Source organism: Caballeronia sp. INDeC2, from assembly GCF_023631325.1.
Lineage (GTDB): Bacteria > Pseudomonadota > Gammaproteobacteria > Burkholderiales > Burkholderiaceae > Caballeronia.
Genome location: NZ_JALQDG010000001.1, coordinates 1 through 224,435 on the forward strand (window position 1 = coordinate 1; position 224,435 = coordinate 224,435).

Annotated in this window: 221 protein-coding genes, 2 tRNA genes and 1 riboswitch (1 of these 224 running past the window's edge); of the genes, 128 read left to right on the forward strand and 95 right to left on the reverse strand. The window is 63.4% G+C overall.

The window, feature by feature from the left end; translation table 11 throughout:
* Positions 1-790 precede the first annotated feature (790 nt).
* Positions 791-1,714 (forward strand): phosphorothioated DNA-binding restriction endonuclease, encoded by a 924-nt coding sequence (locus NCS28_RS00005; protein WP_250511855.1) that lies wholly within the window; start codon positions 791-793, stop codon positions 1,712-1,714.
* Between the two features lie 2 nt (positions 1,715-1,716).
* Here the strand turns inward: NCS28_RS00005 and NCS28_RS00010 are convergent, their stop codons facing one another.
* On the reverse strand, positions 1,717-2,577 hold the full coding sequence (locus NCS28_RS00010) for an AraC family transcriptional regulator (RefSeq protein WP_250511856.1): 861 nt from the start codon (positions 2,575-2,577) through the stop codon (positions 1,717-1,719).
* A gap of 153 nt (positions 2,578-2,730) precedes the next feature.
* Here NCS28_RS00010 and NCS28_RS00015 point away from each other — a divergent pair, with 153 nt between their 5' ends.
* Together NCS28_RS00015 and dbpA are read left to right on the forward strand one after the other, a co-directional pair.
* On the forward strand, positions 2,731-2,925 hold the full coding sequence (locus NCS28_RS00015; protein WP_250511857.1) for a hypothetical protein: 195 nt from the start codon (positions 2,731-2,733) through the stop codon (positions 2,923-2,925).
* A gap of 4 nt (positions 2,926-2,929) precedes the next feature.
* Positions 2,930-4,312 (forward strand): ATP-dependent RNA helicase DbpA, encoded by a 1,383-nt coding sequence (gene dbpA / locus NCS28_RS00020; protein WP_250511858.1) that lies wholly within the window; start codon positions 2,930-2,932, stop codon positions 4,310-4,312.
* A gap of 6 nt (positions 4,313-4,318) precedes the next feature.
* Here the strand turns inward: dbpA and NCS28_RS00025 are convergent, their stop codons facing one another.
* Positions 4,319-5,692 carry an MFS transporter gene (locus NCS28_RS00025; RefSeq protein WP_250512130.1) on the reverse strand — a complete coding sequence of 458 codons (1,374 nt, stop codon included), beginning with the start codon at positions 5,690-5,692 and terminating at the stop codon, positions 4,319-4,321.
* Between the two features lie 194 nt (positions 5,693-5,886).
* On the opposite strand from NCS28_RS00025, the gene NCS28_RS00030 reads away from it, so the two are divergent.
* Positions 5,887-6,273, forward strand: a complete 387-nt coding sequence (locus tag NCS28_RS00030) for a DUF488 domain-containing protein (protein WP_250512131.1) — start codon at positions 5,887-5,889, stop codon at positions 6,271-6,273.
* A gap of 47 nt (positions 6,274-6,320) precedes the next feature.
* Here NCS28_RS00030 and NCS28_RS00035 read toward each other — a convergent pair.
* A tRNA-Lys gene (locus NCS28_RS00035) sits at positions 6,321-6,396 on the reverse strand.
* A 167-nt stretch (positions 6,397-6,563) separates the two neighbouring features.
* Between NCS28_RS00035 and NCS28_RS00040 the strand changes: the two genes are divergently transcribed.
* From NCS28_RS00040 to NCS28_RS00050, 3 genes are read left to right on the forward strand one after another with little or no spacing between them, the layout of a single operon-like run.
* Positions 6,564-6,971, forward strand: a complete 408-nt coding sequence (locus tag NCS28_RS00040; protein ID WP_250511859.1) for a PaaI family thioesterase — start codon at positions 6,564-6,566, stop codon at positions 6,969-6,971.
* The gene (locus tag NCS28_RS00045; RefSeq protein ID WP_250511860.1) at positions 6,972-7,841 is read left to right on the forward strand and encodes a patatin-like phospholipase family protein; all 870 of its coding nucleotides are present in this window, start codon (positions 6,972-6,974) and stop codon (positions 7,839-7,841) included. It abuts the gene before it with no gap.
* A 10-nt stretch (positions 7,842-7,851) separates the two neighbouring features.
* On the forward strand, positions 7,852-8,328 hold the full coding sequence (locus NCS28_RS00050; RefSeq protein WP_250511861.1) for an OsmC family protein: 477 nt from the start codon (positions 7,852-7,854) through the stop codon (positions 8,326-8,328).
* Between the two features lie 9 nt (positions 8,329-8,337).
* Here the strand turns inward: NCS28_RS00050 and NCS28_RS00055 are convergent, their stop codons facing one another.
* Complete coding sequence (locus NCS28_RS00055) at positions 8,338-9,354, reverse strand: D-2-hydroxyacid dehydrogenase family protein (RefSeq protein WP_250512132.1); 1,017 nt, start codon at positions 9,352-9,354, stop codon at positions 8,338-8,340.
* A gap of 490 nt (positions 9,355-9,844) precedes the next feature.
* Between NCS28_RS00055 and NCS28_RS00060 the strand changes: the two genes are divergently transcribed.
* Entirely contained in the window at positions 9,845-11,716 is a 1,872-nt protein-coding gene (locus NCS28_RS00060) for a phosphoenolpyruvate carboxykinase (GTP) (RefSeq protein WP_250511862.1), read from the forward strand.
* A gap of 338 nt (positions 11,717-12,054) precedes the next feature.
* Positions 12,055-13,134: a transcriptional regulator GvmR gene (locus tag NCS28_RS00065; protein ID WP_250511863.1), complete on the forward strand. Its 1,080-nt coding sequence runs from the start codon at positions 12,055-12,057 to the stop codon at positions 13,132-13,134.
* Positions 13,135-13,213: 79 nt separating this feature from the next.
* Here the strand turns inward: NCS28_RS00065 and NCS28_RS00070 are convergent, their stop codons facing one another.
* The 3 genes from NCS28_RS00070 to dprA form a co-directional block, all read right to left on the reverse strand.
* Positions 13,214-15,859, reverse strand: a complete 2,646-nt coding sequence (locus tag NCS28_RS00070; RefSeq protein WP_250511864.1) for a DNA topoisomerase III — start codon at positions 15,857-15,859, stop codon at positions 13,214-13,216.
* Positions 15,860-16,029: 170 nt separating this feature from the next.
* The gene (locus tag NCS28_RS00075; protein ID WP_250511865.1) at positions 16,030-16,407 is read right to left on the reverse strand and encodes a thioredoxin family protein; all 378 of its coding nucleotides are present in this window, start codon (positions 16,405-16,407) and stop codon (positions 16,030-16,032) included.
* A gap of 75 nt (positions 16,408-16,482) precedes the next feature.
* Positions 16,483-17,700: a DNA-processing protein DprA gene (gene dprA, locus NCS28_RS00080; protein ID WP_250511866.1), complete on the reverse strand. Its 1,218-nt coding sequence runs from the start codon at positions 17,698-17,700 to the stop codon at positions 16,483-16,485.
* 200 nt (positions 17,701-17,900) lie between these two features.
* Here dprA and def point away from each other — a divergent pair, with 200 nt between their 5' ends.
* From def to NCS28_RS00150, 14 genes are all read left to right on the forward strand, one after another.
* Positions 17,901-18,404, forward strand: a complete 504-nt coding sequence (gene def, locus NCS28_RS00085; protein ID WP_250511867.1) for a peptide deformylase — start codon at positions 17,901-17,903, stop codon at positions 18,402-18,404.
* Between the two features lie 3 nt (positions 18,405-18,407).
* Positions 18,408-19,382, forward strand: coding sequence for a methionyl-tRNA formyltransferase (gene fmt / locus NCS28_RS00090; protein WP_250511868.1), 975 nt, complete (start codon positions 18,408-18,410; stop codon positions 19,380-19,382).
* 69 nt (positions 19,383-19,451) lie between these two features.
* The gene (locus NCS28_RS00095) at positions 19,452-20,099 is read left to right on the forward strand and encodes a LysE family translocator (protein ID WP_250511869.1); all 648 of its coding nucleotides are present in this window, start codon (positions 19,452-19,454) and stop codon (positions 20,097-20,099) included.
* Between the two features lie 132 nt (positions 20,100-20,231).
* Positions 20,232-21,086, forward strand: coding sequence for a zinc metalloprotease HtpX (gene htpX, locus NCS28_RS00100; RefSeq protein WP_250511870.1), 855 nt, complete (start codon positions 20,232-20,234; stop codon positions 21,084-21,086).
* A gap of 162 nt (positions 21,087-21,248) precedes the next feature.
* Positions 21,249-22,667 (forward strand): 16S rRNA (cytosine(967)-C(5))-methyltransferase RsmB, encoded by a 1,419-nt coding sequence (gene rsmB, locus NCS28_RS00105; RefSeq protein WP_250512133.1) that lies wholly within the window; start codon positions 21,249-21,251, stop codon positions 22,665-22,667.
* A complete protein-coding gene (locus NCS28_RS00110) occupies positions 22,664-23,260 on the forward strand; it encodes a DUF4390 domain-containing protein (RefSeq protein ID WP_250511871.1) in 597 nt (198 codons plus the stop codon). Before rsmB ends, NCS28_RS00110 begins: the two co-directional genes overlap by 4 nt.
* Before the next feature lie 22 nt (positions 23,261-23,282).
* Positions 23,283-25,715, forward strand: a complete 2,433-nt coding sequence (locus NCS28_RS00115) for a sensor histidine kinase (RefSeq protein ID WP_284504711.1) — start codon at positions 23,283-23,285, stop codon at positions 25,713-25,715.
* Entirely contained in the window at positions 25,716-26,429 is a 714-nt protein-coding gene (gene esaR / locus NCS28_RS00120; protein ID WP_250511873.1) for a response regulator transcription factor EsaR, read from the forward strand. It abuts the gene before it with no gap.
* 85 nt (positions 26,430-26,514) lie between these two features.
* Positions 26,515-26,590: transfer RNA gene (locus tag NCS28_RS00125), tRNA-Phe, on the forward strand.
* 588 nt (positions 26,591-27,178) lie between these two features.
* Complete coding sequence (queC, locus tag NCS28_RS00130) at positions 27,179-27,913, forward strand: 7-cyano-7-deazaguanine synthase QueC (protein WP_250511874.1); 735 nt, start codon at positions 27,179-27,181, stop codon at positions 27,911-27,913.
* 37 nt (positions 27,914-27,950) lie between these two features.
* Positions 27,951-28,583: a 7-carboxy-7-deazaguanine synthase gene (gene queE / locus NCS28_RS00135; RefSeq protein WP_250511875.1), complete on the forward strand. Its 633-nt coding sequence runs from the start codon at positions 27,951-27,953 to the stop codon at positions 28,581-28,583.
* Between the two features lie 17 nt (positions 28,584-28,600).
* Entirely contained in the window at positions 28,601-29,047 is a 447-nt protein-coding gene (gene queD / locus NCS28_RS00140; RefSeq protein ID WP_250511876.1) for a 6-carboxytetrahydropterin synthase QueD, read from the forward strand.
* 187 nt (positions 29,048-29,234) lie between these two features.
* On the forward strand, positions 29,235-30,017 hold the full coding sequence (locus NCS28_RS00145) for an HpcH/HpaI aldolase family protein (RefSeq protein ID WP_250511877.1): 783 nt from the start codon (positions 29,235-29,237) through the stop codon (positions 30,015-30,017).
* Complete coding sequence (locus tag NCS28_RS00150; protein WP_250511878.1) at positions 30,014-30,694, forward strand: tetratricopeptide repeat protein; 681 nt, start codon at positions 30,014-30,016, stop codon at positions 30,692-30,694. Before NCS28_RS00145 ends, NCS28_RS00150 begins: the two co-directional genes overlap by 4 nt.
* A 72-nt stretch (positions 30,695-30,766) precedes the next feature.
* On the opposite strand, the gene rodA is transcribed toward NCS28_RS00150, so the two are convergent.
* The 5 genes from rodA to NCS28_RS00175 all read right to left on the reverse strand — a co-directional run bounded on the left by rodA (position 30,767) and on the right by NCS28_RS00175 (position 37,172).
* Entirely contained in the window at positions 30,767-31,915 is a 1,149-nt protein-coding gene (gene rodA / locus NCS28_RS00155; protein ID WP_250512134.1) for a rod shape-determining protein RodA, read from the reverse strand.
* 23 nt (positions 31,916-31,938) lie between these two features.
* Positions 31,939-34,221, reverse strand: a complete 2,283-nt coding sequence (gene mrdA, locus NCS28_RS00160; RefSeq protein ID WP_250511879.1) for a penicillin-binding protein 2 — start codon at positions 34,219-34,221, stop codon at positions 31,939-31,941.
* 81 nt (positions 34,222-34,302) lie between these two features.
* Positions 34,303-34,815 carry a rod shape-determining protein MreD gene (mreD, locus tag NCS28_RS00165; RefSeq protein WP_250511880.1) on the reverse strand — a complete coding sequence of 171 codons (513 nt, stop codon included), beginning with the start codon at positions 34,813-34,815 and terminating at the stop codon, positions 34,303-34,305.
* The gene (mreC, locus tag NCS28_RS00170; RefSeq protein WP_250511881.1) at positions 34,812-35,930 is read right to left on the reverse strand and encodes a rod shape-determining protein MreC; all 1,119 of its coding nucleotides are present in this window, start codon (positions 35,928-35,930) and stop codon (positions 34,812-34,814) included. Before mreC ends, mreD begins: the two co-directional genes overlap by 4 nt.
* Before the next feature lie 198 nt (positions 35,931-36,128).
* Positions 36,129-37,172 carry a rod shape-determining protein gene (locus NCS28_RS00175; RefSeq protein ID WP_004189550.1) on the reverse strand — a complete coding sequence of 348 codons (1,044 nt, stop codon included), beginning with the start codon at positions 37,170-37,172 and terminating at the stop codon, positions 36,129-36,131.
* A gap of 376 nt (positions 37,173-37,548) precedes the next feature.
* Between NCS28_RS00175 and gatC the strand changes: the two genes are divergently transcribed.
* From gatC to NCS28_RS00200, 5 genes are all read left to right on the forward strand, one after another.
* Entirely contained in the window at positions 37,549-37,848 is a 300-nt protein-coding gene (gene gatC, locus NCS28_RS00180; RefSeq protein ID WP_061116735.1) for an Asp-tRNA(Asn)/Glu-tRNA(Gln) amidotransferase subunit GatC, read from the forward strand.
* Between the two features lie 68 nt (positions 37,849-37,916).
* Positions 37,917-39,410 carry an Asp-tRNA(Asn)/Glu-tRNA(Gln) amidotransferase subunit GatA gene (gene gatA, locus NCS28_RS00185; protein ID WP_250511882.1) on the forward strand — a complete coding sequence of 498 codons (1,494 nt, stop codon included), beginning with the start codon at positions 37,917-37,919 and terminating at the stop codon, positions 39,408-39,410.
* Positions 39,411-39,412: 2 nt separating this feature from the next.
* Positions 39,413-40,882: an Asp-tRNA(Asn)/Glu-tRNA(Gln) amidotransferase subunit GatB gene (gatB, locus tag NCS28_RS00190; protein WP_250511883.1), complete on the forward strand. Its 1,470-nt coding sequence runs from the start codon at positions 39,413-39,415 to the stop codon at positions 40,880-40,882.
* Positions 40,883-40,970: 88 nt separating this feature from the next.
* Positions 40,971-41,810, forward strand: coding sequence for a PPK2 family polyphosphate kinase (locus NCS28_RS00195; protein WP_250511884.1), 840 nt, complete (start codon positions 40,971-40,973; stop codon positions 41,808-41,810).
* Between the two features lie 23 nt (positions 41,811-41,833).
* On the forward strand, positions 41,834-42,622 hold the full coding sequence (locus tag NCS28_RS00200; RefSeq protein WP_250511885.1) for an exodeoxyribonuclease III: 789 nt from the start codon (positions 41,834-41,836) through the stop codon (positions 42,620-42,622).
* 95 nt (positions 42,623-42,717) lie between these two features.
* Here NCS28_RS00200 and NCS28_RS00205 read toward each other — a convergent pair whose 3' ends face one another.
* Genes NCS28_RS00205 through metX form a run of 4 tightly spaced genes read right to left on the reverse strand, consistent with a single transcriptional unit; the run spans position 42,718 to position 46,711 of the window.
* Positions 42,718-43,632, reverse strand: a complete 915-nt coding sequence (locus NCS28_RS00205) for a M48 family metallopeptidase (protein ID WP_250511886.1) — start codon at positions 43,630-43,632, stop codon at positions 42,718-42,720.
* The gene (locus tag NCS28_RS00210) at positions 43,629-44,915 is read right to left on the reverse strand and encodes an AmpG family muropeptide MFS transporter (RefSeq protein ID WP_250511887.1); all 1,287 of its coding nucleotides are present in this window, start codon (positions 44,913-44,915) and stop codon (positions 43,629-43,631) included. Before NCS28_RS00210 ends, NCS28_RS00205 begins: the two co-directional genes overlap by 4 nt.
* 45 nt (positions 44,916-44,960) lie before the next feature.
* A complete protein-coding gene (gene metW / locus NCS28_RS00215; protein ID WP_250511888.1) occupies positions 44,961-45,569 on the reverse strand; it encodes a methionine biosynthesis protein MetW in 609 nt (202 codons plus the stop codon).
* Entirely contained in the window at positions 45,566-46,711 is a 1,146-nt protein-coding gene (metX, locus tag NCS28_RS00220) for a homoserine O-succinyltransferase MetX (RefSeq protein ID WP_250511889.1), read from the reverse strand. The genes metW and metX overlap by 4 nt, the downstream gene beginning before the upstream one ends.
* 293 nt (positions 46,712-47,004) lie before the next feature.
* On the opposite strand from metX, the gene NCS28_RS00225 reads away from it, so the two are divergent.
* Entirely contained in the window at positions 47,005-47,286 is a 282-nt protein-coding gene (locus NCS28_RS00225) for a type II toxin-antitoxin system Phd/YefM family antitoxin (RefSeq protein WP_250511890.1), read from the forward strand.
* Positions 47,283-47,603, forward strand: coding sequence for a type II toxin-antitoxin system RelE/ParE family toxin (locus NCS28_RS00230; RefSeq protein WP_250511891.1), 321 nt, complete (start codon positions 47,283-47,285; stop codon positions 47,601-47,603). The genes NCS28_RS00225 and NCS28_RS00230 overlap by 4 nt, the downstream gene beginning before the upstream one ends.
* Before the next feature lie 20 nt (positions 47,604-47,623).
* Here NCS28_RS00230 and NCS28_RS00235 read toward each other — a convergent pair whose 3' ends face one another.
* Together NCS28_RS00235 and argB are read right to left on the reverse strand one after the other, a co-directional pair.
* Positions 47,624-48,370 carry a pyrimidine 5'-nucleotidase gene (locus tag NCS28_RS00235; protein ID WP_250511892.1) on the reverse strand — a complete coding sequence of 249 codons (747 nt, stop codon included), beginning with the start codon at positions 48,368-48,370 and terminating at the stop codon, positions 47,624-47,626.
* Positions 48,371-48,418: 48 nt separating this feature from the next.
* Complete coding sequence (argB, locus tag NCS28_RS00240) at positions 48,419-49,318, reverse strand: acetylglutamate kinase (protein WP_061132650.1); 900 nt, start codon at positions 49,316-49,318, stop codon at positions 48,419-48,421.
* 144 nt (positions 49,319-49,462) lie between these two features.
* Between argB and NCS28_RS00245 the strand changes: the two genes are divergently transcribed.
* The 5 genes from NCS28_RS00245 (at position 49,463) to NCS28_RS00265 (ending at position 55,116) form a co-directional block, all read left to right on the forward strand.
* A complete protein-coding gene (locus tag NCS28_RS00245; RefSeq protein ID WP_250511893.1) occupies positions 49,463-49,699 on the forward strand; it encodes a cysteine-rich CWC family protein in 237 nt (78 codons plus the stop codon).
* A 55-nt stretch (positions 49,700-49,754) separates the two neighbouring features.
* Complete coding sequence (locus NCS28_RS00250; RefSeq protein ID WP_250511894.1) at positions 49,755-51,047, forward strand: ATP-binding protein; 1,293 nt, start codon at positions 49,755-49,757, stop codon at positions 51,045-51,047.
* Positions 51,048-51,091: 44 nt separating this feature from the next.
* Positions 51,092-51,634, forward strand: coding sequence for a response regulator transcription factor (locus NCS28_RS00255; protein ID WP_035497380.1), 543 nt, complete (start codon positions 51,092-51,094; stop codon positions 51,632-51,634).
* 459 nt (positions 51,635-52,093) lie between these two features.
* On the forward strand, positions 52,094-53,653 hold the full coding sequence (locus tag NCS28_RS00260) for a methyl-accepting chemotaxis protein (protein WP_250511895.1): 1,560 nt from the start codon (positions 52,094-52,096) through the stop codon (positions 53,651-53,653).
* Between the two features lie 161 nt (positions 53,654-53,814).
* On the forward strand, positions 53,815-55,116 hold the full coding sequence (locus tag NCS28_RS00265; protein ID WP_250511896.1) for a solute carrier family 23 protein: 1,302 nt from the start codon (positions 53,815-53,817) through the stop codon (positions 55,114-55,116).
* Positions 55,117-55,277: 161 nt separating this feature from the next.
* Here NCS28_RS00265 and NCS28_RS00270 read toward each other — a convergent pair whose 3' ends face one another.
* Positions 55,278-56,927, reverse strand: a complete 1,650-nt coding sequence (locus NCS28_RS00270) for a Na+/H+ antiporter (RefSeq protein WP_250511897.1) — start codon at positions 56,925-56,927, stop codon at positions 55,278-55,280.
* Between the two features lie 374 nt (positions 56,928-57,301).
* Here NCS28_RS00270 and NCS28_RS00275 point away from each other — a divergent pair, with 374 nt between their 5' ends.
* Positions 57,302-58,621, forward strand: a complete 1,320-nt coding sequence (locus NCS28_RS00275; protein WP_250511898.1) for an EAL domain-containing protein — start codon at positions 57,302-57,304, stop codon at positions 58,619-58,621.
* On the opposite strand, the gene NCS28_RS00280 is transcribed toward NCS28_RS00275, so the two are convergent.
* The gene (locus NCS28_RS00280) at positions 58,622-62,200 is read right to left on the reverse strand and encodes an indolepyruvate ferredoxin oxidoreductase family protein (protein ID WP_250511899.1); all 3,579 of its coding nucleotides are present in this window, start codon (positions 62,198-62,200) and stop codon (positions 58,622-58,624) included.
* A gap of 247 nt (positions 62,201-62,447) precedes the next feature.
* Between NCS28_RS00280 and NCS28_RS00285 the strand changes: the two genes are divergently transcribed.
* Positions 62,448-63,098: a glutathione S-transferase family protein gene (locus NCS28_RS00285; RefSeq protein WP_250512135.1), complete on the forward strand. Its 651-nt coding sequence runs from the start codon at positions 62,448-62,450 to the stop codon at positions 63,096-63,098.
* Here the strand turns inward: NCS28_RS00285 and NCS28_RS00290 are convergent.
* From NCS28_RS00290 to NCS28_RS00330, 9 genes are all read right to left on the reverse strand, one after another.
* A complete protein-coding gene (locus NCS28_RS00290; protein ID WP_250511900.1) occupies positions 63,095-63,340 on the reverse strand; it encodes a hypothetical protein in 246 nt (81 codons plus the stop codon). The two genes, NCS28_RS00285 and NCS28_RS00290, sit on opposite strands and share 4 nt — an antisense overlap.
* A 65-nt stretch (positions 63,341-63,405) precedes the next feature.
* Positions 63,406-63,627 carry a hypothetical protein gene (locus NCS28_RS00295; protein WP_250511901.1) on the reverse strand — a complete coding sequence of 74 codons (222 nt, stop codon included), beginning with the start codon at positions 63,625-63,627 and terminating at the stop codon, positions 63,406-63,408.
* A gap of 75 nt (positions 63,628-63,702) precedes the next feature.
* Complete coding sequence (locus NCS28_RS00300; RefSeq protein ID WP_250511902.1) at positions 63,703-64,614, reverse strand: carbohydrate kinase family protein; 912 nt, start codon at positions 64,612-64,614, stop codon at positions 63,703-63,705.
* A 5-nt stretch (positions 64,615-64,619) separates the two neighbouring features.
* Complete coding sequence (locus NCS28_RS00305; RefSeq protein WP_250511903.1) at positions 64,620-65,873, reverse strand: AGE family epimerase/isomerase; 1,254 nt, start codon at positions 65,871-65,873, stop codon at positions 64,620-64,622.
* On the reverse strand, positions 65,870-66,889 hold the full coding sequence (locus tag NCS28_RS00310; RefSeq protein WP_250511904.1) for a LacI family DNA-binding transcriptional regulator: 1,020 nt from the start codon (positions 66,887-66,889) through the stop codon (positions 65,870-65,872). Before NCS28_RS00310 ends, NCS28_RS00305 begins: the two co-directional genes overlap by 4 nt.
* 201 nt (positions 66,890-67,090) lie before the next feature.
* Complete coding sequence (locus tag NCS28_RS00315) at positions 67,091-67,702, reverse strand: class I SAM-dependent methyltransferase (protein WP_284504712.1); 612 nt, start codon at positions 67,700-67,702, stop codon at positions 67,091-67,093.
* Positions 67,699-68,490: a PIG-L deacetylase family protein gene (locus tag NCS28_RS00320; protein WP_250511906.1), complete on the reverse strand. Its 792-nt coding sequence runs from the start codon at positions 68,488-68,490 to the stop codon at positions 67,699-67,701. Before NCS28_RS00320 ends, NCS28_RS00315 begins: the two co-directional genes overlap by 4 nt.
* Positions 68,478-69,515, reverse strand: coding sequence for an acyl-CoA dehydrogenase family protein (locus NCS28_RS00325; protein ID WP_250511907.1), 1,038 nt, complete (start codon positions 69,513-69,515; stop codon positions 68,478-68,480). Before NCS28_RS00325 ends, NCS28_RS00320 begins: the two co-directional genes overlap by 13 nt.
* A gap of 319 nt (positions 69,516-69,834) precedes the next feature.
* A complete protein-coding gene (locus NCS28_RS00330; RefSeq protein ID WP_250511908.1) occupies positions 69,835-70,854 on the reverse strand; it encodes a bile acid:sodium symporter family protein in 1,020 nt (339 codons plus the stop codon).
* Between the two features lie 514 nt (positions 70,855-71,368).
* On the opposite strand from NCS28_RS00330, the gene NCS28_RS00335 reads away from it, so the two are divergent.
* Both NCS28_RS00335 and NCS28_RS00340 read left to right on the forward strand, forming a co-directional pair.
* Positions 71,369-71,737 carry a hypothetical protein gene (locus tag NCS28_RS00335; protein ID WP_250511909.1) on the forward strand — a complete coding sequence of 123 codons (369 nt, stop codon included), beginning with the start codon at positions 71,369-71,371 and terminating at the stop codon, positions 71,735-71,737.
* Positions 71,738-72,243: 506 nt separating this feature from the next.
* A complete protein-coding gene (locus tag NCS28_RS00340) occupies positions 72,244-73,356 on the forward strand; it encodes a porin (protein WP_250511910.1) in 1,113 nt (370 codons plus the stop codon).
* A 72-nt stretch (positions 73,357-73,428) separates the two neighbouring features.
* On the opposite strand, the gene NCS28_RS00345 is transcribed toward NCS28_RS00340, so the two are convergent.
* Complete coding sequence (locus tag NCS28_RS00345; RefSeq protein WP_250511911.1) at positions 73,429-74,391, reverse strand: NAD(P)H-dependent flavin oxidoreductase; 963 nt, start codon at positions 74,389-74,391, stop codon at positions 73,429-73,431.
* Positions 74,392-74,635: 244 nt separating this feature from the next.
* Here NCS28_RS00345 and NCS28_RS00350 point away from each other — a divergent pair, with 244 nt between their 5' ends.
* Positions 74,636-75,526, forward strand: a complete 891-nt coding sequence (locus tag NCS28_RS00350; RefSeq protein ID WP_250511912.1) for an alpha/beta fold hydrolase — start codon at positions 74,636-74,638, stop codon at positions 75,524-75,526.
* A gap of 178 nt (positions 75,527-75,704) precedes the next feature.
* Here NCS28_RS00350 and NCS28_RS00355 read toward each other — a convergent pair whose 3' ends face one another.
* The 13 genes from NCS28_RS00355 to NCS28_RS00415 all read right to left on the reverse strand — a co-directional run bounded on the left by NCS28_RS00355 (position 75,705) and on the right by NCS28_RS00415 (position 87,452).
* Positions 75,705-76,616: an MBL fold metallo-hydrolase gene (locus tag NCS28_RS00355; RefSeq protein ID WP_250511913.1), complete on the reverse strand. Its 912-nt coding sequence runs from the start codon at positions 76,614-76,616 to the stop codon at positions 75,705-75,707.
* Positions 76,613-77,170 (reverse strand): DUF1289 domain-containing protein, encoded by a 558-nt coding sequence (locus NCS28_RS00360; RefSeq protein WP_250512136.1) that lies wholly within the window; start codon positions 77,168-77,170, stop codon positions 76,613-76,615. The genes NCS28_RS00355 and NCS28_RS00360 overlap by 4 nt, the downstream gene beginning before the upstream one ends.
* A 35-nt stretch (positions 77,171-77,205) precedes the next feature.
* Positions 77,206-77,703, reverse strand: a complete 498-nt coding sequence (locus NCS28_RS00365; protein ID WP_250511914.1) for a YbaK/EbsC family protein — start codon at positions 77,701-77,703, stop codon at positions 77,206-77,208.
* Positions 77,704-77,715: 12 nt separating this feature from the next.
* On the reverse strand, positions 77,716-78,639 hold the full coding sequence (locus tag NCS28_RS00370) for a hydroxymethylglutaryl-CoA lyase (protein WP_250511915.1): 924 nt from the start codon (positions 78,637-78,639) through the stop codon (positions 77,716-77,718).
* Between the two features lie 28 nt (positions 78,640-78,667).
* Positions 78,668-79,609 carry a 2-hydroxyacid dehydrogenase gene (locus NCS28_RS00375; RefSeq protein ID WP_250511916.1) on the reverse strand — a complete coding sequence of 314 codons (942 nt, stop codon included), beginning with the start codon at positions 79,607-79,609 and terminating at the stop codon, positions 78,668-78,670.
* Positions 79,606-80,646 (reverse strand): biotin synthase BioB, encoded by a 1,041-nt coding sequence (gene bioB / locus NCS28_RS00380; RefSeq protein WP_250511917.1) that lies wholly within the window; start codon positions 80,644-80,646, stop codon positions 79,606-79,608. Before bioB ends, NCS28_RS00375 begins: the two co-directional genes overlap by 4 nt.
* A 4-nt stretch (positions 80,647-80,650) precedes the next feature.
* The gene (gene bioD, locus NCS28_RS00385) at positions 80,651-81,352 is read right to left on the reverse strand and encodes a dethiobiotin synthase (protein WP_250511918.1); all 702 of its coding nucleotides are present in this window, start codon (positions 81,350-81,352) and stop codon (positions 80,651-80,653) included.
* A 7-nt stretch (positions 81,353-81,359) separates the two neighbouring features.
* Positions 81,360-82,550, reverse strand: a complete 1,191-nt coding sequence (bioF, locus tag NCS28_RS00390) for an 8-amino-7-oxononanoate synthase (protein WP_250511919.1) — start codon at positions 82,548-82,550, stop codon at positions 81,360-81,362.
* Complete coding sequence (locus NCS28_RS00395) at positions 82,547-83,854, reverse strand: adenosylmethionine--8-amino-7-oxononanoate transaminase (protein ID WP_250511920.1); 1,308 nt, start codon at positions 83,852-83,854, stop codon at positions 82,547-82,549. The genes bioF and NCS28_RS00395 overlap by 4 nt, the downstream gene beginning before the upstream one ends.
* A gap of 297 nt (positions 83,855-84,151) precedes the next feature.
* Positions 84,152-85,408, reverse strand: coding sequence for a dienelactone hydrolase family protein (locus NCS28_RS00400; protein ID WP_250511921.1), 1,257 nt, complete (start codon positions 85,406-85,408; stop codon positions 84,152-84,154).
* A 328-nt stretch (positions 85,409-85,736) separates the two neighbouring features.
* A complete protein-coding gene (locus NCS28_RS00405) occupies positions 85,737-86,156 on the reverse strand; it encodes a YchJ family protein (protein WP_250511922.1) in 420 nt (139 codons plus the stop codon).
* Positions 86,153-86,761 carry a glutathione S-transferase family protein gene (locus tag NCS28_RS00410; RefSeq protein ID WP_250511923.1) on the reverse strand — a complete coding sequence of 203 codons (609 nt, stop codon included), beginning with the start codon at positions 86,759-86,761 and terminating at the stop codon, positions 86,153-86,155. The genes NCS28_RS00405 and NCS28_RS00410 overlap by 4 nt, the downstream gene beginning before the upstream one ends.
* Positions 86,762-86,774: 13 nt before the next feature.
* Positions 86,775-87,452, reverse strand: a complete 678-nt coding sequence (locus NCS28_RS00415) for an SDR family oxidoreductase (RefSeq protein ID WP_250511924.1) — start codon at positions 87,450-87,452, stop codon at positions 86,775-86,777.
* 118 nt (positions 87,453-87,570) lie between these two features.
* Between NCS28_RS00415 and ubiM the strand changes: the two genes are divergently transcribed.
* On the forward strand, positions 87,571-88,773 hold the full coding sequence (ubiM, locus tag NCS28_RS00420; RefSeq protein ID WP_250511925.1) for a 5-demethoxyubiquinol-8 5-hydroxylase UbiM: 1,203 nt from the start codon (positions 87,571-87,573) through the stop codon (positions 88,771-88,773).
* Between the two features lie 320 nt (positions 88,774-89,093).
* Here the strand turns inward: ubiM and NCS28_RS00430 are convergent, their stop codons facing one another.
* Genes NCS28_RS00430 through NCS28_RS00445 form a run of 4 tightly spaced genes read right to left on the reverse strand, consistent with a single transcriptional unit; the run spans position 89,094 to position 93,349 of the window.
* A complete protein-coding gene (locus NCS28_RS00430; protein WP_250511926.1) occupies positions 89,094-90,287 on the reverse strand; it encodes an acetyl-CoA C-acetyltransferase in 1,194 nt (397 codons plus the stop codon).
* Entirely contained in the window at positions 90,280-91,062 is a 783-nt protein-coding gene (can, locus tag NCS28_RS00435; protein ID WP_284504714.1) for a carbonate dehydratase, read from the reverse strand. Before can ends, NCS28_RS00430 begins: the two co-directional genes overlap by 8 nt.
* Before the next feature lie 29 nt (positions 91,063-91,091).
* On the reverse strand, positions 91,092-92,894 hold the full coding sequence (gene aceK / locus NCS28_RS00440) for a bifunctional isocitrate dehydrogenase kinase/phosphatase (protein WP_250511927.1): 1,803 nt from the start codon (positions 92,892-92,894) through the stop codon (positions 91,092-91,094).
* A gap of 32 nt (positions 92,895-92,926) precedes the next feature.
* On the reverse strand, positions 92,927-93,349 hold the full coding sequence (locus NCS28_RS00445; RefSeq protein ID WP_250511928.1) for a MerR family transcriptional regulator: 423 nt from the start codon (positions 93,347-93,349) through the stop codon (positions 92,927-92,929).
* A 105-nt stretch (positions 93,350-93,454) separates the two neighbouring features.
* Here NCS28_RS00445 and NCS28_RS00450 point away from each other — a divergent pair, with 105 nt between their 5' ends.
* Complete coding sequence (locus NCS28_RS00450) at positions 93,455-94,528, forward strand: MBL fold metallo-hydrolase (RefSeq protein ID WP_250511929.1); 1,074 nt, start codon at positions 93,455-93,457, stop codon at positions 94,526-94,528.
* Between the two features lie 6 nt (positions 94,529-94,534).
* Here NCS28_RS00450 and NCS28_RS00455 read toward each other — a convergent pair whose 3' ends face one another.
* The gene (locus NCS28_RS00455; RefSeq protein ID WP_250512138.1) at positions 94,535-96,130 is read right to left on the reverse strand and encodes an ABC transporter substrate-binding protein; all 1,596 of its coding nucleotides are present in this window, start codon (positions 96,128-96,130) and stop codon (positions 94,535-94,537) included.
* Between the two features lie 189 nt (positions 96,131-96,319).
* A riboswitch (yybP-ykoY riboswitch) is annotated at positions 96,320-96,494 on the forward strand.
* Positions 96,495-96,582: 88 nt separating this feature from the next.
* On the opposite strand from NCS28_RS00455, the gene NCS28_RS00460 reads away from it, so the two are divergent.
* On the forward strand, positions 96,583-97,593 hold the full coding sequence (locus NCS28_RS00460; protein ID WP_250511930.1) for a sodium:calcium antiporter: 1,011 nt from the start codon (positions 96,583-96,585) through the stop codon (positions 97,591-97,593).
* Between the two features lie 112 nt (positions 97,594-97,705).
* Here the strand turns inward: NCS28_RS00460 and NCS28_RS00465 are convergent, their stop codons facing one another.
* The 3 genes from NCS28_RS00465 to NCS28_RS33495 form a co-directional block, all read right to left on the reverse strand.
* Positions 97,706-98,005 carry a flagellar protein FliT gene (locus tag NCS28_RS00465; protein WP_250511931.1) on the reverse strand — a complete coding sequence of 100 codons (300 nt, stop codon included), beginning with the start codon at positions 98,003-98,005 and terminating at the stop codon, positions 97,706-97,708.
* A 16-nt stretch (positions 98,006-98,021) separates the two neighbouring features.
* Positions 98,022-99,563 (reverse strand): flagellar filament capping protein FliD, encoded by a 1,542-nt coding sequence (gene fliD / locus NCS28_RS00470; RefSeq protein WP_250511932.1) that lies wholly within the window; start codon positions 99,561-99,563, stop codon positions 98,022-98,024.
* A gap of 184 nt (positions 99,564-99,747) precedes the next feature.
* Complete coding sequence (locus tag NCS28_RS33495) at positions 99,748-101,958, reverse strand: flagellin N-terminal helical domain-containing protein (protein ID WP_502801130.1); 2,211 nt, start codon at positions 101,956-101,958, stop codon at positions 99,748-99,750.
* A 244-nt stretch (positions 101,959-102,202) separates the two neighbouring features.
* Between NCS28_RS33495 and NCS28_RS00485 the strand changes: the two genes are divergently transcribed.
* Together NCS28_RS00485 and rpsU are read left to right on the forward strand one after the other, a co-directional pair.
* On the forward strand, positions 102,203-103,153 hold the full coding sequence (locus NCS28_RS00485; RefSeq protein ID WP_250511933.1) for an aldo/keto reductase: 951 nt from the start codon (positions 102,203-102,205) through the stop codon (positions 103,151-103,153).
* A 348-nt stretch (positions 103,154-103,501) separates the two neighbouring features.
* Positions 103,502-103,714 carry a 30S ribosomal protein S21 gene (rpsU, locus tag NCS28_RS00490; RefSeq protein WP_008351904.1) on the forward strand — a complete coding sequence of 71 codons (213 nt, stop codon included), beginning with the start codon at positions 103,502-103,504 and terminating at the stop codon, positions 103,712-103,714.
* A gap of 115 nt (positions 103,715-103,829) precedes the next feature.
* On the opposite strand, the gene NCS28_RS00495 is transcribed toward rpsU, so the two are convergent.
* The 3 genes from NCS28_RS00495 to NCS28_RS00505 all read right to left on the reverse strand — a co-directional run bounded on the left by NCS28_RS00495 (position 103,830) and on the right by NCS28_RS00505 (position 105,682).
* On the reverse strand, positions 103,830-104,207 hold the full coding sequence (locus NCS28_RS00495) for a hypothetical protein (RefSeq protein ID WP_250511934.1): 378 nt from the start codon (positions 104,205-104,207) through the stop codon (positions 103,830-103,832).
* 16 nt (positions 104,208-104,223) lie between these two features.
* Positions 104,224-104,649: a hypothetical protein gene (locus tag NCS28_RS00500; RefSeq protein WP_250511935.1), complete on the reverse strand. Its 426-nt coding sequence runs from the start codon at positions 104,647-104,649 to the stop codon at positions 104,224-104,226.
* A 427-nt stretch (positions 104,650-105,076) separates the two neighbouring features.
* On the reverse strand, positions 105,077-105,682 hold the full coding sequence (locus NCS28_RS00505) for a DNA-3-methyladenine glycosylase I (protein ID WP_250511936.1): 606 nt from the start codon (positions 105,680-105,682) through the stop codon (positions 105,077-105,079).
* Between the two features lie 113 nt (positions 105,683-105,795).
* Here NCS28_RS00505 and NCS28_RS00510 point away from each other — a divergent pair, with 113 nt between their 5' ends.
* Together NCS28_RS00510 and NCS28_RS00515 are read left to right on the forward strand one after the other, a co-directional pair.
* A complete protein-coding gene (locus NCS28_RS00510) occupies positions 105,796-106,683 on the forward strand; it encodes a glucosamine kinase nucleotide-binding domain-containing protein (RefSeq protein ID WP_250511937.1) in 888 nt (295 codons plus the stop codon).
* A 33-nt stretch (positions 106,684-106,716) separates the two neighbouring features.
* Entirely contained in the window at positions 106,717-107,556 is an 840-nt protein-coding gene (locus NCS28_RS00515; RefSeq protein WP_250511938.1) for a Cof-type HAD-IIB family hydrolase, read from the forward strand.
* A gap of 47 nt (positions 107,557-107,603) precedes the next feature.
* Here the strand turns inward: NCS28_RS00515 and NCS28_RS00520 are convergent, their stop codons facing one another.
* The 3 genes from NCS28_RS00520 to NCS28_RS00530 form a co-directional block, all read right to left on the reverse strand.
* Positions 107,604-107,891: a hypothetical protein gene (locus NCS28_RS00520; RefSeq protein WP_250511939.1), complete on the reverse strand. Its 288-nt coding sequence runs from the start codon at positions 107,889-107,891 to the stop codon at positions 107,604-107,606.
* A gap of 340 nt (positions 107,892-108,231) precedes the next feature.
* Complete coding sequence (aqpZ, locus tag NCS28_RS00525) at positions 108,232-108,930, reverse strand: aquaporin Z (protein ID WP_250511940.1); 699 nt, start codon at positions 108,928-108,930, stop codon at positions 108,232-108,234.
* Positions 108,931-109,185: 255 nt separating this feature from the next.
* On the reverse strand, positions 109,186-110,250 hold the full coding sequence (locus NCS28_RS00530; RefSeq protein ID WP_250511941.1) for a glycosyltransferase family 4 protein: 1,065 nt from the start codon (positions 110,248-110,250) through the stop codon (positions 109,186-109,188).
* Between the two features lie 82 nt (positions 110,251-110,332).
* Between NCS28_RS00530 and NCS28_RS00535 the strand changes: the two genes are divergently transcribed.
* The 16 genes from NCS28_RS00535 to NCS28_RS00610 all read left to right on the forward strand — a co-directional run bounded on the left by NCS28_RS00535 (position 110,333) and on the right by NCS28_RS00610 (position 125,130).
* Positions 110,333-110,671 carry a hypothetical protein gene (locus NCS28_RS00535; protein WP_250511942.1) on the forward strand — a complete coding sequence of 113 codons (339 nt, stop codon included), beginning with the start codon at positions 110,333-110,335 and terminating at the stop codon, positions 110,669-110,671.
* A 233-nt stretch (positions 110,672-110,904) separates the two neighbouring features.
* Positions 110,905-111,222, forward strand: coding sequence for a flagellar transcriptional regulator FlhD (gene flhD, locus NCS28_RS00540; RefSeq protein ID WP_250512140.1), 318 nt, complete (start codon positions 110,905-110,907; stop codon positions 111,220-111,222).
* Positions 111,223-111,239: 17 nt separating this feature from the next.
* Positions 111,240-111,806, forward strand: a complete 567-nt coding sequence (gene flhC, locus NCS28_RS00545; RefSeq protein ID WP_250511943.1) for a flagellar transcriptional regulator FlhC — start codon at positions 111,240-111,242, stop codon at positions 111,804-111,806.
* A gap of 141 nt (positions 111,807-111,947) precedes the next feature.
* Positions 111,948-112,808, forward strand: a complete 861-nt coding sequence (gene motA / locus NCS28_RS00550; protein ID WP_250511944.1) for a flagellar motor stator protein MotA — start codon at positions 111,948-111,950, stop codon at positions 112,806-112,808.
* A gap of 13 nt (positions 112,809-112,821) precedes the next feature.
* The gene (gene motB / locus NCS28_RS00555; protein ID WP_250511945.1) at positions 112,822-113,820 is read left to right on the forward strand and encodes a flagellar motor protein MotB; all 999 of its coding nucleotides are present in this window, start codon (positions 112,822-112,824) and stop codon (positions 113,818-113,820) included.
* Positions 113,821-113,887: 67 nt separating this feature from the next.
* Positions 113,888-114,265, forward strand: a complete 378-nt coding sequence (locus tag NCS28_RS00560; protein WP_250511946.1) for a response regulator — start codon at positions 113,888-113,890, stop codon at positions 114,263-114,265.
* Between the two features lie 51 nt (positions 114,266-114,316).
* Complete coding sequence (gene cheA / locus NCS28_RS00565; RefSeq protein ID WP_250511947.1) at positions 114,317-116,575, forward strand: chemotaxis protein CheA; 2,259 nt, start codon at positions 114,317-114,319, stop codon at positions 116,573-116,575.
* Between the two features lie 18 nt (positions 116,576-116,593).
* The gene (gene cheW / locus NCS28_RS00570) at positions 116,594-117,112 is read left to right on the forward strand and encodes a chemotaxis protein CheW (protein WP_061172613.1); all 519 of its coding nucleotides are present in this window, start codon (positions 116,594-116,596) and stop codon (positions 117,110-117,112) included.
* A 22-nt stretch (positions 117,113-117,134) separates the two neighbouring features.
* The gene (locus NCS28_RS00575; protein ID WP_250511948.1) at positions 117,135-118,958 is read left to right on the forward strand and encodes a methyl-accepting chemotaxis protein; all 1,824 of its coding nucleotides are present in this window, start codon (positions 117,135-117,137) and stop codon (positions 118,956-118,958) included.
* A gap of 158 nt (positions 118,959-119,116) precedes the next feature.
* On the forward strand, positions 119,117-120,040 hold the full coding sequence (locus NCS28_RS00580; RefSeq protein WP_502801131.1) for a CheR family methyltransferase: 924 nt from the start codon (positions 119,117-119,119) through the stop codon (positions 120,038-120,040).
* Positions 120,037-120,771, forward strand: a complete 735-nt coding sequence (cheD, locus tag NCS28_RS00585; protein ID WP_250511949.1) for a chemoreceptor glutamine deamidase CheD — start codon at positions 120,037-120,039, stop codon at positions 120,769-120,771. Before NCS28_RS00580 ends, cheD begins: the two co-directional genes overlap by 4 nt.
* Positions 120,768-121,865 (forward strand): protein-glutamate methylesterase/protein-glutamine glutaminase, encoded by a 1,098-nt coding sequence (locus NCS28_RS00590; RefSeq protein ID WP_250511950.1) that lies wholly within the window; start codon positions 120,768-120,770, stop codon positions 121,863-121,865. Before cheD ends, NCS28_RS00590 begins: the two co-directional genes overlap by 4 nt.
* A 49-nt stretch (positions 121,866-121,914) precedes the next feature.
* Entirely contained in the window at positions 121,915-122,310 is a 396-nt protein-coding gene (cheY, locus tag NCS28_RS00595) for a chemotaxis response regulator CheY (RefSeq protein WP_250511951.1), read from the forward strand.
* A gap of 2 nt (positions 122,311-122,312) precedes the next feature.
* Positions 122,313-123,017: a protein phosphatase CheZ gene (cheZ, locus tag NCS28_RS00600; RefSeq protein WP_250511952.1), complete on the forward strand. Its 705-nt coding sequence runs from the start codon at positions 122,313-122,315 to the stop codon at positions 123,015-123,017.
* Between the two features lie 251 nt (positions 123,018-123,268).
* Positions 123,269-123,799: a DUF2844 domain-containing protein gene (locus tag NCS28_RS00605; protein WP_250511953.1), complete on the forward strand. Its 531-nt coding sequence runs from the start codon at positions 123,269-123,271 to the stop codon at positions 123,797-123,799.
* Positions 123,800-123,816: 17 nt separating this feature from the next.
* The gene (locus NCS28_RS00610; RefSeq protein ID WP_250511954.1) at positions 123,817-125,130 is read left to right on the forward strand and encodes a DUF3443 domain-containing protein; all 1,314 of its coding nucleotides are present in this window, start codon (positions 123,817-123,819) and stop codon (positions 125,128-125,130) included.
* Positions 125,131-125,218: 88 nt separating this feature from the next.
* Here the strand turns inward: NCS28_RS00610 and NCS28_RS00615 are convergent, their stop codons facing one another.
* The 4 genes from NCS28_RS00615 to argS all read right to left on the reverse strand — a co-directional run bounded on the left by NCS28_RS00615 (position 125,219) and on the right by argS (position 129,493).
* Positions 125,219-125,992: an SDR family oxidoreductase gene (locus tag NCS28_RS00615; RefSeq protein WP_250511955.1), complete on the reverse strand. Its 774-nt coding sequence runs from the start codon at positions 125,990-125,992 to the stop codon at positions 125,219-125,221.
* Positions 125,993-126,008: 16 nt separating this feature from the next.
* Entirely contained in the window at positions 126,009-126,656 is a 648-nt protein-coding gene (locus tag NCS28_RS00620) for a thiol:disulfide interchange protein DsbA/DsbL (protein ID WP_250511956.1), read from the reverse strand.
* Positions 126,657-126,804: 148 nt separating this feature from the next.
* A complete protein-coding gene (locus NCS28_RS00625; protein WP_250511957.1) occupies positions 126,805-127,572 on the reverse strand; it encodes an SPOR domain-containing protein in 768 nt (255 codons plus the stop codon).
* A 136-nt stretch (positions 127,573-127,708) separates the two neighbouring features.
* Entirely contained in the window at positions 127,709-129,493 is a 1,785-nt protein-coding gene (gene argS / locus NCS28_RS00630) for an arginine--tRNA ligase (RefSeq protein WP_250511958.1), read from the reverse strand.
* Between the two features lie 260 nt (positions 129,494-129,753).
* Here argS and NCS28_RS00635 point away from each other — a divergent pair, with 260 nt between their 5' ends.
* Positions 129,754-130,080, forward strand: a complete 327-nt coding sequence (locus NCS28_RS00635; protein ID WP_250511959.1) for a DUF1840 domain-containing protein — start codon at positions 129,754-129,756, stop codon at positions 130,078-130,080.
* A gap of 102 nt (positions 130,081-130,182) precedes the next feature.
* On the opposite strand, the gene NCS28_RS00640 is transcribed toward NCS28_RS00635, so the two are convergent.
* The 7 genes from NCS28_RS00640 to NCS28_RS00670 form a co-directional block, all read right to left on the reverse strand.
* Positions 130,183-130,389: a hypothetical protein gene (locus NCS28_RS00640; protein WP_250511960.1), complete on the reverse strand. Its 207-nt coding sequence runs from the start codon at positions 130,387-130,389 to the stop codon at positions 130,183-130,185.
* A gap of 134 nt (positions 130,390-130,523) precedes the next feature.
* Positions 130,524-133,241, reverse strand: a complete 2,718-nt coding sequence (gene metH, locus NCS28_RS00645; RefSeq protein ID WP_250511961.1) for a methionine synthase — start codon at positions 133,239-133,241, stop codon at positions 130,524-130,526.
* A 35-nt stretch (positions 133,242-133,276) separates the two neighbouring features.
* Entirely contained in the window at positions 133,277-134,338 is a 1,062-nt protein-coding gene (locus tag NCS28_RS00650) for a homocysteine S-methyltransferase family protein (RefSeq protein WP_250511962.1), read from the reverse strand.
* Between the two features lie 221 nt (positions 134,339-134,559).
* Positions 134,560-134,817, reverse strand: a complete 258-nt coding sequence (locus tag NCS28_RS00655) for a BTH_I0359 family protein (RefSeq protein ID WP_008351849.1) — start codon at positions 134,815-134,817, stop codon at positions 134,560-134,562.
* 136 nt (positions 134,818-134,953) lie between these two features.
* A complete protein-coding gene (locus NCS28_RS00660) occupies positions 134,954-135,742 on the reverse strand; it encodes an alpha/beta fold hydrolase (protein ID WP_250511963.1) in 789 nt (262 codons plus the stop codon).
* 60 nt (positions 135,743-135,802) lie between these two features.
* Entirely contained in the window at positions 135,803-136,987 is a 1,185-nt protein-coding gene (locus tag NCS28_RS00665) for a DUF3108 domain-containing protein (RefSeq protein ID WP_250511964.1), read from the reverse strand.
* Positions 136,988-137,082: 95 nt separating this feature from the next.
* A complete protein-coding gene (locus tag NCS28_RS00670; protein ID WP_250511965.1) occupies positions 137,083-137,970 on the reverse strand; it encodes an IclR family transcriptional regulator in 888 nt (295 codons plus the stop codon).
* A gap of 22 nt (positions 137,971-137,992) precedes the next feature.
* On the opposite strand from NCS28_RS00670, the gene NCS28_RS00675 reads away from it, so the two are divergent.
* From NCS28_RS00675 to NCS28_RS00690, 4 genes are all read left to right on the forward strand, one after another.
* Positions 137,993-138,979: a fumarylacetoacetate hydrolase family protein gene (locus NCS28_RS00675; protein WP_250511966.1), complete on the forward strand. Its 987-nt coding sequence runs from the start codon at positions 137,993-137,995 to the stop codon at positions 138,977-138,979.
* A 96-nt stretch (positions 138,980-139,075) separates the two neighbouring features.
* The gene (locus NCS28_RS00680; RefSeq protein WP_250511967.1) at positions 139,076-140,245 is read left to right on the forward strand and encodes an ABC transporter substrate-binding protein; all 1,170 of its coding nucleotides are present in this window, start codon (positions 139,076-139,078) and stop codon (positions 140,243-140,245) included.
* Between the two features lie 19 nt (positions 140,246-140,264).
* The gene (locus NCS28_RS00685; RefSeq protein ID WP_106856971.1) at positions 140,265-141,092 is read left to right on the forward strand and encodes an enoyl-CoA hydratase/isomerase family protein; all 828 of its coding nucleotides are present in this window, start codon (positions 140,265-140,267) and stop codon (positions 141,090-141,092) included.
* A 40-nt stretch (positions 141,093-141,132) separates the two neighbouring features.
* Positions 141,133-141,897, forward strand: coding sequence for a PhaM family polyhydroxyalkanoate granule multifunctional regulatory protein (locus tag NCS28_RS00690; protein ID WP_250511968.1), 765 nt, complete (start codon positions 141,133-141,135; stop codon positions 141,895-141,897).
* 1 nt (position 141,898) lies between these two features.
* Here NCS28_RS00690 and NCS28_RS00695 read toward each other — a convergent pair whose 3' ends face one another.
* Positions 141,899-142,261: a hypothetical protein gene (locus tag NCS28_RS00695; protein WP_250511969.1), complete on the reverse strand. Its 363-nt coding sequence runs from the start codon at positions 142,259-142,261 to the stop codon at positions 141,899-141,901.
* Between NCS28_RS00695 and NCS28_RS00700 the strand changes: the two genes are divergently transcribed.
* The 3 genes from NCS28_RS00700 (at position 142,245) to rfaE2 (ending at position 145,030) form a co-directional block, all read left to right on the forward strand.
* Positions 142,245-143,150 (forward strand): MerR family transcriptional regulator, encoded by a 906-nt coding sequence (locus NCS28_RS00700; RefSeq protein ID WP_250511970.1) that lies wholly within the window; start codon positions 142,245-142,247, stop codon positions 143,148-143,150. The two genes, NCS28_RS00695 and NCS28_RS00700, sit on opposite strands and share 17 nt — an antisense overlap.
* A gap of 388 nt (positions 143,151-143,538) precedes the next feature.
* Positions 143,539-144,414, forward strand: coding sequence for a ferritin family protein (locus NCS28_RS00705; RefSeq protein WP_250511971.1), 876 nt, complete (start codon positions 143,539-143,541; stop codon positions 144,412-144,414).
* Positions 144,415-144,547: 133 nt separating this feature from the next.
* Positions 144,548-145,030: a D-glycero-beta-D-manno-heptose 1-phosphate adenylyltransferase gene (gene rfaE2, locus NCS28_RS00710; protein ID WP_250511972.1), complete on the forward strand. Its 483-nt coding sequence runs from the start codon at positions 144,548-144,550 to the stop codon at positions 145,028-145,030.
* 16 nt (positions 145,031-145,046) lie between these two features.
* On the opposite strand, the gene NCS28_RS00715 is transcribed toward rfaE2, so the two are convergent.
* From NCS28_RS00715 to NCS28_RS00725, 3 genes are read right to left on the reverse strand one after another with little or no spacing between them, the layout of a single operon-like run.
* Complete coding sequence (locus NCS28_RS00715; protein WP_250511973.1) at positions 145,047-145,286, reverse strand: hypothetical protein; 240 nt, start codon at positions 145,284-145,286, stop codon at positions 145,047-145,049.
* Positions 145,287-145,319: 33 nt separating this feature from the next.
* Entirely contained in the window at positions 145,320-146,129 is an 810-nt protein-coding gene (locus tag NCS28_RS00720) for a type III pantothenate kinase (RefSeq protein WP_250511974.1), read from the reverse strand.
* Positions 146,126-147,022 (reverse strand): biotin--[acetyl-CoA-carboxylase] ligase, encoded by an 897-nt coding sequence (locus NCS28_RS00725; protein WP_250511975.1) that lies wholly within the window; start codon positions 147,020-147,022, stop codon positions 146,126-146,128. Before NCS28_RS00725 ends, NCS28_RS00720 begins: the two co-directional genes overlap by 4 nt.
* 170 nt (positions 147,023-147,192) lie before the next feature.
* Here NCS28_RS00725 and NCS28_RS00730 point away from each other — a divergent pair, with 170 nt between their 5' ends.
* The 7 genes from NCS28_RS00730 to NCS28_RS00760 all read left to right on the forward strand — a co-directional run bounded on the left by NCS28_RS00730 (position 147,193) and on the right by NCS28_RS00760 (position 153,098).
* Positions 147,193-148,320: an MlaE family ABC transporter permease gene (locus tag NCS28_RS00730; RefSeq protein WP_250511976.1), complete on the forward strand. Its 1,128-nt coding sequence runs from the start codon at positions 147,193-147,195 to the stop codon at positions 148,318-148,320.
* 5 nt (positions 148,321-148,325) lie between these two features.
* The gene (locus NCS28_RS00735; RefSeq protein WP_250511977.1) at positions 148,326-149,204 is read left to right on the forward strand and encodes an ABC transporter ATP-binding protein; all 879 of its coding nucleotides are present in this window, start codon (positions 148,326-148,328) and stop codon (positions 149,202-149,204) included.
* A gap of 39 nt (positions 149,205-149,243) precedes the next feature.
* Complete coding sequence (locus NCS28_RS00740) at positions 149,244-150,203, forward strand: MlaD family protein (RefSeq protein ID WP_250511978.1); 960 nt, start codon at positions 149,244-149,246, stop codon at positions 150,201-150,203.
* A gap of 13 nt (positions 150,204-150,216) precedes the next feature.
* Positions 150,217-150,843 (forward strand): ABC-type transport auxiliary lipoprotein family protein, encoded by a 627-nt coding sequence (locus tag NCS28_RS00745; protein ID WP_250511979.1) that lies wholly within the window; start codon positions 150,217-150,219, stop codon positions 150,841-150,843.
* A gap of 49 nt (positions 150,844-150,892) precedes the next feature.
* A complete protein-coding gene (locus NCS28_RS00750; protein WP_250511980.1) occupies positions 150,893-152,065 on the forward strand; it encodes a VanZ family protein in 1,173 nt (390 codons plus the stop codon).
* 71 nt (positions 152,066-152,136) lie between these two features.
* Positions 152,137-152,466 carry a (2Fe-2S) ferredoxin domain-containing protein gene (locus NCS28_RS00755; protein ID WP_250511981.1) on the forward strand — a complete coding sequence of 110 codons (330 nt, stop codon included), beginning with the start codon at positions 152,137-152,139 and terminating at the stop codon, positions 152,464-152,466.
* Positions 152,463-153,098 (forward strand): alpha/beta hydrolase, encoded by a 636-nt coding sequence (locus NCS28_RS00760; protein WP_250511982.1) that lies wholly within the window; start codon positions 152,463-152,465, stop codon positions 153,096-153,098. Before NCS28_RS00755 ends, NCS28_RS00760 begins: the two co-directional genes overlap by 4 nt.
* Here NCS28_RS00760 and NCS28_RS00765 read toward each other — a convergent pair.
* Positions 153,095-153,460, reverse strand: coding sequence for a hypothetical protein (locus NCS28_RS00765; protein ID WP_250511983.1), 366 nt, complete (start codon positions 153,458-153,460; stop codon positions 153,095-153,097). The genes NCS28_RS00760 and NCS28_RS00765 overlap by 4 nt on opposite strands.
* A 51-nt stretch (positions 153,461-153,511) precedes the next feature.
* Between NCS28_RS00765 and NCS28_RS00770 the strand changes: the two genes are divergently transcribed.
* Genes NCS28_RS00770 through NCS28_RS00780 form a run of 3 tightly spaced genes read left to right on the forward strand, consistent with a single transcriptional unit; the run spans position 153,512 to position 156,019 of the window.
* A complete protein-coding gene (locus NCS28_RS00770; RefSeq protein ID WP_250511984.1) occupies positions 153,512-154,726 on the forward strand; it encodes a D-alanyl-D-alanine carboxypeptidase family protein in 1,215 nt (404 codons plus the stop codon).
* Positions 154,727-154,775: 49 nt separating this feature from the next.
* On the forward strand, positions 154,776-155,687 hold the full coding sequence (locus NCS28_RS00775) for a D-amino acid aminotransferase (protein WP_250511985.1): 912 nt from the start codon (positions 154,776-154,778) through the stop codon (positions 155,685-155,687).
* Positions 155,688-155,710: 23 nt separating this feature from the next.
* Complete coding sequence (locus tag NCS28_RS00780) at positions 155,711-156,019, forward strand: DUF493 family protein (protein ID WP_250511986.1); 309 nt, start codon at positions 155,711-155,713, stop codon at positions 156,017-156,019.
* On the opposite strand, the gene NCS28_RS00785 is transcribed toward NCS28_RS00780, so the two are convergent.
* A complete protein-coding gene (locus tag NCS28_RS00785) occupies positions 156,003-156,956 on the reverse strand; it encodes a transcriptional regulator GcvA (RefSeq protein ID WP_250511987.1) in 954 nt (317 codons plus the stop codon). The genes NCS28_RS00780 and NCS28_RS00785 overlap by 17 nt on opposite strands.
* Before the next feature lie 123 nt (positions 156,957-157,079).
* Here NCS28_RS00785 and NCS28_RS00790 point away from each other — a divergent pair, with 123 nt between their 5' ends.
* The 6 genes from NCS28_RS00790 to NCS28_RS00815 all read left to right on the forward strand — a co-directional run bounded on the left by NCS28_RS00790 (position 157,080) and on the right by NCS28_RS00815 (position 164,345).
* On the forward strand, positions 157,080-157,406 hold the full coding sequence (locus NCS28_RS00790; RefSeq protein ID WP_250511988.1) for a DUF2917 domain-containing protein: 327 nt from the start codon (positions 157,080-157,082) through the stop codon (positions 157,404-157,406).
* A gap of 82 nt (positions 157,407-157,488) precedes the next feature.
* Positions 157,489-158,271 carry a lipoyl(octanoyl) transferase LipB gene (gene lipB, locus NCS28_RS00795; protein ID WP_250511989.1) on the forward strand — a complete coding sequence of 261 codons (783 nt, stop codon included), beginning with the start codon at positions 157,489-157,491 and terminating at the stop codon, positions 158,269-158,271.
* Positions 158,268-159,254, forward strand: coding sequence for a lipoyl synthase (lipA, locus tag NCS28_RS00800; RefSeq protein WP_250511990.1), 987 nt, complete (start codon positions 158,268-158,270; stop codon positions 159,252-159,254). The genes lipB and lipA overlap by 4 nt, the downstream gene beginning before the upstream one ends.
* 429 nt (positions 159,255-159,683) lie before the next feature.
* On the forward strand, positions 159,684-160,973 hold the full coding sequence (locus NCS28_RS00805) for a dicarboxylate/amino acid:cation symporter (RefSeq protein ID WP_250511991.1): 1,290 nt from the start codon (positions 159,684-159,686) through the stop codon (positions 160,971-160,973).
* Positions 160,974-160,986: 13 nt separating this feature from the next.
* Positions 160,987-162,981, forward strand: a complete 1,995-nt coding sequence (locus tag NCS28_RS00810; protein WP_502801132.1) for a sensor histidine kinase — start codon at positions 160,987-160,989, stop codon at positions 162,979-162,981.
* A 29-nt stretch (positions 162,982-163,010) separates the two neighbouring features.
* Positions 163,011-164,345 carry a sigma-54-dependent transcriptional regulator gene (locus NCS28_RS00815; protein ID WP_250511993.1) on the forward strand — a complete coding sequence of 445 codons (1,335 nt, stop codon included), beginning with the start codon at positions 163,011-163,013 and terminating at the stop codon, positions 164,343-164,345.
* A 51-nt stretch (positions 164,346-164,396) separates the two neighbouring features.
* Here the strand turns inward: NCS28_RS00815 and NCS28_RS00820 are convergent, their stop codons facing one another.
* Positions 164,397-164,936 (reverse strand): peroxiredoxin family protein, encoded by a 540-nt coding sequence (locus NCS28_RS00820; protein WP_250511994.1) that lies wholly within the window; start codon positions 164,934-164,936, stop codon positions 164,397-164,399.
* A 136-nt stretch (positions 164,937-165,072) separates the two neighbouring features.
* Between NCS28_RS00820 and NCS28_RS00825 the strand changes: the two genes are divergently transcribed.
* On the forward strand, positions 165,073-165,675 hold the full coding sequence (locus tag NCS28_RS00825; protein ID WP_250511995.1) for a hypothetical protein: 603 nt from the start codon (positions 165,073-165,075) through the stop codon (positions 165,673-165,675).
* Between the two features lie 379 nt (positions 165,676-166,054).
* On the opposite strand, the gene NCS28_RS00830 is transcribed toward NCS28_RS00825, so the two are convergent.
* A complete protein-coding gene (locus NCS28_RS00830; protein ID WP_250511996.1) occupies positions 166,055-167,599 on the reverse strand; it encodes a YifB family Mg chelatase-like AAA ATPase in 1,545 nt (514 codons plus the stop codon).
* Positions 167,600-167,688: 89 nt separating this feature from the next.
* Entirely contained in the window at positions 167,689-167,955 is a 267-nt protein-coding gene (locus NCS28_RS00835; RefSeq protein WP_250511997.1) for an accessory factor UbiK family protein, read from the reverse strand.
* A gap of 444 nt (positions 167,956-168,399) precedes the next feature.
* Between NCS28_RS00835 and NCS28_RS00840 the strand changes: the two genes are divergently transcribed.
* The 7 genes from NCS28_RS00840 (at position 168,400) to ptsP (NCS28_RS00870) (ending at position 175,846) form a co-directional block, all read left to right on the forward strand.
* Positions 168,400-168,738, forward strand: a complete 339-nt coding sequence (locus NCS28_RS00840) for a P-II family nitrogen regulator (RefSeq protein ID WP_014190273.1) — start codon at positions 168,400-168,402, stop codon at positions 168,736-168,738.
* A gap of 31 nt (positions 168,739-168,769) precedes the next feature.
* Positions 168,770-170,245: an ammonium transporter gene (locus NCS28_RS00845; protein ID WP_250511998.1), complete on the forward strand. Its 1,476-nt coding sequence runs from the start codon at positions 168,770-168,772 to the stop codon at positions 170,243-170,245.
* A 231-nt stretch (positions 170,246-170,476) separates the two neighbouring features.
* Positions 170,477-171,766, forward strand: a complete 1,290-nt coding sequence (gene gshA / locus NCS28_RS00850; protein ID WP_250511999.1) for a glutamate--cysteine ligase — start codon at positions 170,477-170,479, stop codon at positions 171,764-171,766.
* A gap of 63 nt (positions 171,767-171,829) precedes the next feature.
* Entirely contained in the window at positions 171,830-172,786 is a 957-nt protein-coding gene (gshB, locus tag NCS28_RS00855) for a glutathione synthase (RefSeq protein ID WP_250512000.1), read from the forward strand.
* Between the two features lie 284 nt (positions 172,787-173,070).
* Entirely contained in the window at positions 173,071-173,559 is a 489-nt protein-coding gene (locus NCS28_RS00860) for a PTS sugar transporter subunit IIA (protein ID WP_250512001.1), read from the forward strand.
* Positions 173,560-173,595: 36 nt separating this feature from the next.
* The gene (locus NCS28_RS00865) at positions 173,596-173,865 is read left to right on the forward strand and encodes an HPr family phosphocarrier protein (RefSeq protein ID WP_008351787.1); all 270 of its coding nucleotides are present in this window, start codon (positions 173,596-173,598) and stop codon (positions 173,863-173,865) included.
* 223 nt (positions 173,866-174,088) lie between these two features.
* Positions 174,089-175,846 (forward strand): phosphoenolpyruvate--protein phosphotransferase, encoded by a 1,758-nt coding sequence (gene ptsP / locus NCS28_RS00870; protein ID WP_250512002.1) that lies wholly within the window; start codon positions 174,089-174,091, stop codon positions 175,844-175,846.
* A 587-nt stretch (positions 175,847-176,433) separates the two neighbouring features.
* Here the strand turns inward: ptsP (NCS28_RS00870) and NCS28_RS00875 are convergent.
* The 4 genes from NCS28_RS00875 to gpmA all read right to left on the reverse strand — a co-directional run bounded on the left by NCS28_RS00875 (position 176,434) and on the right by gpmA (position 181,222).
* The gene (locus NCS28_RS00875) at positions 176,434-177,651 is read right to left on the reverse strand and encodes an autotransporter strand-loop-strand O-heptosyltransferase (RefSeq protein ID WP_250512003.1); all 1,218 of its coding nucleotides are present in this window, start codon (positions 177,649-177,651) and stop codon (positions 176,434-176,436) included.
* 102 nt (positions 177,652-177,753) lie between these two features.
* Entirely contained in the window at positions 177,754-178,524 is a 771-nt protein-coding gene (locus tag NCS28_RS00880) for a HesA/MoeB/ThiF family protein (RefSeq protein ID WP_250512004.1), read from the reverse strand.
* A gap of 102 nt (positions 178,525-178,626) precedes the next feature.
* A complete protein-coding gene (locus tag NCS28_RS00885; RefSeq protein ID WP_250512005.1) occupies positions 178,627-180,210 on the reverse strand; it encodes a S41 family peptidase in 1,584 nt (527 codons plus the stop codon).
* A 265-nt stretch (positions 180,211-180,475) separates the two neighbouring features.
* A complete protein-coding gene (gene gpmA, locus NCS28_RS00890) occupies positions 180,476-181,222 on the reverse strand; it encodes a 2,3-diphosphoglycerate-dependent phosphoglycerate mutase (RefSeq protein WP_250512006.1) in 747 nt (248 codons plus the stop codon).
* 182 nt (positions 181,223-181,404) lie between these two features.
* On the opposite strand from gpmA, the gene NCS28_RS00895 reads away from it, so the two are divergent.
* The 5 genes from NCS28_RS00895 (at position 181,405) to NCS28_RS00915 (ending at position 184,214) form a co-directional block, all read left to right on the forward strand.
* The gene (locus NCS28_RS00895; RefSeq protein ID WP_250512007.1) at positions 181,405-181,830 is read left to right on the forward strand and encodes a rhodanese-like domain-containing protein; all 426 of its coding nucleotides are present in this window, start codon (positions 181,405-181,407) and stop codon (positions 181,828-181,830) included.
* Positions 181,827-182,087 carry a glutaredoxin 3 gene (gene grxC, locus NCS28_RS00900; protein WP_008351780.1) on the forward strand — a complete coding sequence of 87 codons (261 nt, stop codon included), beginning with the start codon at positions 181,827-181,829 and terminating at the stop codon, positions 182,085-182,087. Before NCS28_RS00895 ends, grxC begins: the two co-directional genes overlap by 4 nt.
* A 69-nt stretch (positions 182,088-182,156) precedes the next feature.
* The gene (gene secB / locus NCS28_RS00905; RefSeq protein WP_250512008.1) at positions 182,157-182,627 is read left to right on the forward strand and encodes a protein-export chaperone SecB; all 471 of its coding nucleotides are present in this window, start codon (positions 182,157-182,159) and stop codon (positions 182,625-182,627) included.
* Positions 182,628-182,655: 28 nt separating this feature from the next.
* Positions 182,656-183,654: an NAD(P)H-dependent glycerol-3-phosphate dehydrogenase gene (locus tag NCS28_RS00910; RefSeq protein ID WP_250512009.1), complete on the forward strand. Its 999-nt coding sequence runs from the start codon at positions 182,656-182,658 to the stop codon at positions 183,652-183,654.
* 29 nt (positions 183,655-183,683) lie between these two features.
* Positions 183,684-184,214, forward strand: coding sequence for an O-acetyl-ADP-ribose deacetylase (locus NCS28_RS00915; RefSeq protein ID WP_250512010.1), 531 nt, complete (start codon positions 183,684-183,686; stop codon positions 184,212-184,214).
* Here NCS28_RS00915 and trmL read toward each other — a convergent pair.
* Both trmL and NCS28_RS00925 read right to left on the reverse strand, forming a co-directional pair.
* On the reverse strand, positions 184,187-184,657 hold the full coding sequence (trmL, locus tag NCS28_RS00920; RefSeq protein WP_250512011.1) for a tRNA (uridine(34)/cytosine(34)/5-carboxymethylaminomethyluridine(34)-2'-O)-methyltransferase TrmL: 471 nt from the start codon (positions 184,655-184,657) through the stop codon (positions 184,187-184,189). The genes NCS28_RS00915 and trmL overlap by 28 nt on opposite strands.
* Positions 184,658-184,678: 21 nt before the next feature.
* Positions 184,679-185,464 (reverse strand): ComF family protein, encoded by a 786-nt coding sequence (locus tag NCS28_RS00925; RefSeq protein ID WP_250512142.1) that lies wholly within the window; start codon positions 185,462-185,464, stop codon positions 184,679-184,681.
* Positions 185,465-185,613: 149 nt separating this feature from the next.
* Here NCS28_RS00925 and NCS28_RS00930 point away from each other — a divergent pair, with 149 nt between their 5' ends.
* The 8 genes from NCS28_RS00930 to NCS28_RS00965 all read left to right on the forward strand — a co-directional run bounded on the left by NCS28_RS00930 (position 185,614) and on the right by NCS28_RS00965 (position 192,582).
* Positions 185,614-186,594 (forward strand): methyltransferase domain-containing protein, encoded by a 981-nt coding sequence (locus NCS28_RS00930; RefSeq protein ID WP_250512012.1) that lies wholly within the window; start codon positions 185,614-185,616, stop codon positions 186,592-186,594.
* Between the two features lie 232 nt (positions 186,595-186,826).
* Positions 186,827-187,300: a DUF2244 domain-containing protein gene (locus NCS28_RS00935; RefSeq protein ID WP_250512143.1), complete on the forward strand. Its 474-nt coding sequence runs from the start codon at positions 186,827-186,829 to the stop codon at positions 187,298-187,300.
* A 44-nt stretch (positions 187,301-187,344) separates the two neighbouring features.
* Positions 187,345-188,958 carry a cytochrome c oxidase subunit II gene (gene coxB / locus NCS28_RS00940; RefSeq protein WP_250512013.1) on the forward strand — a complete coding sequence of 538 codons (1,614 nt, stop codon included), beginning with the start codon at positions 187,345-187,347 and terminating at the stop codon, positions 188,956-188,958.
* Positions 188,959-189,053: 95 nt separating this feature from the next.
* Positions 189,054-190,664: a cytochrome c oxidase subunit I gene (gene ctaD, locus NCS28_RS00945; protein ID WP_250512014.1), complete on the forward strand. Its 1,611-nt coding sequence runs from the start codon at positions 189,054-189,056 to the stop codon at positions 190,662-190,664.
* 62 nt (positions 190,665-190,726) lie between these two features.
* Positions 190,727-190,867, forward strand: coding sequence for a cytochrome oxidase small assembly protein (locus NCS28_RS00950; protein ID WP_250512144.1), 141 nt, complete (start codon positions 190,727-190,729; stop codon positions 190,865-190,867).
* A gap of 9 nt (positions 190,868-190,876) precedes the next feature.
* The gene (locus tag NCS28_RS00955; RefSeq protein ID WP_250512015.1) at positions 190,877-191,449 is read left to right on the forward strand and encodes a cytochrome c oxidase assembly protein; all 573 of its coding nucleotides are present in this window, start codon (positions 190,877-190,879) and stop codon (positions 191,447-191,449) included.
* 4 nt (positions 191,450-191,453) lie between these two features.
* On the forward strand, positions 191,454-191,657 hold the full coding sequence (locus NCS28_RS00960; RefSeq protein WP_250512016.1) for a DUF2970 domain-containing protein: 204 nt from the start codon (positions 191,454-191,456) through the stop codon (positions 191,655-191,657).
* 67 nt (positions 191,658-191,724) lie between these two features.
* Positions 191,725-192,582, forward strand: a complete 858-nt coding sequence (locus NCS28_RS00965; RefSeq protein WP_250476230.1) for a cytochrome c oxidase subunit 3 — start codon at positions 191,725-191,727, stop codon at positions 192,580-192,582.
* A 195-nt stretch (positions 192,583-192,777) separates the two neighbouring features.
* Here the strand turns inward: NCS28_RS00965 and NCS28_RS00970 are convergent, their stop codons facing one another.
* On the reverse strand, positions 192,778-192,987 hold the full coding sequence (locus NCS28_RS00970) for a twin transmembrane helix small protein (RefSeq protein WP_061116867.1): 210 nt from the start codon (positions 192,985-192,987) through the stop codon (positions 192,778-192,780).
* 125 nt (positions 192,988-193,112) lie between these two features.
* On the opposite strand from NCS28_RS00970, the gene NCS28_RS00975 reads away from it, so the two are divergent.
* Genes NCS28_RS00975 through NCS28_RS00995 form a run of 5 tightly spaced genes read left to right on the forward strand, consistent with a single transcriptional unit; the run spans position 193,113 to position 197,174 of the window.
* The gene (locus NCS28_RS00975) at positions 193,113-193,856 is read left to right on the forward strand and encodes an SURF1 family protein (protein WP_250512017.1); all 744 of its coding nucleotides are present in this window, start codon (positions 193,113-193,115) and stop codon (positions 193,854-193,856) included.
* A gap of 31 nt (positions 193,857-193,887) precedes the next feature.
* Positions 193,888-194,538: an SCO family protein gene (locus tag NCS28_RS00980; RefSeq protein WP_250512018.1), complete on the forward strand. Its 651-nt coding sequence runs from the start codon at positions 193,888-193,890 to the stop codon at positions 194,536-194,538.
* A gap of 24 nt (positions 194,539-194,562) precedes the next feature.
* Positions 194,563-195,672, forward strand: coding sequence for a COX15/CtaA family protein (locus NCS28_RS00985; RefSeq protein WP_250512019.1), 1,110 nt, complete (start codon positions 194,563-194,565; stop codon positions 195,670-195,672).
* A gap of 9 nt (positions 195,673-195,681) precedes the next feature.
* Entirely contained in the window at positions 195,682-196,587 is a 906-nt protein-coding gene (gene cyoE / locus NCS28_RS00990) for a heme o synthase (protein ID WP_250512020.1), read from the forward strand.
* Positions 196,584-197,174 (forward strand): SCO family protein, encoded by a 591-nt coding sequence (locus NCS28_RS00995; protein WP_250512021.1) that lies wholly within the window; start codon positions 196,584-196,586, stop codon positions 197,172-197,174. The genes cyoE and NCS28_RS00995 overlap by 4 nt, the downstream gene beginning before the upstream one ends.
* A 34-nt stretch (positions 197,175-197,208) precedes the next feature.
* Here NCS28_RS00995 and NCS28_RS01000 read toward each other — a convergent pair whose 3' ends face one another.
* Entirely contained in the window at positions 197,209-197,508 is a 300-nt protein-coding gene (locus tag NCS28_RS01000; RefSeq protein ID WP_250512145.1) for a YciI family protein, read from the reverse strand.
* Positions 197,509-197,708: 200 nt separating this feature from the next.
* Between NCS28_RS01000 and NCS28_RS01005 the strand changes: the two genes are divergently transcribed.
* Entirely contained in the window at positions 197,709-198,521 is an 813-nt protein-coding gene (locus tag NCS28_RS01005; RefSeq protein ID WP_250512022.1) for a MetQ/NlpA family ABC transporter substrate-binding protein, read from the forward strand.
* Between the two features lie 64 nt (positions 198,522-198,585).
* On the opposite strand, the gene NCS28_RS01010 is transcribed toward NCS28_RS01005, so the two are convergent.
* Positions 198,586-199,512, reverse strand: a complete 927-nt coding sequence (locus tag NCS28_RS01010) for a bifunctional helix-turn-helix transcriptional regulator/GNAT family N-acetyltransferase (RefSeq protein WP_250512023.1) — start codon at positions 199,510-199,512, stop codon at positions 198,586-198,588.
* 320 nt (positions 199,513-199,832) lie between these two features.
* On the opposite strand from NCS28_RS01010, the gene NCS28_RS01015 reads away from it, so the two are divergent.
* The 5 genes from NCS28_RS01015 (at position 199,833) to nagE (ending at position 207,358) form a co-directional block, all read left to right on the forward strand.
* On the forward strand, positions 199,833-200,567 hold the full coding sequence (locus NCS28_RS01015) for a GntR family transcriptional regulator (protein ID WP_250512024.1): 735 nt from the start codon (positions 199,833-199,835) through the stop codon (positions 200,565-200,567).
* Between the two features lie 164 nt (positions 200,568-200,731).
* On the forward strand, positions 200,732-201,835 hold the full coding sequence (gene nagA, locus NCS28_RS01020; protein WP_250512025.1) for an N-acetylglucosamine-6-phosphate deacetylase: 1,104 nt from the start codon (positions 200,732-200,734) through the stop codon (positions 201,833-201,835).
* The gene (locus tag NCS28_RS01025; RefSeq protein ID WP_250512146.1) at positions 201,828-202,835 is read left to right on the forward strand and encodes an SIS domain-containing protein; all 1,008 of its coding nucleotides are present in this window, start codon (positions 201,828-201,830) and stop codon (positions 202,833-202,835) included. Before nagA ends, NCS28_RS01025 begins: the two co-directional genes overlap by 8 nt.
* 12 nt (positions 202,836-202,847) lie before the next feature.
* Entirely contained in the window at positions 202,848-205,433 is a 2,586-nt protein-coding gene (gene ptsP, locus NCS28_RS01030; RefSeq protein WP_250512026.1) for a phosphoenolpyruvate--protein phosphotransferase, read from the forward strand.
* 137 nt (positions 205,434-205,570) lie between these two features.
* Positions 205,571-207,358, forward strand: coding sequence for an N-acetylglucosamine-specific PTS transporter subunit IIBC (gene nagE / locus NCS28_RS01035; RefSeq protein ID WP_250512027.1), 1,788 nt, complete (start codon positions 205,571-205,573; stop codon positions 207,356-207,358).
* Positions 207,359-207,486: 128 nt separating this feature from the next.
* On the opposite strand, the gene rpoH is transcribed toward nagE, so the two are convergent.
* Positions 207,487-208,422 (reverse strand): RNA polymerase sigma factor RpoH, encoded by a 936-nt coding sequence (gene rpoH / locus NCS28_RS01040; RefSeq protein ID WP_250512147.1) that lies wholly within the window; start codon positions 208,420-208,422, stop codon positions 207,487-207,489.
* A gap of 362 nt (positions 208,423-208,784) precedes the next feature.
* On the opposite strand from rpoH, the gene NCS28_RS01045 reads away from it, so the two are divergent.
* Both NCS28_RS01045 and NCS28_RS01050 read left to right on the forward strand, forming a co-directional pair.
* Positions 208,785-209,351 (forward strand): acyloxyacyl hydrolase, encoded by a 567-nt coding sequence (locus NCS28_RS01045; RefSeq protein ID WP_250512028.1) that lies wholly within the window; start codon positions 208,785-208,787, stop codon positions 209,349-209,351.
* A 45-nt stretch (positions 209,352-209,396) separates the two neighbouring features.
* Positions 209,397-209,780: a nuclear transport factor 2 family protein gene (locus NCS28_RS01050; protein ID WP_250512029.1), complete on the forward strand. Its 384-nt coding sequence runs from the start codon at positions 209,397-209,399 to the stop codon at positions 209,778-209,780.
* A gap of 16 nt (positions 209,781-209,796) precedes the next feature.
* Here NCS28_RS01050 and leuA read toward each other — a convergent pair whose 3' ends face one another.
* On the reverse strand, positions 209,797-211,449 hold the full coding sequence (gene leuA / locus NCS28_RS01055) for a 2-isopropylmalate synthase (RefSeq protein ID WP_250512030.1): 1,653 nt from the start codon (positions 211,447-211,449) through the stop codon (positions 209,797-209,799).
* A gap of 415 nt (positions 211,450-211,864) precedes the next feature.
* Positions 211,865-212,857, reverse strand: coding sequence for a DNA-binding protein YbiB (ybiB, locus tag NCS28_RS01060; RefSeq protein ID WP_250512031.1), 993 nt, complete (start codon positions 212,855-212,857; stop codon positions 211,865-211,867).
* Between the two features lie 326 nt (positions 212,858-213,183).
* Between ybiB and NCS28_RS01065 the strand changes: the two genes are divergently transcribed.
* From NCS28_RS01065 to NCS28_RS01075, 3 genes are read left to right on the forward strand one after another with little or no spacing between them, the layout of a single operon-like run.
* A complete protein-coding gene (locus NCS28_RS01065; RefSeq protein WP_250512032.1) occupies positions 213,184-213,882 on the forward strand; it encodes a fumarylacetoacetate hydrolase family protein in 699 nt (232 codons plus the stop codon).
* A gap of 10 nt (positions 213,883-213,892) precedes the next feature.
* Entirely contained in the window at positions 213,893-214,537 is a 645-nt protein-coding gene (gene maiA / locus NCS28_RS01070) for a maleylacetoacetate isomerase (protein ID WP_250512148.1), read from the forward strand.
* Entirely contained in the window at positions 214,534-215,166 is a 633-nt protein-coding gene (locus NCS28_RS01075) for a LysE/ArgO family amino acid transporter (RefSeq protein WP_250512033.1), read from the forward strand. Before maiA ends, NCS28_RS01075 begins: the two co-directional genes overlap by 4 nt.
* 33 nt (positions 215,167-215,199) lie before the next feature.
* On the opposite strand, the gene ftsY is transcribed toward NCS28_RS01075, so the two are convergent.
* A complete protein-coding gene (gene ftsY, locus NCS28_RS01080; protein WP_250512034.1) occupies positions 215,200-216,432 on the reverse strand; it encodes a signal recognition particle-docking protein FtsY in 1,233 nt (410 codons plus the stop codon).
* A 231-nt stretch (positions 216,433-216,663) separates the two neighbouring features.
* On the opposite strand from ftsY, the gene rsmD reads away from it, so the two are divergent.
* The 3 genes from rsmD to NCS28_RS01095 all read left to right on the forward strand — a co-directional run bounded on the left by rsmD (position 216,664) and on the right by NCS28_RS01095 (position 219,046).
* The gene (rsmD, locus tag NCS28_RS01085) at positions 216,664-217,290 is read left to right on the forward strand and encodes a 16S rRNA (guanine(966)-N(2))-methyltransferase RsmD (protein ID WP_250512035.1); all 627 of its coding nucleotides are present in this window, start codon (positions 216,664-216,666) and stop codon (positions 217,288-217,290) included.
* Positions 217,291-217,389: 99 nt separating this feature from the next.
* Positions 217,390-217,896, forward strand: a complete 507-nt coding sequence (coaD, locus tag NCS28_RS01090) for a pantetheine-phosphate adenylyltransferase (protein WP_061116884.1) — start codon at positions 217,390-217,392, stop codon at positions 217,894-217,896.
* A gap of 226 nt (positions 217,897-218,122) precedes the next feature.
* A complete protein-coding gene (locus tag NCS28_RS01095) occupies positions 218,123-219,046 on the forward strand; it encodes a tyrosine-type recombinase/integrase (RefSeq protein ID WP_250512036.1) in 924 nt (307 codons plus the stop codon).
* Between the two features lie 240 nt (positions 219,047-219,286).
* Here NCS28_RS01095 and NCS28_RS01100 read toward each other — a convergent pair whose 3' ends face one another.
* The 3 genes from NCS28_RS01100 to NCS28_RS01110 form a co-directional block, all read right to left on the reverse strand.
* Positions 219,287-219,925 carry a hypothetical protein gene (locus tag NCS28_RS01100; RefSeq protein WP_250512037.1) on the reverse strand — a complete coding sequence of 213 codons (639 nt, stop codon included), beginning with the start codon at positions 219,923-219,925 and terminating at the stop codon, positions 219,287-219,289.
* A gap of 633 nt (positions 219,926-220,558) precedes the next feature.
* Positions 220,559-221,389: a hypothetical protein gene (locus NCS28_RS01105; protein ID WP_250512038.1), complete on the reverse strand. Its 831-nt coding sequence runs from the start codon at positions 221,387-221,389 to the stop codon at positions 220,559-220,561.
* On the reverse strand, positions 221,386-222,348 hold the full coding sequence (locus NCS28_RS01110) for a toll/interleukin-1 receptor domain-containing protein (protein ID WP_250512039.1): 963 nt from the start codon (positions 222,346-222,348) through the stop codon (positions 221,386-221,388). The genes NCS28_RS01105 and NCS28_RS01110 overlap by 4 nt, the downstream gene beginning before the upstream one ends.
* 506 nt (positions 222,349-222,854) lie before the next feature.
* Here NCS28_RS01110 and NCS28_RS01115 point away from each other — a divergent pair.
* Entirely contained in the window at positions 222,855-223,109 is a 255-nt protein-coding gene (locus NCS28_RS01115) for a YfhL family 4Fe-4S dicluster ferredoxin (protein WP_250512040.1), read from the forward strand.
* A 15-nt stretch (positions 223,110-223,124) separates the two neighbouring features.
* On the opposite strand, the gene hisC is transcribed toward NCS28_RS01115, so the two are convergent.
* Entirely contained in the window at positions 223,125-224,195 is a 1,071-nt protein-coding gene (gene hisC, locus NCS28_RS01120) for a histidinol-phosphate transaminase (RefSeq protein ID WP_250512041.1), read from the reverse strand.
* A 14-nt stretch (positions 224,196-224,209) separates the two neighbouring features.
* Positions 224,210-224,435, reverse strand: partial view of an aminoacyl-tRNA hydrolase gene (gene pth, locus NCS28_RS01125; RefSeq protein WP_035497577.1) — the 3' portion only. The gene runs 377 nt beyond the window's last position; the window shows 226 of its 603 coding nt (coding positions 378-603); its start codon lies off the right edge, out of view; the stop codon is at positions 224,210-224,212.

Sequence of the window (224,435 nt, forward strand, 5' to 3'; positions counted from 1 at the left end):
GCGACGGGCGCACGCAGAGGTTCCGACCTGTCACGGCGGACTCTGGTGTGTTAGAGACATACATTTTTCGGACAGACTTGCCGGCGAATCACACACTTTTCGGACAGGTCACAGCCGTCGGTGCTTGGAATCGCACATGTTTCGGTCGGCCCGAAGTCATTGGTCAGCAGGAATCCGCGCACATACGGAAGCGCCGGGTAGATGTGACCCAATTCGCGCCGAAGTCAGAACGCGCATCGCGCAACCGCGGCTACGCTAGTAACACTGGCGGGCAAATAGCGGCGGCGGCGCGAACGCGTTGCCGCGAGCAAGGCAGAGGCGGGTCGATTTCAAGGGGCTCTCTAGGTCGCAGTGCAACGGGCGCATGCGGCCGTCTCGACCCGCCGGCGAAATCACTGGCGTGGGAACGGATGGAGAAGGGGCATCCGTGCGCATCCAGCGGATTCCCATCACTGGCGAAAATCGCTAGAATTTCCTTACTTCAAGCGCAGTTTTTCGAAAAACGCGCGCGTGCGCGACCGCCGTCTGCCGACGGGAGAGCTCGTTTCTGGGGCTTCGAGCACAACGCATTTGACGTGGCCCGGGTTTGAATTTCTCGGATTATGCGTCCGCTTTTCTCACGTTATGCGTTCGCACTGGCTGGAGCGCCTTCTCTGGCAAGGGCCAGTTTCTCGGGATATGCGACCGTCTACACGGTGGTTTAAGAAGTAACCGTCTTCCGGTCTATTCAAACCCGTGTGCGCGCAGAGCCTCACGGGTTTTTCTTCGTCGCCGATTACTTGTTCAGACCATGAGCGCTCCAAGCCTTCCTGACATTCTCCAGCGTTTCGCGGATTTGAGAACCTGGCAGAGTGACGGCGAACGCGCGCCTCATAAGCCGCTTCTCGTCTTGCTCGCGCTCGGGCTGTACACGCGGGGCATCAAGGACGTTCCATTTTCCGAGTACGAGCGCAAGCTAAGCGATCTTCTAAAAGAATTCGCGCCTCAACGTCGCACGCTCTATCCTGAAATGCCGTTCGTTCGATTGAAAAACGACGACGTCTGGGAAGTCACCACGGGCGCGACGCCCGATCCGCTCGCGCGACGAAATGATGTGAACAAGACCGAACTGCGAAAGCTGAACGCGACGGGACATTTCTCGCGCGAGGTACAGCAACTTCTGCAGCGCGACCCAAAGGCGATCGACGCAATCGCTCGCTTGCTACTCGCCCGGCATTTTCCGGAGAGCATTCACAGCGACGTTCTGGATGCGGTCGGTCTCACGCTCGACGACGAGGGGACGCTCGCGCTCGTCGACGACGCGTCCGTCACGCGCCCGCGTCGCGACCCGGAATTTCGCGGCGCGGTGCTCACTGCGTATCAATATCGATGTGCGCTATGCGGTCTCGATCTGCGCATCGGCAACGTGACGATTGGCCTCGAAGCCGCGCACATCAAGTGGCATCAGGCTAGTGGGCCGGATGTCGTCGAGAATGGCATCGCGTTGTGCTGTCTGCATCACAAGCTCTTCGATATCGGCGCGTTCACGTTGAGAGATGATCGTCGTGTGCTCGTCTCGGAAAAGGCGCACGGAAGCCAGCGCTTCGAAGAGATTTTGCTCAGGCATCACGGCGGACAACTGAACGCGCCTGTGCGAAAGGAACATCATCCCGCAAAGCCTTTTGTCGACTGGCATCGCGATCAGGTGTTCAAAGGCTGCGCGCGGCCGCTTTGACGTTACGCTGCGGCTCGCAAAGGCATCCAAATCTCCGTCACCAACTCACTCGCCGCCGTCTCCCGCGGATCATTGACATAAACCTCGAATAGAGGCGCGTCGCCGGTTTCTCGTCCCGACTTGGGCAGCCATTCTCCGTAAAGCCACTGATACGCGAAGCAAAGCTGCGCATACGGCCCGACATGCGTGAGCACCGCGAACTCGCCACCCGCGACTTCCACGCGCGACACAGGCGCTTCGAATGTCACGGCGTCCGGCTCGAAGAGTTCGCAACACGCCATCGAACGCAAATCATCTTCAGCCACGGCAGCAGGATCATCGAAATAAATGCCGAGCGAACGCGCCCGAGGATCGATCAACCCGCGCACCGCGAGCCGATGAAACAGCATCTCGAACGCCCGCCCGATGTTCATATACGATCCGCGATGCTCCATCGCGGCCACGGTAAAACCATTCTGGGTGCGAATATCGACTTGATGCATTGCTGTGTCTCCTGATCGGATTTCATCGAAAGGAACAAACATCGAAGCGCCGCCTTCGTGGCGAAATTGCCCCGGCGCCATCCGGTAGCTCGCCTGAAACGCCCGCGAAAACGCCTGCACGCTGCTATATCCCGCCCGCTCGGCAATGGAATCGATGGCCACAGCGCCATGCAAAAGGTCGTTCGCCGCGCGATGCAGGCGCAAGCGCCGCACGGTCGCCGCCGCCGTCTCGCCATAGAACGCGTGATAAATCCGATGCCAGTGATAAGGCGACAAACACGCCACTTCCGCGAGCCGATTGAGATCCAGCACATCATCGAGATGATCGTGGATATACGCGACCACGCGCGCGAGCCGCGCCTCGTAGAGCATGCTGCTCATCGTTCGCTCCGCAAAGAAAACTCGATGAAAGAAAAGTAGCACGACCCGGTTTAGCATTTCTTGCGGACTTGCGCGGACCGCGTCGACACCGGAGACGCGTACACTTTCGCCTTTGAGCGCACGTACGCGCCACGAAACCAGAGAAATACGAACATGTTCACCTGTCGAAACCAGTCCTGCGGCGCAGAGTGGGAGTTATCGGACGTCGTTATCAAGAACGAGGGCCAAGGCCTTTTGTTCCGCTGCCCGATGTGCGGCGCGCGCAACTACGTCGCACGCACCGATGCCGACGACGGCACCGTCACCTACGAGCAGATCACCGACATCCCGCCGCGCGGAACACGCTGAAATCATGACGACCGAAACCTCCTTCAGCAGTCTGCCGCTCTCGCCGGCGATGCAATCGAATCTGCAGCAACTCGGCTATCTGTCGATGACGCCGATCCAGGCCGCAAGCTTGCCGCCGGCGCTCGCGGGCCACGATCTCATCGCGCAGGCGAAAACGGGCAGCGGCAAGACCGCGGCATTCACGCTGCCGCTGCTCTCCAAGCTCGACGCCAGCCAGTTCGACGTGCAAGCGCTCGTCCTCTGTCCGACGCGCGAGCTCGCCGATCAGGTCACGCAGGAAATCCGCCGCCTCGCGCGCGCGGAAGAGAACGTGAAAGTGCTGACGCTGTGCGGCGGCACGCCGATGCGCCCGCAGATCGCGAGCCTCGAACACGGCGCGCATATCATCGTGGGAACGCCGGGCCGCATCATGGATCATCTCGAGCGCGGCACGCTCGCGCTCGACGCCGTGCGCACGCTCGTCCTCGACGAAGCCGATCGCATGCTCGACATGGGCTTCTTCGACGATATCGCGTCAGTTGCGCGGAAATGCCCGAAGGATCGCCAGACCTTGCTGTTCTCGGCGACGTATCCCGAGGGAATCGTGAAGCTGAGCCAGCAATTCCTGCGCAATCCGCGCGAGATCAAGCTCACCGAACAGCACAGCAACGCGAAAATCAAGCAGCGCTTCTATCAGGTCGAGGATCACGAGCGCCTGCATGCGGTCGGCCTGCTACTCGATCACTATCGTCCGGTGAGCACGCTCGCGTTCTGCAACACGAAGCAGCAATGCCGCGATCTGCTCGACGTGCTGCGCGCGCAAGGCTTCGAAGCGCTGACGCTGCACGGTGAGCTGGAGCAACGCGAACGCGATCAGGTGCTCGTGCAGTTCGCGAATCGCAGTTGCTCGGTGCTCGTCGCGACCGATGTCGCCGCGCGCGGCCTCGACATCGCGCAACTGGAAGCGGTGATCAACGTCGACGTGACGCCGGATCCGGAAGTGCACGTGCATCGAATCGGCCGCACGGGACGCGGCGACGAGGAAGGCTGGGCGCTGTCGCTCGCGAGCATGGACGAGATGGGGCGCGTCGGCTCGATCGAACAGGCGCAGCGCGCGGAAGTGGAGTGGCATCCGCTCGACGAACTGACGTCGGCGGAACCGGGCCACCTGAAGCCGCCGATGGCGACGCTGCAGATTCTCGGCGGCCGCAAGGACAAGATCCGTCCCGGCGACGTGCTCGGCGCGCTCACCGGCGAAGCGGGTTTCGACGGCAAGCAGATCGGCAAGATCAACGTGATGGACATGGTCACTTACGTGGCCGTCGAGCGAAACGTCGCGGACGACGCGGTGCGCAAGCTGGGCGCGGGCAAGCTCAAGGGCCGCAAGGTGAAAGTGCGGCGAATGTGAGCGCGCTCAGGCTTCGCGCGACGGCCCTCCGACGATCCGTTCGGACGACGGATTGCGCGTCACCAGCCGCAATCCGCTCGCGATACTGCCCGCGCCCGCGAACGCCGCACCCAGCGACAGCGCGAGCGCCGGGCCATGCTTTCCCGCGATGCTGAAGCACAGCGCGACGAGCGCCGCGCCCGTCGCCTGGCCGATCAGACGCGATGTCGCGATCGTCCCGCTCGCGCCGCCGCTGCGTTCGCGCGGCGCGCTCGACATGAACGCTTTCAGATTCGGCGACTGAAAGAACCCGAAGCCCGCGCCGCAAATCGCCATGCGGATGCAGATTTCCAGCGCGTGCGGCTGCGCGGGCAGCATCGCGAGCGACACCATCCCGACGCACAGAATGGCCAATCCGACGCCGCCGAGCAAACCGGGCGCGTGGCGATCGGAGAGGCGTCCCGCGATCGGCGCCATCAACGCGACGAGCGCGGACCACGGTGTCATTAGAAATCCGGTTTCGACCTGGCTGCGGCCCAAAACGCTTTCGAAAAAAAACGGCAGCGACACGAACGCGAGCCCTTGCGCGGCGAACGAGCAGATCGCGGTCATCGTCGAGAGCGCGAACATCGGACGGCGAAAGAGATCGACGGGCAGCATCGGCGCGGGATGGCCGCGTTCGCGTCGCAACAGAAGAATTCCGGCGACCAGCGCGACGCCGAACGCCGTCAGCACGGTCTGAGCCGGCGCGCGCTGCGACGCTTCGCCGAGCGCGAAAATCAGCGACGCGAACGTGACGACGTTGAGCAGGGCCGCGACGCGATCGAAGCCGTGCTCGGCGCGTTTGGTCTGCGGCAGCGACGGCCACGCGATCATCAGCGCGAACACGCCGACGGGCAAATTGACCGCGAAGAGCCACGGCCAGGTGCCGAGCGAGAGCACGATCGACGCGACTGTCGGCCCGACAGCGAACGCGATGCCGACGACGAGCGCGTTCAGCCCGACGCCGCGCCCCAGCCGATGCGGTGGAAAGATCGCGCTGATGAGCGCCGCGTTGACGCTCATGATCGCGCTCGCGCCGAGGCCTTGCAGCAGACGCGCGGCGACGAGCGTCGGCAGCGACCACGCGAAGGCGCACACCGCCGACGCGATGAGAAACACGACGAGCCCGCCGAGATACACGCGCCGATGGCCGAGGATGCCGCCGAGCGCCGCAAGGGGAAGCAGCGTTGCGACCATTGCGAGCTGATACGCGTTGATGATCCAGACCGACGCGGCGGGCGTCGTGTGCAGATCGGCGGCGATGGCGGGCAGCGCGGTATTCGCGATCGCGGTGTCGAGCGTCGCGAGCGCGACCGAGAGCAGGATCGCGGCCATGCCGCGGCGCTCGAGCGGCGTCATCGGGGCATCGGGATCGTGCGGCAGAGTTTGGGGACGTTCTTCGGTGGGCACGGCGGGAATTCCGGATTAAGCGAACGGAGAATAATCCGAAACGATACGGGAAGATGACGGGTTTCGCTGCGCGGATGCGCGGGAGCTTTCAAAGCGGTGTCGGCGGTTATGCTTTGCGGACGGATATCGAAGGAGACCCAGGGATGAGCATTCGAATAGTCAGATTGGGGACGCCGCGCGCGGAGGATGAAGGATTGCGGATTGGCACGGTGCGCCGACCGCCGCGTGGGGTGCCGAAGGCTGAGTTTGCCAGGCGGGATTTTTATGATGTGTGGTATCCGGTGCTTTCGCCGACTCAGGAACTCGTCACAGAAGCGCTTCACGCCAAAGACGACAAGGCGTGGCGCGCGTTCGTGAAGAAGTTCAAGGCGCAGATGGCGGAATCGGATGCCAGTAAGACGCTCGATCTGCTCGCGGCGTTATCGCATCGGACGAATTTGTCGGTTGGGTGTTATTGCGAGGATGAGGCGCGGTGTCATCGCTCGGTGTTGCGGGAGTTGTTGGTGGCTCGGGGGGCGGAGGTGATTTGACGCGGAAATGAAAAAGGGCTGCGCGTTGCGCAGCCCTTTGGATCTGGTGGTGGGGCGTGAGTGACTCGAACACTCGACCTACGGATTAAGAGTCCGCTGCTCTACCAACTGAGCTAACGCCCCAACAGAACCGAAATTATAGCGGCAGCTTTTGCAGAAGCGCAAGCCCCCGCGCCAAAAAATTCTTATCTTTCCGACGAACCCGTCCGATAGCCGCATCCGCACGCGCTTCGCAGCCCGGTATCATGACGCATCCTTCAGCACCATGAAGCCTGCAAACGAAAGGAACCATGGACGAATCCGCCATCAGCGCCCTGCTCGACAGTATCCTCGCACCGTGGGTCAAGGAACTGCGGCTCGTGCCCGAATCGATCGCCGATAACACCGTCACCTTGCGTCTGCCGTATTCGGACCACCTGCGCCATGCGGGCGGCGTCATCTGCGGGCAGGTGTTCATGGCCGCGGCCGACACCGCGATGGTCGTCGCCGTCTCGCACGTCATGGGCGGCTTCTCACCGATGACGACCGTATCGCTCAACACGACCTTCATGCGACCCGTTAAATCCGGCGACGTATTGGTCACCGCCCACATTCGGCGACGCGGGCGCAACCTCGTCTTCGGTGAAATCGACATGCACGACGACCAGGGCGAGCTCGCCGCTCACGCGACAACCACTTACGCGCTCATCAACAAGTAAATGTTCGACCAAGTCGTATTCGCCGGCGGCGGAAACCGCTGCTGGTGGCAAGCCGGTTTCTGGGACGTGATCCGGCCGGAACTGGATCTCAAGCCGCGCATCATCGCGGGGATTTCGGCGGGCGCGGTCACCGCCTGCATGCTCTACACGAACGAGTCGCGCTGGGTCATGGACTACTATGCCCACGCGCTGCGCGACAACACGCGAAACGCCTACTGGGGCAACCTGCTGCGCGGTCAATCCGTGTTTCCGCATTACCGCATCTATCGACAGGCGCTGCTCGACATCTTCGCGGATCGTTTCCATGAGCTTGCGCAGGCGCCCGAAATTCGCATCGGCGTGTCGCATCTGCCGCGCTGGCTCGGGGCGCGCAGCGCGGTCGCGGCGGGACTGATCGCGTACAACATCGAGAAATACGTGCGCAAGACGCTGCATCCCACGCTCGGTCAGGCGCTCGGTTTCCATCCCGAATTCGTGACAGCGCAAGAATGCGCGGCGATCGAAGATCTCGCCGATCTCATTCTGCAATCGTCGAGCACGCCGCCGTTCACGCCGATCCTGCGACGCAACGGCCGTCCCGTCCTCGACGGCGGCATGGTCGACAACGTCCCGGTCGCCGCGCTCGATGCGTCGCCGGGCATCGTCCTCGTGATGGTCACGCGCCTGTATCCGCGCGAGCGCATGTTCGCCGTGCCGCACGGCGAGCAGAAGCGCATCTACATCCAGCCGTCGCGCAAGGTGCCGATTTCGAGCTGGGACTATACGAGCCCCTCCCAGATGCAACATGCTTATGACTTGGGCCGCGCGGACGGCGAGGATTTTCTCGTGCGCTTGCCGCGTCTGATGCAAACCGCTTCGCATCCCGCTTGAGGAGCAAACCGTGGCGAAGAAGCATACGTACGAACTGACCGTCGACTGGACGGGCAATCTCGGTTCCGGCACATCGGCTTACGACGCGTACTCGCGAGATCATCTCGTGCGCGTCGGCACGAAGACGGCGATCGAGGCGTCGAGCGATCCCGCGTTTCGCGGCGACCCCGCGCGCCACAATCCGGAGGAGTTGTTCGTGGCGTCGCTGTCGTCGTGCCACATGCTCTGGTATTTGCACCTGTGCACGACGAACAAGCTCGTCGTGACGGGTTATGTCGATGAAGCCATCGGCACGATGCAGGAAGAGTCGAAGGGCGACGGGCGCTTCGTCGATGTGCTGCTGCGCCCGCGCGTGACCATCGGCGCCGGCAGCGACGCCGCGCTCGCGACGCGCCTGCACGAGGAGGCGCACCGTTTCTGCTTCATCGCGAACTCGGTGAATTTTCCGGTGCGCTGCGAGCCGTCGATCGAAATCTCGACGGTCTGAATACGAAACTCAACGGCGGCGAACGTGCTGAAGCGCTTCCTTGTTGAAGACGCTCGACGTGTCGCCCGCATCGAACGCGAGAATGTTTTTGAACGCCGCGCCGAAATACAGCTCGTAGCTCTCGCGCTCCACATAGCCGATGTGTGGCGTGCAGATCACGTTCTCGAGTCGCAGCAAACCGTAGCCTTGCAGAATCGGCTCGCTCTCGAAGACATCGACGGCGACCATGCCCGGCCGGTTGTGATGCAGCGAATTGAGCAGCGCGTTCTCTTCGAGCAGCTCGGCGCGGCTCGTGTTGACGAAGAGCGCGGTGGGCTTCATGCGCATGAGATCGTCCTGCTTGACGATTCCCGTCGTCTCATCGGTCAAGCGCAGATGCAGTGTCAGCACGTCGCTCTGCTCGAAAAGCGCCTCGCGGCTTTCGGCGACCGCGAAGCCGTCTTCGCGCGCCGCGCTTTGCGAATGCTCGCGTCCATAGACGAGAACGTTCATGCCGAACGCCCGGCCGTAGCCCGCCACGAGCTTGCCGATCTTGCCGTAACCCCAAATGCCGAGCGTCTGTCCGCGCAGCACCTGACCGAGACCGAAGTTTGGCGGCAGCGCGGATGTCTTCAGCCCTGACTGTTGCCACGCGCCTTGCTTCAGGTTGGCGACATACTGCGGAATGCGCCGCTGCGCCGACATGATGAGCGCCCAAGTCAGCTCGGCGGGCGCGACCGGCGAACCCGTTCCCTCCAGCACCGCGATGCCGCGTTCTGTGCACGCGTCGATATCGATATGGCCGCCGCCCGCGCGTCCTGTCTGGCTGATCATGCGCAGTTTGGGACACTTGTCGAGCAATTGAGAGCTGATCCGCGTACGTTCGCGAATCAGCACGAGGGCATCCACTTCCGACAGCCTGCTGGCCAACTGCCCGAGACCACGCACCGTGTTGTTGAAGACCTTCACCTCATGGTCATCGAGCAGATGGAAGCAATCGAGCTTCCGGACGGCATCCTGGTAGTCGTCGAGAATGGCGATTTTCATGGACATTGATTGGCTTTTGTTGGGCATCAAACGTGCTGCTTTTTAATAGAGGGCGAGAATGGAGTACTTAAATTCGGGTAAATACCGATAAATTGCGCTCTATTCCGCTTTATTGCGCTGCATCACATTGTTCCCGCGCCGCGATGTTATGCTTGATTCCCCTTTTTCCGGGAGGCTAATACGCCCGCGCCAATAAGAGAAAGATATCCAGCGCAAGTGGCGGAAAACATGATGATGCGTGAAGAGACAGGCCACTTAGTATCTCTTTTTAACAGTTTGTTCCTTTGCGACGCAAGCCGCGCAAGCGTACGGTTTGCGGTGTAAAGAATTCAGGCCCGTGACGCCGCATTGGCTCGCGAACCGCATTTCGTGCGATGAAAGCGCGTAACAGCAATGCACGGAAGCGCCCGGCGGTTCGAGTCGCAACGCCTCTCGCAAGCAGCGTCAGTAGGGTGATTGGTTTTCATTGCAGAAGAACGGAGACAGCTCGATGAACCAGCCCGCAGTAGTCGAAGACAACAATAAAAATGCCGTCGACCTCGATGCGCCGGCCTATGTCCGGCATCGAAAACTCATCGAATGGGTGCAACAAGTCGCGGCTCTGACCAAGCCGGATCGCATCGAATGGTGCGACGGATCGCAGGAAGAATACGACCGGCTATGCCAGCAAATGGTCGAAGCCGGCACGATGAAGAAACTCAACCCCGAGAAGCGCCCGAATTCGTTCCTCGCGTGCTCGGATCCCTCGGATGTGGCGCGGGTCGAAGACCGCACGTTCATCTGCTCGCAGCGTCGTGAAGATGCCGGTCCCACGAACAACTGGATCGATCCGCAGGACATGCGCGTCACGCTCGACGGCCTCTTCGACGGCTCCATGCGCGGCCGCACGATGTACGTCGTGCCGTTTTCGATGGGCCCGCTCGGCTCGCCGATCGCGCATATCGGCGTGGAATTGTCGGATAGCCCGTATGTCGTGACGAACATGCGCATCATGACGCGCATGGGCCGCGCCGTGTACGACGTGCTGGGCGCCGACGGCGAGTTCGTGCCGTGTGTGCATTCGGTCGGCGCGCCGCTTTCCGATAGCCGCAAGGACGTGCCGTGGCCGTGCAACGACACGAAATACATCGTCCATTTTCCCGAATCGCGTGAAATCTGGAGCTTCGGCTCGGGCTATGGCGGCAACGCGCTGCTCGGCAAGAAGTGCTTTGCGCTGCGCATCGCATCGACCATGGGCCGCGACGAAGGCTGGCTCGCCGAGCACATGCTGATTCTCGGCGTGACATCGCCGCAAGGGCGCAAGTATCACGTCGCGGCGGCGTTCCCGTCGGCGTGCGGCAAGACCAATTTTGCGATGCTGATTCCGCCGAGCGATCTCGACGGCTGGAAGGTGACGACGATCGGCGACGACATCGCGTGGATCAAGCCGGGTCGCGACGGCCGCCTCTACGCGATCAATCCGGAAGCGGGCTATTTTGGCGTCGCGCCCGGCACCAGCGAAAAGACCAACTTCAACGCGATGGCGACGTTGAAGGAAAACGTGATTTTCACGAACGTCGCGCTCACCGACGACGGCGACGTCTGGTGGGAAGGCATGACCGACACACCGCCCGCGCATCTCATCGACTGGCAGGGCCGCGACTGGACGCCGGAAATCGCGAAGGAAACCGGAGCGAAGGCCGCGCATCCGAACGCGCGTTTCACGGCGCCGGCTTCGCAGTGCCCGTCGATCGATCCGGATTGGGAAAACCCGGCCGGCGTGCCGATCGATGCGTTCATCTTCGGCGGACGACGCTCGAACACCGTGCCGCTCGTCACCGAGGCGCGCGACTGGAAGGAAGGCGTCTACATGGCCGCGACGATGGGCTCCGAAACCACCGCCGCCGCCGCGGGCCAGCAGGGCGTCGTGCGCCGCGATCCGTTCGCGATGCTGCCGTTCTGCGGCTACAACATGGCCGACTACTTCGGCCATTGGCTGAAGATGGGCGAGCGCCTCGAAGCGATGCACGCGAAGGCGCCGAAGTTCTTCTGCGTCAACTGGTTCCGCAAGAGCGACGACGGAAAGTTCGTGTGGCCGGGCTTCGGCGAGAACATGCGCGTGCTGAGCTGGATGATCGGCCGCGTCGAGGGCACGGCGAAGGGCGAAGAGCACGCGTTCGGCATCTCGCCGGGTTACGAGGACATCGACTGGGGCGCGCTCGGCTTCACGCGCGAGCAGTTCGAGCAAGTCATATCGGTCAACGACACCGCCTGGCGCGACGAACTCGCGCTTCACGACGAACTTTTCACGAAGTTGAGGCACGGTTTGCCGGAAGCGCTGACCGAGGCCAAGGCGGGAATGGAGAAGCGCCTGGCCGCGTGAGTGAATCGCTAGGCATGATGTGGCGCCGGCTTTGTCTCAAAAACTGAATCAATCCCCAAATTTGGGCCCGCGTGGACGGGCCCGATTTTTTATTTCCTACACCGTCAAAATTGACGCAGCCAGCGTTTCCAAAATTTCGTCCAGCGGAATTCGTTCAGCCGAGTGTTGTGCGAATCGCAACAGTCGGTGATCTTTCATCCGCGTAACGCAGCTAACTGCCAGATTTTTTTCGACTTTCTCGCGCTTCCCGGCAACTTCTGCACGAAAGTGCCGGTCCTAGGATAATCCTGAATTGCTTTGCAGCAGAATTCGAGCCGTCTAGCGGCAGGAGTTGTCTTATGGATCATTTGCAGTCGATGAGGGTGTTCGTCCGCGTCGCCGATCTCGGGAGCTTCGCCCGGGCCGCCAGCGCGATGGACATCTCCAATGCGGTAGCTACGCGCCACGTCGCGGACCTTGAAGGCCGCCTCGGCACGCGCCTGCTCAACCGCACGACGCGCAGCCTCTCGCTTACCGAGTCCGGTCAGGTGTATCTGGAGCGGGCGCGGCAAATTCTGGACGAACTGGAAGATGTCGAACAGATGGTGGTTGCGCGCAATCACGAACCGCTCGGTTCGTTGAGAATCGTCGCGCCCGTGGTGTTCGGTTTGCATAATCTCGCACCCGTGTTGCAGACGTATGCACAGCGCTATCCCAAGGTCGTGCCGGACGTGACGCTCGTGGATCGTCAGGTCGATCTGGTCGAGGAAGGTTTCGATGTCGGCATCGTCATCGCGCGGCAGGTGAAGAGCGCGAGCGTCGTCACGCGGCGCCTGACGACCGGTTGCATGACCGTCTGCGCGACGCCCGCGTATCTGGAATCGCACGGCACGCCGACGCGTCCCGAGCATCTGCTCGAGCATCCGTGTCTGAGCCTGCCCGCCGAATACTGGGGCGACGAGCGCGTGTTCACCGGACCGGACGGCGAAGTGCGTGTGCGGCCGCAGAACGTAATCATCGCGAACAACACGGAAATGCTGCGGCAGTTCGCGTTGCTCGGCATGGGCATCGCGATTCTGCCGAGCTATCTGATCGGCAACGACACGACGCGCGGCCAGCTCGTGCGCCTGCTCGGCGACTATCAGTTGCCGCAGGTCGAGATCAACGTCGCGTATCCGAGCCGCCGTCATTTGCCGGCGAAGGTGCGCACGTTCATCGATCATCTCGTCGAGCATTTCAGCCAGACGCCGAATCATCAGCTCGGCGAGCAGTGGATTCGCGACGGCCGCGGCAGGCCGGGCGCGCAGCCGCACTACGAGCACGCCGACGAAGCCGCGACGCCCGCGCCGCGTTCGCGCCCGATCGACGGTGAACTGGCGCCGAAGCTGGCGAAACCATCGCGGACGCGAGGGCGCTTGCCGGCGGCTTCGCCCTTCTGACGGCCCGCGCAAAGCGCAAATAAAAAACCCCCGCGAAGCGATTCGCGGGGGTTTTTCTTTTAAGCGAGCAAAACGGCGATCAGCTTGCCTTCTTCGCCGCCGTCTTTTTCGCTGCCGCCTTTTTCGCCGGCGCTTTCTTCGCCGCCGTCTTCGCGGACGTGGTCTTGGCGGCTACGGCGACATCGCTATCGCCGCTTTCATCGCCGCTGTCGGCCTGAGCTTCCGGAGCCGCACCACGCTTGGCCGCCGTCTTCGCCGCCGGTTTGCCTTCCTTCTTCTCGAACTCGAAGCCGATCTTGCCGTCCGGCTGCTTCACGAGAAACGCCTTGAAGTTGCGCCCGGTGCGCGACGACTTGAAATTCGTCAGCAAATCCGTGCGGCCTTCGTTCAGCAGCTTCTCCATCTGCTCACGAGTGATTTCCTGCTGGAGAATCACCTTGCCCGAGCGGAAGTCGCACGTCTTCGGATTCGACACCGAGTTCTCGCAGACATAACTCATGCCGTGCTCGAACACGCGCGATTGGCACTTCGGACACGCGCCGACCGGCGTTTGCTCCGAGAAATCGGGCGGTTCGCCGTCTTCGCCGCCGGAATCCTGCCCGAAGTCGAATTCGAGCTTGTAGTTCTTGATCTCGTCGTCGAACGCGAGCTTGAGAATGGCGGAGAACGGACGGCCCATCTTGCTGCGGAATCCCGACAGCGGTCCGATGGTTTTCTCGCGCAGCAACTCCTCGACTTCCGGAATTTCGAACTGTCGGCCACCCGGAATCTTCGAAATCGAGAATTCGCACTTCGTGCACGCGAAGCGCCGATAGTTCTCCTTCACCTGCGCGCCGCAGTTCGGGCACGGGGTTTCGAGCGTCGCGTAATCGCCGGGGATCGTGTCGGAGTCGTATTCCTTCGCGCGCTTGACGATGGTCTGCGTCATGCGCGCGATTTCCTGCATGAATGCATCGCGATGCAGGTTGCCGCGCTCCATCTGCGAGAGCTTGTGCTCCCACTGGCCGGTCAGTTCGGGCGCGGTCAGTTCCTCGACGCCCAGACCGCGCAGCAGCGTCATCAACTGGAACGCCTTCGCCGTCGGGATGAGTTCGCGGCCTTCGCGCACCATGTATTTCTCGCCAAGCAGCCCTTCGATGATCGCTGCGCGCGTGGCCGGCGTGCCGAGGCCCTTCGCGGCCATCGCGTCGCGCAACTCTTCGTCTTCCACGAGCTTGCCCGCGCCTTCCATGGCCGAGAGCAGCGACGCTTCGTTGTAGCGCGCGGGCGGCTTGGTGACGAGGCCGTGCGCCTGAACCTTCTCGACATCGACCTTTTCGTGCTTCTGCACCGGCACGAGATTGCCTTCTTCGCCCGCAGCCTCGCGGCCATAGACTTGCAGCCAGCCCGGCTCGACGAGCACCTTGCCTTCCGTCTTGAAGTGATGTCCCGAAACTTCGGTGATGCGCGTGGTCACGAGATATTCCGCTGCCGGGAAGAACACCGACAGGAAGCGCTTCACGACGAGGTCGTACAGCTTCTGCTCGGGTTCCGACAGCGACTTCGGCGCCTGCAGTGTCGGGATGATGGCGAAGTGATCGCTGATCTTCGAATTATCGAAGATGCGCTTGTTCGGTTTCACCCAGCCCTTGTCGAGCACCTGCTTCGCGAACGGAAGATAGTTGTTGCTCTCCTTGAGCATGGTCAGCGTGTCCTTGACCGTGCTCATGTAGTCCTCGGGCAGCGCGCGGGCATCGGTACGCGGGTACGTCAGCACTTTGTGCTTTTCATACAGCGCTTGCGCCAGGCCAAGTGTGTTCTTCGCCGAAAATCCGAAGCGGCTATTGGCTTCGCGCTGCAAGCTCGTCAGATCGAAAAGCAGCGGCGACAGTTGCGTCGACGGCTTCGATTCCTCGGTCACGATGCCGGTCTTGCCGCGACACGCTGCGACAACCGATTCCGCCGCCGCGAGACTCCACAGGCGCGAATCGCGCTGTTCGGGATCGTTCTCGACGCGCTTGAACTTCGGGTCGAACCAGCGGCCTTCGTACAGGCCCTTCGCGGCGATGAACTCGGCGCGCACCTCCCAGTAATCGCGCGGAACGAATCGACGGATTTTCTCTTCACGTTCGACGACGATCGACAACGTTGGCGTCTGAACACGACCGACGGTCGTCAGAAAGAAGCCGCCGCCCTTGCTGTTGAACGCGGTCATCGCGCGCGTGCCGTTGATGCCGACGAGCCAGTCCGCTTCGGAACGGCAGCGGGCCGCATCGGCGAGCGGCTGCATGTCGGCGTCGCTGCGCAGGTTCGCGAAGCCTTCGCGGATCGCGGCGGGCGTCATCGATTGCAGCCACAGGCGTTGTACCGGCTGCTTCGCCTTCGCGTGCTGCGCGATCAAGCGGAAGATCAGTTCGCCTTCGCGCCCCGCGTCGCATGCGTTGATGAGGCGGTCGATATCCTTGCGCTTCATCAGCTTCGTCAGCACCTTCAGGCGCGACTCGCTCTTCGCGATCGGATTCAGGTCGAAATGCGGCGGAATCACCGGCAGATTGGCGAAGCTCCATTTGCCGCGCTTGACGTCGTACTCTTCCGGCGCGGCGATCTCGAGCAAGTGACCGACCGCGGACGAGAGCACGTAGTCGTCGCTCTCGTAGTACTCGTCATGCTTGGTGAAGCCGCCCAGCGCACGCGCGATGTCGTTCGCGACGGAGGGCTTCTCAGCGATGATCAGGGCTTTGGACATGACTCAAAAGGTTGGTAACTGGCAGCGGCCCGGTTTGGACTGCTTTAACGACCGCTTTATAGCACACGCTTTGCGCGACGGGCGTCGAAGCTGGAAACGAGGCGGTTCAATATCTAGCTCGCGGAGCGCATGGCGAGAAGCGCAAAACGCGCGTTTCGCGTGCGTCGCGATCAGGCCGTAGCGAGCGCCGGGCGCAGTTTCGGCGCGCCGACCATGCCTGGGAGCGCGGTCAGATCGGTCAGCATTCGCTCGACGATGGACGCCTGCGGCAGCACCGTGCCGAAAAAGCGCGTTGTCACGGCGTCCTCGATCAGGATGGTAGGAAAATTTTCGACGTCGAGATCGTCGAAGCGGTCAGCATGATTCTCGATATCGATCCAGGCGAAGCAGATTTCCGGATGCGCGGCCGCCAGCCTGTCGAATCCTTCGCGATATTCGCGACAGGTTCCGCACCATTCCGCGCACAGGCAGGCGACGAACAGCGTGCCGGGCACGGCGATGCGCTCCGCGATGCGATCGGCATCGGTATCGAGATTCAGCGCGGACATGGCGGGTGCGAAATCCTTTTTTCGTATCGGCTGCGGGGACGGCTCAATTTTCCGCGAATGTAGCACGACGCGGCGTCACGAGCGCTCCACCGCCGCGTAGCGGCCGCCGCCGAGCGCGGCCACGTGGCCCGACAGTTCGAGCTGCAGCAGCGCGCCCTGAAGCGCCGCGCCGTCCAGATCAGTGCGCGTCGCAAGAATTTCAAGTGTCGCGGGGGCGTGGCCGAGCGCGCCGAGCACGCGCCCGGCGTCGCCGCTGATCGCGCATTCAGCGTCGGCCAGTCGCGCCGACGCCCACGACGCGCTGACCGGACGCGGCTTTGCGCGTCTCGCCGCCGCAGCCGCCGAGCGTGCCGTCGCCGGCGAGAAACCAAACTCTTCGAGCACTTCTTCCGGTGTTTCGACGAGCTTCGCGCCCTGCTTGATCAGCCGATGACAACCCTGCGAAAGCGGCGCATGAACCGATCCGGGAATCGCGAAGACATCGCGCCCCATTTCGTTGGCGAGCCTCGCGGTGATGAGCGAACCGGAACGCATCGCCGCCTCGACGATCAGCACGCCGCTCGACATGCCCGCGATCAGCCTGTTTCTTTGCGGGAAATTCGCGGAGCGCGCGGGCGTGCCGAGCGGCCATTCGGAGAGAATCGCGCCGTCGCGGGCAATTTCATGCGCGAGCGTGTGATGCGCCGCCGGATAGACCAGATCGGCGCCCGTGCCGATCACGGAAATCGTGCCCGTGGCGCCTTCCAGCGCGCCGCGATGCGCGGAGGCATCGATGCCGAGCGCAAGACCGGACACCACGGCGAACCCCGCATCGGACAGCACGCGGGCGAAGCGGCGCGCGTCCTCGAGCCCTTGCGGCGTGGCGTTCCGGCTGCCGACGATGGCCACCGCGCGCGCCTGAAGCAGATCGAGCCGGCCTTTCGCGTAGAGCAGCGGCGGCGGATCCGGCATGGTGAGCAGCGCCTGCGGATAGGTTTCGTCGGCGAGCGTGAGAACGTGATTGCCCGGCTCGGACGTCCACGCCAGAACCGCATCAATATAGTCGTCGAACGGAACGCCTTCGATATCCTCCGGCGCCGCGAGGACGGCGTGGGCGGCGCGGGCATCGGCGCTTTCGGCGAGCGACGCAAAACTCTCCGACAACACTTCACACGGACCGCCGAAAGTGCCGAGCAAGGTGCGCAGCGCGAGCGGCCGCAGCCCCTTCGCATGCGCGAGCCGCAGCCAGGCGCGCAGTTCGTCGGCATCGAGTGTCGGGGCAGCTTCCACGGTCGGCAGGTCGGCGGTCGTCATGTTAAGATTTTTGATCCGGAACAGATAAAGAAAGGTCGCTCAGGCGCGATTGAAAGCCCGACGCGACGCCCATTGGCCGCTTGCCGGCGGCGTTGAATCCACTGGATTCGCCCGCATATCTTCGGCAGGCCGCCACTCACCCGCAACCTGGCCGAATGGCCGATTTACACGCGTCGCGGCGCGCGTAGACAATCCGAATCATGGCTCTGCTCAAGATACTCAACTACCCGGACAAGCGGCTGAACAAGGTGGCGAAGCCCGTCGCCGTGGTCGACGACCGCATCCGCAAGCTCGTCGCCGACATGGCCGAGACGATGTATGCCGCGCCCGGTGTCGGCCTCGCCGCGACGCAGGTGGACGTGCACGAGCGCGTGATCGTGATCGATGTCTCCGACGCGCACGATCAACTCATGGTGTTCATCAACCCGGAGCTCGTCTGGACGAGCGACCAGAAGAAGGAATGGGAAGAGGGCTGTCTCTCGGTACCAGGCATTTACGATTTCGTCGAGCGTCCCGACAAGGTGCGCGTGAAGGCGCTGAACGAGAAGGGTGAAACCTTCGAGCTCGATTGCGAAGGCCTGCTCGCGGTCTGTATTCAGCACGAGATGGATCATCTTGCGGGGCACGTGTTCGTCGAATATCTGTCGCAGCTCAAGCAGACGCGTATCCGCGGCAAGATGAAGAAGCTGGAAAAGGCGCTGTAACCGATGGCTCAATCGTTACGCGTGGTTTTCGCCGGAACGCCGGAATTCGCCGCCGCCGCGCTCGCGGCCATTCACGCGGCAGGATTTTCCGTGCCGCTCGTGCTCACACAGCCCGACCGGCCCGCCGGACGGGGCATGAAGCTGACCGCGAGTCCGGTCAAGCGCTTCGCGGTCGAGCATGGACTGAAGGTTGCGCAGCCGGCTTCGCTGCGGCGCGCGGGCAAATATCCGCAAGAGGCGGCGGAGGCCATCGAACTGTTGCGCGCCACGCCGCACGATGTCATGGTCGTCGCCGCTTACGGGCTGATCCTGCCGCAAGAAGTGCTCGACATTCCGCCGCGCGGTGCCATCAACATTCACGCGTCGCTGTTGCCGCGCTGGCGTGGCGCCGCGCCGATCCATCGCGCGATCGAAGCGGGCGACGCCGAAACCGGCATCACGCTGATGCAGATGGACGCCGGCCTCGACACCGGCGCGATGATCCGCGAAGCCCGCACGCCAATCCTCCCCGACGACACGACCGCCACGTTGCACGACCGCCTCGCGCAAATGGGCGCGGAACTGATCGTCGCGGGACTGCGTGATCTGGAACGCGATGGTTTCCTGCCGTCCACGCCGCAGCCCGAATACGGCACGACTTACGCCGAAAAGATCGCCAAGCACGAAGCCGCGCTCGACTGGCGGCGGCCGGCGGAAGAACTCGCGCGCCAGATTCGCGCGTTCGATCCGTTTCCCGGCGCGTTCGGCGCGCTCGACAACGCCGCGATCAAGATTTGGGCCGCGCAGCCCGTCGATGGCTCGTCGAACGCGGAGCCCGGGACCATCGTCGAGGTCTCATCGGACGGCATCGTCGTGATTTGCGGCGGCGGCGCGCTGAAACTCACTCAATTGCAGAAGCCCGGCGGCAAACGCCTGCCGGTGCGCGAATTCCTCGCGGGCGCGCCGCTCGCGAAAGGCCAGCGTTTCGCGCTTCAGTAAGGGCGGCGAAACGGGCGCGGCGCTAAAATAAATCGTCGTCAACACGCACTCGCCCGTCTGGAGTTCTCGATGCTCGGCATCACCGGTTTTACGTTCTTCCTCATCGCCGTATTTCTTCTCAACGTCACGCCTGGTCCCGACACCGCGTACATCGTCGGGCGCAGTGTCGCGCAAGGGCGTGGCGCGGGCATCGTGTCGGCGCTGGGCATTTCGGCCGGCTGCATCATCCATACGCTCGCGTGCGCATTCGGTTTGACGGCGATTCTCGCCGCATCGGCGACGGCGTTCACCGTCATCAAAATCGTCGGCGCGATCTATCTGATTTATCTCGGCGTGCGCCTGATTTTCGCGAAGCATGACAATGCGGACGCTGCCCGCCAGGCGCAGTCCAGCGAAAAGGCCGCGCCGAAATCGCTGCTTCAGCTTTTCGCGCAGGGCTTCGTCACGAACGTGCTGAACCCGAAAGTCGTCTTGTTCTTCGTGTCGTTCTTTCCGCAATTCGTCGCCGCGGACAGCCAGCACAAGACGCTCGCGTTCCTCACGCTCGGTATCGTTTTCATCGCGATGAGCACCGTCTGGAACAGCTTCGTCGCATGGATCGCGGGCAGCGTCACCGCGCGCTTCGCGGGCAAGTCCGGCGTGAAGAAGTGGCTGGATCGCGGCGTCGGCAGTGCATTCGTCGGACTGGGCATTAAGCTCGCCACTTCGCATCGATAAATCGCGCAACTGCGGATTGAATTATTGATGGACGTCTCTATCTAACGTTTTGCTTACAATCGTCGCTTCGGCCATGTGGCCGGGGCAAGCGCGCACTTCGCGCGGCGTTTTCAAGGGAGAGGAGCTCCGGAAATGTTCAATTGGGTCAAAACCGCGATGCTGATGGCTGCGATCACGGCCCTCTTTATCGTGATCGGCGGCGTGATCGGCGGATCGAAGGGCATGATGCTCGCGCTCGTCATCGCGCTCGGCATGAATTTCTTTTCGTACTGGTTCTCCGACAAGATGGTTCTGCGCATGTACAACGCGCAGGAAGTCGACGAGACGACCGCGCCGCAGTTCTATCGCATGGTGCGCGAGCTCGCCACGCGCGCTCAATTGCCGATGCCGCGCGTCTATCTGATCAACGAAGACGCGCCGAACGCGTTCGCCACGGGCCGCAACCCCGAGCACGCGGCGGTCGCGGCGACCACGGGCATCCTGCGCGTGCTGTCCGAGCGAGAAATGCGCGGCGTGATGGCGCACGAACTGGCGCACGTGAAGCACCGCGACATCCTGATCTCGACGATCTCCGCCACGATGGCAGGCGCGATCTCCGCGCTCGCCAACTTTGCGATGTTCTTCGGCGGGCGCGACGACGAAGGGCGTCCGTCGAATCCGATCGCGAGCATTCTGGTGGCGATTCTCGCGCCGATCGCGGGCGCGCTGATCCAGATGGCGATTTCCCGTGCGCGCGAGTTCGAAGCCGATCGCGGCGGCGCGGAGATATCAGGCGATCCGCAAGCGCTCGCGAGCGCGCTGGAGAAGATTCACGCCTACGCCACCGGCGTGCCGTTCCCGACGGCGGAAGCGAACCCCGCGACCGCGCAGATGATGATCATGAATCCGCTCTCGGGCGGCGGCATCGCGAATCTGTTCTCGACGCACCCGGCGACGGAAGAGCGCGTCGCGCGTCTGATGGAAATGGCGCGCACGGGCCGCATCTGACACATTCGAGGCAATCGATGTCGTAACGAAGGCCGTTCCGGTTTGCGCCGGAACGGCCTTCTTGCTGTTCCTCGGCCGCCCATCCGGGCGTGCAAGCCCCGCACGTTACAATCCTCGTTCATGCAAGCCTTCCGCTTGCCGTCCGACCATCCCCGTTTCGCCATGACCGACAAGCCTTCCCGGCGGCCCGCCGCCGCGCACTCCCGCCTGAGCGCCCTTCATCTCGCGCCCGATTCGCTCGCGTTCGCGCTCGACTGCGCGGCGCAGGCCGTGGGCGCGGTGCGCGCGGGCTCGGCGCTGCCGGCTGCGTTGCAGACGGTCATCGCGTCGTCGAAGCACGCGGAGGCGCGCGGGGCGGTGCAGGACATAGCGTATCGCGCGATGCGCCGTCTCGCCCTCGCCGATGCGCTCCTGCACAAGCTCGTCAAGAAAGCGCCGCCGCCGCACGTGGCGAACGTGCTCGTCTGCGCGTTCACGCTCTTGACCGACGACGAAACGCACGCCGCCTATGCGCCGTTCACCGTCGTCGATCAGGCGGTGAGCGCGATCGCGGCGCGGCGCGAATTCGCGTTCGCGAAAGGTCTCGTCAACGCCGTGCTACGCAACTTTCTGCGCGAGCGCGATGCGCTCATCGATGAAGCGCGTAAAGATCCCGTCGCGCGCTGGAATTATCCGCAATGGTGGATCGACGCCGTGAAGCGCGGACAACCCGACGCCTGGGAGCGCATTCTCGAAGCGGGCAACGCGCAAGGGCCGCTCACGTTGCGCGTGAATGCGCGTCACGCCACCGTCGATCAATACCTCGCGCGCCTGAAAGACGCGCATATCGAAGCCGAAGCCGCGGGCCTGCACGCGGTGCGCCTGAAAACGCCGATGTCCGTCGATCGCATTCCGGGCTTCGACGAAGGCGTCGTGTCGGTGCAGGACGCGGGCGCGCAACGCGCGGCGCAACTGCTCGACGTGAAAGACGGCATGCGCGTGCTCGACGCGTGCGCCGCGCCGGGCGGCAAGACGGGGCATATCCTCGAACTCGCGACCGTCGATCTGATCGCGCTCGAAAGCGATGCCGAGCGCTCGGGCCGCATCGGGCAGAATCTGAAGCGGCTGAAACTCGAGGCGCAAATCGAAGTGGGCGATGCAGGCGATCCCGCGCAATGGTTCGACGGCGCGCCGTTCGATCGCATTCTCGCCGATGTGCCGTGCTCGGCGTCGGGCATCGTGCGCCGTCATCCAGACATCCGGTGGTTGCGGCGGCCATCGGACATCGATGCGCTTGTCGCCGAGCAGCGGCGCATCGTGAGCGCGCTGTGGCCGCTCGTCGCGAAGGGCGGCGAGCTGCTTTACGTGACATGCTCCATCTTTCCCGAGGAAGGCGAAGAACAGGCACGCTGGTTTGGAAGCGCGCATGAAGATGCGGTACGATTGGACGCGCCGGGGCAAATGTTACCGACAGCGGCGCGCGCGAGCGCGGACGCGGTGCAAGGCTCACCGGACGGTACAAATCTCGCGGATCCGCATGGGGACGCGGAGACCCTCGCGGACCACGACGGATTCTTCTACGCGCGCTTTCAGAAACGGTGACGATCAAACGCTTTTTTCCGCTTCGGCTCGCGGCCGTCATCTGGACTGCGCTGACGCTATGGCTGACTTTCGCCGCAGCCGATCCCGCGTTTGCCGAGACGATCGCCGTGCAACGCGCGTCGCTGCAAGCGGACAACGCCGGTTGGAGTCTCGACGCGCACTTCGACTTCGACCTGAACAACAGCCTCGAAGATGCCGTGAACCGCAGCGTGCCGCTTTATTTCACGATCGATTTCAATCTGTCGAGGCCGCGCTGGTACTGGTTCGACGAAGAGCCGGTCAATGTGTCGCAAAGCATCCGCCTTTCCTTTCAGCCGCTCACGAACGAATATCGCGTATCGACGGGCGGCTTGCAGTTGCGTTTCGCGTCGCTCAATGAGGCACTCGCGGTCATCAAGCATGTGACCTCGTGGCACGTGATCGACCGGAATCAGGTGCATGGGGGCGAAACCTATACCGCATCGGTGCGCATGCAGCTCGATATCGCGCTCATGCCCAAGCCGTTCCAGATCGACGCGGTGAATAACCGCGACTGGAACCTTTCCTCGGACTGGAAGCGTTTTACTTTTACGGCGGCAGAACGTGCGAAATAGATTTCGACGCGGCCGCACGGACATGAAGAGTTTCGTCGTCCGCTTGCTGGTCTCCACGGTGGCGCTCACGGCGGTTCTGCTGCTCGTGATGCTCGCGCTCGCGAGTGCGAACACCGAATTCTTCGACCGATACTACGGCTGGCTCTATTCCGCGAACGTCGCGGTGGCGATCGTCTTCATGCTGATCGTCGTCAGCCTGTTCATCATCATCGTGTCGCGGGTGAGGCAGGGGCGTTTCGGCACGCGATTACTCGCGAAGCTCGCCTTCATTTTCGCGCTCGTCGGTGTGGTGCCGGGCGCGATCATCTACGTCGTGTCCTATCAGTTCGTGTCGCGCAGTATCGAATCGTGGTTCGACGTGAACGTCGAGACTGCGCTTTCGTCGGGCCTGACGCTCGGCCGCGGCATGCTCGAATCCTCGCTTGCCGATTTCAAGAATCGCGGCCGGCAGATGAGCGATCAACTCGCGAGCGCGGATCCATCGAGTCTTACCCTCTCGCTCTTGCGCCTGCGCGATCAATACGGCGTGCAGGACGCGGTCGTGTTCGAGCGGCCGCGCGATCAGTACAACCGCGAGGATCTCGCATCGAACAACAGCTCGCTGCGCGTGCCGGGGCTGCGCACGGTCGCGCAGGCGTCGGGCAATTACTACGCGCTGCTGCCGACCAGCGAGCCGACCGGCGCGATGCTGAGGGAGGCGCAGGATCATCCGTATGGCGCGATCGAAGGCGAGATAGACGGCGATCCGAAATCGAATGGACCGAAGGGCGCGCTGCGTCTGCGCGTGGTCACGAAGATTCCGGATCCGACCACGACGACCGAATTCCAGCATGTCGACCGCTATCTGCAGATCGAGCAGCCCGTGAGTCAGGAGCTCGCGCGCAACGCCGACGCCGTGCAGCGCGCGTATCGCGAATATCAGGAGAAGCGGCTGGGGCGCACGGGCTTGCGGAAGATGTATATCGGCACGCTGACGCTCGCGCTTTTTCTCGCGACCTTCATCGCGATGATGCTCGCGCTCGCGCTCGGCAATCAGCTTGCGCGGCCGCTGTTCCTGCTCGCGCAAGGGACGAAGGAAGTGGCCGAAGGCGATTACACACCCAAACGAGAGATCAATTCGCGCGACGAACTGGGCTTCCTCACGCAGTCCTTCAACGCGATGACGCGCCAGCTTTCCGAGGCGCGCGCGGCGGTCGAAAACAACCGCGTCGCGCTGGAGCACTCGAAGGCGTATCTGGAAAGTATCCTCGCGAATCTGACGGCGGGCGTGTTCGTGTTCGACCGGCAGTTCCGTCTGACCACCGCGAATCGGGGCGCGGAGCGCATCTTCCGCCAGCCGTTCGGCGCGTTGCTCAATCAGCCGCTCGATCAGATCGGCGTGCTCGCCGAACTCGGCACGATGGTGAAGAAAGCGTTCGCGGAACGCGATGCGGCCGAGGTCGGCAGCGGACATCCGATCGGCGATCGCGGCCACTGGCAGCAGCAGGTCGCGGTGACGGTGCCCGGCGAGAACGATCCGCTTACGCTTCTCGTACGCGGCACGCAGTTGTTGAGCGTGACCGAAAGCGATACCGACGACGCCGAAACCACCGGCTACGTCGTCGTGTTCGACGATATCTCCGACGTGATCTCGGCGCAGCGTTCGGTCGCGTGGGGCGAAGTCGCGCGGCGTCTCGCGCACGAGATCAAGAATCCGCTCACGCCGATTCAGCTTTCCGCCGAACGCTTGCAGATGAAGCTCGCGGACAAACTGGCGCCGCCCGACGCGGACGTGCTGAAGCGCGCGTCGACGACCATCGTCAATCAGGTGCAGGCAATGAAGCAGATGGTCGACGACTTCCGCGAATACGCGCGCACGCCGCCCGCGGTGCTCGGCAATCTGCAATTGAATGATCTCGTCGCGGAAGTGTTGACGCTGTACGGTATCGAGGACGGTAAGACGCCAATCAAGGTGGATCTCGCGAAGCTGCCCGTGATCCGCGGCGATGCGACGCAGATTCGCCAGGTAATCCACAACCTGTTGCAGAACGCGCAGGACGCCGTGGCGGATGTCGCGGAACCGCGCGTGCTGCTCGAAACGAGGACAGTAGAATATGGCGAGCCCGATGCATCGGGTCATGCGCGTGTCGCGGTTCGTCTCACGGTCTCGGATAACGGCTCGGGCTTTCCGGCGCGTATCCTTTCGCGTGCTTTCGAGCCTTACGTGACGACCAAAGCGAAGGGCACGGGCCTGGGACTTGCAACGGTGAAGAAGATCGTCGACGAGCACGGCGCGCGCATCGACATACGCAACCGCTCGAAGACCGCGGATGTCATCGAAGGCGCGCAGATATCGATTCTGTTTCTACAACTCGCGGACGATACCGCGGCGCCCGGCGGTGCAACGCCTTCGGGTGCCGGTGCGGCACCGAATCACGGAACGACAAAAGCAACAGTGCAGACAAGGGCAGCGTAAATGGCAACCATCCTGGTGGTAGACGATGAAATGGGGATCCGGGAACTGCTCTCCGAGATCCTGAGCGACGAAGGCCACGTTGTTGATGTAGCGGAAAACGCGCAGCACGCGCGCGACTATCGGCTTCAGCAAACGCCGGATCTCGTTTTGCTCGACATCTGGATGCCCGATACCGACGGCGTCACCCTGCTCAAGGAGTGGGCCGCGCAGGGCAAGCTCACGATGCCGGTGATCATGATGTCGGGTCACGCGACCATCGACACGGCCGTCGAGGCGACGAAGATCGGCGCGCTCAACTTCCTCGAAAAGCCGATCGCGCTACAGAAGCTCCTGAAGGCCGTCGAGCAGGGGCTCGCCCACGGCACCGCGGCGGCGCCCGTGACGACGGCGGCAAAGCCTCCGGCAAGCGCGATGGCAACGGGCGTGCCGGTGGCGGCCGCGCTGCCGACGGCGTCGGCGTTGAACGCATCGAGCGAAGCGGCGGCCGGCGGCGCGACGCAGAGTCAGGCGGGGCAGACGGCATCCATCTCGTTCGATATCCCGTTGCGCGATGCGCGCGATGCGTTCGAACGCGCGTACTTCGAGTATCACCTCGCCCGCGAGAACGGCAGCATGACACGCGTCGCCGAGAAGACAGGACTGGAGCGCACGCATCTTTATCGCAAGCTGAAGCAACTGGGCGTCGATCTTGGGAAGAACAAGAACGAGGTCTGAGCGATTCTCCTGAACATTTTCAGAAAAAATGCGCGGAGGGGCTTGAGGGGCGAAAATGAGTCTGCTATAGTTTCACCTCTTCGTTGGCCCGGTAGCTCAGTTGGTAGAGCAGCGGATTGAAAATCCGCGTGTCGGTGGTTCGATTCCGCCCCAGGCCACCAGAATGCAAGAAGCCCGAGAGTGTCAAAGCTCTCGGGCTTTTTCATTTTCTGCGGTCAAAAAACGGGCGCGTTCGTTTGAGCGGAGTGCGCGGGTTGATCGTCGCTACGGGCGTCGATAGTGTCGTCGGTTTCGATGATTATTTGTAGTGCTAACAGGAAAGCCGTGCGTCTGCGTTTCGGCGCGATTCTGCAGCGCGGCGAGAGAAAGGCCGCCTTGGTCGCTGTTTTCCGCCCAGAATAAAAGGCGGGTGCCACCGCAACCCACACCGAGCTCGGCGAACAACCGTGCTCCGTGCTAAAATTCCCGCCGAATTAAGGACTTGCCTCGTCCTCGGACCCCGCAAGTCCTTTTCTTTTCGACGCTCCGAATCGCTCGTGCGACGCGCCGGAACCTTAAGCCGGCGCTCGATCATCCGTCTTGCATCCCGCTATCGGCGGCATAAAAGACGTGCGCGTCCGGGCGAAGGCCGCCGGCCTATACTGGACTCGCGGGCGTCGCGCTCGCGCGCTCGTGGCGAAGTCCGGTGATTCCGACTGCCTGTGCGGCGTGCGACGCCAATCTCACTCACGGAGTACGGAGTTTTCACGGTGACTCGGATAGACGCTAAAGACAGCGCGCTCGTGCTGTTCTCCGGCGGCCAGGACTCGGCCACGTGCCTCGCCTGGGCGCTCGAACGCTACGAGACGGTAGAGACGCTCGGCTTCGACTATGGACAACGCCATCGCGTGGAACTCGAATGCCGCGACGGCTTCCGTGCCGCGATCGTGCGCGAGTTCCCGCAATGGACCGAGCGCCTCGGCGAAGATCACATGATCGATCTGTCCGTGCTCGGCGCGATCAGCGACACCGCGATGACGCGCGAGATCGAAATTCAGGCGAACGCGAGCGGCCTGCCCAACACGTTCGTGCCGGGCCGCAATCTGCTGTTCATGACGATTGCCGCGGCGGTGGCGTATCGGCGCGGATTGAAGGTGCTAGTCGGCGGCATGTGCGAGACGGACTTTTCCGGCTATCCGGATTGCCGCGACGACACGATGAAGGCGCTGCAAGTCGCGCTCAATCTCGGCATGGAAACGCGCTACGCGCTGGAAACGCCGCTGATGTGGCTCGACAAGGCCGACACCTGGCGTCTCGCTGAAACGCTCGGCGGCGAATCGCTCGTCGAGTTGATTCGCGTCGAAACGCATACGTGTTATGTCGGCGAGCGCGCCGAACTGCACGACTGGGGCTTCGGCTGCGGTCAGTGCCCGGCTTGCAAGCTGCGCAAGCGCGGTTACGAGGCGTATCGCGCGGGCGAGCAAGTCACCACCGCGCCGGTTTGATTTTTACGATGGGTTTTAGAAGGCGGACAGAGCAGTCATGACGTACGCGGTAAAGGAAATCTTCTACACGTTGCAGGGCGAGGGCGCCAATGCCGGGCGTCCGGCCGTGTTCTGCCGTTTCGCGGGCTGCAATCTGTGGTCGGGGCGCGAGGAAGATCGCGCGGACGCCGTCTGCCGGTTTTGCGATACCGATTTCGTCGGCACGGATGGCGAGAACGGCGGAAAGTACAAGACGCCGGCGGAACTCGTCGCGAAGATCGCATCGCTGTGGCCGGAAGGCGCGGCGCACCGGTTCGTCGTGTGCACGGGCGGCGAGCCGATGTTGCAGATCGACCAGCCTTTCGTCGACGCGCTCCATGAAGCCGGCTTCGAAATGGCGATCGAAACGAACGGTTCGTTGCCCGTGCTCGAGAGCATCGACTGGATTTGCGTGAGCCCGAAAGCCGATGCGCCGCTCGTCGTCATGAAGGGCAACGAACTGAAAGTCGTCGTGCCGCAGGACAACCAGCGTCTCGCGGATTACGAGAGGCTCGACTTCGAGTACTTTCTCGTGCAACCGATGGACGGCCCCTCGCGCGACATCAACACGAAGCTGGCGATCGACTGGTGCAAGCGCCATCCGAAGTGGCGCCTGTCGATGCAGACGCACAAATATTTGAACATCCCCTGATAAGACGGTCAGCCGACGTGCAGACGATTACCCGAAAACTCGAATTCGATGCGGGCCACCGCATCCCCGATCACCGCAGCCAGTGCCGCAATTTGCACGGGCATCGCTACGTGCTCGAAATCACGCTGCAAGGCGATCTCGTCGACGTGGAAGGCGCGCCCGACCGCGGCATGGTGATGGACTTCGCCGACGTGAAAGCGCTCGCGATGGAACATCTCGTGAACAAGTGGGATCACGCGTTCATCGTGTATGAAGGCGATGCCAAAGTGCGCGAATTCCTGCAGACGCTGCCGGATCACAAGACCGTCGTGCTGGACCGCATTCCGACCGTCGAGAATTTGGCGGCCGTCGCCTTCAACATTCTCGCCGACGTTTACGACGCCCATTACGGCGTTAATCTCAAGCTCAAGCGCGTGCGTCTCTTCGAAACGCCGAACTGCTGGGCTGACGTCGAACGCGGCTGATTTTCCGCGCGCGCGCCGCCCGGAGCACGTCCGGCGCGCGCGCGTTCGTCACGGTATGATCGTCCGATGAGTCGCCCGCCACCCGAGGCGACGAGACACGGAGCGCACGCATGCCGTCACTTCTTCCGTCGTTTTCATCGCTGAGGCCGCGCACGGCCGTCCTTCGATCCGCCGAAGGAGCAGCGCGATGAGCACGTTCACCAATCCCCTCAAGCAGCGTTTCTCCGAACCGGGCACATTGTTCGGACTGTGGCTCTCGCTCGGCAGCGCCGATGCCGCCGAAGCGCTCGCGCACGCGGGCTTCGACTGGCTGTGCATCGACATGGAGCACTCGCCGAACGATAGCGCCGACGTCGTCGCTCAATTGCGCGCGATCGCCGCCGCGCATCTGCCGAGCGAGCCGATCGTGCGCGTGCCGGCCAACGAAGCCTGGCTCGTCAAACGCGCGCTCGACGCGGGCGCGCGCACGCTGATGTTCCCGAACGTGCAATCGGCGGAAGAGGCGGCGCGCATCGTGCGGCTCACGCAGTATCCGACCGGGGCGGCGCTGCAGGGCTTGCGCGGCGTCGCGGGCGCGGTGCGCGCGGCGGCATACGGCATGCGGCGCGATTACATGGCGAGCGCGAATGCGCAGATCGCGACGATCGTGCAGATCGAATCGGTCGCGGCGCTCGAAGCCGTCGACGAAATCGCCGCGACGCCGGGCGTCGATTGCCTGTTCATCGGGCCCGCAGATCTTGCGGCGAGTCTGGGTCATCTCGGCGACGGCAAGCATCCGGACGTGCAGGCGGCGATCGCGAAAATCGTCGATGCGGCGAATCGCGCGGGCATCGCGAGCGGCGTCTTCGCGCTTGATGCGGCGAGTGCCAAGCAATACGCGCAGGCGGGCATCAAGCTCGTCGCGATCGGCGCGGATGTGATGTGGCTGTTGAAGGCGACGCGTCAGGCGTTGCAGGAGGCGAGATCATGAAAACCGCTTTGGCGTCGGTGGTCGCCGCGGTGAGCCTGTCGATATCTATCGGCGCGGCGCACGCCGACAACGCGCCCAAGACGAGCGATATCGCCACTCAAAACGCCGTCGCCGATTACAACGCCGGCAATCTGGTCGCGGCGCGCTCGGAGTTCCGGCGCGCGGCGCAGAAGGGCAGCCGCCTCGCGCAATTCAATTACGCGATGATGCTGCTCAACGGCGAAGGCGGCGCGGCGGACGTGCCGGAAGGCAAGAAATGGTTGCGCCGCGCCGCCGACGCCAACATGACCCACGCGCAATACGTGTACGGCAAGATGTACGACGATGGACAGTTCGTCGAGAAAGATCCGGCGGAGGCGCATCGCTGGTTCCTGCGCGCGGCGAATCAGGGTCACGTGCAGGCCGAACTCGCGCTCGCCAATCAGTTTCTGGACGGACGCGGCACCATGCGCGACAACACGCAGGCGTTCACCTGGTACAAGAAAGCGGCGCAAGGCGGCGACATGACGGCGCAATATGTCGCGGGTTCGTTCTATGAGCGCGGCGGCGATGGCGTCGAGCGCAATCTGAATGTCGCGCGTGCCTATTACGCTGCTGCGGCGGCGCAAGGCGATCCGGCCGCCAAGCTGAAATATCTGCAGTTGAGCGCGGAACTGGAACAGCAGAAGCCGCAGTGAAAGCAGGCTCGAAAAAGCACAAAGCCGCGGGCGAGCCGCGGCTTTTGCGTTTGAACGGGGGACGGCGAAACGCTAACTCTGCATCAAGCGCTTTTGACGCGCGACGCTCATGATCAGCCCGACCGCGACGCCGAGCGTCGTCAGCGCGGTGCCGCCGTAACTCATGAACGGAAGCGGCACGCCGACCACGGGCAGAATGCCGCTCACCATGCCGATATTGACGAACGCGTAGGTGAAGAACGCGAGCGTGAGCGATCCGGCCAGTAATCGCCCGAAGAAGGTCGCGCCGTTCGCCGCGATGAACAGCCCGCGCGCGATGAGCGCCATATAGAGGAAGAGCAGCACCAGCCCGCCCGCGAGCCCGAACTCCTCGGCGAACACGGCGAAGATGAAGTCCGTGTGTTTTTCGGGGATGAATTCGAGGTGCGCCTGCGTGCCCTGTAACCAGCCCTTGCCGAGCGTGCCGCCCGATCCGATCGCGATCACCGCCTGGATCGTGTGGAAGCCTTTGCCGAGCGGATCGGAAGTCGGATCGAGCAGCGTGCAGATGCGGTGCTTTTGATAGTCGTGCATCATCGGCCAGACGACATCCGGCTGACAGATCTTGTCCTGAAAGATGGCGATGCTCGCCACCGCGATGACCGCCGCGATCAGCACCGGCAGGATCAGCTTGAAACTCAGCCCGGCGAAGTAGATGACGAACATGNCCGCCGCGAACACGAGCACCGCGGTGCCCAGATCCGGCTGCTTCGCGATCAGACCGACCGGCAGCAACAGAATCACGAAGCCGACGATGTAATCCCACCAGCGGATATTGCTTTCGCGCTTCTGGTAGTACCAGGCGAGCATCAGCGGCATCGCGATCTTCATGATTTCGGACGGCTGGATCACCACGCCGACATTGAGCCAGCGTTTCGCGCCCTTGCGCGTCAGCCCGAACGCGGCGACCGCGATCAGCAATGCAACACCGACCGTATAGAGCGGCACGGCGAAGCGCATCAGCATCTGCGGCGGGATGTTGGCGAGCACCCACATCAGGCCGAAGGTCAACATGATGTTGCGTAGCTGGTCCTCGACGCGTCCCGGCATGTCGAGACTGGCGCTGTACAGCGTCACGATCCCGACACCGAGCAGCAGGAACACGATGAGCGCAAGCGGCTTGTCGAAGCCCGCGAACATGCGCTTGGCGCGGTCCAGCAGCTCGCGCCTGTCGAATTGCATGTGCAGTTGCATGGCGGTTTCCTTTACTCGTCGATGCCGCCGGACGGCGCGAGAACGCGCACGCCGTCGTTCTCATTGCCGCGCACCATCGAAGGCGTCGGCCCGGTCGGGCGTTTCTTCGGCGCGGGCGTGCGGCCGGGCGTGGACGCGGGCAGCGTCGCGGAGGGCGCTGCGCTCGTCGCCGATGCGCCGCGCGGCTTGGAGGTCTTCGGTGCGGAAGCAGGAAGCGCTGGCGCGGACGCCGCCTTCGCGACCTCGGGATTCGACGCGGCCTGAGGCGAAAATGCCGGCGACGAATTCGCAACCGATGCCGGCAACGCGACGGCGGCGGGCGGTTGCGTGCCGCCGATCATCGGCAGGCCGGCATCGGTCGTCGCCGAGGCCGCCGCCGCGACGGCCGCCGCTTCCGCGCCCGGCTTCATACGGTCGATCAGATAATAGTCGAGCACGCGGCGCGCGATCGGACCCGCCGATTCCGCGCCCCAGCCGCCGTTCTCGACGATCAGCGCAAGCGCGATCTTCGGCTGCTCCGCCGGCGCGAACGCAATGAACAGCGCGTGGTCGCGCAGATGTTCCGCGAGCGCGTGCCCCTTGTAGTTCGCGCCCTGCAGCGAATAGACCTGCGCCGTGCCGGTCTTGCCCGCCGCCTGGTACGGCGCGCCCGCGAACACCTTCGCCGCCGTGCCGCTGGTGACGACGCCTTCCATTGCGCGCTTGATGAAATCCACGTCCTTCTGCTGCACGCCGATCTTGTTGCTCGGATCGCGCACGACGGGGCGCGTCGCCTTCGAGATCGGATTCTCGATATCGCGCACGAGGTGCGGCTTCATCACGATGCCGTTGTTTGCGAGCGTCGCGGTGGCGTGCGCGAGTTGCAGGATCGTGAACGAGTTGTAGCCCTGACCGATGCCCAGGCTGATCGTTTCGCCTTCGTACCAGCGCTGCTGCTCGGGCTTGCGATACGCCTTGCGCTTCCATTCCGTGGACGGAAGGATGCCGCGCGCCTCCCCCGCGATATCGATGCCGGTGATCTGCCCGAAGCCCCACGGCTTCATGAAGCCGGCCATCGCGTTCACGCCGAGATCGCGCGCGAGCATGTAGAAGTACGTGTCGTTCGAGACGACGATCGCGCGGTTCATGTCCACCCAGCCCTGGCCCGAGCGCACGTCGTTGCGGAACGTGTGGCCGCCGAACGTGAAGTAGCCCGGATCCTGGAAGCCCCAGCCCGGCGTGCGCTTGTGCAGCGTCAGCGCGGCGAGCGCCATGAACGGCTTGTAGGTCGAGCCCGGCGGATACGTGCCGTGCAGCGGACGATTCAGGAGCGGGTGATCCGGCGAATTGTTGAGCGCGTCCCAGGTTTGCTGATCGATGCCGTCGACGAACGAATTCGGATCGAAGCTCGGCGCGGACACAAACGCGAGCACGTCGCCGGTGGAAGGTTCGATCGCGACGAGCGCGCCGCGCTTGCCCGCGAACGCCTGTTCGGCGACCTGCTGCAAGCCGATATCGAGCGACAACTGAAGATTGTTGCCCGGCGTCGCCTGCGTGCGCGACATCGTGCGCACCGGACGTCCGCCCGCGGTCACTTCCACTTCCTCGAAACCGGTCAGTCCGTGCAGCTCCGTTTCATAACTCTGCTCGACGCCGATCTTGCCGACGTAATCCGTGCCCTTGTAGTTGTTCGCGTCGAGGCGCGGATCGTAGTGATCCGAGCTTTCGTCGTTGGCGTCGCTCGCGTCGTCGATGCGCTCCTGATCGCGCTGCGAAATACGCCCGATGTAGCCGATCACGTGCGCGGCCGTCGTGCCGAGCGGATATTGGCGGAACAGGCGCGCGCGCACTTCGACGCCCGGAAAGCGAAAGCGCTGCGCGGTGAACTTCGCGACTTCCTCGTCGGTGAGGCGCGTGCGGATCGGCAGGCTTTCAAAATTCTTCGAGTCTTCGAGCAGCTTCTTGAAACGGCGGCGGTCGCGTGCGTCAATCGGAATGACTTGCGAGAGTTCGTCGATGGTTTCGTCGAGCGTGCCGTTGATCTTCGATCGCGTGATTTCCAGCGTGTACGCGGAGTAGTTCTTCGCCAGCACGACGCCGTTGCGGTCGGTGATGATGCCGCGGTTCGGCACGATCGGCGCGACGGAAATGCGGTTCTCGTTCGCCTGCAACGAGTATTTGCTGAAATGCCAGACCTGCAGGTAGAGAAAGCGCAGTCCGATCAGCCCGAAGCAGACGAACACGAACAGTCCCGCCGCCGCGACGCGCAGGCGGAACTTCGACAACTGTTGCTCGGTGTTCTTTATTTCGGTCATGCAACTTTCGCGGTGTGCTCGCGATTCAAGTGTAGTTCGCGCGCGGCGGTTATTCGATCACCCGGCGCCGCGCGGCAAGACTCAGATTGGACGCGTGTCGTCCGGGTCGGCGGCGCGGCGCTGCGGCATCAGCAAGAGGAAGCTCGCGATCGGCCAGAGTAGCGCCTCCACGAATCCGTTGACGAGATAGCTCCAGCCGGGGAACGCCGCGCCCGTCATCAGGCGGATGACGAAGGGCACGAGATGCGCGCCCACGAGCAGCGGCGCGACGACGAACATCTGCACGGGCAAGGTCATCCACAGCACGCGGCGGTGAATGGTGATCGCGCCGTACGAAAGAAGCGTGTAAGCCAGCGCGTGTTCGCCGAGCAGATTCGCGTTGTGCACGTCCATCAGAATGCCGAGCATGAACGCGATGCCCATGCCGACCTTGCGCGGCTGTTGCACGTTCCAGAAGAGCAGTACGAGCGCGACGAAATCCGGCACGCCGATGAGCCGTCCCCACGGCATCAGGTTCAGCAGAAACGCAGCGGCAAGACTGAACGTGATGAAGTACGGATTGACCGGCTGAAGAATGTATTGCGGGCGATTCATCGCGCGGCTCCCGAGGATGCGGGTTTCGGCGCATGCGCCTTCTTCGACGGTTTCGCCGCCGCGCCCGATGCCACCTTGGGCGACGCCGCCTTCGCCGGCGGAGTCTCAGCAGGCTTTGCCGGCGCGGCCACCGCCACCGGAGCGGACGCACCCGACGCCGCCGATGCACCGCTCGCGCCCGCTGCCGCCGCAGCCTTCGGCGCGGCCTTTTTCTTGCCCTTGTTTTCCTTCGCTTCCTTGGCGGCCGCGGCCGCTTCGACTTCGATCGGATTCGGCGGCACATTGACGTTGTAGTGCAGCACGAGCAACTGACGCGCACCGCGCACCGCCGCAATCGGCACGCAGACGACGCGCGCGAACGCCGTGTCCGCCTGCTTGTCGACGCGCAGCACCTTCGCGACCGGCAGTCCCGGCGGATAGATGCCGTCGAGGCCGCTCGTGACGAGTTCGTCGCCAGCTTGCACATCGGCGCTGATCGGCACGAAGCGAAGATCGAGCGTGTCGCCCTTCGGCGTTCCGTAAATCACGCTGCGCAATCCGGTGCGCGCGATTTGCACGGGCACGGCCTGATCCTTGTCGGTGAGCAGCGTGACTTCCGATTGCAGCGGAAACACGCGCGTCACCTGGCCGATCACACCGTCTTCGGTGACGACCGGCGCGCCATCCTGAATATTCTGTTGCGTACCCTTGCCGATCACGACTTTCTGCGTGAACGGATCACGCGTGTCGTACTGAATTTCGGCGGGCGTTTCTTCGGTGGTGGCGCGCGATTGGAGATTCAGCAGCGCGCGCAGATGCGCGTTCTCGATGGCGAGTTGCGCCGCATCGCCGGCCTTCACGGACAGTTCCAGATTCTTGTTGGCGAGCTTCGCGTTTTCGCTGCGCAGCGTCGCGCTCGTCACGGCGAGATCGGCCGCGCCCATGAAGATGTCGCGCGGCACCAGCGCCGCGCGCTGCAACGGGTAAAGCCCCGCGCCGAGCATCCCGCGAACGATTTCCAGCGTGCTGTAGCGAGCATCCGAAATCAGCAGCGCGATGGCGAGCACCACGAAGAAGATCAGACGCGCGAGCGCGGAGGGGCCTTGCTTGAAAAGGGGCGGCGGACTGTATTCCATGGTCGGCGCCGAGGGCGTGAACGGATGGATCGATGCTGCAGGTTTCTCGCCGACGGCGAAGCCTGCCCTACGCAGTTTCGACAACGGCCCGGACAGATGCCGGGCCGTGCACCCGCCGCGTTACGCGGGTGTGTTTAGCTGTCGCGTCGAAGACCATTCTGCTCAGGGGAAGAAGAGCGAAAGCCTTCAGCGGGGAGTTCACTCGTACGAGAAGATGCTGCCGAGCTTGTCCATGCGTTCGAGCGCCATGCCCGAGCCACGTACCACGCAAGTCAGCGGATCTTCGGCCACGAGCACCGGCAGGCCGGTTTCTTCCGCGAGCAGGCGGTCGAGGTCGCGCAGGAGCGCACCGCCGCCCGTCAGCATCATGCCGCGCTCGGCGATGTCCGCGCCGAGTTCCGGCGGCGTTTGTTCCAGCGCAATCTTCACCGACGACACGATCTGGTTCAGCGGGTCGGTCAGCGCTTCAAGGATTTCGTTGCTCGAAATGGTGAAGCTGCGCGGAATGCCTTCGGACAGGTTGCGGCCCTTGACTTCCATTTCCTTCACTTCGGAGCCGGGGAACGCCGAACCGATTTCCTTCTTGATGGCTTCGGCGGTTTGCTCGCCGATCAGCATGCCGTAGTTGCGGCGGATGTAGTTGACGATGGCCTCGTCGAACTTGTCGCCACCGACGCGCACCGAGCCCTTGTACACGATGCCGCCGAGCGAGATGACGCCGACTTCCGTGGTGCCGCCGCCGATGTCGACGACCATCGAGCCCGTGGCTTCGGAGACCGGCAAGCCCGCGCCGATTGCGGCGGCCATCGGCTCTTCGATCAGATAGACCTGCGACGCGCCCGCGCCGTGAGCCGCTTCCTTGATCGCGCGGCGCTCGACTTGCGTCGAGCCGCACGGCACGCAGATGATGATGCGCGGCGACGGCGAGAACATGCGGGATTCGTGAGCGGTCTTGATGAACTGCTTGATCATCTGCTCGGTCACGGTGAAGTCGGCGATCACGCCGTCCTTCATCGGGCGGATGGCCTCGATGTTGCCCGGCACTTTACCGAGCATCTGCTTGGCTTCCTTGCCTACCGCCTGAATCGTCTTCTTGCCGTTGGGGCCGCCTTCCTGGCGAATCGAAACGACCGAAGGCTCGTCGAGGACGATGCCCTTGCCGCGCATGTAGATCAGCGTGTTGGCGGTGCCGAGGTCAATCGCCAGGTCGTTGGAGAAATAGCTGCGCAAAAAACCGAACATTCAAAAATCCTGTCTCGCTGGGTGGCCGTTCGTCGCGAGGAGCGCCGGGGACGGCAGCGGAAAAAATAACGGTTTGCCCGGACGGCGAACGCTCGCCGTGAAGTGCAAATCCGGGAAGAAATCTACCGCAGAATGGAACGCCGTACGCAAACGTTTCTCGCAATTCAATGATTCAGGGAGAAAGCCGCTGACAAGCCGATCCAGGGGTGAGTCGAACGTGTAATGATACCTTATAATTTGTGGGTATCTATAGGAAAAGGATGGCACTTTTTGCCATCGCCAGACCTGTTTTCGAGGGCTCCTTTCAAGATCGTAACTGGTTGTCGCAGCGAAGGTTTTCGAGATTGAGGTTGTCCACGCTTTCTCCGGTGATTCCATGTCTTTGACCCTGACCGACGTAAAACGCATCGCGCACCTCGCGCGGCTCGAATTGCCCGACCACGAAGCCGAGCCCACGCTCGCGCGTCTCAACGATTTCTTCGGCCTCGTCGAGCAGATGCAGGCCGTCGATACGACCGGCATCGAACCGCTCGCGCATCCGATCGAGCAGATCGAGGAAGTCGCGCTGCGTCTGCGTGACGACGCTGTCTCAGAGCGTGTCGAGCGCGAAGAGTTCCAGCGTTGCGCGCCCGCCGTGCAGGACGGGCTCTATCTCGTGCCGAAGGTGATCGAATAAGGCGCTTCGTGCGCCCACCAAGTGACATTGCGCGCGGATCGAATGCCCGCGCTCATCAGGGAACTGCAATGCATCAGAAAAGCTTGACCGAACTGCGCGCCGCGCTCGACTCGAAGGAAGTCTCCGCGGTCGAACTGGCGCAGTCGTATCTGCAACGCATCGAGGCCGCGAAGGCGTTGAATGCGTTCATCGGCGTCGATGCCGAACTCACGCTCGAACAGGCGAAAGCCGCAGACGCGCTCATCGCCCAGGGCAATGCCGGCGCGCTCACGGGCGTGCCGATCGCGCACAAGGACGTGTTCGTCACGCGCGGCTGGGCATCGACGGCAGGCTCGCACATGCTCGAAAACTACGCGAGCCCGTTCGATGCGACCGTCGTCGATCGTCTGAAGCATGCCGGCATGGTGTGCCTCGGCAAGACCAACATGGACGAGTTCGCGATGGGCTCGTCCAACGAGAATTCGTACTTCGGCGCGGTGAAGAATCCGTGGGATCCGAAGGCGGTGCCGGGCGGCTCGTCGGGCGGCTCCGCCGCCGCCGTGGCCGCGCGACTCGCGCCCGCCGCGACCGGCACCGACACCGGCGGCTCGATCCGCCAGCCCGCGTCGTTCACCGGCATCACGGGCATCAAGCCGACGTACGGCCGCGTGTCGCGTTACGGGATGATCGCGTTCGCATCGTCGCTGGATCAGGGCGGCCCGATGGCGCAAACCGCGCACGACTGCGCGCTGCTCCTCAACGCGATGGGCGGCTTCGACGAGCGCGACTCGACCAGCCTGCAACGCGAGAACGAAGACTACACGCGCTATCTCGGCAAGACGTGGAACGGCGGCGATGCTGCGAAGCCGCTCGCGGGCCTGCGCATCGGCATGCCGAAAGAGTACTTCGGCGCCGGTCTCGCCGACGACGTCCGCGCTTCCATCGACGCTGCGTTGAAGCAATACGAAGCGCTCGGCGCGACGCTCGTCGAAGTGTCGCTGCCGCAGACGGAGCTTTCGATTCCCGTGTACTACGTCATCGCGCCGGCGGAGGCTTCGTCGAATCTGTCGCGTTTCGACGGCGTGCGCTACGGGCATCGCGCGGCGCAGTACAAGGATCTGCTCGACATGTACAAGAAGTCGCGCGCGGAAGGCTTCGGGCCGGAAGTGAAGCGCCGGATTCTCGTCGGCACGTACGTGTTGTCGCACGGCTATTACGACGCGTACTACCTTCAGGCGCAGAAGATCCGCCGCATCATCGCGCGGGACTTTCAGGAAGCGTTCCGGCAGTGCGACGTCATCATGGGGCCGGTCGCGCCGTCCGTCGCGTGGAATCTCGGCGAGAAGGCCGACGATCCCGTGCAGATGTATCTGGCCGATATCTACACGCTGTCCGTGAGCCTCGCGGGTCTGCCCGGCATGAGCGTGCCGTGCGGCTTTGGCGCGGGCGCGAATGCGGATCGCCCGGTCGGTTTGCAGATCATCGGCAACTATTTCAACGAAGCCCGGATGCTCCAGGTCGCCGACGCGTTCCAGCGCGCGACCGACTGGCACCGCAAGGCACCATCGGCATCGGGAGTGTGAACATGCAGTGGGAAGTCGTCATCGGTCTGGAAACGCACGCGCAGCTTTCCACCGTCTCCAAGATTTTCTCGGGCGCGCCGACGCAATTCGGCGCGAGCCCGAACTCACAGGCGAGTCCCGTCGATCTCGCGCTGCCCGGCGTGCTGCCGGTTATGAACCGCGGCGCCGTGGAGCGTGCGATCCGCTTCGGCCTGTCGATCGGCGCGCACATCGCGCCGCGCAGTATCTTCGCGCGCAAGAACTACTTCTATCCGGATCTTCCGAAGGGCTATCAGATCAGCCAGTACGAGATTCCGGTCGTGCAGGGCGGTCAGATCACCATCCAGGTTCCGGCCAACGAAAAGGCGGGCAAGGAAGCGTATTCGAAGACCGTCAACCTGACGCGCGCACACCTCGAAGAGGACGCTGGCAAGTCGTTGCACGAAGACTTCGCGGGCATGACGGGCATTGACCTGAATCGCGCCGGCACGCCGCTGCTCGAGATCGTCACGGAGCCGGAAATGCGCAGCGCGGCGGAAGCGGTCGCGTATGCGAAGGCGCTGCATGGTCTCGTCGTGTGGCTCGGCATTTGTGACGGCAACATGCAGGAAGGCTCGTTCCGTTGCGACGCAAACGTGTCGGTGCGGCCGGTCGGCCAGAAGGAATTCGGCACGCGCGCCGAGATCAAGAACCTGAACTCGTTCCGTTTTCTCGAAGAAGCGATTCAGTACGAAGTGCGCCGTCAGATCGAGCTGATCGAAGACGGCGGCACGGTGGTCCAGGAAACGCGTCTCTACGATCCGGACAAACGCGAAACGCGCTCGATGCGCAGCAAGGAAGACGCGCACGATTACCGCTACTTCCCGGATCCGGACTTGATGCCGCTCGTGATCGAATCGTCGTGGATCGAGCGCGTGAAGAGTGAAATGCCCGAGCTTCCGGCGGACATGCAAAAGCGTTTCGTCGATACGTACGGCCTCACGCCGTATGACGCGGGCGTGCTGACGTCGTCGAAGGCGATGGCGTCGTACTTCGAGGCGCTCGTGCAGAAAGCGGGTTCGGCGCAAGCGAAGATCGCCGCGAACTGGATGATGGGCGACGTCTCCGCGCAACTGAACCGCGAATCGCTCGACATCGGCGAGTCGCCTGTTTCGAGCGCGCAACTCGCGCTGATCCTGCAACGTATCGCCGACGGCACTATCTCCAACAAGATCGCGAAGGACATCTTCCAGACGATCTGGGACGAGAAGGCGACGGACGACGCGGCCGCGGATCGCATCATCGACGCGAAGGGCCTGAAGCAGATTTCCGACACCGGCGCCCTCGAAGCGATCATCGACGAAGTACTCGCGGCGAACCAGAAATCGGTCGAGGAATTCCGCGCGGGCAAGGAGAAGGCGTTCAACGCGCTGATCGGTCAGGCGATGAAGGCGACCAAGGGGAAGGCGAATCCGCAGCAGGTCAACGAACTGCTGAAGAAAAAGTTATCCTGATCGCTCGTCCCAATGCGGGATGAATGGGCTGCTGCCGGTTGAGCCCGGCAGCAGCCCGTTTTTCATTGGCGAACCAAGAACAAGAGACATGGCAAAGAAACCCGGACTCGACGACTTTCGCGTGCCGTTCTTCGACGCCGGCAAGAAGCTGAAGCCGTTCGACCTGAGCGCGATCGATCCGTCCGCAAAGCCGTTTTCCAGCGGCGCGAAAGATGACGATCGCGAACGCCTCACGGCGATCGGCGTGCAGCTCGACGACCTTCAGGAGAAGCTCCACGCGCAGCGCCGCGAGCGCGTGCTGCTGGTGCTGCAAGGCATGGACACGAGCGGCAAGGACGGCACCGTGCGCGCGGTGTTTCACGATGTCGATCCGCTCGGGCTGCGCATCGTGCCGTTTCGCGCGCCGTCGGAACGCGAGGCCGCGCACGACTTCCTGTGGCGCGTGCATGCGCAGGCGCCGCAGGCCGGCGAGTTCGCGATCTTCAATCGCAGTCACTACGAAGACGTACTCGTGCCACGCGTGCTGAAGCAGATCGATGCCGACGAATGCGAGCGGCGCTATCGCCATATTCGCGACTTCGAGTCGCTGCTCGCGGATAGCGGCACGACTATCGTCAAATGCTTCCTGCATATTTCGAAGGACGAGCAGCGCGAGCGGCTGCAGGCGCGCATCGACGATCCGACGAAACACTGGAAGTTCGACGTCTCCGATCTCGACGCGCGCAAGGAGTGGGACGACTATCAGGCGGCGTATGCGGACCTGCTCGGCGCGACATCGACCGAATACGCGCCGTGGTACATCATTCCGGGCAATTCGAAGACGCATCGCAACGTGATGGTCGCCGAACTGCTCTTGCGCACGATGCAGGACATGAAGCTCGAATTTCCGCCCGCGAAGGAATCGCTCAAGGGCGTGAAGGTCGAATAAAACGAACTCAAAAAAGGAAGCGTATGTTTCGCGTGATTACCGCCAATCTCAACGGTATTCGTTCGGCCGCCAAGAAAGGATTCTTCGACTGGTTCGGTGAGCAGAAATCCGATGTCGTTTGCGTGCAGGAAATCAAGTGCTCGCAAGACGACCTGACGCCTGAATTTCTCGCGCCGCACGGTTTTCAGGGTTATTTCCAGCATGCGGTGAAGAAAGGCTACAGCGGTGCGGGCCTTTACACGCGTCACGAGCCGGACGACGTGATCATCGGTTTCGGCTCGGCAGAGTTCGATCCGGAAGGGCGCTACGTGGAAGCGCGTTTCGGCAAGCTGTCGGTAGTGTCGGTGTACGTGCCGTCGGGGTCCAGCGGCGAGGAGCGCCAGCAGGCCAAGTATCGCTTCATGGACGAGTTCATGCCGCATCTCGATGCTCTGTCGAACGAGCGCGAAGTGATTCTGTGCGGCGACGTGAACATCGTGCACAAGGAAATCGACATCAAGAACTGGAAGAGCAATCAGAAGAATTCCGGCTGCCTGCCGGAAGAGCGCGCGTGGCTCACGAAGCTCTTCGACGACGTCGGTTATGTCGATGTATTCCGCACGCTGGATCAGCGCCCCGAGCAGTACACGTGGTGGAGCAATCGCGGCCAGGCGTATGCGAAGAACGTGGGGTGGCGTATCGACTATCAGATCGCGACGAAGGAAGTCGCCGCGACCGCGAAGAAGACGTCGATTTTCAGGGACATCAAGTTCAGCGATCATGCGCCGCTGACTATCGATTATGAGTGGAAGATCGCGAAAGCGAAAAAGTAAGGCACTCTGTGTTGCCGAAGCTGGCGAGCCTGCACTTCGTAGTGCGTGACATGTTCAGGCTTTCCTGTTCGCTGGAAGGCAGAGCAAACAAAAAACTAGCGCCCCGTCTTCTTGAACCGCCCCATGCCCGCGTAATTCGGCAACTGATCGATGGTCTTGCCCACCGCCTTCGCATACAGCGGCATCATGTCCGGCATGCGCTTGAGCAAGTCCTGCCTGCGATCCGGCCCGTACGGATGCAGCCAGATGAACCCGACATCCGCGCGCCGCGTTCCCGAGTCGATCTTGTTCCACAGCGTGACCGCCGCGCGCGGATCGTAGCCCGCGCGCGAGGCGATCTCGCTGCCGATCACATCGGCTTCGGTTTCATCGGCGGGGGAGTAGCGCATGCCCAGCAATTCATCGCCGATATCGGGCTGCTGCGACGGATAGTTCGAAAAGCCGAACAACTGCGGCGGCGCGCCGGCCGAGAGTTGCGCCGCCTGCTGCCTTCCCAGCCGCTCGCGCGCATGCTCGCGCAACGCGTGCGCGATCTCGTGGCCGATCATCATGCCGATCTCGTTATCGTTGAGATGCAGCTTCTCGATGAGACCGCTATACACGACGATCTTCCCGCCCGGCAGACACACCATGCGCTCTTCGGGCGACTTGATGACATTGATCTCCCACTTCCAGTTCTTCGCGCGATCGTTCCACTTGAGCGCGAACGGAATCTCGTGATTTGCGATCTCGCGCACGCGCTTCACGAGCGGGTTGTTATCGGGAAGCAAGGTCTTCGCGTGCTCCGCATCGAGGATTACTTGCGCATATTCCTCGGCGGACTGCGCTTCGAGCGTCGCGGGCGGAATCAGGTTGCGAAAGAGCGCCGTGTTGCCGAAGCGGATCTGGTTGTTCGGCGCGGAGTACGGCGGCGGCGTCTTTTGTTCGTCCTGGGCATGCGCGGACAAAGGCGCGAGCGACGCCCATGTCAATGCGCAAACCAAGGCGCGAAGCTTGAAAGAAACCGTCATCGTTGAGTTCTCCAGGGCGCAATCCTGGGCAACAGTAACATGCCCGGAATGGACAGCGCGACGCAGATCATGAAGTACGGAAACCATCCTGTTTCATTCACGATGTAGCCGCTGCCCGCCGCAGCGAACGTGCGCGGCACCGCCGCGAGGCTCGTGAAAAGTGCGAACTGCGTCGCGGTGTAGCGCGGATCCGTCGTGCTCGCGATGTACGCGGTGAAGGTCGCGAGCGTGAGACCCGTCGCGAAGGTTTCGAAGCCGTACAGCACGGCGAGCGCCGCCGGCGACGGCCCGATTTTCGCGAGCCACGCAAAGCCGAGCGTCGCGACGATCTGCAGCACGCCGAATATCCACAGCCCGCGCGCGATGCCGATTTTCACCAGCGCGATCCCGCCGAGCAATCCGCCCGCGATGCTCGCCCAGAACGCGACCGCCTTCGCGATCACACCGATCTGCGCGAGCGAGAAACCGACGTCGATGAAGAACTTAGTGGCGAGCGCGGTCGCCATCGTGTCGCCGAGCTTGTAGAGGAAGATAAAGCTGAGCACGAGCAGCGCCGCGCGCCAGCCATCGCGCGTGACGAACTCGTGAAACGGCTCGACGATCGCCTCGCGCAGATTCTTCGGCGGCGCGCCGTGAATCTCCGGCTCCCTGACGACGAGCGTCAGAATGAGACCCGGCAGCATGAACACGGCGGTGATCAGAAACACGGTCTTCCACGGCAGGACGGTCGCGAGAATCAGCGACAGCGATCCGGGCACGAGCCCCGCCACCTTGTACGCATTGACGTGAACCGCATTGCCGAGCCCTTGCTCGGTATCGGCGAGCAATTCGCGGCGGTAGGCATCGATGACGATATCCTGACTCGCGCTGAAGAACGCGACGAGCGCGGCCACCGCCGCGACGGCCCACAGATTTCGTTCAGGCGAGAAGAAGCCGAACGAGCCGATCGCCACCATCACGAGCACTTGTGTGACGAACATCCAGCCGCGCCGCCGGCCCGGACTCCAGCCAGGGAAGCGCGGAATGTAGCGGTCCATCAGCGGCGACCAGACGAACTTCCACGTGTAAGGCAATCCGATCAGCGCGAAAAGGCCGATCTCCTTCACGTTGATGTGCGCGGTCGACAGCCACGCCTGCAGCAGGCTGTAGAGCGTGAAGAGCGGCAATCCGGACGTGAAGCCGAGAAAGACGCAAATGAGGATGCGCTTGTTGAGAAACGCGCGCCATCCGGGATGATCTTCGTGAGCAGTTAGAGCGGGCGCCTCGTGTGGCGTATCAGGCATGTCGTATAACGGGCAGTTGTCGATGCGCGATGGCGCCGGTCATCGTTACCGGCGCTTCACGCGATAGACCGCAAGACTACCACGCCAGTTCGCGCCCCAACGGACCGTCTGGCCGTCGTGCAGCACCACGCGGTCCAGAATCTCAATGCCCACCTCCGGCGCGAGCGCCTCGAAATCCTTGATCGTGAGCACGCGCACGTTCGGCGTGTTGTGCCATTGATAGGGCAGCGATTTCGACACAGGCATGCGCCCCTGAATCACCGACAGCCGATGTCGCCAGTAGCCGAAATTCGGAAACGACACGATGCATTGCCGCCCGACGCGCACCGTCTCGCGCAGGATCGCGGCGGTTTGATGAATCGTCTGCAGCGTCTGCGACAGGACCGCGAAATCGAAGCTGTCGTCTTCGAACAGACGCAAGCCGTCTTCGAGATTCTGCTGGATCACGTTCACGCCTTTTTGCGCGCACGCAAGCACGCCGGCATCGTTGATCTCGATGCCGTAGCCCTTCACTTCGAGCTCTTCGCCGAGCAGCGAAAGCAGCGACCCGTCGCCGCAGCCGAGATCGAGGACTGTCGCGCGCGGTTCGACCCAGCGGGCGATCGCCCGAAAATCCGAGCGCAGCGCGAGCGAATCGAGAGTGTGCTGGTTCATGCGCCGATCTCCGTGGCAATGCGTTCGTAATAGGCGCGCATCAGGTTGTGATAGCGCGCGTCGTCGAGCAGGAAGGCGTCGTGGCCGTGCGGTGCATCGATCTCCGCGTAGCTCACCGTGCGCTTGTTGTCGAGCAGCGCCTTCACGATCTCGCGCGAGCGCGCGGGCGCGAAACGCCAGTCCGTCGTGAAGCTGGTGATGAGATATTTCGCTTGGGTGTTGGCGAGCGCTTTCGTGAGATCGCCGTCGAAGGCTTTGGCGGGATCGAAATAATCGAGCGCGCGCGTGATGAGCAGATACGTGTTCGCGTCGAAGTATTCGGCGAACTTGTCGGCCTGATAGCGCAGATACGACTCCACTTCGAACTCGACATCGAAGTTGAAGTTGTACGCGTCGAGCGCGCCCTCGGCACGGCGCAGCGCGCGGCCGAATTTCACGGCCATGTCGTCGTCCGACAGATACGTGATGTGGCCGATCATGCGCGCCACGCGCAAGCCGCGACGCGGCTTCACGCCGTGCGCGTAGTAATCGCCGCCGTGGAAATCGGGATCGGAGAGAATCGCGGAGCGCGCGGTTTCATTGAACGCGATGTTCTGCGCGGAAAGCTTCGGCGTCGACGCCACGACGATGCAGTGCGCGAGCCGTTCCGGATACATCATGCTCCACGCGAGCGCCTGCATGCCGCCGAGACTGCCGCCCATCACGGCCGCGAAGCGCTCGATGCCGAAGCGGTCCGCGAGACGCGCCTGCGCGTTCACCCAGTCCTCGACCGTGACGACGGGAAAGCTCGCGCCATACGGTCTCGACATAGCGCGGTCGATGCTCATCGGTCCGGTCGAGCCGAAACACGAGCCGAGATTGTTCACGCCGATCACGAAGAAGCGGTTCGTGTCGAGCGGCTTGCCGGGACCGACCATGTTGTCCCACCAGCCGACATCCTTCGGGTTATCCGCGTAAATGCCCGCGACATGATGCGACGCGTTCAGCGCGTGACATACGAGCACGGCATTCGAGCGCGCGGCGTTGAGCTCGCCATAGGTTTCGACGACGAGTTCGTAGTCGCCGAGCAGCGAGCCGTTCTGCATCTTGAGCGGCTCGGTGAAGCGCAGTGTTTGGGGAGTGACGATGCCGATCGATTCCATTCATTCCGCCTTTGACCAAGCGGCTAAACGGTGTCGGCGATGCGCGGAGAAACAGCGATGGCGCGGCTGACGACCTCTTTAGCCGCATTTATAGTGAACGCCCGTGAATGATCACTGAGGTTCGCGCGCCCGCAATCGAGTCAGCAAATCGGCGCGTCGTTGATGTTCGAGAAAATCCCGTTAGCGCTGAAGTATAGCGGAAAACGCAATTAAGCCGCCAATTGCACAGCCTTGGATACGGCTCGCTTTTGCGTCTATATTGTCTAATCGTCTCGTCTTGCCAGGGAACGGAAATGAAACCGAGCCGGGTCAGACCGCTCAGTCACCTGAAGAGCCGCGCGGCCGAGATGATCCGCAACATCGTCGAGAGCCGCGAGCCGATGCTCATCACGCAGAACGGCGAGGGCAGAGTGGTCGTGCAGGACGTGCAGTCGTACGAAGATCTGCATCAGACGCTCGCTTTGCTCAAGATTCTGGCGATGGGACAGAAGACCATCGAGGCCGGCCAGTGCATGGACGCGGGCGACGTGTTCACTGAGATGGACCGCCTCGATCGTCAGGAAGGCGTCGAGTGAAGACCGTCTTTCTCGATCCGGTGCGTCAGGAATTGCAGGACTTCCGGCGCTACGTCATCAACAAGTTCGGCGGCACTGCATGGGCGGCAACGCGCAACAAGATCGCCGATACCATCGCCGAAATCGAGGCCGCGCCGCGCAACGGCTCGACGCCGCCGGAGCTCATCGACTTCCGCATGTCGGGCTACTACGAAGTCGCGAGCGGCACGAACCGCATCATCTACAAGGTCGATGGCGACACGATCTACGTGCATCTCGTCATCGATGCGCGCTCGGACCTCCAAGACATTCTCGCGCGGCGTCTGTTTAGGATGTAGCGGCAACCGGCGCGATCGTGTCAAAACGCGCCGCCGCGCATGCCGAGCGTAAGCGCCCGCAACGACCGCACCGTGCGATCGACATAATGCGGCCTGCCCGCGCCCGGCATGCGCACCGACATTCCGCCGCTCGATGTCTTCGCAACCGGCAGATGCCCGACGATCCAGACCGTGCGAATCCCCAACCGCCGATAACGCTTCAGATGCCCGCGCGTATCCTCGACGAGAATCGCGTCTTCGAGACGCACGTGCGCGCGGCGCATCGCACGGCGCAGCATCGGCGCGTCGGGCTTCGCACGCCAGTGCGGACCCTCGCGCATGTCCTCGATCGCGATCACGCGCTCGAACAGCTTCGCGATGCCGAGTTCCGCGAGCACGGTGCGCGCGTAGAGCGTCGGCGCGTTGGTGAGCACGATCTTGCGTCCGGGCAGCGCGCGCAGGATTCGCGTGAGGCCGCGTTCGGCGCGCAGCATCGACGGTAGATCGGCGAAAGTGTGAACCTCGCGCAGGAAGTCGGCCGGATCGACGCCGTGATGCCGGACGAGCCCGAGCAGCGTCGCGCCGTAACGCACCGTGTAGCCGACGCGCAGGCGGTTCGCCTCGTCGATGTCGACGTTCAGGCGATCCATGATGTATTGCGTCATCCCGCGATTGATCGCCGGGAAAATGGCATGCGACGCGTGATGCAACGTGTTGTCGAGATCAAAGAGCCAGACGGGGCCGCGCGTTTTAACGCGGCGTCGGCGGGACGGGCGATGCACGGTCATGTGAGAAAACGCCCGCGTATTGGCGGGCGTTGAAGAACGGGAAAAAGCTCAATGTGAGCGGATCATCGTGCCGAATGGCTGCTCGGTCAGAATTTCGAGCAGCACCGAATGCTCGATGCGGCCGTCGATGATGTGCACCGAGCGCACGCCGCTCTTCGCCGCATCCAGCGCGGAGGAAATCTTCGGCAACATGCCGCCGGAGATGGTGCCATCCGCGAAGAGGGCGTCGATCTCGCGCGCGGAAAGGTCGGTCAGCAAGTTGCCTTCCTTATCCATCACGCCGGGTATGTTCGTCATCATGACGAGCTTTTCCGCGTTCAGCACGACGGCGAGCTTGCCCGCGACGAGATCCGCGTTGATGTTGTACGAGAGGCCGTCCTCGCCGAAGCCGATGGGCGAAATGACCGGAATGAACGCGTCGTCCTGCAGCGCCTTCACGACCGCCGGGTTGATCGCCTCGACTTCGCCGACCTGGCCGATGTCGATGAACTGGCCCGGATTATCGCGGTCCGGCATCAGCAGCTTGCGCGCATGAATCAGGCCGCCGTCCTTGCCTGTCAGACCGACCGCGTGACCGCCGAAGTGATTGATCAGCGTGACGATGTCCTGCTGCACTTCGCCGCCGAGCACCCATTCGACGACTTCCATGGTTTCTTCGTCGGTGACGCGCATGCCCTGGATGAACGTGCCTTGCTTGCCGATCTTCTTCAGCGCCTGATCGATTTGCGGGCCGCCGCCGTGCACGATCACCGGATTGATGCCGACGAGCTTCAGCAAGATCACGTCGCGCGCGAAGCCTTGCTTCAGGCGCTCCTCGGTCATGGCATTGCCGCCGTATTTGATCACGACCGTCTTGCCGTGATATTGACGGATATAAGGCAGCGCCTCGGCCAGGATTTCAGCCTTCAGGGTCGGCGCGATTTGCGTGAGGTCGGGTTGCTCGGACATGGCGGCAAATGAGGCGAGGAGCGTTTAAACACGCCGAATTGTACAGGACCGACGCATTGCGGCAGGACGAATTGCCGCGCCCGCGCCACCTTTTCCGGCGGCCGGGCCGGCATGCGATCATCGTTCGGACAGGTTGATGACAAGATGATGAACGAATCCCCTGAAACGAACGGGCGGCAAGCGCCGGGCTCGCTGGTTTGCGCACGTTGCGGCGCGCCGTTTCGCTGCGGCATGCTCGCGGGCGATGCCGCCTGCTGGTGCGCGGCGCTCCCCGTATTGCCGCTCGACCGTCTGCGGCCGGGCATGAGCTGCCTTTGTCCGGCGTGTCTCGCGGCGGAAACCGGGTGCGACAAATCGCGCCAGATGCGGCGCGAGGCATGACGCAAGCGGGATAATGTCGCGGGAAGCGTAACCACGCCGTCAAGCATTCAACCAGATGCATCGCATAACCAACACCGGTCGGGTCAACCTCGGACACCTCTTCTGGCTTCGCTCGCTCGCGATAATCGGCCAACTGACGACTATCGCCGTCGTGCAGATCTTCTTCGGCGCGAAACTCCCGCTGCCCGCGATGCTGCTCGTCATCGCCCTGGAAATGGTGTTCAACGGCCTCACGTGGCTGCGCGTCGCACGGGCGCGGCCGGAGACGAATCTCGAACTGTTCGGTCAGATGTTGGTGGATCTCGGCGCGCTCTCGGCGCTGCTGTTCCTCTCCGGTGGCGCGACTAATCCGTTCGTCACGCTTTATCTGCCGTCGCTCGCAATCGCCGCCGCCGTGCTGCCGTGGACGATGATGGCCTGCCTCGCGCTCTTCGCGGTCGCCTGTTACGCGCTGCTCAGCTACAACTACGTGCCGCTCAACATCGAGAATCCGGCCAATCTCTTCGATTATTTCCGTACCGGGCTGTGGGTCAACTTCATGGTGAGCGTCGGGCTGATCGGCTGGTTCGTCGCGCGCATGTCGCGGGCGCTGCGCGTGCGCGACGCCGCGCTTGCCGAAGCCCAGCAGCGTCATCTTCGCGATGAACGCGCGGTCGCGCTCGGCGTGCAGGCGGCGACCGTCGCGCACGAAATGGGCACGCCGCTTTCGACCATCGCGATGCTTTCCGAGGAACTGCGCGATTCCGCCGCGCACGACAAGAACCTTGCGCCCTATGCGGCGGATTTCGAGCTGCTCGAGCAGCAGATGGCGCTCTGCACGTCCGCGCTCGCGCGTCTGCGCAGCCGCGCGACGGGGCCGTCGAGCCGTCAGGCGCTGAACGAATGGCTAGCGAGCTTCATCGAGCAATGGCGTTTGCGGCATCCGCAGGTGAAATTTGCGCAAATCGACGGCACGCCCGCGGATGCGTCGATCGACGACGCGGTGGCCGTCGGCCAGATCCTCACGATTCTGCTCGATAACGCCGCGCGCGCGAGCAGCGAATCGGTGTCGCTGCAGGCGTCGGTCGAAACCATCGACGAAACGGACTACGTGCGCTTCGACGTGTGCGATCGCGGCCCGGGCATTCCGACCGCGCTGCGCGCCTCGTTGGGCGCGGGCCCGGTCGACAGCACGCAGGGCGGGCACGGCGTCGGGCTGTATCTGGCGTTCGCGGCGGCGGCGCGGCTGTCTGGATCCATCGAACTGATCGACGGCAAGCCGCGCGGCACGTGTGCGGTGTTGCGCCTGCCGAACCGCGGCGCGGTCGCGGCGCCGGCGGCAAGAACTGAACGAAGCGGCGCGACCTGAACTCGAACCCAGGCGCGCTTGTTCGGCATTACGGAGAAAAATACATGAGCGATACCAACTTTCTGATCATCGACGACGACGAAGTCTTTTCCGGCATTCTCGCCCGCGGCCTCACGCGGCGCGGTTTCACGCCCCATCAGGCGCACGACGCCGACGAAGCGCTGAAGCTCGCCAACCAGCACAAGTTCGGGCAGATCACGGTGGATCTCCACCTGGGCAACGATTCCGGGCTGCGGCTCGTCGCGCCGCTGCGCGATCTGCAACCGGATGCGCGCATTCTGGTGCTGACCGGTTACGCGAGCATCGCGACGGCCGTGCAGGCGGTGAAGGACGGCGCGGACAACTATCTCGCGAAGCCGGCGAACGTCGAGTCGATTCTCTCCGCGCTCCACGAGCAGGCGAGCGAGCAGACGGCCGAAGAAGCGATCGAGAACCCGACGCTGCTTTCCGTCGCGCGGCTCGAATGGGAGCACATCCAGCGTGCGCTCGCCGAGAACAACGGCAATATCTCCGCGACGGCGCGCGCGCTCAACATGCATCGGCGCACGCTGCAACGCAAGCTGGCGAAGAAGCCGGTGCGGCAATAAGCAAGACGACGCCCGGGCGATGCTCGGGCGTCAACACAATACGTGCGGGAAATGGCGATGCGTTCAGCTTTGCATCGGCGATAAAAGCGAGCGCGCAAAAAAAACCGCCCAAGCCGGGTGCCAAGGGCGGTAATCGGAGAGTTGCAACGACATGCGCGTACATGGAACACGCATGAAGGAAGCATACGTTGCAGAGTTGTGCGCTTGAATAAGAAAACTCCCAATTAAGAATCCGCTTAGTTTGTCTGCTAAAAGGCAGCAATCGGCGGATTTTTGCTTTCGGCCACCCTTTCGCGGGTCTTTCGCCGATATTTCGACGCTCATCTTCGAGCCGTTATCCCCTTCATGCGCGCTCAAGAAAATCGAAACGAGCGCCGTAAAGCCACTCTGTGCGCGAACCGGAGTTTGCGCCGCGCCGTCCGCGGGCGTCGTCTGCGGGGCGCGACAGAGGAGACATCGATGAAATGGTTTGACCGCCTGTCCGTGCTCAGCAAGCTGTTGCTGTCTTTCGCGGTCGTGATCCTGTTTTGCGCGTGCGTGGGCGCCACCGGCGTGGTTTCGCTCGCGAAGATGAACGGCCTGATCGAGGAAATCGGCGAACGTCACATGGACGGCCTCTATTGGGTCGAGGAAGTCAACAAGCACAAGCTCAACACGGATCTCGCCGCCGCCAACCTCACCTTCGCCGACGATACCGGCAAGCAGAAGCTGAAGGACGGCATGTCGGCTTCGCTCGACAGCATGCATCGCGCGTTCGAGTTGATGCGCCCAGCGCTGCGCTCCGCCGACGGCATCGCGCTCTACGACGCGGCGAGCAAGTCCGTCGCCGCGTGGGAAGACATCGTGCTGATGCAGATGGGCAAAAAGCCGATGCCGATCGACGTCGATCAGATGGGCCTCATCGCGCGTGCGATCGCGGCGAGCGAAAAGGCGCGCGATTCGCTGGAGCGTCTCGCCGACTTCCAGCGCAAGAGCGCGACGGACGCGCGGCGCGACGCGGCATCGGAATACGAAACGATGCGCGTCGTCATGCTCGCGCTCGTGTTCGGCGCGATGGTCGCGGGCGCGCTGCTCGCGACTCTGATCGGACGGCGACTTTCCGCGCAGCTCGGCGGCGAGCCGGCGTACGCGGCGGATATCGCCGACCGCATCGCGCGCGGCGACCTGTCGACGCGTGTCGCCACCCGTCCCGGCGACGGCAGCAGCATGCTCGCGAGCCTCGGCAACATGAGCACGAAGCTCGCGGACATCGTCGGCGGGATTCGCCATTCGAGCGATTCGATCCTGTACGCGTCGCGCGAAATCGCGCAGGGCAACACCGATCTGTCGCAGCGCACCGAAGAACAGGCGGCGTCGCTGGAAGAAACCGCGTCGAGCATGGAGCAGCTCACGCAGACCGTGCGGCAGAACGCGAGCAATGCGGACGAAGCGAGCGGCATCGCGCGCGGCGCGTCGGACGTGTCGGCGCGGGGCAGCGAACTCGTCGGCGAAGTCGTGGACAACATGCGCGAACTGGCGTCGGGCTCCAAGCGCATGACGGACATCATCGCCGTGATCGAGGGCATCGCCTTCCAGACCAATATCCTCGCGCTGAACGCCGCCGTGGAAGCGGCGCGGGCCGGCGAGGAAGGGCGCGGCTTCGCGGTGGTGGCGGGCGAAGTGCGCTCGCTCGCGCAGCGCAGCGCGATGTCGGCGAAAGAAATCAAGGAGCTGATCGAGGCGTCGACGGCGCGTGTGGACAGCGGCGCGGCGCTCGCCGAGCGCGCGGGCGCGACGATGGCCGAAGTCACGCAGGCCGTGCAGCGCGTGACGGACATCATGACGCAGATTTCGTCGGCGTCGCACGAGCAGAGCGCGGGCATTGAGCAGGTAAATCGCGCCGTCGCGCAGATGGACGAGGTGACGCAGCAGAACGCGGCGCTCGTCGAGCAGGCGGCCGCCGCCGCGGGCGCGATGGCCGATCAGGCGGAGCAACTGAAGAGCGCGGTCGCGGTGTTCGAACTGGAGCGCGGCGTCTGACGCGACGAGCCAAGCGTGACACGTCGCGGGCATGCGACGGCCAAACGGTCGTAATATCGGCTCGCTTGCCACCCGAGAGCCCGCTCCGTACACTCGCGCCTGTTTTTCAGATCAAGCGCGCCGCACGGACGGCGCCTCACCGCCGACAAGGAGCCCCGCCGATGTCCGATTCCTATTTCCCGCGCTGGCCGGTCCAGCCGGATGCTCAGGAGGGGCGCATCGTCGCGCCCGACGAGCGCCTGGCCTGGCCGCAGATGATCGCGATGGGCATTCAGCACGTCGTCGCGATGTTCGGCTCGACCGTGCTCGCCCCGCTTTTGATGGGCTTCGATCCCAATCTGTGCATCTTCATGTCGGGCATCGGCACGCTGCTGTTCTTCGTGCTGGTCGGCGGGCGCGTGCCGAGTTACCTCGGTTCGAGCTTCGCGTTCATCGGCCTCGTGATCGCGGTGACGGGCTACGGCGGACATGGCCCGAACATGAATATTCCCGTCGCGCTCGGCGGGATCATCGCGTGCGGCGTGGCTTACACGGTCATCGGACTGATCGTCGCGGCGGTCGGCACGAAGTGGATCGAAACGTTGATGCCGCCGGTCGTCACGGGCGCGATCGTCTGCGTGATCGGGCTGAATCTCGCGCCGATCGCCGTGAAAGCCGTGATGGGCAGCAACTTCGAATCGTGGATGGCGCTCGTCACGGTGCTGTGCGTCGGCGGCGTCGCGGTGTTTGCGCGCGGCATGGCGCAGCGCCTTCTGATCCTGATCGGCCTTGCGATTGCGTACCTCATCTATGCCGTGCTGACCAACGGCATGGGCATGGGCAAGCCGATAGATTTTTCGATCGTCGCGAATGCCGCGTGGTTCGGCATGCCGCACTTCACCGCGCCCGTGTTCGAAGCCCCGGCGATGACGCTGATCGCGCCGGTCGCGATCATCCTCGTCGCGGAGAATCTCGGGCACATCAAGGCCGTCGGCGCGATGACGGGCAAGAGCCTCGACAAGTACATCGGCCGCGCGTTCATCGGCGATGGGCTCGCGACGATCGCCTCGGGTTTCGCCGGTGGCACCGGCGTGACGACGTACGCGGAGAATATCGGCGTGATGGCCGTCACGAAGATTTATTCGACGCTCGTGTTCGTGATTGCTGCGTTGTTCGCTATCGTGCTTGGCTTTTCGCCGAAGTTCGGCGCGCTGATTGCGACGATTCCGGGGCCGGTCTTGGGCGGCGTTTCCATCGTCGTGTTCGGGTTGATCGCGGTGACCGGCGCGCGTATCTGGGTCGTCAACAAGGTGAATTTCTCGGATAACCGCAATTTGATCGTCGCGGCTGTCACGCTCGTGCTCGGCACCGGCGACTTCACGCTGAAGCTCGGTGGGTTCGCGCTTGGCGGCATCGGTACGGCTACCTTCGGGGCAATTATTTTTTATGCGCTGTTGCGGAGGAGGGGGGCGGGGGTAGTTTGAGGTTTGTTTTTGGGTTGGGGCTGTGCTCTTCTTTGTTGTAGCCGGGCCCCATTTGGTGTTGGTTTATTAGCTTCACCCCGCACAGGGGCAGTGCTGATAAACCAACATGAAAACCGGGTCCCGCGAGACCACAAGCAAACCGCCATCCACCCAAACTCACCTCACCCTCCCGTCCCCCGCTTGCGATTAACGATCGCCGTCTCCGACAAATCAATCTCCCGCATCAGCTTGTTGAGCGTCTCATCGTTGATATGCTGCAACGACCGCAGTCGCAGTAACTCCGCCCGCTCGGCCCTCAGCGCCGCCATCTTCAGCCGCGTTTCCACCAGTTCGCTCTTCTTCGCCGCCACGCGCGGCGCCTCCTCGTCGCCGAGCGATTCCAGCCGCCGGCGATACATGCCCATCACACGAGCGGTCGAATCGGCGCAGCGCGCGGACCCGGCTTCATCCATCTGCTCGATGAGCTCGTCGTGCGTATCGTCGATCGCACGAATCGCCGCCTGCGCCGCGCGGCGACGCGCCATGCGTTCCTCCGCCGCGTGCGGATTCTTCTCGCGCTCGATGCCGCGCAGCATGAGCGGCAAGCCCACGACCGCGATCAGCAGCGACACGAGAATTACCGCCGACGCAATGAATATCGCCAGATCGCGCCCCGCGAGCGTCACAGGCAGCGACAGCACGCCCGCGAGCGTCACGGCGCCGCGCACGCCGCCGATCGTCGTCAGCGCGAGAGTGCGAAAACCAGGCGCGGCGCTGTCGATGCCCCGCTTCGCCGTCCTGCGCGCCGCAACCCAGCGCAGCGAATACACCCACACGAAGCGCAGCGAATAAAGCGCGACCAGCGTCGCGAGCACATAACCGATCAGCAGTCCCACTTGCGCGGTGCTGTCGTGATGCGCCTCGATCAGCGCCTGTCCGAGGATGTGCGGAAACTGCAGCCCGAGCAGGATGAACACCATGCCGTTGAAGACGAATTCGATCATCGTCCACGTGCTCGTCATACGCACGCGCACCGCGCTCGGAATGCTGTCGCGCAGGCTCTGAATGTTCATCATCATGCCCGCCGACACCGCCGCCAGAATGCCCGAGCAGCCCAGATGCTCGGCCATCACGTAGGCGGCGAACGGAATCAGGACCGTGAGGATCACGCCCGCGGCAGGGTCATCGTCTTCGGAAAATTTCAGCAAACGCTGCGGAATCTCGGTGAGCGCCCAACTGATCGCCGCGCCGATCGCGATGCCGCCCGCCGCGATGATGAAGAAGCTGATCGTCGCGTCACGCAGCGAGAACACGCCCGTCAGCGCGGCCGCGATCGCGAACTTCAGCGCGACGAGGCCCGACGCGTCGTTCATCAGCGCCTCGCCTTCGAGGATATGCATGAGGTTCGCCGGAATCCGGTTGCGTCCGGCGATGCCCGTCAGCGCGACGGCGTCGGTCGGCGAGAGCACGGCGGCGAGCGCGAACGCGACGGGCAGCGGCATCGTCGGAATCATCGCGTGCAGGAAGTAGCCGAGCGCGGCGACGGTAATGAACACGAGCCCCAGCGCGAGCATCAGGATAGCGCGCCGCTGCATGTAGAGCTCGCGCTTCGGAATGCGCCAGCCGTCGGCGAACAGGAGCGGCGGAATGAAGAGCAGCATGAAGAGATCGGGATCGAACGTGACATGCAGCCCGAAGCCCGGCCACGCGAGGCACGCGCCGATCGCGATCTGGATGAGCGGCAGCGGCAGCTTGATCGGGAGCAGGCTCAGGCCGAATCCCGACAGCGCCACGACCATCAGAAGGATGAGGACGGTAAAAACGATTTCCATGTGTGCGCTACTGCACGACGCAGGCGGGCGGCTGGCGCGCGCGGCGTCTAGCATTGATTCGATGAGCCGAAAGTTTAGCCTCTGCTCGCGATGTGGGCGGAGATCGCGGCTTTTTGGTTTTCGCACCGCGACGGTGCGCGTGCACGTCGAATCGCATGGTGGCGGTGCACGAAGCAGGCAAACGGCCGACGAATCGCGTCGCGCCGTGCGCATGGAGCTTGCTTTAACGAAGGCCACGGGACACTGAGACTCCCGACGAGATCATCGAGGGCTGTTCTTATGAAAACGGTATGGGACGGGTCCCGCGCGGGTCCGGTGGCAGGAATGAAGCAAGGTATGAGGCAAGGCAGGCGCAGGTCGGCGAGGGTATCGGCATGGTGATCGCAAACCCCGAGAAGGTGACGGTCTCCGCGCGCAGCTTCGAGCTCGGCGTGACATCCGGCTTCGACCGCTATTCGGTCGAGCATGGCGAATTGACGCTATCGAGCGTCTTTCAGCCGGTGTTCAGCCTGTCGCACATGCGCGCGGTCGGGTACGAAGGCTTGTTGCGCGCGCACGATGCGCTCGACCGGCCGGTGTCGCCGCTCGACGTGTTCGGGCAGGCGTCGCGCGTCGGCGAAGCATTGCTGATCGACCGGCTCGCGCAGGCGCTGCATCTCGAGAACTTCAAGATGCTCGGCGCGCAGACCGAATGGCTATTTCTCAACGTGCATCCCGGCGCGCTGACCGAGCCGTATCACGCGGCGGCGCTGCTCGCGAATCTCAAGCGACTGAATATCGAGCCGCGCCGCGTCGTGCTCGAAGTGCTCGAACAAAGCGCGGAAGATATCGAGCGGCTCGCGCTCGCGGTGCAGCAGTTCCGCGATCACGGCTTTCTCATCGCGCTCGACGATTTCGGCGCGGGGCACACGAACATCGAGCGAATCTGGCAGCTCGATCCGGACATCGTCAAACTCGATCGCGTGATGCTCTCGCACGCCGGCCACAACGTGCATGCGCCGCTATCGGCGCGCTCGCTCAAGCAGCGGCGCAACATGGAGGCGGTGTTGTCGGGCATCGTGTCGCTGCTGCATGAAGCGGGCAAGCTCGTGTTGATCGAAGGCGTCGAGACGGAGCACGAAGCGCAACTCGCGCTCGCGAGCGGCGCGGACTTCGTGCAGGGATTTTTCTTCGCGCGGCCGCATCCGGGGCTCGCGGACGGCGCGCACGCGCAGACGGTGATCGGCGAGCTGACCGAGCGTTACCGCTTGCAGACCGAAGCGCGCGAGCGGCGTATCGCGACGCGGCTTCAGCCGTATATCCGCGCCTTCGAGCGCGCCGCCGAACGCCTTGCGGCGGGCGAGCCGCTCGAAGAAGTGTGCTGGAACTTTCTCGCGCTCGACAACGCCGCGCGCTGCTTCCTGCTCGACCAGAACGGCAGGCAGGCGGGCCGCAACGTCGTGCTGCGCGCAGACCGCGCCGCGCACGAAGCGCGCTTTCTGCCGCTCATCGACGCCCAGGGCGCGAACTGGCTGCGTCGCCCGTACTTTCGCGCGGCGCTCGGCGATCCCGAGCGCGTGCACGTGACGAAGCCGTATCTCTCGATCAACGAGGCGATGCCGTGCGTCACGCTGTCGGTGGAGACGCGCTCGCAAGGCAAGCGCTGCGTGTTGTGCGGCGATGTCGACTGGTTGCCCGACGACGACATCGAATAACTATTTCGCCACGACGACCGGAATGCCCTTGAGCGATGCCGCGCCCTTCATCGTGTCGATGGCGGCGCGCACGGCATCGCCCGTCTCCGCTTCGATGCCGATGCGCGCCGCAATGCCGCGTTCGCTGCGCTTGACCATCGCGACGTTCGCGAGCTTCACGTGACCGTAGCCGCGCACGCGCTCGAAAAGAGCGGCGAGCGCTTCGATATCGGTCGCGCTGGCGGCGTCGAGCCTGGCGAGGGCGCGCGTCATCGTGATCTCGAAGTCGTCGGCGAGTTGGCGTTCCATGCGTCGTTCGAGCGTCTTGCCGAAGACATCGAACGCCGTGCCGCGCAGCGCGCGCATTTTCGCGAGTCCGCCGAACACGGGCCACATCCACTGGCCGAAGACCTTCTTCTTCGGCGCGCCGCCGTTGATCGAATGCGATAACGCCGGCGGCGCGAGATTGAATTTAACGCGATAGCTCTCGCCCGCCGTGCCTTCGAATTGCGCGCCGAGCGCCGCGCGGAACGCCGGGTCCGCATGCAGGCGCGCGACCTCGTATTCGTCCTTCACCGCGAGCAGCTTGTAGAACGAGATCGCGATGGCGCGCGCGATGGCTTCGTGGGCCGCCGCCTTCTTCACCAGCTTGCGATAACGCTCGACATACTTTGAACCGCCATAAGCCAGCAGACGTTCCTCGCGATCGCGGATCAGATCCGGCAACGACATCTGGTCCATCACGACGCGCTTCGCCAGCACTTGCGCGCTCAGCGCTTCGAGCGCGGCCATGTCCGCCGCCGCGAGACGGCCGATCGAGAACGCCAGCTTGTTCGCCGCGACCGCGACATTGTTCAGCTCGATCGCGCGCATCAGCGCCGCGAGCGACAGCGGCACGAGTCCGAGCTGCCACGCGAAGCCGAGCATCAGAATGTTCGCGCCGATGGTATCGCCGAGAAAACGCTGCGCGAGCGCCTGCGCGTCGCAACTGCGCATCGCGTCGTGCGCGCTGGGGCCGGCGGCGTGACGCATCTTGTCGAGGAGCGCGTCCGCGTGAAGATTCGCTTCCGGGTTCTGCACGAAGCTCGCGTTCGGGATCGCGTGCGTGTTCACGACGATCTTCGTGCGATCGTGCCGCACCGTCTGCAAGGCTTCCGGGCTCGCGCCGACGACCATGTCGCACGCGAGCAGCAAGTCCGCCTGTTGCGTGTCGATGCGCACTTGGTTGAGCAGCGCGTCCGTCGCGGCGAAGCGCACGAACGACAGCACCGAGCCGCCTTTCTGCGCGAAGCCCATGAAATCGAGCACCGACGCGCTCTTGCCTTCCAGATGCGCCGCCATGCTGATGAGCGCGCCGACCGTCACGACGCCCGTGCCGCCGACGCCCGTCACGAGGATGTCGTACGGCGCTTGGTCGAGTTGACCTTGCGGCAGCGGCAGCGCATCGACGCGGCGCGCGAGTTCGGCGGAATCGAACGCGTGGCCTTCGGCCTTCTTCAGCTTTGCGCCAACGACTGTGACGAAGCTCGGGCAAAAGCCGTTCACGCACGAGTAGTCCTTGTTGCACGACGACTGATCGATGCGGCGCTTGCGGCCCAGCTCCGTTTCGACCGGCTCGACGGAAAGACAATTCGACTGCACGCCGCAATCGCCGCAGCCTTCGCACACCGCTTCGTTGATGAAGAGGCGCTTGTCCGGATCGGGAAACTCTCCTTTTTTGCGGCGGCGGCGCTTTTCGGCGGCGCAGGTCTGATCGTAGATGAGCACGGTAACGCCGGGCGTGTCGCGCAGGCGGCGCTGCACGTCGTCCAGTTCGCCACGATGATGAAACGTCGTGCCGCGCGGAAACTGGTCTTCGTGGCCGATGTATTTCTCAGGCTCGTCGCTCACGACGACCAGCAGCGCGATGCCTTCCGCTTCCACTTGCCGCGCGATCTGCGGCACCGAAATGCTGCCGTCGACCGGCTGGCCGCCGGTCATCGCGACGGCGTCGTTATAGAGAATCTTGTACGTGATGTTCGCTTTCGCGGCCACGGCCTGACGAATGGCGAGAATGCCCGAATGGAAATACGTGCCGTCGCCGAGATTCTGGAAGACGTGCGGCGTTTTCGTGAACATCGAATGCGACGCCCAATCGACGCCTTCGCCGCCCATCTGGATCAGACCGGTCGTGTCGCGCTCCATCCACGAGGCCATGAAGTGGCAGCCGATGCCCGCCTGCGCGACCGATCCTTCCGGCACTTTCGTCGACGTATTGTGCGGGCAGCCCGAGCAGAAGTAAGGCGTGCGCTTAACAGAATCGGCGACATTCGAGAGAATCTGCGGCGCGACAAGATCGACCACTTTATCGCGGCGATCGAGCGCGGGCTTGTGACGCGCGAGCCATTCGGCGAAAACCGGCAGCACGCGCGACGGACGCAATTCGCCGAGCGCCGAAAGAAGCTGGGCGCCGTCGCGCGCGTTCTTGCCGATCACGACCGGCCGCGCGCCGTCGACACGGTTGTACAGATGATCCTTGATCTGCTGCTCGATGACCGGTCCTTTCTCCTCGATCACGAGCACTTCGCTCAGACCTTCGACGAAGGTTTCCAGCCGCGTCGTTTCGAGCGGATACGACAGCCCGACCTTGTAGATGCGCACGCCGGCGGCGTCGAGATCGCCGATGGTGAGTTCGAGGCGGCGCAGCGCTTCCATCAGATCGAGATGCGCCTTGCCGCACGTCACGATGCCGACGTTGGCCCGCGGGCTCGGCGCGATCCACTTGTCGATGCTGTTCGCGCGCGCGAAGTGGCGCACGGCGTCGATCTTCTCGGCGAGACGCGCTTCGATCGTCAGGCTCGGGAGATCAGGCCAGCGGTTGTGCAGGCCGCCAGGCGGCAGCGTGAAATCGGCGGGCGCTTGCCAGTCGGTGCGGATCGCGTCGAGATCGACGGTCGAGCCGGATTCGACCGTCTCCGAAATCGCCTTGAAGCCGATCCACGCGCCCGAAAAACGGGACAGCGCCCAGCCGTAGAGGCCGAACTCGAGCATGTCCGCGATGTTCGACGGATTCACCACCGGCATGTGCCACGAAATCATCGTCTGGTCGCTCTGATGCGGCATCGACGACGACACGCAGCCGTGATCGTCGCCCGCGACGACCAGCACGCCACCGTGCGGCGACGAGCCGTACGCGTTGCCGTGCTTGAGCGCATCGCCCGCGCGATCGACGCCCGGGCCCTTGCCGTACCACATCGCGAACACGCCATCGACCGTGCGTTGCTCATCCGATTCGACGCGCTGCGTGCCGAGCACGGCGGTGCCGCCGAGTTCCTCGTTGATCGCGGGCAGAAAACGCACATCGTGCGACGCGAGCAGTTTCTTCGCCTTCCACAATTGCTGATCGACCATGCCGAGCGGCGATCCGCGATAGCCGCTGATGAAACCGGCGGTATTCAGATTCGCGGCGCGGTCGAGTTCACGCTGCATCAACACGAGGCGCACGAGCGCCTGCGTGCCGGTGAGGAAGATTCGGCCCTTGGTGGCGCTCAGGTTGTCGCCGAGTTGATAGTCCGAGAGCATGGGAGGAAAAAATGCATCGGCGGGGACGCGCGCGTTCATGGAAATCTCCAGGGTCTTTTTTTGAGATGCGGGCAATGCGACATTCTTTGCCGACAAATGCGGAATGTTTTTGCGCACTCGCCCCAATTCCGCGCACATCGAGAAGCAACGGTCTTATTTTCGAGATAAGCGGGAGGAATTTTCCCGATCCGGCATGGCTACGCGTAAACCCGTTGCCGCCCGCCGCGCGATTCGGGTGCATTTGGGACTACCCTGAACGCATCGAAAGACAATGAAAACGACGCCGATGAAGCTCTTCTACTGGCCGAAAACGCGCGCCTTCCGCGCGTTGTGGATGCTCGAGGAAATGCGTGTGCCGTATGAACTCGAGTTCGTGAATATCCGCGCGGGGGCGCAGAACGATCCGAACTTCTGCCGCGTCAATCCGATGGCGAAGCTGCCCGCGCTGGAAGACGGCAGCGTGCGCGTGGCCGAATCGGGCGCGGTGCTGCTCTATCTCGCGGATCGCTATCCCGAAACCGCGCTCGGCGTGCCGTTGCACGATCCGTCGCGCGGCCGCTTTTTGCAATGGATGTTTTTCACCGGCTCGTGTCTCGAACCGGCGATGGCCGAGCGCATGACGGGCGCGCCGGGCAACACCGTGAGTTTCGGCTGGGGCGATCTGGCGCGCGTGGAGCACGCGATCGAGAACGCGCTGGAAGAAGGGCCGTGGCTGCTCGGCGACCAGTTCACCGCCGCCGACATCCTCGCGGCGAGCACGCTGCAGATCGGGTTTATCGCGAAGCTGATCGAGCCGCAAGGTGTGCTCTTCGATTACGTCGAGCGCTCGCTCGCGCGCGAAGGCTATGAACGCGCGTCGGCGATCGATCATCGCGAGGCCGAGCGGCTCACGCTGAATACGCGCGTGGGTGTCGCGCAGGCGTCGCGCGAAAATTAAGGAAACGCGCGTGGCTTCGGGATGCCGGCGCCGGCTTCGATATCCGACACCGCGCGCTGATGCGCGAGCTCCACGGCTTCGGCCTTGTCGGCGAGACCCTCATCGCCGCCGACGGTCGTCCACGGCTGAACGGCCTTGTCGTGATGACGGATCTCGTATTCCGCGTCCCAGCGCGAGCCCTGAAGCTCGACCGGCCTGACGTGGATGGCGTAGACGCCGTATAGGAAGATCTGCTCCGGCATATGTCCTCCGATGCAGCCGGGAAGCGCCGCGAAGCCGAGCGCCACGCGCCGCCTGGGCCGCCTGGCTACAGTTCGATTTCCCCGAGGATGCGGTGCGCGAGCGCGCGCGCTTCGTCGAGCGCTTCTTCTTCGTTGCCCGATTGGGCTTCCACTTCGTAGAGCGTCGCATCGGTATCTTCGCCGTCGTCGCGGGCGAGCGAGACGAGGCCCTGAAACTTGCCGCCATCGACGGCGCGCACGCCGATCGTCGCGGTATAGATGCCTTTCGTGTAGGTGGTGTCTTCCATGATGGATTCGCCTCCAGGCAAGGACGAACCCATGCTAGCACGCTGTCATGTAACGCGTGCGACGTGCGTTTCAGATCATTTCAACAGATCTTCGACCTCTTCCAGCGAAGGCGAATGCGCGCCCGAATGACGGCACGCCGCCGCGCCCGCCGCGAGCGCGAACTTCAGATGATCGGGCCAACCGCCGTGGCGGGCCATCAGGCTGTAGAGCAATCCGCCGATGGACGCATCGCCCGCGCCGACCGTATCCGCCACTTCGACGCTCGGCGGCCGCGCGCTGTATTGTTCGTCGCCGGTATAGAGCGTCGCCTGGCCCGACCCGCGCGTGACGAGCACGGTGGCTTGCGGATTCAGCGAGCGGATTTTCGCGAGCGCGTCCGCTTCGGGCATGCCTTTGAAGAGCATGTGCAGATCTTCGTCCGACACCTTGATGAGATCGGCGAGGCTCGCCATGTTGCGCAGGATCGGCTCGTAGCCGTGCTCCATCAGATTGCGATAGTTCGGGTCGAAGCTGATCTTTACGCCGTGGTCGCGCAATTGCCGGGCGAGCGCGGCGAGCGTCGCGCCGAGCGGCTGGCGCACGAGGCTGATGCAGCCGAAATGCGCCCACTTCACGCGCTCCATCCATCCTTGCGGCAGCCGCGACGGATCGAACGCCAGATCCGCGCCGTTCTCGCCCATGAAGTAGTACGTCGGCGGCTGCGTCTTGTGGACGATCGCGAGCAGCGGCGGACGCTCGACGCGCTGCATGAAGCGCATGTCGAGCCCCGATGAGACGCTCGCTTGCCAAAGGTCGTCGGAGAAATTGTCGGTGCCGAGCGAGCCCGCGCAGGCCGTCGGCAGGCCCAGACGCGCGACCGCGCGCGCGACGTTCCAGCCCGCGCCGCCCGGACGCGAAAGCCAGCTCGACACGTCGGTGCGGATCATGTCGGTGAGGATGTCGCCCGCCGAGACGAACTGAGGGAAGGTGGTTTGCTCGCTAGCCATGCTTGTCACCGTTGAGTCGAGGTCGGGCCGAGCGCGTTCAGCACCTCGTAGCACGCGCCCATGGTGTGGTAGTCGGTCTTGCCGGCGGGACTTTTCTCGTCGCCGTACTTGCGGTTGTCGCACGTGAGGATGCGATACCACGCGCCGTATTCGTGATCGACGAAATGCGCCCAGCTATAGCGCCAGAGTTCGTCGTAGCAGTCCCAGAAACGCTCGCGGCCCGTGCGTGCGCCGAGCAGCGCCGCCGCCGCGAAGCCTTCCGCCTGCACCCAGAAGTATTTGTCGTGGTCGCAGATGGTGTCGTCCGGGCCGAAGCCGTAATAGAGGCCGCCGTGACGGCTGTCCCACGCGCGGTTGAATCCGGCATCGAACAGTTCGACGGCCCGCGGCGCGAGCCACGGCAGCGCGCGATGCCGCTCGAGAATCAGCAGAAGCTTGGCCCATTCGAGCTGATGACCTGGCTGGAAGCCCCACGGACGGAAGATGTTCGAGCTGTCCGATTCGTTGTAGTGCCAGTCCACGGACCAGTCGCGGTGAAAGTGCTCCCACACGAGCCCATGCGACAGCCGCGCCTGACGCAGCGTGATGTTGCCCGCGATCTTTTCCGCCCGATCCAGATAGATGACGTGGCCCGTCGCCTCGAATGCGGCAAGCAGCGCCTCGGTCGCGTGCATGTTCGCGTTCTGCCCGCGATAGTCCGAAAGCTGCCAGTCGGGCGTGGCTTCGTCGGCGTAGAGGCCGGCGTCGGCGTCCCAGAAACGCTGCTCCATGAGCGCGAAGGTTTCGTCGATCATCGGCTTTGCTTCGTCGATGCCCGCTATCGCGGCGTGCGCGCACGCGAGCAGCACGAAGGCCATGCCGTAGCAATGGCGCGTGCCGTCGAGCGTGCGTTTCTGCCCGTCGCGCCACTCGATTTCCCAGTCGTAGCCTTGATTGGCGGCGTCCCAGTGCGCGTCGCGCAGAAATTTGAACGCATGGCGCGCGTCGTCCTGGTAGCGCGCGTCGCCGAAATGGCGATACGCCATCGCGTAATTGAAGACGAAGCGCGTGCTGCTGACGAGATGGCGCGTCGTGCGATCGTAGACGCGGCCGTCGTCCTTGAAAAAATGAAAGAAGCCGCCGGACGGGTCGCGTGCGTTCGGCGCGTAGAACGCGAGGGTATCGCGCACGTGCGAGAGCAGGAAGTCGCGGCTGCGGAAGTCGATCGCGTGTTCTGCTGGCGCTCGTTCCGCGATGGCAGGTGAGGCGGTCATGTTCATGGCGTGCTGATGTCCTGTTTCGGGCCCGAGCTCGCGCGAGGAACGAAATTGACGGCGACGAGCGTGTCGGCCTGGCTCGGCGGGCTCGATTGATCTTCCAACAGCAATTCGACGCCGCGGCGCCCGAGCGCTTCCTTGTCGACGGTCACGGTCGAGAGCGGCGGCGTGCTTTGCGCGGCGGCCGGAATGTCGTCGAAACCGACGAACGCGACGTCGTCCGGCACGCGCAAGCCGTGCGCGAGACAGACACGCATCGCGGCGAGGGCCGCTGCATCGTTATAGGCGAAAACCGCGTCGGGCAGGGGACTGGATTGAGCGCGGGCGTCGGCGATCAGGCGCTCCATGGCGTCGGCCGCGGCGAGATCGGCGGGCAAGCCCGGCTGCGTCACTGTTTCGAGTGTCGGATCGAAAAGCTGGCCGGCGTCGAAATAGGCCTTGCGATAGCCGAGCGCGCGCTGCGCGATGCTGTAATGCGCAAGCGATCCACCGATGAACGCGATGCGCCGCCGTCCCGACGCGAATAGATGCTGCATCGCGAGCGACGCGCCTTTCACGTTGTCGATATTGACCGAGCGAAAGCCCGGCGCGCGCAGGTCGATGAGCACGGTAGGCCGCGCGAGCGAATGCAGGTGCGCGAGCAGCTCCGGCTCGACGAAGCCCGCAACCGCAATGGCGTCGGGCGCGTGCAAGCGCATCTGCTGCGCCAGATCCTGCGTCGGGCCGGCAGTCAGCACGGAGGGCACGAGCCGCCGCTCGCGACACGCTTCCTCGAAACCGTTCAACACGTGCGAGAAAAAAGGGCTGACGGCGAAATTGTTGTGCTGCCGATGCAGCAGGAACGTCACGCGACGAATGCGCGTGCGCAACTGTCCCGAGTCGTAGCCGAGTTGCTGCGCCACTTCGACGACACGCACGCGCGTCGCTTCGGACAAACCCGGTTGATTTTTGAGCGCGCGCGACACCGTCCCGATCGAGACGCTTGCCGCACGCGCGACATCGCGAATGGTGGTGGCCATCGTGGTGTTCTCTGTCTCCGCCCGTTCGGCTGTTCTTTGGCCGACGCGATGTTTATCACGCCAGCCCGGTTCGCATATTCGAGGCGATTGTATAGTAAAAAGCCCGCGAAAACGGCACCGGGAAGATTGGAGAAAACCAGTATAGCCTTGTCGTATATGAGATTCCTTGTGATTTGTTTGTTTAGTAAAAAGCGGGAAACTTTAGGCTGAAGCTTCTCGGTCGTGGACCGAGCGCTTGTCGGGCGTCCATACGTCGAGCACCAGATCGTCGTCCCAGTAGTGGCCGAGCAGCGGCAGACTCATACGCCCGCGCAACTTCGCGTGCACGTCGTCGCCATTCTGTTCCCAGCCTTCGATCTGCCGACGCCAGTGGCACGCGACGACCGCGCCGTCCCGCGAGAGCGTCTGGTGTATGTGCTCGACGATGTGCCACAACTGCGGCTCGTCAAGGTAATAACCGATTTCGCTGATCACGACGAGATCGAACTTGCCGCTTGGCCAGACATCGGGCAAGAGCATCTGCTGGACGGTCACGTTGGGACACTGCGCGACGCGTTCCCGCGTGAGAGCGACGGCATCCTCGGCGATATCCGTTGCGATCAGCTCGTCGCAGCGCTGCGCGAGCAGGGCGGTCAGCTCGCCGTTGCCGCAGCCTGGCTCGAATGCGCGCGCGTATCGCTCATGCGGAAGCGCGGCGAGCATGAGTGCTCGCTTGCGCCGTTCATACCAGCGATTCCTGATCTTCCAGGGATCGTCATTGTGTCGATATAAATCATCGAAGTACTGCTTAGTATTGTCGATTATGTTGTTCATATCAGTACGACTTCGAAAGGCCGGGTTAGCCGGGCCAGCACATGCTCTGGGAGCACTGGCGCCTGTCCGGTGGTGGCATCGGGGTCGAGCTGGCTCCGAAAAGCCTGCACGGCCCGAAGCTTCCGGGCATGCGTAGCGCCGTCCAGGACGATACGGCGAGCACGGCTCCATGGCACGCGCGTATCGTCCGGCGACGCCCAGTGCCAGGTCCAGAGCGGCACTTCGACACAAGGCAGGTCGAGCGCTTGTGCCGCGGAATAAACGGCGCGCCCGGCTGCCTCGTGGTCGGGGTGGCCATCATAGCGCCAAGTGGTGAAGACGATATCGCCAGGTTGAAGAAGTTCGGATAGGGATCCTGACAAACTCTTTTCTATGCGACCGGGCGCGCCGTCCTGAAGTCCGAGCCTCACGACTTGCACCTGACGCAGATGCAGCCGCTGGAGTGCCGCTCTTGTCTCCTGCGGACGTACGCGCGCAAGGCGTTCAGGCGGCCATTCGGTCGAATCCGGGTGACTGGCGGTGCCGTCCGTGACTGCGACGATAAGTATCTGCCGGCTGATTTCCGAGAGACGCCCGAGTAGTCCGCCGGTGCCGAGCACTTCGTCGTCTGGGTGTGGCGCAACTACGACAGCGCGGCCGCCGAGCGGCACCAGTTCGGCCGGATCGACCTCGGGCAGCGCATTCAGACGCGCCCATCCCTGCCACGCGGCCTCGGGCGTGCCTTTGCCGGATATCGCTCGGTCGGCGGCCTTTTCCTCTGTCGGCGCTGGGGTGGTCACAGTTGCCATGAAGTGCGTTCCTCCTTTATGACGCGCTCGGCGAGTGAAGCTTCGTCCCGCTCGGCGTGGCTTTGTCGAATGAATACCGGCAGATCGGCCATGAGTTGCGCAAAGTGCGCGTCGCGACACAGCGGAGCTGCGCCCAGCGCACGGCCGGCGCGCGTTATGACGAGTGCCGCCGCAGATTCCGCCGCGATGCGTGCGCGCATGGCGGGCGCCATCGCGTCGGCGTGCGGCGTCCGGTCGATGAGCGCAGCCGTTTCGCGCAGCAGCGCGGCGGTGGCAGACAAGGTCGTGTCGATGACGCCGAGGTGCGCGAGCTTGTGCGGTCCGGCGCGATGCGTCGCGTCGCGCGCCACGAACGAGGCGATGCCCGCCGCCGCGCCGAACCAGCACGCGGCGATCCCCGCGCCGCCGTGCCAAAAGCCGGGACGCTCGACATACGCACGCGGAGCGCCGACACGTACTGCCTGCACGCGCTCGAAACGCACGTCGACACTCGCGCTCGCCTGCATGCCTACCGCTTGCCAACCGGCGTCGGTGATCCGCACGCCTTCGTTTCTCAAATCGACAGCGGCGAGCACTGGTTCGTCACGCTCGTTCCAGGCGGTCACGAGCGCATGCGTGACCGACGCCGCCCCGGAGCACCACGACTTCGTTCCGTGCAGCAGCACCGTTTGCGCGTCAGGGTCGCCCAGCGCCGATAGCCGCGCGGTCGGCGGCTCGGCGGCCCAAACCGCCCACGCGGTGCCGTGTTCCGGTTGCGCGGCGCCGAGTTCCGCGAGGATCGCGAGCGCATCGGTATGACCTTCGTATAGCTTGATGAGCGACAGGTCGAACGCGGCGACTGCGCCTAGCGCGCGCCAGCGGTCGGATGTATTGCCCTGGCCCGGCAACGGCAGGCGATCCAGACCGGCTCCGATCAGCGCATGCAGCGCGCGGCCCGCGTCTTCGGCACTGCCGCGTTGAAACGGCATGTCCTCGAGAAAGGCGCGCAAGGCGGCTGCCGTCGTGTGGTGTTCGACGTAGTTCATCGTTCCTTCCGCCGTTGATGAGTGACGCGTGGTGTGCACATGCCCGTTCTGTGTCCGTTTCTGCGTGGTCTTGAAGAGGAGTGTGGCAAGGCACATGCCCGGGCGCCATCCGGCCGAAAGTAGTAGGCCGAAGCGCCGGACGCGAAGCAACGAAGCTTCGCGGATAGATGCGAAAGGTCAGGCGTTCTGGCTTATGCCGTTCGGCCGAATCGACATCGGCGCGCGGTCGGGCTCAAATGACACAAAGGCCGCGCGGGGCGGCCTTCGTAGAGTAGGGAGAAAGCTGATGCGGCAGACGCCGCCCATGTTCAGGCGCGAATCAGCGACGAGCAGGCGCGGCGACGCTCTTGTCGGCGCGCATTGGTTCGGGCGCCGTCTTGCGCGAACCCCAGCGCTGCGCGAGCACCGCGCACACCATGAGCTGGATCTGATGGAAGAGCATGAGCGGCAGCACCACCGCGCCCACCGCGTGCGACGCGAAGATCACCTTCGCCATCGGAATGCCGGAGGCGAGGCTCTTCTTCGAGCCGCAGAAGATGATCGTGATCTGGTCCGCGCGGGAAAAGCCAAGGCGCTTCGCCGTGAAGGCCGTGATGAAAAGCGCGGCCGCCAGCAGCAGGATGTTGACGGCAAGCAGGCCCGCGAGCGTCGAAAGCGAGATCGAATGCCAGATGCCTTCGTTCACCGCCTCGCTGAACGCCACGTACACGACGAGCAGGATCGAGCCCTGATCGACGAACTTGAGCATCGCGCGATGCCTGTCGATCCATTTGCCGATGGCCGGCCGCAGCAATTGCCCGGCGATGAACGGCACGAGCAGTTGGAGGGTAATGTTGCCGACGGTATGCCACGGCGAGCCGGTCGTCGCGCCGTGATTGCTCACGACGAGTCCGACGAGCGCCGGCGTGATGAAAATGCCGAGCAGGCTCGACGCGGACGCGCTGCACACCGCGGCCGGCACGTTGCCCTTGGCCATCGAGGTGAAGGCAATCGACGATTGCACCGTGGAGGGCAGCGTGCAAAGAAAGAGGATGCCCGTATAGAGGGCGGGCGTGACGATCGGCGTGAGCACCGGCTTGAGTACGAGGCCGAGCAGCGGAAAAAGCGCGAAGGTGCTGAGCAGCACGACGAGATGCAGCCGCCAGTGAGTCGCGCCGGCAACGATCGCCTCGCGGGAAAGCTTCGCGCCGTGCAGGAAGAACAGCAAGCCAATGGCGATATCGGTGATCCAGTTAAACGCAACCGCCACGCCGCCCCGGCAGGGCAGGAAGCTGGCGATGATGACAGTGCCGACGAGCGCCAGCGTGAAGTTGTCGGGAAGGAGTTTGGGCCGTGCCATCAGAGAATCTCGTACCTGGACACGCCGGGCGCGCGGCGCGGCGTATTCATCGTCAAGTCAGGAAAAACCATGATTTTCACTCGTGCCCGATTAAATTGGCAAATTCATTTACAAGATCGATTGATTACCAATTCGCATAGAAGTGCCAGTGTGACAACGCGGACAGGGGTTTTTGGCGAGCAACATTCGGGCCGCGTCGGCGTCAATTTAGCGGTTTTACCAATTGTCTATTCAGCACGTTTTCGTCACATGTTTGGGCATCCGAAACGGTCGGCCAACACGAAAAAACTCTGACGTAACATGGTGTTACAACCATCGAGCAGGCCTAACACTTTTTGGCTCGACTGCCGCCACGGCTCCCAATAAATTGTTGGATACACCGGTTGGCGGGTTTCTGCATCGTCTCGATGCAGACACTTGGAAGCTCCGACTACGGCCGGTTGTCCGCCTGAATCGAAAGCCCGCACTTTCGATGCACGGACAGGAATATCGGTCGGACGCAGGCAGTTTCGACATGACGCTCACTGGCTTTCGCAAGACTACCCGGCTTTTCGCATCCGTTGCGCTCGGCGCGCTGGCGGTCGCGGGTTCGCTCGCGCTGGCAGGGCCGCGCGTCGAGTGGCTGTCGTCGGCGGTGCTCAGCGATTCCGATTCCAGCCGGCAATCGCTGCACTTCACGCCGGTCGCCGCGAAAGACGGTCTGACGCCCGTGAGCGCGGAAGTGCGCCCCGGGCCGCGTGCCGATCAGGCCGCGCCCATGCGCGGCTCGGGCTCCATCCGCGCCGACATCACCCGCTACAACGAAGAGCGTAGTCTGCCGCGTCAGCCTGGACGTCCGTCGGACGATGGCCGCGCGCCGGCCAATGCGAACTACCGCAACTGATCTCTCGATCCCATCCGCAATAGCCGCCGTTCCGCGTCGTTTACCGCGCGGAACGAAAAACTATTGGCGCGTCTAGCTCCGCTGTCGCGATGACGTAATCACGCCACAGTTACGCATCGATTTTCTTCAGGACGTTCCGCTCTTTTTTCCGTGCACCGACAATGCGCCGTGCACGGAGAAGTGTCGTATTTCCAATATTTCGAACGGCTTTCGGCGCTTCAACAGGCGCGCCGGTGCTCGCTTTCGCAAACCGTTGAGCTTGAAAAAAATCAGCGCGCGCGTGCGACGCGACTGGTCGCGCCGCAAGCACAGGCGGCCGGGATTATCCGAACCGCTATACCCGCAATAACCAAAAACATTTTTGACCGGAAAAATGGTCCGTAAAGATGGTGCCGCTCCACACGCGATGCCACTCTCGCCCAAAAACCGTTAAGCCGGTCAGACGAGGCAAGGCAACGCTCCTCGCCCGCCAAGCTTTCAATTTTCGACAAAAGACAGGAGAGTTCATGAAGTCAACCGTCAACCGTGCGCCGAAGACTACGGTGAGAGCAACGGTCAAGGCCACCGCAGTCGCCGCAGCGATGCTCGGCCTCTTCGCCGCGGGCGCGGCACACGCGCAATCGAGCGTTTCGCTGTACGGGCAGGTCGACGAATGGGTCGGCGCTACAAAATTCCCGGGCGGCGATCGCGCGTGGAACGTCAGCGGCGGCGGCATGTCGACCTCGTACTGGGGCTTGAAGGGCGCCGAGGACCTCGGCGGCGGCTACAAGGCCATCTTCACGTTGGAAAGCTTCTTCCGCGCACAGAACGGCCAGTACGGGCGCTTCCAGGGCGACACCTTCTTCGCACGCAACTCGTACGTCGGCATTCAAGGTCCGATCGGCACGTTCACCGCGGGCCGCCTGACGACGCAACTCTTCGTCTCGACGATTCTCTTCAACCCGTTCGTCGATTCGTACGTCTTCTCGCCGATGGTCTATCACGTGTTCCTCGGCGCCGGCACGTTCCCGACATATCGAACGGATCAAGGCGTGGTCGGCGATTCGGGCTGGAACAACTCGGTGCAGTACACGTCGCCTGACTTCAACGGTCTGTCGGGCAGCGTGATGTACAGCTTCGGCAACAACGCCGGCGATGGCCGCTCGAAGAAGTACAGCGCGCAGTTCCTATACTTCCACGGCCCGTTCGCGGCCACGGGCGTCTATCAGTACGTGAACTTCAACAACACGCCGGGCGACCTGACGACGATCGACGGCTTCGCGACGCCCGGCTACAAGAGCCAGAGCGTCGGGCAACTGGGTGCGTCTTTCGACATGAAGTACGTCAAATTCTTCGCGCAGTACATGTACACGAAGAACGACTTCGACGGCCCCGGCACGTTCCACGTCAACACCGGACAGGGCGGCGTGACGGTGCCGGTCGGCCCGGGCACGGTGATGGCGTCGTACGCGTACTCGCGCAGCAACGGCGGCCTCGACCAGACGCACAAGAGCTGGGCGGTCGGTTACGACTATCCGTTGTCGAAGCGCACCGACGTCTACGCGGCGTACCTGAACGACAAGTACACGAGCTTGTCGTCGGGCGATACGTTCGGCGTCGGCATCCGCGCGAAGTTCTAAGCAGCGCATACGCAAAAACGAAAACACCGCGCTTCGTGCGCGGTGTTTTTCTTTGCGGCTAGCGGGAAACGATCAGCCGATCGCGAGGCGCGTCTTGGCGTCGTCGTATTCGCGCTTCAGGCGCTGGACCAGTTCGGCGACGCTCGGCACGTCTTCCATCAGCCCGACGCCCTGTCCCGCGCCCCAGATTTCCTTCCACGCCTTCGCCTTGCTCGTGCCTTCGGCGAAGTTCATCGCTTCCTTGTTGGACTCGGGCAGCGCGTCCGGATCGAGCCCCGCATTGACGATGCTCTTGCGGATGTAGTTGCCGTGCACGCCCGTGAAGAGATTCGTGTAGATGATGTCGGCGGCTTTCGCATCGACGATTGCGCGCTTGTACTCCTCCAGCGCGTGCGCTTCTTTCGTCGCGATGAAGCGCGTGCCCATGTAGGCGAGGTCCGCGCCCATCGCCTGGGCGGCGAGAATCGAGCCGCCGTTCGCGATCGCGCCCGACAGCACGATCGGACCGTCGAAGATGCGCCGCACTTCGCCGACCAGCGCGAACGGCGAGGTCGTGCCCGCGTGGCCGCCCGCGCCCGCCGCAACGAGAATGAGGCCGTCGACGCCCGCTTCGAGCGCTTTCTGTGCGTGACGCAGATTGATGACGTCGTGCAGCACGATCCCGCCGTACGAATGCACCGCGTCGATCATTTCCTTGACCGGCGCGCGCAGGCTCGTGATGAAGATCGGTACCTTGTGCTCGACGCATACACGCACGTCCTGTTCGAGCCGCGCATTCGACTGATGAACGATCTGATTGACCGCGATCGGCCCGATGACCGCATCGGGATTCGCCGCCTTGTGCTCTGTGAGCGAGGCCTGAATCTGCGTGAGCCATTCGTCGAGCAGTTCGGCGGGGCGCGCGTTCAGCGCCGGAAACGAGCCGACGATGCCCGCCTTGCATTGCGCAAGCACGAGTTCCGGATAACTGACGATGAACATCGGCGAGCCGACGACGGGCAACGCGAGGTGCTGCAAGACGGCGGGCAGGGCCATGTCACGAATCTCCTGAATGTGTCCGGGCAGCATCGAAACCATTCTACGAACTGGCGCTCGATTTCGGGAAAGCATGCGCGCCGGATTAGCGAACGATCGTTCGATTATAGACACGACATCGTCCGCAATACATCCGCCATTTCCCGAGGAAGTCCTCAGTTTCGGCGTTTGCGCGGTCTCCGGCACGTGAGCAATCGCGCCCCGCGTCTACAATGATTCGCAACGCCACGAACAAGAAAACATCATGTCTTTTGGAGACTACGAACCGTTTCGCGTCGATGCGGGGGGCGTCGAAATCGTCGGGATGAAAGGCGGTGACGGGCCGCCGCTGCTTCTCATGCACGGTCATCCGCAAACTCACGAGATCTGGCACAAGTGCGCCGGCGATCTCGCGCAGCACTTCACCGTGATCGCCACGGACCTGCGCGGCTACGGCGCGTCGGGCAAGCCGAAAAGCGACGCGCATCACACGCCGTATTCGAAGCGCGCGATGGCGGCCGATCAGGTCGCGGTGATGCGCCACTTCGGCTTCGAGCGCTTTCTCGTCTGCGCGCACGATCGCGGCGCGCGTGTCGCGCATCGCATGGCGATGGACTTTCCCGATGCCGTCGATCGTCTGATGCTGCTCGATATCGCGCCGACGCTCGCGATGTACGAAGCGACCGACCGCGCCTTCGCGACCGCGTACTTCCACTGGTTCCTGCTGATACAGCCGTCGCCGCTGCCCGAGTTGCTGATCGGCGGCAATCCGAACGCCTATATCGATCGGGTAATGGGCAATCGGCATGCGGGACTCGCGCCGTTCGCGCCGCATGCGTTGCAGGCGTATCGCGACGCGCTCGCGGCGCCCGGGGCGATCTTCGCGATGTGCGAGGACTACCGCGCATCGGCGAGCATCGATCTGGAGCACGATCGCGCCGATCTCGAACGCGGCCTGAAGGTCGCGTGTCCGCTGCGCGTACTGTGGGGCAAGGAAGGCGTGATCGAGCGATGCTTCGATGCGCTCGACGAATGGCGGCGCGTCGCGCGCGACGTGAGCGGGCGCGCGCTGCCGTGCGGGCACTACATTCCCGAAGAACAGCCCGACATGCTGCTCGCGGAAATGCTCGCCTTCTTCGAGGCCGATGCGCCCTGAAACCCGCGCCGGCATTGGGTCTTACGCCGATTCAGGTGATCGTTAAAATTTTGTAGGGAAAGCACCGATGCACGTGAAATGACGCCGCGTTACGATACGTTGGACGTTGATCACGTCCATATGATTCTGCCGCTTGCCGCAGCTGACAAGCGGCTTTCTTTTGTGCGTGCGGTTTGCTTCAGGCCGCCGACACCATCGCGCCGCTTACGTTCACCGAGCCGCCGCGCGCCAATTCCCCGACGATCGTTTCTATGAGCTTCCGACGCTCGCCCCGCGGCGCGAGCGCATCGGCGGCGGCGCGCATCGAGCGGGCTTGTTCCGTCATCGCGAGCACGGCGTCGAATGACATCGCGCGCACTTCCATTAGCTTGAAGACGATCAGCACCTTGAGCGCGTTCTTCGCGTTGCGCGGGGGATCGGCCTGCAAATAATCGAGCCGCGACGAAGCAACATCGAGCGCGCGCGTGACATCGCTGAACGGCGCGCCGTGGCCGGGAATCACGAGATCGATATCGAGCGTCGAGATCAGTTCGAGCACCGCGCGCTCTTCCGCGAAACCGCTGTCGCCTTCGAGTTCGGGAAAGATCACGCCGAAGCCGTTTTCCCACAACGCGTCGGCGCTGATGAGCACGCGCGTCTCCGGGCAATGCAGCATCAGCGAATGCGGATCGTGGCCCGGCGCGCCCAGCACGTTCCAGTCGAAGCCGCCGAGCGCGAGCGTCGCGCCGTTTTCGATCGTCCCCGTGAAGCCGAAGCGTTCACAGCGCTGGCCGGTCGCGCGGAACGTGAGCGCTTCTTCGTCCCACGCGCGCACGGCGTGCGCTTCGCTCGCGGGAATCAGCGTGCCGCACGCATAGGTTTGCTGAAGCAGCGCGTTGCCGCCGCAATGATCCGAATGCAGATGCGTGTTGACGATCAGATCGAGTTTGCGCGTGCCGAGCTTCTGCTTCACGAGTGCGAGCGTTTGCGGCGCGTGCGAGGCATAACCCGTATCGACAATCGCGGTGCCTTCGTCGCTCGCGAACAGCACGTTGTTCGACGAGAGCCAGCCGCGCTCGAAGACCGTCATGGATTGCGGAAGCGTCTTCACGCGCGCGACTCCTTCGGCATCACGACGATGGTGGCCGTCGCCTTCAACACCGTCTCGCCGTGCTGATTGCGCGCGCCGCCTTCGAGCTTCACGAGGTCGCCGCCGAGGCTCGCTTTCCACTTCGCCTCGGTGACGCGCCAGAACATCGTGAGCACGTCGTTCGCCTTCACCGCGCGCGTCAGCTTGATGCCGAACTCGAGGCCGAGCGGCTGCGCGTCGCGCGAGAAATGCGCGGCGAGCATCGCCATCAGATGCGCGGTCGGCTGCGTGCCGGATGCGATCAGCGACCCGAAGCGGCTCGCGCGCGCGTAGGCGTCGTCGTGATGCAGCGGGTTGAGATCGTTGACGAGCGTCGCGAAGTGTTTGATCGAATCGGGCGGCAGCGCGAGCGTCGCCTCGAACGATTCGCCGATCGCCACGACACGCGCGCCCTGGCGGCGGCTTTCGACGCGCGCGAGCACCGCGCGCTTTTGGTCATCGTCGCCGGATGCCCACGCGGCGATTTCGTCGATGGTGCGCAGGCAGCCGTCGCAAAAGCCGGTCTCCGGGTTCATGCGGCAGACGTCGACGCACGGCGACGCCAGGCCGGTCATGACTCGGCCGTCTCGCGCAAGGCGACATCGACGACCGGCGCGCCCGTCAGCTCGATCAACTCTTGCGGCGACAGATTGAACACCGCATGCGGATGCCCTGCGGCGGCCCAGAGACTATCGAGCGCGAGCAGATCTGCGTCGATCAGCGTGACCGGCTCGACCGCGTGGCCGATCGGGCACACGCCGCCGATCGCATAGCCGGTCTTCTCGCGCACGAACTTCGCATCCGCGCGCGCCAGTGCGCCGACGCGCGCCGCGACCTTCGCTTCGTCGACGCGATTCGCGCCGCTCGCGATCACGAGCACGGGCGCATCGTCTTCGCGGCGCCGGAAGAGGATCGACTTGGCGATCTGCGCAACCGCGCAGCCCAAGCCAGCGGCGGCCTCGGCGGAAGTCTTTCCGGTTTCGGGCAGCATCACGACGTCGTGCGGATGGCCGCGTTCCTTCAGCAAAAGCGCGACGCGGCGCGCGGAATCGGGTAAATGGTCGGTCATCGTGTTCCCTTTTTAGGCGCAGGCGGCGACGCCATCGCGCTTCTTCGTGAAGATCGCACGGCCGGCGCGCGACGAACTCGTCTTGCCGATCGCGCGCGAAATGAAATCGCCGATTTCGACGAGCTGATCCAGATCGACGCCCGTCTCGATCCCGAGCCCGTTCATCAGATAGACGACGTCTTCCGTCGCGACATTGCCCGTCGCGCCCTTCGCATACGGGCAGCCGCCGAGCCCCGCGACCGAGGCGTGGAAAATCTCGATGCCTTCGAGCAGCGCCGCATAGATATTGCCGATGGCCTGTCCGTACGTGTCGTGAAAGTGCCCGGAGAGCCGCTCGCGCGGAAATACCTTCTGCGCCGCCGCGAGCACTTCGCGCGTGCGTTTGGGCGTGCCGACGCCGATCGTATCGGCGATATCGATTTCGTCGCAGCCGAGCGCCTTCATGCGTTCGACGACATCCACGACCGACTCGATGCTCACCTCGCCCTGATACGGGCAGCCGAGCGCGCACGAGATGCTGCCGCGCAGGCGCATGCCCGTGTCCTTCGCGGCTTTCGCGACCGGCTCGAAACGCGCGATGCTTTCCGCGATGCTGCAGTTGATGTTCTTCTGCGAGAACGCCTCGCTCGCCGCGCCGAAGATGACGATTTCATCGGCCTTCGATTCGAGCGCGCCTTCGAAGCCGCGCATGTTCGGCGTCAGCACCGAGTAGATCGTGCCCGGACGGCGCTCGATGCCCGCCATCAAGGCGGCGGCGTCGGCCATCTGCGGCACCCATTTGGGCGACACGAAGGATGTCGATTCCACATTTACGATGCCCGCGCGCGCGAGCCGGTTCACGAGCTCGATCTTGGTTTCGGTGGGCACGAATTCCTTTTCGTTCTGCAGGCCGTCGCGCGGCCCGACTTCGACGATCTTCACCTTGGCCGGAATCATGGCTGTCTCCTTTTATGTGCGATGGGGTTCAGTATCCGCGCTTGAAATCGACGATTCCGCTGACCGGTTCGCCGCGCGCGAGCGCCCTGATCTTGCCGGCGATCTGCACGATGCTTTCTTCGCGCAGCGTTTCCGCCGAAATGTGCGGCGTCACCGACACGCGCGGATGCGTCCAGAACGGATGATCCCGCGGGAGCGGCTCGGTGTGGAAGACATCGAGCGTGGCGGCGGCGAGCTGGCCGCTATCGAGCGCGGCGAGCAAATCGGCATCGACGAGATGCGGGCCGCGCGCGACGTTCACGAGATACGCGCCGTGCGCGAGCCTGCCGAACGCGCGGGCGTTCAGAATGCCTTCGGTGTCGGGCGTATGCGGCAACAGGTTGATGAGCACCTTCACGCCATCGAGGAACGTGTCGAATCGTTCCGGTCCCGCATAAACCTGCACGCCTTCGATGGTCTTCGGCGACCGGCTGTAGCCGCGCACCGGCACGCCGAGTTTCACCAGCCCCTTCGCGACTTCGGCGCCCAGCACGCCGAGTCCCAGCACGCCGACGGTGAACGACTCGCGCGCGTGTTGCGGCAGCTTTTCCCAGCGGCCTTCACGTTGCAGCGCGTCGTATTCGTCGAAACGGCGCAGATAGCGCAGCACGCAGTAGGTCGCGTACTCGACCATCTGCTGCGCCATGCCGGTGTCTTCGAGACGCACGAGCTTCGCGTTCGGCGGCAACGTGCCGGGTTCCTTGCGTTCGACATCGAGAATGGCATCGACGCCCGCGCCGAGATTGAACACGGCTTGCAGATCGGGACGATTCGCGAAGAGCTCGCGCGGCGCGCGCCAGACGATCGCGTAATCTGCGGGCGCGGTGTCGCCCGGCTCCCACACGCGCAAGTCCGCATGGGGCAACTCGCGTCTCAGGCCGCCGAGCCATGCGTCGAGATCGGCGCCCTTTTCGTAGAAGATGATTTTCATGCGTGGCCGTGTCCGCACGAGCGCTCCGTGCTTTCGACGCCGACATTCTGCGCAGACTCCGCGCGCATGCCGAGACGCTCGATCAGCTTGCGGTCGGCTTCGGCTTGCGGGTTGCTCGTCGTCAGAAGCTGGTCGCCGTAGAAGATCGAATTCGCGCCCGCGGCGAAGCATAGCGCCTGCAACGCTTCGTCCATCTGCTCGCGCCCGGCGGAGAGACGCACCATCGCCTTCGGCATCGTGATGCGCGCGACCGCGATCGTGCGCACGAATTCGAACGGATCGAGCGCATCGACGCCAGTGAGCGGCGTGCCCGCGACCTGCACGAGATTGTTGATCGGCACCGACTCCGGGTACGGCTCCATGTTCGCGAGCTGCGAAATCAGTCCCGCGCGCTCGCGCCGCGATTCGCCCATGCCGACGATCCCGCCGCAGCACACGTTGATGCCCGCGTCGCGCACGTGTTCGAGCGTGTCGAGACGATCCTGATACGTGCGCGTCGAGATGATCTGACCGTAGAACTCCGGCGACGTATCGAGATTGTGGTTGTAGTAATCGAGACCGGCTTCGCGCAGTCCTTGCGCCTGATGCGCTTCCAGCATGCCGAGCGTCACGCAGGTTTCGAGGCCCATCGCCTTGACGCCGCGGATCATGTCCTTGATCGGCTCCAGATGACGGTCTTTCGGATTGCGCCACGCCGCGCCCATGCAAAAGCGCGTCGCGCCGTTGGACTTCGCGACTTCGGCGGCCTTCAGCACTTCGTCGACGTCCATCAGCTTTTCGGCCTTTAGGCCCGTGTCGTGATGCACCGACTGCGGACAGTACGCGCAATCTTCCTCGCAGCCGCCCGTCTTGATCGAGAGCAGCGTGGAAAGCTGCACCGCGTTCGGATCGAAATTTTCGCGATGCACGGTCTGCGCGCGATAGAGCAGATCGTTGAACGGCAGGTCGTACAGCGCGACGACATCGGCGACGCGCCAGCGCTGCATCGGTTGCGGCGTGGCCGTGGAAGTGGTCTCGGTGGCGATGTGCTGTGTCATGAAGTCAATCCTTTTGATGAAGCTGGTCTAACAGAGCGACGGTATCGAGCTGATCGGCGGCGCGCCTTGCATCCGGCGGCGCGAGATGCGGAATCACGCCGATGAGCGGCGCTTCGATGCGTCGTTTGAGCGTTGCAATATTTTCGTCCGGATAAAGCATGTCTGGATCGACGCGATTCGCGACCCAGCCCGCGAGCTTCAGTCCGCGCGACGCGACGGCTTCCACGGTCAAGAGCGCGTGGCTGATGCAGCCGAGCCGCATGCCGACGACGAGCACCACCGGCAGATTCAGCGCGACGGCGAGATCGGCGGTGTCGTGCGTGTCGGAAAGCGGCACGCGAAAGCCGCCGACGCCCTCCACCACGACGATATCCGCTTTCGTGACCGCATGGCGATGCGCGTCGACGATACGTCCGATATCAAGCGCGATGCCTTCGCGCGCGGCGGCGATGTGCGGCGCGATCGGCTCGCGCATCATGAACGGCGTGCGGATGTCGTTCGGCAACGCGACGTTCGCGGCGTCGTCGAGCTGATCGGCGTCTTCGTTGTGCAGCACGCCGTCGCGCTCGATGGCGCCCGAGGCGATCGGCTTCATCGCGGCGGCGCGCAGGCCTGAGCGCGCGAAGCCGTGCAGCAGCGCGGCGCAGACGAGCGTCTTGCCGATTTCCGTATCGGTTCCGGCGACGAATAGCGATAAAGCGGTCATAACGTGTTCAAAGCGTGTTCAAAGCGCGATCGAGGCGCGCGAGATCGTCCTCGCTGTGCGCGGCGGAAAGCGAAATGCGCAGGCGCGAGGTGCCTTGCGGAACCGTCGGCGGACGAATCGCGGGCACCCAGAGGCCGTGCTTGTCGAGCGCGGCGGCGATTGCAAGCGTTTCGTCGTTGCCGCCGATCACGAGCGGCTGCACGGCGGTATGCGAATCGACGGGCATCCAGCGCGTGCGTTTCAACATCGCGCGCGTGATTTCGACGAGCGATGCGAGATGCGCGCGTCTTCGATCGCCCTCGTCGCCGCCGATGATCTTCACGCTCGCCGACACCGCATGCGCGACCGCCGGCGGCGACGCCGTCGTGAAGATGTACGGACGCGCCCGCTGCACGAGCCATTCCACGACGGTTTCATCCGCCGCGACGAACGCGCCCGCGACGCCCGCCGCCTTGCCGAGCGTGCCGACGTAGACGAGATGCGGCGAGCGCAGCGCGTAATGCGCCAACGCGCCGCGTCCTTGCGGGCCGAGCATGCCGAAGCCGTGCGCATCGTCGACGACGAGCCACGCGCCGTACTTTTCCGCGAGCTCGACGAGCCGCGCGAGCGGCGCGATATCGCCGTCCATGCTGAACACCGTATCGGTGACGATGAGCTTGGTCGCGGCTTCGTCACGCGAGGCGTCGAGCATCGCGTCGAGTGCTTCGATGTCGGCGTGCGGATAAATCTGCGTCTGTGCGCGCGAGAGCCGCACGCCGTCGATCAGCGACGCGTGGTTCAGCGCGTCGGAGAACACGATCGTGCCGCGTCCGGCGAGCGCGGTCACGACCGCGAGGTTAGCCATGTAGCCGGTGCTGAAGTAGAGCGCGCGCGGGTTGTCGACGAAACCGCCCGAGAACGCGGCGAGATCGTCTTCGAGTTGCGCGTGCGCCCGCGAATGGCCGCCGAGCAGATGCGAGCCGCCGCTGCCCGCGCCGTACAGCGACGCGCCTTGGGCGAGCGCCGCGCGGATCGCTTCGTGCGCGGCGAGGCCGAGATAGTCGTTGCTCGCGAAGCCGACGATCTCGCGGCCATCGACGGTCATATGCGCGGAACACGCGCTGTCGATCGTCTTGCGGCGGCGTCGCAGGCCGCGCGCGTCGATATCGGCGAGACCTTGGTTCAGCGTTTCATACAGCGCTTGCGATGTGTTCGTCATGCGGCGTCTCCGCCAAGCGTGGCGTCGAGCGTGTCGCGCGTGCGTTGCGCGAGGAGCAGGAGTTCGTCGTCGGAGAGGATGTACGGCGGCATCATGTAGACCGTCGTGCCGATGGGGCGCATCAGCAGTTCGCGCTTTAACGCGTTGGCGAAGAAACGGCGCGAAAACGTCTTGTCGTCGATATCGACGTCGAACGCGAAGATCGTGCCGCGATTGCGCAGGTTGCGCACGCGGTCATGTTTGAGCAGCGGCTGCAATGCTTCGTGCAGCAGCGCGGACTTGCGCCGGTTCTCCGCAAGCACGTTCGCGCGCTCGAACAGATCGAGCGTCGCGAGCGCGGCGCGGCATGCGAGCGGGTTGCCCGTGTATGAGTGCGAATGCAGGAAGGCGCGGGTGACGTCGTCGTCGTAAAAGGCGGCGTAGATGTCGTCGCGCGTAAGGACGATCGAAAGCGGGAGATAACCGCCGCTGATGCCTTTGGACAGGCAGATGAAATCCGGCCAGATGCCCGCCTGCTCGCACGCGAAAAAGGTGCCGGTGCGCCCGCAGCCGACCGCGATCTCATCGGCGATCAGGTGGACGCCGAACTCGTCGCACAAGGCGCGCAATTGCGTGAGATACGACGCGTCGTACATCGCCATGCCCGCCGCGCATTGCACGAGCGGCTCGACGATGACCGCCGCGAGTGCCGGCGCGCGTTGCTCGAACAGCGCGCGCATCGCGCCGATGGCTTCGTCGACGCCGACCGCCGCCGGCGACGCGACCACATGCGCATGACGAATCAGCGGATCGTACGCGTCCTTGAAAATGGCGACATCGGTGACGCCGAGCGCGCCGATCGTTTCGCCGTGATAGCTGTTCGCGAGGCACGCGAATTCGCGCTTCTCGTCCTGGCCGCGATTGCGCCAGAAGTGAAAGCTCATCTTCAGCGCGATCTCAACCGCCGACGCGCCGTCCGATGCGAAAAACGCATGGCCTAGCGTGCCGCCGGTGAGCGCGGAAAGACGCTCGGCCAGTTCGACCGCCGGGGCGTGCGTGCAGCCCGCGAGCATCGCGTGTTCGAGCGTGTCGAGCTGATCCTTCAGCGCGCGGTTGATGTCGTCGTTCGCGTGGCCGAAGAGGTTCACCCACCACGAGCTGATCGCATCGAGATAGCGGTTGCCCTGCGGATCGTAGAGCCACGCGCCCTTGCCGCGCGCGATCGGCACGAGCGGCACGCGCTCGTGATGTTTCATCTGGGTGCACGGATGCCACACGGCCGCGAGCGAGCGGGCAACCCAGTCCTGATTGGCTTCTGTGTTCAAAACGGCTCCCAGGCCCGCGCGCGCGGTGCGGGCCGGATACGTCGTGCAAGCGCCTGGACGCTTGCGTTGCCGGGGAAAACTGCGCGAGTCAATTATCGCTAAAAGACGCGCAGGCTTCCGTATTCGGAAGGTTTTTTGGTCATGCGCGCGCGCCCAATGGAAATGCGAAAACGCGCTATCGCACGCAACTTCGTTCATTTCGAAGCGTTGTCGTCGGATTGGCGCGGAAGATGCGGGTTCGACAAAAGCGAACGCCGGTGCGAAGACCGGCGTTCTGCGGAAGCGTGAACGGGCGCGTTAGCGCGATGCGGTCTGCGTCTCGGCCCCCTGATCGTTCCACACGACGCGATTGTTCACTGCATAGAGCCTGCACGGATCGGCGCTCTGCTTCTGGCAACTCGCGACGGCGACGGCCATCGGATCGTCGCCGCCTTCGGCCCACGACCACGCGCCCGAGTCCGACACGGCGAACGCGCGGCTCGAATACTGCGAGAGGAAATTGCGATACCCGGCGCGGCCGTTTTCATCGACGTACGGAACGGCTTGCACCGAATCGACGTCGGCGAAGTTGGTCGCGTTCGGCATGTTCGGCTCGGAAACCTGATACTGCACGGCGGTCGGCATGCCGATCTGCGCGAGGAACGCCTTCACGCGCGGCCACCAGATTTGCACGCCGTCGCGATCGCCGACGAGACGATGCGCGTCGTTCTTGTACGTGCCGAAATCGACCATGTTCGCGCGCGCGCCGTGCGACGTGAAGGCGGTGAACATCTGCGCGGAAAGGTCGCCTTGCCAGACCGAGTCGTTGTCGCCGTAGAGCCACAGCGACGGCAGGCGCACGTTCTGACCGTAATCGCCGAACGCGCTGACGAGATTTTTCTGCCAGCCCGCGCATTCGTCCTGGCGCAGTCCGCCCGAGAAGTTGATGAGCCCGCGCACGCCGGGCGCCGCAACGGCATCGCGCGCGCCGTAGGCGATCGTCGTCAGGCCGCCGTGCGACGTGCCCGCGACGACGATACGCGTCTTGTCGACATACGTCTGCCCGCTCATGTACGCGACGGTTGCCGCGACATCCTGCGCCTGCGCGAAGCCGTTCGCTTCCACGTCGCAGCCGTGGCCGGCATAGTCGCCGCCCGAGCCCGCGAAGCCGCGGCGGTTCGGCACGACCACGACATAGCCGTGACGCACGAACTCACGCGCGAGCGCGACCGGACGATTGCGCGGCTGCGCGTGCGAGTCGCCGGGGAGCTTGCCGTGATTGAAGACGATCATCGGAAACGGACCGGCGCCGTCCGGCTTGAACACCGTGGTTTCGAGCGCGATGTCCGCTTCGGGGATCTGCACGACGGTTTCGTTCAGACCGTTCGCGACGGCTGGTAAACCGGCGTCGAGCGAATCGGGAATGCGGGAAAGCGACTGGCCGAATGCGGGCGCCTGGAGTCCTTCGGATTGACGCACGCCGCCGATCGGTTCGGCGCGCACGGCGGACGTGACGAGTGACGTCGCGAGCGCGCACATCATGCTGCATCCGACCAACCAGGTTCTGATCGCCATCCGTGAACTCCGACTGCGCTTCCAATAAGGCGTTGATACGGCGTGGCCCCAACGTTTTTTGAAGTCACAAACCTATCGCGCTGCTCGTGAAGAGCAGTATCGGCTGCGGGTTCCGGGAGTCATGCCCTGAAAAGGCATGACAATTGGCTTCAAAACGGGGCTTCGCTGCGAGCGTCCGGGCACTGAGATGACTGCGCCCTGACGTGAACAGAGATTAACCGTTCAAAATTGCACTGCACAATAAGTGGTACCCCGTAACTGTTTAATATGAAAGGAAGTTCTTAGGAAATTAATACCGCGCGCCGCAGCATATTTCTTAAAGATGTATTTACTTTTCTTTAATCCGACCGTCGACGTAAATCCAGTTTCCGTCACTATTGCGCGTGAATCGGCTCGCCTCATGCAGCCGATACGCGCGCCCGCCCAGCTTGTAGCGCGCGACGAACTCCACTTCCTCGTGATCGGCGTCGATCCGCGTGTGCCGTCTGATCTGCAGGCCGAGCCAGCGCGTGCCGGCGTCGGATGCATCGAGATCGGGCGGGCAGGTGGCTTCGGCCCACGTAGCACGAAGATAGGCCGTGTTGCCGAGCACGTAGGCGGTGTAGCGCGAACGCATCAGTTCCATCGCGTTGGCGGGCTTTTCGCCGCCGTCGATGAAACGCCCGCAACACGCCTCGTAACGCGGCGCGCGCGCGTTCGGGCGCTGCTCCGGCGCCGCGCCGCCGCACGGACAGTCCACCGGCTTCATTGATCGACGCCCGGCATCTCGACGTGACGCGGCTGGCTGCGCACGCGTTCGAGCCACGCGCGAATCCCCGGATAGCGCGACAGGTCGACGTTCGCTTCATCGGCGACGTGCGTGTACGCATAGAGCGCGATATCGGCGACGCTGTACCGCTCGCCGACGAAATACGTGCGCGTAGCGAGATGCTGCTCCATCACGTCGAGCGCGCGATAGGAACCGGCGATCTTCTCGGGCAGGCGGGCGTCGCCGGGATTCTTCTGAAACTGCAGGATGAAGCGCGCCACGGCGACAAACGGCTCATGGCTGTACTGCTCGAAGAACATCCATTGCAGCGCTTGCGCGCGTTCGAGGCGGTCGACCGGCATGAGCGGGGTGCCGTCGGCGAGATAGCAGAGGATCGCGTCGGATTCGGAGAGCGTCGTGTTGTCGTCGATGACGAGCACCGGCACCTTGCCGTTCGGATTGAGCCGCTTGAACTCTTCCGTGCGGGTCGCGCCGTGCATCATGTCGACCTCATGCCACACGTAAGGCAGGCCGAGCTGTTCGAGGATGAGGCGAACCTTGTAACAGTTGCCCGATGCGGAAACGCCGTGTACTTGATAGGTCACATTCACTCCGGTTTCACCATTCGAGCTTCGTGCCGTCGTATTGCACGAAGGTTCCATTGAACGCGTCGCGCATCGCGCCCGCTTCGGCGATCACCGCGCGCATGCCCGAGACGCTGTGCGCGACGTCGATCGCCGCCGACGGTCCGCCCATCTCCGTGCGCACCCAGCCCGGATGCAGCGCGATGCACGCCGAATGACGCGATTCAAGCGACGCCACCTTCAGCGCCGAATTGAGCGCCGCCTTGCTCGCCCGATACAGCCAGCCGGTCGTGCCGCTCGTCTCGCCGATGCTGCCCATCTTGCTCGACACGACGGCGAGCACGCCGTTCGCGGCATCGGTGAGCGGCAATAGCACGGGGATCAGTTGCATCGGGCCGCGGACGTTCGTGTGCATCACCTGATCGAAGTCGTCGGCGCCGATGGTTTCGACGCCTTCCGTGCGCGGACCGTACACGCCCGAAACGACGATCGCCACATCCAGCTTTTCCTCGTCCAGCTGCCATGCGAGCGCGGCGACCTGCTCGGGTTGCGTGACGTCGAGCGGGAAGGTTTGCGCGCCCATCGCGTCGAGCGCGGAGAGCGAGGATTTGTCGCGGGCCGTGGCGAGCACGCGCCAGCCGTCGCGACAATATTCGCGCGCGAATTCGTGGCCTAGGCCGCGCGACGCGCCGACGATCAATACCGTTTTCATGACCGATACGTTCCTTGTGTGGACGACCTTGCGACTATAGCGCGCGACCCGCTGTCGCGGATCGTTCGCCGGCCTTTCGGCTATCGTTGTGCGCTTTCAGACGAGCAAGACCGGAAAGATGAGGCATACCGATATCGTGATCGTCGGCGCTGGGCCGGCGGGTTTGTGTCTGGCGAATGCGTTGAGCGGCGCGGGTTTGTCGATCGTGCTCGTCGAGCAGCAGAGCCACGATGCGCTGCACGAGCCCGCGTTCGACGGACGCGAGATCGCGTTGACGCAGAAATCCGTCGCGCTTCTGAAGACGCTCGGCGTGTGGGAGCGCATCGATGCGCACGCGAAATCGCAACTCGCCAACGCGCGCATCTTCAACGGTTCGTCGCCGTTCGCGCTGAAGATCGGTCACACGCTTTCGGGACATGCGGAGCTTGGCTGGCTCGTGTCAAATCATTTGATCCGGCGCGCGGCGTTCGACGCGGTCGAGCATCGTCGCGCGTTCGGCGCGGATATCGGCATCGTCGCGTCGGAGCGCGTGATCGATATCGACACCGATGCCTGCGGCGCGCGCGTGCGCCTCGAAAGCGGCGAGACGATTGCGGCGCAACTCGTCGTCGCGGCGGACAGCCGTTTTTCCGCCACGCGTCGCATGCTGGGTATCGCCGCCGACATGCACGATTTCGGCAAGTCGATGCTGGTCTGCTGCATGACGCACGATGCGCCGCACGAGCACGCGGCGTGGGAATGGTTCGGGCATCGGCAGACGCTCGCGTTGCTGCCGATGAATTCGGATCCGGAGACGGGGGCGTATCGGTCGTCGGTCGTGGTGACGCTCGACGCGCGCGACACCGAGCGATTGAACGCGCTCGATGCCGATGCGTTCAATCGCGAGATCGAACGCCGCTTCGAGCGCAGGCTTGGAACGATGACGCTGCGCACGACGCGGCATGTTTATCCGCTGGTGTCGGTTTATCCGAAGCGTTTCGTGGCGAAGCGTTTCGCGACGGTCGGCGACGCGGCGGTCGGCATGCATCCGGTGACGGCGCACGGATTCAATTTCGGGCTGGCGGGGATCGAGATGCTGTCGCGCGCCATTTGCGATGCGCATGCGGCGGGGCTAGATTTCGCCGGCGATGCGCTGCTCGCGCGATACGAGCAGAACCATCGGCAAAAGACGCGGCCGCTTTATGTTATTACGCGGTTCATCACTGAGATCTATACGCGGGACTCTTTGCCGGCGCGGATCGCGCGTGACGCGATGTTGCGTATCGGCGAAAGATTGACGCCGTTCAAGCGCGCCGTGGCGATGTCGTTGGCGGGGCGGTGAAGGGGCTTCGTCGAAAATCTCTATTTCGTTTGGGTGCCTAGGGGTTCGACTGCGACGACTCCATTTTCGATCGTCACGCCAGCAGCGGAGATTCGGATGTTTCTGGCTGATACGAACGTCATCAGCGAAGCCAGAAGAGAGGAGCGTGCGAACGAAGGTGTTCGGGCGTTCTTCGATGGCGCTGAACGAAGAAGCTCACGGTTTGACGGTGGCCACGCGCAATGTCAGGGACTTCGAGACAATAGGCGTCAAAATGCCGAATCCCTTCGATTCGCAGCCACGCCGGCCCGCCGCGCAACACGCGGACCGGCGCACCGCACTCAAAGCAGTTCCACGCCCATCGCCGTTGCTTCCCCGCCGCCGATACACAAACTCGCGACGCCACGCTTCAACCCGCGCGACTTCAATGCGCCGATCAACGTCACCAGAATCCGCGCACCCGACGCCCCGATCGGATGCCCGAGCGCGCACGCGCCGCCATTCACGTTGACCTTGTCGTGAGGCAGATCGTGCTCGCGCATCGCGGCCATCGTCACGACGGCGAACGCTTCGTTGATCTCGTACAGATCGACATCGCTCGCGCGCCAGCCGTTCTTCTCGAAGAGCTTGTTGATCGCACCGACGGGCGCCGTCGTGAACAACGCGGGTTGCTGCGCAAACGTGCTGTGCCCGACGACGCGCGCAATCGGCTTCACGCCGAGCCGCTTCGCCGTCGATTCGCGCATCATCACGAGCGCCGCCGCGCCGTCCGAAATGGATGACGAATTGGCCGCCGTCACCGTGCCGTCCTTGGCGAACGCGGGCTTGAGCGAGGGAATCTTCTCGATGTTGGCCTTGAACGGCTGCTCGTCGCGATCGATGACCGCATCGCCTTTCTTGCCCTGCACCGTAACCGCCGCGATCTCCCACTTGTACGAGCCGTCTTCATTCGCCCGTTGCGCGCGCCGCAGCGATTCGACCGCGAACGCATCCTGCGACTCGCGCGAGAACGCGTACGACGACGCGCATTGCTCCGCGAACGTGCCCATCAGGCGGCCCTTTTCGTAGGCGTCTTCGAGGCCGTCGAGGAACATGTGATCCAGCACCTGACCGTGGCCCATGCGCATCCCGCCGCGCGCCTTCGGCAACAGATACGGCGCGTTGGTCATGCTTTCCATGCCGCCCGCGACGATCACATCGGCGGATCCGGCCAGCAGCATGTCATGCGCGAACATCGCGGCGCGCATGCCGGAGCCGCACATCTTGTTGATCGTCGTGCAGCCGGTCGAAAGCGGCAGCCCCGCGCCGAGCGCAGCCTGACGCGCGGGCGCCTGGCCTTGTCCGGCAGGCAGCACGCAGCCCATGATCGCCTCGTCGATCTGCTCCGGTTTCACACCCGCGCGCTCGACTGCGGCCTTGACCGCCGCCGCGCCGAGCTGCGCCGCCGTCAGCGACGCGAAATCGCCCTGAAATGCGGCCATCGGCGTGCGCGCGGCCGAGACGATGACGACGGGATCGGTTTGTGTCTCACTCATGTTTCAACTCCTTGATGACGCCTTGAATAACGGCGGGAATATCACCGAGACGCGCCGCATCGGACGCGAGCACATCGTTCTCCGCGGAATGCGCGCCGCTGCGGCTCATCGCGGCGATGCACGACCGATACACCGGATCGATCTCGTCCGATGCGCTGATCATCATGCCCATGTTGCGCAGGCGGCCATCGTGCACGCCGTAGGTCCAGCCGTGCACGGTGAGTTCCTGGCCGCGCGCCCACGCATCGTTGACGACGGTCGTGCGGCACACGTTGATGGTCTGCTCGATCGTGTTCAGCTCCACGAGACGACGATGCCGCGCGTCGCCCATCGGCCATTCGTCGAGCAGCGCGCCGTGCTTCTCGCGTACGTCTTCGACATGGCGCAGCCAGTTGTCCGCGAGACCGACGCGCTGCCCGACGAGCGCCGCGCCCACGCCCGAGCAGCCGTAATGGCCGACGACCATGATGTGCTTCACCTTCAGCAGATCGACGGCGAACTGGATCACCGACAGACAGTTGAGGTCCGAGTGCACGACGACGTTCGCGATGTTTCTGTGCACGAACACTTCGCCCGGCGGAAGGCCGATGATTTCGTTCGCGGGCACGCGCGAGTCCGCGCAACCGATCCACAGATATTCCGGCGTCTGCTGATGCGCGAGACGCTGGAAGAAGTCGGCGTCCTCGGCGAGCTTGCGCTGAACCCATTCCTGATTGTTCGCGAACAGATGGGCAAGCGGAGTCGAGGTTTCGTTGATGTCGGAAGTAGGGTTCATGTTCGAAAGTCAAAGCGGGACGGCGTGCGTCAGGCGGCGCGCGCGTCCTGTCGACCGGGTTTGTCGAAACGCTCCGGATAACGGATGCAGAATCGCGCGTCCCGGTCATAGGGAAAGAAATCGGCGAGTTCTCCGCGTTGCAATTGTTCCTTGTAGCGCTGCCAGAGCGCCGGATCGAAAAAATCCGCGTGATGGCGCATGAACGCCTCGCGCACGCGCGGATCGCCGAGCAGAAAAGTGCCGTACGTTTCGGGAAAGATATCGTGCGGCCCGACGGTATACCACGGTTCGCCCGACAGCTCGTCTTCCTCGTTGCGCGGCGGCGGCACGCGGCGCACGTTGCAGTCGGTCAGATACTCGATTTCGTCGTAATCGTAGAAGACCACGCGACCATGCCGCGTCACGCCGAAGTTCTTGTACAGCATGTCGCCGGGAAAGATGTTGGCCTGCATCAACTGCTTGATCGCATCGCCGTATTCCTTGATGCCGTGATCGATGTCGTCGTCGCTTCCGTCTTTCAGGAAGAGATTGAGCGGCACCATGCGGCGCTCGATATACACGTGTCGAATCACGAGATTGTCGCCTTCGTACTCGATCATCGACGGCGCTTCTTTTTCCAGCTCGCGGATGAGCGCATCATCCAGACGCGCGACGGGCAGCGCGACGCTCGAATATTCGAGCGTATCGGCCATGCGGCCGAGGCGATCGTGACGCTTCACGAGCTGATACTTGTCCTGGATCTTCTGCCGCGTGGTTTCCTTCGGCGGCGGAAACGCGTCCTTGATGAGCTTGAACACGTAAGGAAAAGACGGCAGCGTGAAGACGATCATCACGAGCCCCTTGATGCCGGGCGCGACGATGAACTTATCGCTCGAATGCGACAGATGATGCAGCAAGTCGCGATAGAAATCGTTCTTGCCCTGCTTCTGCAAGCCGACCGACGTATAGATTTCGGCCTTCGGTTTGCGCGGCATGATCGTGCTAAGAAACTGCACGAACGCCGACGGCACTTCCATATCGACCAGAAAGTACGAGTGCGAGAAGCTGAAGATGATGAGCACCTGCTCGCGCGACAGCAACACGGTATCGAGCGCGAGCAAGCCGGGCTCGGTGTGCCGGATCGCGATAGCGAAGGGCAGCAGCGCATCGCCGTTGATGACGCGCCCGACGACATAAGCCGCCTTGTTCCGGAAGAACAGCGACGACAGCACATGAATCTGAAAATTCGGCGCGGGCGTGATATCGCCGAAGGCATCGCGCATCGCCTGTATCACGCATTGCACGTCGCGCTGCAGATCCTCGAACGGCGGCTCCAGCTGGAAATTCGTGACGATGCGCTCGAGCGTCGCGGCGAGGCCGTCCTTCTGCGGGTAATACGCGCGATATGTCGGCTTCGCGGCGGGTTCGTCGTTTTCGATGTATTCGGTCGAGATCGCGGGCCGCACGAAGATGAAATCGTTGTTGAAGTACGAGCGATGCAGGATCTTGCAGCACACCGAGTTGAAGAACGTCTCCGCGCATTCGGGCTGCCGGTGCGTCGTCAGCAAGCCGATGTAATGCAGCTTGATCTGCTGCCACACGTCGTCGTCGATATTCTCGGCGTCGTATTCGTCTTCGAGCGCCGCCACGCATTCCGCGACGCGATCGTCATACGACGCGATGCGCTCACGCGCCAGTTGCTGCAACGCGTGCCATTCGCCGCGCTCGAACAGCCCCTTCGCCTTGATCGCGGCTTCGCGGAACACACGGTAATGATGCTCGAAGCCTTCGAGTATCGTCTGCGCGACATCGAAACCGATTTGCGACGAGAGCAGCTTGGGGAAATGATTCATGTCGACCCTGCGCTTCGTATGTGACAGTCACATCATGCCGCTTTGGGTTTGCGCGCGCGCTTTTCCGTGCCCGCGGCGATCAGCGCCCGGCCTTGTTCCTCGTACGCGGCGAGTTCGGTGAGCGTCGTGTTCAGGTCTTCGAGCTGACGTTCGAGCACTTCGCGATGCGCCGCGATCGTATCGACGAACGCTTGCAGTTGTGTGGCCGAGCCGGTGGGCGAGTCGTAGAGATCGAGCAGCGTACGGATTTCCGACAGCGTGAAGCCGAGCCGCTTGCCGCGCAGCGTGAGCTTGAGACGCGTGCGGTCGCGCGGCGAATACACGCGGCGCAGGCCGTTCGCGCCTTCGCGCTTCGGCGCGAGCAGGCCCTGATCTTCGTAGAAGCGGATCGCGCGCGGCGTGATGTCGAATTCGCGCGACAATTCGGTGATCGTGTAGTGCGTCGGCTGAGTCATCGCGGGCCGGCAGCGCAAATGCGCGCGCAACGTTAGAATGGATGTTTACGTTATCGTCAACTTCGCCAAATTGCAATGCGGCGCAAACCCGGAGGCACGGACCGAATGAACGCGCTCGAACACCAGCTCGATTATGTTTTCGCCGACGCGCTGCCCGAACCGGGCGGCGTCAAGGAAGTGGCGCCGGGCGTGTTTTGGCTGCGCATGCCGTTGCCGTTCGCGCTCGATCACATCAATCTCTGGCTGCTGCGCGACGAGATCGACGGCGTGAAGGGCTGGACCGTGATCGATTGCGGCATTTCGAACGACACGATTCGCGCGAACTGGGAGCGCGTGTTCGATTCCGTGCTCGACGGCTTGCCCGTGTTGCGCGTGCTCGTCACGCATTGCCATCCGGATCATCTGGGACTTGCCGACTGGATCTGCAAAGGCGGCGACAAGAAACGCTGGAACGTGCGCCTGTGGATCTCGCTGGGCGAATACGCAATGGGCCGCGTGATGGCCGCGGGCAACGGCTCCAACGCGGGCGGCGAGCGCGCGGCGGCGCACTTCGCGGCGCACGGTCTGACCGACGAAGCCTCGCTCGATGCCTTGCGCAAGCGCGACAGCTATTTTCCGACGCTCGTGCCGTCGATGCCCGCCGAATACCGGCGCATCCGCAACGGCGATGTCATCCGCATCGGCGCGCGCGATTGGGAAGTGGTGTCGGGCTACGGCCATTCGCCGGAACATAGCGCGCTCTTCTGCGCGAAGGACAAGCTGCTCATCTCCGGCGACATGGTGTTGCCGCGCATCTCGACGAACGTGTCCGTATTCGCGGTCGAGCCTGAAGGCAATCCGCTCGCGCTGTACCTGGAGTCGCTCGGACGCTATGAAACGATGCCTGCCGATACGCTCGCGCTGCCATCGCACGGCAAGCCGTTTCGCGGTGTGCAGACGCGTATCGGGCAGTTACGCGAGCATCATCGCGCGCGGCTGGCGGAAGTGCGTGAAGCGTGCGCCGCAAAACCATGCAGTGCCGCCGATATCGTTCCCATCATGTTCAAACGCAAGCTCGACATTCATCAGATGACATTCGCGCTCGGCGAAGCGCTCGCGCATCTGAATCTGCTCTGGCTCGATGGCACGTTGAAGCGTCAGACCGGCGACGACGGCGTGATGCGTTTCACGCCGGCCTGACATCGTTCACTGCACCGAAACGCCCGCGAAATTCACGCGCCCGAACGGACTCACGTTATAGCCGCTGACGTTCGCGCGCGTGAGCGCCGCGGCCGTCGGATAAACGAGCGGAATCCACAGCGCCTGATCGTGGATGATCCTCTGCGCGTCGACATACGCCTTCGTGCGTTGCGCGACATCGGCCGTCGATTTGCCGTCGGCGATGAGCTTGTCGAGCTGGCTGTCGCAGTACCGCGCGAAGTTGATGCCCGACTTCACCGCGTTGCAACTGAAGAGCGGCGACATGTAGTTGTCCGGGTCGCCGTTATCGCCGGCCCAGCCCATGAACAGCATGTCGTGCTGACCTTGCTTCGCTTCCTTGATCAGTTCGCCCCACTCGATCACCTTGATCTGCGCCTTCACGCCGATCTTCGCGAGGTCGGCTTGCAGGAGTTCCGCGCCGGCTTTCGGATTCGGATTCAGCACGCTGCCGTTCGGACGCACCCAGATGGTCGTGTCGAAACCGTTCGGGAAGCCCGCGTCGGCGAGCAGCTTCTTCGCATCGGCGGGCGAATACTTGTACGCCGCGATGTTCTTGTCGTAGCTCCACGTATTGGGCGGATACGGATTCACCGCGGGCGTGGCCGTGTTGTCGAACACGGTCTTCATGTACGTCGTGCGATCGAACGCCATGTTGATCGCCTGACGCACCTTAGGGTTATCGAGCGGCTTCTTCTGCGTATTGAGCGCGACGAACGCCGTCATGAACGCGGGCGCTTCGCTGACTTTGAGCGATTTGTCCTTCTTCGCATCGAGCACATCCTGCGGCTTCGGCGACAGCGCGATCTGGCATTCGCCAGCCTTGATCTTCTGCGCGCGCACGGACGCATCCGGCGTGATCGCATAGATCAGGCGATCGACCTTCGGCTTCGTGCCCCAGTACGTCGGATTGACGTCGTAGCGGATCACCGAATCTTTCGTGTAGCTCTTCAGCACGAACGGCCCGGTGCCGATGGGCTTGCTGTTCAGATCGACCTGCTGGTTCGCCTTCAGCAGCTTGTCCGCGTATTCGGACGAATAGATCGATGCGAAGCCCATCGTGAGAATCGGCACGAAGGTGGCGTTCGGCTCGTTGAGCTCGAATTTCACGGTATGGTCATCGACTTTCGATACGGCCTTGATGAGCTTCACAAGGCCCATCGACTGCGCGTGCGGAAAGCCGCTCGCGCCCGCGACCTTGTGCCACGGATTGCTGTCCGACAACATGCGCTCGAAGGTGAAGACGACATCGTCGGCGGCGAGCGGGCGCGTCGGCTTGAAGTAGTCGGTCGTCTGAAACTGTACGTTCGGACGCAGATGGAACGTGTAGGTCAGGCCATCGCTGCTCACGTCCCACTTCTCCGCGAGAGAAGGGACGACTTTCTTCGCGGCTTCGTCGTAGGAGACGAGCGTATTGAAGACGACATCCGCCGACGCATTGGTCGTCACGAGCGAATTGAATTGCACGACGTCGAAGCCGTCCGGGCTCGATTCGGTGCAGACGGTGAGCGGCTTGGACAGCGCGATTGCCGGCGCGGCAAGCATGGCCACTGCCGCTGCGGCGGCAAAGAGTTTCAGGCGCATGAGATCTCCCGTGATCTTCATTTTTGTTCGTGGATGAGCGTGGGGCGCACGCAGCAAGCGACGCGCCCGGCGCGGCTAGATTAGCGAATGCATTCGACGCCGACAACGATTCGATCGGCATACGCATATTCGTTACGTTCATGTCCCCGCGCGTGCGCGGCTTGCCGAAACGGCGCGCATCAAGCTAAACTTGCGCCGTCTTTGGGGAGTAGCCTTCCTTCGCGAGCGAAGGAGAACGCGTCAACATCCTCGGCTCTGCTGCCGTGGCGCGTTCGACCGGAACGGTTTGGCGAGACCATCGATGCGCTATGTCGTTCTTGGTCGGACGGCGCATGGCGCATCGTGGTTCGCTCGACGTCCGGCCGTGGAATCATCGTGTCCCTACAACTACAACATTCCCGTCTTTCGCGCACGCTTGCGCGCTTATCGCATGTTTCGATGCGAGGTGCCGCATGACGATGCTCTTCCTCGAACTCGCGTCGATGCTGGCGATCATTCTGATCGCGTCGGAGCTTTTCACGAACGCGCTCGAACATCTCGGCGAACGGCTCGGCATTTCCGAAGGCGTGACAGGATCGCTGTTCGCGGCGGTCGGCACGGCGTTGCCGGAGACGACGGTGCCTATCATCGCATTGCTCGGCGGTACAGCGAGTCGCGCAGTCAATGAAGAGATCGGCGTCGGCGCGATTCTCGGCGCGCCGCTCATGCTTGCGACGCTGTCCACTTGCCTGATGACGGTCGCGATTCTCAAGTCACGTGGCTTGCGTGGCCGGATTACGCCGGAGCGCAGCGGGTTCACGCGCGATCTCAACTTCTTCTTGTGCGCGTTCCTGATCGCATGCGCCGCGATGTTCGTGCCGCATCATGCGTGGCAGGTGCGCGCGCTGTTCGCGGCGGGCCTGGTCGGCGTGTATGTCGTCTATGTGATTTCGACGTTCAGGGCTTCGGCGAAGCTCGTCGAAGGCGGGCACGGGACGGAAGCGCCCGAGGCCTTGTTCGCGTCGCGTCTCGGCCTGAAGACGACGCTCGGCACGATCATGCTGCAGTTTCTCGTCGGCATCGTGTTGCTCGTGGGCGGCGCGAAGGGATTCATTCACGGCGTCGAGGGCGTGTCGCATGCGCTGGGCATTTCGGCGCTGCTGCTATCGCTCATCATCATTCCGATCGCCACGGAATTGCCCGAGAAGGTGAACAGCATTCTCTGGGCGCGCAGAGGCAAGGACACGCTCGCGTTCGGCAACATCACCGGGGCAATGGTGTTTCAGGGGACGTTGCTGCCGGGGATCGGCATCATGCTGACGCCCTGGGAGCCGCGGGTCGAGGTGCTGACCGGCGTGCTGATCACGCTGGCGGCGGCGGCGTGGCTGCGGTTCAACGCGAAGGAAAATGGCGTGGTGCTGTGGGCGTTACTTGGGAATGGCGTGCTGTATGCGGCTTATCTCGTGCTGACGCTTGGGCGCTGAGAAATAAGAATGCCCGCCGAAGCGGGCATCGAAGAGCCAAGCAGCGCGCTGACTGATCAGCGCGTCGTTCTTGTTGTTCTTACAAGAGTTATCGGCGCGAAAAAAGAAAACTTTAGAAGCGCGCTGCCTGCTGATATCGGCTCGCGGCTTTCACGCCGTCCATCGACCGGCGATACGTTTCGGAAAGCGCAGTCTGCGCCGTCCGAGCACGCGCGGCGACCGCGTCGATGCTCGCCTGAATCTTGCGAATGACCGCGAGCGCATCCGCCGGCTGCTCGGCCTGGAGCGCCATCACGAGCGGTGCGCGCGCGTGCGCCAACTCGGCCGCGCGCGCCCACTCTTCCTTGCCGACCGCTTCGTCGATCGCCTCGGTCAGCGCCCAGGCGTTGTGAATCAATTCATTCTGGTTCATGGTCGATGTCTTCCCGTTACTTCGCGTTCGTAGCCAGCGCGCCCGCGCTGTTGGTGCCGCCGAACAGCGCGGTCAGATAGTTTGCTTGCGTCGCCATGCTCGACATCAGCGTGTTGAGCGCCGTGAACTGGTTGTTATACGAGGTCGTCAATTGTTGCGTATAGGCGGTGAGCTGCGTCTGCTGATCCGCGATGTTGGACAGGTCGTTGTTGAGCGCGGTCGTGCGTGCATCGATGACGCCGCCCGTCTGCAGGAACGACGTCAAACTCGTGTTCAACTGCGCCGCGACGCCGTTGGTCGAGTTGAACAGCGACGCGACCGTGCCGCTGTTGTTCGTGAGCGCGTCGGTGAGCTTGGTTTCATCGGTTTGCAGCGTGCCGTCCGGCTGCAGCGAAATGCCGATGGACGCGAGATTGACCTGATCCTTGCCCGTGCCGATCGCCTTGCTGATCGTGCTCGAAATCGTGTTCTTGATCGAGTTCATCATCGAATCGCCGAGCAGCGCGCCGCCTTGCGAGCCGGCTGCCTGAGTCGAATCGAACGACGTCAGCGATGCCGCCGTGCTGACGAAGTTGTTGTACGCGGTGACGAACGCTTCGATCGTCGTCTTCTGGCCGTTCACGTCCTGGCCGATCGTAAGGTTCTGCGTCGTGCCGACCGAATCCGACGTGACCGTCATCGACACGCCCGTGATCGCGTCCTTGATCGTGTTGCTCGGGCTCGACACCGCCGTGCCCGCGACCGTAAGGTTCGCGTCCTGTCCCGCCGTGTTCTGCGTCCAGCCGCCCGAGCTGTCGATGGTCGTACGCGCGGGCGTCGTGATGGTCTTGGTCGGATCGTTCGGATCGGTCGTCGTGCTTGCAACCGCAGTCCCCGATTTCACCGCGAGCTTGCCGAGCGACGACGTGCTGTCGTCCGCATCGACCGTGATGTTGATACCGGTGGCGAGGCCCGTCGCGGCTGAGCGCAGCACGAGGTGCGCGCCGTCCGTGCCGTTGACGATGGTCGCCGTGACGCCCGGATTGTCGGACGCCGAATTGATCGCCGAAGCGATGCCCGACAGCGTGTTGTTGCTGCTGTCGATCTTGATCGTGCTGGTCTTGCCGTTGACGTTGAGCGTCATCGAGCCGGTGCCGAGTGTGTCCGTCGACTTGAATGCGCCGGACGTGATCGACTGCGACGTCGCGATGTTCTGCACGTTCACGGCATAGCTGCCCGCGACCGCGCCGCTCGCCGCGGTGGCCGTGAGGCCTTTGCCGTCGGCGGTGGCGGTGAACTGCGAGAGCGTCGTGCCGTTCGCGAGATTCGTGAGCGAGCTTTGCAGCAGCGAAAGAATCGACTTCAACGTGCCGATCGCGGTGAGCTGCGTGTTGTCGGCCGTTTTCTTGTTGTTGAGCGCGTCGGTCTGTCCCGCGACCTTCGCGTTGACGATCGCGCTGACGAGCGAGTTCACGTCCATCGTCGAGTTCGTGGATCCGCTGATGATCGACTGCGCGGCCTGCTGGACGGCGCTCGTCGGATCGACAGTGGAACCCGTTGACGTGGCTACGGTGGTCATGTGTACTCCGGTCGTTGCGTTTTCGCGATCGTTGGAAATGGGAGGGAGGCGTCATCTCCCGAAAACGCGCACAGGGAGACGAGCTCCCCGGGCGCGGACTGCTGTGCTTCTACTGCAAAATTTTGTTACGTCCGGCGCGCATTTTACTGATAACGCGCGCCGGCTACAGCGTCGGCGACGATGCTTAGCCGAGGAGCTTCAGAACTTGCTGGGGCATCGAGTTCGCTTGAGCCAGCACCGAGATACCGGCTTGTTGCAGCACTTGAGCCTTCGACAGGTTCGCGGTTTCCTGCGCGAAGTTCGCGTCGGTGATTTGCGACTGAGCCGACGACAGGTTGGTCGCCTGTTGCGTCTGCGTCGAAGCGATCGACGTGAAGCGGTTTTGCGCAGCGCCGAGCGAAGCCTGAATCGTGTTGACGGCGTTCAGTGCGTTGTCGATCGATTCGATGGCCTGGTTCGCGCCAGCGGTCGTGCTGATGTCGATGTCGGAGACCTTCGGCGGCACGTTGTTGGCGGTGACCGATGCGAGGCCGGCTGCTGCTGCGGTGGCGTTCGAGTTTGCTGCGAGCGAGCCTGCGCCGGCGAGCGTCTTGCCTGCGGTGCCGCTGTTCGACGAACCGACCGAGAACAGGTTCGATGCTTCGCCGTTCACTGCCGCGCTCGTGCTTTCAGTGCCGTTGGCGCCAACCGCAACGAACTTGTAGCCGCCGGATCCGTCGGCGTACACGTTCACCGAAGTGAACGTCGGCGTCGTGCCCGAGCTCGCTGCATCGCCGTTCGCGTCGAGATTGACCGCGACCGTGCCGAGCTTGGCCGGCGTGGCGTTTGCCGAATTGATGGACGTGAACGACAGGCCGGCTGCGTCGGTACCAAATGCCGTCGTGCCGGAGCCGGAAATCGCGAGCGATTTCGCGCCGCCTGTGCCCGTGGTCGGCGTGAAGAGCTTGGCCAGCGCAGCGCTACCGGTGTCGGTGCCGTCGTTCACCGTGCTGGTGATGTCGGTACCGCTGGCGTCGAGCGCCGCGTACGTGAAGCCGCCGTTGCCGTCCGCAGAAACCTGGATCGACTTGATCGTCGCGCCGTTGGCGGACGTGTCTTCGCCACTCAGGTCGGTCTTGATCAGGTTCGTGCCGGTCGTGCTGAGCGTACCCAGGACCGTGCCGCTCTTCGAGAAGCCTTGCTGGTACGTCGGTGCAACGTAATTGGAGGCTGCCGCGCTGTTGAGCGACGAGGCCGACGGAGCATCGCTGCCCAATGCCGTTGCGCCAGCGGACGACAGCGCGAGGCTCGCCGGGGTCGTGCCCGAAGCCTGGCCGGTCACGAACAGCTTCGACAACGCGTCGCTACCCGTGGACGTGCCGTCGTTGACCGTGTTGGTGATGTCGTTGCCCGATGCGTCGAGCGCCTTGAACGAGTAGCCGCCAGCGCCGTCAGCCTTGACCTGGATCGAGCTGATCGTGCCGGTCGTGTTGTCCTGGCCGCTCAGGTCCGTCTTCAGCTTGGTCGCGAGGGTGACCGTAGCGAGCGTCGTGCCGCTGCCCTTGAAGCCGCCAGCCGACACTTGCGTGTTCGAAGCCTGGATCGCGGCGATCGAGCTCGTCTGGCTCGCGCTCGCGCCCGAAACCAGCGCGCCTTGCGGTTGCAGCGTCAGCGCCGTGCCCGTACCCGTCGTCGCAGCAGCGCCGCCGAACAGGTTGTTCACAGCCGTGCTCGACAGAGCCTGGTTGTTCTGGTCGGTGAACGTGAAGCCGCCCTTGCCGTCGGCGAGAACGTTGATCGACGTGAGCGTCGCAGCCGAGCCCGAAGCAGCGGCATTGCCGGTCTTCGCGTCGAGCGACAGACCCGTCATCGAACCGAGCACCGAACCCTTCGCAACCGTGCCCGTGCCGAGGTTCGCAGCCGAAACGCCCTTGCTCAGATCGACGCTGATCGTCTGGCCGACGTTCGCGCCGACCTGGAACGACACGTTGCCAGCGGAGCCGTCGAGCACGTTCGTGCCGTTGTACGTCGTTTGCGAAGCGATACGGTTCACTTCAGCGATACGCTGAGCGACTTCCTTCTGCAGCGCTGCCTGGTCGTCAGCCGACAGCGAGCCCGTCGCCGATTGCACGGCCAGCTGGCGGATACGCTGAAGGTTGTCGGTGATCTGGTTCAGGCCGCTCGATGCCGTCTGGGTCATCGACACACCGTCGTTCGCGTTCGAAACGCCCTGGTTCAGGCCGTTGATCTGCGAGGTCATGCGCGAAGCGATCGCCTGGCCGGCAGCATCGTCAGCAGCGCTGTTGATGCGCTTGCCCGACGACAGGCGGGTAATCGCCGACGACAGCGCGCTCTGCGTGTTGTTCAGATTCTGCTGGGCAACCAGCGAGTTGATATTGCTATTGATACCGATCATTTTTTTGCTCTCCTGGGAGACTTTGTCTGGCTTTGGCTTTGGCACCGAGTGTTGCCTGGCGGTCCTGCGCTCGGTGATAGCCGGCCGCCTACTTGTGGTTATCGGGCCCCTCGAAAAAACTTAAGCCCCGCGCAAACGATTTGTGTAATGAATGCGTCCGTAAGCCTCGGCAGGCTCGTCCGGCAAGGCGCCACTTTCGCGCGTATGCTTTTCGGTCCGTCCTTCTCGCGCATTCGGAGCACACATGCAGACACGCAGCATCGGCACATCGGAACTGAAAATCGCGCCGCTCGTCTTCGGCGGCAACGTGTTCGGCTGGACCGCCGACGAGCGCACGTCGTTCTCGATCCTCGACGCATTCGTCGATCACGGCCTCAACTTTATCGACACCGCGGACGTCTATTCCGCCTGGGTCGACGGGCATCAGGGCGGCGAATCGGAGACGATCGTCGGCAAATGGTTCAAGGAAAGCGGCAAGCGCCATCGCGTCGTGCTCGCGACGAAAGTCGGCAAGCTCGGCACGCGTGCCGGACTGACGGCGGCGAACATCGCGGCGGCCGTCGACGATTCGCTGCGGCGTCTGAAGACCGATTACATCGACGTCTACTTCTCCCATTACGACGACGAAAGCACGCCGCTCGATGAAACGCTCGGCGCGTATCAGAAGCTCATCACGGCGGGAAAGGTGAGGGTGATCGGCGCGTCGAACTACACGGGCGAACGGCTCGACGCGGCGCTGACGACCGCGAAGGAGTCGGGCTTGCCGGCGTATCAGATCCTTCAGCCCGAATACAACCTCTACGATCGCGAGGGTTATGAAACCGACCTGGAGCCGGTCGCGACGCAGCACAAGATCGCGGTCGTGCCGTACTACGGGCTTGCGAGCGGTTTTCTCTCGGGCAAGTACCGGTCGAAGGAAGACACGCTGCACAAGACACGCGGCTCGCGCGTCGAGAAATATCTGAATCCGCGCGGCTTCAAAATTCTCGATGCGCTCGACGAAGTCGCGAAGCGCAACGACACGACGCCCGCAACCGTCGCGCTCGCATGGATGATCGCGCGCCCGAGCGTGACGGCGCCGATCGCGAGCGCTACCTCGGTCGGGCAACTGGAAGGCCTCGCCGCCGCAACGCGCCTGCAACTCGCCGCCGACGACATCCAGCTCTTGGACGAAGCCAGCGCGTGGCAGAAATAAATCTGTTGCATCAATGAGTTGGATGGTGCGCGGTAGTTGGCAGTGGCGCGGTGTTCTGGTAACATCGCGCCCGAATCGAGAAATGTGCCCGATTTCCTGCCTTCGCTGCTGAGAATGACAACGTCAACAAGCAGCGGCGAACGGCTCCGAAACGCGCCTTCGTGTGGTTCTTTCGAAAGCGCATGCCGCTTCCGCGGCTGAATCTCAACGCTCTCTTTTCCGGCCTCCGTGGCCGCTTTGCTCGTGTCCGTCGCGCCATTTCGCGTCCGGCGGACGATCGGAGTGCCGGGGCGCGGCAGCTCGTATCGTCGCGCGCTTGAAAATACGTTTAGCAAACTCAGGATTTACATGACCACTATCGTCCTCAAAGAAAACGAGCCGTTCGATGTCGCGATTCGGCGTTTCCGCCGCACCATCGAGCGCAATGGCCTGATCGCCGAACTGCGCGAACGCCAGTCGTACGAAAAGCCGACCACCGAGCGCAAGCGCAAGAAGGCCGCCGCTGTCGCGCGTCTGCGCAAGCGCCTGCGCAGCCAGATGCTGCCGAAGAAGATGCACTAAGCGTCTTTTGCGGGCGAGGATTTTTCGGATCCGCGCCCGCATGGCAAAACGGCGGTGCGACCCGTAAGGGCGCACCGCCGTTTTGTTTGTGCCTCGAATTACGCGATTGCGCGTGTCACACGAACGCGTGACGCTTGCCGAGCGCCGCGAGCAGATCCGGCCATTCGTCGATATCGGCGTAATCGTGCACTTCCTCCAGTTCGATCAGCAGATCGATGACGTTCGGATCGTAGGCATTCACGTTCGATGCGTAGAGCGCGCGCAACAGTTTGCCGTCTTGCGCGTGCCGATAGTACGAGATGCCGACGCCTTCCAGCTCCGGCTCGTACAGATCGTCGCGCACGAGCGAGCCGATCGCGCACTTGCGGCCTTCCGGACTGCGCAGCCGGCACGAACCGTTGTCGTCTTCGGAGACCGCGCGCTGCGTGAGCAAGTGCTCGCTGACGCGCTCGTAGATCTCCTTCGGGCTCAACATCGTAATAGGGCTCAACATCACAGCACCTGCAATATCAAGCAGCCGTTTTGAGAAGCTCGGCGGACAGCCCGAACTGACGCGCGATGGATGTCAGACGCTCGCGCCATTCCCATTTGCCGAAGACGTCATGCACGTTCTGCAGGCAGGAGAGCAATTCGACGGTGTTGGGATCGAACACGTTGATGCGCGCACGAAGCAGCGCGCGCCTGAGCGCCGCGACGCCGACGTCCATGTATGCCGGCACCTGCTCGGGCGGCTTCGCGATATAGCGAATCGGCACGCCTTCCATCGCCGTGATGTAGTCGCGCGGTTTGATGAAGCTGCCGACAGGACAGCCGCCGCAGTATCCGTGATAGGCGCCGCCGCCACGCGGCAGCAAAGCCGCTTGCCCTTGCACGAAAAGATGCTGCACCGCGCCGTTGAAAATCTCCTGATGGGTCAGGAAGTTCAAGCTTTTCATGATCATCTCCCCTGCGCCCCTGCGCAGCGGCCATGCGTTTCAGTTTTCGAGAACCTGCACCTGCTTACCGGAGCGGCGGCATCGCCGACCGGACGCTACATGAGCACGGCGGTTCCCCGGCCTGGGCCTGCGGTCTCACAAGGCCCGATGTGCTCGCGTCGGATTTCTACACTCAGTGAACGTCCGTACACCGCCAGTTATAACGGTTCAGGCCGGTAAAAAGGTGCGCCAGCGCACGCGAGGACGCCATTTTTACATGAGCCGTACGTTCGTGCAGTGCGGAAAACCCGCGCAAAGTCCTTGCAGTTCGGGCAATTGCGCGTGCTTCACTGCAAAAAAATGAGCTTCTATCGGGATATACCCTATATCGCAAACTTTTCACTACGCACGTTGCCAAAAAGCAAAAATTTCCCGCATGACAATGGGCTCAAGGTGCGGATTTGGCAACAGTCTTCCGTTTTGGTTTGAGTTGTCTGCGCGACTTGCAGCCGGCGGCGTGATCGTTGACCATGCCCGTCGCTTGCATGAAGGCGTAGCAAATGGTCGTGCCGATGAACTTGCAACCGTACTTCTTGAGCGCCTTGCTCAATGCATCCGATTCGGGCGTGGACGCGGGTGTGGGGTTCGCGGCATCGCGCGGCGTATCGATGGTCTTCCCGCCGACGAAGGACCAGACGAAGTCCGCGAACGAGCCGTGTTCCTGCTGAATTTGCTGCACGGCGCGCGCATTGAGCACCGCCGATTCGATCTTCGCGCGGTTACGCACGATGCGCGCGTCCTGCACGATCCGCTCGATGTCCTTATCGGTGAAGCGCGCCACCTTGTCGATGTCGAAGCCTGCGAAAAGCGCGCGATAACCCTCGCGCTTGTTGAGGATCGTCGACCACGAAAGGCCGGCTTGCGCGCCTTCCAGCACGAGCATTTCGAACAGATGCCGGTCGTCGCGCGAGGGCACGCCCCATTCGTCGTCGTGGTAATGGATCATCGCGTCGGTCGTGGCCCAGGCGCAGCGGGTGTGATCGGTGTCTGCCATTGCAAGCTCTCGTCGGTATTTCGAATCGCGTCAGCATAGCCGAACGCCCGCGCCGCGCATCTATGCCATTCGGCCAATTGGCGCGCGCCGTGGCCACCGGTAAGCTTGCGCGCATGACTACATCCTCGACATCGGAATTCAACGGCTTCCTGCTCGGCATCGACGGCGGCGGAAGCGGCACCCGCGTGGTTCTTGCCGACGCACAAGGCAAAGAACTCGCACGCGCGAGCGGCGGGCCTTCGGGCCTCGGGCTCGGCGTCGAACGCGCGTGGCAATCGATCGGCGATGCGTGCCGGCGCGCGTTCGACCCCGCCGCGCTGCCCTTCGACTGGCGCAACTGCGTGCTCGGCTGCGGACTTGCGGGCGTGAACAACGCGGACTGGCTCGCGGCATTTCACGCCTGCGCGCCGGACGTGCGCGCGTTGCGCGTCGAAAGCGACGCCTACACGACCGTGCTCGGCGCGCATAGCGGGGAGTCCGGCGTGATCGTCGCGCTCGGCACGGGTAGCATCGCGGCGTCGCTCGATGAAGCGGGCGTTTGCCGCATCGCGGGCGGCTACGGTTTCCCGAGCGGCGACGAAGCGAGCGGTGCGTGGCTCGGCCTGCGCGCGGTCGTGCATCTTCAACGCGTGCTCGACGGCCGCGCGACCGAGGACGGATGGTCGCGCGCGCTGCTCGCGCGCACCGGCGCGACGGATCGCGACAGTCTCGTCGTGTGGCTCTGCGCCGCGAACCAGACCGGGTACGCGACGCTTGCGCCGACCGTGTTCGAGTTCCACGACCACCCGGTCGCGGCGCGGCTCCTTAAGCGCGCGGCACTGGAGATCGAGCGTCTGGTCGCGGCACTCGATCCGGCGTCCGCGTTGCCCATCGCGCTGTGCGGCGGCCTTGCCGTTCCGTACGAGCCGTTCGTGCCGACCGCGTTGCGGGAGCGGGTGCGGGCGCCGCGTGCGGATTCGGCAGCGGGCGCGCTCGAACTGGCGCGACGCGCGGCGCGATAAAATAGCGAGCTTTGCGGCACCACAAAGGCAGTCATGTACTCGGTCATCGCTACTGATCTCGACGGTACGCTTCTGAACAGCGACCACCAGCTCGACCCCTTCACCGCCGAAACCGTGCGCACACTGGCGGCGCGCGGCGTGCCCATCATCATCGCTACGGGGCGGCACTACCGTGACGTCGCCGGCATTCGCGACGTGCTCGGCGTCGACGCCTATCTGATCACGTCGAACGGCGCGCGCGTGCATGCGCCCGGCGACGAGCGCATCTATTCGCGCGATCTCGATCCCGCAGCCGTGCGCCGTCTCGTGCAGCCGGATCTCTCGGGCGTGCATGGCCGCGTCATCGTCAATCTGTTCGCGGACGACGCCTGGCTCATCGACCGTCACGCACCCGAACTGCTGGTCTTTCACCAGGATTCGGGCTTCAAGTACGAGGTAACGGATCTGCGCGAGCATGACGGCGAGAACATCGCGAAGGTGCTGTATATCGGCGAGCCGGCCGATCTGAAGGAAACCGCCTCGAATCTCGAGCGCGAGTTCGGCGACTCGCTCTATGTCACGTATTCGCTGCCGGACTGCCTGGAAGTCATGACGTCGGACGTATCAAAGGGGCGGGCGCTTCGCTTCGTGCTCGAGCGGCTCGATGTCGATACCGCGCAGTGCGTCGCTTTCGGCGACAACATGAACGATATCGACCTGCTCGAAACCGCCGGGCATCCGTTCATGATGAACAACGCCAATCCCGATCTCATCAAGCGTCTGCCGAACGTGCCGCGCGTCGGGAATAACTTCGAGGCGGGCGTCGCGCATCAGTTGCGCAAGCTGTTCGGCATTCGCGACGAATTCGCGTCGCCGGGACAGACACCCGACTGAGCGTGCGTCGCGGCAGGCCGCCGGAGTTCACCGGCGGCTCGTTTCGCTTATCCGCGATGGCCCCAGTTGTTGCCGTAACCGCCATGGTTCCAGCCCGCACGGTTATAGCGGCCGTAGTCGTGGTCGTAGCCGCCGTGCCAGCGCGGCGCTTCATGGCGATAGTACGGCGCGCGATACGCCGGCACCGCGGGACGCACGTACACCGGAGCCGGCGCCACGTAGGCCGGCGCGCCGAGCGAAACGCCGATGTGCAGATCGCTATGCGCCTGAGCCGCTCCGACAGCACCGATTGCAAGGCCGGTCGCGACGAGCATTTGGGTGACGATGCGCTTCATTGTCTTTCTCCTTTAAGGCGACGTGTGTCGCATGAGTTCAATGTAAGCGTCCGCCGTCTTACATGCTTCGAGGACTTGTTACGGTGTGCAAGGGCAGCGTAAGGGACGCCGAAAGCGAGCGTTGACGGGCGACATCGTCGGAAGCCTTGTGGGACGGGCCTTTCCGCGCCAGGTTGTATTTCTGGAAAATCGGTGTCGCAGCAATTCATAAGCATGCTGCGTAATTCGGCATTACATTTGTCGCGCTCGTTTAATGATCCGGAAGCGGGACGTTGCGCAAAAACAAAACGGGCGCCTGTCGCGCCCGTTTCGTTCTACCGCTGACCTCCGCCTCCGACGCTTACTTCTGCCGCATCAAAGCCGGATAAAGCACGCCCGCGAGAATCGCACCGACGATAGGCGCGATCCAGAAGAGCCACAGCTGATCGAGCGCCCAGCCGCCGACGATGAACGCCTGGCTCGACGAACGCGCCGGATTCACCGACGTATTGGTGACCGGAATCGAGATCAAATGAATGAGCGTCAGGCACAGGCCGATCGCGAGCGGCGCGAAGCCTTTCGGCGCGCGGTCGTCGGTGGCGCCGAGGATCACGAAGAGGAAGAAGAACGTCATCGCGATTTCGCAGACCAGCGCCGCTGCCATCGAGAAATGACCCGGCGAGTGCTCGCCGAAGCCGTTAGCGGCGAACCCGCTCGATGCAAAGTCGAAGCTCGGATTGCCGGTGGCGATCAGGTAGATGACCCCTGCGCCGAGCGTCGCGCCGATCACTTGCGCGGCGATGTAAGGCACGAGGTCACGAACCGGGAAGCGGCCAGCTGTCGCAAGGCCGATGCTCACAGCCGGATTCAGGTGGCAACCGGAAACGTGACCGATAGCGTAGGCCATCGTCAGCACCGTGAGACCGAATGCCAGCGAAACGCCGGCGAATCCGATGCCGAGTTGAGGAAAGGCCGCGGCGAGCACGGCGCTTCCGCAGCCGCCCAGCACGAGCCAGAAAGTACCGAAAAGTTCAGCGCCGAGACGCTTCGACAAATGCATGATTCTGCCTTCGTGAAAAATTGAAAAGCCATTGATTTAAAACAAGAACGCGTGGCGCGCTTGCGCAGCGGAGTTTAAGCGCGGAGTCTTCTGCGAACTGTCAAAAATGGTCGATCGGCTCTCATTCACGGGCAACGTAATGAGTCTTCGGATTGTCCCTATCTGGTGCAAAGAAGCGCAAAGGGCGCGTATAAAAAAATGCCGCCCGGCAAGCGGGCGGCATTCGAAGCTACTTAGACAAGCAGGCGAGCGATCTCAGCCCACGGCAACCTGACGCAGCACCGGGCGCTTGGCGGCCTGGAGCATCGCCGTATAACTTTCGACGTAGTTCTGCGCCATCGTGTGCGCACTGAAGCGGCGTTCGAACTGCGCGCGAATCTCGGTGCGCGACAGTTCATCGAGACGCTGCAGCGCGCCGACCGCGCCTTGCACGTCCTCGCAGATAAAGCCCGTCACGCCGTGATCGATCACTTCCGGCACCGAGCCGCGATTGAACGCGATCACCGGCGTGCCGCAGGCCATCGCCTCGATCATCACCAGGCCGAACGGCTCGTTCCAGTCGATCGGGAAGAGCAGCGCCTTCGCGCCCGACAGAAACTCCGGCTTTTGCGCCTCGTTGATCTCACCGATGAACTCGACATGCGCCTGCGAAAGCAGCGGCTCGATCGTCGACTTGAAGTATTCCTGATCGACCTTGTCCACCTTGGCGGCGATCTTGAGCGGCAGACCGCTTTGCGCCGCGATCTTGATGGCGAGATCGGCGCGCTTTTCCGGGCAGATGCGGCCCAGGAACGCGAGATATTCCGGCTTCTTGTGCGGTTGCGGCGTCAGCAGTTCGCTCGGCAGACCGTGATAGACCGTGTTCAGCCAGTTCGCCTGCGGGAGCGGACCACGCTGATTGTCCGAGATCGAAATGACGTTCGCCTTCGTGAACGTGTTGAACATGGGCTGCAACTCGGGCAAATCGAGGCGGCCGTGCAGCGTCGTCACGAACGGCGTGTCCATCTGCGTGAAGAGCGGGAACGGCATGTAGTCGAGGTGGAAGTGCAGCACGTCGAACTCATGCGCGCGCTGGCGGACGGTTTCGAGCAACAGCATGTGCGGCGCGAGCGCGTCGCGCACGGTGGGGTCGAGACGCAACGCACGCGGCCACACCGCCTCGAGCGTCGCCTTTGTTTGCGAATCGCCGCTTGCGAACAAGGTTACATCGTGGCCGAGCTCGACGAGCGCATCGGTCAGATAAGACACGACGCGTTCAGTGCCGCCGTAAAACTTCGGAGGTACTGCTTCGTGCAACGGTGCAATTTGTGCGATTCGCATAACGTGACTCTCCATGTAGGTGAGGCATTGCAGTCACGCTCCGGTCGAGCGCTCAACACATGCCATTCGGGCGGGCCGCGTGATGGTGACGCCGCCCGAGATCGGCCCGGAGATGAAAAACATCGCGACCGGGTTATCCCTTACTGCCCATTATCGGGATCGAGAGCGGCATTTCACGTCATTTTTCAATCGCTTATCGTTGTTACAGCGCGAAACATGTGCTGTTACGAAGTCAGAAATTGCACCGAAAAAGTCGATGTGGACGAATGTGAAGCGTGGAACACGCCGCAGGTTGAAGCAAGCAATTTATGGTCCTGAACGTCGAAAGATGCGGGTAATCGCTGCCTGCCGCGCCCCGTCTCGAAAAACAGAAGCTCTTTATCAAGTCAGACGAATAAATGCCGATAAAAGTCATGTCTGACGATCGGCAATAGAAGGTCAAGCGCGTGTAAGAATTTTTCCTACACGAATCTTCGCGAAACTCCGTCGTTGCGTCGGAAGGTTTGTCCGACAGGCGCGGCCGCGGGCATCGGCGACAATCGAATCGACACCACACAACGCGCGCGGGGCCGCATTCGCCTGTCCTTTGCGAATTCGAGCAAACGTTCCCGCCGGGCCTGACCAGCCAAGTATCGATTCGGGGAAAATATGACGATCAGCAATACGAGTACGCTCGCGGAGATCCGCGAGGTGAATCTGTCGTACTTGCTCCTCGCACAGCGGCTCCTTCAGGAAGACCGCGTTTCGGCGATGTATCGCCTCGGGCTCTCTGCGCAGGTCGCGCAAGTGCTGACCTCGCTGACGCTTGCCCAGGCGGTGAAAGTGGCGTCGTCGAGCCATTTGCTGTGCCGCTTTCGTTTCGACGACCACACGCTTCTCTCATCGCTTGCCGACAAGGACAAGAGCGCGGCGCTCGCGCACGCCCACGCGGCGATCCTGCTCGCCGACCGTCCCGTCGAGCAGATCGGCTGAGCCGCGCGCGAACACCGATGGCGACGAAAAGCGTGGTCGCGGAAGTCCGCGAAATCACTCTGGCGATCGAATTGATCGAACTGGGCGCGCGGCTGCAACTGCTCGAAGCGGAAACGAGCCTGTCGCGTGACCGTCTCATCAAGCTTTACAAGGAACTGAAGGGCGCGTCGCCGCCGAAGGGCATGCTGCCGTTTTCGACGGACTGGTTCATGACCTGGCAGCCGAACATTCATTCGTCGTTGTTTCACGCGATTTATCGCTTCGTCGATACGCACGGCGGCGTGAAGTCGACGATTCGCACGATCGTCAAAAGCTACCGTCTGTACCTCGAACATCTCGAGATGCACGGCGACGAGCCCGCGCTGTCGCTCACACGCGCGTGGACGCTCGTGCGGTACTTCGAATCCGGGATGTTGCAGACGAATGCTTGCACGCGCTGCGGCGGGCGATTCGTCGCGCATGCTTATGAGCTGCGCGCGGGTTATGTCTGCGGTCTGTGTCAGCCGCCGTCGCGTGCGGGGAAGACGCGCAAGGCGGTTGCGTCGTCCGGTGCTGCGCAGCGCATCCGGCGCATTGCGGCCTGACGCCGCACTTACGTCACAGCCCTGCTGCCACGCGGGGTTTACCGTTTGCCGTCCCCGCGGATTTGCCCCCAAAGTTTTTCAGTCGAGTGCCGTAAACCACTTAACGGCGGTCTTACCGCATCAAAACGTGAGGACTCGACTGTGCTGATTTTCGTTGGATCGCTCGTGACATTGCTGTCCGTTTTCGGCGGTTACGCGCTCGAAGGCGGGCACCTTGGCGCGCTCATGCAGCCGGTCGAAATTTTGATGATCGCGGGCGCGGGCGTCGGCGCGTTCATCCTCGGCAACAACGTCAAGACCATCAAGGCGACCATTCAGGTCCTGCCGACGCTCTTCAAGGGCGCGAAGTACGACAAGAGCATGTACATGGAGTTGATGGGCCTCCTCTACGTGCTGCTCGCGAAGGCGCGCAAGGAAGGCACGCTCGCGCTGGAGGCGGATATCGAAGATCCGTCGAAGAGTCCGGTCTTCAGCCAGTACCCCAAGATTCTCGACGATCACCACATCGTCGAATTTCTGACCGATTATTTGCGCCTCATGGTCAGCGGCAACATGAACGCGTTCGAGATCGAAAGCCTCATGGACGAGGAAATCGAGACGCATCACGTCGAGGGCGAGGCGCCCGCGCACGCGCTGACCAAGGTCGGCGACGCCATGCCCGCGTTCGGCATCGTCGCGGCGGTGATGGGCGTCGTGCACACGATGGCCTCCGCCGATCAGCCGCCCGCGATTCTCGGCGAGATGATCGCGCAGGCGCTCGTCGGCACCTTCCTCGGCATTCTCCTTTCCTACGGTTTCATCGGGCCGCTCGCGAACGTCGCGGAACAGCGCGTCGCGGAGCAGACCAAGATGTTCCAGTGCATCAAGGTGACGATCCTCGCGAGCCTGAACGGCTATGCGCCCGCGATCGCGGTGGAGTTCGGCCGCAAGGTGCTGTTCTCGACGGAGCGTCCGTCGTTCTCCGAACTGGAAGAACACGTGCGCCGGGTCAAGTCGAAGTGACCGGAGCACAGCGATGAGCAACGACAGCGAACGCCCCATCTTCATCAAGCGCATCGTCGCCGGCAAGAAGGGGCATCACGGCGGCGCGTGGAAGCTCGCCTACGCCGACTTCATGACCGCGATGATGGCGTTCTTCCTGCTGATGTGGCTGCTTTCGTCGACGTCGCCGGTGCAGCGGCGCGGCATCGCCGAGTACTTCAACATGCCGCTCAAGGCGGCGATGGTCGGCGGCAAGACCGTCGGCATGGACAACAGCATCCTCACCGGCGGCGGGCGCGACATCTCCAGCATCGAAGCGGGCGCCGCGCGCAAGTCCGACGGCAGCACACAGCTCGCGCAGCGCGCCTCGTCCGATACCGATGAGGAACTGCTCAAGGCCGCGCAAGGCGAACTTGAGCGGCGCGAGCAGGCGCGCCTGCACGACTTGCAGGTGAAGCTGATGGCCGCGATCGAGGCCAATCCGACGCTGCACCAGTTCAAGCAGCAGATCCGCATCGAGTCTACGCAGCAGGGCTTGCGCATCGAAATCGTCGATACGCAGAAGCGCCCGATGTTCGCGCTCTCCAGCGACGCCGTGCAGCCCTATATGCGCGACATCCTGCGCGAGATCGGCAGAACGCTGAACGACGTGCCGAACCGCATCGTCGTGCAGGGACACACCGACGCCGTGAAGTACGCGGGCGGCGAGAAGGGCTATAGCAACTGGGAACTGTCGGCGGACCGCGCGAACGCGTCGCGGCGCGAGCTGGTCGCGGGCGGCATGGACGAAGCGAAAGTCATGCGCGTGCTCGGACTCGCGTCGACGCAGAACCTCAACAAGAAAGATCCGCTCGATCCGGAGAACCGGCGCATCAGCGTCATCGTGCTCAATCGCAAGACGGAAATGTCGATGCTGCGCGACGACGGCTCACCCGGCGCGACGCTCGACAACGGCACGGACGCGCAAGGCGCGCCATCGACGGCGCTCGGGCAGCTCATCCCCGGCATCGCGGCCCGGCCCGCGAAGCAATGAGCAAATTCCCCGCAAAACAGGCTCAAGACTCGGCACGTTTCGACCGTCATCACGGCAAGAGACAAACATGATCAAACACATTCTGGCAATCGACGATTCCGCCGCGATGCGGCAAATCCTCGCGGCGACGCTCGCGACGGCGGGTTACGAAGTGACCGTCGCGTCGGACGGGGACGAAGGCCTGGAGTGGGCGCTCGCGGAGCGCTTCGATCTCGTTCTGACCGATCAGCACATGCCGGGCAGAAGCGGGCTCGATCTGATCGTGGCGCTGCGCGCGAACCACGCCTACCGGGCGACGCCGATTCTGGTCCTCACGACGGAAGGCGGCGAGCCCTTCAAGGACGCGGCGCGCTCGGCGGGCGCGACGGGCTGGATCGAGAAGCCGCTCGATCCGGACCTGCTGACCGAACTGGTCGCCGCGCTCTCGGAAGACACGCAGCACTGAAGCGAAAGCCAAAGACAACCCGCGCACGCACGCGCCGATGGTGACTCAAGCATGACACTCGACATTACCCAGTTCTATCAAACCTTCTTCGACGAAGCCGATGAACTGCTCGCGCAGATGGAGCAACTGCTGCTCGTTCTGGACATCGCGAATCCGGATCCGGAAGACCTCGCGGCGATTTTCCGCGCGGCGCATTCGATCAAGGGCGGCGCGGCGACCTTCGGCTTCACCGCGCTCACCGAAACGACGCACATCCTCGAATCGCTGCTCGACCGGGCGCGCAACAACGAGCTCGTCCTGCGCCGCGACATGATCGACACGTTCCTCGCGACCAAGGACGTGCTCTCGGATCAGCTCGCCGCGTATCGCGCGAGCGCGGAGCCGGATGCGGCCGCGGCCGCGGCGATCTGCGCGAAGCTGGAGCGCCTGAAGAACGAGCAGGCCGAAGGCGGCGCGGCGAGCCAGATCGAGCCGCCCGCGCTGCCGGTCACGAAAAACGAAGCTGCGAAGCCGGACATCGCGCCCGCCTACGAAGGCCCGAACGCGCCGCCCGTGCATGTGGTCGCGCAGGCAACCGACGCGATCGAGGACGACGGCAACTGGGACGGCGCGTTCGAGCTGACTGATGGAACCGCGAATGCAGGAATCGCTGCCGGCGCGCCGGCGGCGGAAGCAGGACCCCACCTGAAAATTACGCTACGGGGGGTGGGCGAGAAGGACCTGGCGACTCTGATCGAGGAGCTGGGGAATCTGGGAAGCATCGTCGGAGAAAAGAAGACGGACGCCGAGTACGTGGTTTGGCTCGACTCGGACGTCCCGGCCGACGATATCGTCGCCGTGTGCTGTTTCGTGATCGATGAAAAGCAGATCGCGATCGGCCGTGGCGACGCGGCGGCGCAATCCGCCGAAGCAGCGCCGGCAGTATCGGCAGTGCAACCCGCGCTACACGAGGAGCCGAAGCAATCGCAGGCGCACGCAGCGCCCGCATCCGCGGCTGGCAATGAAGCAGTGAAAGAAGAATCGGCGGCGGCGGCGGGCTTGCAGGTCCCGTCCGCTGCCCAACCGACGAAATCCGCGGCGAGCGAGGCCGAAAAGAAAGGACGCCCGCAGGCCGCCGCATCGGCGGAAGGCAGTTCGATTCGCGTCGGCGTGGAGAAGGTCGATCAGCTCATCAATCTGGTGGGCGAGCTCGTCATCACGCAGGCGATGCTCGCGGAAACCACGAGCACGTTCGATCCCGCATTGCACGACCGTCTCTTTAACGGCATGGCGCAGTTGGAACGCAACGCGCGCGATCTGCAAGAGGCCGTCATGTCCATCCGCATGATGCCGATGGATTACGTATTCAGCCGCTTCCCGCGCCTCGTGCGCGACATCGCCGGCAAGCTCGGCAAGGAAGTGGAACTCGTCACGTTCGGTCAGGCGACCGAGCTCGACAAGAGCTTGATCGAGCGCATCATCGATCCGCTCACGCACCTCGTGCGCAACTCGCTCGATCACGGCATCGAGACCGTGGAAGCGCGCCGCGCCGCGGGCAAGCCGACGACCGGCCAGCTCGTGCTCTCGGCGGCGCATCACGGCGGCAACATCGTCATCGAAGTGAGCGACGACGGCGCCGGCCTGCGCCGCGACAAGATTCTCGCGAAGGCGCAAAAGCAGGGCATGCAGGTTTCCGAATCCATGAGCGACGAAGAAGTCTGGCAACTCATCTTCATGCCGGGCTTCTCGACCGCCGAACAGGTGACGGACATTTCCGGCCGCGGCGTCGGCATGGACGTGGTGAAGCGCAACATCCAGTCGATGGGCGGCCACGTCGAAATCATGTCGCGCCAGGGCGCGGGTACGACGACGAAGATCGTTCTGCCGCTCACGCTCGCGATCCTCGACGGCATGTCGGTGAAGGTCGGCAACGAGATCTTCATTCTGCCGCTGAACTTCGTGATGGAGTCGCTGCAGCCGGTCGCCGAAGACATCTACACGGTCGCCAACGGCGAGCGCGTCGTGCGCGTGCGCGGCGAATATCTGCCGCTCGTCGCGCTGCATCGCGTGTTCGATGTCGAAGGCGCGCGCACGGAGCCGACGCAGGGCATCGTCACGATCATGCAGACGGAAGGACGCCGCTTCGCAATGCTGATCGACGAGCTCGTCGGCCAGCAGCAAGTCGTCGTGAAGAACCTCGAAACGAATTACCGCAAGGTGCACGGCATTTCCGCCGCGACCATCCTGGGCGACGGCAGCGTCGCGCTGATCGTCGACGTGGCCGCGCTCAACCGCGAATCGCGCGCGCAGCACGGCGCGCACTCTCACTGACAATCGAAGGAGCCATTCATGGCAGACGTTCAAACGATTCATACCGCTGCGCCTTCGCGACGTGATGCGGGTCACGCCGAAGCGGCCGGGCAGGAATTCCTCGTGTTCACGCTCGGCGCCGAGGAATACGGCATCGACATCCTGAAGGTGCAGGAAATTCGCGGTTACGACAACGTTACGCGTATCGCGAATGCGCCCGCGTTCATCAAGGGCGTGATCAATCTGCGCGGCATCATCGTGCCGATCGTCGACATGCGCATCAAGTTCAATCTGGGCCGCGTCGAGTACGACAACCAGACGGTCGTGATCATCCTGAACGTCGCGCATCGCGTGGTCGGCATGGTGGTGGACGGCGTGTCGGACGTGCTCACGCTCACGCAGGAGCAAGTGATGCCCGCGCCCGAATTCGGCGGCACGCTGGCGACGGAATATCTGACGGGCCTCGGCACCGTCGACGGCCGCATGCTGATCCTGATGGACATCGAAAAGCTCATGACGAGCCGCGAGATGGAGTTGATCGACTCCGTCGCCGCATAACGAGCGAAGCGAGAAAGAAGCCATGTTGAAGAAGTTGTCGATCCGCACGACGCTCACGCTCGTCGGCCTGCTGTTCACCGGATGCGCCGCGCTCATCGGCGCGCTCGCGCTCTTCGGCCTCAACTCCGCCGGTGCGTCGCTCGCGTCGCTCGCGCAGGAGGATCTGGTCGCGATGCGCGCGCTTTCGGAAACGTCGTCGTATCTGCTGCGCTCGCGCATCACGCTCGACCGCGTGCGTTCGCTCACCGAAGCGGGCAGCACGGAAGAAGCGAAGAAAGCGATCGATCGCGGCCAGTATCTGCTCGACAAGAGCAACGAAAACTGGAAGCTCTATCTCGACACGCCGAAGCCCACGCTGCCGAAGGAAACGTTCGACGCGCTCGTCGCGCAACGCGATGCGCTCGTGAAGACCGGCGTCGAGCCGGAATTCGCCGCGATCCGCGCGAACGACATGGCCGCGTATCACGCGATCGCCGACACGAAGATCAGCCCGATGTTCGTCTCGTTCGATCAGGCCGTGACGGCCGCGGTGGCGTCGCATCAGGAGCACGCGGAGCGTTCGCGTGCGAGCGCGGACTCGCATATCGCGGCGCTCAACATGACGATCGGCGCGGTGCTCGTGCTCGCGGTGCTGATGCTGATCGGCACGCGCATGGCGCTTTCGAGCCTGATCGTGAAGCCGATCAACGATGCCGTCGATCACTTCGACCGCATCTCGCGCGGCGATCTCACGCAGTCCGCGCATACGGACAGGACCAACGAAATCGGCCGCCTGTTCGCGGGCATCGAGCGCATGCGCGCCAACTTGACCGCGATGGTCGGCTCGGTGCATCGCGGCGCGGAATCGATCGATGTCGGTGCGCATGAAATCGCGAGCGGCAACACGGATCTGTCGCAGCGCACGGAAGAGCAGGCGGCGTCGCTGCAAGAGACGGCGTCGAGCATGGAAGAGCTGACGAGCACCGTGAAGCAGAACGCCGACAACGCGCGCCAGGCGAGCCAGCTCGCGGTGAGCGCGTCGGATATCGCGTCGCGGGGCGGCGAGGTCGTCGAGCAGGTCGTCGAGACGATGCACGCGATCGCGTCGAGCTCGAACAAGGTCGTCGACATCATCGGCGTGATCGAAGGCATCGCGTTCCAGACCAACATTCTCGCGTTGAATGCGGCCGTCGAAGCGGCGCGCGCGGGCGAGGAAGGCCGCGGTTTCGCGGTGGTCGCGGGTGAAGTGCGCTCGCTCGCGCAACGCAGCGCGGCGGCGGCGAAGGAAATCAAGACATTGATCGGCGATTCGGCCGCGAAGGTCGACAGCGGCACGGAACTCGTCGCGCGCGCCGGTCAGACGATGGGCGAGATCGTGCAGGCGGTGCGCCGCGTGACCGACATCATGGGCGAGATCAGCGCGGCGTCGGAGGAGCAGTCCGACGGCATCGAGCAGGTCAACCGCGCCGTCACGCAGATGGACAGCGTGACGCAGCAGAACGCCGCGCTCGTCGAGCAGGCCGCGGCCGCCGCGGCGTCGCTCGAAGAGCAGACGCGCCAGTTGAAGGACGTGGTCGCGCAATGGCGTCTGGAAAGCGCGGCGCCGGTGCGCGCGAGCGCATCGACCGCGGCGGCGCGCATCAAGGCGTCGGCGCCGGCTGCGCGCGTCGAGCCTTCGTCGGCTGCCGTCGCGCCGAAAGCCGAAAAGTACGCAAAGTCGGCATCGAACGCGAAAGTTGCGCCGGAAGCGGCCGTTATCAAGGAAACAGGCAAGCCCGCGGTGAAGCCCGTCAGCGCCGCGAAGCCGGCTACCGCGCCGCGCGCCAAGGCGACCACCGCCGACGACGGCGACTGGGAAACCTTTTAACCGAATCCGAAACCGAACACGGCCATGCAGGCGACGCGCATCACAATCGACAGCAGGCGTTTCACCGAAACGCACGCAATGCGCGAACCCGGATGGCCGAGCGCGATGAACGCGCCACATCCGGCGCCGCTTGGGGTGTCAAGGAAGCACGAAACATCATGATGGCAACGCGCAACCCGCGTAACGACTTGCCCGCCGGTGTGCGCGGCCCTGAAGTCGAGCGCGATTTCGAATTCACGGCGGCGGACTTCGCCCGCATTCGCGAGCTGATTCATCGGCGCGCGGGCATCTCGCTGTCGGACCATAAACGCGACATGGCGTACAGCCGCCTCGCGCGCCGACTGCGCGCCTGCGGCATCGATACGTTCAAACAGTATCTCGACCGCCTCGAAACGAACGAGGACAACGCCGAGTGGGAAGCGTTCGTCAACGCGCTGACCACGAACCTCACGGCGTTCTTTCGGGAGTCGCATCACTTTCCGATTCTCGCGGAGTTCGTTAAGCGCCGACAGCAGCCGTTCTCGGTGTGGTGCTCGGCGGCGTCCACGGGCGAAGAGCCGTATTCCATCGCGATGACGCTCGTCGAAGCGCTCGGCGAGCACGCGGCGCGCCAGTGCACGGTGTTCGCGAGCGACATCGACAGCCAGGTGCTCGCGAAGGCCGAAGCGGGCGTGTATTCGCTCGATCAGGTGAAGGCGTTGCCCGCCGAGCGTCTCAAGCGCTTCTTTCTGAAGGGCACGGGCTCTCACGCCGGTCTCGTGAAAGTGCGCCCCGAACTGCGCGCGATGGTGAACTTCGGCCGCGTCAATCTGACGGAAGCGCGTTACGACGTGAAAGGCCCGTTCGACGCGATCTTCTGCCGCAACGTGATGATCTACTTCGACAAGCCGACGCAAGGGCAAGTGCTTTCGCGCTTCGAGCCGCTGATGAAGCCGGGCGCGCTGCTGTTCGCGGGACATTCGGAGAATTTCACGTATGTGTCGCAGGCGTTCAGGCTGCGCGGCCAGACCGTGTACGAGCTGTCGCGCGACCTGAAGGCGACGGCGAAGCCGCAGCGCGCGCTCGCAGGGGAAGCGGCATGAGCGGACTGCCGATCGCGTCGAACCTTTACTTCGACAATCATTTCAAGAAGCCGGGTGTGAAGCTCCTGCCGAACGAGTTCTACATGACGAGCGAAGACATGGTGCTCGTCACGGTGCTCGGCTCGTGCGTGGCGGCATGCATCAACGACCGCACGGCGGGCATCGGCGGAATGAATCACTTCATGTTGCCCGACGACGGTTCCGACGCGTCGCATGCATCGTCCGATTCGATGCGCTACGGCGCCTACGCGATGGAAGTGCTCATCAACGAGCTCATCAAGCGCGGCGGCCGGCGCGAGCGCTTCGAAGCGAAAGTGTTCGGCGGCGGCGCGGTGCTCGCGGGCATGACGACCATCAATATCGGCGATCGCAATTCGGAGTTCGTGCGGCGCTATCTCGCGCTGGAAAAGATTCGCATCGTCGCCGAGGATTTGCAGGGCATGCATCCGCGAAAGGTCGCGTTCATGCCGCGCTCGGGCCAGGTGATGGTGAAGAAACTGAAGACCGCGCACGATCCGATCGTGGTCGAACGCGAGCAGGCGCTCGTGCAGCGCACGCCCGAGGAGCGCGCCGAGCGGCTCGCGAAGGCGCGCGCGCGCGTCGAACTGTTCCAGTCGAACGCGACGGCCGCAAAGCCGCGCGCCGAGTTGTTCACGACGCATGCATCGAACGTGAAGCGCCCGCGCGTGGAACTGTTCGCATCGCGCATGAAGACCGTGGAGGAAGCATGACACTCGCCCACGCGCCGAAGATCAAAGTGCTGTGCGTCGACGACTCCGCGCTCGTGCGCAGCCTGATGACCGAGATCATCAACTCGCAGCCCGACATGCACGTGTGCGCGACCGCGCCGGACCCGCTTGTCGCGCGCGAGCTGATCAAGCTGCACAACCCGGACGTGCTCACGCTCGATGTCGAAATGCCGCGCATGGACGGCCTCGATTTTCTGGAGAAGCTGATGCGCCTGCGGCCGATGCCGGTCGTGATGGTGTCGTCGCTGACGGAGCGCGGCAACGAAATCACGCTGCGCGCGCTGGAACTCGGCGCGGTCGATTTCGTCACGAAACCGAAGGTCGGCATTCGCGACGGCATGCTCGATTACGCCGAAAAGCTCGCGGACAAGATCCGCGCGGCCTCGCGTGCGCGCGTGAAGCAGACCGCGCATACGGCGAGCGCGCCTGCGAACGCGGCTGCGCACAAGCCCGCGCCGCATTTCAACAACCCGCTCGTGTCGACGGAAAAGCTCGTGATCGTCGGCGCATCGACGGGCGGCACGGAAGCGATTCGCGAAGTGCTCGTGCCGCTGCCGCCCGATGCGCCCGCGGTGCTGATCGCGCAGCACATGCCGCCGGGCTTCACGAAGTCCTTCGCGCAGCGCCTGAACGGGCTGTGCCGCATCACCGTGAAGGAAGCGGAGCACGGCGAGCGCGTGCTGCCGGGTCACGCGTATATCGCGCCGGGCCACGCGCATCTGGTGCTCGCGCGAAGCGGCGCGAACTATGTTGCGCACCTGTCGGATGCGCCGCCGGTCAACCGGCATCGGCCTTCTGTCGACGTGCTATTTCGCTCGGCGGCGCAGCACGCGGGCAAGAACGCCATCGGCGTGATCCTGACCGGCATGGGCCGCGACGGCGCCGCCGGTCTGCTCGACATGCAGCAGGCGGGCGCCTACACGCTCGCGCAGGACGAAGCGAGTTGCGTGGTGTTCGGCATGCCGCGCGAAGCGATAGCAATGGGCGGCGCAAGCGAAGTCGCGCCGCTCTCTGAAATGAGCCGGCGCGTCATGGCGCGGCTTGCCTCGATGGGCGAACGCGTGCAGCGCGTCTGAACTTTGGATTTAAGCGGCGCCGCCGCGTTGAGAACTCAAGGGAGTAAAGATGGACAAGAACATGAAGATCCTCGTCGTCGACGATTTTCCGACGATGCGCCGTATCGTGCGTAACCTGCTCAAGGAACTGGGCTACGGCAACGTCGACGAAGCCGAAGACGGCGCGGCGGGTCTCGCGCGGCTGCGCGGCGGCGGCTTCGACTTCGTGATCACCGACTGGAACATGCCGAACCTCGACGGCCTGTCGATGCTGCAGCAGATCCGCGCGGACGCGACGCTCGCGCATCTGCCGGTGCTGATGGTGACGGCGGAATCGAAGAAGGAGAACATCATCGCGGCGGCGCAAGCGGGCGCGAACGGTTATGTGGTGAAGCCCTTCACGGCCGCCACGCTCGACGAGAAGCTCTCCAAGATTCTCGAGAAGATGGCCAAAGCCGGGAGCTGATCGTGAACGATCTGACCACTGAATTCGCAGCCGCGGTTGCCGAAAGCGAGAGCGATGTGTCGAGCGATCGCATCCTCGCGCGCATCGGACAACTGACGCGCACCTTGCGCGACTCGATGCGCGAGCTCGGTCTCGACAAGCAGGTCGAAGCCGCCGCGCAAGCCGTGCCCGACGCCCGCGACCGGTTGAAATATGTCGCGACGATGACCGAGCAAGCCGCCGAGCGCGCGCTCAACGCGATCGAACTCGCGAAGCCGGTGCAGGAAGCGATGCAGACCGAAGCGCAGGCGCTCGACGCACGCTGGGCCAAGTGGTACGACGCGCCGCTCGCGCAGAACGAGGCGGGCGAGTTGCTCGCCCAGACGCGCACGTTCCTGCAAAGCGTGCCCGAGCGGACGCAGGCGACCAACGCGCAGTTGCTTGAAATCATGCTCGCGCAGGACTTTCAGGATCTGACCGGGCAGGTGATCAAGAAAATCACGGACGTCGTGTATCTGATCGAGCAGCAATTGCTGGGCGTGTTGCTCGAAAATATCGCGCCGGAGCGCCGCGAGCAGTTCGCGGCATCGGCGGCGGCGCTGATGTCGTCGGCGACGGGCAGTCCGGAGAGCCTGCTCAACGGGCCGCAGATCAATCCGGAAGGGCGCAGCGACGTCGTGCAGGATCAGTCGCAAGTGGACGATCTGCTTGCCAGCCTCGGCTTCTGAGGTGTTTTGCATGTAGTCGTCAATTCGACCTACGCAGCGTTGCAAAGCCACGCGAAGCGCATACCATTGCGCTTCGCGTTTTTTATTGTGTGCGCTTGCGAACGTTTGGTCTATTCCTCGTGGCTGGCATACTGATGGTATTCGCGCTCGAAAAACGGGGGCGAAATGCGGTGGCGCATCTGTCACTCAATCGTCGAGAGCCGGCCGCAAGCAGAGGGCGCGCGGCCGACCGATAACCGATAGGAGGCCCAGTGAAGGCACCGAAGCAATCCCGTCATGGGCATCTTGTAAGCGCGCTCGCGTTGGTCGCAAGCGCGTTGAGCGTGTGCGCGGCAGAGCCCGCCTATGCAGTGCTCGGCGGCGAGCCGATGACCGCGCCGCAAGGCGCCAGCACCGCGTCCACGAACGCGGTCGCGCGGGCGGCGGTCGCAAGCGGTGCGTCGAACGCAGCGTCGGCAGCGGCATCGAACTACACCGTTCACACGACCACGCTCGCGAGCGGCACGGTCGTCAACGAATACTTGTCCGCGCAAGGCGTGGTGTTCGGCGTCGCGTGGCACGGGCCGCGCGTGCCGGATCTCGCAAGCCTTCTCGGCAGCTATTTCCCGCAGTACCAGCAAGGCCTGAAGGCGCAGCGCGCCGCGCGCGGCAGCCGTGGGCCGGTGAGCGTGCAGGATTCAGGGCTCGTCGTGGAATCGGGCGGTCACATGGGCTCGTTCGCGGGCAGCGCGTATCTGCCGCAATCGTTGCCCGCCGGCGTGTCCGCCAGCGATATCCAGTAAGCGACGGGAGACTCAGTATGCATCGAACGACACTCGGCCATCCCGCTCTCTCTTCCTCCCGACGCGGCGGCTTTGCCCGCTGGCTCGGCGCGCTCTGTCTCTCCGTCATGCTCGCGGCCTGCGGCGGCGGTGGCGGCGACGACTCCAGTTCCAGCAGCGGCGGCTCATCGGGCGGTGGTTCCGGCGGCGGCTCGGGCGGCGGCAGCTCGACCACCAGCAGCGCGAACGCGCAGCCGATCGCGCCCAATGGCACGAACGCGGTGCCGATCAACGTCAACCCCGGCGTCGCGGGCTTCGTCAACATCCCGAACGTATCGGTGACGGTGTGCGCGCCGGGCACGACGGTGTGTCAGCAGATCGACAACATTCAGGTCGATACGGCATCGTTCGGCCTGCGCATTCTCGGCTCGGCGGCGCAGTCCGTGCTCGGCAGCCTGCCTCAATCGCGCGCATCGAACGGCGGGCAGCTCGCCGAATGCGCGGGCTTCGCCGACGGCTACACGTGGGGCACCGTGCGCACCGCCGACGTGAAGATGGGTACCGAAATCGCGTCGAACGTGCCGATTCAGATCATCGGCGACCTGGACGCATCGGCGGCGCCGACCGGCGATAACGGCTGTCCGTCCGGCAACGACGAGAACACGACCGGCGACATCGGCGCGAACGGCATTCTCGGCATCGGCCCGCAGGCGTACGACTGCGGCAACGGATGCGTGAGCACGTCGCTCAACGCGATGTACTTCTCGTGCAGCAACGGCGCGAATTGCACGGCCGTCGCGGTGCCGCTCGCGCAGCAGGTCACGAATCCCGTCACGAAGTTCGCGGTCAATAACAACGGCGTGATCGTGCAGTTGCCGCCGGTTCCCGATAACGGCGCGGCCAGTGCGACCGGCGTGCTGATATTCGGCATCGGCACGCAGAGCAACAACGCGGTCAGCGGCGTGACCAAGTACGGCACGGATCCGTACGGCGACCTGAGCGGCACATACAAGGGGAAGACGTACAAAACGTTCTTCGACACAGGATCGAACGGCAACTTCTTCCAGGACAACTTCCCGTCGTGCTCGGGGTCGACCGCGTTCTATTGTCCGAGCTCGCAGCAGTCGCTGTCGACGACGATCGTCGGCACGGAAGGCAACAGCGCCGTCGTGCCGTTCCTGCTCGCCAACGCAAGCACGCTGACCTCGGGCAAGACCAAGTTCGCCTTCAATAGTCTCGGCGGGCGGCTGGGCATGTCCAACTTCTTCGACTTCGGCCTGCCGTTCTTCTTCGGCCGGCACGTGTATGTCGGATACGAGTTGCCGAACAATCCGGCTTACGTGGCGTTCTGATGTACCGATGACCTGGCCGGAGATCGATTCCGGTCAGGCGGTCCGCAAATGAAAAGCCGGCTGTGTTCTTGCGCAGCCGGCTTTTTTGTCACTCGTCCGCGCGCGGCTTGCGCGGCGCGCGCTCGGCGAGCGCGTCGTAGAGCCAGCGCGGCATCGCGTGCATCAGCATGCCCGCGATGCGCATCGGCCAGGGAAAGGTCGCATAGCGCACTTTGCGTTCGATCGCGTCGGCGGTTTTCGCGGCGAAGCGGTCGGCGTCCATGAGAAAGGGCATCCGATACGGATTGTGCGCGGTCATCTCCGAGCGCACGTAGCCCGGCGCGATCGTGACGACGGCCACGCCGAGCGGCCGCATCTCGACGCGCAAGGCTTCCAGATACTTCGCCACCGCCGATTTCGACGCGCTGTACGCGCCGCCGCCCGGCAAGCCGCGCACGCCCGCGACGCTCGCAATGCCGACGAGCGTGCCGTGCCCCGCCGCTGTCATCGACGCGACGAACGGCTCGAACGTCGCAACCATGCCGAAGTAGTTCACGTCCATCACGGCGCGGAAGGTGTCGAGATCGCCGTGGCCCGTCAGCGCGCCGCGACTCATGCCCGCGTTCGCGATGACGATATCCGCCGAGCCATGTTCCGCGATGAAGCGGCGCGCGGCATCGGCGAGCGCATCGGCGTCGCGCACGTCGGCGGGGTAGATCGAAATGGTGCTTTGAGGATGGCGTGCCGCGAAGGCCGCGAGGGAATCGGCGCGGCGGGCGACGAGGCCGAGCACGGCCCCGCGCTTCACATATTCCTCGGCCAATGCGAGGCCGATGCCGCTCGATGCGCCGGTGATGAAGACCTTCAGGCGAACTGCAGGCATGCCGGCGCGTGCGGATTTACAGCTTCTTGTCGCGGACTTGCTGGACGAGGAAGTCCATCACTTGCGTCGTGCCCGGCAGGCTGTTGGTCATTGCCGGACCGGTTTCGTACTTGCCCTGCACGACGATCGTCGGCACGCCGTCGATCTTGTAATCCTGCAGGAGCTTCGCGTCGCGCTGCACCGCGCTTTGCGTCGAGAACGAGTTATACGCGTCCATGTACTTCTTCGGATCGATGCCCTGCGTCTTGAGGAAGTCCGCCTGCGCCTGCGGCGTAAGCAGATAGTTCTTCTTCACGTGGATCTCGTTGAACACGGCCGGCGTGACTTTCTCGGCAACGCCGAGCGCGTCGAGCGCGTGATACATCTTCGAGTGCGGAATGAAGTCGTCGCGGAACGCCACCGGCACGCGCTTGAACACCACGTCCGGACCTTGCTTCTTCGCCCATGCCTCGATGTACGGCTCGAACTCGTTGCAGTGCGGGCAGCCGTACCAGAAGAATTCGATGACCTCGACCTTGCCCGCGGGCGCGCCGATCGGCTGAGCGGCTTGCAGCACCGTGTAGTCCTTGCCGGCGGCGGGCGCGGCCATCGTCGAATTCGCGACGCTCATCGATGCGGCTGCGATGCCAAGGGAGAGAGCCAACGCGCTAAAGATTTTTTTCATGATTGAAGAGAGTACGCAATGGGTACGCGACGGAACAAAAGCAGGTCCATAAGTGGGACATACGACGCTTAAGCCACCCTTAAGCGCAGGGCGTTTGCGCCTGCGCGGCCGTCTCGCGGCCGCGCGCACACGCGACTTCTTCGCCGCGTTATTGCTTCGAGAAACGGATGACGGCGGTATCGACGCCCGCATCGGACAGGCGCTGACGGGCGGTGTTCATGTCCTCGAACTTCGCGAACGGCCCGATGCGCACACGGTAGTACGTCACGCCGCCCGCATCGCGCTGGGTGACCTTAGATTCGAAGCCTTGGAAGCCGAGGCGCGCGCGCTGCTGCTCGGCATCCGCTTGCGTCTTGTACGCGCCCACCTGCAGGAAATAGCCGGTGTTCGGTTCGCCGGGCGCGGGCGGCGTGGCCTTCGCCGTGGCGGGCGCGGAGCCGGCCTTCGGCGGCGTGGCGTTGCCGTTTGCGTTGGCGTTCGCGTTGCTCGTTGCGTTCGGCGCGTTGTCGGGCTTCTTCGCGGGCGTCGTGCTCGCGGTCTTCGGCGCGGATGCGGTGCCGCCCGAAGGCGGCACTTCGACGATCTGCGGCTCTTCGAGCATGCCCGACGACTGCGTCTGATTGTTGGTCTGGCCCGGCGCGGTGTTCGGCGGCGCGGGCTGCGCGGCTTGCGGCACCGCCTGGCCCGGCGTCTTGCCTTGCAGCGGGCGGTTCGGGTCGTACGGCTGCGCGGCGGTGGGCGCGGAGTTGGCTTCCGACGGCGGCGCGACCTTCGCCACGAACGGCGTAGGCGCGCGCGTGATGTACAGCGCGACGATCACGGCAATCGCGAGGCCGACGATCAGGCCCAGCACGATGCCGATAAACGTTCCCCCGGTTTGCTTCGACTGCTTCGATGTGCGGCGTGGTTTTGCCATCGTATGAATCACCTGCGAGAAAGTCTTCTGGTTGGGCGACGATTATAGCCGTGGGACAAGGCACGCCTGCGCCAGGCTCCCGTCCGCGCACGCTGAAAACTCCGAATTTCGGCGCGCGCAGCGGGGCGGCGGACGATTACATTTTTTGAGGAGCGGAAACGCCGATGGTCGCGAGACCGTTTTCCAGAACCCGGCGTGTCGCCGCCAGCAATGCGATACGCGCGGTGCGTTCCTTCTCGTCGTCCACGAGCACGCGCTCCGCATTGTAGAACGAGTGAAATTCGCCAGCGAGGTCGCGCAGATAGAACGCGACCGCGTGCGGCGCGAGTTCGTCGGCGGCGTGGGCGAGCATTTCGGGGAACTCGGCGAGCTTGTTGAGCAGCGCCATCGCGCGATCGCTCGACAGCGGCGAAAGGTCGGCTTGCGCCGCCTTCGACACGTCGCCCGCGTATCGTTCCTTCCAGTCGTTGAGAATCGTGCAGATGCGCGCGTGCGCGTATTGCACGTAGTAGACCGGGTTTTCGTCGTTCTGCTTGAGCGCGAGGTCGATGTCGAACACGAATTCGGTATCCGCCTTGCGCGAGATGAGGAAGAAGCGCACGGCGTCGCGGCCGCGGCGGATGGTGTCTTCGTCGATCTGATCAGGCGCGGTCTCGTGACCCGGCGCGAGGCCGCCCGACCATTCGATCAGATCGCGCACCGTCACGTAACTGCCCGCGCGCTTGGAGATCTTCACTTCCTGGCCGTCGCGCATGACGGTCACCATTTTGTGCAGCACGTAGTCGGGATAGCCCTTCGGAATGCCGATGCCCAGTCCTTGCAGGCCGGCGCGCACGCGCGCGATCGTGCCGTGATGGTCCGAGCCCTGGATGTTGATGACCTTCGTGTAGCCGCGTTCCCATTTGGTCACGTGATACGCGACGTCCGGCACGAAGTACGTGTACGTACCGTCGGACTTCTTCATGACGCGGTCTTTGTCGTCGCCGTCGTCGGTGGTGCGCAGCCACAGCGCGCCGTCCTGCTCGTAGGTCTTGCCTGCATCGACGAGCGCCGCGACGGTCTTCTCGACGCGGCCTTCCTTGTACAGCGACGACTCCAGATAGAACTGGTCGAACTTCACGCCGAACGCGGTCAGATCCATGTCCTGTTCGTGACGCAGATACGCGACCGCGAAATGGCGGATGGCTTCGAGATCGTCGACGTCACCCTTGCCCTTGACGGGCTCCCCGTCCTTCGCCGCGACGGTTTCGCCCGCCATGTAATCGCGCGCGATATCGGCGATGTACTCGCCGTTGTACGCGGCTTCCGGCCACTCGGCGTCGCCCGGCTTGAGGCCGCGCGCGCGCAGTTGCGTCGAGACGGCGAGGTTGTTGATCTGCACGCCCGCGTCGTTGTAATAGAACTCGCGATGCACGTCGTAGCCTTGCGTTTCGAGCAGGTTCGAGAGCGCGTCGCCGAGCGCGGCCTGACGGCCGTGGCCGACGTGCAGCGGACCCGTCGGATTCGCCGAAACGAACTCGAGGAGCACATGCCTGCCCGCGTCGCGCGTCGAGCGGCCGAAGCTCGCGCCTTCACCCAGCACGGCCGGGATCACCGCTTGCTTCGCCGTGGCGGCAAGACGCAGATTGATGAAGCCGGGACCCGCCACTTCGGCGCTCTCGACGAGACCCTTGGCGGCCGGAAGGCCGAGCACCGCATCGACGATCTGCTGCGCGAGCTGGCGCGGATTCGCGCGCAGCGGCTTGGCGAGCTGCATCGCGACATTCGACGCCACGTCGCCGTGCGCCGCGACCTTCGGTCGTTCGAGGACGATCGTGGGCGCGACGAAGGCCGCTTCGCTGGCGCCTTGAGTGGCTTGCGCGACCTGCTTGACCGCGTCGGTGATGAGCGTTTCGAGAGTGTGTTTATGTGCGGGCAGCATGCTGAATGTGATCCAGTGGAGCGGGCGCTGACGCGGCGCGTGCCGGCGTCTGCATCGACTCGGACGGGCGACTTTGCGGCGCGTCGACCCCGGTATGTGATGTTCGCAGCCGAACAGAATCGGCTGCCACATAAAGTGGGGATTTTAGCAGGTGCTAATATGTCGAATCAGGGTGTCGTCATGTTGTCAGGGAGACCGGCTCGTCTGCGCGTTTCGTTTGCAAACCGCCTATGACCCAACATAAACAAAAGGACCATGCCATGCTCATCACATTCAAAACTCCGGCCGCACCGGATGTCATGATGCTCGAAGACCTCGCGGAGTATCTGCTCGGCATCATCGGCAAGCAGCTCAACGAGCGGGGCGTCATCACACATGACGAACTGCCTTCGGCAATTCAGAAACTCGAAGCGGCCATCGTCACCGACAAGAAAGTGCGCGCCGAGCACGACGGCCATTTTCACGAAGGCGAGGAAGGCCACGAGCCGCACGAGATTCCCATCGGACTCGCGCAGCGCGCTTATCCGTTCCTGGACATGCTGCGCCTCGCGCAAAAGCACAACACGGACATTCTCTGGGGCGTCTGATTCGCTTTCGAGAGCGCTGGAAAAACAAAAACCCGCATCGTCGCCGATGCGGGTTTTTTTCTTCCGATGAAACGTCTGACGGCGTAGTCGCGGTACTGCGTATTACTGCGACTGGCCGCTTTCCGCCCCGGCGGGCTTCGCAGGCGTGCGCGGTTTTTTCGGCTTCTTCGGCTTCTTCTTGTGCTCCGACTGCGGCGGCGAGTACGAAGACGCCTGAGTGCTGCTCGCTTGCGCGAAAACAGCCGAACTCGACGTTGCGAGCAAGGCTGCGGCGAAAGCTACGGTTACGGCGGACGTCATCTTCTTCATGCGACTTTCTCCGTTGACGAAAAGAGTGCGTGGGCCGTCGTGGCGACGGCCTTTCGCGCTGACAAGTCTACGGAAACCAAAAATTTCCCGCCGGTTCCGTGCATATTCCCGTCATCACGCGCGCGATATGTTCTTCAACGCAGCGGCGCGAGCGCGCGTTCGGCATCGGCCGTTGAGAGCGCCATGCGTTCGGCATAGCTCGCGAGTTGATCGTCGCCGATCTTGCCCACGGAGAAGTACGTGCTGTCCGGATGCGCGATATAGAAACCCGACACGCTCGCGGCAGGCAGCATCGCGAGCGATTCGGTCACGCTCATGCCGATTTCGTCCGCCTGAAGCACTTCGAACATATCGCGCTTGACCAGGTGATCCGGGCACGCCGGATAGCCCGGCGCCGGACGAATGCCGACGTACTTCTCCGCGATCAGCGCTTCGTTGTCGAGCGTTTCGTTCGACGCATAGCCCCACAATTCGCGGCGCACGCGCGCGTGCAGCGCTTCGGCGAACGCTTCAGCGAAACGATCGGCGAGCGCCTTGAGCATGATCGCGCTGTAGTCGTCGTGGTCGGCTTCGAACTGTTGTTCCTTCTTGTCGACGCCCAGGCCCGCCGTCACCGCGAAGAGGCCGATGTAGTCCTTCACGCCCGAGTCCATCGGCGCGATGAAATCGGCGAGCGAGCGGTTCGGGCGCATCACGCCGTCGACGACCGGACGCACGCTTTGCTGACGCAGATTGCGCCACGTCATCGCGACTTGCGAGCGCGATTCGTCCGTGTAGATCTCGATGTCGTCGTCGTTCACGGTGTTCGCGGGCAGCAGCATGACGACGCCGTTCGCCGTGAGCCAGCGGCCTTGAATCAGGCGCGAGAGCATCGATTTGCCATCGGAGAACACGCGCCGCGCCGATTCGCCGACGATCTCGTCGTTGAGGATCGCCGGATACGGGCCCGCGAGATCCCACGTCTGGAAGAACGGGCCCCAGTCGATGTAATTCGCCAGTTCCGCGAGGTCATAGTTCCTGAATACGCGCCGCCCGATGAAGGTCGGCTTCTTCGGCGCGTACGCGCTCCAGTCGATCTTCGTCTTGTTGGCGCGCGCCTCGTCGTACGTGACCATCGGCTGCGCTTTGCGATTGGCGTGCTGCGTGCGGATGCGCTCGTAGTCGCTCTTCAGTTCGTCGAGATACTTCGTCGCGCCTTCGTCCGAGAGCAGGCTCGACGCAACGGACACCGAACGCGACGCATCCGGCACGTACACGACCGGCCCTTCGTAATGCGGCGCGATCTTCACGGCGGTATGCACGCGTGAAGTCGTCGCGCCGCCGATCAGCAAAGGCGTCTGCTTGCCGCGGAAATACTCGTCGCGCTGCATTTCCGATGCGACGTAAGCCATCTCTTCGAGACTCGGCGTGATGAGGCCGGAAAGCCCGATGATGTCCGCGCCTTCTTCCTTCGCTTTCTGAAGGATGGTCGCGCACGGCACCATCACGCCCATGTTGACGACTTCGAAGTTGTTGCACTGGAGCACGACCGACACGATGTTCTTGCCGATGTCGTGCACATCGCCCTTCACGGTCGCGATGACGATCTTGCCCTTCGGCCGCACGTCCGCGCCGGCATCGGCGAGCCGCTTTTTCTCTTCTTCGATGAACGGAATCAGATGCGCGACCGCCTGCTTCATCACGCGCGCCGATTTCACGACTTGCGGCAGGAACATCTTGCCCGCGCCGAACAGGTCGCCGACGATATTCATGCCGTCCATCAACGGCCCTTCGATGACGTTGATCGGACGGCCGCCGGCCTTCTCGATCTTCGCGCGCACTTCCTCAGTATCTTCGACGATGAAATTCGTGATGCCGTGCACGAGCGCATGCGACAAACGCGCCTCGACCGGCTGGTTGCGCCATTCGAGGTTCTCTTCCTTTTTTGCCGCGCCGGTCTTGAACTTGTCGGCGACTTCGAGAAGACGATCCGTGCCGTCCTCGCGGCGATTCAGCACGACGTCTTCGACTTTCTCGCGCAACTCCGGGTCGAGATCGGCATACACGCCGAGCTGGCCCGCGTTCACGATGCCCATGTCCATGCCCGCCTGAATCGCGTGATACAGGAACACGGTATGAATCGCCTCGCGCACGGGATCGTTGCCGCGAAACGAGAACGATACGTTCGACACGCCGCCGCTCACCTTCGCATGCGGCAGGTTCTGCTTGATCCAGCGCGTCGCATTGATGAAATCGACCGCATAGTTGTTGTGCTCTTCGATGCCCGTCGCGATTGCGAAGATGTTCGGATCGAAGATGATGTCCTCGGGCTCGAAGCCGACTTCGTTCACGAGGATGTCGTAAGAGCGCTTGCAGATTTCGGTCTTGCGCTGGAACGTGTCCGCCTGACCTTGCTCGTCGAACGCCATCACGACCGATGCCGCGCCGTATCGGCGGATCAGCTTCGCGTGATGCCTGAACGCATCTTCGCCTTCCTTCAGCGAGATCGAGTTGACGATCGCCTTGCCTTGCACGCACTTCAGGCCTGCTTCGATCACTTCCCATTTCGACGAGTCGATCATGATCGGCACGCGCGCGATGTCCGGCTCCGACGCGATCAGATTCAGAAAGCGCACCATTGCGGCTTTCGAATCGAGCATGGCTTCGTCCATGTTGATGTCGATGACCTGCGCGCCGTTTTCGACCTGCTGCCGCGCGACGGCGAGCGCTTCGTCGAACTGGCCGTTCAGGATCATGCGCGCGAACGCCTTCGAGCCGGTGACGTTCGTGCGCTCGCCGACGTTGATGAAGAGCGAGCCGTCGGTGACGTTGAACGGTTCGAGGCCGGAGAGACGCATCGTGTGATCGGTCATGTCTGTTATCTCTTGTTCGATGTCGGGCGCGCTGATTACGCAACCTCGCGATATTGCGACGGGAAGGCGCGCGGCTTCACTTCAGCGAGCGCTTTCGCGATTTGCGCGATGTGCTCCGGCGTCGTGCCGCAGCAGCCGCCCGCGATATTTACGAGCCCCGCCGTCGCGAATTCCTTCAGCAATCCCGACGTGACGTCCGGCGTTTCATCGAATCCCGTGTCGCTCATCGGATTCGGCAGGCCCGCGTTCGGATAGCAGGAGACGTAGGTGTCGCACAGCTTCGCCAGTTCGGCGATGTACGGGCGCATCAGCGCCGCGCCGAGCGCGCAGTTCAGGCCGAACGTGAGCGGCTTCGCATGACGCAGCGAGTTCCAGAACGCTTCGACCGTTTGCCCGGACAGAATGCGGCCCGATGCATCGGTGACGGTGCCCGAGATCATGATCGGCACGAGTTCGCCGGTATCGTCGAAGAGTTGATCGAGCGCGAACAACGCGGCTTTCGCGTTCAATGTGTCGAAGATCGTTTCGACGAGAAACAGGTCGACGCCCGCATCGAGAAGCGCCTTCGCCTGTTCGTAGTACGCCTCGCGAAGTTCGTCGAAGGTGACGTTGCGCGCGCCCGGGTCGTTCACGTCGGGGGAAATGCTCGCGGTCTTCGGCGTCGGTCCGATCGCGCCCGCGACGAAGCGCGGTTTGTCCGGCGTCGAATACTTGTTGCAGGCTTCGCGCGCAAGCTTCGCCGATTCGATGTTCATCTCGGCGGCAAGGTCTTCCATGCCGTAATCGGCCTGCGCGACGCGCGTGGCGCCGAACGTGTTCGTTTCGAGGATATCGGCGCCCGCCGCCAGATACTGCTCGTGAATCTCGCGGATGACCTGCGGCTGCGTGATCGACAGCAACTCGTTGTTGCCCTTGATATCGCGGCCGTAGTCCTTGAAGCGCTCGCCGCGATACGCGGCTTCGTCGAGCTTGTAGCGCTGGATCATCGTGCCCATCGCGCCGTCGAGAATCAGGATGCGCTTTTGCAGCAGCGCGGGCAGCGCGGCGCCGCGCGTGTAGGCGCGCGCGAGGGCTTTCGGAAGGGCGTTCTGGGTCATGACGGACGAGGCCTGCACCAAGTGTGAATTAGCCTGACATTGTAGCCGCAGCGCGGGGCGGTCGCCTTTGGCGAACGGGCGCGCGCGGGCGCGATGCCGCGCAAAAAAGAACCCCGCCTGCAAGGGCGGGGTCTTTGGAGAAACGGCGGGTGTCGCCTGAACCGCGGGTCCGCGCGGCGGCGGGCGCGGACGGCGGCGAGCCGCCCGCGCGCGTGCATGCATCAGTGGAGCACGACGGGTTGATTCATCAAGATATCGAACTGACCGAGGAATTCGTCGACATCCTCGAGCGACGGTTCTTCCGCGATCAACTGTTGCACGTGCTCGCGAAACTTCGCGGCAAGCGCGCCGTCGATGAAAATCTCCCGCTGCGTGTTCTTGTCGACGATCTCGTAGCCGCCCGCCTTCATGGCGAGATGGTTGTCTTGCGGTGGGAATTCGACGACGCAGTAGTTGGGGCTGTTGTAGATCATTTGCATGGCGACACTCCTTATTCCTTGTTTGCTCCGTGGCAATCCTGACGCTTAGTTGGAGCGACTGGGTTGGAATTCAAGGGGTGGCCTCGACGTGATGCCGGTTGTATCGAGGCTTACTTTTGCAGCAAAAGCAGGAGAGTTACGTGGAATCGCGAATAAAAGCCGCCAGTAATGCGGAAAAGCGTTGCGATTCCTCCACCGGTGGAAGGTGCGCCGCGTTGAGCAATTCGAATCGCGCGCCGGGCACCGTGTCCGCGACCACCTTCGAAGCAGCATGCGGCGTGCCAACATCGTGCTCACCCGCAACGACGAGCGTGCGCTTGCTCACTGAGGCCAGTTCGTCTCGCGCGTCGAAACGGCTGACGGCCTCTGCAGCGCGTGCGAATCCTTCGGCGGGCGTGCGCGCGATCGTATCCCCGATTGGCTCGGCCACTTCGGGATGCGCCTTGCGGAATTCAGGCGTGAGCCAGCGTTCGAGCGTCGCATCCACGATACTCGCTGTCCCGCGTTCGCGCACGGAGGCTGCACGTTGCGCGAATGTCGGACGCGCGTCCTCGGGGATAAAGGCCGGCGCGCCCACGACCGTCAGCGATTCCACTTTTTCCGCATGGTTGATCGCGAGCTTTTGCGCGACCATGCCGCCGATCGACAGCCCGACCACATGCGCCGACGGCGCGCCCAGCTTGTCGAGCAGTTCGGCGAGATCGTCGGCGAGGTCGTCGATCGTGAATGGATCCGGCGAAACGGCCGTCTCGCCGTGACCGCGCAAGTCGTAGCGCAGCACGGTGAAGTCGTGGCGGAAATAACCGGCCATCTGATCCCAGACGGAGAGGTCGCCGGCAAGCTGATGGATGAAGACGAGCCAGGGGCCGCCGCCTTCGTTGTCGAGAACGTAGCGTGTGTCTATGCGATTGATCGTCAACTGCATATCGGCTCCGTAAAGACTGCGGTTTGCGATGCTGTTTCCGATGGACTGCATGTGCCCGCGTTACGGTTTGCCCGACTCGGAGACTGCCGGTGCGGCGGGCGCGGATTCCTCAGACGCAGCTTGCGTGCCCGAGGCGGCAGCTTGTCCCGCCGTCGACGGCGGCGTGAAGTTGCCCGCCCAGAGCAGCTCGATTTGCATTCCGTTCGGCTCGGTTTGCAGAATCCGCACGGGCAGCCAGCCGATCGACGGCGCAAGCCAGATGTCGAGCTTGCGGCGATCGCCTTCCTTGCGAGGCAAGCGCGTGAAATGTCGCGCGGTCGTGAAGCCGCCGCGCGCCTGCACGGTTTCGTCGCCCACGGTTTCGATCGGCCAGATCTCGTTGCTGTCGTTGTCCGCGACGCTGAATTGCCGCGTGACGCCCGGCTTGTACTTGTCCGGCGCGCCGCGCACGAGGCTCGCCAACTGCATGACCACGCTGAAGCGGTCCTGCGCGCCGTCCGCCAGCGGCTGGCTCTGCGGCGTTTTCGTGTAGACGATCTGCTTGGTCTCGCGATTGAAGATGGCGATATCGGCGGCGCGGCGGCCGCGCTGCTCGGAATACTGTTCCGGCGCGATGCCGAAGCCGTCGATATGGCCCTTGCTCGAATACACATACGGACCGACGAAAGGGAGCGGAATCGAAACGACCATTTCGTAATGCTGGCCGTCGTTGATCCAGTGGATCGTGCCCGTCTGGTTCATCATGCCGTTCACGAGCGTGTCGTAACGTAACTCGCCCGTGGGCGGAACACTGAACTTGTCGCCGGAGCCGGCGACGGGTTGCGATGCGGGCGATGGCGCTTGCGCTTGCGCTTGCGCGGGCGCGGACGCCTGCGCAGGCGCGTCCGGCTGAGGCGTCGCCGCGGTCGATACGGGAGCCGGAGCGGGAGCCGCTTTCGGTACGGGCGCGGGCGCGGCGGGCTTGGGCGGCGTCGGCACGGGAGCAGCCTGTTTGGCGGGCGTCGGCGCAGGCGGCGCAATCGGCTTGGGCGTCAGCAACTCCACCTGCACCGGCGGTGCTTCGGGCGGCGCGTTCGTCGGCTGCCGATTGTGCTCGATCCACCGCACCGCGCTCCAGTGCAGGCCGGCGACGATCAGCACGGCCAGCGCCCAGCGCCCCCAGCGTCGCGGGGTGGCGGATTCGGAAGCGGCATCGGGCGGTTCGCCCGACGCGGGGCGAGGACGGCGGAATGGAAACAGTGACATCGTTCAGGCGTGAAAGACGGCTATCGCGGATCAGGCGAAACGGGTATGACACGCGCGATGGAAGCGATGTTCCTTACCCGCATCGACGAGCGCGCTCAGCGTTCGCCCGCCTTGTAACCCAGTTCATACGACAGGCCGCCCGCGCATTCTCGCAGAGCGGAATCAATTTCACCGCCCCAGCGCGTATCGAACGTGCCTTCGTGCCCGAGCGCGATGAGTCCGAGCGCGAGTTCGCCCGTCGAGTCGAAGACCGGCGTGCAGAACGCGTGGATCGTCGGCAGCAGCATGCCTTCGACGCGAGCCGCCCCATGCTCGCGCACCTCGGCGAGCAGCGGTTCGACATCGGCCATCGTCTGCTTCATGGCGGCGAGTTCGCGGTCGAGCATCGGCTGCGTCTTGCTGCGCGGCAGATAGGCGGCGAAGAGCAGGCCGGTCGCGGACGAGAGCAGCGGCATCACGTCGCCGAGCTTGAGCGACGCCTTCGCCGGATGACTCGATTCCATCCAGTGCACGACCGTCGGCCCCTGATTGCCCCACACGGCGATGCCGACGGTCTGATCGAGCCGGTCGCGCATGTCCGCGAGCGCGATGCGCGCGAGCCTCACGCCATCGACGCGCGCCAGCCGCGCCAGCCCCATCTGCAACGCGAATCCGCCGAGCTCGTAGCGCCCCGACACCGGATCCTGCGACGCGACGCCGAGCCGCAAGAAACTCACGAGATAGCGATGCGCCTTCGCCGGGCTCATGCCTGCACGCTGCGCGAGATCGCGTAGCATCATCGCGCGCGGCTCGTTGGTGAGCACGTCGAGCAGCCGGAAGCCGACTTCGATCGATTGGATGCCGGAGCGCGTTTTTTCCTCGGTGGCGTCGTGGGCGTCGAGGTTTTCTTCGTCGTCGGAAGCAGCGGATCGGGTCGATTGCATGAAGCGCGAAAGCACAGGCAGGGGATTCACCATCGTAAAATAGATTTCCCTTAACGTCATCTCTGTCACCGACACCCGCTCTATGAAACTTGCCACGCTGAAGGACGGCACGCGCGACGGCCAACTGATCGTCGTCTCGCGCGATCTGCGCACGGCGGCTATCGCCGATGGAATCGTATCGACGCTGCAACGCGCGCTCGACGACTGGACCTTCTACGCGCCGCAACTCATGGACGTCTACGACGCGCTGAACGTCGGCCGCGCGCGCAACACGTTTCAGTTCGATCCGAAGGCCTGCATGGCGCCGCTGCCGCGCGCGTTCCAGTGGGCGGACGGTTCGGCGTACGTGAATCACGTCGAGCTCGTGCGAAAGGCGCGCAACGCGGAAATGCCGCCCGAATTCTGGACCGATCCGCTGATGTACCAGGGCGGCAGCGATGATTTCATCGGCCCGACCGACGACATCGTGTGCGCGACGGAATCGTATGGCATCGACTTCGAGGCGGAAGTCGCCGTCATCACGTCCGACGTCCACATGGCCGCGATGCCCGACGAAGCGCTCCGCAGCGTGCGTTTGCTGATGCTCGTCAACGACGTGTCGCTGCGCAATCTCATTCCCGCCGAACTGGCGAAGGGCTTCGGCTTCTTCCAGAGCAAGCCCGCGACCGCGTTTTCGCCCGTCGCCGTCACGCCCGACGAACTCGGCGACGCGTGGCGCGAAGGACGCGTGCATCGGCCGATGACCGTGCATTGGAACGGCAAGAAAGTCGGCCAGCCGGATTGCGGCACGGACATGGTGTTCCATTTCGGGCAACTGATCGCGCACGCCGCGAAGACGCGCAACCTGCGCGCGGGCTCGATCGTCGGCTCAGGCACGATCTCGAACAAGGACGCGAAGCGCGGCTACTGCTGCATCGCCGAGAAGCGGTGCCTGGAAACCATCGAGCATGGCGCGCCGCAGACGGACTTCATGAAGTTCGGCGACAGCGTGAAGATCGAGATGTTCGACGAAGACGGCAAGTCGATCTTCGGCGCGATCGATCAGGCGGTCGTGCAGCCGGAGCATTGAACGGGTTTAGCCCGATGCGGCGTGCGCAAGCCTCGCCTTACACTTTGCCGGGCTGCTTTCGCGCGGCGATAAAACGATCAAAAAAAGGAGACTTGGATGGCGGCAGGCAAATGGAGGTTTTTCGCGGGCGCGGCGCTCACGCTCGCCGCGACGACAGCGGCATTCGCGCAAACCGCGCAGCATGTGAAGATCGGCCTCGTGCTGTCGCTCACGGGGCCGGCCGCGTCGCTCGGCATTCCCGCGCGCGATACCGTCGCGCTGCTGCCGAAGGAAATGGGCGGCAAGCCGGTCGATTACATCGTGCTCGACGACGCATCCGACACCACGCAAGCCGTTCAGTCCACGAAGAAGCTCATCAGCGAGGATCAGGTCGATGCGATCATCGGCTCGTCGATCACGCCGAACTCGCTCGCGATGATCGATGTGGTCGCGCAAGGCCAGACGCCGATGATCTCGCTCGCGTCGTCCTCGAAGATCATCGAGCCTGTCGACGACAAGCGCCGCTGGGTCTTCAAGACACCGCAAACCGACGCGATGATGGCCTCCGCGATCGCCGAGCACGCGAGCAATCACGGTGTGAAGACGCTCGCGTACATCGGACAGGCGGACGCGCTCGGCGAGACTTTCTATGCCGAAGTCGCGAAGTTCGCGCAACTGCACAAGATCGAAGTGGTCGCGAACGAGCGCTTCAATCGCACCGACCCGAGCGTGACCGGGCAGATTCTCAAGATTCTCGCGGCCAAGCCGGACGCGGTGGTCGTCGGCGCGGCCGGCACGCCCGCCGCGTTGCCGCCGAAGACGCTCGCGCAGCGCGGCTACAAGGGCCGTGTCTATCACAATCACGGCGTGGGCAATCGCGACTTCCTGCGCGTGTGCGGCGCGGATTGCAACGGCACGTTCCTGCCCGCGAGCCCGGTGCTCGTCGCCGCGCAGTTGCCCGACGATCATCCGGCCAAACGCCTCGCGCTCGAATACATCAAACTGTACGAAGCGAAGCAGGGCGCGGGCACGGTATCGGCATTCGGTTCGTATGCGTGGGACGCGGGCATGCTGCTCAATCGAGCGGTGCCGATCGCGCTGAAGGCGGGCGCGCCCGGCACGCCGGCATTCCGCGCCGCGCTGCGCGATGCGCTCGAAGGCACGAAGAATTTCTCCGACACCAACGGGCAGGTCAACATGTCGCCCAACGATCACATCGGCCTCGACCAGCGCGCGCGCGTGATGGTCGAGATCCGCGACGGCAAGTGGCTCTATCAGCCGCGCTAACCCTCGATTGAACAGGATCATGAGCGATCTCTCCCTCTACGCGAGCTACCAGTCGCTGGAGTTGCGCCGCCATCCGCACGGCGTGCTCGAAGTGGTGATGCCCGGCGCGGGCGCTAACAAGAGCGGCCTCTCCACCGCCGACGCCAACATGCATCGCGAGCTCGCGGATATCTGGCGCGACATCGATCGCGATCCGGACACGCGCGTCGCGCTGATTCGCGGCGAAGGCAAGGGCTTTTCGGCGGGCGGCGATCTCGGACTCGTTGAGGAAATGGCGAACGACTTCGACGTGCGCGCGCGCGTGTGGCGCGAGGCGCGGGATCTCGTCTATAACGTGATCAACTGCGGCAAGCCGATCGTCTCCGCGATGCACGGCCCGGCGGTCGGCGCTGGATTGGTCGCGGGCTTGCTCGCCGATATCTCGATCGCGACGAAGTCGGCGCGCATCATCGACGGGCACACGCGGCTCGGCGTCGCGGCGGGCGATCACGCGGCGATCGTCTGGCCGCTGCTGTGCGGCATGGCGAAGGCCAAGTACTATCTGCTGCTATGCGAGCCGGTGAGCGGCGAGGAAGCGGAGCGCATCGGGCTGGTGTCGCTCGCCGTCGACGAGAACGAACTGATGCCGAAGGCGATCGAAGTGGCGAATCGTCTCGCACAAGGCTCGCAAACCGCGATCCGCTGGACCAAGTACGCGCTCAACAACTGGCTGCGCTCGGCGGGGCCGACCTTCGATACGTCGCTCGCGCTCGAATTCATGGGATTTGCGGGGCCGGATGTCCACGAAGGCATGCGCTCGCTGCGCGAACGGCGCGCGCCGGATTTTCCGGGCGGCGCGCCGTTCTGACCTACGCGAACCTCACACGGAAGGAAACAAGGAGAATCGAATGACCGATAACGCCAGCGGCACGCCGCCCTACACGATTCCCGGTTTTCCCGGATTCGGCCAGGCCGACATGATGGGCAAGATGTGGGAACTGATGCGCCTGAATCCGTTCGCCGCCGCGATGCCGGGCGGCGGGCAGGGCGTGGGTCCTTCCCTCTCGATGATGTCCGACATGCTCGCTCCGCTCACCAACATCGAAGAACTCGACAAGCGCGTGACCGACATGCGCGCCGTCGAGCACTGGCTGAAGCTCAATCTCAACATGCTGCAATCGGCGATTCAGGCGCTCGAAGTGCAGCGCGCGACGCTCGCTACGCTGCGCGCGTTCGGCGCGTTTGCGCAGACGTCGGTCGAAAACGCGCAGAACGCGGCGACGGAGAACACGAAGGCCGCGACCGCCGGCTGGCCGATGAGCGGCGCGACGAAAGCGGACGCGCCGAAGCAGGAACCGGCTGCCGAAGCGCGCGCGAGCACGGCATCGGCTGAAAGCGACGAAGCGGCAGGTGATGCGTCGGCGCCGCCGCCCGGCTTCGATCCGACCGGTTGGTGGAACGTGCTGCAATCGCAGTTCAATCAACTCGCGCACATCGCCATGCTCCAGCCGGGCATGACCGGGCCGCTCAACCCGACGGGCGAAGCAGGCGGCCAGTCCGCCGCCGACGAGAACGACGCCGGGCAGCCGGCGAACGGCGACGCGGACAAAACCGGGGCCGCCGCGAAAAAAGCGCCCGCGCGCAAGGCTGCGCCGCGCAAGAAACCTGTCTGAGTCAGCTTCTTCTACGCCCGGCGGCGCGCAACGCGTCGTCGGGGCCGCAAGTCTCCTTCGATGCGCCTGGCTGCATCGAACCGCGTCTTCTCATCATCTTGTCCGTCGTCAGCAGATAACGTAACTCCGCATCGATGTGCGTTTCGATTTTGTCTATGATGAAAGGTCGACGGCGCGCAAATTTGTCCACCGTCAGCGTCGGGCACGTAATCTGCAACGAGTCTGATGTGTGACTCGACATCATTCTGTCCATGACAAACTCATCAGAACGAGACTTTGCCCCGGAGCCGGCTTTCGATGGCGGCGAGCTTCCGGATCCCACTTCCTCGCGCGTGGCGGCGTCGGGCGTGACGGGAATCGGCATCGGCGCGATCGCTCAGGAAATTGGTCTGACGAAGGACACGCTGCGTGTTTGGGAGCGGCGGTACGGTTTCCCGCAACCGATGCGCTCGCCCGGCGGCGAACGGCTGTATCCGCAGGAACAGGTGACGAAGCTGCGGCTCGTCAAGCGCCTGCTCGACGCGGGCCACCGGCCGAGCAAGGTGCTCGGGCAATCGATCGACCTTTTGCAACAGTTGGCCGAAAGCTCGGGCGTCGGTCAGGACGCGCCGGACGCTGAGCTCGACCATCTGATCTCGCTGTTGCGATCGAGCGCCTACGACGAATTCCGCTTCGGACTGCTGAAACGCGCAACGCGCGACGGACTCGAGCGCTTCGTGCTCGATGTCGCGGCGCCGCTGTCGGCGCGCGTCGGCAATGCGTGGGCGGCGGGCACGTTGCAGGTCTATCACGAACATCTTTTCAGCGAAGCGATCCAGTCGGCGATGCGCACGCTGATGCGCCCGCTCTCCGACGCCGTCCGTGGGCGCGGCGGCCGTCCGCGCGTGCTGCTCACCACGCTTTCCGGCGAAGGCCACGGCCTCGGCATCTTGATGGCGGAAGCGATGTTCACGCTCTCCGAATGCGATTGCGTCCAGCTCGGCCTGCAGACGCCGCTGCACGATATCGTCGATGCGGTGACGGCGCATAGCGTCGATATCGTCGCGCTTTCGTTCACGGCTGTGCTGCCGGCGCAGTCCATTGCCAACGGCCTCACCGATCTGCGCAACCTGCTGCCGCCGCACGTGCGCATCTGGGTCGGCGGCAGCAGCCCGGCGTTGCGCCGCAAATTCAACGACGGCGTGCAGCACATCGCAGGATTGACCCCGATCGATGAAACTGTCGCCGAGTGGCGCCAATCGAGCGTGCTATGATGAAAAACGCTCGCTCCGCGGGCATTGGCGCGTAGTTCGCGTGGCACGCGCATCGCTGTCATGTGAGCACGTCATACTGCCTGGCCGGCGCGGTGCCGGCGGCAAAGTTCGGCGCCACGTGACCATACCTCAGGCACAGGTTTCGCTCCTCACCCACGGTAGAACAAGACGCACAACAGGCAACATTTGCACGGGGAAGTGCAGTGTTTCGCACGGCGCGACGCGTTGCCGCAGCGCCAAATTTGCGCGCTCGTTGTCGCTTTTCGTCTTAGGCCGACCGAATCCCGCGTAAAATTGAAAGCTTGGCTGCGCGCACGCAAGCTTTTCGCGTGTCTCAGCCGAAGTCAACACAGATATAACGTCGCATAAGTGGCATCAGGGGTGGACAATGAACACCATGCTTTATCCGGAACTTTATAAATCGCTGGAATCCGTCCGTTGGGATATGGAAAAAGACATTCCCTGGGACAAATTTGATGCGTCCCTTCTCACCGACGAGCAGGCCAGGACGATCAAAATGAACGCGATCACCGAATGGTCCGCTCTTCCCGCAACGGAGATGTTCCTGCGTGACAACCACCATGACAGCGACTTCTCCGCTTTCATGAGCGTGTGGTTTTTCGAGGAACAGAAACACTCATTGGTGCTGATGGAGTATCTGAGGCGCTTCAAGCCCGACATGGTGCCGACCGAAGAGGAACTGCACGCCGTGCGTTTCGAGTTCGATCCGGCGCCCCCGCTCGAAACGCTGATGCTGCATTTCTGCGGCGAAATCCGTCTGAATCACTGGTATCGCCGTGCGGCCGAATGGCACACGGAACCGGTCATCAAGCACATCTACGAAACCATTTCGCGCGACGAAGCCCGTCACGGCGGCGCATATCTGCGTTATATGAAGAAGGCGCTCGCGACTGCGGGCGATACCGCGCGTGCGGCATTCGCGAAGATCGGCGTGCTGATGGCGTCCGCGCGTCGCACGGAAAAGCCGCTGCATCCGACCAATCTGCATGTGAATCAGGCGCTCTTCCCGCGCGATACCGTGCAGTCGCGCCTGCCCGATCCGGAATGGCTCGAACGCTGGCTGGACGACCAGATCCGCTTCGACGACAGCTGGGAGAAGAAGGTCGTCGAACGTATTCTGCACAACCTGTCGATTCTGTTTGAGCGTTCGTTCGCGACCGCGCAAGAACTGAATCGCTATCGCAAGGAAGTGACGCTGCGTCTGCAAGCCGCGTCGGGCGGCGCGGCCGAACAGCCGGCCTGAACGTTCAGACCTTCAGGCTTTCACGCTTTGAAGACGAAACGGCCCGCCGGGTAGAACCGGCGGGCCGTTTGCATTTCTGCGCAAAGCGCCGTGGCACAATGCGCGCTTTCAGCACACTGCATCGAGCGCCGCCATGTCCGCCATTTTCGAACGCAAGATCACCACGCGCGAAGCGCTCGCCGCGCGCCGTCCGGCCCTTACCGGTCCCGTCGTCTTCACCAACGGTGTCTTCGACATTCTCCATCGCGGTCACGTGACCTATCTCGCGGACGCGAAAGCGCTCGGCGCGACGCTCGTCGTCGGCGTGAATAGCGATGCCTCCGTGCGCACGCTCGGCAAGGGCGACGATCGCCCGATCAATCGCGAGGACGATCGCATGGCGCTGCTCGCGGCGCTGGAAAGCGTCGACTGGGTCGTGAAATTCGAAGAATCGACGCCGCTGGAACTCATCGGCGCGTTGCGCCCCGACGTGCTCGTGAAGGGCGGCGACTACGACATGGACAAGCTGGCGGAATCGGCGCTCGTGCGCGGCTGGGGCGGCAAGGCGCTCGCCATCGCGTTCGAGCACGATCGATCGACGACCGCGCTGCTCAGGAAAGTCCGCGCGCAGTCCTGATTCGCGCGCGCGAGGACTACTGCCCGAGCGGCGCAGTTTGTACGTTCGCGGCAGGCGCCGGTCCGCCCACGCGCGGCTGATCGAACGCTTCCTCGGGCCCCAGCGGGCGTGTCGCGAGCGCTTCGGGATGAACCTGTTGCAACAGATGATGCGGCTCGCGCGCGCCCGCTGCGGGAAGCGGGCCGAACATGCCGCGCATGACCGCGAGCATCAGGAGGTTGCCGAGAATAAGAAGGGCGATCAGCCAGCGCAGCATTCGTTTGCTCCGTCCGTCAGTCAAATCAGTTAATCAGGATGAATGCCGCGCCGTCGCGTCGCGCGCGATGAGCGCGAGGCCGGACAGCACGAGGGAATCGTGCCGCGTGTGCGGCACGTCGAGCGCGCCCGCGATTTCATTGGCGGCGCCGCCGCCGAGCACGAGCCGGACGTCGGCGTGCCAATCCGCTCTCAGGTCATGCCACGCGCGCTCGATGAGCGCCGCCTGCGCGAGAAGGCATCCGGACGAGAGCGCGGCGGCGGTGTCTGTGGCGAAGAGACTGCGGGTTTGATCGAGCGCCTCGCGTGCCGAAGCGGCGTCGAGCGTCGGCAATTGCGCGGTGTGGCTGCCGAGCGACTCCATCATCAGCGACCAGCCGGGCGCGATCAGGCCGCCCGTGAATACGCCGTCGGCGCGCAATGCTTCGAGCGTCGTCGCGGTGCCGAATGTCGCGACGAGCAGATGCTCGCCCGGATACGCCGCGCGCGCGGCGATCATGCCGGCCCAGCGATCGCTGCCGAGGCGCGTCGGGTCAGCGTAGCTGTTGATCACGCCGCATTGCTCCGCGCGCGCGCCCACGACGGTGCGCGGCAGCGTCGGCCAGCGCGCGTCGATCAGACGCTGGATGCGGTTTTGCACCGGCATGCCCGCGACGTTCGAAACCCATGCGCTCGCCGGCGTGGACAACTCGGCCCAGTCGCCGAGCGCGGCGTCATCGGCGAGGGTCGAATGATGTGCGTGCTCGAACGCGCCGTTCTGAAGCGACGCGCCGGTTTCATCGACGAGCGACCACTTGATGCGGCTGTTACCCGCGTCGATCAGCAAATACGGCGCTTCGCTCACGGACGCTCCCTCGCGAGGCGCAGCGTGAGTTCGCCGGTCGTGACGGTGCGCGGACCTTCGGGCGCGTCGATCAGCAACTGGCCGCTCTCGTCGACGCCCGATACGATTCCGCGCGTCACTTCCATGCCTTGATCGATCAGCACGACTTCGCGCCCGGCCCAGGCGTGCGCGTCGAGCCAGCGCTGGCGGAACGGCCTGAAGCCTTCGGCTTCGAAGCGCGACAGCGCCGCGTCGAGCGCATTCAGGATTGCGGCGAGCGTGTCGGTGAGATTGGCGTCGGGCCATGCGCGCGCGAGCGCCGCGGGCGCGGTGCCGGGCGTGGACTGCGTGGACTGCGCGGCCTGGCGATTGGCATCGTCGACTTGCGCGGCGAGTTGCTCCGCGCCATGGAGGTTCAAGCCGATGCCGATCACGACCGCCGTCGCGTCCGGCGTGTTCCACGCGGTTTCGATCAGGATGCCGGCGAGTTTGCCGTCGTCGAGCAGGACGTCGTTCGGCCATTTCAGCGCGGGGCGCGCGGAAGGCGAGAGCGGCAGATGCGCGAGCGCATCGAGCACGGCAACGCCGATGGCGAGACTCAGCCCCGAAAGCCCTTCGATCGGCCGCTTCAGCACGCAGCCGACCGACATCAACAACGCATTGCCCGGTTCGGCGAGCCACGCGCGGCCGCGCCGTCCGCGCCCAGCGGTCTGCGAATACGCGACGCGGGCCATCGGCGCGGGCGTGCTGCCGCGACGCGAGGCGCGCAACTGCTCCATCAGGTCGGCGTTCGTCGAGCCGGTTTCGTCGACGATCTCGATGGTCCAGTCGCGGGCGGGCCGCTCGGCGATCGTCGCGAGCCGGGTGCGGTCGATGCGCCAGGGCGCGTCGGGGGCGAAGGGAGTTGAGTTCATGGCGGATATTGTAGCGGCGCGATGCGGGTTTTTCGCTTGCTGAAACCTCGCGTTGTCAGGTGCGGCGCCGATTCCAGGCGTTTCAGCGCGAGACCATCCCCGCGCCTCGACGGCACACTTCGCTACAATGTCCTCTCCCGTCTAACCGCGTCTCATCGCGCCATCGATCCTTGGACTTCGACACGCCGCCGCGCCTAAAAGTGGAAGCCGGTCAGCAGGGCAAGGTGGTCCGGCTGTCGGGCCAGTGGACCGCGCTCGCGCTCGCCCGCGACCGCGCGAAGAGCGGCGTCACGCGGCGGCTGCGCGCCATCGGGCGGGAAGCGATCGGTCAGTGGGATCTGCTGTCCGTCGAGCGGCTCGATCACGTCGGCGGTCAGGCGCTGTGGCGCGTCTGGGGCCGCAAGATGCCCGCTACCATCGCGCTGTCCGATACCCAGCGCGAAATCTTCGAGCGCGTCGCGCTGCTCGACGCCGAGCGCGAGGAACCCGAGCCCGTCGATCGCGTCGATCCCGTTACGCGCCTCGGCCAGCTCATCTTCGATTTCTTCGATCACCTCTACGGCGGCCTCGCGATGTTCGGCGCCTTCGTGCTCGATCTCGCCGCGCTCGTCCGGCGTCCGCAGCGCATTCCGTGGACGGAAATCTCCGCCAATATCTACAGCGCCGGCGCGCAGGCGCTCGCGATCACCGCGCTGGTCGCGTTCCTGATCGGCATCGTGCTGAGCTATCTGTCCGCGCAGCAGTTGCAGGCGTTCGGCGCGAATCAGTACATCGTGAACATTCTCGGGCTTTCGGTGATCCGCGAACTCGGACCGGTGCTCTCCGCGATTCTCGTCGCCGGGCGTTCAGGCTCCGCGATCACCGCGCAGATCGGCGTGATGCGCGTCACCGAGGAACTGGACGCGATGCAGGTCATGGGCATTCCGCACGGCCTGCGGCTCGTGCTGCCGCGCGTGATCGCGCTCGGCATCGCGATGCCGCTGCTCGTCATGTGGACCAACATCATCGCGTTGACGGGCGGCGCGCTCGCGGCGAAGCTCGTGCTGTCCATCGACATGAATTTCTTCATCCGCTCGCTGCCGTCGGTCGTGCCGATCGCCAACTTGTGGATCGGGCTCGGCAAGGGCGTCGTGTTCGGCATGCTGATTGCGCTCGCCGCGTGTCATTTCGGTTTCCGCATCAAGGCGAATTCGCAGAGTCTCGGCGAAGGCACGACGACGTCGGTCGTGACGTCGATCACCATCGTCATTCTCGCGGACGCCGTGTTCGCGATCCTGTTCCAGAACGTCGGACTCTGACCGCCATGTCGACCACGCTCGCCACCGCCGTTCGCCATCAGCCGCCGCCCGTCATCGCGGAGCCGGTGATCGAAGTGCGCGATCTCACCAAGCGCTACGGGCGTACGGTGATCCACGAGCATCTGAATCTGGATGTGCGGCGCGGCGAAATCGTCGCGCTGCTCGGCGGTTCGGGTTCGGGCAAGACGACGCTAGTGCGGCAGATTCTCGGGCTGGAATCGGCGACATCGGGCACCATTCGCGTGCTCGGCGAGGAATGGTCCCAAATGGACGAGGAAACGGCGAAAATGCTGCGCACGCGCTCCGGCATGATGTTTCAGCAGGGAGCGCTGTTTTCGTCGCTGACCGTGTACGACAACATCGCGCAGCCGTTTCGCGAGCTCGGCAAGATTCCCGAAGATCTCATCCGCGAATTCGTGATGTTGAAGCTCGAGATGGTCGGGCTGTCGTGCAAGCACGCGAGCAAGATGCCGTCCGCGCTGTCGGGCGGGATGGTGAAGCGCGTGGGCATTGCGCGGGCGATCGCGCTCGAGCCCGAACTGCTCTTTCTCGACGAACCCACCGCCGGCCTCGATCCGAAGGCCTCGGACGAGTTCGTCGATCTGATCGCCACGCTGCATCGCGCGTTGGGGCTGACGGTTGTCCTGGTCACGCACGATCTCGATACGATGGTCGCACTCTCGACGCGCGTCGCCGTGCTCGCGGAGCGGCGCGTGCTCGTCGCGGCCCCGGTGGAGGAGGCGTGCGCGGTGGATCATCCATTCATCCGCGAGTATTTTCTCGGGCGGCGCGGGCGTCGCGCGCTGCAGGCGCTGCCGCCCGAGCGCCGCGCGAAACTGCCGCCGGCCGCGCTCGAGGACGCGCCGATCGCCGTGAACAAGTGAGCAAGCAAGGAACAGCGAGCGTGCTGGAGGAACCTGCCGATGGAAAACAAATCACATGCGTTCTGGACTGGGCTCTTCACGATCGTCCTCGTGCTGGCCATCGCGTTCGCCGTGTTCTTCTTCAACGTGGATCGCACGGTGCGCGTGCCTTACGACCTGATCTCGCACACCAACGTGACCGGCCTCTTCACGGACGCGGCGGTGCGTTATCGCGGTCTGGGCGTCGGCAAGGTGGAATCGATCCGCTTCGACAGGGAGCATCCGGGTCAAATCCGCATCCGCATTCTCGTCGACAAGAACGCGCCGATGACGCACTCGACTTTCGCGACGCTCGGCTTTCAGGGCGTGACGGGCATCGCGTTCGTGCAGCTCGACGACACCGGCAAGGATTTGAGTCCGCTCGCTTCGTCGCCGCAGCACATCGCCGAAGTGCCGATGCGCCCGGGCCTCTTCGAACAATTGCAGCAGCGCGGCGACGTGATCCTGAAGAAGTTCGAGCGCTTGTCCGAAGACGCCGACAAGTTCCTCTCCGACGACGTGCGCACTCAACTCATGGCCACGACGAAGAGCCTGCAGGGCGCGGCGGACAGCATCGCGACGCTCGCGGGCCAGGTCCAGCCCGTCGCGGCGCAATTGCCGCAGACGCTGAAGCAGATCAACACCACGCTCGCCTCGACCAACCAGCTCGTGCAGAACCTGAACCGTCCGGACGGCCCGTTCGTCGTCAATCTGAACAAGGCGGGCAAGGCCGCCGAGGACGCGAGCGCGGCGCTCGCCGACATGAACGAGTCGCTGCGGTTCGTGACGGCGCGCGTCGGCTTCGAAGCGCTGCCGCGCTTCTATTCGTTCAGCGACGACGTGAGCGCGGCCGCGCGTTCGGTCGATCGCGCCGCCGACGCGTTCAGCACCAATCCGCGCAGCGTGCTCTTCGGCGCGCCGCAAAAGGAGCCGGGACCGGGCGAGCCGGGCTTCACGTGGCCCGCGAAAGCGACGCATTGATCGAGAAAACGACATGGCAGACATCGACATGAAAGGAGCAGCCGCGGCGTTCTCGCTTGCTTGCGTCACGATGCTCGCGGGCTGCGGATCGACGCCGACCGCGATGCCGAACGCGCATTACGACCTCGGCGCCGCGCCTGTCTCCGACGCGACGGCCAGCGCCCTGCCGATGCCGCCGGTGAAGGTGCTCGCGGTCGCCGCGCCGCGCAGTCTGGAAACCGATGCGTTCGCGTATCGCCTGAGCTACGTCGACGCACAGCGCACCGGGAGCTATTCGGACAGCCACTGGACGATGCCGCCCGCGCAACTTCTCACGCAGCGTCTGCGCGATGCGCTCGCGGCGCGCGGCCCGATCCTGTCGGGCGCGGACCCGGTGCGCGCCGTGCCGCTGCTCGAAGTCGAGCTCACGAACTTCGAACAGGTCTTCGACGCGCCCGAGCAGAGCCACGGCCTCGTGTCCGTGCGCGCGACGCTCACGCAGCAAGGCCGCGTGGTCGGCCAGCGCAGTTTCGCCGCGAGCGCGCCTGCGCCGAGCGCCGATGCATCCGGCGGCGCGCGGGCGCTCGCGGCCGCGTCGGACGACGTTATCGCGCAGCTTTCCGCGTGGCTCGCCGCGCAACCCCTTCCCGCTACGCGATGACCTTCCGTTGTTTCACCATCCGCCCAGCACGGAGGCGCACGGGCGGCTCATGACGATCAAGCAATGGCAGCGCCGCCCGTCGGCGTTTTCCCGGCAGGCGCTCGCCGCATACGCGGCGCTCGTGGTCTACGGTTCGCTCTATCCGTTCTCCGGCTGGCGCTCGCTGGGCCTGAGCCCGCTCGCGTATCTCGCCGATCCGCTGCCGCAGTATCTGACCGTCTTCGATGTCGTGACGAACGTGCTCGGCTACATGCCGCTCGGTTCGCTGATCGTGCTCGCACTCTATCCGCGCTTTCGCGGCACGCCCGCGGTGGTCGCCGCGCTCGCCGGCGGCGCGCTGCTTTCCGGCACGATGGAAGCCATTCAGACGTATCTGCCGACGCGCGTCGCATCGAATCTCGATCTCGCCGCCAATGCGTTCGGCGCGCTCGTCGGCGGCGTGCTTGCCGCGCCCGCGACGAGCGCGCTGCTCGACCGCGGCCTGCTGCGGCGCATCCGCTTCACGTGGTTCGAGCGCGACGCGGCGTATGTCATCGGCTTGTCGGCGCTGTGGCCGTTCGCGGCGATGTTCCCCGCGCCGTATCTCTTCGGCGGCGGCGATCTGCCGCGCGTGCTGTGGGACGAGCTCGACCCGTCGATGCAGGACGCGATCCTCGCGTGGACGCCTGCCTCATGGGACCTCGAAAGCCGGCCGGACCGGCTCGGCGCGCTGCTGCCCGACGACGCGTGGGAAGCGCTGATCACGTCGACGAGCCTCTTCGCGGCGCTCGTGCTCATGACGCTGCTCACGCGCAAGCGCGCGCCGCGCATCCGGCTGATGCTCGGCCTCGTCGCGATCACGCTCTTCGCGAAAGCGGGCGCGACTTTCCTGCAATCGCGCGCGGGCCTGACCTTCGACTGGGCGACGGACGGCGCGCTCGAAGGCATCGCCATCGCGGTGACGGCGGGCGTATTGTCGGTTTCGCTGCCGCGCGGATTGCGCGCGGCGCTCGCGGGTGCGGCGCTCGTCGTCTCGCTCGCGATCGTCAACCTGCTGCCGGTGAATCCGTATTTCGATATCGTGCTCGCGGACTGGCGGCAGGGACGCTATCTGCATTTCAACGGGCTCGCGCACTGGCTCGCGTGGGTCTGGCCGTATGCGGCGCTCGGCTGGCTCGCGTCCGCGGCCGAGCGCGCGTGGCTTGCGCGGCGGCGTGCGCGCAAGGCGGGCCGGCCGGTGTGACGCTCCGAGCGACGCGGCGGGCACGAACATCGCTCGCTATAATCGACCGACACTCTCATCGCGCCAAGCTCATGGATTCCTTCTACAAGTACCACGTGTTTTTCTGCCTGAATCAGCGCGATGCCGATGCGTCGCGCCCGAGCTGCGCGAACTGCAACGCGCAGGCCATGCAGGAGCATGCGAAAAAGCGCGTGAAGCAGCTCGGCCTCGCGGGCGAAGGCAAGGTGCGCATCAACAAGGCCGGATGCCTCGACCGCTGCGAACTCGGGCCGGTCGTGGTCGTGTATCCGGAAGGCACGTGGTACACGTATATCGACGAAACGGACATCGATGAAATCGTGGAGTCGCATCTGGCCAACGGCAAAATCGTCGAACGTCTTCTCATCGATCAACCGGCATGAACGCGCAAACCGAAAAATTCCTGATCGACGGGCCGGTCGGCAAGATCGAATGCGCGCTCGACCGTACCGATTCCAATGGGCAACCCGCGCGCGGCATCGCGCTCGTCGCGCATCCGCATCCGCTTTTCGGCGGCACGATGGACAACAAGGTCGCGCAGACGCTCGCGCGCACTTTCGTGCAGCTCGGCTACGTGACGTATCGCTCGAATTTTCGCGGCGTCGGCGCGACGGGCGGTGAGCATGACAACGGCATCGGCGAGCAGGACGATCTGCTCGCGCTGATCGACCACATGCGCGCGCAACCCGGACAGGCCGACGTGCCGATCGTGCTCGCGGGCTTTTCATTCGGCACGTTCGTGCTGTCGCATGTCGCGAAACGCATGCTCGAAGCGGGCAAGGAAATCGAGCGCATGGTGTTCGTCGGCACGGCGGCGAGCCGTTGGGAAGTCGCGCCCGTGCCGGACACCACGCTCGTGATTCACGGCGAAGTCGACGACACCGTGCCGATTCAATCCGTCTACGACTGGGCGCGGCCGCAGGAACTGCCGGTCGTCGTGATTCCGGGCGGCGAGCATTTCTTTCACCGCAAGCTGCATATTCTCAAGCGCGTGATCGTCGACGCGTGGCGCTAAGCGTACTTATCCGACGCGCGTCGCAAGGTCGATGAAGGACTTTGCGAGCGCATCGTTGCATGATCGGTAAAAGCGGCTAAGCGCAGCCCGAAAAACGTTAAAACGCGCGGCAGAAGCGCGGATTCGAAGGAAAACGGAAGCGGGCCGCGCGTATAATGGCGCAGAATTTTTTCGCTGTTTCCGGCCGTGCGATGCTCCGCCGAACTTCTCGCGGTCATCGAAACGCCGGCTTCCGAGAACCGTTTTCGCGTCCGTCTGTCGAACGAGCGCTTTTCGCCGCGGCGCCGCGCGTGCCGCAGTCCTGGCGACGAGCCCGACCGGCAGCGACGGTCAGCCTGTTCAACCCGTGCTTCGCCGATCATCCGATCCCCGATCGTCCTCGTCGCAGCCTGCTTTTTCCGCCGATCGATCCTATGCGCTTTGTCCCTGCCGGCCTGTCTCTTCCTTCTGTTTCCATCGTTCATCATCGCGCCATCAAAGCCGCATTCGTGCTGCCGGCCGTGCTCGCCGCCGCGAGCGCCTTCGCGCAAGTGCCGCCGCCCGACGTGACCGCGCGTTCGTGGGTTCTCGTCGACGCCACCAGCAATCAGGTGCTCGCGTCGGGCAATCCCGATGAGCGCGTCGAGCCCGCATCGCTCACGAAGCTGATGACCGCGTATCTCGTCTTCGACGCGCTGAAGGCGAAGAAGATCAACATGGATCAGACCGTCATGCCGAGCGAAGCCGTGCGCCGCGTGCGCACGGACGAATCGCGCATGTTCATCGAGGCGAACAAGCCGGTCACCGTGCACGATCTCGTCTACGGCATGATCGTGCAGTCGGGCAACGACGCGGCCATCGCGCTGGCGGAGCTCGTCGGCGGCAGCGAAAGCAACTTCGTGCAGTTGATGAACGCGGCAGCGAAGCGCATCGGCATGACTCACACGAACTTCGCCGATGTGAACGGCATGCCCGATCCGCAGCACTACACGACCGCCGGCGATCTCGCCGTGCTGTCCACGCGCCTCGTGCGCGACTTCCCCGAGTACTACAGCATCTTCTCGGTGAAGGAGTTCACGTACAACAAGATCAAGCAGCCGAACCGCAACCGCCTGCTGTGGCTCGATCCGACCGTCGACGGCCTCAAGACCGGCCACACGAAGGCCGCGGGCTATTGCCTGATCGCGACCGCGAAGCGCTCGCTCGTGGGCGTGCCCGATGCGAGCCGCCGTCTCGTCGCCGTGGTGATGGGCGAGCCCAAAGAGCACAACCGCGTGCAGGACAGCCTGAAGATGCTGAACTACGGCTACACCGCGTACGACGCACTGCGTCTGTACAAGGCGAATCAGGTGATCGAATCGCCGCGCGTGTACAAGGGCGCCGCGGACAACGTGCAGGCGGGCGTCACGACGGATCAGTACATCACCGTGCCGAAGGGTTTGGGCGAGAAGGTCAAGCCGACCGTCACGCACAACGATCTGATCGTCGCGCCGATCAAGAAGGGCCAGCAGATCGGAACCGTCAAAATGATGGCGGACGGCAAGGAAGTCGCGCAGTTCCCGCTCGTGGCGCTGCAGGACGTGCCGGAAGCGGGCATCTTCGGCCGCCTGTGGGATTCGGCGCTGCTCTGGTGGCAGAAGCGCAAATAATCGAAGTCAGCGAAGTTTGAGCGACAGTTTTGAGAAAGGAGCGGTCCCGATGAGCCAAGCCGAAGTTTTCGATCCGACGGTTTATCTGAACGGCGAGTGGGGGCCGCTTTCCGAAGCGCGCATTCCCGTGCTCGACCGCGGGTTCATCTTCGGCGACGGCGTGTATGAAGTCGTGCCGCTCTACGCGCAAGCCGATGGCGCGCGTCTGCCGTTCCGGCTCAAACAGCATCTCGCGCGGCTGAATCGCAGTCTCGGCAAGATCCGCATCGACAATCCGTTCGACGACGCCGGCTGGCGCGCGTTGATCGATCGTGCGATGCGCGAAAACGCCGGCAACGGCGACGCGCTCGTCTACATTCAGGTCACACGCGGCGTCGCAAAGCGGCGCGGGCATGCGTTTCCGGCGGGCATCACGCCGACCGTGTTCGTCATGCTCGGTCAGCTCGTCTTTCCGAGCGAGGCGGATCGCGCGCGCGGCGCGGTGGCCGTGACCGCCGAAGACAAGCGCTGGCTGCATTGCGACATCAAGTCGGTGTCTCTGCTCGGCAACGTATTGATGGCGCAGCACGCCGCCGAAAACGACGCGCTTGAAACCATCCAGTTGCGCGACGGCTTGCTTACCGAAGGTTCGTCCTCAAATGTGTGGATCGTGAAGGGCGGCACGCTGCTGGGCGCGCCGCGCGGACCGCGCATTCTCGAAGGCATCCGCTACGGGCTGATTGCGGAACTGGCGCGCGAGGCGGGCATTCCGTTCGAGGAGCGCGACATCACGGAAGCCGAATTGCGTTCGGCGGACGAAATCATGATCAGCTCCGCGACCAAGGAAGTTATGCCGATCACCACGCTCGACGGGAAATCCGTCGGCGACGGTCGTCCCGGTCCGGTCTATGCTGCTCTGTACGACGCCTATCAGCGGGCCAAGGCGCGCGAGTTCGCGGAAGAGGCCGCGCGAGCCAAATAAGGCGCGAAGTGGAGGAGAACACCATGTCCGACAAGCCACGATCCACCGATCCAACCGATTCCGCCGCGCACAGCGCCGACGAGCTGTTCGACTTTCCCTGCGATTTCCCGATCAAGGTGATGGGCAAAACGCATCCGGAATTCCACGACACGATCGTGAGCCTGCTCAAGGAGTTCGACCAGGAATTCGACGCATCGCGCGTGGAGGCGCGTCCGTCGTCCGGCGGCAATTACACCGGCCTCACTTGCACGGTGCGCGCGCAAAATCGTCCGCACCTCGACGACATCTATCGCGCGCTCACCGGCCACCCGATGGTCAAGGTAGTGCTTTGAGCTTGCCCGCCGGCGCGTCGCACACCGCCGGCGTGCGCTCGTAGAGCAGCCTGAACTGCTCGGCTTCCTCGAAAACCCATTCCCTGAACGCCTGCACGCGCTTCGTCTGAAGAAGCGCCGTCGGGCACACGAAGTAGTACTTCCACGGACTCGGCCCGTCGACGTTGAACAGCCGCACGAGCCGTCCCGCGATGATCTCCTGCATGGCGAGCGAGCGCCGCACGAGCGCGACACCCTGTCCGTCGATGGCCGCCTGAAGAAGATTCGACGAATCCTCATACAACACGCCGCGCTTCGGCTCCGGAAGATCCGTGAGTCCGGCCGCGTCGAACCACGGGCGCCACAATTCCTCGTCCGATCGCAAGAGCGGCGTAGTCGCCAGATCGCGCGGCACGCGCGGCAACTCGCCGCCGCGAAAATTCGGCGCGCACGCGGGGAAGAACACCTCGTCGAGCAATTCCTCCGTGTGCAGACCCGCGTACTTGCCGTAGCCGAAACGGATCGCGACGTCCACATCGTCGCGGTTGAAATCGGTGAGCGCGTTCGTCGACAGCAATTCGAGATCGATTTCCGGATGCTTTTCGATAAACCGGCCCACGCGCGTCGTGAGCCACCGCGCAGAAAACGACGACAGCATCGACACGATCAAGCGCCGGTCGCGATCGCCCGAGCGGATGCGGCGCGTCGATTCCGCCAGCGCGACGAGCGCCGCGCGCACTTCCGCGGCGTATTGCTTGCCGCGATCGGTGAGACGCACGCGCTTGCCGTCGCGCGCGAAGAGCGACACGCCGAGCTCGGCCTCCAGCGCGCGAATCTGATGGCTGACCGCGCCGTGCGTGACGAAAAGCTCGTCGGCGGCGCGGGAGAAGCTCTCGTGACGGGCGGCGGCCTCGAAGGCGCGCAGCGCGTTCAGGGCGGGAAGCTGTCGGAGGTCCATGTGGATTGTCGGCGTTGTCGTTGTCAAAACAGCTCACATAGCGGTGAAAATTGATCGTTTTGTCTGGTGCCTTGCCACGCCTAGGATTGTAGTCATCGAAACGTTCCTTTGGCGGAGTGGATCATGCGAGAAATTTCAACAAGCGTCACGTTCGAAATCAAGCCCGGCGAAACCGTGCCGATGCGCATCGCGCGCGGCACGCGCCTGACGGTCCACGGCAGCGCCGTCTGGGCGACGCGCAGCAACGACATAGAAGACTACTGGCTCGTCCCCGGCGACAACCTCAAGCTGCGCGAACGCGAGCGGCTCTGGCTGTCCGTCGAGGGCGACCGTCCGGCGCACGTCGTCTTCACGATTCTGCCGCGTTGCGACGAGCGTGCGATGCACTGGATGTCGACGCGCATCGAGCGTCTCGCGCAACGCCTGCGCGCCGGATGGCGCACCGTCTGACTCAACTATTCGAATTTGCCATCGAAGGCATGCGAATTCACCATCGGCGGGCATGGGGCTATTTGGGTAAACTACCGGCACCATGTCCGCCACACCGCTCGCAGTCCCACAAGAAATCGACGACGCGCCCGACACCGTGCTCAGTTCCGGTGAGTTTCCGGTCGCGCTGCGCTGGCGCGGCCTCGAGCCGTACAGTCAGAGCTTCGACGCGATGCGCGCCTTCACCGAAGCCCGCACGCTCGACACGCAGGATGAAATCTGGCTCGTCGAGCATCCGCCGGTCTTCACGCTCGGGCTCGCGGGCGATCCGGCGCATCTTCTGCTCGCCGAAAGCGGCATTCCGCTAGTCAAGGTGGATCGCGGCGGACAGATCACTTATCACGGGCCGGGACAGATCGTCGCTTATCTGCTGATCGATTTGCGCCGCCGCAAACTCACGGTGCGCGAGCTTGTGCGGCGCATCGAAGAGGCCGTGATCGAAACCCTCGCGACGTATAATCTCGCGACCGACCGCAAGGCCGGCGCGCCCGGCATCTACGTCGCGCGGCCATCGGCGCGGCACGCGGAACCAGGCACGAACGTGCGTTCGCACGAACGTCACGAGGGCGCGAAAATCGCCGCGCTCGGACTCAAGATTCGCAACGGCTGCAGTTATCACGGCGTGAGCCTCAATGTGAGCATGGACCTGCAGCCGTTCCTCGCAATCAACCCGTGTGGCTACGCGGGGCTCGAAACGGTCGACATGGCGACGCTCGGCGTCGCGGCCGACTGGCGCGACGTAGCTCTCGTGCTGGCCGTTCGGCTGGCACTTCAAATCGGCGGCCTCCCCGCAACTGCCGCCGCAACAACCGGATCGACCGAATGACTGACGCAACCGCAAACCTCGCCGGCGATACCGCTGCCCCTGCTTACGACGCCACTGCAAAGCAAAAGGCACAAGCGAAGACGTCGCGTATTCCGATCAAGGTCATCCCGATCGAGAAGCTGAAGAAGCCGGAATGGATCCGCGTGCGCACGGCGACCGGCAACTCGCGTTTCAACGAGATCAAGCACATCCTGCGCGAGCACAATCTGCATACGGTGTGCGAGGAAGCGAGCTGCCCGAACATCGGCGAATGCTTCGGCAAAGGCACCGCGACGTTCATGATCATGGGCGACAAGTGCACGCGCCGCTGTCCGTTCTGCGACGTCGGCCACGGCCGCCCCGATCCGCTCGACGCCGACGAGCCGCTCAATCTCGCACGCACCATCGGCGCGTTGAAGCTGAAGTACGTGGTGATTACGTCCGTCGATCGCGATGATCTGCGCGATGGCGGCGCGGCGCACTTCGTCGAGTGCATCAAACAGGTTCGCGAGCATTCGCCGGAAACGCGCATCGAAATCCTGACGCCGGACTTCCGCGGCCGTCTGGATCGCGCGATCGGCATCCTCACCGCGGCTCCGCCCGATGTCATGAACCACAACCTCGAAACGGTGCCGCGTCTCTACAAGGAAGCGCGTCCGGGTTCGGATTATCACCATTCGTTGAAGCTCCTTAAGGACTTCAAGGCGCTGCATCCGGAAGTCGCAACGAAGTCGGGCCTGATGGTCGGTCTCGGCGAGACGGAAGAAGAAATCCTCCAAGTGATGCGCGATCTGCGCGCGCACGATGTCGACATGCTGACGATCGGTCAATATCTGCAGCCGTCGGAGCACCATCTGCCGGTGCGGGCGTACGTGCATCCGGATACGTTCAAGATGTACGAGGAAGAGGCGTACAAGATGGGCTTCACGCACGCGGCGGTCGGCGCGATGGTGCGCTCGAGCTATCACGCGGATTTGCAGGCGCACGGGGCGGGCGTGGTTTGAGCGCTTCCGTTCTTGTCTGAGAACGAGAAACCCACGGAACACCGTGGGTTTTTTATGACTCAAGAAACGCCGCGTCCGTCCAGATCGCCGGACGCCCCGATTCTGGATTTCCGGAAACTCAGATTCCGGCTACTCGCGCGGCGGAAAATGCTGCAACGAATCAACGAGTTAGAAAGAAATCAAACTGGCATCGCCCTTGCAATATAAGTGGCACGGCCCATGAGCCGCCCATAAAAGTCAAGGAGACAAGCCGATGACCCCTCTCGCATCCAAACGTCCCTGATCCGTCGACGAAGCGGCTATCGCTTACGCGGCGCGATTCGGCGTGCGCATCCCACAGATTCATCCGCGCATTCAGAAAGCATCCGCAGGTTCAAGCTCGCCGCTGGCCGTACCTCCGCCAATCGCTAGTCATTGCCTGGAAACATCGTGAAAAAACCTATCCATAAAGTCCTGTACGTGCAGGTGATCGCGGCCATCATCATCGGCATCGCGCTCGGGCACTTCTCTCCCAATCTCGCCACCGACATGAAGCCGCTCGGCGACGGGTTCATCAAACTCATCAAGATGGTGATCGGGCCGATCATCTTCTGTACCGTCGTGACCGGCATCGCCGGCATGGAAGACATGAAGAAGGTCGGACGCGTCGGCGGCAAGGCACTCTTGTATTTCGAAGTCGTGTCGACGTTCGCGCTGATCCTCGGTCTCGCCGCGACGCACATCCTGAAGCCCGGCGTCGGCTTCAACGTCGATCCGTCCACGCTCGACCACAAGGCCGTCGATTCCTTCGCGACGAAGGCGCACGGCCAGAGCACGGTGGACTTCTTCCTGCACATCATTCCGGACACGCTGGTGTCGGCGTTCGCGCAGGGCGAAATCCTCCAGATCCTGCTGATCGCGCTGCTGTTCGGCTCGGTGCTCGCGCATATCGGAGAGCGCGGCAAGGTCGTGACGAATTTTATCGAAGGGCTGTCGAGCATCCTGTTCGGCATGGTCGGCATCATCACAAAGCTCGCGCCGATCGGTGCGTTCGGCGCGATGGCGTTCACCATCGGCAAGTACGGCATCGGCTCGCTGCTGCCGATGCTCAAGCTCATCGGCACGTTCTATCTGACGTCGATCATCTTCGTGATCGTCGTGCTCGGCGCGATAGCGCGCATGGTCGGCTTCTCGATCCTGAAGTTCGTCGCGTACATCAAGGAAGAGATGCTGATCGTGCTGGGCACGTCGTCTTCGGAAGCGGCGCTCCCGCAACTGATGCTCAAGCTCGAAAAGCTCGGCTGCTCGCGCTCGGTCGTGGGTCTTGTCGTGCCGACCGGTTACTCGTTCAACCTCGACGGCACCAACATCTACATGACGATGGCCGTGCTGTTCATCGCCCAGGCGACCAACACGGACCTCACGTGGGGCCAGCAACTGACGCTGCTCGCGGTGACGATGCTGACCTCGAAGGGCGCGAGCGGCGTGACGGGCGCGGGCTTCATCACGCTGGCCGCAACGCTCGCCGTCGTGCCGACCATTCCGCTCGCGGGCATGGTGCTGATTCTCGGCATCGACCGCTTCATGTCGGAATGTCGCGCGCTGACGAACATCGTCGGTAACGGCGTGGCGACGGTCGTCGTGTCGGCGTGGGAGAAGGAACTCGACCGCAACAAGCTGAAGGCGGCGTTGTCGCGCGATGTCGACGTGACAGACCGCAACGAAGCCGAAACGGTCTGAGCGCGAGCGCATCATGAACGCGGCGAAGCCTCGATCCACGAGCGCTTCGCCGCGTTCGCTTTCTGGCTCGTTCTCGAAGCCTTATCCCGAAGGCGCGTATGCCACAATGACAGATCCTCACTCGCGGGATTCTGCTCACGTGTCGCGTCGCATCCTCGTGTTTTTCGCGCTGTGCGCCGCGCTCGTGGCCTGCTGCGCGCTGGCGTGGCATTTCGCGTGGCAAAGCGGCATGGACGAATTGAGGCTCAATGCGGCCGCGCGCGTCGATCGCACGACGAACACGCTCAAGAGCACGCTCGACCGCTACGAATATCTGCCGTATTTGCTGTCGCGGCATCCTGTCGTGCAGAACGCACTCGATCATCCCGATCAGGCCAACGTCGAACGCGCGAACCGCTATCTCGAAGATCTCAACGCGCGCGCGCATGCCACGGTCACGTATCTGATCCGCGCGAACGGGATCAGCGTCGCCGCGAGCAACTGGAACGCGGCGGACAGCTTCGTCGGCGTGGACTATAACTTCCGGCCGTATTTCATCGATGCGATGAAAGGCGGCGTCGGCCGCTTCTTCGGTATCGGGACGATTTCCATCGAACCCGGCTATTACATTTCGCAGCCGGTGTATCACGAAGGCACGCGCGAGATCATCGGCGTCGTGGTCGTAAAGCTCAATCTCGAATGGCTGCAAGGCGCCGATGCGTCCGAGCCGCTCATCGTCACGGACGATCACGGCGTCATCTTTCTGTCGTCGGTGCCGGCGTGGAAATATCACACGGTGCGGCCGCTGCCGCAGAACGTCGAGGCGTCGGTCTACGCGACGCGCCAGTACGCGCAGCAGGCGATCACGCCGCTGCCGATGACCGTCGTGAAGACCTTCGAAGGCGGCGCGCAGATCGTGCGCGTCGGCGGCGGGCGCAAGGCGCCGGTGTTTCTCGCGACGCATCGTTCGATCGGCGAGCCGGACTGGCAACTGATCACGATGGCTGCGCTCGATCCCGTCGAAAGCGCCGCGCAGAACGCGGTCATCGTCACGGCGCTCGTGTTCGTGTCGCTGTGCCTGCTCGCGTTCTACTGGCGCATGCGTCGCGCGCGCGTGCGCGAGATGATCCGCAGCCGCGAGTTGCTGCAGACCGCGTATGCCGAACTGAATCGGCGCGTCGCGGAGCGCACGGCGGATCTGTCCGAAGCGAATGCGCAACTGACGAAAGAGGTCAACGAGCGCACGCGCGCGGAGCAGGATTTGCGCGCGGCGCACGACGAGCTCATTCAGGCGAGCAAGCTCGCCGCGCTCGGCCAGATGGCGGCGGGCATCACGCACGAACTGAATCAGCCGCTCGCCGCGTTGCGCAGTTTCTCCGACAACACGCGCGTGCTGATCGAGCGCGGCGATCAGGCGGCGGCGCGCGAGAATCTCGAAGCTATCGCGTCGCTGACCGAGCGCATGGGCAACATCACGAATCAGTTGAAGCTCTTCGTCACGAAGGCGCGGCCGAAGAACGCGCGCGCGGATGTCGCACGGGCGCTGCGGCAAGTGTTCTCGATGCTGCGTCCGCGCATGAAAAATGTCGTCGTCGATATCGCGCCGGAGCTTGCGGAAGGCGGCGCGCCCGTCTTCGTGCGCTGCGAGGATTTGCGGCTCGAACAGGTGTTCATCAACCTGATCGGCAATGCGCTCGATGCGGTCGCGTCGTGCGACAAGCCGCGCATCGTCATCGAACTGAATGCGCTCGCGGACACGATCGAACTCGTCGTGCGCGACAACGGCCCCGGCATTCCCGCCGACGCGCTGCCGCGTCTCTTCGAGCCGTTCTTCACGACGAAGGAAATGGGGCAAGGCCTAGGCCTCGGACTCGCAATTTCATCCGCGATCGCGCGCGATTATGGCGGCACGCTGCTCGCGCGCAATCGCGAGGCGCCGATCGTCGCCGACGGACCCGAAGGCGGCACCCAGGCCGACGCGGACGGATCGTACGGCGCAGAATTCGTATTGACGCTGCGCCGCGCGTAGCATTCGAAACGTTGAATCGAGACCAGACAATGAGCACCGGCTTGCAGGTGATCTTCATCGAAGACGACGAACTCGTGCGCCGCGCGAGCGTGCAGACCCTGCAACTCGCGGGATTCGACGTGACCGGCCACGGCAGCGTCGAATCCGCCGCGCGCGCGATCGACGCGAGTTTTCCTGGCGTGATCGTGAGCGATATCCGTTTGCCCGGCGCGAGCGGCCTCGATCTGCTCGCGCAATGCCGCGAGCGAGCGCCCGAAGTGCCGGTGATTCTCGTCACAGGCCACGGCGATATCTCGATGGCCGTGCAGGCGATGCGCGACGGCGCGTACGACTTCATCGAAAAGCCGTTCGCCTCGGAGCGGTTGATCGAAGCGGTGCGCCGCGCGCTGGAGCGCCGTTCGCTCGTGCTCGAAAATCAGGCGCTGCGGCGCGAACTGGCGGGGCAAAGCCGCATCATCGGTCGCAGCCCGGCGATCGAGCAGGTGCGTCGGCTGATCGTGAACATCGCGCCGACGGATGCGTCCGTGCTCATCAACGGCGATACGGGCGCGGGCAAGGAACTGATCGCGCGCAGCCTGCACGAGATGTCGCCGCGTCGCGACAAGCCGTTCATCGCGGTCAATTGCGGGGCGCTGCCGGAGCAGATGTTCGAATCGGAGATGTTCGGCTACGAGCAGGGCGCGTTCACCGGCGCGCAGAAGCGGCGCATCGGCAAGCTGGAACATGCGTCGGGGGGCACGCTTTTTCTCGATGAAATCGAGAGCATGCCGCTCTCGTTGCAGGTCAAGCTGCTGCGCGTGCTGCAGGACGGCGTGCTGGAGCGGCTCGGCTCGAATCAGCCGGTGCGCGCGAATCTGCGCGTCGTCGCGGCCGCGAAGGGCGACATGAACGAACACGTCGCCGATGGCACGTTCCGTCGCGACCTGTTGTACCGGCTGAACGTGGTGACGATCACGCTGCCGCCGCTCAACGAACGTCGCGAAGATATCGTTCCGCTCTTCGAACATTTTCTGCTCGATGCCGCCGTGCGCTACGAGCGGCCCGCGCCGCTCATCACGGATCGTCAGCGCGCGGATTTGATGCAGCGCGACTGGCCCGGCAACGTGCGCGAGCTGCGCAACGCGGCGGATCGCATGGTGCTCGGCATTCTCGACGACGGCGGCGCGGCCGCACTCGATATCTCGACGCAATCGCTCAAGGAACGCACCGAGCAGTTCGAGCGTGTGGTGATCGCGCAAGCGCTGGAGCACTGCGGCGGCGCGGTCGCGGTCGCGGCGGATCGGCTGCAGCTCGGCAAGGCGACGCTGTACGAGAAGATCAAGCGGTACGGAATCGTCGTGAAGGGCGATTCGTCCGAGCGATAAAAAAAGCCCGCTGGTCGCGCCAGCGGGCTTTGTTCTGCTTTCTGGAAGGGCTTACGCCGCCGAACCGAGCGCCTTGTCGAGCAGCTGATCCAGTTCCGCGAACGTCGGCTCACCGACGTAGCGCTTCAAAATCTTGCCGTTCTTGTCGATGACGAAGGTCGTCGGCGTCAGTTGCACGTTGCCGAACTGCTTCGCGGCGCTGCCGTCGTCCATCGCGACCTTGAACGGCAGATTGCGCGTCTGCGCGTAGTTGCTCACGTACATCGGCGCGTCGTAGTTCATCGCGACCGCGACGAATTCCAGGCCGCGGCCCTTGAACTTGTTGTACGTGTCGATCATCTGCGGCATTTCCTTCATGCAGGTCTCGCAGCTCGTCGCCCAGAAGTTGACGAGATAGACCTTGCCCTTGAGATCGCCGGATGTGGAAATCTTCTGTCCCGAAAGCAGCGTGAACGTCGCGTCCGGCACCTTTTGCTGGCCGCCGAAGGCGAAATACCCGGTGCAGGCGATCACGCCCGCGACGAGCGCCATCACGATATAGCGCAGCGGGCTCTTCGCGCGCGCGGACGTGTCTTGCGTGGATTGGGACATTGGGAACCTCGTGTTGCTCTTGCATACGGCGGAGACTGCTGCGTATTTTAGCGCCAATTTCGGGATGGGTTCGTGACGCGCCGATAAGCCCGGCATTGCAGCGCGATAATGATGGTTTTCACGCAAGTGGTGCTTCATGAAGCGAGTTTTCTCCGTGTTTCCGTTCCTTTTGAATCGCGCGGCCGCGCGCTTTTGTCCGAACATCGTGTCGACGGGCAAACTGGTGTGCGCATCTGTCGCATGCGGCGTGTTGCTGGCGTGCACGCCGTCCTATGACTGGCGCACCGTGATGAACAACGACGACGGCTACGAAGTGACGTTGCCGGCGAAGCCGCGTTCCGACGAGCGAAAGATCGAGATCGCCGGCCAATCGATGACGATGCGCATGCAAACCGCCGAAGCCGGCGATGCCGTATTCGCCGTCGGCACGGTGGTGCTGCCGAACGCCGATCCGCAACTTCAGCGGGCGACGCTCGATTTCCTTCAGCGAGGGCTTGCGCGCAACGTCAACGCGCAACCCGCTGCGCGCGCGACGCAAATCGACCTCGCCGCCGGTGGACGCGTGCTGGGAAGCGAGATGGAAGTGAAGGGCGAAGGTGGGGATAAGCGCGAATCGCGAACGATCCAGGCGAGATTCGTCGCCCGCGGCGCGCATGTCTATCAGCTGGCAATCGTGTCGGACAAAGAGCCTCCGCGAGAGCAGGCGGACCAATTTTTTACGTCCTTCAAACTCTTTTAGAGGAAGGCCTCGAATTTCTGCATGCGCTGATTTAAGAACGCCTTGGTCTGCTGAAACGAATCCAAGTTCCTTCATAAGTTTACGCGCTAATTGCCGGATTCGTATGGACTTTTTCCGCTATCCACAATCTCTGTGGATAACATTGTGGAAAAGAGTGTGCGGTAGCGCGCAAAAGCCCGATTCATGCGGTTTACGTTAGTTTGCCTTCGTTCGTGGCAAGTTAAATAGTTCAATAAAATCAATGGTCTGCAAAATCGGCGAGAAACGGGGCTTTGATCGGACGAAAAAGCGCCCCGGATCGCTTCAATGTGTATAAGTCAAGTCTTGACAAGCGATTTTCCCCTAGCAGGGCGCGGACCAGAGCACGCCCGGGCAGCCGTCACGCTGTCGTGAGCAGCCGCCGGTATTGAACTGCCTCGGCGACGTGCGACGCATCGGGCGAATCGGCGCCGGCGAGATCGGCGATCGTCCGCACGACCTTGAGCACGCGGTAGTAGGCCCGCGCCGACCAGCCGAAGCGTTCGCCCGCCGCGCGCAACAACGCTTCGCCGGCGGAATCGGGGCGGCAGACTTCGTCGGCTTCGCGGCCGTTAAGATCGCGGTTGATCTTGCCCTGTCGGTGCGTCTGAATGTCGCGTGCCGCCGCGACGCGTGCCGCGACCTTTGCGCTCGACTCGCCACGCTGCACGCCGCGCGCCGACAATTCCGCGGGCGACAGCGCCGGCAGTTCGATCTGGATATCGATGCGGTCCATCAGCGGACCCGACAGCTTGCGCAGATAGCGCGCGGCGACATCCGGCGAGCAGCGGCAGCGTCCGCTGGGATCGCCGCGCCAGCCGCACGGGCACGGATTCATCGCGGCGACAAGCTGGCAGGCGGCAGGGAAATCCGCCTGCTGCGCGGCGCGCGAAATCGTGATTTGCCCGACTTCGAGCGGCTCGCGCAGCGTTTCGAGCACTTTGCGGTCGAATTCGGGAAACTCGTCGAGAAACAGGACGCCGAGATGCGCGAGCGTGATCTCGCCCGGCTGCGGCGGATTGCGCCCGCCGACCAGCGCCGCCGCACTCGACGAGTGATGCGGTGCGCGAAACGGCCGCCTCCGCCACTGCTCGGGCGTGAAGCCGATCGAGCTCGCCGAGAGGATCGCCGCGGAGGTGAGCGCTTCGTCGTCGTTCATCGGCGGGAGAAGGCCCGGCAGGCGCGCGGCGAGCATCGATTTTCCCGCGCCCGGCGGCCCCACCATCAGCAGATGATGGCCGCCCGCCGCGGCGACTTCCAGCGCGCGCCGCGCGGCGGGTTGGCCGATCACGTCGGCGAGATCGGCGGCGGGCGCGGCTGTCGGGGCAAGCGGCACGGCGTGCACTGGCCGCAGCCGCGCATCGGGAACATCGTTCAGATGCGCGCAGAGCGTAGGCAAGTCCGCCGCGCCGAAGACTTCGATGCCGGGCACGAGCGCCGCCTCCGCCGCGCTTGCGAGCGGCACGTAGATCTCCGGGATGCGCGTGTCCGGATCGCGCGTCGACGCGTAATGGCGAGCCGCGCCGCAGACCATCGCGAACGCGCCGCGCATCGGACGCAGGGCGCCGGTCAGCGACAACTCTCCAGCGAACTCGCGATGCTCGAGCGATTCGGCCGGAATCTGCCCGCTCGCGGCAAGAATGCCGAGGGCGATCGGCAAATCGAAGCGGCCGCTTTCCTTGGGCAGATCGGCGGGCGCGAGATTGACGGTGATCCGGCGGACGGGAAAGTCGAAACCGCAGTTCTGAAGCGCGGCGCGCACGCGCTCGCGGCTTTCGCGGACTTCGAGATCGGGCAGGCCGACGATGGAAAACGACGGCAACCCGTTGGCGAGATGGACTTCGACGACGACTTCGGGCGCGCGCCCAGGAGCGGGCGCGCGGCTGCGGACCACGGCAAGCGACATGATTTCACCTGAAACGGCGCTTCGAGCACGCCGGCAATAAAACTAGAAACTCACGGCTCGCTAGCCGAGGGATGCGATGAGACTGGCGCTCAGTCCTGCGTGGTGCTGGCGCTTCCGGCCGCGAGACGCTGCTCCAGTTGCGCGACGCGCTTTTCGAGTTCCTCCAGACGTGCGCGCGTGCGCACGAGCACTTGCGTTTGCGTGTCGAATTCCTCGCGCGTCACGAGATCCAGCTTCGAGAACCCCTGCGAGAGCATCGCCTTCATGTTTTTTTCGACGTCTTTCGCGGGCGAATTCTTGAAGAGCTCGCTCATCTTCTGCTGCAGATCGTTGAAAACGTCGTTGGGCTGCTTCATCGTTTCTCCCTTCTTGCACAAAAAAAGTGCATTCATTGTTAGGTCAGTGCCCCAAATTTTCGAATGTTCGAAATTGGTGCGCGCCGCTGACTGTGCAGACGCGCCGTGGAACACCGCTGAGGCGCCGCGATTTTAGCGCTGCCGCACGCTCGCGTTGTCCGCCCATGCCCCTTTTTGCGGGACCTTGCGACCACTCTAGCAACGAACCCACCCCGGCGCCAGCACGTGCGACGCGCGTTGGCCATTCGGACGACCCTTCGACGGGAGGTTTCCGTAAATCGCCCAAACCCGCATGAACACTCGCATGGCATACGAGTTGCATAACTGGCGCGGACCTTTTCTGCACGCTCTCTGAGCGGCCCGGCAGGGCAGACGTCGCGGTAACACCCAGCGCATCCCGCTTTAGACGGCATCGAAGGATCAGCACACCACAGCGAGGGACACATGAAGCTCATTACCGCAATCATCAAGCCGTTCAAGCTGGACGAAGCGCGCGAAGCGTTGTCGGCCATCGGCGTCTCGGGCATCACGGTGACCGAGGTGAAAGGCTTCGGCCGACAGAAAGGGCACACCGAGCTTTACCGGGGCGCGGAGTACGTCGTCGACTTCCTGCCGAAAGTGAAGATCGAGGCGGCCGTTTCGGACGACATCGTCGATCAGGCGATCGAGGCCGTCGAACGCGCCGCGCGCACGGGAAAGATCGGCGACGGAAAGATCTTCGTCACCGCGATCGAACAGGTCATTCGCATCCGCACCGGCGAGACCGGCGCCGACGCGCTCTAACAAGAAATTGGCGATAAGAGGAACCAGAAGAATGCGTAACTTTTTGATGTCACTGCTGGTGGCGGGCGCGCTGGTCGGCGCGAATGTCGGCACCGCTCTCGCCCAGGATGCGTCCGCTCCGGCCGCTGCCTCGGCACCCGCGTCGTCCGATACCGCCGCAAGCGCACCGGCCTCCGCCAACACGGCGATGGCGTCGTCCGCGGAAGCCGCATCGGCAGCGGCGGCAGCGTCGGGCGCATCCGACGCAGCGCCCGCCGCCCCGACCGAACCGACCATGGTCGATTCGTCCAAGATCAGCTCGGGCGACACCGCCTGGATGCTGACCTCGGTCGCCCTCGTGCTGTTCATGACGATCCCCGGTCTCGCGCTCTTCTACGCGGGCATGGTGCGCAAGAAGAATGTCCTCGCCACGGCGATGCAGAGCTTTGCGATCTGCTGTCTCGTGACGATTCTCTGGACCGTCGTCGGCTACAGCATCGCGTTCACGCCGGGCGGTTCGTTCATCGGCGGCTTCTCGCGCGTGTTCCTGCACGGCTTGGCCTACATCAAGGGTGACAAGGCGACCACGCTCACCGTGAGCCACCTCGCCACGACCATTCCGGAGTCGGTCTACTTCGCGTTCCAGCTGACGTTCGCGGTCATCACCCCGGCGCTCATCACCGGCGCATTCGCCGACCGCATGAAATTCTCGGCGATGCTCGTGTTCATGACGCTGTGGTCGCTGATCGTCTACTCGCCGATCGCGCACATGGTCTGGGAACCGACCGGCTGGCTGGCGACGGCTGGCGTGCTCGACTTCGCGGGCGGCACGGTGGTTCACATCAACGCCGGTATCGCGGGCCTGATGTGCTGTCTGGTGCTCGGCAAGCGCGTCGGCTACGGCCGCGAAGTGATGGCTCCGCACAACCTCGTGCTTTCGCTGATCGGCGCATCGATGCTGTGGGTGGGCTGGTTCGGCTTCAACGCGGGTTCGGCAGTCGCCGCTGACGGCCGTGCCGGCTTCGCGATGCTCACGACGCAGATCGCCACGGCGTTCGCCGCATTCGGCTGGATGTTCGCGGAGTGGATCACGAAGGGCAAGCCGTCGGTGCTCGGCATCATTTCGGGCGCGGTCGCGGGTCTGGTGGCGGTGACGCCGGCGTCGGGCTTCGTCGGCGTGACCGGCGCGATCGTGATCGGCATCGTCGCCGGCGTGGTCTGCTTCTGGTCGGCGACGTGGCTCAAGCACAAGTTCAACTACGACGACTCGCTCGACGCGTTCGGCGTGCACGGCGTGGGCGGGATCATCGGCGCGCTGCTGACGGGCGTGTTCGCGGTGAAGGACATCGGCGGTTTCGACGGCAGCGTGCTCGTGCAGGCGAAGGGCGTGCTCGTCACGCTGGTCTACAGCGGCCTCGTCAGCTTCATCCTGCTCAAGATCATCGACATGACGATGGGCCTGCGCGTCACCGAAGAACAGGAACGCGAAGGTCTCGACGTCACGCTGCACGGCGAGCACGTCGAATAAGGAATTCGTCGCAGCCGGACGTTCGGAGGACGACCGGTTCGACGCAACGAACGAGCGCAGCGACTTCGCCCGCCTTCATGGCGGGCATTTTTTTGCCCGACCGCTTTTCGTCGGGTTTTCGTCGATGCCGCGTGGGCGCAATCGCCGGGAAACCTTGTGGATTGGCGGTTCATACCCAATTAGGCAAAGCAATTGCTCTACAATCTTTCGTCCCCAGTTCGCGAGTAATCAATGGTTCCGCACCTAGTTACGGCGTTAAGTGGCCCGCTGCTCGACCTCGAGCGGAAAATCCTCGAGGCCATGCCTGCTATCGAGCGATGGTTCCGGCTCGAATGGCAAGAGCACACGCCGCCGTTTTACTGTTCCGTCGATCTGCGCAACGCGGGGTTCAAGCTCGCGCCCGTCGACACCAATCTCTTTCCCGGCGGTTTCAACAATCTGCCGCAGGAAGTGCTGCCGCTCGCGGTGCAGGCGGCGATGGCGTCCATCGAAAAAATCTGCCCGGACGCGAAGAATCTGCTCGTCATTCCGGAGCGCCACACGCGCAACGCGTTCTATCTCGAGAACGTCGCGCGCCTCGCGCTGATCATGCGGCAGGCCGGGCTCAACATCCGCTTCGGGACGCTCGACGAGAACATTCACGGTCCGGTAACCATCGCGCTGGCCGACGGCCAGAAGATCGTGCTGGAGCCGCTCGAGCGCACATCGCGGCGTCTGGGCCTGAAGAACTTCGATCCCTGTTCGATCCTGCTCAACAACGATCTCTCCGCCGGCATTCCGCCCGTGCTGGAGAATCTGCACGAGCAGTATCTGCTGCCGCCTTTGCACGCCGGCTGGGCCGTGCGTCGGAAATCGACGCATTTCTCCTGCTATGACGATGTCGCGAAGAAGTTTTCGAAGCTCGTCGAAATCGATCCGTGGATGGTGAATCCGTACTTCGCGCACGTGGAAGGCGTCGATTACGAAGCGCGCACCGGCGAGGAAGCGCTCGCCGAGGCCATCGACGGCGTGCTCAAGAAGATCGCGAAGAAGTATCGCGAGTACGGCATCAGCGAGCGTCCGTATGTCGTGATCAAGGCGGATGCGGGCACCTACGGCAAGGGCGTGATGACCGTTCACGACGCGAGCGAGGTCGCCGCATTGACCAAGCGCGAGCGCGCGAAGATGAACGACGCGAAGGAAGGTCTGCAGGTCCACGACGTGATCGTGCAGGAAGGCGTGCATACGTTCGAGCGCGTGGAGAACGCGGTCGCCGAGCCGGTGGTGTACATGATCGACCGGTATGTCGTCGGCGGTTTTTATCGCGTGCACGAGTCGCGCGAGCGCGACCAGAACCTCAACGCGCCGGGCATGCACTTCGTGCCGCTCGGTTTCGAGCACACGGCGCTTCCCGATACGCACGCCAAACCCGGCGCCGCGCCGCCGAACCGCTTCTACATGTATGGCGTCGTCGCGCGGCTCGCGCTGCTGGCGGCATCGGTCGAGCTCGAAAAGACCGATCCGGAAGCCATTCAGGTGTGAACACGGTGAGAAGCGGCGGCTTGCGGTAAGCTCGCAGGCCGCGCACCGAACTAGCGAATTGTCATGAACATCCTCTTTATCGCCGACCCGCTCGATCGCTTCAAGATCTACAAGGACACGACCTACGCGATGATGGCCGAAGCCGCGCGGCGCGGTCACGTGCTCTACGCGTGCGAGCCGCAGCATCTCGCGTGGACGGGAACGAAGGTCGAGGCGAGCGTGCGACGTATCGCGATCGTCGGCGACGAGGCCAACAGTGATCGCTGGCCGTGGTATGCGGCCGAGCAGGCGGAACATCTGCCGCTCACGCATTTCGATGCCGTGCTGATGCGCAAGGATCCGCCGTTCGACCTCGAATACGTCAACGCGACATGGCTGCTGGAGATCGCCGAGCGCAACGGCGCGCGCGTCTTCAACAAGCCGCAGGCGATTCGCGATCATTCGGAGAAGCTCGCCATCGCGGAATGGCCGCAGTTCGTCACGCCGACGCTCGTCACGCGCGATGCGGCGCGTCTGCGTGCCTTTCACGCCGAGCATGGCGACGTGATTCTCAAGCCGCTCGACGGCATGGGCGGCATGGGCGTGTTCCGCGTGAAGGCGGACGGCATGAATCTCGGCTCCATCGTCGAGATGCTGTCGGAAGACGGCGCGCGCACGGTGATGGCGCAGCGGTTCATCCCCGAAATCAAGGACGGCGACAAGCGCATTCTCGTGATCGGCGGGCAGCCCGTGCCTTACTCGCTCGCGCGCATTCCGCAGGGCAGCGAAGTGCGCGGCAATCTCGCGGCGGGCGGTCTTGGCCGCGCGCAACCGCTGTCGGCGCGCGATCGCGAAATCGCCGAAACGCTCGGTCCGGTGCTGCAAGCGCGCGGCTTGCTGCTGGCCGGGCTAGACGCGATCGGCGACTACCTCACCGAAGTCAACGTCACGAGCCCGACGTGCTTCCGCGAGATCATGGACCAGACCGGCTTCGACGTCGCCGCCATGTTCATCGACGCGCTCGAGCGCGCGGTCGACTGAGTCGGCCGGCGAACGGAACGCGCGCGGACGCCGCGTCAAACTCAACTCGGCGGGACTGTTAGAATTGATTTCCCGCCGCCTGCGGTTTTGGGGCGCAAACGCGCCTTAAAGCACGGTTAAGCATCGCGGCGCAGGCTTGGGTTATCGAGGGCAGGCGGTTGATTTCGCCTGACTGGCGCCCACGTATGAGTTGTGTTCCGCGCCGCTCGCGCGCTTTAAGAGCAAACTCTGGGCCGTATCGTCTGACTTTTGTCGATCAAACGTCGCTGGGGCAATATCCTGACATGGCTGGCATCCTGATCATCGCGCACGCACCTTTCGCCACCGCGCTACGCGAGTGCGTGGCTCACATCTACGGCGGTTTGCCGGCGCGCATCGGCGTCATCGATGTAATGCCGGACTGCGATCCGGTGGAAGTGCGTGCGTTCGCGCGCTCCGAAATCGATCGTCTGAAGGAAGACAACGGCGCGATCGTGCTCACCGACGTGTTCGGCGCGACCCCCGCGAACATCGCGGCGAGCCTGCACGATACCGACGTGCGCGTGCTCGCCGGCTGCAATTTGCCGATGCTGGTGCGCGCCGTCTGCTATCGCGCCACACCGCTCGACACGCTCGCCGAAAAAATCCTGCAAGGCGGCTCGAAAGGCATTCAGGAACTGGATTCGTCCACGCCGCTCAATCCCTGCGCCCTCGCGACGAAAGCGGCCGGCTCACCCGACCCGGCATGCTCGGCGAGCACCGATCTCGTCAGCGCGAAGGCCGCCAGCCACTGACGCCGCACCATTCATTCATCTAGCGTTCGGAGCATCATGCTGCAACAAGAAACAACAATCGTGAACAAGCTGGGGCTCCACGCACGCGCTTCGGCCAAGCTCACACAGCTGGCGGGCAATTTTCAATGCGAAATCTGGATGAGCCGCAACGGCCGCCGGATCAACGCGAAGAGCATCATGGGCGTGATGATGCTGGCGGCGGGCATCGGCAGCACGGTGACGATCGAAACCGAAGGCGCCGACGAAGCCGAAGCAATGCAGGCGATTCTCGCGCTCATCGCCGACAAGTTCGGGGAAGGGCAGTAAGCGCTTCGCCGCTTTGCAGATTCAAATGAAGAGCCGCGCATCGACGCGGCTTTTTCGTATCCGCATCACGCGTTCACATAATCTCGCGCAACCGTTTCGGCCCTGACGCTGCAGTGTGTTCAGGGACTTACCACGTCAATCGAACTTATAATGGACGCGCGGTTTGCGCCCGCCGAGGGGGCTCCCAGGCAGCCCGCGACAATCAAAATTAGAGGAGGTGCGCGTGTCTTTCACGCTGCATGGAATTCCCGTCTCGCGCGGCATCGCCATTGGGCGCGCGTACTTGATCGCGCCGGCAGCGCTCGACGTAGACCATTATCTGATCGAACCCGATCAGATCGACGCCGAAATCGCCCGTTTCTACGCGGCGCAGGCGAGCGTGCTCGCCGAACTCGAAGCACTGCGCGACGATCTTTCCGCCGACGCGCCCAGCGAAATGGGCGCGTTCATCAATGTTCATACGATGATCCTGAACGACGCCATGCTCGTACAGGAAACCATCGATCTCATTCGCACGCGCCGCTACAACGTCGAATGGGCGCTCACTGAACAACTGGAAATCCTCGGCGGCTATTTCGACGAGATCGAGGACGAATATCTGCGTGAACGCAAGGCAGACGTCGAGCAGGTGGTCGAGCGTCTTCTGAAAGCGCTCGCGGGTGCGCCGACGGCCGCGTCGCTCGTCGTGCATACGGCCGCGAGCAACGGGCACAACGAGATGATCGTCGTCGCGCACGATATCGCGCCGGCGGACATGCTGCAGTTCAAGACGCAGGCGTTCAAGGGCTTCGTCACCGATCTCGGCGGCCGCACGTCGCATACGGCGATCGTCGCGCGCAGTCTCGGCATTCCGGCGTCGGTCGGCGTGCAGCAGGCGAGCGTGCTGATTCGCCAGAACGATCTCATCATCGTCGATGGCGATCACGGCATCGTCATCGTCGATCCGGCACCGATCGTCCTCGAAGAGTATTCGTACCGGCAAAGCGAGAAGGTGCTGGAGCAGCGCAAGCTGCAGCGCCTGAAGTTCTCGCCGACGCAAACGCTGTGCGGCACGAAGATCGAGCTGTGCGCGAACATCGAGCTGCCGGAAGACGCACAGGTCGCGGTCGAAGCGGGCGCGATGGGCGTCGGCCTCTTCCGCACGGAATTCCTCTTCATGAATCACAAGGATCAGTTGCCGGAGGAGGAGGAGCAGTTCGAGGCATACAAGCGCGCGGTCGAGCTGATGAACGGCAAGCCGGTGACTATCCGGACGATCGACGTGGGCGCGGACAAGCCGCTCGATTCGATGGGCGGCGACGGCTACGAGACCGCGCCCAATCCCGCGCTCGGCCTGCGCGCGATCCGCTGGAGTTTGTCCGAGCCGCAGATGTTCATCACGCAATTGCGGGCGATCCTGCGCGCGTCGGCGTTCGGTCCGACCAAGATCCTGATTCCGATGCTTGCGCACGCACAGGAGATCGACCAGACGCTCGATCTGATCCGCGAGGCGAAGCGTCAACTGGACGAGGAAGGCGTCGCGTATGACCGCCAGATTCGCGTCGGCGCGATGATCGAGATTCCCGCCGCGGCCATCGCGGTGAGGCTGTTTCTGAGCCGGCTCGATTTTCTGTCGATCGGCACGAACGATCTGATCCAGTACACGCTCGCAATCGATCGCGCCGATAACTCGGTCGCGCATCTCTACGATCCGCTGCATCCAGCGGTGCTGAATTTGATCGCCTTTACGCTGCGCGAGGCGAAGCGCGCGGGCGTGCCGGTGTCGGTGTGCGGGGAAATGGCGGGCGATCCGGCCGTCACGCGCTTGCTGCTCGGGCTCGGGCTCACCGAGTTTTCTATGCATCCGAGCCAGTTGCTTGTGGTGAAGCAGGAGATTCTGCGCTCGAATCTCAAGGCGTTTGAAAAGCCTGTTGCCGATGTGCTTGCCGCGTACGAGCCCGCCGAGTTGCAGGCGGCGTTGACTGCGTTGCAAAAGATTTAGGTTTTTCGCCGGATCCCGCTTTGATGTTGGTTTATTGGCGTTGCCCCTGTGCGGGGCGGCGCCTACTTTCTTTGCTGCTGCAAAGAAAATAGGCAAAGAAAGCAGTTCGAAGCGCCCGCGGACACACGCGGTTTGGCCATGCTTGCCAGGTGATCGTGGGCGGCCTAAGTGTCGCCCTCGAAGGACCTATGGGCTTGGATCGCGCACGGTCTGACTAACTAATTGTTTGAGCGCGCCGGTTCAGCACGAAATAGCTTCGGCACAGCGTTGCGCGCTGCCGCGGGGGTTGCCAGAGATCAACGAATCACGCGTGCATGCATGCAACGAGATGGAAGGGTCAGCGAGGATGCGCCCGCAAACTCGATTGACCCATCGGCCGCGAAGCGGGCCGGAGCTATTTCGTGCTGAACCAGCTTGTTATGTAGTGCGAGACGACAGACCGTTCGCGATCCAAGTCCGGTGAGTTTTCTAAAGGCGACACTTGGGCAGCCCACGACCGGCTGGCAAGCATGGCCAAGTGCGTGTGACCGCGGGCGTATCGAGCTAACAAGAAAACCGGATCCGACGAAAGCCCGGCCCAACACGCTCTATACCAGCCTATGATCGGCAATCAGCCGCTCCACATGAGCGATGACCTGCTCCGGTGATATCGCCGTGCTGCACTGAAAGCGCCGCGGCTTGTCGCCACGACGCGGACACCACAGAAAATCTCCGTCATCGAAGTTGCAGATCGTGTCGTTGAAGCAACTGTTGCACGCGTGAAAGTTGATCACACGATACGGCGTGCGGAACTCGGTATGCGGATGCGAGAACCCGCTGATCATCACGACGGGCGTACCCACCGCCCACGCGAGCCACGACAGCCCGCTGCCGAGTCCCACGAAAAAATCCGCGTGTCTGAGCAGGAGCGCGCGTTCTTCGAGCGGACGATTGCCGGTGAAGTCCTCGCAGCCGTCCGGCATCGTGTTGATGGCGCCATCGACGCCGTACTCGCGATGCTGATCGATGCAAAGGACGCGGTATCCCCGCGATTTCAGATGGGCGATCAGCACAGGCCAGCCACGCGGGTTGTTCCAATACTTGCACTGTGCCGTCGATTGCGTCGCGATGCAGACGTAGCGCTCGGCCACGGGCCGCGCCGAATCCGCCACGACGATGTTCGGCCGCCGCTCCTCGCACTGCACGCCGAGCAGATAAGCTGCCGCGTCCTGCAGGCTGCTCATGCGCGGATCGGTCGGCTGGTGATCGCGATCGGTATAAGGCGAGAAAAAGCCGAGGTGATAGGTGGCGTAGAACGGTTCATCGACCGAATCGGCGGATCCAGGCGGCACGAAGCGCATCGCCGGATAGCCCTTCTCGAATAGCGCTTGCAAATGCGCGGGCAGCACGACGTGGACTTCGCACTGCTCCTGTAGCCGGAAGGCTTCCACGGCGGGTATCCACGCGAGCGTGTCGCCGAGCGCCGTGCCCGACGGATGGATCAGGACGCGACGGCCACGCGCATCGTACGCGTGATGGAAAACGATGCGCTCGCCGTCGAAGACCTGAAGCTCGAAGCGCACGAAATATTTGCGCCGGCTCGTGATGATCGAACCGGCTTCGACGGCTTCGTCGAAAACCTGGCTGAACGTGTCCAGGTCGACCATGCGGACGCGCCAGCCGTCGACCGGAACCTGTACGCGGCAACCGTAATTGAAATCGAAGAGGATGCCTTCCGGTCCTGCGAGTGCGGGAACCGATGGCCGGACGAACGCGCTGTGCGTGAGCCCACGCTGCGTGCTTGCCGAAGAAGTGACGATGCTCAAGTGACGATCCGATCCTGGGCGACGACCCGCTTGCGGGCAGCCGATTGAAGGATCGAACAGCTTAGATGGATCGTCCGGACGGCGGTTTAGGACGCGACCTAATTAGCGCGCCGCTTCCCGCATCGTCGCGTTTCCGCAGACGGGGCAATCCGGCTGGCGCGCGATCTTCATCGTGTTCCATTCCATGCGCAGCGAGTCGAGCATCATCAGCCGGCCGGCAAGCGTCTCGCCGAAGCCGCCGATCACGCGCAGCGCTTCGGCCGCCTGCATCGCGCCAATGATGCCGACCGTCGGTGCGAACACGCCCATCGTCGAGCACGCGACTTCCTCGAACGGCTGATCCGGCGGAAATACGCACGCGTAGCAGGGCGAGTCCGGCGCACGGAAATCGAAGGTGCTGATTTGCCCGTCGAAACGCAACGCCGCGCCCGACACGAGCGGCACACGATACGCGACGCAGGCCGCGTTGATCGCGTGGCGCGTCGCGAAGTTGTCGCTGCAATCGAGCACGACCGATTTGCCGGGTACGTTGGCGTCGAGCCATTCGGCGTCGGCGCGCGTGCTCACCGCGATGACTTCGACGCCGGGATTCAGTGCGTTCAAAGTCTCGCGGGCCGATTCCACCTTGAGCGTTCCGACCGATCGCGTCATGTGTACGATCTGCCGCTGCAGATTCGTGAGATCGACGGTATCGGCATCGACCAGCGTGATCTTTCCGACGCCCGCCGCCGCGAGATACATCGCCGCGGGCGCGCCGAGACCGCCGGCGCCGACGATGATCGCGTGGGCGTCGAGAAAGCGCTCCTGTGCCTCGATGCCGATTTCATCGACGAGGATGTGACGGGAGTAGCGAAGGAGTTGATCGTCGTTCATCGCGGGAAGAATCGGCTTGCTCGAACGAAGCATTCTAAGCGCGCAAAAGAGAAAAGGCTTCGCAACGTCATGTTGCGAAGCCTTTTGCGGACTACAGGAAAATTACTTCGACTGCTGCGCGGTCGGCGACGAAGCCGGCTGCGCGCCCGACGCCGGCGCGGAGCCCGGCGTGGCCGGCAGCGCCGGAGCCGCGACGACCGGCGCGGACGCCGAACGCGGCGGCTTGTTCTGTGCGAGCTTGCGTTCGCTGTACGACTTCGACTCCACGACCTGCTTGCCTTCGAGCTTGTTCAGCCCTTGCTGGAGCATGAAGTCGTCCGAACTGCCGAACTCGACCGGTTTGCGCTCGCGATCCTTGCGGCGCTGCTCGGGCGTCTTCTTGTCGTTTTGCTCTTCGAGAATGCGCAGTTGCTCCAGGCGATCAGCCTCGCGCTGCTCCTGCTCCTTCTTCTCGTTCGGATCCTGCGTGTTGGCGAGGTGGTTCGAGTAATCGACTTCGCGCGTGACGAGCGCGTCGTCCGGATCGCCGTCCGCGTATTGATCGACCGGAACGTCAGGGCGCACGCCCTGGTTTTGGATCGACTTGCCGCTCGGCGTGTAGTAATAGGCGGTCGTCAGGCGCAGCGCGGAGTCGGCCGTCATCGGGCGAACCGTCTGCACAGAACCCTTGCCGAACGTCGTCTTACCGACGATCAGCGCGCGATGATGATCCTGCAGCGCACCCGCGACGATCTCCGAAGCCGACGCCGAGTAGGCGTTGGTCAGCACGACCATCGGCACCTTCTTGAAGATCTCCGGCACGCTCTTCAGCGGATCGGAATCGAAGGACGGCAGGCGATAGTTGTCGTAGGTGTCGCGGAAGGTCTGCTTCGCGTCCGCGATTTGTCCATTGGTCGACACGACCACGGCATTGTCCGGCAGGAACGCACCCGCGACGCCGACCGCGCTCTGCAACAGGCCGCCGCCGTTGTTACGCAGGTCGAGCACGAGGCCCTTAAGATTCGGCTGCTGACGCGCGAGATCCTGCAGCCTCGCGGCGAGATCCGGCACCGTGCGCTCCTGGAAGCTCGTGATGCGGATATAGCCGTAGCCCGGCTCCGGCACCTTCATCTTCACCGACTGCACGCGGATCACGGCGCGCGTCACGGTGAGCGGGAAAGTCCGGTCGTCGCTCTTGCGGAAGATCGTGAGCGTGACCTTCGTGCCGGGCTCGCCGCGCATCTGCTTCACGGCTTTATCGAGCGTCATGCCGCGCACCGGCTTGTCGTTGATGCGCGTGATGAGGTCGCCCGGACGAATGCCGGCGCGGAACGCGGGCGTGTCTTCGATCGGCGAAATCACCTTGATGAGCCCGTCTTCCGAAGAAATCTCGATGCCGAGGCCCGCGAAGCGTCCCTTGGTCTGCTCCTGCAGTTCTTCGTAATCGGTCTTGTCGAGATAGGACGAGTGCGGGTCGAGGCTCGACACCATGCCCTTGATGGCGGCGGTGAGGAGCTTCTTATCGTCGACCGGTTCGACGTATTCGTGCTTGATTTGCCCGAAAACTTCAGCGAAAAGCCGCAATTGTTCGAGCGGCAACGGCGTGGAGGCGGATTGCTGCGCGGATGCGGAAATCTGCAGTGTTGCGAGCGCGCCGGCGGCAACGCCCGCGGCGATGAGGCCGAAATTTTTCAGGTTCTTTCGCATAGAGAGTGCGGTCGGAATCGAATGAGCAGCAACGTTGGTGACGGGCCAGTATACCCGCTCGTCTTGATTGACGACTTAAGCGCAACTTAAATGCCAGAGGCTTTGCCGCCTCGCAGCGTAGGGTTGCGCACGTTTCAACGCGAGTATGTCGATGCCGCCGGCAGCCGGTCAGCCGCGCGTCATATGCGGCGAGGGCGCTTTTGCAGCGCCCCCGTCACGCGGATCGCATCGCGGGACCGGCGATCGCACGGGCCGCGATGGGACGTCAGCCCGCCTTGCCTTGCTTGGCGACAGCGGCCTGCGCGGCCGCAATGGCTTCCGGATCGCCCAGATAGTAATGCTTGATGGGCTTCAGGTTTTCGTCGAGTTCATAGACGAGCGGCACGCCGTTCGGGATATTCAGCCCAACGATGTCTTCATCGGAGATATTGTCGAGATACTTGACGAGCGCGCGGATCGAATTGCCGTGCGCCGAAATCACGATTTGCTTGCCGGACTTGATGGCCGGCGCGATCGACTCGTTCCAGAACGGCAGCACGCGCGCGACGGTGTCCTTCAGGCACTCGGTGAGCGGCAACTGCTCGCGCGGCACCTTCGCGTAGCGCGGATCGTTGTACGACGCGCGCTCGTCGCCCGGTTCGAGCGCGGGCGGCGGCGTGTCGTAGCTGCGGCGCCATATGAGCACCTGCTCGTCGCCGTACTTCTTCGCCGTCTCGGCTTTGTTCAAGCCCGCGAGCGCGCCGTAGTGCCGCTCGTTCAGACGCCACGAATGCACGACCGGGATATACATCTGGTCCATCTCGTCCTGCACGTGCCACAGCGTGCGGATCGCGCGCTTGAGCACCGACGTGTAGGCGATGTCGAACGTATAGCCAGCTTCCTTTAACAGCACGCCGGCCTGACGCGCTTCCCGGTTGCCTTGCTCGGTCAGATCGACGTCGACCCAGCCGGTGAAGCGGTTTTCCTTGTTCCACGTCGATTCGCCGTGGCGGATGAGCACTAGCTTGTACATGATTTCGGTCGGTCAGTTGAAAAAGCGGGTGCGCCGATCGCACCCCGGCATCTTGCGCGTGCGGGCGGAGTGTCGCCATCGGCCGGACGGCAGAGGCCATCGCGGGAAACGGTTATTTTATAATGCTCCGATTGCCCCTATTCCCCTTTCTTCCTTTCCTTCTAAATTTCGGCGGCCCTGACGTGAAGTTTTTCACCAATTACACGAATATCGCACTCATCGTCATCGCGCTCGTTTCCGGCGCGCTGCTTCTCTGGCCCGCCATTTCGCGGCGCGGGCGCGGCGGCATTTCCGCTGCCGAAGCCACCACGCTCATCAACCGACGCAACGCCGTGATCGTCGATTTGCGGCCCGCTTCGGAGTTCGCGAAGGGTCATCTGCCGCAGGCACGTAACATCGAATTGGCGGAGCTCCAAGCAAAAATCGGCCAGATCGCGAAGAATAAGAGCAATCCGGTCGTGCTCGTGTGCCAAACCGGTCAAGAATCGCAACGTGCGAGCCGCACCGTGGCCGAGGCGGGTTACGCCGAGGTCCACGTTTTGCAAGGCGGAGTGGACGCCTGGCAAAAAGCCGGCATGCCGGTGGTGAAACAAGGAGCAGTCAAGTGAAGAAAGTGGTGATGTACAGCACGGTCGTGTGCCCGTATTGCCAGATGGCCGAACGTCTTTTAAAGTCCCGCGGGGTCGAAACGATCGAGAAGATACTGATCGACCGTGAGCCGGGCCGGCGCGAGGAAATGATGACGCGCACCGGCCGTCGCACCGTGCCGCAGGTTTATATCGGCGAAACGCATGTCGGCGGCTACGACGATCTGTCCGCGCTCGATCGCAAAGGCGGTCTCGTGCCGCTGCTCGAATCCGCCTGAAGAAACACGCGCGGCGCGTTCCACATGTATAAGGGGCGCGCCGTGTACCGAATTACCTAGGAAATTACTATGTCCGACGATAACAATCAGCCGTTTTTCAACATCCAGCGCATCTATCTGAAGGACATGTCGCTCGAGCAGCCGAATTCACCGGCCATTTTCCTCGAGCAGGAAATGCCGTCGGTCGAAGTCGAAGTCGACGTGAAGGCCGACCGCCTCGCCGAAAGTGTCTTCGAAGTGCTGGTCACGGGCACCGTGACGGCGAAGGTCGCGGGCAAGGTCGCGTTCCTGATCGAAGCGAAGCAGGCAGGTATCTTCGATATCCGCAACATTCCGGCCGAACAGATCGATCCGCTCGTCGGCATCGCTTGCCCGACGATCCTGTTCCCGTACTTGCGCTCGAACATCGCCGATGCGATCACGCGCGCCGGTTTCCCGCCGATCCACCTCGCGGAAATCAACTTCCAGGCGCTGTACGAGCAGCGCATCGCCCAGCTCGCGAGCGCCCAGGAAGGCGCGGCGAACGGCGCGACGCATTGACTCTGCCTCTGCCGAACCGGAGCCGAGCATGAAAGTAGCCGTTCTCGGCGCCGGCGCGTGGGGCACCGCACTTGCGGGCCACCTTGCGACCCGGCACGACACGAAGCTCTGGGCGCGCGACGCCGCGCTCATCGAATCCCTTTCCCGCACCCACGAAAACACGCGGTATCTCGAAGGCGTGGCGTTGCCGCACGCGCTCGAATTCGAGGCGGATCTCACCGCGGCGCTCACGCACGCGTCGGCGGACGACGCGCTCTGTGTCGTCGCGACGCCCGTCGCGGGCTTGCGGGCGCTGTGCCGCGCGATGCGGCAGGCCGGCGTCGTGCCGGCGCACATTGTCTGGCTGTGCAAAGGCTTCGAGGCGGATACGCAGTGTCTGCCCAATGAAGTCGTCGCCGCCGAACTGCCGGGGCATCGCAGCAACGGCACGTTGTCCGGCCCGAGCTTCGCGCGCGAAGTGGGGCAGGGCTTGCCGGTCGCGCTGACGGTCGCAAGTACATCGGCGCAGCTGGACGCACGCACGGTCGCGGCGTTCCATCACGGCGCGATGCGCATCTATACCGGCGACGACGTGATCGGCGTCGAAGTGGGCGGCGCCGTGAAGAACGTGCTCGCGATCGCCACGGGCATTTCGGATGGCCTCGGCCTTGGCCTGAACGCGCGCGCGGCGCTGATCACGCGCGGGCTCGCGGAGATGTCGCGGCTGGGCGTCGCGCTCGGCGGCCGCGCGGAGACGTTCAACGGTTTGACCGGACTGGGCGATCTCATTCTCACCGCGACGGGCGATCTGTCTCGGAATCGGACCGTCGGCAAGCAACTCGCGAGCGGACGTACGCTCGACGAAATCCTCGCCGCGCTCGGCCATGTCGCGGAAGGCGTGCGATGCGCGCGCGCCGTGCTCGGGCTCGCGCAGTCGCGGGGCATCGAGATGCCGATCACGCAGGCGGTATGCCGCGTGCTCTTCGATAACGTGGCGCCACGCGATGCGGTGCAGGCGTTGCTCAGCCGGGACGCGAAGGCCGAGTAGCATCGCGTTCATCCGTGAGGAGGTGTGCGATGGTCAAGCTGGAAGCACAGGTCGTCGACATCACCGCGCTCGAGGTTGACGCCATCGTCAATGCGGCGAACAAATCGTTGCTCGGTGGCGGCGGCGTCGACGGGGCGATTCATCGAAAGGCGGGGAAAGGCTTGCTGCGTGAGTGCGAGACGCTCGGCGGCTGCGAAACCGGCGATGCGAAAATCACCGGCGGCCACGATCTCCCCGCCAAGCACGTGATCCACGCGGTCGGTCCGCGCTGGAGCGGCGGCCACAAGAAAGAGCCCGAGTTGCTCGCGAACTGCTACCGCCGCTCGCTGGAACTCGCTCAAGAAACTGGCTGCAAGTCGATCGCCTTTCCCGCGATCAGTTGCGGCATCTATCACTTCCCACACGAGCAGGCAGTGCGGATCGCGGTGCGGACGGTCATCGAGACCCTGCCTTCCACACCCTCCGTGCAGCACGTCATCTTCGCGTGTTTTCAGGACGACATGCTCGCGCTCTATCGAGCCGAGCTCGATGCTCAGGCGCCGCCTTCGAAGCCCGCCTGACGCCACGCCTCGAACGTCACGATCGCCACCGTATTCGACAGATTCAGGCTGCGATTGCCGGGCCGCATCGGCAGGCGCACGCGCTGATCGGTCGGAAAGCGTTCCAGCAAGGCGGGCGCGAGGCCGCGCGTCTCGGCGCCGAACACGAACCAGTCGCCCGTCTTGAACGCGTGATCGAAGAACGGCGTCGAGCCGCGCGTCGTGAAAGCGAACATGCGTGTGGCGTCGGGCGCTTCCTTGGCGATGAAGGCATCCCAGTTCGCATGCACGTTCATTTCGGCGTACTCGTGATAGTCGAGGCCGGCGCGGCGCATCTTTGCATCGTCGAGCGGGAAGCCGAGCGGCTCGATCAGATGCAGGCGCGCGCCCGTGTTTGCGCACAGGCGGATCACGTTGCCGGTGTTTGGCGGAATTTCGGGTTCGACGAGTACGACGTTGAACATGGATTGCTGTAATGAAGGTAGTTAATCTTTCGGCGTGCGGAGCGCCACGAAATTGGTCACGCGCCGCGCGCCGGCAAGTTTGAGCGTGCGGGCGAGGGCATCGAGCGTCGCGCCGGACGTCATCACATCGTCGACGACGCCCACGTGCATGCCGCGCACATCGCCCGAAACGGCGAACGCGGTCGCGACATTGCGGCGGCGCGTTTCCTGATCCAGCCGCGATTGTGCCGACGTATGCCGCACACGCGTGACGACCGACGCATCGCTTCGCACGTTCAGCATGCGCGCAAGCGGACGCGCGATGGCCCACGCCTGGTTGTAGCCGCGCGCGACGAGTCGCACATGCGACAGCGGCACCGGCACGATCAGGTCCGGCGCGGGCAGATCGCTGTCCTCGAAAGCCGCATGCAGATGCCGCGCGAATGCTTCGCCCGCTGCGAGCCGCGCACGAAACTTCAATTCGACGGCAAGCGTATCGAGCGGCGCGCGATAGTCGGCGAGCGTGAGCGTGTCGTTGAATGCGGGCGGCGATTCGAGGCACGCGGCGCAGTGCGCGCGCGTGTCGTCGCGCTCACGCCGAAGGGTCGACGCCGACAACGGCAGCGCGCAGGTCGCGCAGCGCAGACGCGGCTCGTTCCAGTACTGCGCGTCGCAGCCATCGCACAGCAGTGTTTGCGACAAATTGCCGCACAAAGCGCACTGAGTCGGCAGCGCGCGCGAGGCAAGCCGTTTCGCCGCCGACGCGAGTCCGCGAATGCGCGCCGCGATGGGCGTCTGGAATGGAAGACGGATGTTGTCGGCTTTCATGACGGCGAGACCGGAAAAATGACGGCTCGAAGCGCTAAACATGCGCATTCGTTGCGCCTCAGGAAGCGTTTATGCCTCGTATCAGCACTTCGCACGGGTTGTTTTCGAGACGACCGAGTATACTTCGCACTCTCCGCAAAAAGATCGACATGTCCCCGACATCCCCTGAAACCAGCCGTTCGGCCTATGATCCGCGCCGTTTGCGCGCGATCTTCGACGGCCGCGCCGCCGCCTTCGACGACGTCGCATTCCTGCCGCGCGAAATCGCGCAGCGCATGCGCGAGCGTCTCGAATACATCAAGGTCGCGCCGGTGCGCGTCCTCGACGCGGCGTGCGGCGTCGGGGCGGATTTGGGCGGTCTGCGGGAGCGCTTTGCAGAGGCTTCGGTAACCGGTGTCGACATTTCGTCCGCAATGCTCGCGCGCGCCCTTGCCGCCGAAGCCACGGACGCCGACAACGGCGCGGGCTGGCGCCGCTTTCTTCCATCGACGCTCGCGAAGGCGTTCGGCGCGCGCGGCCCGCAACTCGCGCAGGCCGATTTTGCCGAGCTGCCGTTCGCATCGGGCGCGTTCGAATTGCTGTGGTCGAACCTCGCATTGCATTGGCATCCGCGTCCGGATGTCGTTTTGCCCGAATGGCAGCGCGTGCTCAAGGTGAACGGCCTGCTGATGTTCAGCACATTCGGCCCGGACACGTTGCGCGAACTCAGAGCCGCGTATCGCGAAGCCGAGCGCACGCTCGGCCTCGATCCTCAACCGCACACGATCGATTTCGTCGACATGCACGATCTCGGTGACATGCTCGTGGAAAGCGGCTTCGAAATTCCGGTGATGGATCAGGAAGTCCTGACCATTACATACAAATCGCCCGAGACGCTCTTCGCCGACGTGACGCGCTGGGGCGCCTATCCGTTCGAGCGCGCGTTCGACCCAGGCCCCGCGGATTCGAAAGCCGTGCGCGGCGCGGTGAATCAGGCGCTCGAAGCGCTGCGCCGCGACGACGGCACCATCCCACTGACCTTCGAAGTGATCTACGGCCACGCATGGAAAGCGGTGCCGCGCATGACGGCCGAAGGACACGGCATCGTGCGTCTGGAAGATATCGGAAGAGGCTCGAAACCGAAACGTTGAATCGGTAAATAGGGCCGTCGTTATGTCTGAAATTTGCGCGAAAAAAGCGCGCAAAAAGGTGCGTCAAAAGGGCGCAGAAGCTTGTGGCGCTTGGCTTTGCGACGTTACGACCCTTGCTTGTGGATGCCACTTAAGACGCCTATAATGCGTCAGTTTGTCGCCTGGTCTGTCACAAATTTGGGCGAAATCCGAGCAAAAGTATGTGATTGCATGCGGATTGATGGAGGCAGCGATGCAAGCCAGCCATACGCTGACGGAGTCCGAGCCGGTCATCAAAGACTGGCTGATGAAGCGAAACTGCTCGGTGTCGCCGCGTCAGTTCGTGGGCTTCTATTTGTCGCTTGCGTTGTTTTCGCTGGCCATCGCAACGCCGCTGTTCCTGAATGGCGCCTGGCTGGTGCTGCCGTTCACCGGAGTCGAACTGGCGGTCGTGGGCATCGCGTTCGTGATTTACGCGCGCCATGCCGTCGACTATGAGCGGATCCGGCTGTATCAAAACCGGTTGTTGATCGAACAGATGAACGCCGAAGAGCTGACGCAGTTCGAGTTCAACCCGCGCTGGGTGCGGGTCGAAGCGGGCGCGACGCCGAGAGAGCCGCTCACGATCGTATCGCGCGGTCAATCGGTGAAAATCGGACAACACCTTGCACAGCATCGTCGCAAACAATTTGCTGCCGAGTTGCAGGCGTCGCTGAGACGCCTTTGAGGGGAACCGGCAGGCGCGCGATGTCACGGGGGTCGAGGGTTTGAATGGAAAATTTGGGTAAGGATGCTATGAAAACAATCAAGCGAGCCCTCTCGGGCGTGCTGGCGGCAGGCGCGCTGCTTACCGCCGGCGCTGCCCTGGCGGTCGAAAACAGTCCAGGCGGTCCCGCTGTCAACGAGATCAACTTCCAGCAGCCTGTGACGAAGATCGCCGAGGAGCTCTACGGCCTCCATATCTTCATGCTCATCATCTGCACCGTCATTTTCATCGGCGTGTTCGGAGTGATGTTCTATTCGCTCTTCAAGCATCGCAAGTCGAAAGGCTTCAAGCCGGCCAACTTCCACGAAAGCACCACGGTCGAAATCATCTGGACGATCGTGCCGTTCATCATCGTCATTCTGATGGCGCTGCCGGCAACGAAGGCCGTCGTCGCGATGAAGGACACCTCCAACGCCGACCTCACCGTCAAGGTCACGGGGTATCAGTGGAAGTGGGGCTACGACTACGTGAAGGGTCCGGGCGAGGGCATCAACTTCCTCTCGACGCTCTCCACGCCGCGCAGCGAGACGAACGGCCAGAAGCCGATCTCGACGCTCTATCTGCAGGAAGTCGACAACCCGCTCGTGGTGCCGGTCGACAAGAAGATCCGCATCATCACCACGGCGAACGATGTCGTGCACTCGTGGTACGTGCCGGCGTTCGGCGTGAAGCAAGATGCGATTCCCGGCTTCGTGCGCGATACCTGGTTCAAGGCCGAGAAGGTTGGCACGTACCGCGGCTTCTGTACGGAACTGTGCGGCAAGGAGCACGCGTACATGCCGGTGGTGGTCGAAGTGCTGTCGGCTGACGACTACGCGAAGTGGGTCGACGCGCAAAAGAAGAAGATGGCCGCCGGCGCCGACGATCCCCTCAAGACCTACACGATGGAAGAGCTGAAGACGCGCGGCCAGCAGGTTTACACGTCGAACTGCGCGGTCTGCCACCAGCCGACCGGCAAGGGCGCGGGTCAGTTCCCGGCGCTCGACGGCTCCAAGATCGCGAACGGCTCGATCGCCGACCATCTGAATATCGTGTTGCACGGCAAGGGCGCGATGCCGCCGTGGCAAGGCGTGCTGAACGATGTCGAGATCGCATCGGTCGTCACGTTCGAGCGCAATAACTGGGGCAATCACACGGGCGACCTTCTTCAGCCGAAGCAGGTGATCGACGCCAAGGCGGGCAAGATGCCGCAAGGCGGCGGCACTGCGGCGGCGGCATCGGCGCCTGAGGCGGCGAGCGCCGCGCCCGCGGCAGCCGAAGCGAGTGCGCCGGCGGTATCGGGCGCGCAAGCGTCGCAAGCTGCTGGCCTGCCCGCGAGCATCTACTTCGAGACGGGCAAGGACACGCTGCCCACCGACGCGAAAAGCGCGGTGGACACCGCCGCGGCCTACGCAAAGGCGCATCCGGACGCGAAGATCGCGCTGTCCGGCTTCACCGACGCCACCGGCGGCGCCGATCTGAACGCCGATCTCGCCAAGCGCCGCGCGCAAGCCGTGCGCGACGCGCTGAAGGCAGCGGGCGTGTCGGAAGACCGCATTGTGTTGAAGAAACCGGAAACCATCACGGGCGGCGCCGATAACAAGGAAGCCCGTCGCGTGGAAATCAGTCCGGCTGCTTGACGTGCCGAGCGTGCCGCTTTCCTTCGCCCAACAGCAACGGAAAGCCACGCGTCATTGCCAAGTGCCCCGAGTATTCGCTTTAGGAGATGATTGTCATGTCTAGCATCGGACACGATGTAGGCGCAGGTCACGACCACGCGCACGACCATGCGCACGAGACGCCGCATGGCTGGCGCCGGTGGCTCTTCGCTACTAACCACAAGGACATCGGTACGCTGTACCTGTTGTTCTCCTTCATCATGTTCCTCTCGGGGGGCGTGATGGCGCTCGGCATCCGTGCCGAGCTTTTCGAACCGGGCCTGCAGATCATGCGCCCCGAGTTCTTCAATCAGCTGACCACCATGCACGGCCTCATCATGGTGTTCGGCGCGATCATGCCGGCGTTCGTCGGTTTCGCGAACTGGATGGTGCCGCTGCAGATCGGCGCATCGGACATGGCGTTCGCGCGGATGAACAACTTCAGCTTCTGGCTCCTGCCGGCCGCCGCGGTCCTGCTCGTCGGCTCGTTCTTCGTGCCGGGCGGCGCAACCGCCGCGGGCTGGACGCTCTACGCGCCGCTCTCCACGCAGATGGGCCCGGGCATGGACTTCGCGATTTTCGCGGTCCACATCATGGGGGCGTCGTCGATCATGGGCGGCATCAACATCGTCGTGACGATCCTGAACATGCGCGCGCCCGGCATGACGCTCATGAAGATGCCGATGTTCGCGTGGACGTGGCTCATCACCGCGTATCTGCTGATCGCCGTGATGCCGGTTCTCGCCGGCGCGATCACGATGGTGCTGTTCGACCGTCACTTCGGCACGTCGTTCTTCAACGCGGCGGGCGGCGGCGATCCGGTGATGTACCAGCACATCTTCTGGTTCTTCGGGCACCCCGAGGTGTACATCATGATCTTGCCGGCGTTCGGGATCGTGTCGCAGGTGATTCCGGCGTTCTCGCGCAAGCCGCTGTTCGGCTACAGCTCGATGGTGTACGCCACCGCATCGATCGCGATTCTGTCGTTCATGGTGTGGGCGCACCACATGTTCGCGACCGGCATGCCGGTGACGGGCCAGTTGTTCTTCATGTACGCGACGATGCTAATCGCGGTGCCGACAGGCGTGAAAGTGTTCAACTGGGTGGCGACGATGTGGCGCGGCGCGCTCTCCTTCGAGACGCCGATGCTCTTCGCGATCGGCTTCCTGTTCGTGTTCACGATGGGTGGCTTCACGGGCCTGATCCTGTCGATGGCGCCGCTCGACATCCAGATGCACGGCACGTATTACGTGGTGGCGCACTTCCACTACGTGCTGGTGGCGGGTTCGCTCTTCGCGCTGTTCGCGGGTTGGTACTACTGGTCGCCGAAGTGGACCGGCTGGATGTACAACGAGATGCGCGGAAAGATCCACTTCTGGGCGTCGATGATCTTCTTCAACATCACGTTCTTCCCGATGCACTTCCTGGGTCTCGCCGGCATGCCGCGCCGCTATGCGGATTACCCGGCGCAGTTCACGGACTTCAACCAGGTCGCGACAATCGGTGCGTTCGGCTTCGGCCTCGCGCAGGTGTACTTCCTGTTCGCGGTCGCGCTGCCCACGTATCGCGGCGGCGGCGAACTCGAGAAGGCGAGCGACAAGCCGTGGGATGGTGCAGAAGGCCTCGAATGGACCGTGCCGAGCCCGGCGCCGTTCCATACGTTCGAGCATCCGCCGACGGTCGAATAAATAGTTAGTCCGGTTCGCGGGGCATCGTTGAACGTGCCCCGCGAATGAAAAATCAGGAAAGCATGGCCCCGAATCCACAAAAAAGACGCACGCCCGAGGAAATCCGCGCGGGCAACAAGCGGCTCGGAATCATCATGATGTTGGTTGCCGCCGTCTTCTTTCTGGGTATCGTCGTCAGGCAATACTTGTTGTCGCGAGGGTAGGAAAGCAACGTGTCCACTCAGCAGGAAAATTCGCATGTCGACCGGTCCTTCAACCGGTCGATGCTGGTGAAGCTCTTCGTCGTGGCCGCGCTGATGTTCGGCTTCGGCTTCGCGCTCGTGCCGATGTACCGCGCGATCTGCCAGATCACCGGCATCAACAACCTCGTGCAGAAGGATGTGGGCGCGCGCGAGGCGAAGAATACGCAGGTCGACATGACGCGCACGATCTCGATCGAGTTCGACGCGAACGCGCGCGGCCCGCTGCGCTTCAAGCCCGAGCAGAACACGCTGGATATTCACCCCGGCGAAGTCATGACCGTGATGTACGACGTGACCAACCAGCAGAATCGCACGGTGAACGCGCAAGCGATCCCGAGCTACGCGCCGAAGCAGGCCACCGAGTACTTCAAGAAGATCGAATGCTTCTGTTTTACGCAGCAGACGCTCGCGCCGAACGAGACGAAGCGCATGCCGGTAGTGTTCGTCGTCGATCCGAAGCTGCCGAAGGATGTGAAGACGATCACGCTGTCGTACACGTTCTTCGAATTGAACGCGCCGAAGTCGGTGGCGAAGGGTTCATGACACCATGAGCGCGGACACGCCGAACAAGGCCGGGTTCCTCAAGCTCGTGAAGGCTGTGTTCTGGTCGTTCTTCGGCGTGCGCCGCCGGGCCGACCTGGAAAGCGATGCGGCGCAGTTGAACCCGCTGCATCTGATCGCGGCGGGCATCATCGGAGCGGTGCTGTTCATCGTCGTGTTGTTGCTGGTCGTGCGCGCGGTGGTGGGATAGACGGAACGTCGAGAGCATCGGCGTCGAAAGAAAATTCAAGCAACTGGATCGAAGTGGAGAATCAACAATGAGCGGTCAAAACGAGAGCCCGTACTATTTCGTGCCTCATCCGTCGCGGCATCCGGTGATGGCTGCAACTGGCTTGCTGATCATGCTGGCCTCGCTGGCGTCGTGGGTGAACGGCCATAGCTTCGGGCCTGCCGGCACGTTCATCGGCTTGCTGTTCGTGTTGTTCGTGCTGTGGCACTGGTTCGGCGACGCGATCTCCGAATCCGAAGGCGGCATGTACGGCAAGCGCGTCGACGTGTCGTATCGCTGGAGCATGAGCTGGTTCATCTTCTCCGAAGTCATGTTCTTCGCGGCGTTCTTCGGCGCGCTGTTCTACGCCCGCGCAATCGCGATGCATGAGCTCGGCAGCCTCGACTACAAGCTCATTTGGCCCGACTTCACCGCAGTGTGGCCGAACAACGGTCCCGCCGCGCTCGTGCCGCATTTCCGCGCGATGGTGCCGTGGCCCCTGCCGACCATCAACACGGCGCTGCTGCTGTCCTCCGGCGCGACGCTGACGGTGGCGCACCACGCGCTGCGTGAAGATCATCGCAAGAAAGCGATCATCTGGCTCGGCGCGACCGTGCTGCTCGGTCTGATCTTTCTGTTCTGCCAGGGCTACGAGTATTTCCACGCCTACAACGAGCTGAACCTGACGCTCAATTCCGGCGTGTACGGCTCGACGTTCTTCCTGCTGACCGGCTTTCACGGTTTCCACGTGTTCCTCGGCGGCACGATGCTCGCCGTCGTGATGTTCCGGCTGATCCGCGGCCACTTCTCGGCGGAGCATCACTTCGCATTCGAGGGCGCGGCGTGGTACTGGCACTTCGTCGATGTCGTGTGGCTGGGGCTGTACGTCGTCGTCTACTGGCTGTAAGTGGAATATCGAAGCGGGCGCGCGCGGTGCGCCGTCCGCGATGCAAGGCCGGCGGCGACGCCGGTCCGAGAGCATAGAAGCAGTGATCAACACGCCGCCCTCGATGTCTCAAGGGGCGGCGTTGTCGTTTCGAGGCGCGCGATTTGGTGCCGCGGCGCGACAATACGTCTCGTAGGGCAGCGCCCGCGCAGTGGGTTATCGTCCGATGGGAATGCCCGACGACTGAATCCAGCCCATCCAGTGCGCGAACAGAATGAACAGGAAAAGCGAGATGGACAGCCCGACGCGCGCGGCGAGCGACCAGACCATCCGCTTCGTCCTGCCCCGGTCGGTCATCATGAAGTAGAGCGCCGAACCGAGGCTGCCGATGATCAGAATGAATGCGATAGCAACGATGATGTGCATGAAAACAGCCAGCGTTTTTGCTCAGGAACCACAGCGAGCAGTATGAATTTGGATCGTCTCATTATCTCACTCGACGAATCGCACCGTGCGGCGCCCGACCGGATGCCGGCGTTAAGGCGCGCAGCATGAAGATCCGGTTCTGGCCTGCGCTCCTGATTCTGATCGTCGTTGCGGTGACCGTGCGGCTCGGCTTCTGGCAACGCGATCGCGCGCATCAGAAGGAAGCGCTCAACGCGCAGATCGTCGCGTTCGAGAACGCACCCGCGCGGGAAGTCGGCGTCGAGCCGATGCCGCTCAAGTCGATCGAATTCCATCGCGTCGAGGCGCGCGGCGAGTTTCTGCCGGAGCGCGTCGTGTATCTGGACAATCGTCCGTATAACGACCAGCCCGGCTTTTATGTCGTGATGCCGCTTAAACTCGAGGGCGGCGGCTATGTGCTCGTCAATCGCGGATGGCTGCCGCGCAACCTGGCGGACCGCACGGGCATCGAGCCGTATGAAACGCCGAAGGGCGTCGTCGAGGTGCGGGGCATCGCGCGCGCGAATGCGTCGCAGGCGTTCGAGCTGGGCAGCGGCGGATCGGCGGCGCACAAGGAAATTCGCCAGAACCTGGATATCACGACGTATGCGGCCGAAACCGGGCTCGCCTTCCAGCCGTTCGTGATCCAGCAGACGAACGATACCGGCGACAAACTCGTGCGCGACTGGCCCGCGCCGACGCTCGGCGTCGAACGCAATTACGGCTACATGCTCCAGTGGTGGGGCATGGCGGCCGCGGCCATCGCGTTCGGCCTGTATGCCGCGCGGCGCGCCGCGAAAAAGAGCGACAGGCTCGACGAGCGCGACGACGAAGCCGAGCACCACGCCTGACAATCGACCGAACAGAGACAAGTTTTCACCGATGCAATCACAACGCCCCACCGCCGGCGACAAGCTGCGCATGCCACAACGAAGGGCCGGGAAGGGTTCCTGGATCAGCGGCCGCTGGATGCTCCTGCTGCTCGCGCTGGTGTGCGCCGCGCCGGTGATCGCGTCCTATCTGATGTACTACGTGTTCAAGCCGGCGGGCGGCACGTCGAGTTACGGCGCGCTGATCGACCCGCAGCGGCCGATTCCGGCGCAACTCGTCGTCACCGATGAAAAAGGGCAGAGCCTGCCGTTCAAGTCGCTCGAAGGCAAATGGCTGATGATCACGGTCAACGGCAGCGACTGCGACGAGCAATGCGCGACGCGCCTCTATTTCATGCGCCAGGTGCGCGCGCTGCAATCGGGCGAGCGCGAACGCGTCGTGAACGTCTGGCTACGCACCGATGACAAACCGGTCGCCGACGTCATCAAGACCGCGTATCCGCAACCGGACACGCGCATGCTCGTCGCGGACGAAAAGTCGCTTGCGGCGTGGCTGCCTGTCGACGACGGTACGAAACTCACGGATCACATTTTTCTCGTCGATCCGAATGGCAATTTGATGATGCGCTTCCCGAAGAATCCCGATCCGAAGAAAATCAACGCGGATCTGGCGAAGCTTCTGAAGTGGTCGCGCATCGGTTAACAAGCGGGCTGAAGGTAAGAGAGCATGTTTTTACTGCAACTGGGTCTGATCGGCATCTGCATCGCGCTGCTGCCGCTCTCGTATGTCTGGGTGAAGGCCGATGACGACAAATTCAGAAAGCTCGTCTGGCTGACGACGTTCCTGACGCTCGACCTCATCATGTTCGGCGGCTTCACTCGCCTGACCGATTCCGGCCTCGGCTGCCCCGATTGGCCCGGCTGCTACGGCACGTCGTCGCCGTTCATCGCGCACGCGCAGATTTCAGCCGCATATCAGGCGATGCCGACCGGCCCCGTCAGCATGGTGAAGGCGTGGATCGAGATGCTGCATCGTTACTTCGCGATGGCGATCGGCGTGCTGATCATCGCGCAGGTGATCATTGCGTGGACCGCGCGCATCAAGAAGCGTCCGTTGCATGTGTCGCCATGGTGGCCGACCGGCATTCTGCTGCTCATCCTGCTGCAAGGCGCGTTCGGCGCGTGGACCGTCACGCTCAAGCTGCAACCGGTGATCGTCACGACGCACTTGCTGCTCGGCCTCGCGCTGCTCGGCGTGCTCGGCTGGCTCGCGGCGCGCATGACGCCGATTCCATCGCTCGATTCGGCCGCCGCGCGCTGGATGCCCGCCGCGGCATTCGGGCTGCTGCTTCTCGTGGTGCAGATCGCGCTCGGCGGCTGGGTCAGCACGAACTACGCAGTGCTGGCTTGCACCGACTTCCCGCTGTGCAACGGCCAATGGGTTCCACCGATGAACTTCGAGCACGGTTTCCATCTGTGGCGCGCGCTCGGCATGACCGGCGACGGCGACGTGATCTCGCAGGACGCGCTCGTTGCGATTCACTGGACGCATCGCACGTTCGCGGTGGTGGTCGTGCTCTATCTGCTCTGGCTCGCACTGCGACTGCGACGTTTCGAATCTCTGCGAAAGCCCGCAAACGGCGTATTGTTGATGATCGTCGTCCAGTTCCTGACGGGCATGTCCAACGTCGTGCTGCAATGGCCGTTGCCGGTCGCGGTGGCGCACAACGGCGGGGCCGCGATCCTGTTGCTGCTACTCGTTATGCTAAACTTTCGAATCTCTTCCAGCCGTCCCGGCCGCGCCGCAGTTCCCGCGCGCGACGTCGTTTCAGCGTGACTCCACATCATGGATAGCACGACACTACACTCCCCACTCGGCAGCCGCGCGTCGCAATATCTCGCGCTGACCAAGCCGCGCGTCACGCAGCTCGCCGTGTTTTGTGCCGTCATCGGCATGTTCCTGTCCACGCCCGGCATGGTGCCGTGGGACAAGCTGATCGGCGGTGCTGTCGGCATCTGGTTGCTGGCCGGCGCGGCATTTGCAATCAATTGTCTCGTCGAGCAAAAAGTCGATGCGAAGATGCGTCGCACCGCATGGCGTCCGTCGGCACGCGGGCAGATCACGCCGGCACAGATCCTCACGTTCTCCGCAGTGCTCGGCGGCATCGGCATGTGGACGCTCTATACATTCACCAATTCGCTCACGATGTGGCTCACCATCGCCACGTTCGTCGGCTATGCGGTCATCTACACGCTGCTGCTCAAGCCCTATACGCCGCAGAACATCGTGATCGGCGGCGCGTCCGGCGCAATGCCGCCCGCGCTCGGCTGGGCCGCGGTGACGGGCACGGTGCCCGGCGACGCCTGGATTCTCGTGCTGATCATCTTCGTGTGGACGCCGCCGCATTTCTGGGCGCTCGCGCTGTATCGCCGCAAGGACTACGAGAACGCCGGCCTGCCGATGCTCCCCATCACGCACGGCGAGAAGTACACGCTGCTCAACATCTTCCTCTACACGCTCGTGCTGTTCGCGGTTACGCTGATGCCTTATATCTCCGGCATGAGCGGCGTCGTGTATCTCGCGAGCGCGATTGCGCTCGGCGCGGGTTTCATCGGCTATGCGTGGAAGATGTACCGCGACTATTCGGATGCGCTCGCGCGCAAGACTTTCCGTTATTCGATCGTGTATCTGTCGCTGCTGTTCGGCGCGTTGCTCGTCGATCATTACGTACGCACGGTGATTGGCGCATGATTGTCCTTCTTCGTCGCGTATTCGCGCTGCTCTTTTTTGCGGCGCTGCTGTCGGCGTGCGATAAAGCGCCCGATTTCAAGAATCTCGATATCACCGGCAACAAGCAATTCGGCGCCGATTTCAGCTTGCCCGACACGCACGGCAAGACGCGCACGCTCGCCGATTTCAAAGGCAAGGCGGTCGTGCTGTTCTTCGGCTATACGCATTGCCCGGACGTATGCCCGACGACGCTCGCCGAACTTTCACAAGCCATGCAGCAGCTCGGCGACAAATCGAAGGACGTGCAGGTGCTGATGGTCACCGTCGATCCGGCGCGCGACACGCCCGATCTGCTCGGTCAATATGTGGCTGCGTTCAACTCGTCGTATATAGGTTTGCGTCCGGCGAACGATGCGCAACTCGCACAAGTCGCGAAGGACTTCCGCGTGTACTACGCGAAGTCGCAGGGCAAGACGCCCGACGACTACACGATGGATCACACCGCCGCGAGCTACGTGTTCGACAAGGACGGCAAGCTGCGCCTCTTCGCACGCGACGGTCAGGGCGTCGAGCCATGGGTTCACGACCTGAAGCTGTTGGTGGACTGATTGCGAAAGTGGCCCATGCGGGCCACTTCGCTTTTCAGCCGTCCGAAGACGGTTCGGGCAGATTCAAGCCGGGCGCGAGCCGCGTCGCCTTGAATTCGGCGATGTCGTAATGCGCGAGCCCTTGTTGCGCGAACGGATCTTCCGCGATGATCGCATCGAGCCGATCGCGCTCGATCCCCGACGCCAGAATGACGCCGCCGTCGCGCGGCACTTTCGGCCCCGCGATGACGAAGATGCCCGCCGCGAAATAACGTTCGAGGTAGACGCGATGTGCTTCGAGGGCATCGTCGATCTCGGCGAGCGCGCCTGTGTATCGCAGATTAATGACGTACATGATGATGCGTGCCTCCGGCGCGAGAGTTCGTGACATGCTGCGACGATTCTATCCGCACCCTGCCGCAAGGGATATTCACATGAGCATTCTGTATTTCAAATCGCACCATTGCTGTGCGAACATCCGTCACCCGGTTTGAATAGCTCGCCCGGGACGAATCAGGCAATCCAGCAAGAACGCATCATCGAAACAGGAACACCATGCAGGGCAGAAATTTGCTCAAAGCCATTACCGTCGTCGCAGCGTCCGCCGCGTTGTTCACGAGCCTCGCCGCGCACGCCGATGACAAGGCGATCAAGGTCGGCACCATCAGCGGCCCCGACGCGCAGATCTGGCAAGTCGTGCAAAAAGTCGCGAAACGCGAAGGGCTCAACGTGAAGGTGATCGAGTTCAACGATTACGTTCAGCCGAACGCAGCGCTCGACGCCGGCGATCTCGATGCGAACAGCTTTCAGCATCAGCCGTATCTCGACAGCCAGATCAAGCAGCGCGGCTACAAGATCGTCAACGCGGGGCTGACGTATATCTCGCCGCTCGGCGTCTATTCGAAGAAGCTGAAGTCGCTGAAGGACCTGCCGCAAGGCGCGAAGGTCGCGGTGCCGAACGATCCGTCGAACGAGAATCGCGCGCTTCTGCTGCTGCAATCGCAAGGCGTGATCAAGCTAAAGGCGGGCGCTGGCACGAACGGCAACAATGCGACGGCGCTCGACGTTGCGGAGAATCCGAAGAAGGTCAAGCTCGCGGAGCTCGATGCCGCGCAACTGCCGCGCACGCTCGCCGACGTCGATGCCGCAGCGATCAACACGAACTTCGCGCTCGCGGCGGGTCTGCAGCCGACGAAGGACGCGATCGCGCTCGAGGACGTGCATAGCCCGTACGCGAACCTGATCGCGGTGCGCGCGAAAGACAAGGACCAGCCGTGGGTGAAGAAGCTGGTCGCGGCTTACCAGTCCGAAGACGTGCGCCAGTTCCTCAAGAGCGAGTTCAAAGGCTCGGTCGTGCCGTCGTTCTAAGGGCGATTGCGAAGTCGATATGCAACGGCGTCCCGCGGGACGCCGTTTTTGTTCGCACCGCGGCTCAGTCGACGAAGCTAGGCTGCAGTTCCCGTTGCCACACGATTCCCTTGGGTCCTTCCGGCAGCGCCGTAAAACCGGTTCGCATGAACAGCGCGCAAAGCTCTTCGTGCGGTTCATCCAGGCGGCAGATCACCTGATCGTAGCGAGCGCCGTGCGCGAAGTTCGTGCATGCCGCGACGAGGCGCTCGCCGATCCCGCGCCGCCGCGCGCCCGGCTCGACGAAGAGCAGTTCGATGCGTGCCTGATTTTCGGACTCAGCAGAAAGCAGAGCCGCGCCCACGCGCATGGCGTTGCCTTGTTCCGCTACCCAGCAAGCGATGCGCGGGGTGTTCGCCTGCATCTCGCCGAGAAAACGCGCGACCGTCTTTGCCGTGCGCGCCTCGCTGAAGAGCTTCGGCCGCTCGCCGGAATAGAGATGAGCCTGGCGCTCGATCATCCAGCCGAAGTCTCCGGCGCGGGGCACGCGGAGCCGGGTTTCTCCTTCGACGCTCGCCGGCGAAAGCAGCCGCTCGACGTCCGCCATAGCAGTGCACAGCTGATCGATCTCGGCCATGGTCAGCCGCTTGAGCAGCGAAGCGGTTTCGGCGGAGACGTGCAGATCGATCTCGTCGACCCGGGCTTTCGCCTCGGGCGTGATGCGCAGTAGATGCGCACGGCCATCCAGCTCGTTTTTTCGTCGCGCGACGAGTCCGAGCTTCTGAAAGTTGTTGATCAGCCTGCTCAGATAGCCCGTATCCAGCCCGAGGTTGCGCGACAAGTCGGCAGCCGTGGTGGCCCGCGCTTGCGCAAGCTCGTGCAGGATGCGTACTTCAGTCAGTGAAAAGCTGCTTTTATGCAGCCGCTCGTGGAGCGCGCCGGTATGGCGCGCATAGAAGCGGTTGAAGCGGCGCACCGCTTCGACGGCCCGGCTCGGATCAGAACAGCGCATCGCGTCGGTCTCTCATCGATATTGTTCGAATTAATTGTGAATCCGAACTAATGCGAGCATTGTGCCAAAGAAGCACGACCGTGCGAATACGAAAATGCCCGAAAAATGGGTTATCGGGCAATTAAGCAACCAGTTCATCAACTGGACTGCGAATAGGGGTAAGTCCTGATAGCAGGTTAGGCGTCATCTTGCCCACATAGGTTCTTATAACTCATTGATTTATTGGTGAAATATATACCTGACCTACGTCAATGATCTACCGTTGACTGGTATTATGTTGGTTATATAATGGGCTCCACTTCAGCACGTGAGAGCGTCCGATGCAGCATCGCTGGCAGGACTTGACGCCGGACGCGCAGAGCGATACGCCGCTCTATCTACAGTTGGCATCGCGTCTCGCCAAGGCGATTCACGCCGGCAATTGGGCGGCCGGCGAGGCGCTGCCTTCGGAGCGCACGTTGTCGGAGGGCGTCGGCGTGTCGCGTATCACGGCGAGAAAGGCGATTGCGCTGCTCGTCGAGCAAGGCTTGATCCGGCGCGTGCGCGGGGCGGGCAGTTTCATCACGCCGCGGGTCGAAGATCCGCTTTCACGGCTCACCGGTTTCACCCGAAAGATGGAACAACGCGGCTTCACGCCGGATTCGGTCTGGCTAGATCGCGGACTGCGGGCAGCGAATCGCGACGAAACCGTGCGTCTGGGTTTGTCGCCGGGTGCATCGGTTGCGAGCCTCAGACGGCTGCGGCGCGCGGACGGCACCGTGATGGCAGTCGAGCATTCGACCTTGCCCGTCGCCGTGGTGCCGGACCCGCTCGCGATCGGCGCGTCGCTGTATCGGCATCTGGAGGAGCGCGGGTTGTCGGTGGTGCGTGCTTTGCAGCACTTTCGCGCGGTGAACGCGGGCGCGGAAATCGCCCGGTTGATGGGCGTGGCGCCGCGAGCCGCATTACTGGTAATTACGCGCATCGGCTATTCGGCCGATCAGCGCGCGATCGAGTTGACGGACACCTACTGTCGCGACGATTACTACGACTTCGTCGCCGAACTGCATCGATAAGCGTCGGCACAGACGCGCATGACCCGAGACGCATCGAGAGAGCAAACAAGAGAACGAGAGGACCCAAGGAAGCCGTTCGCTTCTTTCGCGACGAAAGCCTGCTCGCAGCACGGCGCGGACGGCACTGAACCTCATTCATGCATCGCGTACTTCCAGAGAACTTCATGCTGAAAGGAAACATACTCACGACCGACGGCTGGATCCACGGTGCGATCCGCGTCGAGAACGGCCGCGTGACGGCGCTCGAAGGCCATATCGCCGATCCGCTCGCCAACGACGCGCCGTACATCCTGCCCGGCTTCATCGACCTGCACGTGCACGGCGGCGGCGGGCGCGACATCATGGAAGGCGGCGACGCGGCGGACACCGTAGCGCGCCAGCACGCGCAGCACGGCACGACGAGCCTGCTCGCCACCACGATGACCGCGCCGCGCGACGAACTCATGGAAGTCGTCGCGGGTCTCGGCGAACAGGCGAAGCACCGCGCCGCGGGCGGCGCTCGCATGCTGGGCGTGCATCTGGAAGGCCCGTACATCAATCCCGGCAAGCTCGGTGCGCAGCCGGACGCCGCCGCGGTCGCGGTGCGCGACGAAGTGCTCAAGTATCTCGAGCTCGCGCCCATCCGCGTGGTCACGATCGCGCCGGAAATCTCGGGCCATCTGGACATCATTTCCGATCTGTCCGCGCGCGGCGTGCGCGTGCAGCTCGGGCATTCGCTCGGCACCTACGACGACGCCGTCAACGCGCTCAAGCACGGCGCGCGCGGCTTCACGCACTTGTTCAACGCGATGTCGCCGCTGCATCACCGCGATCCCGGCATGGTCGGCGCGGCGCTCGCGCATGCCGAATACGCCGAGCTCATTCCCGATCTGCTGCACGTGCATCCGGGCGCCATTCGCGCCGCGATGCGTGCGATCCCGCGTCTCTATGTCGTGACCGACAGCACGTCGGCGGCGGGCATGCCGGACGGCGAATATCGGCTCGGCAGCCAGCACGTCACCAAATGCATGGGCGGCGTGCGTCTCGCGGACGGCACGCTCGCCGGCAGCACCCTGACGATGGATCAGGCGCTGCGCAATCTCGTCTCGCTGGGCATTCCGCTCGCGGACGTTTCGAATCGCCTGTCGCGTTTCCCCGCCGACTATCTCGGACTCGAAGACCGCGGTCGCATCGCGCGCGGCGCATGGGCCGATCTCGTCGTGCTCGACCGGGAACACGCGCTGACAGCCACGTATGTCGAAGGAGAATCAATTGTCGAATATGCTTAACGAGGCGCTGGAGTCCGCCGACGTCGTCGCGGCCCAGCTCGCCGATACCTCGCGCATCGAAGAGCTCGCGGTCAAGCTCGCCGAGCAGCCGCGCCATGTCGCGCTGACAGTCGCGCGCGGCAGTTCCGATCACGCCGCCAGTTACTTCGCAAGCCTGACGATGAGCCGCATCGGCGTGCCGGTCGCATCGCTGCCGATGTCCGTCGCGACCCTTCAGCAAGCGCCGCTGCGCGTCTCCGGACAACTCGCCGTTGCGTTCTCGCAATCGGGCAAGAGCCCCGATCTCGTCGGCACGATGCAGGCGCTGCGCGATGCGGGCGCGTTCACCGTCGCCGCCGTCAACGTCACTGGTTCGCCGCTCGAAAGCGCGTGCGAATATTTCCTGCCGCTGCTCGCCGGCCCCGAGCTTTCGGTCGCCGCGACCAAAAGCTATATCGCGATGCTGTCGCTGTCGGCGATCGTGATCGCGCACGTTCAGCGCGACATCGAATTGCTGAACGCGCTGAAATCGCTGCCCGACGCGCTGCGTGCCGCGGGCAAGCTCGACTGGACGCGCGCCGTGTCCGAACTGAAGGACGTCGATCGCATGATCGTGATCGGCCGCGGTCTCGGCCTCGCGATCGCGCAGGAGGCCGCGCTCAAGCTGAAGGAAACGTCGGGCATCCAGGCCGAAGCATTTTCCAGCGCGGAAGTGCGCCACGGTCCGATGGAAATCATCGACCGCGACTATCCCCTGCTCGTATTCGCGCCGCGTGGGCCGGAACAGGCGGGTCTCATCCAGCTTGCCGCCGATATGCGCGCTCGCGGCGCGCGCGTCCTGCTCGCCGCACCCCCGGATGTCGCGGACGCGGAGCTGCAGCTCGTCGCCACTGATCACCCCGCGCTCGATCCGATCGCCGCGATCCTTTCTTTCTACGTGATGGCCGCGGGTCTGGCCGCCGCGCGCGGGCGCAATCCCGACGCGCCGCGCCACCTGAACAAGGTCACCGAAACCCATTGAGCGAGATAGCCGATGCGCCGTGCCGAGGAGTCACTGTTGAACCATTCCATCGATAACCCGAACGACGTCGTGTTGCTCGCGCCGTTCACCGGTCCCGTCGTGCCGCTCGCCGACGTGCCGGACCCCGTATTCGCCGAGGGCATGTTCGGCGACGGCATCGGCATCGATCCGCTCGATAACGTGCTCGTCTCGCCCTGCGACGGCACGATCACGCATCTGGCGCGCACGCATCACGCGGTGACGGTGCGCACGAAAGAGGGCGCGGAGATTCTCGTGCATATCGGCATCGACACGGTCGAGCTGAGCGGCAAGGGTTTCACGCCGAAGGTCGAGCAGGGCGCGACGGTGCGCGCGGGCGATCCGCTCATCGAGTTCGATACGGACTTCGTCGCGCAGCACGCGCCGAGCCTCGTCTCGGTGATCGCGGTCGCGAACGGCGATGCCTTCGACGTCATCGATCGCGCCGGCCGCGGCATGCTGAAGGCGGGCTCCCGCATGCTGGTGCTGCGCGCGAAGCAAGGCGCGAAAGCCGATTCGGCACGCGCGGGCGCCGTCGTGCTGGAAGAGGCGCGCCGCAGCCTGACGCTGGCGCACGCGGGCGGTCTGCACGCGCGTCCGGCTGCACGGGCGCGCGAAGCGGCGCGCGGTTTCGACGCGAAGGTCGAAGTGCGCTACGAAGGCCGGAAGGCGCCGGTTGAAAGCGTCGTCGGTCTGCTCGGTCTCGGGGCGGGCGAGGGCGCGACCATCGAACTGGTCGCCATCGGCGGGCAGGCGCAACAGGCCATCGAAGCGGTCGCCGCTGAATTGCTGCGCGCGGCGCAAGGCGAAGTCGAAGAGACGCCCGCGCGTGCGAAGTCGCCCGCGCCGTTCGCCAAGGCCGGATCGGGCGAGCCGCTGCCGCCGAACACGCTCGCCGGCGTGTGCGCCGCGCCAGGCATCGCGGTCGGCAAGCTCGTGCGCTGGGACGATCAGGAAATTGTGCCGCCCGAACAGGCGGGCGGCTCGTCGGCGGCGGAAAGCCGTGCGCTCGACAAAGCCATCGCTCAGGTCGATGCCGAACTCGGCGAAACCGTGCGCACTGCGTCGCAGCGCGGCGCGGTCGGCGAAGCGGGCATTTTCGCGGTGCATCGCGTGCTGCTCGAAGATCCGACGCTCGTCGATGCCGCGCGCGATCTGATCAGCCTCGGTAAAAGCGCGGGCTTCGCGTGGCGCGAGGCGATCCGCGCGCAGATCGCGCTGCTCTCGAACGTGAAGGACGACCTGCTCGCCGAGCGCGCCGCCGATCTTCGCGACATCGAAAAACGCGTGCTGCGCGCGCTCGGTCTGAACCACACGGCGGCGCGCGAACTGCCCGAAGAGACCGTGCTCGCGGCCACGGAATTTACGCCGTCCGATCTGTCTTCGATCGACCGCACGCGCGTCACCGCGCTCGTCATGGCGCGTGGCGGCGCGACCTCGCACGCGGCGATCATCGCGCGGCAGATCGGCATTCCGGCGCTCGTCGCCATAGGCGATGCGCTGCACGCGATTCCCGAAGGCACCCAAGTGGTCGTGGACGCATCGGCGGGACGCGTCGAGCATGCGCCGACCGCGCTCGACGTCGAACGTGCGCGCAACGAACGCGATCGGCTCGCGGGCGTGCGTGAGGCGAATCGCAAGCTTTCGCAGCAAACCGCGTCGACGAAGGACGGCCGGCATATCGAAGTCGCCGCGAATATCGCGACGCTCGACGACGCGAAGGCCGCCGTCGAAAACGGCGCGGATGCAGTCGGCCTGTTGCGCACCGAACTGCTGTTCATCCATCGCCAGTCGGCGCCGACGGTCGTGGAGCACGCGCAAAGCTATCAGGGCATCGTCGATGCGCTGGCTGGCCGCACCGCGATCATTCGCACGCTCGATGTCGGCGCGGACAAGGAAGTCGACTATCTGACGCTGCCGCCCGAAGAAAACCCGGCGCTCGGTCTGCGCGGCATCCGCCTCGCCCAGGTGCGCCCCGATCTGCTCGACGACCAGTTGCGCGGCTTGCTCGCCGTGAAGCCGCTCGGTGCAGTGCGCATTCTTCTGCCGATGGTGACGGATGCCGGCGAACTGCAGCGCTTGCGCGCGCGCATCGACGAACTGGCGCGCGAAGCCGGCCGCACCGAGCCGATCGAAGTGGGCGTGATGATCGAAGTGCCGTCGGCGGCGCTGCTCGCGGATCAACTCGCGAAGCACGCGGATTTCCTTTCGATCGGCACCAACGATCTCACCCAGTACACGCTCGCGATGGACCGCTGCCAGCCCGATCTCGCCGCGCAGTCCGATGGCCTGCATCCCGCCGTGCTGCGCCTCATCAAGGCGGCGGTGCAAGGCGCGGAGAAGCACGGCAAATGGGTCGGCGTGTGCGGCGCGCTCGGTGGCGATCCGGTTGCGGCGCCCCTGCTCGTCGGCCTCGGCGTCACCGAGTTGTCGGTCGATCCGGTGTCGGTGCCCGGCATCAAGGCGCGCGTGCGCAATCTCGATTACCAACTGTGCCGTCAGCGCGCCGAGGACTGCCTCGCGCTCGAATCGGCGCAGGCAGTAAGAGCGGCAAGCCGCGAAATCTGGCCGCAGGACTAAGCGTCGGCGCGTCGGCCAGAGCTGGCGTTTCGGCGCTCGCTCCGGTCTCGCGCCAAGCGACGGACGGATGCGCGGAGCCTTCAACCCCAGCAATCCCCGAAGCAGTAACGACAAGACTTATATTTTTGGAGAACCCGATGGACGCCAACCCGTTTGCAAAAATGCAGCGACTAGGTCGCGCGCTGATGCTGCCGATCGCCGTATTACCGGTGGCCGGCCTGCTTCTGCGTCTCGGCCAGCCCGATGTCTTCAACATCAAGATGATCGCCGATGCCGGCGATGCGATTTTCACCAACCTGCCGCTGCTGTTCGCGATCGGCGTGGCGGTGGGTTTCGCGAAGGACAATAACGGCACGGCGGGTCTCGCCGGCGCGATCGGCTATCTCATCGAAGTAGCCGTGATGAAGGACATCAACGACAAGCTCAACATGGGCGTGTTGTCGGGGATCATCGCCGGTGTGGTGGCGGGCTATCTGTACAACCGGTACAAGGACATCAAGCTGCCCGAGTATCTGGCGTTCTTCGGCGGCAAGCGCTTCGTGCCGATCGTCACGGGTGTCGCGTGTCTGATACTCGGCATCGTGTTCGGCTACGTATGGCAGCCTGTGCAGGCGGCGATCGACAGCGCGGGCAACTGGCTGACGACGGCCGGCGCGCTCGGCACCTTCGTGTTCGGCGTGCTCAACCGGATCCTGCTCGTGACGGGTCTGCATCACATCATCAACTCGCTCGCGTGGTTCGTGTTCGGCTCGTTCACGCCGCCCGGCGGCGGCGCGGTGGTGCACGGCGACCTGCATCGCTTCTTCGCGGGCGATCCGACCGCGGGCGGCTTCATGACCGGCTTCTTCCCGATCATGATGTTCGGCCTTCCGGCTGCGTGTCTCGCGATGTTCCATGAAGCGCCGAAGGAGCGCCGCGCGATCGTCGGCGGTCTGCTGTTCTCTATGGCGCTGACCGCGTTCCTGACGGGCGTGACCGAGCCGATCGAGTACAGCTTCATGTTCCTCGCGCCGGTTCTGTACGCGATCCACGCCGTGCTGACGGGCCTGTCGCTCGCGATCTGCTCGGCGCTCGGCATTCATCTCGGCTTCACGTTCTCGGCGGGCGCGATCGACTACGTGCTGAACTACGGCCTGTCGCAGCGCGGCTGGATGGCGCTCGTGATCGGCGTCGTCTACTTCGTCATCTACTACGGCCTGTTCCGCTTCTTCATCCGTAAGTTCAACATGGCGACGCCGGGCCGCGAGCCGGCCACGACCGACGCACAAACCGACGCCGATACGACGGTCGCCGGCGGTCTGATTCCGCCGGTTCCAGGCGCGGTGGCGGCATCGAACACGCGCGCTGCAAAGTACGTCGCGGCGCTGGGCGGTGCATCCAATCTGACGCTCGTCGATGCCTGCACGACGCGTCTGCGTCTGTCGGTGGTGGATTCGGAGAAGGTGTCGGAACCGCAGTTGAAAACCATCGGCGCGCGTGGCGTGCTCAAGCGCGGCGCGACCAACGTGCAGGTGATCATCGGACCGGAAGCGGACCTGATCGCCGATGAAATCCGCAGCGAACTCGAGCACTCGTCGACGCGCGGCGCGACGCCCGCTTCGTCGACACCGGCGCAACCGGTGGCAGCGACGGCGAGCGTCGATCAGACGCCCGGCCCGCTCGATCCGGATCCGTTCCGCTGGCTCGCAGTGTTTGGCGGCGCGACCAATGTCGCATCGCTCGACGCGGTGGCCCAGACGCGCCTGCGCGTGGTCGTGCGCGATCCGTCGTCGGTGGATCGTCAGCGTTTGTCGACGCTGGATGTCGCGTGGGTGTCGGCCGATACGTTCCATATCGTCGTGGGCGCGGCGGCGCAGCGGTATGCGACGCAATTGTCCACGCGCTTGTCGGGCAACGGCGGCGGTGCTGCGCCGATGCCGGCGTGATGCGATGAACGACGCTTGAAAGCGGGCGGCGCCTTCGGGCGCCGTTTGTTCATCCGCGCGAGGCCAAAGAAAAAGCCCGCCGTCATCGACGGCGGGCTTTGCAGTTTTTGCTACGACACAGTCAGGTGTTACGCAAACTCGTGCAGCGCCGAGCGCATCTTCTTCATTGCGCTCGCCTCGATCTGGCGGATGCGCTCCGCCGAAACGCCGAACTCGTCGGCCAGTTCATGCAGCGTCTTGCCGCCCGAGCCGTCGTCCTGCACCTCGAGCCAGCGCGCCTCGATGATGCGGCGGCTGCGCTCATCCAGCGATTCGAGCGCTTCGGCCAAGCCATCGCTTTGCAGCTTGTCGAACTGGCGCGCGGCGATGACGTTGGTCGGCTCGTTATGCGAGTCCGCCAGATAGGCGATGGGCGCGAACGCTTCCTCGCCGTCCTCGACCTGGCCTTCGAGCGCGATATCGCCGCCCGACAAGCGGGTTTCCATCTCCGCGACTTCCTCGCGCTTGACGTTCAACTCGCTCGCGAGACCTTCGATCTCGTCCGGCGTGAACGCCGAATGGCTGGTCTTGTGGCTGCGCAGATTGAAGAACAGCTTGCGCTGCGCCTTCGTCGTCGCAACTTTCACCATGCGCCAGTTGCGCAGGATGTATTCGTGAATCTCGGCCTTGATCCAGTGCATGGCATACGACACCAGGCGCACGTTTTGCTCCGGGTCGAAGCGCTTCACGGCTTTCATCAGACCGATGTTGCCTTCCTGGATCAGGTCCGCGTGCGGCAGGCCGTAACCGAGGTAGTTACGGGCGATCGACACGACGAGTCGCAAGTGCGAAAGCACGAGCTGGCGCGCGGCGTTCAGGTTGCCCTGCTCGCGGAATTCGGTGGCGTACTGACGTTCCTCCGCCTGCGAAAGCATCGGAATACGGTTCACTGCTTGTATGTATGAATCGATGTTGCCGATCTGGCCGGTAAGCATCGAAGACTGTGCGTACGTCAGCGCGCCTGCCGAAGATGCCTTGGCAGGTGCCGAGCTCACAACATTCGGAAGGGTCATCGCATTGGTCACGCTCATAAGCTCCTTATCAACAATTCATTCGCCGCTTAACAACAGCGACAACTCAGACACGATATTAGCACTCCGGTTCAGCGAGTGCTAAGTGTTAGAGAGGAGGGGAATGCGGGAGTTCCCACAAATGCTATCGAATTTGCGGAATCAATAGGACAGACCGTTGCGGCAAACGTAGAAAAAAATACCGATCGTGTGTGCGCTTTCGAATCGATTACCGCTTCGGTGCGCTGCGGCGAAAGAAAATTCAACAAAACGGGGTGCGTGGCTGCGATTCCTGCAGATTCTGAAAAACGTCTCTAGAATGCGCCAGACAACGCTCTTAAGGAAACACGCCCGTCATCCGAGAAAATGGGGTGCTCATGCATAAAAACAAGAGTTCGTGGCATCGTCCGCTGTCCCGTGTGGCGGTTTGTGCCGCATTCGGCCTCGCGTCGGCGGCCGCTCACGCCGATCGGTTCGGCCTTCAGATCGCGGGCGGCGTCGCCGATCGCGACATCAAGAAAGCCGACCTCGGCGCGGTCTGGGATCCCGGCCTCACTTGGTGGGAGATCGGCGGATTCCACTTCACGCTCATCGGCGAAGGTCACGTGTCGTATTGGCACACGACCGAGGACAACGCCGTCCATCCGAACATCTGGGAATTCGGCGTGACGCCGGTACTGCGCTTCGTGAAGAGTTCGGGCTATTTCCGGCCGTTCATCGAGGCCGGCGTCGGCGTACGGCTGCTTTCGCATACCCGCATCACGCAGGATTTCTCCGTGGCGACGTCGTTCCAGTTCGCGGATATGGTGGGCGTCGGCATGATCTTCGGCGAGAAGCAGAACTATCAGGCGGGCTATCGGTTCCAGCATCTATCGAACGCCGGTATCAAAGAGCCGAATCCTGGTATAAATTTCAGCCAGCTATATCTGCAATACAACTTCTGACGAGGCGCCGGCGCATCGGTTCCTCGACACAAGGGGACTCGACAGATGCCGGCAAAAACCATTGAGGCCATTCGCGGCCTGGAGCGCGACCGCTTCCGTGCGATGGTCGAGGGCGACGGCCCGGCGCTGGACGCGCTGCTGGCCGAGAACGTCAGCTACGTCCACACGAACGGCAAGCGCGAGACGAAGCGCCAGTTCATCGACGCGATCACCGCGGGCCGCCGGCGTTATCGGCAGATCGAAATCCAGTCGCAGGACGTGCTGCCCGCCGGCCGCGACACGTGCCTCGTCTCGGGGCGCGCGCTGATCGAGATGGAATCGAAGAACGGTGCGCTGCTGTTTCCGATCGCCTATACCGCCGTTCACGTGCAGAGCGAGGGCCAATGGCAGTTGCTCGCGCTGCAGGCGACGCGCGTGGCGCTCGAATAGCCACGCGCGCCGTTCGTCAGGCTTCTACGGCTTCGTCCTGCCGCACGCTCCCTACGACGCGCCCGGAGCGGTTCACGGCGCTCACGACCGCATCGGCGACAGCGAGCGCCGGATTCGCATGCACCGCGACGCCGAAGCGCGCCGGGCCGTCGCCGACGCGGCAGCCGACGAACGCCGCCGTATCGCCGCCCGCCGTCATGGCTGTCTCGAACCAGTTCACGTTCGCATTGACGCCGAGCGCTGCGGCGACCGTCTGCGCGTAAGCGTCGCCGCTCGTCGCGCTCGCCGGCGGCGCCACCGTGACGCGCTTTCCGAATACCGACAACGTCGATACGTCGACGCGCGAAACCGGCCCGCCCGCGTCGAAATACTCGCGCTTGAAGAGTTCGCAGATCGCGTCGCCGCCGATTTCGGCGCCGGATGCATCCGTGATCTGCTGCACGGCGTGGCTGAACTCGATCTGCACGCGGCGCGGCGGCGTGAAGCCGAGCCCGCGTTCGAGCAAGTAAGTGGAGCCGCCCTTGCCGGACTGGCTGTTCACGCGGATCACGGCGTCGTAGCTGCGGCCGAGATCGGCGGGATCGATCGGCAGATAGGGCACTTCCCACACCATGCCCGGCACGCGCTGCGCGAATCCCTTGCGGATCGCGTCCTGATGCGAACCCGAAAACGCGGTGAACACGAGGTCGCCCGCGTAAGGATGGCGCGGATGCACGGGAATCTGGTTGCAGCGCTCGACGACGCGTCGCACGGCGTCGATATCGGAGAAATCGAGTCCCGGGTCGATGCCTTGCGTGTAGAGATTCATCGCGAGCGTGACGAGATCGACGTTGCCGGTGCGCTCGCCATTGCCGAAAAGACATCCTTCGATTCGATCCGCGCCCGCGAGCACCGCCATTTCTGCCGCGGCGACCGCCGTGCCGCGATCGTTATGCGGATGCACCGACAGCACGATGCTGTCGCGAAAACCCATGTTGCGGTCCATCCACTCGATTTGATCGGCGAACACGTTGGGCATCGCGGCTTCGACCGTCGCGGGCAGGTTCACGATCATCTTGTGATCGGGCGTCGGACGCCACATTTGCGCGACCGCGTCGCAGACTTCGCGCGCGAACGGTAGCTCCGTCATGCTGAAAGTTTCGGGCGAGTATTGATAGATCCAGTGCGTCTGCGGCCGCGCCGCCGCGAATTCCTTGATGACGCGCGTGCCTTCCACTGCAAGCGCCTTCACTTCGTCTTTCGACTGATTGAACACAATCTTGCGGAACGACGGCGCAATCGCGTTATAGAGATGCACGATCACCTTGCTCGCACCCTCGACCGCATCGAACGTGCGCTCGATCAGCTCGCGGCGCGACTGCACGAGCACTTCGATGGTCACGTCGTCCGGAATGCGCTTTTCGTCGATCAACTTGCGCACGAAATCGAAATCGGTCTGCGACGCCGACGGGAAGCCCACCTCGATTTCCTTGAACCCGATCTTCACCAGCATCTCGAAGAACTCGAGCTTCGCGGCGATGCTCATCGGCTCGATGAGCGACTGGTTGCCGTCGCGCAGATCGGTGCTCATCCAGATGGGCGCCTTTTCGATCGTGCGATTCGGCCAGCGGCGGCCATTCAGACGGACTTGCGGAAACGGGCGGTACTTCTCGGCGGGGTTCGGCATCATGATCGTCGATCTCTCTTCGGACAGTGTGCGTAGCGCCTGCGAGAGAGGCCGTGTCCGGCGGCTGGCCGGGCGTGGCGGGATGCACGTGAGACGAAGCGGCGCGCGCATATCACGGAATCACCGGCGACGGTGACGCCTGCGACCAACGTGAACGTGCGCGAAGCAGCGTGCATTTGACCCTCGCGTTTCCGTTTCGCGGGATGCGCGAACGAAAAGCTGACGACTACAAGTGATAAGAAAAGGAACTACTGGGACTGCTGGCAGGACCGGGCGCCTTGCGACGCGCGGCGCTACGTCTGGCGACTTACGCTAGACGTAGCGATAGGGGCCGCGCTAGGCGGCCCGGGATAATTCGGAGGGAGGAAGGCTGGGTGAAGCTCATGCGAACGACTTTAAACCAGCGTTGAATACCGTGTCAAATGGGATTTGCCTGATCGACGGCCGGTTTGCGCACCACATTGGCGATCACTTCGACCTGGCGCGCGACGGCGGGCGGCACTGGCACATCACCGCGCAGCACGCATTCGATCCACCGCGCGGTGGTTGCGGCGTCGAGCGTTTCGGGCAGTTCGACCTGCGGCGCGTGCGGCTGCGAATGCTCGGGCGCGATCAGCGTTTCGACGTGGCCGTCGTGGAACCAGTCGACCTGCACCTGACGGCGCGTGTCCGCAACGGCTTCGCCTTCGGTGCCGCGCGCGAGCAGTGCGCCGCCCGCCGCCGCGTCCGGATGCTCGGTGAAAAGCGACGTGAGACTCTCGCGATACTCCGGATGCGTGTAATTGACGAGCCTCAGACCCGGCTCGGCGAACGGCTGGAGAATTTTCACGAGCGTGTGCGTCGAGTTGCGCACGCCCATGCGGTGTCTCAGCACCAGGAGGCGCGCGAGCTTCGGCGCAAGCACGGCGATCGGTGCGAACGCAAGACGGCGCGACGCGAGGCTGTCTTCGATTTCATCGTGCGAAGCCGCGTGCGCGATACCCAACTCGGTGAAAATCTCCGCGCTCGTGACGCGGCCCGGATCGGCAGTGACGCCGTGCACCAGCACCGGCACGCCTTCGCGCGCGAGCAAGAGCGACAGCAGCGGCACGAGATTCGGCGTCTTGCGCGCGCCGTTGTAGCTCGGAATCGACACGGGCCGCGCGTGTTCACGGCCATCCTGAACATGCAGCGGCTCGAACGAGCGATGCGCTGCGCAAAGCATCGCGGCAAGCTCGGCGGCGGTTTCGCCCTTGACGCGATAGGCGAGCAGAACCGCGCCCAGTTCGAGTTCGGCGACGCGATCGTCGAGTATTGCTTCGTAGAGGGCGTAGGTGTCGTCGTGCGAGAGGGCGCGCGCGCCGTTCGGCCCGCGGCCGATTTCCTTGATATAGCGCGCGCAGGCGAAAGTGGGGGGAGCGGAGTCGGTCATCGGAAAGTTGGCGGATCGGGTGCTCAATTCCGTACTGTGAGCGATGCCGTCGCGCGTTTTAAGGTGCAAGAAGTTTATTGAGTACCGTATTTGACGAGCGCTGGCAAGGTGCACCGAGCGACCGTTTCGCGCGAATTTCGTCCGATGCCTGCTCATGACGAAGCGCCGGCCGACCCGCCGATAGCTCGCCGAAAGCTCGCAAAGCCGCGCCCGACAAGCTTCGCCACGATTTGCGCGCGCACGTTAAACTCCTTTTTCTCGCCGGCCGTTCGCGCTGGCGCATTCGTTCATGAATCTGCACGTCAAAACAGCAACAGGAGAGCGGAATGACTTACGTGTTTCCTCCGGCGCCGGCCGCAGCGGTGCCCGTCGATGGTTCGAATGAGCAGTTTCCGGTGCGCCGCATCTACTGCGTCGGCCGTAACTACGAAGCCCACGCGCGCGAAATGGGCCACGATCCGGATCGCGAGCCGCCGTTCTTCTTCAGCAAGCCCGCGGATGCCGTGCTGTACGTCGCGCCGGGTTCGACGGGCGAATTCCCGTATCCGTCGCAGACGAAAAACCTGCACTTCGAGATGGAACTCGTCGCCGCCATTGGCAAGCAGGGCCGGGACATTCCCGTCGATCAAGCGCTCGATTACGTCTACGGTTACGCGCTCGGCCTCGACATGACGCGCCGCGACCTGCAAGCCGAAGCGAAGAAGCTTGGCCGTCCGTGGGACACGGCGAAAGGCTTCGACCGCTCGGCGCCGATCGGCCCGATCCATCCGGTGTCGAAGGTCGGGCATCTGGAAAAGAGCGCGATCTGGCTCACCGTCAACGGCGAGGAAAAGCAGCGTTCCGACATCTCGCAACTGATCTGGTCGGTGGGTGAAACCGTCGCGTATCTGTCGACGCTATTCGAGCTCTTTCCCGGCGATCTCATTTTCACCGGCACGCCCGAAGGCGTCGGCGCGGTCGTGAAGGGCGATCTGCTGAAGGGCGGCGTCGACGGCATCGGCGAATTCGCCGTGCGCGTGGTCTGAGCGCATGAACATGAAGCTCTACAGCTATTTCCGCAGCTCGGCGGCGTATCGCGTGCGCATCGCGCTGAATCTGAAAGGGCTCGCTTACGACTACGTCGGCGTGCATCTGCTGCGCGACGGCGGGCAGCAGCTCAAGCCCGAGTATCGCGCGGTGAATCCGGACGGCATCGTGCCGGCGCTCGTCGTCGGCAACGACGTGCTCACGCAGTCCCTCGCGATCATCGAGTATCTCGACGAGACGCATCCCGAGCCGCCGCTTCTGCCGAAAACCCCGTCCGACCGCGCGTTCGTCCGCTCCGTCGCGATGCAGGTCGCGTGCGAAATTCATCCGCTGGACAATCTGCGCGTGCTGAAGTACCTGAAGCATCAGGTCAAGGTGCCGGACGAAGCGAAGGACGCGTGGTACAGGCATTGGGTCGAGACCGGCTTCGCGTCGCTCGAAGCGCGGCTTGCCGCCGACAGGCGTGTCGGCGCGCTGACCTTCGGCGACACGCCGACCGTCGCCGATCTGTGCATCGTGCCGCAGGTGTTCAATGCGCGGCGCTTCGGCATCGACGTGACGCCTTATCCGACGATCGCGCGCATCGCCGATCACGCCTGCACGCTCGATGCCTTCGCCCGGGCCGCTCCGGCGCAGCAGCCGGACGCCGAATGACGGCAGCGGACTCTGCCGGAGCGCTGTCGGGTTATTTGTCGGGTGCGGGGCTGGGGGCGAGCCTGATCGTCGCGATCGGGGCGCAGAATGCGTTCGTGTTGCGGCAGGGGTTGAAGCGCCGTCACGTGGGCATCGTCGTGTCGATCTGCGCGTTCATCGACGTGCTGTTGATCGCGCTCGGCATCGGCGGAATGGGCGCGCTCATCGCGCGTGCGCCCTTTCTGCTCGACGTGATCCGCTGGGCAGGCGCGGTCTTCGTGTTTCTGTATGGCTTGCGCGCGTTTCTCGCGGCCTGGCGCGGACCGGGGCATCTGAACGCGTCGGACGGCGATTCGCAGACGGCGATCGGCGCGGCGTCCACCGTGCTCGCGCTGTCGCTGCTCAATCCGCATGTCTATCTCGATACCGTGGTGCTGCTCGGCGGCATCGGCGCGCAGCGTGGCTGGCCGGGGAACGCGTGGTTCGCGGCGGGCGCGATGTGCGCGTCGGTCGTCTGGTTCACGGCGCTCGGTTATGGGGCGCGTCTTCTGGAGCCGTGGTTCGAGAAGGACGTGTCGTGGCGCGTGCTCGATGTGATCGTCGGCTGCGTGATGTGGTGGATCGCGCTTTCCCTGACGTTCGCGCGATGAAAAAAGGCGTCCACGCGGACGCCCTCTTCAAGCTCAACCAAGCAACGCGTCCGCGAATTCTTCCGCGCTGAACGGCTGCAAATCCTCGACTTTCTCGCCCACGCCGATAAAGTACACCGGAATGGGCCGCTGACGCGCGATGGCGGCGAGAATGCCGCCTTTCGCGGTGCCGTCGAGCTTGGTGACGACAAGGCCGGTCAGACCGAGCGCATCGTCGAACGCCTTCACTTGCGCGAGGGCGTTTTGGCCCGTGTTCGCGTCGATAACGAGCAGTACTTCGTGCGGCGCGTCGGGCATCGCCTTCGCGATCACGCGGCGCACCTTGCGCAGCTCTTCCATCAGATGCAGTTGCGTCGGCAGACGGCCGGCGGTGTCGGCCATCATCACGTCGATCTTGCGCGCACGCGCCGCGCCGACTGCGTCGTAAATCACGGCGGCGGCGTCGCCGCTTTCCTGCGCGATCACCGTCACGTTGTTACGCTCGCCCCAGACCGTCAGTTGCTCGCGCGCGGCGGCGCGGAACGTATCGCCCGCAGCGAGCAGCACCGATTGGTTGAAGTGCTGCAGATGCTTCGCCAGCTTGCCGATGCTCGTCGTCTTGCCGACGCCGTTCACCCCCGCGATCATCATCACGAGCGGTTGCGCGCGTCCGAGCATCAACGATTTTTCTAGCGGGCGCAGCAGATCGACGAGCAATTCGCGCAGCGCGGCCTTCACTTGCGACGCATCGGTCAGACGCTCCGCGCGCACTTTCTCACGCAGCGATTCGAGCAGGAACTCGGTGGCATCGACGCCGGCATCGGACATCAGCAGCGCGGTTTCGAGTTCTTCGTACAGGTCTTCGTCGATCTTCGCGCTGACGAAAATGCCCGTCAGGTTGGAGCTCGTCTTTGAGAGACCGTGACGCAAACGCGACATCCACGATTTTTTCGCGACCGGATCGGGCTCGGGCGGCGGCACGATTTCCTCGCTCGCCAGATCCGTTTCCGGACCGCGCGCCCATTGCGATTGAGTGCGGCCTTGCCAGTATTCCTTCGATTCTTCCGCCCGCGCCTCGACGGGCGATGCGGGAACGACGGGAACAGGAGGTTCTGCGGGCGCCTCGGGCTGCGCCGCTTCCGACGGCGGCGCTTCGGTGGCAAGCGCTTGCCGTTCCAGCTCTGCGTCGGAGATTTCTTCGTCCTCGGCCGCCTCGACGGTTTCTTCCTGAGGAGCGTCGAGCGGCGCGTCAGCCGGCTTTTTGAATTTCTTGAAGAAGCTGAACATGGATTTTGACGATGATGCGCGCGTGAACCGATGGCCTCTTGCGCGCTTTCGAGTCGCTACGCGCGAGGCCTGCGCGATGGGATAGTAGCCACATATTTTATCAGGCGCCGCCGTCCGCGCCCGTGCGGCGCCCGGCGTGGCGCGCGCGTGTGGTAACGTTGGCTTTCATTGCCCGCGCCGGCCGATCTTCAAACAAAAATGGCCGGCGAAGCCCAATCCAACAGTCTTTTTATGCCCCGCTCGTCCGCTACACGATCCACCTTGCCCAGCCATACGCCGTCGCGCGGAGGCAAACCTCACACGATCCGCATCATCGGCGGAGACTGGAAGCGCACGCCGCTGCCCGTGCTCGATCTGGACGGCCTGAGGCCCACGCCGGACCGCGTGCGCGAGACGCTCTTCAACTGGCTCGGCCAGGATCTGAACGGCCAGAACTGCCTCGACATGTTCGCGGGCAGCGGCGCGCTCGGTTTCGAGGCGGCGTCGCGCGGGGCGGCGCGTGTGCTGATGGTCGAAAGGAGCGGGAAGGCGGCCGCGCAGATAAGGGCGAACCAAGCGAAGCTCGGCGCGCGCAACATCGAGATCGCGGAAGCGGATGCGCTGCGGCTCGTCGCGAGCCTCGCGCACGGTTCGTTCGACGTGATCTTTCTGGACCCGCCGTTCGGCGATCAGGCGTTGCTCTTGCGCGCGCTGGAACTGGCGGCGCCGCTCGTCGCGCAGGATGGGGCAATTTACGTCGAATGCGGCGATCCGCTGGATCTGACTGGCATCGATGCGCTCGCAGGCTGGACCGTCGTGCGCGAAGGCAAGGCGGGTGCAGTCCGCTATCATTTGCTGCGCCGCGAAAATGAGGAATAATGCGCGTTCCCGATTTTGGTACAGCCAATCTCACGGGGAATGAGGGAGAGTTGGTCGTCGTGGCCACGCGGCCCAACGTAAATAGAAGAGGAGAAGCTCATGGTTGTCGCCGTGTATCCGGGTACGTTCGACCCGCTCACTCGTGGGCATGAAGACATCGTCCGGCGCGCGTCGAGCATTTTCGATCAGCTCGTCGTGGGCGTCGCGCACAGCCAGGCAAAGAAGCCGTTTTTCTCGCTGCAGGAGCGGCTGGATATCGCGCACGAGGTTCTCGGGCATTACCCGAACGTGCAGGTGAGCAGTTTCACCGGGCTACTGAAGGATTTCGTGCGCAAGAACAACGCGCGCGTCATCGTGCGCGGACTGCGCGCCGTATCCGACTTCGAGTACGAGTTCCAGATGGCCGGGATGAATCGCTATCTGCTGCCCGATGTCGAAACGATGTTCATGACGCCATCCGATCAGTATCAGTTCATCTCCGGCACCATTGTGCGCGAGATTGCGCAGCTGGGCGGCGACGTGAGCAAGTTCGTGTTCCCGTCGGTGGAAAAGCGGCTGATCGACAAAGTCGGTATTCTGTCGCAGAAGGATCCTGCGGCGCCCTGAGCGCCGGGCCCGCGCGCTTCGTCGTTATCGAATGAGGCGCGCGGGCGTCATGCCGGTTTCGAAACCGGCGCAAGAGAGTGAAGCATGTCTTTGATCATTACCGACGAGTGCATCAACTGAAAAGTGGGGTCATATCAATTCGGTAACCGTAGGCTGAGGCTTTTCAGCATTTTCAATTGCACGAAGTCATGTTTTTGCAACTCAACCGCAACTCAGAGACAAAAGCATGGCGACATTCAGTCAACGCAATGGGCGTTGGCAGATCAAAATAAATCGTAAGGGCTTTCCTACGCAGTACAAATCGTTTTCAACGAAAGCCGAAGGCCAGATTTGGGCGCGTTCCGTCGAAACCGCAATGGATGACGGGACGTGGGTCGATCCAGCCGGTACGACCGAAATAACCTTCGGCAAGCTGCTGGAGCGGTACAAAGAGTCGGTTACACCGACAAAACGCAGCAGGCGCAGCGAGGAATACCGCATTGGAAAAATGATGCGGCACAAGATCGCTGAGTACAGCATGGGCAACCTCACAACCAGCATACTCGCGGACTATCGCGATCAACGACTCAAGGACGCGTCGAACTCATGCGTCTGTCGCGAACTGGCGACAATCAGTGCAGCCATAACGCATGCTCAGCGCGAGTGGGGGCTTAGCCTCAACAATCCTGCAAAGCTTGTCAAGAAGCCGCGATTACCGCCTGGTAGAAATCGCTTGTTGAAGCCTGCAGAGCTTGAGCGGCTGTTGCATGAATTGCATGCAGAGCGTCACGAGTCGCGTAGCAAGTGGCTTGTGCCGCTAGTTAAGCTTGCGCTCGAAACGGCAATGCGTCAGGGCGAATTGCTGTCTCTACTCTGGAGGCATGTTGACCTTGAGCGACGCGTCGCATATTTGCCCATCACAAAGAATGGCAAGGACCGATATGTTCCGCTGAGTAGCGCAGCCATCGCGATTCTTGAAAGTCTGGAACGCGTTGATGAGCGCGTTATCCCGATCACTCAGAACGTCGTGCTCTGCGCATGGCCGAGAGCCTGCAGGCGCGCTGACATTGAAGATTTTCACTTCCACGATCTGCGTCACATGGCAACAACTCGACTTGCGCAGAAACTGCCTGCTCAGTGTCAGTTTTCGGGACGAGATCGGATTTATTGAGGGGCGCTTGGGCCGGAGCAGAACCCGCGAACTTCTTGTTAGTGCCAAAGCGGCCAAACATCGAGTTCCGGGAAACGCGGGATTGAGCTTGCATGATTAATTTCCTTGAAAAGTTTGTTAATGCCGATCAGTTAATCGACAAAACGAACTTTAAACAGGAGCGAAAATGCAAAATAGCCCGCGCAGTACCGAACGGGCCATACTTGCCTGCAAGTGGTTAACCGTTTGCAGGCAAGTCGTTCACTCTTTACTACCAAACGACATACCGTCCAGCCACTTGGTGATCGTGCGTTCGGCCTGATTCTCAGACAGTTCGATTTCGAGTTCAGCCGCCTTCGCAAGAACTGCTTTCTTGACGGACAAGGCTGCATTGCGCTTGCTCGGGTATGGGTCTCCGTTGGGCTTGGCGGCTGCTTCCTTTCGCGCAAACTGTCGGAGCGGCGCGTACATCTCATCGCGCTTGTTTGCTCCCGCACGTGAACGCTCAGACAAGGCATCCTTGCGAGCGCCTTTCATGAAGCCAACGCCGAATGCGACGCCCATCCAATACTGGGCATGTCCGACGCCGATCCATGCGTTTTCGAGGTCATCTGCAGACCAAGATGCCAACGCACCGAGCGCATAGGCACAAGACAGTCGCATCATGTCGATGTTGCTGACTCCCGTATCGGCCGTTTCAAACCTGTCCTCGATTTCGTTCGGGTCGATATGCTGAGATACGAGCGCGTCGATAACGTCCGGCTTAAAATCGGCAGCAGTCTTATCGATGCCGAGGTTTTCGTACATCTGTGACAACTGGTCGAGCACCTGAAAAGCCATCGCCTGACATGCGGATCCGTCGTCGGTAGGGGTGTTTTTGATCGAGTGACCTGAACTCATCGATTTAATCGTTCCGTGCGTTGTGGTATTGGGCTAAGACGTGTCTGATGCCGTGTGTACGAGGCAGATGTTGATTTGGCATGGGCTGTGAATTCGAAGCGCAGCTCGTGGGAACGGCGTTTCGGCGCGCTCTTCCGCTTCGTAGCTGCACCCGCAGCGAAGCCAAGCGGCGAAACGTGTGGCAGCTTTTCTGCCAGGCCGTAGGGCAAATTGTCGGTCACACCGACGTTTGGGCGCAACCGGCGCATACGGTCTCGGTCGAAGCGCAGGGCGCTTGGCAATGGCGGTTTGGCGCGCTCTGTAGCTCTACACACGCTCCGCGCGAAAGCCGTGCTGCCAGATGCTTGGTGACGTTTTTGGCAAGCCAGAAGTCGGACCCCGTTGCTGTGTGCGCAAGTCCGATTATCGGACTTGCGGGTTGCACGCTGAGCGGGCAGCTTGCCGACGCGAAGGAGGTCCGTTTAGTCAGGGCTCTGCCGCTTGGGCAAGGACGCGCTTTGCCAATTTGCCTTATCCGCGGGATTGACCACGTCACAGTTTGACGAATCTCAGTCGAGGCGTTTGCCGAATCGGGAGGCTGCGCCCGGTGTTAGCAAGCGTGTAAATGCGGCACTGTCGGATGCCCCACCGGCATCAGATTGCGCCGAATCGCTTTAAGAGTTCGAGCTGCTTCTGCAGCTTCTCAATATCCATGCTGGAATCCAGCGTGACATTGACATTGAAGACAGCACGTGGCCCCGGTTGAGCGCCATTCGCCGGTGGCGAATCGGAGGCGGTTTCGCTGCTACTGCTAATTGACGTTGCTATGCCCGTTTCCGTCTCCGTGTCGGCGTCAGCGTCACTCTCCGTCCCGGCCACCTCGTCTGCCGATACATCCACAGGCAAGTCCGGCTCTATGGTGCTTACGTCGGTAACGCTCGGCGTAGTCGAAACATCGACCGATGCCATATGCGTAACGCGATCACCTTCAACGGCCACCAGACCCGCGATCAGCATGCCAGCAAGATATAACTCCACACAGGTTTCTGTCTCGTCGGGATGGACCTTTAAGTCCGCAGCGCGTTGCTTCAGCTTGGCCTTCGTAACAGTGTCACCGTGGAAAGTATCGAAGAGCCTCTTGAACACTGCGGGCTTTAGCATCGCCCGTCTATACAGCGGAATCAACTCCTCTTGCGGTGACGCTGCGATCTGCTTCGCCAACGCATCGGCAGAGTAATTCGACTTCGCATCGCCGGTGAGGAAGCCATACTGCTTTAAAGCTGACAATCGGATGTCACCGGTGCTACCCTTTGCTCCAAGCACGCCGGGATAGATAACATCCTTAGGCTGTGCACTGACGTGCGTCTTGCTGACTAACTTTCGGGCGTAGATAAGCGCATCTTTAAGCCCCACTCGCGGAAAAATGGCGCCGCCTTTTCTCCCGCCCTTGGGCATCTGGCGTATCTTTTTCTCTTCAGCAGTCATACATCACCCTTCAGTGCATTGAGCAGATCGTCCAAGCCGGCCTTATAAGACTTCGAGAAATCGGCGTACCGCTTGTCGGCGATAATCTGTGGCATGGGCGAGTCATCAAGCTTCAGCGGCAAGATATGAACCTTTCGCCGTTGTACCTCATTAACGAGCGCATTGTTCAATTCTTTTTGAACCCAAGTAGAGTTAGCTGAATGCTCGCTCATACCGATCAGGAAGAAGTCGGAGCCAGCCAAGCCTTGAGCTATCTTTTCAGGTATCGAGTCTCCAACGCGTATTCGTTGCTCGTCGAGCCACACATCAATCCCGTTCGCAGTGAGATCGGCCGCGAGTTGACGGATGAAGGGCTTGTCCATTGAGCTGTGTGACAGGAACGCAATGCGCCGGTCTCTATCCTCCTTGTGGCGCAGCTCTTTCTTGCTCTCAGCCGCATCGACGAGGTCCTCAGCAACCAGACTTGGTTGCAGCGCACCAAGCGACTGGGCCCATTCAAGCAGAGGATTGAGATCGCCTGGAACGAACGGCGAGATTCCAGCAAGCGTCGCCGCCTTGCGCAGGGCAACGTCCGTCTTATCGCCCAGTCTGAGAAACTGGCGTACTCCGGTTAAAAGCGGATGCCGAACGAGTGCCTCCTTGACCACCGCTTCCTTCTGTTCTTTAGAACCCTTGTAGGGGTAGGGAAGCACCAATGCGTAGCCCGACCCGATACTGTCGACTAGCCCAATCTGACAGGCGTTCTTCAATAGCTTGCCCGCCGTTCGCGGGTCAATCCCAGCAAACTGGGCCACTAGGCCGTTTGAAGTTTTGTCCAGCCACGCGATCGCATCCAGTACGAAGAACAGCGAGTCAAGTTTAGCCGGCTCGAACCGTTGCGAATTAGTGGACTTTGGAAGTCGCTTCGGGGGTGTTTTCTTTGCGGCGGTCTTTTTTTTCGGCGTTGTTTTGGTCACCATTGTGTATCTCTGCAAGCCGCCGCGAAGGTCACTCCTGGCCAGACGTCGACGGTATTACCCGTTTGTACCCCTTTGAGATTCGTGACAATTTACCACACGCGCCCGACGTCGAAGTCGCGCGCTTTAACACACTCGGCTGTTTGCGTCGGCGTCGTCAACGCCCGATCTGCCTCGACTCCAAGGCAGCGAGCGCTTCAATGACAATTGGTTGCAGAGTTGAGCTAAGCACTCGCTGCGATTCGTTTGTGCCCAAGTCGATCACATATATTTTCGGGCCCATTGAAATCGCGTCGTTCGGGCACTCGGGCTCGCATACGTCGCAATTGTGTAGAAACGTCTTGCTGGTCATGGCGGCGCATGCTATCTGACTTTGCGCGCTGCACAATTTGCAACACCTATGCAACTCAGCCGCAACACGCAAACGTGATTTTGGGCAGTCATGCGCGACCGTCGATAGGCTGAAAAAGCTATAATGTATTGTTTTTTTTAGCAAAGTTGGTGGCAGCATGTCTTTGATCATTACCGACGAGTGCATCAACTGCGACGTTTGCGAGCCCGAGTGCCCGAACGACGCCATTTCGATGGGTCCGGACATCTACGTGATCGACCCGAACAAATGCACGGAATGCGTCGGCCATTTCGACGAGCCGCAGTGCCAGCAAGTGTGCCCCGTGGAATGCATTCCGCGCGACCCGGCGCACGTCGAGTCGCCTGAGCAGTTGATGGCCAAGTACCACGCGCTGATGGCGGCGAAGGGCTGATAAGCCCTTCGCGTCCTACCCGATCAGCCCGTTCAGCGCGGCGACGAGCGCATTGCATTCGTCGGGCGTACCGATCGAGATGCGCAGATGCTGATCGATGCGCTGCAGCTTGAAGTGGCGCACGAAAATCTCTTTCGCCTTGAGTGCAGCGGCGAGCGCGGCGGCATCGTGCGCGGGATGTTTCGCGAACACGAAGTTGGCGGCCGACGGCACCACGTCGAAGCCGAGCGCTTGCAGTTGCGCGGTCAATGTCTCACGGCTCGCGATGACCTTCGCGCAGCTTTCCTCGAACCACGCCTGATCCTCGTACGATGCGAGCGCCGCGACCTGTGCGAGGCGATCGAGCGGATACGAGTTGAAGCTGTCCTTCACGCGTGTGAGCGCTTCGATGAGCGCCGGATCGCCGAACGCGAAGCCGACGCGCATGCCCGCCAGCGAACGCGCTTTGGACGTCGTCTGCACGACGAGCAGGTTCGGATAGGCATCGATCAGATTCACGGCCGATTCCGCGCCGAAATCGACATACGCTTCATCGATGATCACGGGCGCGTCCGGATTCGCCTTCAGCAGCACTTCGATTTCCGAAAGCGGAAGCGCGCGGCCCGTCGGCGCATTCGGATTGGGAAGCAGCACGCCGCCGCCTGGGGCGCGGTAATCGTCGACATCGATTGCGAAATCCGCGTTCAAGGGCACGGTCTCGTATTCGACGCCGTAGAGCTGCGCGTAGACCGGATAGAAGCTGTACGTGATGTCCGGGAAAGCAATCGGCTTGTCGTGCTTGAGCAGCGCCTGGAACGCGTGCGCGAGCACTTCGTCGGAACCGTTGCCGGCGAACGCCTGCTCGATGCGCAGCCCGTGATGCTTCGCAACCGCTTCGCGCAGCGCGCGCGCGGTCGGATCGGGATATTTACGCAGCGACGCGCCGCCATCTTCGCCGAGTTCGCGGCGAATCGCTTCGACGACGCGCGGCGACGGCGGATACGGGTTCTCGTTCGTGTTGAGCTTGACGGGATGCGCGAGCGCGGGCTGCTCGCCCGGCACATACGGCGTCAGACGATGGACGATATCGCTCCAGAAACGGCTCAAGGTCGGCTCCAAAATCAAGAGTTGCGGTGCAGGTTCATCATCGCACGCTCGGTTTCGCCGGCGACGACGAAGGGCATCACGGCGAGCGCGCGCTCGATCGACTGATCGATCACGTCCTGTTCCTCGCGGCGCGGCGGCTTGAGCACGAAGTTCGCGACATCGGGCTTCGCGCCCGCGCGCGCGCCTTCGGGAATTAGATCGCGCGGATGTCCTATCCCGATGCGCAACCGCCAGTATTGC

Excerpts from the sequence above, each read along its gene's own strand:
- NCS28_RS00005 (WP_250511855.1), top strand. The coding sequence starts at position 791 with ATGAGCGCTCCAAGCCTTCCTGACATTCTCCAGCGTTTCGCGGATTTG.
- NCS28_RS00010 (WP_250511856.1), bottom strand. The coding sequence starts at position 2,577 with ATGAGCAGCATGCTCTACGAGGCGCGGCTCGCGCGCGTGGTCGCGTAT.
- NCS28_RS00015 (WP_250511857.1), top strand. The coding sequence starts at position 2,731 with ATGTTCACCTGTCGAAACCAGTCCTGCGGCGCAGAGTGGGAGTTATCG.
- dbpA (WP_250511858.1), top strand. The coding sequence starts at position 2,930 with ATGACGACCGAAACCTCCTTCAGCAGTCTGCCGCTCTCGCCGGCGATG.
- NCS28_RS00025 (WP_250512130.1), bottom strand. The coding sequence starts at position 5,692 with ATGACGCCGCTCGAGCGCCGCGGCATGGCCGCGATCCTGCTCTCGGTC.
- NCS28_RS00030 (WP_250512131.1), top strand. The coding sequence starts at position 5,887 with ATGAGCATTCGAATAGTCAGATTGGGGACGCCGCGCGCGGAGGATGAA.
- NCS28_RS00040 (WP_250511859.1), top strand. The coding sequence starts at position 6,564 with ATGGACGAATCCGCCATCAGCGCCCTGCTCGACAGTATCCTCGCACCG.
- NCS28_RS00045 (WP_250511860.1), top strand. The coding sequence starts at position 6,972 with ATGTTCGACCAAGTCGTATTCGCCGGCGGCGGAAACCGCTGCTGGTGG.
- NCS28_RS00055 (WP_250512132.1), bottom strand. The coding sequence starts at position 9,354 with ATGAAAATCGCCATTCTCGACGACTACCAGGATGCCGTCCGGAAGCTC.
- NCS28_RS00060 (WP_250511862.1), top strand. The coding sequence starts at position 9,845 with ATGAACCAGCCCGCAGTAGTCGAAGACAACAATAAAAATGCCGTCGAC.
- NCS28_RS00065 (WP_250511863.1), top strand. The coding sequence starts at position 12,055 with ATGGATCATTTGCAGTCGATGAGGGTGTTCGTCCGCGTCGCCGATCTC.
- NCS28_RS00070 (WP_250511864.1), bottom strand. The coding sequence starts at position 15,859 with ATGTCCAAAGCCCTGATCATCGCTGAGAAGCCCTCCGTCGCGAACGAC.
- NCS28_RS00075 (WP_250511865.1), bottom strand. The coding sequence starts at position 16,407 with ATGTCCGCGCTGAATCTCGATACCGATGCCGATCGCATCGCGGAGCGC.
- dprA (WP_250511866.1), bottom strand. The coding sequence starts at position 17,700 with ATGACGACCGCCGACCTGCCGACCGTGGAAGCTGCCCCGACACTCGAT.
- def (WP_250511867.1), top strand. The coding sequence starts at position 17,901 with ATGGCTCTGCTCAAGATACTCAACTACCCGGACAAGCGGCTGAACAAG.
- fmt (WP_250511868.1), top strand. The coding sequence starts at position 18,408 with ATGGCTCAATCGTTACGCGTGGTTTTCGCCGGAACGCCGGAATTCGCC.
- NCS28_RS00095 (WP_250511869.1), top strand. The coding sequence starts at position 19,452 with ATGCTCGGCATCACCGGTTTTACGTTCTTCCTCATCGCCGTATTTCTT.
- htpX (WP_250511870.1), top strand. The coding sequence starts at position 20,232 with ATGTTCAATTGGGTCAAAACCGCGATGCTGATGGCTGCGATCACGGCC.
- rsmB (WP_250512133.1), top strand. The coding sequence starts at position 21,249 with ATGACCGACAAGCCTTCCCGGCGGCCCGCCGCCGCGCACTCCCGCCTG.
- NCS28_RS00115 (WP_284504711.1), top strand. The coding sequence starts at position 23,283 with ATGAAGAGTTTCGTCGTCCGCTTGCTGGTCTCCACGGTGGCGCTCACG.
- esaR (WP_250511873.1), top strand. The coding sequence starts at position 25,716 with ATGGCAACCATCCTGGTGGTAGACGATGAAATGGGGATCCGGGAACTG.
- queE (WP_250511875.1), top strand. The coding sequence starts at position 27,951 with ATGACGTACGCGGTAAAGGAAATCTTCTACACGTTGCAGGGCGAGGGC.
- NCS28_RS00145 (WP_250511877.1), top strand. The coding sequence starts at position 29,235 with ATGAGCACGTTCACCAATCCCCTCAAGCAGCGTTTCTCCGAACCGGGC.
- NCS28_RS00150 (WP_250511878.1), top strand. The coding sequence starts at position 30,014 with ATGAAAACCGCTTTGGCGTCGGTGGTCGCCGCGGTGAGCCTGTCGATA.
- mrdA (WP_250511879.1), bottom strand. The coding sequence starts at position 34,221 with ATGACCGAAATAAAGAACACCGAGCAACAGTTGTCGAAGTTCCGCCTG.
- mreD (WP_250511880.1), bottom strand. The coding sequence starts at position 34,815 with ATGAATCGCCCGCAATACATTCTTCAGCCGGTCAATCCGTACTTCATC.
- mreC (WP_250511881.1), bottom strand. The coding sequence starts at position 35,930 with ATGGAATACAGTCCGCCGCCCCTTTTCAAGCAAGGCCCCTCCGCGCTC.
- NCS28_RS00175 (WP_004189550.1), bottom strand. The coding sequence starts at position 37,172 with ATGTTCGGTTTTTTGCGCAGCTATTTCTCCAACGACCTGGCGATTGAC.
- gatC (WP_061116735.1), top strand. The coding sequence starts at position 37,549 with ATGTCTTTGACCCTGACCGACGTAAAACGCATCGCGCACCTCGCGCGG.
- gatA (WP_250511882.1), top strand. The coding sequence starts at position 37,917 with ATGCATCAGAAAAGCTTGACCGAACTGCGCGCCGCGCTCGACTCGAAG.
- gatB (WP_250511883.1), top strand. The coding sequence starts at position 39,413 with ATGCAGTGGGAAGTCGTCATCGGTCTGGAAACGCACGCGCAGCTTTCC.
- NCS28_RS00195 (WP_250511884.1), top strand. The coding sequence starts at position 40,971 with ATGGCAAAGAAACCCGGACTCGACGACTTTCGCGTGCCGTTCTTCGAC.
- NCS28_RS00200 (WP_250511885.1), top strand. The coding sequence starts at position 41,834 with ATGTTTCGCGTGATTACCGCCAATCTCAACGGTATTCGTTCGGCCGCC.
- NCS28_RS00205 (WP_250511886.1), bottom strand. The coding sequence starts at position 43,632 with ATGACGGTTTCTTTCAAGCTTCGCGCCTTGGTTTGCGCATTGACATGG.
- NCS28_RS00210 (WP_250511887.1), bottom strand. The coding sequence starts at position 44,915 with ATGCCTGATACGCCACACGAGGCGCCCGCTCTAACTGCTCACGAAGAT.
- metW (WP_250511888.1), bottom strand. The coding sequence starts at position 45,569 with ATGAACCAGCACACTCTCGATTCGCTCGCGCTGCGCTCGGATTTTCGG.
- metX (WP_250511889.1), bottom strand. The coding sequence starts at position 46,711 with ATGGAATCGATCGGCATCGTCACTCCCCAAACACTGCGCTTCACCGAG.
- NCS28_RS00225 (WP_250511890.1), top strand. The coding sequence starts at position 47,005 with ATGAAACCGAGCCGGGTCAGACCGCTCAGTCACCTGAAGAGCCGCGCG.
- NCS28_RS00235 (WP_250511892.1), bottom strand. The coding sequence starts at position 48,370 with ATGACCGTGCATCGCCCGTCCCGCCGACGCCGCGTTAAAACGCGCGGC.
- argB (WP_061132650.1), bottom strand. The coding sequence starts at position 49,318 with ATGTCCGAGCAACCCGACCTCACGCAAATCGCGCCGACCCTGAAGGCT.
- NCS28_RS00245 (WP_250511893.1), top strand. The coding sequence starts at position 49,463 with ATGATGAACGAATCCCCTGAAACGAACGGGCGGCAAGCGCCGGGCTCG.
- NCS28_RS00250 (WP_250511894.1), top strand. The coding sequence starts at position 49,755 with ATGCATCGCATAACCAACACCGGTCGGGTCAACCTCGGACACCTCTTC.
- NCS28_RS00255 (WP_035497380.1), top strand. The coding sequence starts at position 51,092 with ATGAGCGATACCAACTTTCTGATCATCGACGACGACGAAGTCTTTTCC.
- NCS28_RS00260 (WP_250511895.1), top strand. The coding sequence starts at position 52,094 with ATGAAATGGTTTGACCGCCTGTCCGTGCTCAGCAAGCTGTTGCTGTCT.
- NCS28_RS00265 (WP_250511896.1), top strand. The coding sequence starts at position 53,815 with ATGTCCGATTCCTATTTCCCGCGCTGGCCGGTCCAGCCGGATGCTCAG.
- NCS28_RS00270 (WP_250511897.1), bottom strand. The coding sequence starts at position 56,927 with ATGGAAATCGTTTTTACCGTCCTCATCCTTCTGATGGTCGTGGCGCTG.
- NCS28_RS00275 (WP_250511898.1), top strand. The coding sequence starts at position 57,302 with ATGGTGATCGCAAACCCCGAGAAGGTGACGGTCTCCGCGCGCAGCTTC.
- NCS28_RS00280 (WP_250511899.1), bottom strand. The coding sequence starts at position 62,200 with ATGAACGCGCGCGTCCCCGCCGATGCATTTTTTCCTCCCATGCTCTCG.
- NCS28_RS00285 (WP_250512135.1), top strand. The coding sequence starts at position 62,448 with ATGAAGCTCTTCTACTGGCCGAAAACGCGCGCCTTCCGCGCGTTGTGG.
- NCS28_RS00290 (WP_250511900.1), bottom strand. The coding sequence starts at position 63,340 with ATGCCGGAGCAGATCTTCCTATACGGCGTCTACGCCATCCACGTCAGG.
- NCS28_RS00295 (WP_250511901.1), bottom strand. The coding sequence starts at position 63,627 with ATGGAAGACACCACCTACACGAAAGGCATCTATACCGCGACGATCGGC.
- NCS28_RS00300 (WP_250511902.1), bottom strand. The coding sequence starts at position 64,614 with ATGGCTAGCGAGCAAACCACCTTCCCTCAGTTCGTCTCGGCGGGCGAC.
- NCS28_RS00305 (WP_250511903.1), bottom strand. The coding sequence starts at position 65,873 with ATGAACATGACCGCCTCACCTGCCATCGCGGAACGAGCGCCAGCAGAA.
- NCS28_RS00310 (WP_250511904.1), bottom strand. The coding sequence starts at position 66,889 with ATGGCCACCACCATTCGCGATGTCGCGCGTGCGGCAAGCGTCTCGATC.
- NCS28_RS00315 (WP_284504712.1), bottom strand. The coding sequence starts at position 67,702 with ATGAACAACATAATCGACAATACTAAGCAGTACTTCGATGATTTATAT.
- NCS28_RS00320 (WP_250511906.1), bottom strand. The coding sequence starts at position 68,490 with ATGGCAACTGTGACCACCCCAGCGCCGACAGAGGAAAAGGCCGCCGAC.
- NCS28_RS00325 (WP_250511907.1), bottom strand. The coding sequence starts at position 69,515 with ATGAACTACGTCGAACACCACACGACGGCAGCCGCCTTGCGCGCCTTT.
- NCS28_RS00330 (WP_250511908.1), bottom strand. The coding sequence starts at position 70,854 with ATGGCACGGCCCAAACTCCTTCCCGACAACTTCACGCTGGCGCTCGTC.
- NCS28_RS00335 (WP_250511909.1), top strand. The coding sequence starts at position 71,369 with ATGACGCTCACTGGCTTTCGCAAGACTACCCGGCTTTTCGCATCCGTT.
- NCS28_RS00340 (WP_250511910.1), top strand. The coding sequence starts at position 72,244 with ATGAAGTCAACCGTCAACCGTGCGCCGAAGACTACGGTGAGAGCAACG.
- NCS28_RS00345 (WP_250511911.1), bottom strand. The coding sequence starts at position 74,391 with ATGGCCCTGCCCGCCGTCTTGCAGCACCTCGCGTTGCCCGTCGTCGGC.
- NCS28_RS00350 (WP_250511912.1), top strand. The coding sequence starts at position 74,636 with ATGTCTTTTGGAGACTACGAACCGTTTCGCGTCGATGCGGGGGGCGTC.
- NCS28_RS00360 (WP_250512136.1), bottom strand. The coding sequence starts at position 77,170 with ATGAACCCGGAGACCGGCTTTTGCGACGGCTGCCTGCGCACCATCGAC.
- NCS28_RS00365 (WP_250511914.1), bottom strand. The coding sequence starts at position 77,703 with ATGACCGACCATTTACCCGATTCCGCGCGCCGCGTCGCGCTTTTGCTG.
- NCS28_RS00370 (WP_250511915.1), bottom strand. The coding sequence starts at position 78,639 with ATGATTCCGGCCAAGGTGAAGATCGTCGAAGTCGGGCCGCGCGACGGC.
- NCS28_RS00375 (WP_250511916.1), bottom strand. The coding sequence starts at position 79,609 with ATGAAAATCATCTTCTACGAAAAGGGCGCCGATCTCGACGCATGGCTC.
- bioB (WP_250511917.1), bottom strand. The coding sequence starts at position 80,646 with ATGACACAGCACATCGCCACCGAGACCACTTCCACGGCCACGCCGCAA.
- bioD (WP_250511918.1), bottom strand. The coding sequence starts at position 81,352 with ATGACCGCTTTATCGCTATTCGTCGCCGGAACCGATACGGAAATCGGC.
- bioF (WP_250511919.1), bottom strand. The coding sequence starts at position 82,550 with ATGACGAACACATCGCAAGCGCTGTATGAAACGCTGAACCAAGGTCTC.
- NCS28_RS00400 (WP_250511921.1), bottom strand. The coding sequence starts at position 85,408 with ATGGCGATCAGAACCTGGTTGGTCGGATGCAGCATGATGTGCGCGCTC.
- NCS28_RS00405 (WP_250511922.1), bottom strand. The coding sequence starts at position 86,156 with ATGAAGCCGGTGGACTGTCCGTGCGGCGGCGCGGCGCCGGAGCAGCGC.
- NCS28_RS00415 (WP_250511924.1), bottom strand. The coding sequence starts at position 87,452 with ATGAAAACGGTATTGATCGTCGGCGCGTCGCGCGGCCTAGGCCACGAA.
- ubiM (WP_250511925.1), top strand. The coding sequence starts at position 87,571 with ATGAGGCATACCGATATCGTGATCGTCGGCGCTGGGCCGGCGGGTTTG.
- NCS28_RS00430 (WP_250511926.1), bottom strand. The coding sequence starts at position 90,287 with ATGAGTGAGACACAAACCGATCCCGTCGTCATCGTCTCGGCCGCGCGC.
- can (WP_284504714.1), bottom strand. The coding sequence starts at position 91,062 with ATGAACCCTACTTCCGACATCAACGAAACCTCGACTCCGCTTGCCCAT.
- aceK (WP_250511927.1), bottom strand. The coding sequence starts at position 92,894 with ATGAATCATTTCCCCAAGCTGCTCTCGTCGCAAATCGGTTTCGATGTC.
- NCS28_RS00445 (WP_250511928.1), bottom strand. The coding sequence starts at position 93,349 with ATGACTCAGCCGACGCACTACACGATCACCGAATTGTCGCGCGAATTC.
- NCS28_RS00450 (WP_250511929.1), top strand. The coding sequence starts at position 93,455 with ATGAACGCGCTCGAACACCAGCTCGATTATGTTTTCGCCGACGCGCTG.
- NCS28_RS00455 (WP_250512138.1), bottom strand. The coding sequence starts at position 96,130 with ATGCGCCTGAAACTCTTTGCCGCCGCAGCGGCAGTGGCCATGCTTGCC.
- NCS28_RS00460 (WP_250511930.1), top strand. The coding sequence starts at position 96,583 with ATGACGATGCTCTTCCTCGAACTCGCGTCGATGCTGGCGATCATTCTG.
- NCS28_RS00465 (WP_250511931.1), bottom strand. The coding sequence starts at position 98,005 with ATGAACCAGAATGAATTGATTCACAACGCCTGGGCGCTGACCGAGGCG.
- fliD (WP_250511932.1), bottom strand. The coding sequence starts at position 99,563 with ATGACCACCGTAGCCACGTCAACGGGTTCCACTGTCGATCCGACGAGC.
- NCS28_RS33495 (WP_502801130.1), bottom strand. The coding sequence starts at position 101,958 with ATGATCGGTATCAATAGCAATATCAACTCGCTGGTTGCCCAGCAGAAT.
- NCS28_RS00485 (WP_250511933.1), top strand. The coding sequence starts at position 102,203 with ATGCAGACACGCAGCATCGGCACATCGGAACTGAAAATCGCGCCGCTC.
- rpsU (WP_008351904.1), top strand. The coding sequence starts at position 103,502 with ATGACCACTATCGTCCTCAAAGAAAACGAGCCGTTCGATGTCGCGATT.
- NCS28_RS00495 (WP_250511934.1), bottom strand. The coding sequence starts at position 104,207 with ATGTTGAGCCCTATTACGATGTTGAGCCCGAAGGAGATCTACGAGCGC.
- NCS28_RS00500 (WP_250511935.1), bottom strand. The coding sequence starts at position 104,649 with ATGAAAAGCTTGAACTTCCTGACCCATCAGGAGATTTTCAACGGCGCG.
- NCS28_RS00505 (WP_250511936.1), bottom strand. The coding sequence starts at position 105,682 with ATGGCAGACACCGATCACACCCGCTGCGCCTGGGCCACGACCGACGCG.
- NCS28_RS00510 (WP_250511937.1), top strand. The coding sequence starts at position 105,796 with ATGACTACATCCTCGACATCGGAATTCAACGGCTTCCTGCTCGGCATC.
- NCS28_RS00515 (WP_250511938.1), top strand. The coding sequence starts at position 106,717 with ATGTACTCGGTCATCGCTACTGATCTCGACGGTACGCTTCTGAACAGC.
- NCS28_RS00520 (WP_250511939.1), bottom strand. The coding sequence starts at position 107,891 with ATGAAGCGCATCGTCACCCAAATGCTCGTCGCGACCGGCCTTGCAATC.
- aqpZ (WP_250511940.1), bottom strand. The coding sequence starts at position 108,930 with ATGCATTTGTCGAAGCGTCTCGGCGCTGAACTTTTCGGTACTTTCTGG.
- NCS28_RS00530 (WP_250511941.1), bottom strand. The coding sequence starts at position 110,250 with ATGCGAATCGCACAAATTGCACCGTTGCACGAAGCAGTACCTCCGAAG.
- NCS28_RS00535 (WP_250511942.1), top strand. The coding sequence starts at position 110,333 with ATGGTGACGCCGCCCGAGATCGGCCCGGAGATGAAAAACATCGCGACC.
- flhC (WP_250511943.1), top strand. The coding sequence starts at position 111,240 with ATGGCGACGAAAAGCGTGGTCGCGGAAGTCCGCGAAATCACTCTGGCG.
- motB (WP_250511945.1), top strand. The coding sequence starts at position 112,822 with ATGAGCAACGACAGCGAACGCCCCATCTTCATCAAGCGCATCGTCGCC.
- NCS28_RS00560 (WP_250511946.1), top strand. The coding sequence starts at position 113,888 with ATGATCAAACACATTCTGGCAATCGACGATTCCGCCGCGATGCGGCAA.
- cheA (WP_250511947.1), top strand. The coding sequence starts at position 114,317 with ATGACACTCGACATTACCCAGTTCTATCAAACCTTCTTCGACGAAGCC.
- cheW (WP_061172613.1), top strand. The coding sequence starts at position 116,594 with ATGGCAGACGTTCAAACGATTCATACCGCTGCGCCTTCGCGACGTGAT.
- NCS28_RS00575 (WP_250511948.1), top strand. The coding sequence starts at position 117,135 with ATGTTGAAGAAGTTGTCGATCCGCACGACGCTCACGCTCGTCGGCCTG.
- NCS28_RS00580 (WP_502801131.1), top strand. The coding sequence starts at position 119,117 with ATGATGGCAACGCGCAACCCGCGTAACGACTTGCCCGCCGGTGTGCGC.
- cheD (WP_250511949.1), top strand. The coding sequence starts at position 120,037 with ATGAGCGGACTGCCGATCGCGTCGAACCTTTACTTCGACAATCATTTC.
- NCS28_RS00590 (WP_250511950.1), top strand. The coding sequence starts at position 120,768 with ATGACACTCGCCCACGCGCCGAAGATCAAAGTGCTGTGCGTCGACGAC.
- cheY (WP_250511951.1), top strand. The coding sequence starts at position 121,915 with ATGGACAAGAACATGAAGATCCTCGTCGTCGACGATTTTCCGACGATG.
- NCS28_RS00610 (WP_250511954.1), top strand. The coding sequence starts at position 123,817 with ATGCATCGAACGACACTCGGCCATCCCGCTCTCTCTTCCTCCCGACGC.
- NCS28_RS00615 (WP_250511955.1), bottom strand. The coding sequence starts at position 125,992 with ATGCCTGCAGTTCGCCTGAAGGTCTTCATCACCGGCGCATCGAGCGGC.
- NCS28_RS00620 (WP_250511956.1), bottom strand. The coding sequence starts at position 126,656 with ATGAAAAAAATCTTTAGCGCGTTGGCTCTCTCCCTTGGCATCGCAGCC.
- NCS28_RS00625 (WP_250511957.1), bottom strand. The coding sequence starts at position 127,572 with ATGGCAAAACCACGCCGCACATCGAAGCAGTCGAAGCAAACCGGGGGA.
- argS (WP_250511958.1), bottom strand. The coding sequence starts at position 129,493 with ATGCTGCCCGCACATAAACACACTCTCGAAACGCTCATCACCGACGCG.
- NCS28_RS00635 (WP_250511959.1), top strand. The coding sequence starts at position 129,754 with ATGCTCATCACATTCAAAACTCCGGCCGCACCGGATGTCATGATGCTC.
- NCS28_RS00640 (WP_250511960.1), bottom strand. The coding sequence starts at position 130,389 with ATGAAGAAGATGACGTCCGCCGTAACCGTAGCTTTCGCCGCAGCCTTG.
- metH (WP_250511961.1), bottom strand. The coding sequence starts at position 133,241 with ATGACCGATCACACGATGCGTCTCTCCGGCCTCGAACCGTTCAACGTC.
- NCS28_RS00650 (WP_250511962.1), bottom strand. The coding sequence starts at position 134,338 with ATGACCCAGAACGCCCTTCCGAAAGCCCTCGCGCGCGCCTACACGCGC.
- NCS28_RS00655 (WP_008351849.1), bottom strand. The coding sequence starts at position 134,817 with ATGCAAATGATCTACAACAGCCCCAACTACTGCGTCGTCGAATTCCCA.
- NCS28_RS00660 (WP_250511963.1), bottom strand. The coding sequence starts at position 135,742 with ATGCAGTTGACGATCAATCGCATAGACACACGCTACGTTCTCGACAAC.
- NCS28_RS00665 (WP_250511964.1), bottom strand. The coding sequence starts at position 136,987 with ATGTCACTGTTTCCATTCCGCCGTCCTCGCCCCGCGTCGGGCGAACCG.
- NCS28_RS00670 (WP_250511965.1), bottom strand. The coding sequence starts at position 137,970 with ATGACGTTAAGGGAAATCTATTTTACGATGGTGAATCCCCTGCCTGTG.
- NCS28_RS00675 (WP_250511966.1), top strand. The coding sequence starts at position 137,993 with ATGAAACTTGCCACGCTGAAGGACGGCACGCGCGACGGCCAACTGATC.
- NCS28_RS00680 (WP_250511967.1), top strand. The coding sequence starts at position 139,076 with ATGGCGGCAGGCAAATGGAGGTTTTTCGCGGGCGCGGCGCTCACGCTC.
- NCS28_RS00685 (WP_106856971.1), top strand. The coding sequence starts at position 140,265 with ATGAGCGATCTCTCCCTCTACGCGAGCTACCAGTCGCTGGAGTTGCGC.
- NCS28_RS00690 (WP_250511968.1), top strand. The coding sequence starts at position 141,133 with ATGACCGATAACGCCAGCGGCACGCCGCCCTACACGATTCCCGGTTTT.
- NCS28_RS00695 (WP_250511969.1), bottom strand. The coding sequence starts at position 142,261 with ATGCCGATTCCCGTCACGCCCGACGCCGCCACGCGCGAGGAAGTGGGA.
- NCS28_RS00705 (WP_250511971.1), top strand. The coding sequence starts at position 143,539 with ATGAACACCATGCTTTATCCGGAACTTTATAAATCGCTGGAATCCGTC.
- rfaE2 (WP_250511972.1), top strand. The coding sequence starts at position 144,548 with ATGTCCGCCATTTTCGAACGCAAGATCACCACGCGCGAAGCGCTCGCC.
- NCS28_RS00715 (WP_250511973.1), bottom strand. The coding sequence starts at position 145,286 with ATGCTGCGCTGGCTGATCGCCCTTCTTATTCTCGGCAACCTCCTGATG.
- NCS28_RS00725 (WP_250511975.1), bottom strand. The coding sequence starts at position 147,022 with ATGAACTCAACTCCCTTCGCCCCCGACGCGCCCTGGCGCATCGACCGC.
- NCS28_RS00735 (WP_250511977.1), top strand. The coding sequence starts at position 148,326 with ATGTCGACCACGCTCGCCACCGCCGTTCGCCATCAGCCGCCGCCCGTC.
- NCS28_RS00740 (WP_250511978.1), top strand. The coding sequence starts at position 149,244 with ATGGAAAACAAATCACATGCGTTCTGGACTGGGCTCTTCACGATCGTC.
- NCS28_RS00745 (WP_250511979.1), top strand. The coding sequence starts at position 150,217 with ATGGCAGACATCGACATGAAAGGAGCAGCCGCGGCGTTCTCGCTTGCT.
- NCS28_RS00750 (WP_250511980.1), top strand. The coding sequence starts at position 150,893 with ATGACGATCAAGCAATGGCAGCGCCGCCCGTCGGCGTTTTCCCGGCAG.
- NCS28_RS00755 (WP_250511981.1), top strand. The coding sequence starts at position 152,137 with ATGGATTCCTTCTACAAGTACCACGTGTTTTTCTGCCTGAATCAGCGC.
- NCS28_RS00760 (WP_250511982.1), top strand. The coding sequence starts at position 152,463 with ATGAACGCGCAAACCGAAAAATTCCTGATCGACGGGCCGGTCGGCAAG.
- NCS28_RS00765 (WP_250511983.1), bottom strand. The coding sequence starts at position 153,460 with ATGATCGGCGAAGCACGGGTTGAACAGGCTGACCGTCGCTGCCGGTCG.
- NCS28_RS00770 (WP_250511984.1), top strand. The coding sequence starts at position 153,512 with ATGCGCTTTGTCCCTGCCGGCCTGTCTCTTCCTTCTGTTTCCATCGTT.
- NCS28_RS00775 (WP_250511985.1), top strand. The coding sequence starts at position 154,776 with ATGAGCCAAGCCGAAGTTTTCGATCCGACGGTTTATCTGAACGGCGAG.
- NCS28_RS00780 (WP_250511986.1), top strand. The coding sequence starts at position 155,711 with ATGTCCGACAAGCCACGATCCACCGATCCAACCGATTCCGCCGCGCAC.
- NCS28_RS00785 (WP_250511987.1), bottom strand. The coding sequence starts at position 156,956 with ATGGACCTCCGACAGCTTCCCGCCCTGAACGCGCTGCGCGCCTTCGAG.
- NCS28_RS00790 (WP_250511988.1), top strand. The coding sequence starts at position 157,080 with ATGCGAGAAATTTCAACAAGCGTCACGTTCGAAATCAAGCCCGGCGAA.
- lipB (WP_250511989.1), top strand. The coding sequence starts at position 157,489 with ATGTCCGCCACACCGCTCGCAGTCCCACAAGAAATCGACGACGCGCCC.
- lipA (WP_250511990.1), top strand. The coding sequence starts at position 158,268 with ATGACTGACGCAACCGCAAACCTCGCCGGCGATACCGCTGCCCCTGCT.
- NCS28_RS00810 (WP_502801132.1), top strand. The coding sequence starts at position 160,987 with ATGAACGCGGCGAAGCCTCGATCCACGAGCGCTTCGCCGCGTTCGCTT.
- NCS28_RS00815 (WP_250511993.1), top strand. The coding sequence starts at position 163,011 with ATGAGCACCGGCTTGCAGGTGATCTTCATCGAAGACGACGAACTCGTG.
- NCS28_RS00820 (WP_250511994.1), bottom strand. The coding sequence starts at position 164,936 with ATGTCCCAATCCACGCAAGACACGTCCGCGCGCGCGAAGAGCCCGCTG.
- NCS28_RS00825 (WP_250511995.1), top strand. The coding sequence starts at position 165,073 with ATGAAGCGAGTTTTCTCCGTGTTTCCGTTCCTTTTGAATCGCGCGGCC.
- NCS28_RS00830 (WP_250511996.1), bottom strand. The coding sequence starts at position 167,599 with ATGTCGCTTGCCGTGGTCCGCAGCCGCGCGCCCGCTCCTGGGCGCGCG.
- NCS28_RS00835 (WP_250511997.1), bottom strand. The coding sequence starts at position 167,955 with ATGAAGCAGCCCAACGACGTTTTCAACGATCTGCAGCAGAAGATGAGC.
- NCS28_RS00840 (WP_014190273.1), top strand. The coding sequence starts at position 168,400 with ATGAAGCTCATTACCGCAATCATCAAGCCGTTCAAGCTGGACGAAGCG.
- NCS28_RS00845 (WP_250511998.1), top strand. The coding sequence starts at position 168,770 with ATGCGTAACTTTTTGATGTCACTGCTGGTGGCGGGCGCGCTGGTCGGC.
- gshA (WP_250511999.1), top strand. The coding sequence starts at position 170,477 with ATGGTTCCGCACCTAGTTACGGCGTTAAGTGGCCCGCTGCTCGACCTC.
- gshB (WP_250512000.1), top strand. The coding sequence starts at position 171,830 with ATGAACATCCTCTTTATCGCCGACCCGCTCGATCGCTTCAAGATCTAC.
- NCS28_RS00860 (WP_250512001.1), top strand. The coding sequence starts at position 173,071 with ATGGCTGGCATCCTGATCATCGCGCACGCACCTTTCGCCACCGCGCTA.
- NCS28_RS00865 (WP_008351787.1), top strand. The coding sequence starts at position 173,596 with ATGCTGCAACAAGAAACAACAATCGTGAACAAGCTGGGGCTCCACGCA.
- NCS28_RS00880 (WP_250512004.1), bottom strand. The coding sequence starts at position 178,524 with ATGAACGACGATCAACTCCTTCGCTACTCCCGTCACATCCTCGTCGAT.
- NCS28_RS00885 (WP_250512005.1), bottom strand. The coding sequence starts at position 180,210 with ATGCGAAAGAACCTGAAAAATTTCGGCCTCATCGCCGCGGGCGTTGCC.
- gpmA (WP_250512006.1), bottom strand. The coding sequence starts at position 181,222 with ATGTACAAGCTAGTGCTCATCCGCCACGGCGAATCGACGTGGAACAAG.
- secB (WP_250512008.1), top strand. The coding sequence starts at position 182,157 with ATGTCCGACGATAACAATCAGCCGTTTTTCAACATCCAGCGCATCTAT.
- NCS28_RS00910 (WP_250512009.1), top strand. The coding sequence starts at position 182,656 with ATGAAAGTAGCCGTTCTCGGCGCCGGCGCGTGGGGCACCGCACTTGCG.
- NCS28_RS00915 (WP_250512010.1), top strand. The coding sequence starts at position 183,684 with ATGGTCAAGCTGGAAGCACAGGTCGTCGACATCACCGCGCTCGAGGTT.
- trmL (WP_250512011.1), bottom strand. The coding sequence starts at position 184,657 with ATGTTCAACGTCGTACTCGTCGAACCCGAAATTCCGCCAAACACCGGC.
- NCS28_RS00925 (WP_250512142.1), bottom strand. The coding sequence starts at position 185,464 with ATGAAAGCCGACAACATCCGTCTTCCATTCCAGACGCCCATCGCGGCG.
- NCS28_RS00930 (WP_250512012.1), top strand. The coding sequence starts at position 185,614 with ATGTCCCCGACATCCCCTGAAACCAGCCGTTCGGCCTATGATCCGCGC.
- NCS28_RS00935 (WP_250512143.1), top strand. The coding sequence starts at position 186,827 with ATGCAAGCCAGCCATACGCTGACGGAGTCCGAGCCGGTCATCAAAGAC.
- coxB (WP_250512013.1), top strand. The coding sequence starts at position 187,345 with ATGGAAAATTTGGGTAAGGATGCTATGAAAACAATCAAGCGAGCCCTC.
- ctaD (WP_250512014.1), top strand. The coding sequence starts at position 189,054 with ATGTCTAGCATCGGACACGATGTAGGCGCAGGTCACGACCACGCGCAC.
- NCS28_RS00950 (WP_250512144.1), top strand. The coding sequence starts at position 190,727 with ATGGCCCCGAATCCACAAAAAAGACGCACGCCCGAGGAAATCCGCGCG.
- NCS28_RS00960 (WP_250512016.1), top strand. The coding sequence starts at position 191,454 with ATGAGCGCGGACACGCCGAACAAGGCCGGGTTCCTCAAGCTCGTGAAG.
- NCS28_RS00965 (WP_250476230.1), top strand. The coding sequence starts at position 191,725 with ATGAGCGGTCAAAACGAGAGCCCGTACTATTTCGTGCCTCATCCGTCG.
- NCS28_RS00970 (WP_061116867.1), bottom strand. The coding sequence starts at position 192,987 with ATGCACATCATCGTTGCTATCGCATTCATTCTGATCATCGGCAGCCTC.
- NCS28_RS00975 (WP_250512017.1), top strand. The coding sequence starts at position 193,113 with ATGAAGATCCGGTTCTGGCCTGCGCTCCTGATTCTGATCGTCGTTGCG.
- NCS28_RS00980 (WP_250512018.1), top strand. The coding sequence starts at position 193,888 with ATGCAATCACAACGCCCCACCGCCGGCGACAAGCTGCGCATGCCACAA.
- NCS28_RS00985 (WP_250512019.1), top strand. The coding sequence starts at position 194,563 with ATGTTTTTACTGCAACTGGGTCTGATCGGCATCTGCATCGCGCTGCTG.
- cyoE (WP_250512020.1), top strand. The coding sequence starts at position 195,682 with ATGGATAGCACGACACTACACTCCCCACTCGGCAGCCGCGCGTCGCAA.
- NCS28_RS00995 (WP_250512021.1), top strand. The coding sequence starts at position 196,584 with ATGATTGTCCTTCTTCGTCGCGTATTCGCGCTGCTCTTTTTTGCGGCG.
- NCS28_RS01000 (WP_250512145.1), bottom strand. The coding sequence starts at position 197,508 with ATGTACGTCATTAATCTGCGATACACAGGCGCGCTCGCCGAGATCGAC.
- NCS28_RS01005 (WP_250512022.1), top strand. The coding sequence starts at position 197,709 with ATGCAGGGCAGAAATTTGCTCAAAGCCATTACCGTCGTCGCAGCGTCC.
- NCS28_RS01010 (WP_250512023.1), bottom strand. The coding sequence starts at position 199,512 with ATGCGCTGTTCTGATCCGAGCCGGGCCGTCGAAGCGGTGCGCCGCTTC.
- NCS28_RS01015 (WP_250512024.1), top strand. The coding sequence starts at position 199,833 with ATGCAGCATCGCTGGCAGGACTTGACGCCGGACGCGCAGAGCGATACG.
- nagA (WP_250512025.1), top strand. The coding sequence starts at position 200,732 with ATGCTGAAAGGAAACATACTCACGACCGACGGCTGGATCCACGGTGCG.
- NCS28_RS01025 (WP_250512146.1), top strand. The coding sequence starts at position 201,828 with ATGCTTAACGAGGCGCTGGAGTCCGCCGACGTCGTCGCGGCCCAGCTC.
- ptsP (WP_250512026.1), top strand. The coding sequence starts at position 202,848 with ATGCGCCGTGCCGAGGAGTCACTGTTGAACCATTCCATCGATAACCCG.
- nagE (WP_250512027.1), top strand. The coding sequence starts at position 205,571 with ATGGACGCCAACCCGTTTGCAAAAATGCAGCGACTAGGTCGCGCGCTG.
- NCS28_RS01045 (WP_250512028.1), top strand. The coding sequence starts at position 208,785 with ATGCATAAAAACAAGAGTTCGTGGCATCGTCCGCTGTCCCGTGTGGCG.
- NCS28_RS01050 (WP_250512029.1), top strand. The coding sequence starts at position 209,397 with ATGCCGGCAAAAACCATTGAGGCCATTCGCGGCCTGGAGCGCGACCGC.
- leuA (WP_250512030.1), bottom strand. The coding sequence starts at position 211,449 with ATGATGCCGAACCCCGCCGAGAAGTACCGCCCGTTTCCGCAAGTCCGT.
- ybiB (WP_250512031.1), bottom strand. The coding sequence starts at position 212,857 with ATGACCGACTCCGCTCCCCCCACTTTCGCCTGCGCGCGCTATATCAAG.
- NCS28_RS01065 (WP_250512032.1), top strand. The coding sequence starts at position 213,184 with ATGACTTACGTGTTTCCTCCGGCGCCGGCCGCAGCGGTGCCCGTCGAT.
- maiA (WP_250512148.1), top strand. The coding sequence starts at position 213,893 with ATGAAGCTCTACAGCTATTTCCGCAGCTCGGCGGCGTATCGCGTGCGC.
- NCS28_RS01075 (WP_250512033.1), top strand. The coding sequence starts at position 214,534 with ATGACGGCAGCGGACTCTGCCGGAGCGCTGTCGGGTTATTTGTCGGGT.
- ftsY (WP_250512034.1), bottom strand. The coding sequence starts at position 216,432 with ATGTTCAGCTTCTTCAAGAAATTCAAAAAGCCGGCTGACGCGCCGCTC.
- rsmD (WP_250512035.1), top strand. The coding sequence starts at position 216,664 with ATGCCCCGCTCGTCCGCTACACGATCCACCTTGCCCAGCCATACGCCG.
- coaD (WP_061116884.1), top strand. The coding sequence starts at position 217,390 with ATGGTTGTCGCCGTGTATCCGGGTACGTTCGACCCGCTCACTCGTGGG.
- NCS28_RS01095 (WP_250512036.1), top strand. The coding sequence starts at position 218,123 with ATGGCGACATTCAGTCAACGCAATGGGCGTTGGCAGATCAAAATAAAT.
- NCS28_RS01100 (WP_250512037.1), bottom strand. The coding sequence starts at position 219,925 with ATGAGTTCAGGTCACTCGATCAAAAACACCCCTACCGACGACGGATCC.
- NCS28_RS01105 (WP_250512038.1), bottom strand. The coding sequence starts at position 221,389 with ATGACTGCTGAAGAGAAAAAGATACGCCAGATGCCCAAGGGCGGGAGA.
- NCS28_RS01110 (WP_250512039.1), bottom strand. The coding sequence starts at position 222,348 with ATGGTGACCAAAACAACGCCGAAAAAAAAGACCGCCGCAAAGAAAACA.
- NCS28_RS01115 (WP_250512040.1), top strand. The coding sequence starts at position 222,855 with ATGTCTTTGATCATTACCGACGAGTGCATCAACTGCGACGTTTGCGAG.